Source organism: Streptomyces sp. Y309, assembly GCF_056712025.1.
The window spans coordinates 7621273-7851958 of record NZ_CM160048.1; the positions used below are offsets into that span (position 1 = coordinate 7621273).

The following is a 230686-nucleotide window of genomic DNA, read 5'->3' on the forward strand; positions in this document are numbered from 1 at the left end:
GTCTTCGCGGGGAACACACCGGCTCTGCGGCTGTACGAGTCGCTGGGCTATGAGGCGAGTACGTACTACTTGTACAAGCAGTTGCTGTAGTTACGTGTACTTACGTGTATTGCCTGTACTTACGCGTATTGCGTGTCCTTACGCGCGCAAGCAGTTGCTCCGGCCCGCGCCGCCGTCGGCCTCAGCCCGCGAGGGCGCGGTCGGCGATCTCCTCGACGCGCTCGCGCAGGCCGTCCTGGGTCTTGCCGCCGTCGAGGCGCTCCCCGTCGACGACGTACGTGGGTGTCCCGGTGACCCCGATCGCCTTGCCCTCGGCCTGGTCGGCGTCGACGATCAGGATGTGCCGGCCGTCCACCAGGGCGGTGTCGAACTCCTCGGCGTCCAGGCCGAGTTCGCCCGCCACCTCGACCAGGAAGGGTTCGCCCTTACGGTCCAGCTCCTCGACCCGGCCCAGGATCGCCTCGACGTACTCCCAGCCCTTGCCCTGCACGAGGGCCTCCTCCGCGGCCTGCGCGGCGGCGAAGGAGTGCTTGTGCTTCTCGAGGGGGAAGTGGCGAAGGCGCAGCTCGGCCCGGTCGCCGTAGCGGGCGCGCAGGGCGCGCACGTCGTCCAGGGCGGTGCGGCAGTCCGGGCACTGCAGTTCGCACCAGACGTCGATGACGAGGGGGACGGCGGGGCCCGCGGGGGAGGAGTCGCTCATGCGCACAGTCTCCCAGCCGCCGGACGCGGACCCCAACCGGGACCGGCGGCGCACGCTGGCCGGGACCTGCGGCGCACCCCGGCCTGGATCGGCGGCGCACCCCCAGCCGGGGTCGGTGGCGCGGCCGACCGGCACCTGGGGAGGAGCCGTGACCCGGATATCTCCCTGATGTGTTCTACGGCCGTGGCTTCTGGGACCCCACCCGGTGCAGGATGGAAGGGACACATGCGACACCGCACCGCGCCCGCACGCCTGGAGGACCGGGATGATTGCCGAGACCATCTGCTCTGCCGTAGCCGCGGCCGGCCTTGGCATCGCGGCCGTGACGGCATATCGCAAGCGCTTCCTCGCCGCGGCGCGCCTCGCCGCGTATGCGCTGGTCCCCATAGGACTGGTCATGACGGGGGCGGTGGAGTGGGCCGCCGAGACGGCCTTCAGCCCGGTGGCCTGGGCGGGCTTCGGCGTGCTCGGCGCGGCCTGGCTGCTGTTCCTGGCGACCCGCGCGGTGGAGCGCCGCTCCGGCGGCACCCGCAAGGAGCGCCGCGCCGCGGCGAAGGCCGCCCAGCGTGACGCCGTCGCCCCCGCCGCGTCCGCCCCCTCCCTGGGCCCGGCCACGCGCCCCCAGGCCACCCCGGCCGCCAAGCAGAAGAAGGCCGCGCCGGCGGAGGACTTCAGCGACATCGAGGCCATCCTGAAGAAGCACGGCATCTGACGCCCGCGGGGCGTCGCCCCGGCGCTCCGGGGCACGTCGTCCCGCATTCCGAGATCACGTTCGAGCGTATCGGCGGACACCGTTCGCAGGTGCGCCGCGCGGGGCCCGCCAAGGTCACGGAATGCGGCGAACTCCCGCGCGGACCGTGCGTGTTGGTACGTGGGGGTCTCCGCCCTGCGTCATCATCACCGCGAGATGCTTGACACCACCCCACAGAGCGACCCCGCCCCGCCGGATGAGCGGGGCACCGCCGCCGCCGAGCGCGGAACCGCCGACGAACCGCGAGGCTGCCTCTTCGCGCTCTCGCAGCCACCGCTGATGATCTTTCTGGCGGTGATCGGCAGCCTGCTCCTCATGGCGTCGCTGCACGATCTGCTGCTGCTCTAGCCGTCGGCCGACCGCCGTTGCTCCCGTCGCCGCTCCCGTCGGCCGCCCCTGCTCCAGCCGCCGCTCCCGTGGGCGGAGACGACGCGCCAGTCGCTGCTCCCGTAGGCCGAGACGCAGCTCCAGTCGCCGCTCCCGTCGGCTAGACGACCTTCTGCCCCTCCAGGTCCTGTTCAAGGCCCGCGGCCTCCCTGCGACGGGCCCGGTAGGCGGCGACGTGCAGGCGGTTCCCGCAGGTGCGGCTGTCGCAGTAGCGGCGCGAGCGGTTGCGGGACAGGTCGATGAAGGCCCGCCGGCAGTCCGGCGCCTCGCACCGGCGCAGCCGCTCCTGCTCGCCCGCGACGACGAAGAAGGCGAGCGCCATCCCGCAGTCGGCCGCCAGATGGTCGGCGACGGAGGCGCCGGGTGCGAAGTAGTGCACGTGCCAGTCGTAGCCGTCGTGGTCGGTCAGCCGCGGAGTGGTGCCCGCCGCCGCGATCAGCTCGTTGATCAGGGCCGCCGCCACATGCGGCTCCTTGGCGGCGAAGACCTCGGCGAACCGGCCGCGGATGCGGAGCACGCCCGCCAGATCCCGCTCCGTGAGCACGCCGACGTCGCTGATCGCATGGCTCTCCACGAACTCGCTCAGAGCCGCCACGTCCGCGAGCCCTTCGACGTTGTCGCCGCTCTCTTCGTCCGGCGCGGAGTTCACCAGATCGACCACGGCTTCGAGCGCACACCGGGTGTCGTGGGTGATCAGCACGATTCGCTCCCTGGCCTGGGGGTCGGGCCGGCGCCCGCCCGATGCTGGCCGATGCTAGCGGCTCACGCCGCGCGCGCCACGGCGCCGGTGCCGCGGATTTCCGCGACACCGGCGCCGGTGCCTGCTGCCTGCCGTTGTGTCGTTGTGCGTCGGCGGCCTTCGGTGGCCGCCGACGTCCTGGTCGGTCCCTGTCGTCGCTCGTCGTGGGTGTGCCCGCGCCGTCTCCCCGAGTCGGACGGCGCCCCGCGGCTCCCGGACCGTGACCGGTCTAGCTTTCGGCCAAAATGTGCGACAGCTCCGTGTCGAGATCGAAGTGACGATGTTCGGTGCCGGGCGGCACGGCCGCGTCGGTACGCTTCAGAAACGATTCCAGGGCCCGCGCCGGGGCCTCGAGCAGAGCCTCACCCTCCGGGGAGCTCAGGGCGATGCAGACGACGCCCTGACCGTGGCTGCGGGACGGCCAGACGCGGACGTCGCCGGTGCCGGTGGGCCGGTGCAGACCCTCTGCGAGGAGGTCGCGGGCGAACACCCACTCGACGGTCTCCTCGGCTCCGGTGTGGAAGGTGGCGTGCACGGCATAGGGATCGGCCGTGTCATACCGCAGTCCTGCGGGTACAGGCAGTGAGGACTCGCTCGACACAACGAGGCGCAGGTGCAGCTCGCAGCTGACCGTGGTGTTCATAAGCGCCAGGGCCTTTCGCTCAGTGTGCGCTCGGGGATTCGCACGTCGGCGAAATCGACATGCCACCTACGGTGCCGTTGTAAACCCCTCTGGGAGTTTTGGGTGTCTTTAGGTGGCCCGTATGGCGGCTTGTCCGTTTCGTTCGTACGGCCATTCCGGTGACGGGTTTCCGTCCGGTAAGGTTTGGCTGCATGAATACGGGGAGTGACGAGTCGAAGATGGCCGCCGCCGTCGACGACGTGGCGGAGCAGGTCAAAGCCGAAAAGCCCTTCGGATCCCGGGCGCCGGAGTTCATCAAGGCCCGCCGGACGCTGCACCTGAGCTGGCAGGTCGGCGTGTTCATCGTGGGCCTGGCCGTGGTGATCGCGGGCATCATCATGCTGCCCCTGCCGGGACCGGGCTGGGTGGTGATCTTCGGCGGCATGGCGATCTGGGCGACGGAGTTCGTCTGGGCGCAGCTCGTGCTCCGCTGGACGAAGCGGAAGGTCACCGAGGCCGCGCAGCGTGCCCTCGACCCACGGGTGCGCCGCCGCAACATCATCCTCACGAGCATCGCCCTGGTGATCGTCGCGGCCCTCGGCGGGATCTATCTGTGGAAGTTCGGCATCCAGATGCCCTGGAAGATCAACGATCAGTGAGGCGGGCTCCGTCGGGGTGGTCGCCGCCCCGGTCGGGGTGGTCGGGGGCACCCTCTGACATGGGGTAATGTTCTCTGTGCGCCCGGGCGATTAGCTCAGTGGGAGAGCGCTTCGTTCACACCGAAGAGGTCACTGGTTCGAACCCAGTATCGCCCACCCGGGATTGTGGCCCGGAGGCTGGAAACAGCCTCCGGGCCACTGTCGTATCCGGAACCCGCGCGGCCGTGGCCGGCGTATGCGGCAGCTGTATGTGACGGTCTTTCATGGAAATTCGCCCCTGCGCGGGCCCTTCCGGAATAACTCGTTCCTATTTCCGCGAGTTGACGATCCGTCCGTTCTGCCGCGGTCGTTCTCTCGCGCGGATATCCGCGCGGCGGCAGACTGGGACCATGGACTGGTGCCATTACCGCTTCCGGAGCGTGTGGAATCTGCGCGCCGCCCCCGAGGCGGTGTACGCCGTCCTCGAGCAGGCCCAGGACTACCCGCGGTGGTGGCCCCAGGTGCGCGCCGTGACCCCCCTCGGCGAGCAGAGCGGCACCGCGCGGCTGCGGTCGCTGCTCCCGTACGACCTCTGGATCACGGCCGAGGAGATCCGTCACGACCCGGATCGCGGCATCCTGGAGATCGCCATGACCGGGGACCTCGAAGGCTGGGCGCGCTGGACCCTGACGGCCGCCGAGGGCGGCACCCTGGTGCGCTACGACCAGGAGGTTGACGTCCGCAAACCCCTGATGCGGCGCCTCGCGGTGCCCGGCCGGCCGCTGTTCCTCCTCAACCACGCCCTGATGATGCGGGCGGGGCGGCGGGGGTTGGTGTCCCACCTGATTGAAAGGGGCCGCGCGTAGCGCGTCGGTGAGGGGCGGTGGTCGGGTGACGGGTGGGCGGTTTGAACGAAGGGCGCCGCGACCTGTATTGTTCAGTGCGTTCCCGGGCGATTAGCTCAGTGGGAGAGCGCTTCGTTCACACCGAAGAGGTCACTGGTTCGAACCCAGTATCGCCCACCGGGAGAATGCCGGTCCGTCGTCGACGGACCGGTTTTTTCATGCCCGCCGCACCCGTGGCGTGCTGCCCGCCCCGGCGGGCCGCGCGGCAACGCTCAGGCGGCCGCGGGCAGTTCGGGACGCAGCGGCCAGGCCGGATCGACCGCCTCCGGCGCACCGCTCCGCGCGAACCACGCCTGGAGCCCGCGCGCCTGGGCCGCGTGCCACACCGCCTGCAACGTGTGCAGCTCGGCGGCGGACAGGCGCTCCAGGCGGGCGGAGAAGCGGCGCCCCACCGCGCGTACGACATCGAGCGCCGCCTGGGCGTCGGCCGCCGCGTCATGGGCGCCCGCCAGCTCCACGCCGTAGTGCTCGCACAGGTCGGACAGGGTGCGGCGGCCTTTGCGGTAGCGGTCGAACTGCCGGTCGAGGACGCGCGGGTCCAGGACGCACAGCGGATAGCTCTCCAGATAGCGCGCGAGCGACGAGGCTCGGTGCCTGCGCAACTCCCGGTCGAAGAGCGTCAGATCGAAGGGCGCGTTCATCACCACCAGGGGCCGCCCCGCGGCGCCCTGCTCCGCCAGCTCGCGCCCTATCTCCTCCATCACTGGAGCCGGCCAGCGGCCGTTGCGCTCCAGATGCTCCTGGGTGAGTCCGTGCACCGCGGTGGCGGCCGCGGGGACCGGAACGCCCGGATTCACCAGCCAGCGGGTGACGCGGGGCCGGGCCCCCGCGCCGTTCTGGACGACGACGGCGGCCGACACGATCCGGTCGGTCTCGACGTCGACACCCGTGGTCTCCGTGTCGAATGCTGCCAATGGCCCCTCGTACCAGCACGTCATCCTGACGCAACTCCTCGTTCAGCTCCGGCAGTTGACCTGCGTAACTGCCCACGCTGGTGATACCCGGGCCGTTTGCGCCGAACCCGGCACGGAGACAACACAGGTACGAGGCACGGACATCGACCGGCCCGAGCGGGGAAACCCCTGGTTCGGAAGGCTAGTTGGACATGGCGCTCGCGCGGCCCGAACAGGGTGGGCTGCTGCCCGAGCGGATCGCACCGCCGCGCGGCACACTCGCCACCACCGCCTGCATGGAGACCCTTCAGGTGGGCTATCTGCACGCCGTGGCCGCCGCGGCGGGGTGCTCGCTCTCGCAGCCCTTTCCGGACAACGGCATCGACTGGCACGTCAGCCACAGCGCCCCCGGGCACACGGTCGACGACGAAGTCACCATCAAGGTGCAGCTCAAGTGCACGTACCAGATCCCTCCCCGGCCGGCGGGGCCCGCCTTCTCCTTCACCCTGGACAACGCGCACCTGGAGAAGCTCGCCCGCACGCCGGTGTCGGTGCACAAGATCCTGGTGGTGATGATCGTGCCCCGCTCGCAGGACGACTGGCTGCGCGCCGGTCACGACCGGCTCGACCTGCGGCACTGCTGCTACTGGACCAACCTCGCCGGACACCCCGTGTCGGGCAGGCGAAGGACCACCGTCCGCGTACCGACCTCGCGGATCTTCGACGACCGGGCGCTCTGCGAGATCATGACGCGCGTCGGGACGGGAGGGAAACCGTGATGCACCGCCCGATCGGCGAACCCGTGCCACCACATGGCCCGCGCCCCCACCCCGTCGACGCCCCCGGCCTGTGGTCCGACCCGCCCGAGCCCGCCCAGGTCGACCCCGCCGTCCTCGGCGCCCTGCTCGACCGGCACGGCTGGCGGCGCCGCGGCGGCGCCGCGGGACGCTACTCCCGCTGGACCCCGCCGGGACCCGGCCACGCCGGGACCAGCCTGCTCGTGCCGGAGAGCCGCGCCTTCCCCGACTGGGAGGACCTCATCGGCGAGGCCCTGACCGCGCTGGCCCGCAGCTCCACGCCGTCCGCCCGCGAAGTGCTCGTCTCGCTGGCCGTACCCAGCGACGAGATCCGCTGGTGGCGCGACGTGCCGAGCGGCCCGGCCGGCGCCGCCGCCTGGACGGTCGAGGAGCAACTGCGCGCCGCCGCACGCCAGATGCTGCTCGCGGGCGCGCTCGCCGCCCGCGCACGGGCCGGGTACTACGGCGCGCGGCACCGCCGCCCGGCGGCCGCCTCGCTGGAGAGCATCCTGGTGGGGCCCGCCCCCGGCGGGCGGCGGCTGACCGCCTTCGTGCCCGTGCCGGCCGGGCGGCCGCTCGCCGTGCGGCTGCACCAGGCGCTGTACGCCGCCCGCGAGGCCGTCGACTACCAGCGGGCCACCGGCGGCATGGACGCCTTCGACGGCGCCGTCGGCGCGGGCGTCAGCCACGAGCTGATCGAGGCCGTCGTCGCCCTCGTCCGCGGCACCGAGGGCGCCCGTGTCGGCGTGCGGTGGTCGCCCGCCGACGGCGTGCCCGAGGGCTGCGCCGCGGCCGCGGAGCCCGTCGAGTTCTCGCCCGGCGACCTGCCCGTGCTGCGCGAGGCCAGCGCCCGCTATCTGCGCGAGGAGCCGTCGGTGCCGGTGCGGATCACCGGGACCGTGGTGCGCATGCGGCGCTCGGCGCCGCGCGGGGCGGGCACGGTGCGGGTGCGGGTGCTCGCGGGCGCGGAGATCCCGCACGTACGGATGTCCCTGGACGAGGAGGACTACCGCATCGCGGGGCACGCGCATCTGGTCGGCCTGCCGATCCGCGTGCACGGGCGGCTGGAGAGCCGGGGCGGCTTCCGCAGGCTCACCGAGGCGGCGAAGGTGGTGCCGGTGCAGGTCGACGACGCCGAGCGGGACCGCCTGATGAAGTCGCTCCACGAGAATCTGGACTTCTTCGAGGAGGCGTGCAGCGGGGACTGACGCCCGCGGGGGCGGCGGGGGTGAGGCCGCGGGATCGGGCGGCGGGGGGCCGCCCGGGCCCGGGGCCAGGGATAACCGTTTCGCTATGGGACCCCATGGCTCGGTACGATTCGTTGCGCGTGCAGGAGCAGATCTGCCGCAGCCCCCTCAGTCAGGGCGGCCCCCCTTCAGGCAGGAGAGACCGGTGTCAGACGTCCGTGTGATCATCCAACGCGATTCCGAGCGGGAAGAGCGCGTGGTGACCACGGGCACCACGGCCGCCGAACTGTTCGACGGCGAGCGCACCGTCGTCGCGGCCCGGGTGGGCGGCGAGCTGAAGGACCTGGCGTACGCGGTCGCCGACGGCGAGGTCGTCGAGCCCGTCGAGATCTCCTCCGAGGACGGCCTGAACATCCTGCGGCACTCCACCGCACACGTGATGGCGCAGGCCGTGCAGGAGCTGCACCCTGAGGCCAAGCTCGGTATCGGCCCGCCGGTCCGGGACGGGTTCTACTACGACTTCGACGTCGAGAAGCCGTTCACGCCCGAGGACCTCAAGGCCGTCGAGAAGAAGATGCAGGAGATCCAGAAGCGCGGACAGCGCTTCTCGCGCCGCGTCGTGACCGACGAGGCCGCCCGCGAAGAGCTGGCCGACGAGCCGTACAAGCTGGAGCTCATCGGGATCAAGGGTTCCGCGTCGAGCGACGACGGCGCCGACGTCGAGGTCGGCGCCGGCGAGCTGACCATCTACGACAACCTCGACGCCAAGACCGGTGAGCTGTGCTGGAAGGACCTCTGCCGGGGTCCGCACCTGCCCACCACCCGGAACATTCCGGCGTTCAAGCTGATGCGCACCGGCGGCGCGTACTGGCGCGGCAGCGAGAAGAACCCGATGCTCCAGCGGATCTACGGCACCGCGTGGCCGTCCAAGGCCGAGCTCAAGGAGCACCTGGAGTTCCTCGCCGAGGCCGAGAAGCGCGACCACCGCAAGCTCGGCAACGAGCTGGACCTCTTCTCCATCCCCGAGGAGATCGGCTCCGGCCTCGCGGTCTTCCACCCCAAGGGCGGCGTCGTCCGCCGGGTCATGGAGGACTACTCCCGCAAGCGGCACGAGGAAGAGGGCTACGAGTTCGTCTACTCGCCGCACGCCACCAAGGGCAAGCTCTTCGAGAAGTCGGGCCACCTGGACTGGTACGCCGACGGCATGTACCCGCCCATGCAGCTCGACGAGGGCGTGGACTACTACCTCAAGCCCATGAACTGCCCGATGCACAACCTGATCTTCGACGCGCGCGGGCGTTCGTACCGTGAACTGCCGCTGCGCCTCTTCGAGTTCGGGACCGTGTACCGGTACGAGAAGTCGGGTGTGGTGCACGGTCTGACCCGTGCCCGCGGATTCACCCAGGACGACGCGCACATCTACTGCACCAAGGAGCAGATGGCGGACGAGCTCGACAAGACGCTCACCTTCGTCCTGAACCTGCTGCGCGACTACGGCCTGACCGACTTCTACCTGGAGCTGTCCACCAAGGACCCGGAGAAGTTCGTCGGCTCGGACGAGATCTGGGAGGAGGCCACCGCGACGCTCCAGGAGGTGGCTGAGAAGCAGGGTCTCCCGCTCGTTCCGGACCCGGGCGGCGCTGCCTTCTACGGGCCGAAGATCTCCGTGCAGTGCAAGGACGCCATCGGCCGTACCTGGCAGATGTCGACCGTGCAGCTTGACTTCAACCTGCCGGAGCGCTTCGACCTGGAGTACACCGGCCCCGACGGCACCAAGCACCGCCCGGTCATGATCCACCGCGCGCTCTTCGGGTCGATCGAGCGCTTCTTCGCGGTGCTCCTGGAGCACTACGCAGGCGCCTTCCCGGCGTGGCTGGCGCCGGTGCAGGCGGTCGGCATCCCGATCGGCGACGCGCACGTCGAGTACCTCCAGGAGTTCGCTGCGAAGGCGAAGAAGCACGGGCTGCGGGTGGACGTCGACTCGTCCTCGGACCGGATGCAGAAGAAGATCCGCAATGCCCAGAAGCAGAAGGTGCCCTTCATGGTCATCGCGGGCGACGAGGACATGGAGCACGGCGCCGTGTCCTTCCGCTACCGCGACGGCTCGCAGGAGAACGGCATTCCGGTCGACGACGCCATCGCGAAGATCGTGAAGGTGGTCGAGGAGCGCGTCCAGGTCTGACGGACGCGTCCAGGTGCGGCGTACGCGTCGCAGATGCGGCGCACGCGTCCAGGTGTTGCGTACGCCGCCGTGACGCTTCAGCGCGGCCCCCGGGGTGAGAACCCCGGGGGCCGACGCATGCTGTCACCGCTGGTGACGGACGGCGAGTCCCAGCCGGGGCCCCGCCCCGGCGGCACGCTCCGAACGGGCGAAGTCATATGCTGCACAACATGACGATTGAGCCGGAGCAGCAGATCGGAGTGGGGACGCAGGACGCGTTCCAGCGCCTGTGGACGCCCCACCGGATGGCGTACATCCAGGGCGAGAACAAGCCCACCGGTCCGGGGGCGGACGACGGCTGCCCCTTCTGCACCATCCCGGCCAAATCCGACGAGGACGGGCTGGTCGTGGCGCGCGGCGAACAGGCCTACGTGGTGCTCAACCTCTACCCGTACAACGGCGGGCACCTCATGGTCGTGCCCTACCGTCACGTCGCCGACTACACACAGCTGACCGCGGCGGAGACCCTGGAGCTCGGCGAGCTGACCAAGCAGGCGATGACGGCGCTGCGCGCCGCGTCGGGAGCGCACGGCTTCAACATCGGCATGAACCAGGGCACCGTGGCCGGCGCGGGCATCGCCGCGCATCTGCACCAGCACATCGTGCCGCGATGGGGCGGCGACACGAACTTCATGCCGGTCGTCGGCCACACCAAGGTGCTGCCCCAACTGCTCGCCGACACCCGCAAGATGCTCGCGGAGGCCTGGCCGACGACGGCCTAGTCAGGCCCCCTGCTCTGCTCCCCTGAGCCAGGCCCCCTGCTCCCTGAGCCGAGCCCCCTTGCTCCCTGCCCACCGGGCCGCTACGTGTTGTAGCCGCTACGTGTTGTACACGTCCGCCTGGCGCGGCATCGGGTCCTGGATCGCGCCGCTGAGGAACCCGGCGCGGGCGCCGAAGCGGTCGGTGTTCACGCCGTTCTCCTCGAGGACCTTCAGGGCCGCCGAGTGCACGACCCGCAGCACCGGTGTGGCCGCGCGCAGCGCGTCGTCGGCCATGAAGCGGTGCCGCCACGGCTTGTCCGCCCAGGCATGCCGCAGACCGAAGGGCTCGGGCAGGACCAGCTTGCCGCCCAGGTAGTCCAGCATCGGCGGATACCAGGTGAAGGGGGCGCGGACCGCGAGGCGCACCACCTCCTGGGCGTCGACGAGCGGGAGCTGCTGCGTCTTGGTCTCCCAGAACTTGACGGTCTTGCTGACCGTCTTCGTCTTGGGCGAGGGCTTGCTGGTGAACAGCGAGTGCACCGGGCCGAGGGCGTGGCCGGTGACCTCGATGCGCAGCGTCTCGTGCAGCACCGTGACGGTGATCAGCATCGTGATCACCAACTGGCCGTCCCAGAGCGTGAACTGAACGCCCAGGTAGTGCCGGTCGCCGCTGCCGAACTGCTGCTCGTTGCAGATGCGCTGTATCTCGTGGCCCTTGATCTGGAAGGCGTCGACGTCCGTGCCGGACGGGCGGGACACCGACCCCGCGTTCTCACCGATGGGCGTGACGATCCAGTGCCTTATCGACGGCTTGGGGAAGCCGCCGGTGTGCAGCGGGCCGCGCTCCAGCATGCGGAGCTGGTCGTGCACCGCGCGCACGACGTCCCAGCTGCGGAACGGGTTGATCTCCTTGTCCTCGTCGCGGGGGACGAGCTCCTCGGCCAGCTGCCAGCTGCCCCAGCGGGTGCCCATGCCCAGTATCCCCTTGGGGCCCGCGTAGAAGACGCTGTTGGACTGCTGCTCCGCGGAGAGCCGCGCGAGGCCCTGGCGCAGCCGCTCCGCCGCCGTCTCGCCGGGGCTGCCGGGAACCGCCTCGGGGATCTTCGCGCCGACGCCGCCGCCGGCGAGCAGACCGCTCCAGCGCTCCCGCAGGTCCTTGGCGGTGCCTTCGGCTATGTGCTTGGCCCAGAACCAGCCGAGCACGGGCACGACGGGGCAGAGCCGCAGATACCAGGCCCAGAAGCCGCCGAAGGGCAGCTTGATCAACAGCACCACCACGACCACGCCGACGGCCACGAGGACCGCGGTGGCGACCGCCTGGGTGCGCTTGTCCCCCTGCTTGGAGATCCACTTGCGGGCCGTGAAGACCAGGAGCCAGGCCAGCAGGCCGGGCAGGAAGAGCAGCCCGCACAGGGCCGTCACCGCCGTGAGCCAGCTGTCGCGCTGCCTGCGGATGCGGTTGGCCGCGAGGCAGTGCTCGACGACCGCCTGTGGTTCCGTGCCGAAAGACTGGATGAGCGGCGAACGGGCGCCGCCGAGCATCCGCACCTGCACGGTCCGGGAGAAGGCCTCGCCCAGGCTGGGCTTGCACAGCGACCACAGGCCGGGCTTCACCACGGACTTGTGCCAGTCGCTGTTGGCCTTGAGGATGTCGTCGACCTCGCCGTCGCGATACGCCGCCGACGCCAGGGCATGCGTCGCCGCCGTCTGTCCCGCGGCGCCCGACAAGGGGACCTGCGCCCCGGGCCTGAAGTCGAATACGTCGTCCGCCACCTGCCGCCCCCCACGCCGCACCGCCCCTGGCGCCGCGGCTCTTTCCGACTGCGTTGTTCCCGAATGCCGACCGTGCTGTTTCCCGAAATTCCCGACCGCGTGGCCCGGCACACCTGGTGACCTGGCCGGTACGGCTGTTGATCAGGTCATCAGCGTATCGGTGCGCACTGACATCCGGCAGGGGGCGGCCGAATGCCGCCCGCACGAGCGGTTCCTGAGCGGGCGGCACCCGGCCGGACACGTCAACTAGGCGGTGTCCTGCGCCTGTTCGCGGATCTTCTGGGAGAGCTGCGCGGGCATGGGCTCGTGCCGGGCGTAGCTCCGGCTGAACCGCGCGGTGCCCTGCGACAGGGACCGCAGGTCCACCGCGTACCGGCCGATCTCGATCTCGGGCACCTCGGCCCGCACCAACGTGCGCCCGCCCGGGGCCTGTTCGGTGCCGACGACGCGGCCGCGCCGTCCGGACAGGTCGCTCATGACCGAGCCCACGTGCTCGTCGCCGACCAGGACCTGCACCTCGGCGACCGGTTCGAGCAGGTGGATGGTGGCAGCGGCCGACGCCTCGCGCAGCGCGAGCGCCCCGGCCGTCTGGAACGCGGCGTCGGAGGAGTCCACGGAGTGCGCCTTGCCGTCGAGCAGAGTGACGCGTACGTCGATGAGCGGGTAGCCGGCCGCGATGCCCTTGGCCGCCTGCGCGCGGATGCCCTTCTCGACGGACGGGATGAACTGCCGCGGCACCGCGCCGCCCACGACCTTGTCGACGAACTCGATGCCGCTGCCGCCCGGCAGCGGCTCCACCTCGATCTCGCAGATCGCGAACTGGCCGTGGCCGCCGGACTGCTTCACATGGCGGCCGCGCCCGGCCGACTTGTTCGCGAACGTCTCCCGTAGGGAGACCTTGTGCGGCACGAGGTCGACCTGCACGCCGTAGCGGTTGCGCAGTCGCTCCAGGGCGACGTCCGCGTGCGCCTCGCCCAGGCACCACAGGACCACCTGGTGGGTGTCCTGGTTCTGTTCGAGCCGCATCGTCGGGTCCTCGGCGACGAGCCGGGACAGGCCCTGCGAGAGCTTGTCCTCGTCCGCCTTGCTGTGCGCCTGGATGGCGAGCGGGAGCAGCGGGTCGGGCATGTCCCAGGGCTCCATCAGGAGCGGGTCGTCCTTGGCCGACAGGGTGTCGCCGGTCTCGGCGCGGCTGAGCTTGGCGACGCAGGCCAGGTCGCCCGCGATGGCCCGGGAGAGCGTGCGCTGCTGCTTGCCGAACGGCGAGGAGAGGGCGCCCACGCGCTCGTCGACGTCGTGGTCCTCGTGCCCGCGGTCGGCCAGGCCGTGCCCGGACACATGCACCGTCTCGTCGGGGCGCAGCGTGCCGGAGAAGACGCGGACCAGCGAGATCCGGCCGACGTACGGGTCCGACGCGGTCTTCACCACCTCGGCGGCGAGGGGGCCTTCGGGGTCGCAGGTCAGGGCGGGGCGGGGCTTGCCCGCCGGGGTGGTGACGGCCGGAGCGGGGTGCTCCAGCGGGGTCGGGAAGCCGCCCGTGATCAGCTCGAGGAGTTCCACGGTGCCGATGCCCTGGCGGGCGCCCTCAGCGGCGGGCGCGGCGGCGAGCACCGGGTGGAAGATGCCGCGCGCGACGGCCCGTTCCAGGTCCTCGACGAGTGTCTTGTAGTCGATGTCCTCGCCGCCGAGATAGCGGTCCATCAAGGACTCGTCCTCGCTCTCGGAGATGATCCCCTCGATCAGCTTGTTGCGCGCCTCCTGGATGACGGGCAGCTGGTCCTCGCCCGGTTCGGACTCCTTGCGTTCGCCCGACGCGTAGTCGAAAACCCGCTGGGAGAGCAGTCCGACCAGGCCGGTCACCGGCGCGTGCCCGTCGGGTCCCGGCTCGCCGTGCAGGGGCAGGTACAGCGGCAGTACGGCGTCGGGGTCGTCGGCACCGAAGGCCTCGGCGCAGCAGCGGGTCATCTCCGTGAAGTCGGCGCGCGCCGCCTCCAGGTGCGTGACCACGATCGCCCGCGGCATGCCGACCGCCGCGCACTCCTCCCACACCATGCGGGTCGCGCCCGTGATGCCCTCGGCGCCCTCGGCCGCCGAGACGACGAAAAGGGCCGCGTCCGCGGCGCGCAGACCGGCCCTCAGCTCCCCGACGAAGTCGGCGTATCCCGGGGTGTCCAGGATATTGATCTTGTATCCGCCCCATTCGACGGGAACCAGTGACAGTTGTACGGAACGTTGCTGACGGTGCTCGATGTCGTCGTAGTCCGACACCGAGGTGCCGTCCTCGACCCGGCCCGCCCGGTTCACCGCCCCCGCGGTCAGCGCGAGGGCCTCCACCAGAGTCGTCTTGCCCGATCCGCTGTGGCCGACCAGCACCACATTCCGTACGGACGCGGGATGGTCGGCCGTCGCTGCCCTGCCGGCGGCTCCGGGGTGTGCATTCGCCTTGTCGCCCATGCCTTGCCTCCCGGTTACGCGCATGGCTGAGGAGGCGCAGCCCCCTCAGGGATGCTGGCTGTGCGCGGACGCACGGGACCCGCGTGCGGGGGCGGCTCCGGCGACGCCCGCGGTGCTTCCGAGCTTTCCACTCGTGTCACGGTGCGTCCATACGTCGTACGCGATCGTGAGGGGGCGAGCCGGTGTGTCGCGGGCGTGACTACGATGGGCCAGCCGGTGGCCAACGGGGCCGCCATGCGCACCGACCCTCGGGAAGGCCATGCTGAACAAGTACGCGCGTGCATTCTTCACGCGTGTCCTCACACCGTTCGCCGCGTTTCTCATCCGCCGCGGGGTCAGCCCCGACACGGTCACGTTCATCGGCACGGCCGGTGTCGTCGCGGGAGCGCTGGTCTTCTACCCCCGCGGGGAGTTCTTCTGGGGCACGGTCGTCATCACGCTGTTCGTCTTCTCGGACCTGGTCGACGGCAACATGGCGCGCCAGCTCGGCCGCTCCAGCAGGTGGGGCGCGTTCCTCGACTCGACGCTCGACCGGGTCGCGGACGGCGCGATCTTCGGCGGCTTCGCCCTCTGGTACGCCGGTGCCGGCGACAACAACATCTTGTGCGCGGTGTCCATCTTCTGCCTGGCCAGCGGCCAGGTGGTGTCGTACACGAAGGCGCGCGGTGAGGCGATCGGCCTGCCCGTGGCCGTCAACGGCCTGGTGGAGCGGGCCGAGCGTCTGGTGATCTCGCTGGTCGCCGCGGGCTTCGCCGGGCTGCACAAGTTCGGTGTCCCCGGCATCGACGTGCTGCTGCCCGTCGCCCTGTGGATCGTCGCGGTCGGCAGCCTCGTCACGCTCGTGCAGCGCGTGGTGACCGTACGCCGCGAGTCCGAGGAAGCGGACCAGGAGGCCGCGCGGGAGGCACCCCAGGAGAGCGAGACGGCCTCATGAGCCCGGCCACGGAGAAGCTGACGGACGCGCTGTACGGCCTCGGCTGGAGCACGGTCAAGAAGCTTCCCGAGTCCACCGCCGCGAGCCTCGGCCGCACCATCGCCGACCTCGCGTGGAAGCGGCGCGGCAAGGGCGTGCTCCGCCTGGAGGCGAACTACGCGCGCGTGGTGCCCGACGCAAGCCCGGCACGCCTCGCCGAGCTGTCCAAGGCGGGCATGCGGTCGTACATGCGGTACTGGATGGAGTCCTTCCGGCTGCCGGCCTGGAGCAAGGACCGCATCCGCAACGGCTTCACCCCCCAGGACCTGCACCACCTGACCGAAGGCCTGGAGGCGGGCAAGGGCGTCATCCTCGCGCTGCCGCACCTCGGCAACTGGGACCTGGCGGGCGCGTGGGTGACCACGAAGCTCGACACGCCTTTCACGACCGTGCAGGAGCGGCAGAAGCCCGAGTCCCTGTACGACCGCTTCGTGGCCTACCGCAGCGGCCTCGGCATGGAGGTCCTGCCGCACACCGGCGGCTCCGCCTTCGGCACGCTGGCACGCCGGCTGCGCGCGGGCGGCCTCGTCTGCCTGGTCGCGGACCGGGACCTGTCGGCGTCCGGCGTCGAGGTCAAGTTCTTCGGCGAGACCGCGCGGATGCCCGCCGGGCCCGCCGCCCTCGCCCAGCAGACCGGCGCGCTGCTGCTCCCGGTGACGCTCTGGTACGACGACTCGCCCGTCATGCGGGGCCGGGTCCACCCGCCGGTCGACGTGCCCGAGACGGGGACGCGGACGGAGAAGACGGCCGCCATGACACAGGCCCTCGCAGACGCTTTCGCCACGGGGATCGCCGAGCATCCGCAGGACTGGCACATGCTGCAGCGGCTGTGGCTCGCGGACCTGGATCCGGCGAAGGCGCCGGGCGGCCGGGCCGATGAGGGGACACCGTGAAGGTAGGCATCGTCTGCCCCTACTCGTGGGACGTGCCGGGCGGCGTCCAGTTCCACATCCGCGATCTGGCGGAGCACCTCATCCGCCTGGGACACGAGGTCTCCGTCCTCGCCCCCGCGGACGACGAGACCCCGCTTCCGCCGTACGTGGTATCGGCGGGCCGGGCCGTTCCCGTCCCGTACAACGGCTCGGTGGCACGGCTCAACTTCGGCTTCCTGTCGGCCGCGCGGGTGCGGCGCTGGCTGCACGACGGCACGTTCGACGTGATCCACATCCACGAACCGACGTCGCCGTCGCTCGGCCTGCTCACGTGCTGGGCCGCGCAGGGGCCGATCGTCGCCACCTTCCACACCTCCAACCCGCGCTCGCGCGCCATGATCGCGGCGTATCCGATCCTGCAGCCCGCCCTGGAGAAGATCAGCGCGCGCATCGCGGTCAGCGAGTACGCGCGCCGCACGCTGGTGGAGCACCTCGGCGGCGACGCGGTCGTCATCCCGAACGGCGTCGACGTCGACTTCTTCGCCCGGGCCGAGCCCAAGCCGGAGTGGCAAGGGGAGACGATCGGCTTCATCGGGCGCATCGACGAGCCCCGCAAGGGCCTGCCGGTGCTGATGAAGGCGCTCCCGCAGATCTTCGAGGCACGGCCCGAGGCCCGCCTCCTCGTGGCCGGGCGCGGCGACGAGGAGGAGGCCGTCGCCTCCCTGCCCGCCGAACTGCGCTCCCGCGTGGAGTTCCTCGGTATGATCAGCGACGAGGACAAGGCGCGGCTGCTGCGCAGCGTCGACTTGTACGTCGCCCCGAACACCGGCGGCGAGAGCTTCGGGATCATCCTGGTCGAGGCGATGTCGGCCGGCGCCCCCGTCCTCGCCAGCGACCTCGACGCCTTCGCCCAGGTCCTCGACCAGGGCGCGGCGGGCGACCTGTTCGCCAACGAGGACGCGCACTCGCTGGCCGACGCGGCGATCCGGCTGCTGCGCGACCCCGTACGCCGCGAGGAACTGCGCGACCGGGGCAGCAAGCACGTACGCCGCTTCGACTGGTCGACGGTCGGCGCGGACATCCTGTCCGTGTACGAGACGGTCGCGGTGGGCGCGGCCGCAGTGGCAACGGACGAACGCACGGGCCTGCGAGCAAGATTCGGCCTGGCAAAGGACAAGCTGTAACCGCAAGCGGCGGCCTGCCCGGGGGCGCCGAAAGCCCGACGGGAGCATCAGACAGCCCGCCCGGCACCTGAGGACGAGCAGGTGGTAGCCCGTCCGGCGTTTGAGGACGAGGCCGAAGGCCGATCAACTGACGGCCGACGGGGGGATAACAGCCCGTCCGGCGCTTGAGGACGAGGCCGAAGGCCGATAAAACGGCCACCCCGGGGGGCGCAGCCCCGAGGCCAAGGGGCGGCCCCCGAACCACCCCCCGTTCAAGGAGCCCACTCCGGGTACCTTTGCGCGGGTGACCTCCACGTTGATCTGGATCGCCGTAGCCCTCCTCGCGATCGGCCTCTACCTGAGCTGGACCGCGGGACGCCTCGACCGGCTGCACGCGCGGATCGACGCGGCCCGTGCCGCGCTCGACGCGCAGCTGCTGCGCCGCGCGTCGGTCGCCCAGGAACTGGCCACCTCCGGAGTGCTCGACCCGGCGGCCTCCATCGTCCTGTACGAGGCGGCGCACGCGGCCCGGCAGGCGGAGGAGGAGCACCGCGAGGTCGCCGAGAGCGAGCTGAGCCAGGCGCTGCGCGCGGTCTTTGAAGAGACGGGACAGGTCGAGGCGGTCCGTGCGGCCCCCGGTGGCGAGGGCGCCGCGGACGAACTGGCCCAGGCGGTCCGCCGGGTCCCCATGGCCCGCCGCTTCCACAACGACGCCGTGCGCGCCGCTCGCGCCCTGCGCCGCCACCGCAAGGTCCGCTGGTTCCGGCTGGCCGGGCACGCACCGTTCCCCATGGCCTTCGAGATGGACGACGTGGCGCCGGCGGCGCTGGCGGACCGGCCGGGGACGTAGGCTCCCTCAGCGCCCCGCAGGGGCCGTCACCGCCCCCCTCGTGGCACCCTCATCGCGGCGAAAACGATCCACAGCCTCACCATTGGCCCTTGCTGTGGACTGGTCCCAGGACGTTTCCTCGGTACCAGCGGAGACGCGACGGAAGCCGGGCGGAAGCCGATTTCCGCCCGCCGTCCCCGCTCGGCGGCCCGCGCCCACGTGCCGTGCCCGCCGACCGCCACCGCCTTCGTACCGAGTGAGGTCACCCCGTGTCCAGCACGCTCTCCAGCAGCCCCCAGCCCGCCGACAGCACCGCGACCGGCACCGCCCGCGTGAAGCGCGGCATGGCCGAGCAGCTCAAGGGCGGCGTGATCATGGACGTCGTGACGCCGGAGCAGGCGAAGATCGCCGAGGACGCGGGCGCCGTCGCCGTCATGGCCCTGGAGCGCGTCCCCGCGGACATCCGCAAGGACGGCGGCGTGGCCCGGATGTCGGACCCGGACATGATCGAGGGCATCATCGAGGCGGTGTCCATCCCCGTGATGGCCAAGTCCCGCATCGGCCACTTCGTGGAGGCCCAGGTCCTCCAGTCGCTCGGCGTCGACTACATCGACGAGTCCGAGGTCCTCACCCCGGCCGACGAGGTCAACCACTCGGACAAGTTCGCCTTCACCACCCCCTTCGTCTGCGGCGCCACCAACCTCGGCGAGGCCCTGCGCCGCATCGCCGAGGGCGCGGCCATGATCCGCTCCAAGGGCGAGGCCGGCACCGGCAACGTCGTCGAGGCCGTCCGCCACCTGCGCCAGATCAAGAACGAGATCGCCAAGCTGCGCGGCTTCGACAACAACGAGCTGTACGCCGCGGCCAAGGAGCTGCGCGCCCCGTACGAGCTCGTCAAGGAGGTCTCCGAGCTCGGCAAGCTGCCGGTGGTGCTCTTCTCCGCCGGTGGCGTCGCCACCCCCGCCGACGCCGCCCTGATGCGTCAGCTCGGCGCCGAGGGCGTCTTCGTCGGCTCCGGCATCTTCAAGTCCGGCGACCCGGCCAAGCGCGCCGCCGCCATCGTGAAGGCCACCACCTTCTTCGACGACCCCAAGATCATCGCGGACGCGTCCCGCAACCTCGGCGAGGCCATGGTCGGCATCAACTGCGACACCCTGCCCGAGGCCGAGCGCTACGCGAACCGTGGCTGGTAACCCATGAACGACACCCCCGTAGTCGGCGTCCTGGCTCTCCAGGGCGACGTGCGGGAGCACCTCATCGCCCTGGCCGCGGCCGACGCCGTGGCCAGGCCGGTGCGGCGCCCCGAAGAGCTCGCCGAGGTCGACGGCCTGGTCATCCCCGGCGGCGAATCGACCACCATCTCCAAGCTGGCAGCGCTGTTCGGCCTGTTGGAGCCGCTACGCGCGCGCGTGCGCGAAGGCATGCCGGTCTACGGCACCTGCGCGGGCATGATCATGCTCGCCGACAAGATCCTCGACCCGCGCTCGGGGCAGGAGACGGTCGGCGGCATCGACATGATCGTGCGCCGCAACGCCTTCGGGCGGCAGAACGAGTCCTTCGAAGCGGCAGTGGACGTCAAAGGCGTCGAGGGCGACCCTGTAGAGGGCGTCTTCATCCGCGCCCCCTGGGTGGAGTCGGTCGGTGCCGAGGTCGACGTGCTCGCCGAGCACGAGGGACACATCGTCGCCGTACGCCAGGGCGACGCGCTCGCCACGTCCTTCCACCCCGAGCTGACGGGCGACCACAGGATGCACGCCCTCTTCGTGGAGATGGTGCGGGCGAAGCAGGCGCCGAGGTCCTTGTAGGATCTCTGGCGTTCGTACTGAGGTTGGTTACGCGAAGGAGACAGGCAGATGTCCGGCCACTCTAAATGGGCTACGACGAAGCACAAGAAGGCCGTGATCGATGCCAAGCGCGGCAAGCTCTTCGCGAAGCTGATCAAGAACATCGAGGTCGCGGCGCGTACGGGCGGCGCCGACGTGGACGGCAACCCGACGCTCTTCGACGCCATTCAGAAGGCGAAGAAGAGCTCGGTACCGAACAAGAACATCGACTCCGCGGTCAAGCGCGGCGCCGGTCTCGAAGCCGGTGGCGCCGACTACGAGACGATCATGTACGAAGGTTACGGCCCGAACGGCGTCGCGGTGCTCATCGAGTGCCTCACCGACAACCGCAACCGCGCCGCCTCCGACGTGCGCGTCGCGATGACCCGCAACGGCGGCTCCATGGCCGACCCGGGCTCGGTGTCGTACCTCTTCAACCGCAAGGGCGTCGTGATCGTCCCCAAGGGCGAGCTGACCGAGGACGACGTGCTCGGCGCGGTGCTGGACGCCGGTGCGGAGGAAGTCAACGACCTCGGTGAGAACTTCGAGGTCATCAGCGAAGCCACCGACCTGGTCGCGGTGCGCACCGCGCTCCAGGAGGCCGGCATCGACTACGACTCGGCCGAGGCCAACTTCGTCCCGACCATGCAGGTCGAGCTGGACGAGGACGCCGCGCGCAAGATCTTCAAGCTCATCGACGCCCTCGAGGACAGCGACGACGTGCAGAACGTCTTCGCCAACTTCGACGTGTCGGACGACGTCATGGCGAAGGTCGACGCGTAAGCGCTCCGCTGGGTTTCCGCGATCCGGCGGCTGTCGGCCGTCCGTGGTTGCTCGCGCGCCGCGGCGCAGCCGCAACTCGATGCAGACCCGCGCCCCTTTGGGGCGCGAACGGGCCGACGGGACACACCCTCGTCGGCCCGTCGCGTTGTCAGAGGGACCCGATAGCCTGCACAGACAGGCGATTGGAGGGGCCAGGTGCGCGTGATGGGGGTCGATCCGGGGCTTACCCGGTGCGGTGTCGGGGTCGTTGAAGGCGTTGCCGGACGACCGCTCACCATGCGTGGCGTCGGTGTCGTACGCACGCCCGCGGACGTGGAGTTGGGCCACCGCCTAGTGGCCATCGAGCAGGGCATCGAGCGCTGGCTGGACGACCACCGCCCCGAATTCGTCGCCGTGGAGCGGGTGTTCAGCCAGCACAATGTCCGCACGGTCATGGGCACCGCCCAGGCCAGCGCCGTCGCCATGCTGTGCGCGTCGCGCCGCGGCATCCCCGTCGCCCTGCACACCCCCAGCGAGGTCAAGGCCGCCGTCACCGGCAGCGGCCGCGCGGACAAGGCCCAGGTCGGCGCGATGGTGACCCGACTGCTCCGGCTGGACGCGCCGCCCAAGCCCGCCGACGCCGCCGACGCCCTGGCCCTCGCCATCTGCCACATCTGGCGCGCCCCCGCGCAGAACCGCCTCCAGCAGGCCGTGGCCCAGAACCGCCTCCAGCAGGCGGCGGCCCAGCACGCACAGCACGCACAACAGGCCCAGCAGACGCAGCACATCCGGAAAGTCCGGCAAGCCCAGCAAGCCCAGCAAGCCCAGCAAGCCCAGCAAGCATCGAAAGGCCGACCCGCATGATCGCCTTCGTCAGCGGCCCGGTCGCCGCCCTCGCCCCGGACACCGCCGTGGTCGAGGTGGGCGGCATCGGCATGGCCGTCCACTGCACGCCGAACACACTCTCCGGACTCCGCATCGGTCACCAGACCAAGCTCGCCACGTCCCTGGTCGTCCGCGAGGACTCCCTCACCCTTTACGGCTTCGCGGACGACGACGAGCGGCAGACCTTCGAGCTGCTCCAGACCGCGAGCGGCGTCGGCCCGCGCCTCGCCCAGGCGATGCTCGCCGTGCACAGCCCGGACGCGCTGCGCCGCGCGGTCGCCACGGCCGATGAGAAGGCCCTCACCGCCGTGCCCGGCATCGGCAAGAAGGGCGCCCAGAAGCTGCTCCTGGAGCTGAAGGACCGCCTCGGCGAACCGCTCGGCACCGGCGGCCCCGCCATCGGCACGGCCGTCACGTCCGGCTGGCGCGACCAGCTGCACGCCGCACTGATCGGCCTGGGGTACGCGACGCGCGAGGCGGACGAGGCCGTCACCGCTGTCACCCCGCAGGCCGAGGCCGTCGAGGGCACCCCCCAGGTGGGACAGCTCCTCAAGGCCGCGCTCCAGACCCTGAACCGCACCCGCTAGCCGCAGCCCGTACACCGCAGCCCGTACACCGAGCCCGGCAACGGGCAGACCACCGCGAGGCACACCGCATGAACTGGGACGACACGACCGACGAGACCACGGCCGCAGCCGGTGCGGCCGAGCGCCTCGTCGGAGCGTCCGCCGACGGCGAGGACCAGGCGGTCGAGGCCGCCCTGCGCCCCAAGGACCTGGGCGAGTTCATCGGCCAGGAGAAGGTCAGGGAGCAGCTCGACCTCGTCCTGCGCGCCGCCCGCGCGCGCGGCGCCACCGCCGACCACGTGCTGCTCTCCGGCGCCCCCGGCCTCGGCAAGACCACCCTCTCGATGATCATCGCCGCCGAGATGGGCGCCCCGATCCGCATCACCAGCGGCCCGGCCATCCAGCACGCCGGCGACCTCGCCGCGATCCTGTCCTCCCTCCAGGAGGGCGAGGTCCTCTTCCTCGACGAGATCCACCGCATGTCACGGCCCGCCGAGGAAATGCTGTACATGGCCATGGAGGACTTCCGCGTCGACGTGATCGTCGGCAAGGGCCCCGGGGCCACCGCCATCCCGCTGGAGCTGCCGCCCTTCACGCTCGTCGGCGCCACCACGCGCGCGGGCCTGCTGCCGCCGCCGCTGCGCGACCGCTTCGGCTTCACCGCGCACATGGAGTTCTACGAGCCCGCCGAACTGGAACGGGTGATCCACCGCTCCGCGCACCTGCTCGACGTAGAAATCGACACCGACGGCGCCGCCGAGATCGCAGGACGATCCCGCGGCACCCCCCGCATCGCCAACCGTCTGCTCCGCCGCGTACGCGACTATGCGCAGGTCAAGGCCGACGGCGTGATCAACCGCGAGATCGCGGGCGCGGCCCTGAGTGTCTACGAAGTCGATGCCCGCGGCCTCGACCGCCTGGACCGCGCCGTCCTCGAAGCCCTCCTGAAGCTCTTCGGCGGCGGCCCCGTCGGCCTGTCCACCCTCGCCGTCGCGGTGGGGGAGGAGCGTGAGACGGTGGAAGAGGTGGCCGAGCCCTTCCTCGTCCGGGAGGGGCTGCTCGCCCGCACGCCCCGCGGCCGCGTCGGGACGCCCGCCGCATGGGCCCATCTGGGTCTCGTCCCGCCCCGGCAGGGAGCGGGAACTGGACAACAGGACTTGTTCGGGTCGTGACGCGGCGCGCACCGGCGCGGAGAGTCGCACCGTCAGGAACTGCGGTGCCATGCTGAGCGTTGTTCCTTAGGTGCGGACTCGCTTAGACTCCGCCGATGCCGCCCTTGTGGGCGGCGCCGCCCACCCCCATCCATCAGGCCGCACACGTACGCGGTCGTGCGAAGGAAACTCCGTCCCGTGAATATCGTGACCCTCCTCCCCTTCATCGTGCTCATCGGGGCCATGTTCCTGATGACCCGGTCCGCCAAGAAGAAGCAGCAGGCGGCGGCGCAGATGCGCAGCGACATGACGCCTGGCACCGGCATCCGCACGATCGGAGGCATGTACGCCACCGTCAAGGAGGTCCACGACGACGCGGTCCTCCTCGAGGTGGCCCCCGGCGTCCACGCGGTGTACGCGAAGAACTCCATCGGCGCCGTCCTCGACGACGACGAGTACAACCGCATCGTGCACGGCACCACCGAGGACGACGACCTGAAGTCCGACGACACCCCGGTGGTGCCCGACGACGCCTCCTCCCTCACCGGAACCGGCGAGCCCGCCGACGCCGCCGCGGACGCTTCGGACGACGCGCGCATCGACCTCGGCAAGAAGGACACGGCCGACGAGGCCCCCGAGGCAGCCGACGCAGAGCCGAAGAAGACCGACGGCGAGTCCGGCGCGAAGTAGTCACGGACGGGGGTCCTTGCGCCCGCTCGCGCAGCGCGGCCCCCGCCGCAGGTGATTTCGCGCCACGTCTCGACACAACTTCATGGCCGCCCGCCCGGGTCTCCTCCACCGCAGGCCTCCGCTCAGCGCAGGTGACGGCGAGGCACCCCGCAGGCCGGACGGTTGGACAGGGAGAACGAGAAGGTGGCAGCACCCACGAAGGGCCGCAGGCAGGCCGCCCAGGGGAAACCGGGCCGCACCCTGGTCCTGATCATGATCGCCCTGGTGGCGCTCACCGGAGGGATGTTCCTCTCCGGTCACACCACGCCGCGCCTCGGCATCGACCTCGCCGGCGGTACGAGCATCACGCTCGAGGCGAAGAACGAGCCGGGCCAGAAGAACGCGATCAACCAGACCAACCTGAACACGGCTGTTGACATCATCAACAACCGTGTCAACGGCCTGGGCGTCTCCGAAGCCGAGGTGCAGACCCAGGGGAACAAGAACATCATCGTCAACATCCCCAAGGGCACCAACGCCAAGCAGGCGCGGGAGCAGGTCGGCACGACCGCTCAGCTCTACTTCCGGCCCGTCCTCGCCCAGCAGCCCAGCACGGGTGCGGGGGAGAAGCCGAAGCCGACGCCCAAGCCGTCGGACTCCGGCAAGGGCGGTGACAAGGGCGACCAGGGTGACAAGCCCAAGGAGAGCGACAAGCCCACGGACGGGGCGACCTCGCCGAGCGCGACGCCGACCACCCAGGGCCGCTCCGTCACCGACGGCCTGAAGGCCGACGCCACCCCGCCCGCGACGCCCACCGGCGACGCCAAGGACGACCCGGCCAAGGACGGCAAGAAGGACGACGGCAAGAAGGACCCGTCGCCCACGCCGCCCGGCGGCGATGCCACCGCCAAGCTCCAGGAGCAGTTCACCAAGCTCGACTGCACCAACGAGAAGGCCCGCCTGAAGGTCAAGGAAGGCGTCAAGCCGTCCGACCCGGTCGTGGCCTGCGGCAAGAACGAGAACGGCTGGGACAAGTTCATCCTCGGACCCTCCGAAGTCAACGGCAAGGAGGTCGATGACGCGAAGGCCGTCTACGACACCCAGGGTGCCGCCGGCTGGAAGGTCACGATGAGCTTCTCCGGCAAGGGGACGAAGCAGTTCGCGGACATCACCGGCAAGCTCGCCAGCCAGCAGCCGCCGCAGAACGAGTTCGGCATCGTCATGGACGGCGAGGTCGTCTCCGCGCCGTACGTCCGGCAGGCGCTGACCACCGGCGAGGCCGAGATCTCCGGCAGCTTCACCCAGGACGAGGCCAAGGACCTGGCCAACATCCTGTCGTACGGCGCGCTCCCACTGACCTTCAAGGAGCAGAGCGTCACGACGGTCAGCGCGGCCCTGGGCGGCGAGCAGCTGCGCGCCGGTCTCATCGCCGGCGCCATCGGCCTCGCGCTGGTCATCATCTACCTGGTGGCGTACTACCGCGGCCTGGCGCTCATCGCCATCGCGTCCCTCGGCGTCTCCGCGGCGCTGACGTACACGATCATGACGCTGCTCGGCCCGACGATTAAGTTCGCCCTGAACCTGCCGGCGGTCTGTGGTGCCATCGTCGCCATCGGTATCACCGCCGACTCGTTCATCGTCTACTTCGAACGCATAAGGGACGAGGTCCGCGAGGGCCGTACGCTGCGGCCCGCCGTCGAGCGCGCCTGGCCGCGGGCCCGGCGCACCATCCTGGTGTCCGACTTCGTGTCGTTCCTCGCCGCCGCGGTGCTCTTCATCGTCACCGTCGGCAAGGTCCAGGGCTTCGCGTTCACGCTGGGCCTGACGACGCTCCTCGACGTCGTGGTGGTGTTCTTCTTCACCAAGCCGCTGATGACGATCATGGCCCGCAAGAAGTTCTTCGCGAGCGGCGGCAAGTGGTCCGGTCTCGACCCGAAGCGGCTCGGCGCCAAACCGCCGCTGCGCCGCTCGCGCCGCCCCGGCGCGACCGCCCCCGTCGACTCGACCCCGAAGGAGGCGTGAGATGTCGAAGCTCGGCAATCTCGGCGCCAGGCTCTACCGCGGCGAGGTCGGCTACGACTTCGTCGGCAAGCGCAAGATCTGGTACGGCATCTCGATCCTGATCACCATCACGGCCATCGTCGGCCTGGCGGTGCGCGGCCTGAACATGGGCATCGAGTTCGAGGGCGGCGCCGTCTTCAACACGCCGAAGACCAGCGTGTCGGTCGCCAAGGCGGAAGAGGTCGCGGAAAAGGCCTCCGGCCACGACGCGCTCGTACAGAAGCTCGGCAACGACACCCTGCGCATCCAGATCGCCGGCGTGGACACCGGTAAGTCCGACCAGATCAAGGCCGAGCTCGCCGACGAGTTCGACATGAAGGCGGACGACATCAACGCGGACCTGGTGGGTCCGAGCTGGGGTGAGCAGATCGCCAACAAGGCCTGGCAGGGCCTGGCGATCTTCATGGTCCTGGTCGTGATCTATCTGGCGATCGCCTTCGAGTGGCGGATGGCGCTGGCCGCGCTCGTCGCGCTCATCCACGACATCACGATCACCGTGGGTGTGTACGCCCTCGTCGGCTTCGAGGTCACACCGGGCACGGTGATCGGTCTGCTGACCATCCTCGGTTATTCGCTGTACGACACCGTGGTGGTCTTCGACAGCCTCAAGGAACAGTCGAAGGACCTCGTCAAGCAGACCCGCTTCACGTACAGCGAGGTCGCCAACCGCTCCATCAACAGCACCCTGGTGCGGTCGATCAACACCACGGTCGTGGCGCTCCTGCCGGTCGCCGGTCTGCTGTTCATCGGCGGCGGCTTCCTCGGCGCGGGCATGCTGAACGACATCTCGCTGTCGCTGTTCGTCGGCCTCGCCGCGGGCGCGTACTCCTCGATCTTCATCGCGACCCCGCTGGTCGCCGATCTCAAGGAGACCGAGCCGAAGATGAAGGCGCTCAAGAAGCGGGTGCTCGCCAAGCGCAGGGCGGCCGCCGCCAAGGGCGAGTCCGCCGAGACCCCGGAGCCGCAGGGCGACGGCGACGATTCGCAGGACGGCGCCGAGCAGGACGCGGCCCCGGCCGTGGTCGGCCCGCGCTCGGGACCGCGGTCCCAGCCCGCCCGCAACCGCGGCCGCGGCCGTCCGTCGGGGAAGCGCCGATGACCGACACCGCCGAGATCAACGCGCTGCTGCTCAGCCGCATCCGCGATGTGCCGGACTATCCCGAGCCGGGCGTGCTGTTCAAGGACATCACGCCGTTGCTCGCGGACCCGGCGGCGTTCGCGGCCCTGACCGGCGCGCTCGCCGACATGAGCGTGCGCTGCGGGGCCACCAAGGTGGTCGGCCTGGAGGCGCGCGGCTTCATCCTGGGCGCCCCGGTGGCGCTGCGCGCCGGGCTCGGCTTCATTCCCGTACGCAAGGCGGGCAAGCTCCCCGGAGCGACCCTCAGCCAGCGTTACGACCTGGAGTACGGCAGCGCCGAGATCGAGGTGCACGCCGAGGACCTGGCCGCGGGCGACCGCGTCATGGTCATCGACGACGTCCTCGCCACCGGCGGCACCGCCGAGGCCTCGCTCCGGCTCGTCCGCCGGGCCGGGGCCGAGGTGGCCGGCGTCGCGGTGCTGATGGAGCTCGGCTTCCTGGGCGGCCGCGAGCGGCTGGTTCCCGCCCTGGACGGCGCTCCCCTGGAGGCGCTGCTCAAGGTCTGAGCACCTTCTGGAGCCGGTGCGGCGGTGGGACGGCCGCGGCAGACGGTTCTGGACACCCCGGCAGGACAAGGAGGCGGGCCCGGCGGAATCCGGCGCCCGCCTCTGGTGTTTCTCCAGTACAGAGCCGTCTCACCGGCCGAGGACGAGCCGTCGGCCCAGGATCGATACCATGGGCACTTCGGGACCTGACCGGGGGACCCGATCGCGCACAGGGAGCGCTCTTGCCAGACGAGTCCCAGCCACTTGCCGCCGCCAAGTCCGCCCAGCAGGCAGAGCGGGCCGCGGCGCCCGCCGTCGCGCCCGTGAAGCCCGGGGATTCCGGGACGAGTGCGCCCGGTGGCACGGACGCGCAGCGCGCGCCCGGTGGCGACACCGCGCGTGACGGCAAGCCGGCCGAGCAGCCCCGCCCCAAGCCGCCGCCGGAGTCCCGCCCCACCCCGCAGGAGCGCCCCGCGGCGGCCACCCACGCCGCCCCACCGGTCCGCCCCGCCCCCGTGAAGGCCCCCGCCCCGGTCAAGCCCCCTGCCCCGGTCAAGCCTCCCGCCCCGGTGAAGCCCCCGGTCACCGGCAAGACGGAGCGCTCCGGCTCCTCCAACCGCGTGCGCGCCCGCCTCGCCCGTCTCGGCGTCCAGCGCTCGAATCCGTACAACCCGGTCCTGGAGCCGCTGCTGCGGATAGTGCGCAGCAACGACCCGAAGATCGAGACCGCGACGCTGCGCCAGATCGAGCGCGCCTACCAGGTCGCCGAGCGCTGGCACCGCGGCCAGAAGCGCAAGAGCGGCGATCCGTACATCACCCACCCGCTCGCCGTCACCACGATCCTCGCCGAGCTCGGCATGGACCCGGCGACGCTGATGGCGGGCCTCCTGCACGACACCGTCGAGGACACCGAGTACGGCCTCGACACCCTGCGCCGCGACTTCGGCGACCAGGTCGCCCTGCTCGTCGACGGCGTCACCAAGCTGGACAAGGTCAAGTTCGGCGAGGCCGCCCAGGCCGAGACCGTGCGCAAGATGGTCGTCGCCATGGCCAAGGACCCGCGCGTCCTGGTCATCAAGCTCGCCGACCGCCTGCACAACATGCGCACGATGCGCTATCTCAAGCGGGAGAAGCAGGAGAAGAAGGCCCGCGAGACCCTGGAGATCTACGCTCCGCTGGCGCACCGCCTGGGCATGAACACCATCAAGTGGGAGCTGGAGGACCTCGCCTTCGCGATCCTCTACCCCAAGATGTACGACGAGATCGTGCGTCTGGTGGCCGAGCGCGCCCCCAAGCGCGACGAGTATCTGGCCATAGTGACCGACGAGGTCCAGGCCGACCTGCGCGCCGCCCGCATCAAGGCCACCGTCACCGGCCGGCCGAAGCACTACTACAGCGTCTACCAGAAAATGATCGTCCGCGGCCGTGACTTCGCGGAGATCTACGACCTGGTGGGCATCCGCGTCCTCGTGGACACCGTCCGCGACTGCTACGCGGCACTCGGCACCGTGCACGCGCGCTGGAACCCGGTCCCCGGCCGGTTCAAGGACTACATCGCGATGCCGAAGTTCAACATGTACCAGTCGCTGCACACGACGGTCATCGGCCCCAACGGCAAGCCCGTCGAGCTGCAGATCCGCACGTTCGACATGCACCGCCGCGCCGAGTACGGCATCGCCGCGCACTGGAAGTACAAGCAGGAAGCCGTCGCCGGCGCCTCGAAGGTGCGCACGGACGTGCCGAAGAAGTCCGGCAAGGACGACCACCTCAACGACATGGCGTGGCTGCGCCAGCTGCTCGACTGGCAGAAGGAGACGGAGGACCCCAGCGAGTTCCTGGAGTCCCTGCGCTTCGACCTGTCGCGCAACGAGGTCTTCGTGTTCACGCCGAAGGGCGACGTCATCGCCCTCCCGGCGGGCGCGACCCCGGTCGACTTCTCGTACGCGGTGCACACCGAAGTCGGCCACCGCACCATAGGCGCCCGGGTCAACGGACGGCTCGTGCCGCTCGAATCGACCCTGGACAACGGCGACTTGGTGGAGGTCTTCACCTCCAAGGCCGCGGGCGCGGGCCCGTCCCGCGACTGGCTCGGCTTCGTCAAGTCGCCGCGCGCCCGGAACAAGATCCGCGCCTGGTTCTCCAAGGAGCGCCGCGAGGAGGCCATCGAGCAGGGCAAGGACGCCATCGCGCGCGCCATGCGCAAGCAGAACCTGCCGATCCAGCGCATCCTCACCGGCGACTCGCTGGTCACCCTCGCGCACGAGATGCGCTACCCCGACATCTCGTCGCTGTACGCGGCGATCGGCGAGGGCCACGTCACCGCGCAGAGCGTCGTGCAGAAGCTCGTCCAGGCGCTCGGCGGCGAGGAGGCCGCCAACGAGGACATCGCCGAGAGCGCGCCGCCCTCGCGCGGCCGCTCCAAGCGCCGCTCCAGCGCCGACCCGGGCGTGGTCGTCAAGGGCGTCGAGGACGTGTGGGTCAAGCTCGCGCGCTGCTGTACGCCGGTGCCGGGGGACCCCATCATCGGTTTCGTCACGCGCGGCAGCGGCGTATCGGTTCACCGCAGCGACTGCGTGAACGTGGAGTCGCTGTCCCGTGAGCCCGAGCGCATCCTCGAGGTCGAGTGGGCGCCCACGCAGTCGTCGGTCTTCCTGGTCGCCATCCAGGTGGAGGCCCTCGACCGCTCGCGGCTGCTCTCGGACGTCACCCGCATCCTCTCGGACCAGCACGTGAACATCCTGTCCGCGGCCGTCCAGACCTCCCGCGACCGCGTCGCCACCTCCCGCTTCACCTTCGAGATGGGCGACCCCAAGCACCTGGGCCATGTGCTCAAGGCGGTCAGGGGAGTCGAGGGTGTGTACGACGTGTATCGGGTGACGTCGGCGCGGCGGCCTTAAGCGGCCCGCAGAGCCCAGGTCGGGGTGGCCCGCACATGCTGAGGGGCTTGCGTACGCACCGTACGCAAGCCCCTCAGCACGTGAACCTGGCTAACCGCCGAACTCCTGCAGGCCCTTCAGCGCCTGGTCAAGGAGCGCCTGGCGGCCGTCGAGCTCCTTCTGGAGCTTGTCCGCCTTGGCGTTGTTGCCCGCCGCGCGCGCCGTCTGGATCTGGCCCTGGAGCTTGTCGACGGCGGCCTGGAGCTGGCCGGTGAGGCCCTCGGCCCGGGCCCGTGCCTCCGGGTTCGTCCGGCGCCACTCGGCCTCCTCGGACTCCTGCAGCGCCCGCTCCACCGCGTGCATCCGGCCCTCGACCTTCGGGCGGGCGTCGCGCGGGACGTGGCCGATGGCCTCCCAGCGCTCGTTGATGGATCTGAAGGCGGCGCGGGCCGTCTTCAGATCCGTCACCGGGACGAGCTTCTCGGCCTCCTCGGCCAGCTCCTCCTTGAGCTTCAGGTTCTCCGCCTGCTCCGCGTCGCGCTCCGCGAACACCGAGCTGCGGGCGGCGAAGAAGACGTCCTGGGCGCCGCGGAAGCGGTTCCACAGGTCGTCCTCGTGCTCACGCTGTGCGCGGCCCGCCGCCTTCCAGTCGGCCATCAGCTCGCGGTAGCGCGCGGCCGTCGGGCCCCAGTCCGTCGAGCCGGACAGCGACTCGGCCTCCGCGACCAGTTTCTCCTTGGCCTTGCGGGCCTCCTCGCGCTGCGCGTCGAGCGACGCGAAGTGGGCCTTGCGGCGCTTGGAGAACGCCGAGCGGGCGTGCGAGAAGCGGTGCCACAGCTCGTCGTCGGACTTGCGGTCGAGGCGGGGCAGCCCCTTCCACGTGTCCACCAGGGCCCGCAGGCGCTCGCCGGCCGCGCGCCACTGCTCGCTCTGCGCCAGCTCCTCGGCCTCCGCGACCAGCGCCTCCTTGGCGTGGCGTGCCTCGTCCGACTGCTTGGCCTTCTGGGCCTTGCGCTCCTCACGCCGCGCCTCGACGGTCTCGACCAATTTGTCGAGCCGCTTGCTCAGCGCGTCCAGGTCGCCGACGGCATGCGCCTCGTCGACCTGCTGGCGCAGGTGGTCGATGGCGGTCGTCGCGTCCTTGGCCGACAGATCGGTCGTCTTCACCCGGCGCTCGAGAAGTCCGATCTCGACGACCAGACCGTCGTACTTGCGCTCGAAATAGGCCAGGGCCTCCTCGGGAGAACCTGCCTGCCACGATCCGACCACTCGCTCGCCGCCGTCGGCCGTACGCACGTACACGGTCCCCGTCTCGTCGACGCGGCCCCACGGGTCGCTGCTCACAGCGCCTCCTCCACATGATGCCTGCGCAGGGCCACAGGCCCCCGGCATCGTCCACAGTTTCGTCACCGCCAACATAGGCGACCGGCGGGGCGGCTGTCCGCATCCAGCACGAGCGAAATTCGCCTGCCGGAGGTCAGGATTTACGGACGGTGGCCTTGTCGATGACCACCGTCGCGTGGGGCGCCCCGTCGCCCTGGCCGCTGCTTTCACCGGCCGCGGCGATCTTCTTCAGGACCGTCATCCCTGTGGCCGAGATGGTGCCGAACGGTGTGTAGTCGAGCGGCAACTGGGAGTCCTGGTACACGAGGAAGAACTGGCTGCCGCCGGTGTCGCGGCCCTTCTTCTTCTGCGGGTCGTACCGGTTCGCCATGGCGACCGTGCCCGCCGGATACACATTGCCCCGCAGCCGCTCGTCCTTCAGGTTCTCGTCCGGAAGGGAGTACCCGGGATCGCCCTCGCCGGTGCCCTTCGGGTCGCCGCACTGCAGGACGTTGACTTTGCCCGCGGTGAGCCGGTGGCACTTGGTGTGGTCCAAGTACCCCTTGTTCACCAGGAAATTGAACGAGTTGACGGTGTGCGGGGCCTTCGCCGCGTCCAGGTCGATGTCGATGTCGCCGCACGTGGTGGCCAGCTTCATCGCGTACGAAGCCGACTTGTCGATCGTGAGCGCCGGCTCCTTCTTGAAGCTGAGCGGCTTGATCTTGCCGGGCGCGGGCTTCCGGCAGGGATCCTCGGGCTTGCTGGGAGTCGGCTCCGGGGCCGCGTCGTCCTTCGTCGAGCCACCGTCGTCGAAGGCGCCCGCCGCGTACGACACCGCTCCGCCGGCCACGACCACGGCGAGCGCGCCCGCGATCACCGCGTTGCGCATCCGACGCCGGCGCCGCGCGGCCTCCCGCCGCTGCTGCTGCCGCAAGAACTTCTCCCGCGCGAGCTGCTTGCGCCGCTGTTCCTGGCTGACCACCGGGTGCACTCCTTGTACGTCTTCGGCGGTACGGGCCGCGCGAGGGCCTCGTACGTCGCCTGGGTCGTCGTCGCGCGGCGTGACCGGCCGCGTGTGCCCCGTACCGTATATGGGTTGGCTGTGGAATCGGCAGCGCCGGTAGGCTCTGATCTGCCGCAATCTCCGCTGCCACCGCCACTGCCGGTTCCGGCCGGTTCCGCCGCACACCGGCCGGACTCCGCCGGACGACGAAACGAAGGACGATCGTGCTCATTGCCGGGTTTCCCGCCGGGGCCTGGGGCACCAACTGCTACCTGGTCGCCCCCGCCGCGGGCGAGGAGTGCGTGATCATCGACCCGGGGCATCAGGCCACCGCGGGAGTCGAGGAAGCGCTCAGGAAGCATCGGCTCAAGCCCGTCGCCGTCGTCCTCACGCACGGCCACATCGACCACGTCGCCTCAGTCGTCCCGGTCTGCGGAGCGCATGACGTGCCCGCGTGGATCCACCCCGAGGACCGGTACATGATGAGCGACCCGGAGAAGGCCATCGGGCGCGCCTTCGGCGCCCAGCTCATGGGCGAGCTCACGGTGGGTGAGCCGGACGACCTGAAGGAACTCAGCGACGGCGCGAAGCTGGAGCTGGCCGGTCTGGAGCTGACCGTGGCGCACGCGCCCGGGCATACCAAGGGGTCGGTGACGTTCGGACTGCCCGAGGCGGAGGACATCCCTCCGATCCTCTTCTCGGGCGACCTGCTCTTCGCCGGCTCCATCGGACGCACCGACTTCCCCGGTGGCTCCATGGACGACATGCGCGATTCGCTGGCCCGCGTGGTCCTGCCTCTCGACGACTCGACCGTGGTGCTGCCCGGGCACAACCAGCAGACGACCATCGGCCAGGAGCGCGCCACCAACCCGTATCTGCGGGAGGTGGCCGCCGGCCTGGGAGCGGACGGCGCGTTCGCCCCTCGACGAGGAATGTGACGAGAGAACCCCCAGTGAGCACCTTCAAGGCCCCCAAGGGCACCTACGACCTGCTTCCGCCGGACTCCGCGACCTACCTCGCGGTGCGCGAGGCCATCGCGGCACCGCTGCGCAACTCCGGGTACGGATACGTCGAGACGCCCGGCTTCGAGAACGTCGAGCTGTTCTCGCGCGGCGTGGGCGAGTCCACGGACATCGTCACCAAGGAGATGTACGCCTTCACCACGCGCGGCGGCGACCGGCTCGCGCTGCGCCCCGAAGGCACCGCCTCCGTGCTGCGCGCTGCCCTGGAGGCGAACCTGCACAAGGCCGGCAACCTCCCGGTCAAGCTCTGGTACTCGGGCTCGTACTACCGCTACGAGCGCCCGCAGAAGGGCCGCTACCGCCACTTCTCGCAGGTCGGCGCCGAGGCGATCGGCGCCGAGGACCCGGCCCTCGACGCCGAGCTGATCATCCTGGCCGACCAGGCGTACCGCTCGCTCGGCCTGCGCGAGTTCCGGATCCTCCTCAACTCGCTCGGCGACAAGGAGTGCCGTCCCGTCTACCGCGCCGCCCTCCAGGACTTCCTGCGCGGGCTCGACCTGGACGAGGAGACACGTCGACGTATCGACATCAACCCGCTCCGCGTCCTGGACGACAAGCGCGACGACGTGCAGAAGCAGCTGGTGGGCGCACCCATGCTGCGCGACTACCTGTGCGACGCCTGCAAGGCGTACCACGAGCAGGTCCGCGAGCTGCTCACGGCCGAGGGCGTCGGCTACGAAGACGACCCGAAGCTGGTCCGCGGCCTCGACTACTACACCCGCACCACCTTCGAGTTCGTCCACGACGGCCTCGGCTCGCAGTCCGCGGTCGGCGGCGGCGGGCGCTACGACGGCCTCTCCGAGATGATCGGCGGCCCCGCGCTGCCGTCCGTCGGCTGGGCCCTTGGCGTGGACCGCACGGTGCTCGCCCTGGAGGCGGAGGGCGTCACCCTGGACCTCCCCCCGGCGACCAGCGTGTTCGCGGTGCCCCTCGGCGAGGAGGCACGGCGGGTCCTCTTCACCAAGGTCACCGAGCTGCGCAAGGCCGGCATCGCGGCCGACTTCTCGTACGGCGGGAAGGGCCTCAAGGGCGCGATGAAGAACGCCAACCGCAGCGGCGCCCGCTTCACCGTCGTCGCCGGCGAACGCGACCTCGCCGAGGGCGTCGTCCAGCTCAAGGACATGGAGTCCGGGGAGCAGGAGGCGGTTGCGGTGGCGGCGGTCGTGGACGTGCTGAAGAGCAAGCTGGCCTGACGCGGTCGAGTGTCCCGCGGGAACCGAACGCCCCGTGACTCGCGTACGTACCTGCTTATGTCCACCGAACGGTGGACACACAGTCACGTACGGCACAATGACCCTGCCCCAGGCCACCTCGAGCGACGGAACGGCGTGATGAGCAAAACGATGTCAGTGAAGGACGGCGCCGCGGCCGGCGAGGGTCGTGAGGACGCGCCGGGGGCGGCCGGCGGCAGCCGGGGGCTCGCGCTGCTCCTGGTGATCACCGGCGCGGCCGGACTGCTCGCCTCCTGGATCATCACGCTCGACAAGTTCGAGCTCCTGAAGGACCCGGACTTCCAGCCGGGCTGCAGCATCAACCCGGTCGTGGCCTGCGGCAGCATCATGAAGAGCGAGCAGGCGGAGGCGTTCGGGTTCCCGAACCCGATGCTGGGCCTCGCCACGTACGCCGTCGTGATCGGTGTGGGGATGAGCCTGCTGGGGCGGGCGCGGTTCCCGCGCTGGTACTGGCTGACGTTCAACGCGGGCACGCTCTTCGGGGTCGGGTTCTGTACCTGGCTGATGTTCCAGTCGCTGTACCGCATCAACGCGCTGTGCCTGTGGTGCTGCCTGGCGTGGGCGGCCACCATCCTCATGTTCTGGTACGTCACGTCCTTCAATGTCCGCAACGGCTTCCTGCCCGCGCCGCGCTGGGTGAAGACGTTCTTCGAGGACTTCACGTGGGCGCTGCCCGTCATGCACCTCGGGGTCGTCGCCGTGCTGATCCTCACGCGCTGGGGCGCCGACCTCTGGGCCTGACCGCCCCCTCCGGCCGCCCCGGCCGGATTGTCAGTGGGGTGACATAGGGTTTTCGGCGTGGAGCCCGACCTGTTCACCGCCGCAGCAGAAGACCGCCAGGAGAAGGACCCGTCCGCGAGTCCGCTGGCGGTCCGGATGCGCCCGCGCACGCTCGAAGAAGTCGTCGGCCAGCAGCATCTGCTGCGGCCGGGATCGCCGCTGCGCCGCCTCGTCGAGGGCGGTGGCGGCCCTGCCGGGCCGTCGTCGGTGTTCCTGTGGGGCCCGCCCGGCATCGGCAAGACGACCCTCGCGTACGTCGTCTCCAAGGCGACCAACAAGCGCTTCGTGGAGCTCTCCGCAATCACCGCGGGCGTCAAGGAGGTCCGCGCGGTCATCGACGGCGCCCGCCGCGCGATGGGCGGCCACGGCAAGGAGACCGTCCTCTTCCTCGACGAGATCCACCGCTTCAGCAAGGCCCAGCAGGACTCCCTGCTGCCCGCCGTCGAGAACCGCTGGGTGACGCTGATCGCGGCCACCACCGAGAACCCGTACTTCTCGGTGATCTCCCCGCTCCTGTCCCGCTCCCTGCTGCTCACCCTCGAACCGCTCACGGACGACGACCTGCGCGGCCTGCTCAAGCGCGCCCTCACCGAGGAGCGCGGCCTCGGCGGCGCCGTCACCCTGTCCGAAGAGGCCGAGGACCACCTCCTGCGCATCGCGGGCGGCGACGCCCGCCGCGCGCTCACCGCGCTGGAAGCGGGCGCGGGCTCGGCCCTCGCAAAGGGCGAGAAGGAGATCACGCTCCAGACCCTGGAGGAGTCGGTCGACCGCGCGGCGGTGAAGTACGACCGCGCGGGCGACCAGCACTACGACGTCGCGAGCGCCCTGATCAAGTCCATCCGCGGCTCGGACGTGGACGCGGCCCTGCACTATCTGGCCCGCATGATCGAGGCGGGCGAGGACCCCCGGTTCATCGCCCGCCGCCTGATGATCTCCGCCAGCGAGGACATCGGCCTCGCCGACCCGACGGCCCTGCCCACCGCGGTCGCCGCCGCCCAGGCCGTCGCCATGATCGGCTTCCCGGAGGCGGCCCTGACCCTCAGCCACGCCACGATCGCCCTCGCCCTGGCCCCCAAGTCGAACGCCGCGACGACCGCCATAGGCGCCGCCCTCGAAGACGTCCGCAAGGGCCACGCGGGCCCAGTCCCGCCCCACCTGCGCGACGGTCACTACAAGGGCGCGGCCAAGCTGGGGCACGCCCAGGGCTATGTGTATCCGCACGACCTGCCCGAGGGCATCGCCCCCCAGCAGTACGCCCCGGACGCCCTGCGGGACCGCGAGTACTACACCCCCACCCGGCACGGCGCCGAGGCCCGGTACGCCGACGCCGTCGAGTGGACCAGGAAACACCTCGGTCGCAAGCGGTCCTGAGCGCCCTGTAGAATCCCTCGGAGTGCTGCGTCCCGTGTCCGGTCTCGTACCGGCACCACCAGAACGGGACATCCAGCCGGAGCCCCCGCCCCCGGGCGGGGAGTTCCAGGAGCGTCGCGCACCGTCGAAGGTGTCGCGGGCAGCCCACCACCCTCCCGGATCCCGGGAAACGGTCGGTGGGCCACTCGCGTGCTGCACATAGTGCCCAGACCAGGGAGCGGCTGCCAGGTGAGTCCGACCGACCGGACCCACCCGGTTTCCCAGGCTGCGGATGTGACCTCCCCTAACCCTGGTGAAGCCGAATCCGTACAGAAAACAGAGGTGTTTGGTTCATGCCGAACCAGTCCCGCCCCAAGGTCAAGAAGTCGCGTGCTCTTGGCATCGCGCTGACCCCGAAGGCCGTCAAGTACTTCGAGGCCCGCCCCTACCCGCCGGGCGAGCACGGCCGTGGCCGCAAGCAGAACTCGGACTACAAGGTCCGTCTGCTCGAGAAGCAGCGGCTGCGCGCGCAGTACGACGTGTCCGAGCGTCAGCTCGTCCGCGCCTACGAGCGTGCCTCCAAGATCCAGGGCAAGACCGGTGAGGCCCTGATCATCGAGCTGGAGCGTCGTCTCGACGCCCTGGTGCTGCGTTCGGGCATCGCCCGCACCATCTACCAGGCCCGCCAGATGGTCGTGCACGGCCACATCGAGGTCAACGGCCACAAGGTCGACAAGCCGTCGTTCCGCGTCAAGCCGGACGACGTCGTCATGGTCCGCGAGCGCAGCCGCCAGAAGCCGCTGTTCGAGGTCGCGCGCGAGGGTGGCTTCGCCGCCGACGGCGAGACCCCGCGCTACCTCCAGGTGAACCTGAAGGCCCTGGCCTTCCGCCTGGACCGCGAGCCGAACCGCAAGGAGATCCCCGTGATCTGCGACGAGCAGCTCGTCGTCGAGTACTACGCCCGCTGACCCGGACGTAAATCCTCGCCTGCGGCGCAGGTATCGCAGGAATTTCCTGCTCAGCCCGCCGTCTCCCCGCCCCGCGTGGTGGGGGAGACGGCGGGTTCGCGCGTTTCCGGGTCCTCCGGCGGGGCTGTCACCTCGCCACGGCCCGCGTGGCGGCCCGCCGCGGCTGCCGTCACGCGCTGCCGGCGCAGCGCCCGCGACACCGCCACGTCGGGGGCGAGCTCGGCACCGGCCCGTACGTACGCCTCGTACCGCTCGTCGCCGAGCCGCCCGCGCGCCCGCGCCTCGCACAGCGCGTGCGGGCCGCCGAAGTGCTCCGAGCCGAACAGCGGCAGCCCCACCGACGGCCAGATCCGCGCCGCCACCCCCTGCAGCACCGCCGCCTCCGCCGCGTCCCCCTCCGCCACCGTGAACAGCGCGAGCAGCTCGACCGCGAGCGCCGTGCCGAGCAGGTCGTGGAAGGCATGGTCCAGGTCCAGGCACCGGGTGACCAGATCCCGCGCGCGGTCGTGCTCGCCGCGCGTCCAGGCCGCGTAGCCGAGGACGTAGAGCGCGTACGCCAGTGCCCAGCGCTCGCCGTGGTCCTCGCAGACCTGGCGGGCGTCCTCGCACAGCTCCACCGCGTCCCCGAGCGCGCCCTGGAAGGCCAGCGCCATCGCCAGCTCGACCTGGCCCATCAGGACATTGCTGTTCAGCTCGCCGACCTGGCGGTACTGCTCCAGGGCCGTGCGCAGCAGCCGCTCCGCGCGCGGCATGTCGTCCGTGACCAGCGCGAGACAGCCCAGCCGGTGCACCGCGTACGCCGTGGCGACGGCGCTGCCCGTGCGCTCCGCCGTGTCCTGGCACTCCTGGAGCGCGCACAGCGCGGGCACCGTGTCGCCCTGCAGGATCGCCACATAGCCGAGCACCCACAGTGCCTTGAGCCGCGAGTCCTCGTGCGTGCCGTCCAGCTCCACGGCCCGGTCCAGCCAGTGCCTGCCCTCCGCGAGCCGCCCGCAGCCGACCCAGCAGAACCACAGCGTGCCCGCCAGGTACTGACCCAGGTGCGTCTCTTCGGGATCGGTCAGACAGAACTCCAGCGCCGCCCGCAGATTGGGCAGCTCGCACTCGACGAGGGTCGCGACCTCCGTCTGCCGGGGCGAGAACCAGTCCAGCTCGCACCAGGTGGCGAGCCCCATGTACCAGTCGCGGTGGCGGCGCCGCATCCGCTCCGCGTCGCCGGCCGCCTCCAGCCACTCCGAGCCGTATGCCCTGACGGTGTCCAGCATGCGGTAGCGCACGCCCGTCGGGCTCTCCTCGCGGGAGACCACGGACTGCGTGAGCAGCTCGTCGAGCACGTCCAGGACGTCGTCGGCGTGCAGGCCGTCGCCGCTGCACACGTACTCGACCGCCTCCAGGTCGAACGGCCCGGAGAAGACGGAGAGCCGCGCCCACAGCAGCCGCTCCCGCGCCGTGCACAGCTCATGGCTCCAGCCGATCGCCGTACGCAGCGTCTGGTGCCGCGGCAGCACGTCGCGCCGCGCACCGGCGAGCAGCCGGAAACGGTCGTCCAGGCGGGCCAGGAGCTGTCCGGGGGACAGCGCCCGCAGCCGTCCCGCCGCCAGTTCCAGGGCGAGCGGGATGCCGTCGAGCCGGCGGCACAGCTCGAGGACGTCGGCGCGGTCGCGGCCGGCCGGGGCGAAGCCGGGCAGGCACGCCGCGACCCGGTCGGTGAACAGCTCCGCGGCGTCCGGCTCCGGCATCGGCGCGAGCGGCAGGACGCGCTCCCCGGCCGTGCCCAGCGGCCTGCGCCCCGCGGCGAGCACGCGCAGCCCCGGGCAGCGCAGCAGCAGGTCCCGCACCAGCGAGGCCGTCGCGTCCACCAGGTGCTCGAACCCGTCGACGATCAACAGCAGTTCACGCCCGGCCAGCCGGTCGAGGAGCACCTGCCGGGGCGAACGGCGGGTGTGGTCCGTGAGGTCGAGGGCGCTGGCCACGGCATGCTCGACCAGCTCGGGATCGCGCACCGGCGCCAGCTCCACCAGCCAGGCACCGTCGCGCGGGCCGATCTCGGCGGCCGCCCGCGCGGCGAGGCGCGACTTGCCCACCCCACCGACGCCCGTCACGGTGACCAGGCGCGCGGACGCCAACGCCGAGCGCAGCGCCGCCAGTTCGGTGGCGCGCCCGACGAAGGCGGTGAGCTCGGCCGGGAGGTTCCCCGGCGCGGGCGGACAGCCGCGGGGGCGGGCGGAGGAATCGTTCCGACGGTCGTCGGGGCGCTGAGAGCGTCGCATGAAGTACGGAGCGTACTCAGGCGTACGCATTCCGTACAATCACTTCGATCCGGCTCGCGCGTACTGCCACGGCCAAGTGCCGGGTGCGGTAATGCGGGTCGTAATGCGGTACGGAGCCGGGGCCCCGGCGCGATAGGGTCGGAGCACGACTTTTCGACGTTCGACGACCCTGGATTCCAGGGCGATGTCTCAGGGAGCGGTGCGCAGTGTCCGGTGGAGAGGTGGCCGGGATCCTGGTGGCCGTCTTCTGGGCGATTCTGGTCTCCTTCCTGGCCGTGGCGCTGGCGAGGCTGGCGCAGACGCTCAGGGCGACCACCAAGCTCGTCGCGGACGTGACCGAACAGGCCGTCCCGCTGCTCGCCGACGCCTCGACGGCGGTGCGCTCCGCGCAGACCCAGATCGACCGCGTCGACGCCATCGCGAGCGACGTCCAGGAAGTCACGTCGAACGCGTCGGCGCTGTCCACCACCGTGGCCTCCACCTTCGGCGGCCCGCTGGTCAAGGTGGCGGCGTTCGGCTATGGAGTGCGCCGGGCGATCGGTCGTAAGGAAGTGCCCGCCAAACCGTCACGTCGTACGGTGATCGTGGGCCGCACCCTCCCCTCCGCACGGCGGGGCAAGCGGAAGAAGGACTGACGCAGCGATGTTCCGACGTACGTTCTGGTTCACCGCGGGCGCGGCCGCCGGTGTATGGGCCACCACGAAGGTCAACCGCAAGCTGAAGCAGCTCACCCCGGAGAGCCTCGCGGCGCGCGCCGCCGACAAGGCGCTCGAGGCCGGGCACCGGCTCAAGGACTTCGCGCTCGACGTCCGCGACGGCATGGCCGAACGCGAGGCCGAGCTGGACGACGCCCTCGGTCTGAACGCCCCGACCGGGCCCGAGCTGCCGGCCCAGCGCCGCTTCACGGTGATCGAGAACCACCGCACGAAGAGCGCCAAGTCCCCCGAGATCACCACAAACACGACGAGCACCACGAACTCGTACAACCGGAATGAGGACCACTGATGGAGTCGGCTGAAATCCGTCGCCGCTGGCTGCGCTTCTTCGAGGAGCGTGGGCACAAGGTCGTGCCGTCGGCGTCGCTGATCGCAGACGACCCGACGCTGCTCCTCGTCCCCGCGGGCATGGTCCCGTTCAAGCCCTACTTCCTCGGCGAGGCCAAGCCGCCCGCCCCCCGTGTCACCAGCGTGCAGAAGTGCGTGCGCACGCCGGACATCGAAGAGGTCGGCAAGACCACCCGGCACGGCACGTTCTTCCAGATGTGCGGCAACTTCTCCTTCGGGGACTACTTCAAGGAAGGCGCCATCAAGCTCGCCTGGGAGCTGCTCACCAGCTCCGTGGCGGACGGCGGCTACGCCCTCGACCCCGAGCGCCTGTGGATCACCGTCTACAAGGAGGACGAGGAGGCCGAGCGCATCTGGCGCGACGTGATCGGCGTCCCCGCCGAGCGCATCCAGCGCCTGGGCATGGGCCCGAACTTCTGGTCCATGGGCGTGCCGGGACCCTGCGGCCCGTGCTCGGAGATCAACTACGACCGCGGTCCCGAGTTCGGCGAGGAGGGCGGCCCGGCCGTCAACGACGAGCGCTACGTGGAGATCTGGAACCTGGTCTTCATGCAGTACGAGCGCGGCGCGGGCACCGGCAAGGAGGACTTCCCGATCCTCGGCGACCTGCCGTCGAAGAACATCGACACGGGCCTCGGCCTGGAGCGCCTGGCCATGATCCTGCAGGGCGTACAGAACATGTACGAGACCGACACCCTGCGCGTCGTCATGGACAAGGCCACCGAGCTGACCGGCGTGCGCTACGGCGCCGAGCACGGCTCGGACGTCTCGCTGCGCGTGGTCGCCGACCACATGCGGACGTCGGTGATGCTCATCGGCGACGGCGTCACCCCCGGCAACGAGGGCCGCGGCTACGTCCTGCGCCGCATCATGCGCCGCGCCATCCGCAACATGCGCCTGCTCGGCGCCACCGGACCGGTCGTGGCCGAGCTGGTCGACGCGGTCATCAAGACCATGGGCGAGCAGTACCCGGAGCTGCTCACCGAGCGCAAGCGCATCGAGACGGTCGCCCTCGCCGAAGAGGCCGCCTTCCTGAAGGCCCTCAAGGGCGGCACCAACATCCTCGACACCGCCGTCACCGAGACCAAGGCCGCCGGCTCCACCGTGCTGCCCGGCGACAAGGCGTTCCTGCTCCACGACACCTGGGGCTTCCCGATCGATCTCACCCTGGAGATGGCCGCCGAGCAGGGCCTGACCGTGGACGAGGACGGCTTCCGGCGCCTGATGAAGGAGCAGCGGGAGCGCGCCAAGGCCGACGCCCAGGCCAAGAAGACCGGCCACGCCGACCTCGGCGCCTACCGCGAGATCGCCGACAGCTCCGGCGCCACCGACTTCACGGGCTACTCCCTCACCGAGAACGAGGCCGTGATCGTCGGCCTGCTCGTCGACGGCGTGTCCTCGCCCGCCGCCACCGAGGGCGACGAGGTCGAGATCGTCCTCGACCGCACCCCGTTCTACGCCGAGGGCGGCGGCCAGATCGGCGACACCGGCCGCATCCGCCTGGACAGCGGCGCCGTCGTCGAGATCCGCGACGTACAGAAGCCGGTGCCCGGCGTGCACGTCCACAAGGGCGTCGTGCAGGTCGGCGAGATCACCGTCGGCGCCCCGGTGTGGGCCTCGATCGACGCGCACCGCCGCCGCGCCATCGCCCGCGCCCACTCCGCCACGCACCTCACGCACCAGGCGCTGCGCGACGCGCTCGGCCCGACGGCCGCCCAGGCCGGTTCGGAGAACCAGCCCGGCCGCTTCCGCTTCGACTTCGGCTCGCCGTCCGCCGTGCCCACGACCGTGATGACGGACGTCGAGCAGCGGATCAACGACGTGCTCTCGCGGGAACTGGACGTCCAGGCCGAGGTCATGTCGATCGACGAGGCCAGGAAGCAGGGCGCCATCGCCGAGTTCGGCGAGAAGTACGGCGAGCGCGTGCGCGTCGTGACGATCGGCGACTTCTCCAAGGAGCTGTGCGGCGGCACGCACGTGCACAACACCGCCCAGCTCGGCCTGGTGAAGCTGCTCGGCGAGTCCTCCATCGGCTCCGGCGTGCGGCGCATCGAGGCCCTCGTCGGCGTCGACGCGTACAACTTCCTGGCCAAGGAGCACACGGTCGTCGCCCAGCTCCAGGAGCTGGTCAAGGGCCGTCCGGAGGAGCTGCCCGAGAAGGTCTCCGGCATGCTCGCCAAGCTCAAGGACGCCGAGAAGGAGATCGAGAAGTTCCGCGCGGAGAAGGTCCTGCAGGCCGCCGCCGGTCTCGCCCAGGGCGCCAAGGACGTACGTGGCGTCGCGCTCGTCACCGGCCAGGTCCCGGACGGCACCTCCGCCGACGACCTGCGCAAGCTCGTCCTCGACGTGCGCGGCCGCATCCAGGGCGACCGCCCGGCCGTGGTCGCCCTGTTCAGCACGGCGAACGGCCGCCCGCTGACGGTCATCGCCACCGACGAGGCCGCCCGCGAGCGTGGCCTCAAGGCCGGTGACCTGGTGCGCGCCGCCGCCAAGACCCTCGGCGGCGGTGGCGGCGGCAAGCCGGACGTCGCCCAGGGCGGCGGCCAGAACCCGGCCGCCATCGGCGACGCCATCGCCGCCGTCGAGCGCCTCGTCACCGAGACGGCCTGAGGCCCGCCCGATGGCCGAAGGCATCCGCCGCGGGCGCAGGCTCGCGATCGACGTCGGGGACGCCCGGATCGGGGTCGCCTCGTGCGACCCCGACGGGATCCTCGCCACACCGGTGGAGACCGTGCCGGGACGCGACGTCCCGGCCGCCCAGCGGCGCTTGCGGCAACTCGTCGAGGAGTACGAGCCGATCGAGGTCGTCGTCGGGCTCCCGCGCTCCCTCAAGGGGGGCGAGGGCCCGGCCGCCGTCAAGGTCCGCGGCTTCGCCCAGGAGCTCGCCGCCGGGATTGCGCCCGTTCCGGTGAGACTCGTGGACGAGAGGATGACCACAGTGACGGCCAGTCAGAGCCTGCGCGCCTCCGGCGTGAAGTCCAAAAAGGGCAGGTCTGTCATCGATCAGGCGGCGGCCGTGATCATTCTTCAGCAGGCGCTGGAGTCCGAACGGGCGTCAGGCAAAGCCCCGGGCGAGGGCGTCGAAGTGGTCATCTGATCGCGATACGGTAACGTTCCGCGCGATGCGGCGGCGTTCGAACAGCCGCCGCACGGCATCAAGAGGCGGAACGGTTGCCCTGATATCCAGTCGGCGGCCCCCGCCTCGCGGCTCGTAGGGGATCGATGACTGAGTATGGCCGGGGCCCAGGCTCCGAACCGTGGCATCCGGAGGACCCGTTGTACGGGGACGGCGGATGGGGAGGACAGCAGGCCGACGGCCCGTCCCCCTACGGCGGCCAGGGGCAGTACCACCCTCAGCAGCCGCATCCTCAGCAGCAGCACCAGCCGAATCCCCAGCAGGCGCACTACCAGCAGCAGTCCCACCCCCAGCAGCACCCTCAGCAGCCACACCCTCAGCACGCACAGCACCCGCACCAGCACCAGCAGCAGGCTCCGTACGGCGACTGGAACACGGGCCGCCAGCAGGCCTACGACCAGCAGGGCCATGCGGCCGCGCAGGCGCAGTACGGCGGGGGCGGCCAGCCGCACGACGGCGGCTGGGACACCGGTCAGCACGGCCACGTCCCGTACGGCGGTGACCCGGCCGACCCCTACGGCGGGCAGCCCGCGGGCTACGCCGAGGAGGGCCCCGACTACTACGGCACGCCGGACGCCTACCCGCCGCCCGAGCCTCCGGGCCGGCGGCGCCCCACGCCCGAAGCGGAGCCGGAGACCGACTGGGACCCGGGCCCCGACCAGGGGGAGCACGCCTTCTTCGCGGGCGGGGGCGATGACGAGGACGACGACTACGACGAATCGGGGCGCGGCGGCGGCCGCGGTGAGCGGCGCGGACGCGGCGGCAAGAAACCGAAGAAGCGCCGCAGCGGCTGTGCCTGCCTGGTCGTGACGCTGGTCTTCGCGGGCGGGCTCGGCGGCGTCGGTTACTTCGGCTACCAGTTCTACCAGGATCGTTTCGGCACGGCGCCGGACTATTCGGGCGACGGCATCGAGTCGACGGCCACCGTCACCATCGACAAGGGCGCCGGCGGCTACGACATCGGCAACAAACTCAAGGAAGCCGGCGTCGTCAAGAGCGTCGACGCCTTTGTCTCCGCGCAGGGCAAGAACCCGGACGGCCAGAAAATCCAGGCGGGCGTCTACACCCTGAAGAAGCAGATGTCCGCGGCCTCCGCCGTCGAATTGATGCTCAGCCCGAAGAGCCGCAACAACCTCATCATTCCGGAAGGCAAGCGGAATGTGTGGGTGTACAACCAGATCGACGAGCGGCTCAAGCTCAAAAAGGGCACCACGAAGGACATCGCCCACCGCGAGTGGAAGAAGCTCGGCCTGCCCAAGTGGGCCGTGGCCAATATGTCCGGCGAGGTCAAGGACCCGCTGGAAGGCTTCCTCTACCCCTCCAGCTATCCGGTCGCCAAGGGCCAGAAGCCCGAAGACGTCCTGCGCAAGATGGTGGCCGAGGCGTCCGCCAAGTACGACTCCATGGGCGTCGAGGCACAGGCCGAGCAGCTCGACCTGGACAACCCGCTCCAGGTCGTCACGGTCGCGAGCCTTGTCCAGGCCGAAGGCAAGTACAAGCACGACTTCGAGAAGGTCGCGACGGTCGTCTACAACCGCCTGAAGCCCGACAACACCGAGACGTACGGCCTGCTCGACTTCGACTCGACGGTCAACTACCTGAAGGGCCAGTCCAAGCTCGCCATCGGTTCCGTCGACGAACTGCGCAATCTCAAGGACCCGTACAACACGTACAAGATCAAGGGTTTGCCGCCCGGACCGATCGGCAACCCGGGCGAAGTCGCGATCAAGTCCGCGCTGAATCCGGCGAAGGGCAACTGGTACTACTTCGTCTCCGTCAACGAGGACGAGACGCTCTTCGCGGAAACGAATGAAGAGCAGAACCGGAACCGCAAGAAGTACGAGAAGTACCTCGACGAACAGAACGGTCAATGAGCGCACACGTGCGCCGAGCTGCAGTGCTCGGCTCTCCCATCGCCCATTCGCTCTCGCCGGTGCTGCACCGCGCCGCATATCGGGAACTGGGCCTGGACGGCTGGTCGTACGACCGCTTCGAGATCGATGAAGCGGGGCTGCCCGAATTCATCGGGCGGCTCGGCCCCGAATGGGCGGGGCTCTCGCTGACCATGCCGCTGAAGCGGGCGGTGATTCCGCTGCTCGACGGAATCAGCGACACCGCCGCGTCGGTCGAGGCCGTCAACACCGTGGTGTGCACGGACGACGGCCGGCGCCTCGGCGACAACACCGACATCCCCGGCATGGTCGCGGCGCTGCGCGAGCGCGGCATCGAACAGGTCGAGAGCGCCGCGATCCTCGGCGCCGGCGCCACGGCGTCCTCCGCCCTCGCCGCGCTCGCCCGCGTCTGCACCGGCGAGGTCGTCGCGTACGTACGCAGCGAGGCCCGGGCCGCCGAGATGCGGCAGTGGGGCGAACGGCTCGGCGTCGAGGTGCGCACCGCCGACTGGGCGGACGCCGAGCGGGCCCTGCACGCCCCGCTGGTCATCGCCACGACCCCGGCCGGCACCACCGACGAGCTGTCCCGCGTGGTGCCGGAACGGCCCGCCACGCTCTTCGACGTCCTGTACGACCCGTGGCCCACCGCGCTCGCCGCGCGCTGGTCGGCGTACGGCGGCGCCGTCGTCAGCGGGCTCGACCTGCTCGTGCACCAGGCGGTGCTCCAGGTCGAGCAGATGACGGGACGCTCGCCCGCGCCACTGGATGTCATGCGGAAGGCGGGGGAGCGGGCGCTGGCGGAGCGCTGAGTCCGTCAGGTGGACCGGGCGCCGGGCCTCTCCGCCGGACATGGGAGGATCGGGGGTGGCGGGCCAGGGCCGCGCACCCGGTCGCGCCGCAAGCAGTTCCGGGCGCGAGCATCGAGGAGCACCGTTGAGCAGGTTGCGTTGGCTGACCGCGGGGGAGTCCCACGGACCCGCACTGGTGGCGACGCTGGAGGGCCTTCCGGCAGGCGTCCCGATCACCACGGACATGGTGGCGGACCACCTCGCCCGTCGGCGCCTCGGCTATGGGCGCGGCGCTCGCATGAAGTTCGAACGCGACGAGGTCACCTTCATCGGCGGCGTGCGGCACGGCCTGACCATGGGCTCGCCCGTCGCGGTCATGGTCGGCAACACCGAGTGGCCCAAGTGGGAGCAGGTCATGTCGGCCGACCCGGTCGACCCCGACGTGCTCGCCGAACTGGCCCGCAACGCCCCGCTGACCCGGCCCCGGCCCGGCCACGCCGACCTCGCGGGCATGCAGAAGTACGGCTTCGACGAGGCCCGGCCGATCCTGGAGCGTGCCTCCGCGCGGGAGACCGCGGCCCGGGTGGCGCTCGGCGCCGTGGCCCGGTCGTACCTGAAGGAGACGGCCGGGATCGAGATCGTCTCGCACGTGGTGGAGCTGGCCGCGGCCAAGGCTCCGTACGGCGTGTACCCGACGCCCGCCGACGTCGAGAAGCTGGACGCCGACCCCGTGCGCTGCCTGGACGCCGACGCGTCGAAGGCGATGGTCGCGGAGATCGACCAGGCCCACAAGGACGGCGACACCCTGGGCGGTGTGGTCGAGGTGCTCGCGTACGGCGTCCCGGTCGGGCTCGGCTCGCACGTGCACTGGGACCGGCGCCTCGACGCCCGGCTCGCCGCCGCGCTCATGGGCATCCAGGCCATCAAGGGCGTCGAGCTCGGCGACGGCTTCGACCTGGCGCGCGTGCCCGGCTCCCAGGCACACGACGAGATCATCTCCACGGACGACGGCGTGAAGCGCGCGACCGGCCGCTCCGGCGGCACCGAGGGCGGCCTGACGACGGGCGAGCTGCTGCGCGTGCGCGCCGCGATGAAGCCCATCGCGACCGTCCCGCGCGCCCTCGCCACCATCGACGTGACCACCGGCGAGGCCGCCAAGGCGCACCACCAGCGCTCCGACGTGTGCGCCGTCCCGGCGGCCGGGATCGTGGCCGAGGCCATGGTGGCGCTGGTGCTCGCGGACGCCGTCGCGGAGAAGTTCGGCGGCGACAGCGTGACGGAGACGCGCCGCAACGTGCGGTCGTACCTCGACAACCTCCAGATCCGGTGAGCGGCCCGGAGATCGTTCTCGTCGGGCCCATGGGGGTCGGCAAGTCCACGGTGGGCGCGCTCCTCGCCGAGCTGCTCGGCACCACGTACCGCGACACCGACGCCGACATCGTGGCCGCCCAGGGCCGCGAGATCTCCGACATCTTCGTCGAGGACGGCGAGCCGTACTTCCGTGAGCTGGAGCGGCAGGCCGTGCGCGCCGCGCTCGCCGAGCACGAGGGCGTCCTCGCGCTCGGCGGCGGCGCGATCCTCGACGAGGGCACCCGCGAGCTGCTCGCCGCCCACCCGGTCGTCTATCTCTCGATGGACGTCGAGGAGGCGGTCAAGCGGACCGGCCTGAACGCGGCGCGCCCGCTGCTCGCCGTCAACCCGCGCAAGCAGTGGCGCGAGCTGATGGACGCGCGCCGCCACCTGTACGAAGAAGTCGCCCGCGCCGTCGTCGCCACGGACGACCGCACCCCCGAAGAGGTCGCGCAAGCGGTCCTCGACGCACTGGAGTTGACCGCAGTTCCCGGGGGACAACCCCCGGACCCCCGGCCGGAGGACGCGATGGCGAGCCAGGTAACAAGGATCCACGTCGGCGGCACCGCGGGCACCGAGCCCTACGAGGTGCTCGTCGGGCGGCAACTGCTCGGTGAGCTCGGCGCTCTGATCGGCGACGCCGCCAAGCGGGTCGCCGTCGTCCACCCCGAGGCGCTCGCCGAGACCGGCGACGCGCTGCGCCAGGACCTGGCCGACCAGGGGTACGAGGCCGTGGCCGTGCAGGTGCCCAACGCGGAGGAGGCCAAGACCGCCGAGGTCGCCGCGTACTGCTGGAAGGCGCTCGGGCAGTCCGGGTTCACGCGCACCGACGTGATCGTGGGCGTCGGCGGCGGCGCCACCACCGACCTGGCCGGATTCGTGGCGGCGACCTGGCTGCGCGGGGTGCGGTGGATCGCCGTGCCGACGACCGTGCTCGGCATGGTGGACGCCGCGGTCGGCGGCAAGACCGGCATCAACACCGCCGAGGGCAAGAACCTGGTGGGCTCCTTCCATCCGCCCGCGGGCGTGCTGTGCGACCTGGCGGCGCTGGACTCGCTGCCGGTGCACGACTACGTCTCCGGGCTCGCGGAGATCATCAAGGCGGGCTTCATCGCGGATCCGGCCATCCTCGACCTGATCGAGGCCGACCCGGAGGCCGCCCGCACGCCCAAGGGGCCGCACACGGCGGAGCTCATCGAACGCTCCATCAAGGTCAAGGCGGAGGTCGTCTCCGGTGACCTGAAGGAGTCGGGCCTGCGCGAGATCCTCAACTACGGCCACACACTCGCGCACGCCATCGAGAAGAACGAGCGCTACAAGTGGCGGCACGGTGCGGCCGTCGCCGTCGGCATGCACTTCGCGGCCGAACTCGGGCGCCTGGCGGGGCGGTTGGACGACGCGACGGCCGACCGGCACCGCACGGTCCTCGAATCGGTCGGGCTGCCGCTGACCTACCGCTACGACCAGTGGCCCAAGCTTCTGGAGACCATGAAGGTCGACAAGAAGTCCCGCGGTGACCTGCTGCGCTTCATCGTCCTCGACGGCCTCGCCAAGCCGACCGTCCTGGAGGGACCGGACCCGGCGGTTCTGCTCGCCGCGTACGGCGAAGTCGCCGACTGACCGCCCGGTCCGCCCCGTTACGGGGCGGACCGAACAAGCCACGGGCACTCCGTGACCGCCCCGGCCGTTCACACAACATCGGCCGGGGACGGTACCGTTCGGTAGGGGTGGCCCCGGCCGCCGCCCGCACCAGCAGTCGTACGAGACGGAGTGGCACCGGATGCAGCACGCAGTGGGGTCGCCGCTGCCGCCGCCCCCTCAGCCGGGGCACGGACCGGCCACCGGCTGGTCCTCGGCCGCACACCAGCCGGGCGTTCCGCCGTCGGGCGCCGCACCGAGCTCCCCACCCCTGGGCCCCGCCCCGTCCGCCCGCCCCCCGGCCGCCTCGCATCCGGGCTTCGCGGGCGCGCCGTCCGAACCGGCGCCGACGCTCACGCTGACCGGCGCCGCGGCACAGCACGCCGCGGCGCATCAGCCGGGCCCCGCGCCGGTGCCACAGGCGCCGGGAGCGGCTCCGCACGCGCCGGGAGCAGCCCACGGCCCCGCGGCCCCCCACGCCCCTTCCGCGCCACACGCCCCGCACAGCCCCGCGGTGGCGCACGCCCAGACCGGCCCCGGCACCGCCACGCACGCCTCGGCCGCCGCCCCGCCGGCCCGTGACACCACCGGGCACATCCAGCTCCCGCCCGGCGGCCCCGTCGCGATGCCGAGCCCGCCGCCCGGCACCGCCCGGGCCGACACGGGCTCCACCACGCTGGCCGTGTTGCTCATCGGCCCCGCGGGCGCGGGCAAGACGAGCGTCGCGAAGTTCTGGGCCGAGCACCGGCGGGTGCCGACGGCGCACATCAGCCTCGACGACGTACGCGAATGGGTGCGCTCGGGCTTCGCCGACCCCCAGTCGGGCTGGAACGACAACTCCGAGGCGCAGTACCGCCTGGCCCGCCGCACCTGCGGCTTCGCCGCGCGGAACTTCCTCGCCAACGGCATCTCCTGCATCCTGGACGACGCCGTGTTCCCCGATCGGCCGGTCGTCGGCCTGGGCGGCTGGAAGCGGCACGTGGGGCCGGGGCTGCTGCCCGTCGTCCTGCTCCCCGGCCTGGAGATCGTCCTGGAGCGCAACGCCCAGCGCAGCGGGAACCGGCGCCTCACCGACGAGGAGGTCGCCCGCATCCACGGCCGCATGGCCGGCTGGTACGGCTCGGGCCTGCCCATCATCGACAACTCCCACCTCGACGTTCCCGCCACGGCCGCCCTCCTGGACGACGTCCTGGCCCGCGCGATCGCGAGCCCGCCGAAGTGGTGAATCCCCAACCCCGCCCCTTCCCGTAACTGGGGGCTCCGCCCCCCCAGACCCCCGTATCGGCCTGAACGACCTCGTCCTCAATCGCCGGACGGGCTTCTTCCCACCCGCCCGCCCTTTTTGCCCTTCGGGCGGAGTGGGGTGGGTGGGAGGGGCATCGCCCTTCGGGCGGAGTGGGGGCGGGCGGGGCTTCGCCCTTCGGGCGTGATGGGGTGGGTGGGCGGGGAAATATAGCCCCTCCGGCGTTTGAGGAGCGGGGTCTGGGGCCGGAGCCCCAGGAAGGGGGGGCGGGTGGGGGAAAGAGCCCGTCCGGCGTTTGAGGACGAGCGCGCAGCGCGATCGGCGGGAGTCGGCCTGGGGCACCCTTACTGTCACCGCCCGGCGCGCAGCCGCCCGTCCGGACGCGCTGAACCGGCCGGGCCGCCGGGCCCCTCATAGGCTCGCCCCATGTCAGAGGTGTACGCCGCGCGCAGAGAGCGGCTCAGGGAGCGCTGTGCGGGCGGCGGCAGCGCGGCCGCGCTCGTGTCGCGGCCCGCCAATGTGCGCTATCTCGCGGGCGCGGCGCCCAGCGATGCCGTACTCCTGCTGGGCGGGACCGAGGACGTACTGGTGTGCGCGCGACCGCCGGGGGAGGAACCCGGTGCGGAGCGGCCCGACGGAGCGCTGCGGACGCACGTCCTGGAGACGCCGGGCGGTGACCCGGCCGTCGCGGGGGCGGGGCGGGCGGCGGCGCAGGGGGCCGAGACGCTGGCCGTCGAGGAACACCATCTGACCGTCGCCCGGCATCGCGCACTGGCCTCGGTCGCGCCCACGCTGCGCCTGACCGACCTGGCGCGGGGCGTGGAGCAGCTGCGGCTCGTCAAGGACGAGGAGGAGATCTCCTGCCTGCGGATCGCCGCCGAGATCGCCGACCAGGCCCTGGGGGAGCTGCTCGAGTCGATCCTGGTCGGGCGCACCGAGCGGCACCTCGCGCTGGAGCTGGAGCGCCGCTTGGTCGACCACGGCGCCGACGGGCCCGCCTTCGCCACATCCGTCGCGACCGGGCCCAACTCGGGGCGCGGCGGGCACCGCCCCACCGACCGGCGGGTCGAGGAGGGCGACTTCCTCTCCGTGTGCCTGGGCGCCTGCTACCGCGGCTACCGCAGCGAGATCGGCCGCACCTTCGTCATCGGCACCTCGCCCGCGGACTGGCAGATCGAGCTGTACGACCTCGTCTTCGCCGCTCAGCGGGCCGGCCGCGAGGCCCTCGCACCGGGCGCCGCCTACCGTGACGTGGACCGCGCGGCACGCCACGTACTCGACGCCGCGGGCTACGCGGACGGCCTCGCTCCGCTCACCGGACACGGTGTCGGGCTCGAAATCGACGAGGACCCGCAGTTGGCGCCCGCGGCCATGGGTAAACTGGACGCTTGCGTGCCGGTCACCGTCGAACCGGGGGTCCACCTCCCGGGCCGGGGCGGGGTCCGGATCGATGACACGCTCGTCGTCCGCTGCGAAGCGGACGGCGGACCCGAGCTACTCACCATTACGACCAAGGAGCTGCTCGCGCTCTAGCGCGTGCACGTGCCCCGGGGTCGTCCACGTCAGTCCAGGAGATTCCGCAACCGTGGCTTCCACGAACGACCTCAAGAACGGCATGGTGCTCAAGCTCGAAGGCGGCCAGCTCTGGTCCGTCGTCGAGTTCCAGCACGTCAAGCCCGGCAAGGGCCCGGCCTTCGTGCGCACCAAGCTCAAGAACGTGCTCTCCGGCAAGGTCGTCGACAAGACCTTCAACGCCGGCGTCAAGGTCGACACGGCCACCGTCGACAAGCGCGACATGCAGTTCTCCTACATGGACGGCGACTACTTCGTCTTCATGGACATGGAGACCTACGACCAGCTCCACATCGACCGCAAGGCCGTCGGCGACGCCGCGAACTTCCTGGTCGAGGGCTTCACCGCCACCGTCGCGCAGCACGAGGGCGAGGTCCTCTTCGTCGAGCTGCCCGCCGCCGTCGAGCTGACCATCCAGGAGACCGAGCCGGGCGTCCAGGGCGACCGCTCCACGGGCGGCACCAAGCCCGCCATCCTGGAGACCGGCCACCAGATCAACGTGCCGCTCTTCATCACCACCGGCGAGAAGATCAAGGTCGACACCCGCACCAGCGACTACCTCGGCCGGGTGAACAGCTAACCGTGGCCGCCCGTAATACGGCCCGCAAGCGCGCCTTTCAGATCCTCTTCGAGGCCGACCAGCGTGGTGTCGACGTCCTGACCGTCCTGGCGGACTGGGTACGCCACTCGCGGACCGACACCCGGCAGCCGCCGGTGAGCGAGTACACGATGGAGCTCGTCGAGGGGTACGAGAAGCACGCTTCCCGCATCGACGAGCTGATCTCGCAGTACGCCGTCGGATGGACGCTCGACCGGATGCCCGTCGTCGACCGGAACATCCTGCGGCTCGGCGCGTACGAACTCGTCTGGGTCGACGGGACGCCCGACGCGGTGGTTCTGGACGAGGCCGTCCAGCTCGCCAAGGAATTCTCCACGGACGAGTCGCCGGCCTTCGTCAATGGCCTGCTCGGCCGGTTCAAGGACCTGAAGCCGAGTCTTCGCCGAGGAGAGTAGGCTCCCGCCGGACTTTTCCGTTCCTGGAGGGCCCACAGCCGTTTGGCTGTGGGCCCTCCAGGTTTTTCCGGAGCGCAGGAACCCTCCAGGGGTAACCCTCCAGGGGTTTTCCGGAGTGCACGCACAAAGCCGCCGGGGTGGCCGGAACACTATGGGTTCCGGCCACCCCGGCGGCACGTTTCTGCTCAAGTCTCCCTTGGGGGGATTCAGACCTCTTCGTGGGCCACCGCGCGGCGCGCGTCCGCGTCAAGGACGCCCCAGCTGATGAGCTGCTCGGTGAGCACCGAGGGCGACTGGTCGTAGATGACGGCGAGGGTGCGCAGGTCGTCCTGGCGGATGGAGAGCACCTTGCCGTTGTAGTCGCCGCGCTGCGACTGGATCGTCGCCGCATAGCGCTGCAAGGGGCCCGCCTTCTCGGCCGGGACGTGGGCAAGCCGCTCCAGGTCGAGGACCAGCTTGGGCGGGGGCTCGGCGGCACCACCGGGCGGCGTGCCCGGAAGGAGTTCCTGCACCGGAACGCCGTAGAAATCCGCCAGCTCGGCGAGGCGCTGCACGGTCACGGCACGGTCGCCGCGCTCGTACGACCCCACCACGACCGCCTTCCAGCGACCCTGGGACTTCTCCTCGACGCCGTGGAGGGAAAGGCCCTGCTGGGTGCGGATGGCGCGGAGCTTGGCCCCGAGCTGTTTGGCGTATTCGCTGGACATATAGCTCCCCGGACGCTGTGACAACGTGCGGCTCCGCCGCGCGGCTGGTGACTCACTGTGAGGTTACGCAGCGTTACTTGGCCGCGTCAAGCCGAATGAGTCCGAGGGCCTCTTCCGTGGGGGTGGTGACGGCGCGCGTTGCCGTTGCTGGTACCGTGAATGACGCTGCTGACGCAGTTGGCGCAATTTAGACGTCCTTTAAAGTCCGTCCCGTGAGGCGGAGAAGGAGGTCCGTTTTTCATGGACTCGCAAGACTCCGGTGTCGCCCGGCCCGTTCTCGAAGGCCCGGACATCGCACGGGTGCTGACCCGTATCGCTCACGAAATCGTCGAGCGCGCCAAGGGCGCGGAGGACGTGGTCCTGCTCGGCATTCCCACTCGTGGTGTCTTCCTCGGCCAGCGGCTCGCCGCGAAGCTCGAAGAGATCACCGGCCGCAAGATCCCGGTCGGCTCCCTCGACATCACGATGTACCGCGACGACCTGCGCATGCACCCCCCGCGCGCGCTCGCCCGCACCGATATCCCCGGTGACGGCATCGACGGCCGTCTGGTCGTCCTGGTCGACGACGTGCTCTTCTCCGGCCGCACGATTCGCGCCGCCCTCGACGCCCTGAACGACATCGGCCGCCCGCGCGCGGTGCAGCTTGCCGTCCTCGTCGACCGCGGCCACCGAGAACTGCCCATCCGCGCCGACTACGTCGGCAAGAACCTCCCGACGTCGCTGCGGGAGACGGTCAAGGTCCAGCTCGCCGAGGAGGACGGCCGCGACGCCGTGCTGCTCGGTGCCAAGCCGACCGCTCCGGCCGGCGAGCGCTAGCTCCTTCCCGTACGGCCGGCCCTTCGGGGCCCGTTGCCCGTGCGCGAGCTGACGCGCGCCCGCATGCCCGCCGTGCCCCCGGGGACACCTCCGCCCGGGCACCCGCACACCTGAATTCCCTTACGGAGCCCACCAGATGATGCGACACCTCATCTCGGCCGCCGACCTCACCCGCGACGACGCCGTTCTCATCCTCGACACCGCGGAGGAGATGGCCCGCGTCGCCGACCGGCCGATCAAGAAGCTGCCCGCGCTGCGCGGCCGCACCGTGGTCAACCTCTTCTTCGAGGACTCGACCCGGACCCGGATCTCCTTCGAGGCCGCCGAGAAGCGCCTCTCCGCCGACGTCATCAACTTCGCCGCCAAGGGATCGTCCGTCTCCAAGGGCGAGTCCCTGAAGGACACCGCCCAGACCCTGGAGGCCATGGGCGTCGACGCCGTCGTCATCCGCCACGGGGCCTCCGGCGCGCCCTACCGCCTGGCGACCTCCGGCTGGATCGACGCCACCGTCATCAACGCCGGTGACGGCACCCACCAGCACCCCACCCAGGCTCTGCTCGACGCCTTCACCATGCGCCGCCGCCTGGTCGGCCGGGACGCCGGGCTCGGCCAGGACCTGGCCGGCAAGAGCATCACCGTTGTCGGCGACATCCTGCACAGCCGCGTCGCCCGCTCCAACGTGGACCTGCTGCACACGCTCGGCGCCGAGGTCACCCTCGTCGCGCCGCCCACCCTGGTGCCGGTGGGCGTCGAGCACTGGCCGTGCGAGGTGTCGTACGACCTCGACCGCGTGCTGCCCAAGTCCGACGCCGTGATGATGTTGCGGGTGCAGCGCGAGCGCATGAACGCCGCGTTCTTCCCCACCGAGCGCGAGTACTCGCGCCGCTACGGCCTCGACGGCGACCGCATGGCGAAGATGCCCGAGCACGCCATCGTGATGCACCCCGGCCCGATGGTCCGCGGCATGGAGATCACCGCCGAGGTCGCCGACTCCGACCGCTGCACGGTCGTCGAACAGGTCGCCAACGGCGTCTCGATCCGCATGGCCGTCCTGTACCTGCTGCTGGGCGGCAACGAGCCCGCCGTCACCCACACCCGTACCGAGGAGAAGTGAAGACCATGAGCAAGATCCTTATCCGTGGGGCGCGGGTGCTGGGCGGCGAGACGCAGGACGTACTCGTCGACGGTGAGGTCGTCGAGGCGGTCGGCGCCGGGCTGAGCGACGAGGGCGCCCAGGTGATCGAGGCCGACGGCAAGATTCTGCTGCCGGGCCTGGTCGACCTGCACACCCACCTCCGCGAGCCCGGCCGCGAGGACTCCGAGACCGTCCTCACCGGCACCCGGGCCGCCGCGAGCGGCGGCTTCACCTCCGTGTTCGCGATGGCCAACACCTTCCCCGTCGCCGACACCGCGGGCGTCGTCGAGCAGGTCTGGCGGCTCGGCAAGGAGTCCGGCTACTGCGACGTGCAGCCCATCGGCGCCGTCACCGTCGGCCTCGAGGGCAAGAAGCTCGCCGAGCTGGGCGCCATGCACGAGTCGGCGGCCGGCGTCACGGTCTTCTCCGACGACGGCAAGTGCGTCGACGACGCCGTGATCATGCGGCGCGCCCTGGAGTACGTGAAGGCCTTCGGCGGTGTCGTCGCGCAGCACGCGCAGGAGCCGCGGCTCACCGAGGGCGCCCAGATGAACGAGGGCGTCGTCTCGGCGGAGCTCGGGCTGGGCGGCTGGCCGGCGGTCGCCGAGGAGTCGATCATCGCCAGGGACGTCCTGCTCGCCGAGCACGTGGGTTCGCGGGTGCACATCTGCCACCTGTCGACCGCGGGCTCCGTGGAGATCGTGCGCTGGGCCAAGTCGCGCGGCATCGACGTGACCGCGGAGGTCACGCCGCACCACCTGCTCCTCACCGACGAGCTCGTACGGACGTACAACCCCGTCTACAAGGTCAACCCGCCGCTGCGCACGGAGCGCGACGTCATGGCGCTGCGTGAGGCCCTGGCCGACGGAACCATCGACATCGTCGCCACCGACCACGCCCCGCACCCGCACGAGGACAAGGACTGCGAGTGGGGTGCGGCCGCCATGGGCATGGTCGGCCTGGAGACCGCCCTGTCCGTCGTGCAGCACACGATGGTCGAGACGGGCCTGCTCACCTGGGCGGGCGTCGCCGAGCGCATGTCGCACACGCCCGCGCGGATCGGCCGGGCCGCGGGCCACGGCCGCCCCGTCTCGGCAGGCGAGCCGGCGAACCTCACCCTCGTCGATCCGGCATACCGTGGCTCCGTGGACCCCGCGGGATTCGCCTCCCGCAGCCGTAACACCCCCTACGAGGGCCGTGAGCTGCCGGGACGCGTCACGCACACGTGGCTGCGGGGCCGGGCCACGCTCGTCGACGGGAAGCTCCAGTGACTGCAACGCACCTTCTTGCCAGCCCCCACCTGACCCACCTGGCCGCCGAGGAGAAGTCGGCCGAGGTCACCGACTGGGCCGCCCGGATCGGCTGGGTCGTCGGCCTGCTGCTCTTCATCACGCTCGTCTACTGGCTGATGCGGCAGGGCTGGAAGTGGCGCGGCACCCTCCAGGGCGACCTGCCCGAGCTCCCCGGCGCGCCGTCCGACCCCGGCCCGGCGAAACTTGAGATGACCGGCCGCTACCACGGCTCGACCACCGCCGGGCAGTGGCTCGACCGGATCGTGGCGCACGGCCTGGGCACCCGCAGCCGCGTGGAGCTGAGCCTCACCGACGCGGGCCTGGACGTCGTACGCCCCGGGGCGCGGGACTTCTTCATCCCGAAGGAGGCGCTGCGCGAGGCCCGCCTGGACAAGGGCATCGCGGGCAAGGTCCTCGCCGAGGGCGGTCTGCTGATCGTCACCTGGGCGCACGGCGACAAGCTGCTGGACTCCGGCTTCCGCTCGGACCACGCCGCCGAGCAGGCGGAGTGGGTCGAGACCCTGAACCACATGATCAACAATGCCCGGTCCGACAGCGAGACCGGCAGCACGACGGAAACGGAAGGCGCACGATGACGACCTCCACAAGGGGAGCCAGCAAGACCCCTGCCGTACTCGTCCTGGAGGACGGCCGCATCTTCCGCGGGCGTGCCTATGGGGCCGTGGGGGAGACCTTCGGAGAGGCGGTGTTCTCCACTGGCATGACCGGCTACCAGGAGACCCTCACCGACCCGTCGTACCACCGCCAGGTCGTCGTGATGACCGCCCCGCACGTCGGCAACACCGGCGTCAACGACGAGGACCCCGAGTCGCAGCGGATCTGGGTCTCCGGCTACGTGGTGCGCGACCCCGCGCGCGTGCCCTCCAACTGGCGCGCCAAGCGCTCCCTGGACGAGGAGCTGGAGCGGCAGGGCGTCGTCGGCATCAGCGGCATCGACACCCGCGCCCTCACCCGCCATCTGCGCGAGCGCGGCGCCATGCGCGTCGGCATCTTCTCCGGCAACGCGCTGCCCGACGAGGGCACGATGCTCACTGAGGTCCGCCAGGCCGCCGAGATGAAGGGCGCGAACCTCTCCGCGGAGGTCGCCACCAAGGAGACGTACGTCGTCCCCGCGATCGGCACCAAGAAGTTCACGGTCGCCGCCGTCGACCTCGGCATCAAGGGCATGACCCCGCAGCGGATGGCCGAGCGCGGCATCGAGGTGCACGTGCTGCCCGCCACCGCGACCGCCGAGGACGTGTACGCCGTGAACCCCGACGGCGTGTTCTTCTCCAACGGCCCCGGCGACCCCGCCACCGCCGACGGCCCCGTGGCCGTCATGCAGGAGGTCCTGGAGCGCGGGACGCCGCTGTTCGGCATCTGCTTCGGCAACCAGATCCTCGGCCGCGCCCTCGGCTTCGGCACGTACAAGCTGAAGTACGGGCATCGCGGCATCAACCAGCCCGTGCAGGACCGCACCACGGGCAAGGTCGAGGTCACCGCGCACAACCACGGCTTCGCCGTCGACGCGCCGCTCGACCGGGTCTCCGACACCCCCTACGGCCGCGCCGAGGTCTCCCACGTGTGCCTCAACGACCAGGTCGTCGAGGGCCTCCAGCTCCTCGACCGGCCCGCGTTCAGCGTCCAGTACCACCCCGAGGCGGCCGCGGGCCCGCACGACGCCGCGTACCTCTTCGACCGCTTCGTACAGCTCATGGCAGAACAAGGAGCCCAGCGTGCCTAAGCGCACCGATATCCAGTCCGTCCTGGTCATCGGCTCCGGCCCGATCGTCATCGGCCAGGCCGCGGAGTTCGACTACTCCGGGACCCAGGCATGCCGCGTCCTCAAGGCCGAGGGCCTGCGCGTCATCCTCGTCAACTCGAACCCGGCGACGATCATGACCGACCCGGAGATCGCCGACGCCACGTACGTCGAGCCGATCACCCCGGAGTTCGTCGAGAAGATCATCGCCAAGGAGCGCCCCGACGCGCTCCTGCCCACCCTCGGCGGCCAGACGGCCCTCAACACGGCCATCTCCATGCACGAGCAGGGTGTTCTGGAGAAGTACGGCGTCGAGCTGATCGGCGCGAACGTCGAAGCCATCAACAAGGGCGAGGACCGCGACCTCTTCAAGGAGGTCGTCGAGGCCGTCCGCGCCAAGACCGGCCACGGCGAGTCCGCACGCTCCGTGATCTGCCACTCCATGGACGACGTCATCAAGGGCGTCGACGAGCTCGGCGGCTACCCGGTCGTCGTACGGCCCTCCTTCACCATGGGCGGCGCCGGCTCCGGCTTCGCGCACAACGAGGACGAGCTGCGCCGCATCGCCGGCCAGGGCCTCACGCTGTCGCCGACCACCGAGGTGCTCCTGGAGGAGTCCATCCTCGGCTGGAAGGAGTACGAGCTGGAGCTGATGCGCGACAAGCACGACAACGTCGTGGTCGTCTGCTCCATCGAGAACTTCGACCCGATGGGTGTGCACACCGGCGACTCCATCACCGTCGCGCCCGCGATGACGCTCACCGACCGTGAGTACCAGGTCCTGCGGGACGTCGGCATCGCGATCATCCGTGAGGTCGGCGTCGACACCGGCGGCTGCAACATCCAGTTCGCCGTCAACCCCGAAGACGGCCGGGTCATCGTCATCGAGATGAACCCGCGCGTCTCGCGCTCCTCGGCGCTCGCTTCGAAGGCCACCGGCTTCCCCATCGCGAAGATCGCCGCGAAGCTGGCCGTCGGCTACACGCTCGACGAGATCCCCAACGACATCACCGAGAAGACCCCGGCCTCCTTCGAGCCGACCCTCGACTATGTCGTCGTCAAGGCCCCCCGCTTCGCCTTCGAGAAGTTCCCGCAGGCCGACTCCACGCTGACCACGACCATGAAGTCGGTCGGCGAGGCCATGGCCATCGGCCGCAACTTCACCGAGGCCCTGCAGAAGGCACTGCGCTCCCTGGAGAAGAAGGGCAGCCAGTTCTCCTTCACCGGCAAGCCCGGCGACAAGTACACGCTGCTCCGCGCGGCCGTGCGGCCCACCGACGGGCGTATCAACACCGTCATGCAGGCCATCCGCGCGGGCGCCACACCGCAGGAGGTCTTCGACGCCACGAAGATCGACCCCTGGTTCGTCGACCAGCTCTTCCTCATCAAGGAGATCGCCGACGAGCTGACGGCCGCCGAGAAGCTGGGGCCGGAGCTGCTCGCCGAGGCCAAGCGGCACGGCTTCTCCGACGCCCAGATCGCCGAGATCCGCGGCCTGCGCGAGGACGTCGTCCGCGAGGTGCGGCACGCCCTGGGCGTCCGTCCTGTCTACAAGACGGTCGACACCTGCGCCGCCGAATTCGCCGCCAAGACGCCGTACTTCTACTCCTCCTACGACGAGGAGACCGAGGTCGCCCGGCGCGAGAAGCCCGCCGTGATCATCCTGGGCTCCGGCCCGAACCGCATCGGCCAGGGCATCGAGTTCGACTACTCCTGCGTGCACGCCTCGTTCGCGCTGAGCGACGCGGGCTACGAGACCGTCATGGTCAACTGCAACCCGGAGACCGTCTCCACGGACTACGACACCTCCGACCGGCTCTACTTCGAGCCGCTCACCCTGGAGGACGTCCTGGAGATCGTGCACGCGGAAGCGCAGGCGGGCCCGGTCGCGGGCGTCATCGTCCAGCTCGGCGGCCAGACCCCGCTCGGCCTCTCCCAGGCACTGAAGGACAACGGCGTCCCGGTCGTGGGCACCTCGCCCGAGGCCATCCACGCCGCCGAGGACCGCGGCGCCTTCGGCCGCGTGCTCGCCGAGGCGGGCCTGCCCGCGCCCAAGCACGGCACCGCGACGACCTTCGCCGAGGCCAAGGCCATCGCCGACGAGATCGGCTACCCCGTCCTCGTACGCCCCTCCTACGTCCTCGGCGGGCGCGGCATGGAGATCGTGTACGACGAGACCCGTCTTTCGGCGTACATCCAGGAGTCGACCGAGATCAGCCCGTCCCGGCCGGTCCTCGTCGACCGCTTCCTGGACGACGCGATCGAGATCGACGTGGACGCGCTGTACGACGGCCACGAGCTGTACCTCGGCGGCGTCATGGAGCACATCGAGGAGGCCGGCATCCACTCCGGCGACTCGGCGTGCGCACTGCCCCCGATCACCCTCGGCGGCCACGACATCAAGCGCCTTCGTGCCTCTACGGAGGGCATCGCCAAGGGTGTCGGCGTCCGCGGCCTGATCAACATCCAGTTCGCGATGGCCGGGGACATCCTGTACGTCCTGGAGGCCAACCCGCGCGCCTCGCGCACCGTCCCCTTCACCTCGAAGGCGACCGCGGTGCCGCTCGCGAAGGCCGCCGCCCGCATCTCGCTGGGCGCGACCATCGCCGAACTGCGCGCGGAGGGCCTGTTTCCGGCCGTCGGCGACGGCGGCGAGCTGCCGCTGGACGCGCCGATCTCCGTCAAGGAGGCCGTCATGCCCTGGTCGCGCTTCCGCGACATCCAGGGCCGCGGCGTCGACACCGTGCTCGGCCCGGAGATGCGCTCCACCGGTGAAGTCATGGGCATCGACTCGGTGTTCGGCACGGCGTACGCCAAGTCGCAGGCGGGCGCGTACGGTCCGCTGCCGACCAAGGGCCGCGCCTTCATCTCGGTGGCCAACCGCGACAAGCGCTCGATGATCTTCCCGGCGCGCGAACTGGTCGCCCACGGCTTCGAGTTGCTCGCCACCTCCGGTACCGCCGAGGTGCTCAAGCGCAACGGCATCAACGCCACGGTCGTGCGCAAGCAGTCCGAGGGCGAGGGCCCGAACGGCGAGAAGACCATCGTCCAGCTCATCCACGACGGCCAGGTCGACCTCATCGTCAACACCCCGTACGGCACCGGCGGCCGCCTCGACGGCTACGACATCCGCACGGCCGCCGTGGCGCGCTCCGTGCCGTGCCTGACGACCGTGCAGGGCCTCGCCGCCGCCGTCCAGGGCATCGACGCGCTCAACCACGGAGACGTGGGCGTGCGCTCGCTCCAGGAACACGCACAGCACCTGACCGCGGCCCGCGACTAGCAGCCCACGAGGGGGACACCGGAAGCGGTGTCCCCCTCCTCATGCCTCATGAGGACACCGAGGACACCACCCATGTACAAACTCTTCTTCCGCCTGGTCTTCAAGCGGATGGACCCCGAGCGGGCCCACCACCTGGCGTTCCGCTGGATCCGCCTCGCGGCCCGCGTCCCGGTGCTGCGCACGTTCGCCGCCGCCGCCCTCGCCCCGCGCTTCAAGGAGCTGCGCACCGAGGCCTTCGGCCTGCGCATGCACGGCCCCTTCGGGCTCGCCGCCGGGTTCGACAAGAACGCCGTCGCGATCGACGGCATGGCCATGCTCGGCTTCGACCACATCGAGATCGGCACGGTCACCGGCGAGCCGCAGCCCGGCAACCCCAAGAAGCGCCTCTTCCGCCTCGTGCCGGACCGCGCGCTGATCAACCGCATGGGCTTCAACAACGAGGGCTCCGCGGCCGTGGCGGCCCGCCTGGCGGCCCGCACGCCCGTCTTCAGGGCCGTCGTCGGCGTCAACATCGGCAAGACGAAGGTCGTGCCGGAGACCGAGGCCGCCGCGGACTACGTGAAGTCCACCGAGCGCCTGGCCCGGCACGCCGACTACCTGGTCGTCAATGTCTCCTCGCCGAACACGCCGGGCCTGCGCAACCTCCAGGCCACGGAGTCGCTGCGCCCGCTGCTCAGCGCCGTGCGCGAGGCCGCGCACCGCAGCGTCGAGGGCCGCCGCGTCCCGCTGCTCGTGAAGATCGCGCCCGACCTGGCCGACGAGGACGTCGACGCCGTCGCCGACCTCGCGGTCGAGCTCGGCCTGGACGGCATCATCGCCACGAACACCACCATCGCGCGCGAGGGCCTCGGCCTCGTCTCCGACCCGGCGCTCGTCGCGGAGACCGGCGGCCTGTCCGGCGCGCCCCTGAAGGAGCGCTCCCTGGAGGTCCTGCGCCGCCTCTACGCGCGCGTGGGCGACCGGATCACCCTGGTGGGCGTCGGCGGCATCGAGAACGCCGAGGACGCCTGGCAGCGCATCCTCGCGGGCGCGACGCTCGTGCAGGGCTACAGCGCGTTCATCTACGAAGGCCCCTTCTGGGCTCGCGCCGTCCACAAGGGCCTCGCCGCCCGCCTCGCCGCGTCGCCGTACGCCACGCTCGCCGAAGCGGTCGGCGCCGACACCCGAAAGGCCTCCGCAGCATGAGCAGCACGAGCCCCCTGGAACCCTTCGGCGCCCGGCTGCGCCACGCCATGGACACCCGCGGCCCGCTGTGCGTCGGCATCGACCCGCACGCCTCCCTGCTCGCCGCCTGGGGCCTGAACGACGACATCCAGGGCCTGGAGACCTTCACCCGCACCGTCGTCGACGCCCTGGCCGGCCAGGTGGCCGTCTTCAAGCCGCAGTCGGCGTTCTTCGAGCGCTTCGGCTCGCGGGGCATCGCGGTCCTGGAGCGGGCGGTCGCGGACCTGCGCGCGGCGGGCGGCCTGGTCGTCATGGACGCCAAGCGCGGCGACATCGGCTCCACCATGGCCGCGTACGCGGAGACCTTCCTGCGCAAGGACGCGCCGCTGTTCTCGGACGCGCTGACCGTCTCGCCCTACCTCGGGTACGGGTCCCTGCAGCCCGCCGTAGACCTGGCCAGGGAGAACGGCGCGGGCCTCTTCGTGCTCGCCCTCACCTCCAACCCGGAGGGCGCCGAGGTGCAGCGCGCGGTGCGCGAGGACGGCCGGAGCATCGGGGCCACCATGCTGGGGCACCTCGCGGCCGAGAACGCCGGAGCGGCGCCCATGGGGTCGTACGGGGCGGTCGTCGGGGCCACGCTCGGGGATCTGTCGACGTTCGACCTCGACATCAACGGGCCGCTGCTCGCGCCGGGCATCGGGGCGCAGGGCGCGACGCCGGCCGACCTGCCGCGGGTCTTCGGCGCTGCCGTGCGCAACGTCGTGCCGAACGTCAGCCGGGGCGTCCTGAAGGCGGGGCCCGACGCGGGCGCGCTGCGGGACGCGGCGACGCGGTTCGCGGACGAGGTGCGGGCCGCGGTGGACGCCGCGTAGGTCCGCGCGGATCTGTCTCGTCTCCGCCTCGTCGTGAGCGCACGCCGCGATCACGACGGGGTGCACGTCGGGGAGGGGAAGACGCGGTTCCGGAGGATTTCCGGGTGCGGATTCGCGTTTCCGGAGGACGCGGACGACGGCGTACACCCGCCGAACTGACGCGTTGCTTACGCGACACCCGGCCAAATCCGGGGAGAAATGCCCGATATGCCAGGCTCGGTCGAGGCTGACCAGGACTTTTCGTCTGTTCTCGCTGACTCCAGCGGCCATGGCCGCTAGTCTCCGACGAGAGCTAACGGGCAAGCGCGTTGCACGTTGCTCCCCTGGTGTGGGGCGACTAGGTTCCTCACCGGTCCGTATCCGACAGTTCGACATCCGAGGTGACGTAGGCGTGGCTCTTCCGCCCCTTACCCCTGAACAGCGCGCAGCCGCGCTCGAAAAGGCCGCCGCGGCTCGCCGGGAGCGGGCCGAGGTCAAGAATCGACTCAAGCACTCCGGCGCCTCCCTTCACGAGGTCATCAAGCAGGGCCAGGAGAACGACGTCATCGGCAAGATGAAGGTCTCCGCCCTCCTGGAGTCCCTGCCGGGCGTGGGCAAGGTCCGCGCCAAGCAGATCATGGAGCGCCTCGGTATTTCCGAGAGCCGCCGCGTGCGCGGGCTCGGCTCCAACCAGATCGCGTCGCTCGAGCGCGAGTTCGGCGGCAGCGGGGCCTGACGTCTCAGGCTTCCTGGGGGCACCTGGTCCCAGGCAGTCCCGAGAGGCTGGATAATCGCTGCATGGCTGCTTCACCCCGGGGGACGTCCCCCGTACCCCCGGACGTACGTCCGCGGCTGACCGTGCTCTCCGGCCCCTCCGGGGTCGGCAAGAGCACGGTCGTCGCTCATATGCGCAAGGAACACCCCGAGGTCTGGCTCTCGGTCTCGGCGACGACCCGCAAGCCGCGCCCCGGCGAGCGCCACGGTGTCCACTACTTCTTCGTCACCGACGACGAGATGGACAAGCTGATCGCCAATGGCGAGCTCCTGGAGTGGGCGGAATTCGCGGGCAACCGCTACGGCACACCGCGCGGCGCGGTCCTGGAGCACCTGGAGTCGGGTGTCCCCGTCCTGCTGGAGATCGACCTGCAGGGTGCCCGCCTGGTGCGCGAGTCCATGCCCGAGGCGCAGCTCGTCTTCCTGGCCCCGCCGAGCTGGGAGGAGCTGGTGCGCCGGCTCACCGGCCGGGGCACGGAACCGCCCGAGGTGATCGAGCGCAGGCTCGAGGCCGCACGCGTCGAACTGGCCGCGGAGGCCGAGTTCGACACCACCCTGGTCAACACCTCGGTCGAGGACGTGGCTCGCGAGCTGCTAGCCTTGATGAAAGTTGTTTGATCTCCATCCCCTTCGGAAGGCAGAGAGTGTCCTCTTCCATCACCGCGCCCGAGGGCATCATCAACCCGCCGATTGATGAGCTGCTCGAGGCAACCGACTCGAAGTACAGCCTTGTGATCTACGCCGCCAAGCGCGCCCGTCAGATCAACGCGTACTACTCGCAGCTCGGCGAGGGCCTCCTGGAGTACGTCGGCCCGCTGGTCGACACCCACGTCCACGAGAAGCCGCTGTCGATCGCGCTCCGCGAGATCAACGCGGGCCTGCTGACGTCCGAGGCCGTCGAGGCCCCCGCGCAGTAAGCACGCAGTCCTTCACCACGGGCCCGGCAGAGCACCTGCCGGGCCCGTGGTGTGTCATGGAGTCGTACGTTTACGAGTGCGGGGAGGCACGGTGCACAAGCCGAAGGTCGTTCTGGGGGTCAGCGGCGGGATCGCCGCCTACAAGGCGTGCGAGCTGCTGCGCAGGCTCACCGAGTCCGGCCACGACGTGCGCGTCGTGCCCACCGAGTCCGCGCTGCACTTCGTCGGCGCCGCGACCTGGTCGGCGCTGTCCGGCCACCCGGTCTCCACGGAGGTCTGGTCGGACGTCCACGAAGTGCCGCACGTACGCATCGGACAGGGCGCCGACCTCGTGATCGTCGCGCCCGCCACGGCCGACATCCTCGCCAAGGCCGCCCACGGCCTGGCCGACGACCTCCTCACGAACACGCTCCTCACCGCCCGCTGTCCGGTCGTCTTCGCCCCGGCCATGCACACGGAGATGTGGGAGCACCCGGCCACCCAGGAGAACGTGGCCACGCTGCGCCGCCGCGGCGCCCTCGTCGTCGACCCCGCCGTCGGCCGCCTCACCGGCGTCGACACCGGCAAGGGCCGCTTCCCGGAGCCCGCCGAGCTCTTCGACGTCGTACGCCGCGTCCTCGCCCGGGGCGGCGACGCTGTCGACGCCGTCCAGGACCTCGCCGGACGTCACGTCGTGGTCAGCGCCGGCGGCACCCGCGAGCCCCTGGACCCGGTGCGCTTCCTCGGCAACCGCTCCTCCGGCAAGCAGGGCTACGCGCTCGCCCGCAGCGCGGCGGCCCGCGGCGCCCGCGTCACCCTCCTCGCGGCCAACACCACGCTGCCGGACCCGGCGGGCGTCGACATCGTGCGCGTCGGCACCGCCGTACAGCTCCGCGAGGCCGTCCTGAAGGCCGCGGCGGACGCCGACGCCGTGGTGATGGCCGCCGCCGTGGCCGACTTCCGCCCGGAGACGTACGCCACCGGAAAGATCAAGAAGAAGGACGGCGAGAACCCGGCCCCGATCGCCCTCGTCCGCAACCCGGACATCCTGGCCGAGATCGCGGGCGACCGCCCCCGCGCGGACCAGATCGTCGTCGGCTTCGCCGCCGAGACGGACGACGTGCTGGCCAACGGCCGCGCCAAGCTCGCCCGCAAGGGCTGCGACCTGCTCGTGGTGAACGAAGTCGGTGAACGCAAGACATTCGGCTCTGAGCAGAATGAGGCGATCGTGCTCGGCGCGGACGGTAGCGAGACGCCGGTGCCGTACGGGCCCAAGGAGGATCTGGCGGACACGATCTGGGACCTGGTGGTTCAGCGCCTGGTGTGACTCCCGGGGTCTCCATGGCGTCCGTCCGGAGAGTGGGCGGACGCCGTCCGAAAAGTGGGGCGAACGTCACTTCCGCCTCGATCGGAGGGCTCAAACCCTGTGAATTCGGGCGGCAGGCCCTCTGGTGCAGACCGAACGTCGTATCGCACAATGCAGTGCCGCAGGTCACAGGGCTCATGTGGCGAGACAAGTGACCACGCGGTGGAGCGTGACCGATAAACTGGTCCAGGACGACGCCGAGCGCAGCTCTCGGCCCGTCCGCCAATGATCAGCCAGCAGCCGCTGCAACCACAGGGAGCGATGTGTCCCGCCGTCTCTTCACCTCGGAGTCCGTGACCGAGGGTCACCCCGACAAGATCGCCGACCAGATCAGCGACACCATCCTCGACGCGCTTCTGCGCGAGGACCCGACCTCACGTGTCGCCGTCGAAACGCTCATCACCACCGGCCTCGTGCACGTCGCCGGTGAGGTCACGACCAAGGCGTACGCGCCGATCGCGCAGCTGGTGCGCGAGAAGATCCTCGAGATCGGCTACGACTCGTCGAAGAAGGGCTTCGACGGTGCCTCCTGTGGCGTGTCGGTGTCCATCGGCGCCCAGTCCCCGGACATCGCGCAGGGCGTCGACACCGCGTACGAGAAGCGGGTCGAGGGCGACGAGGACGAGCTCGACAAGCAGGGCGCGGGCGACCAGGGCCTGATGTTCGGCTACGCCTGCGACGAGACCCCGGAGCTCATGCCGCTCCCGATCCACCTCGCGCACCGCCTCTCGCGCCGCCTGTCCGAGGTCCGCAAGAACGGGACCATCCCCTACCTGCGCCCCGACGGCAAGACCCAGGTCACCATCGAGTACGACGGCGACAAGGCCGTCCGCCTCGACACGGTCGTCGTCTCCTCGCAGCACGCGTCGGACATCGACCTGGACTCGCTCCTGGCCCCCGACATCCGCGAGTTCGTCGTCGAGCCGGAGCTCAAGGCGCTCCTGGACGACGGCATCAAGCTGGACACCGAGGGCTACCGCCTGCTGGTCAACCCCACCGGCCGCTTCGAGATCGGCGGCCCGATGGGCGACGCCGGCCTGACCGGCCGCAAGATCATCATCGACACGTACGGCGGCATGGCCCGCCACGGCGGCGGCGCCTTCTCCGGCAAGGACCCGTCCAAGGTCGACCGCTCGGCCGCCTACGCCATGCGCTGGGTCGCCAAGAACGTCGTCGCGGCCGGCCTCGCGGCCCGCTGCGAGGTCCAGGTCGCCTACGCGATCGGCAAGGCCGAGCCGGTGGGCCTGTTCGTCGAGACCTTCGGCACGGCCAAGGTCGACACGGACCGGATCGAGACCGCCATCGCCGAGGTCTTCGACCTCCGCCCGGCCGCGATCATCCGCGACCTGGACCTCCTCCGCCCCATCTACGCCCAGACCGCCGCGTACGGCCACTTCGGCCGGGCCGTCCCCGACTTCACCTGGGAGCGGACGGACCGGGTGGAGGCGCTGCGGAAGGCTGTGGGGCTGTAGGTCCCGCGGCACCTCGTGCATCGGGCGAGGCCCGGCGCTCCCTGCGGGGAGGGCCGGGCCTCGTTCCATGTCCGGTCGGCAGGACCGGCGGGCCGGCGATCGTCCCTGCTCAGGTCGGCGCTGTCAGTCGCGTCTGGTAGGAATTTGGCTGTGAGCAGCGAGAACGGTCAGTCGGGTGGTGCGGAGGGCGCCGTGCCCGAGCAGCTTGCGCTCATTCGGGAGAGTGTGCGGAAGGCCAAGGCGCCCAAGGCGAAGCCGCGTACGTGGCGGGGGGCCGCGCTGGCCAAGGAGTTGCCGGTGGCGCGGGTCGTCGTCGACAAGGGCGTGCTGCATCTCGACCGGTATTTCGACTATGCCGTGCCGGAGGAGCTGGACGAGGCCGCGCAGCCGGGGGTGCGGGTGCGGGTGCGGTTCGGGGCCGGGTCGCGGAATGTGCGGGGCGGGCGGCGCGAGGGCGGCGGGCTCATCGACGGGTTCGTCGTCGAGCGGTGCGCCGAGTCGGACTACGGCGGGCCGCTGGCAGCCCTCGCCCAGGTCGTCTCGCCGGAACCGGTCCTGGACGAAGAGCTGTTGGGGCTCGCCCGCGCCGTCGCCGACCGGTACGCGGGCAGTCTCGCCGACGTGCTGCAGCTGGCGGTGCCGCCGCGGCACGCCCGCGCCGAGTCCCGCCCCTCGCCTCCCGCGGGCCCGCCGCCCCCGGCCCCCGAGCCCGGATCGTGGCGGCGGTACGCGCGCGGCGCGGAGTTCGTGGCGGCGCTCGCCTCGGGCGGTGCGCCGCGGGCCGTGTGGACGGCGCTGCCGGGGCCGCAGTGGGCCGACGAGATCGCCCTGGCCGTGCAGGCCACGCTCGCCTCGGGGCGCGGCGCCCTCGTCGTCGTGCCGGCGGGGCGGCCCGCCGCGCGCGTCGACGCGGCCCTGCGGGAGCGCCTTGGCGAGGGGCAGCACGCCCTCCTGACCGCCGACGCGGGGCAGGAGCGGCGGTATCGGGAGTGGCTGGCCGTGCGGCGCGGTGCCGTGCGGGCCGTCGTCGGGACGCGCGCGGCCATGTTCGCCCCGGTGCGCGACCTCGGGCTCGTCGTGGTGTGGGACGACGGCGACGCGAGCCATGCGGATGAGAACGCTCCGTTTCCGCATGTGCGCGAAGTGCTCGAGTTGCGTGCCTCACGTGACAAGTGCGGCTTCCTGCTGGGCAGTTGGGGCTGCACGGTCGAGGCCGCGCAGCTCGTGGAGAGCGGCTGGGCGGCGCCGATGGTCGCCGGCCGCGATCAGGTGCGGGCCGCCGCCCCGCTCGTACGGACCGTGGGGGACGGGGACCTCGCGCGCGACGAGGCGGCGCGGGCCGCCCGGCTGCCCACCCTGGCGTGGCAGGCCGCCCGCGAGGGGTTGAAGCACGGGCCCGTCCTGGTGCAGGTGCCCCGGCGTGGGTATGTGCCGCGGCTCGCGTGCGAGCGGTGCCGGGAGCCCGCGCGGTGCCGGCAGTGCGCGGGGCCGCTGGAGGCCCGGGACGACGGCACGCTGCGCTGTGCGTGGTGCGGGCGTGGCGAGGGGGCCTGGCACTGCCCCGAGTGCGGCGGTTTCCGGCTGCGGGCGCAGGTCGTGGGGGCGCGCCGGACCGCGGAGGAGCTGGGGCGGGCGTTTCCCGCGGTGCCGGTGCGGACGTCCGGGCGCGAGCAGGTCCTTGACACGGTGGGCGGCGCGCCCGCGCTCGTGGTGAGCACGCCGGGCGCGGAGCCGGTCGCCGAGGGTGGTTACGCGGCCGCGCTGCTGCTCGACGGCTGGGCGATGCTCGGCCGACCCGATCTGCGGGCGGGTGAGGACGCGCTGCGGCGCTGGATCGGCGCCGCTGCGCTGGTACGCGACCAGGGCGCGGGCGGCACGGTGGTGATCGTCGCTGAGCCCACGCTGCGGCCGGTGCAGGCGCTGGTGCGGTGGGATCCGGTGGGGCACGCGGTGCGGGAGCTGGCCGAGCGGGCGGAGCTGGGGTTTCCGCCGGTGTCGCGGATGGCGTCGGTGACGGGGCCACCGGACGCGCTGTCGGAGTTCCTGGGCGCCGCCGAACTGCCGCCGGACGCCGAGGTGTTGGGTCCGGTGCCGGTCGCCACCGCCGAGACCGGCCGGCCCCGGCGGGCCGGGGACGCACCGCCCGGCGAGCACTGGTCGCGAGCCTTGGTGCGGGTCCCGCCCGGCAGCGGCGCGGCCCTGGCCCACGCCCTGAAGACGGCGCAGGCCGCGCGGATGGCACGGGGATTGGGGCAGCAGGCGGCGGTGCGGGTGCGGATTGATCCCCTGGACATCGGGTGAGCGGGCTTGCCGGAGGGGCGGGGGGACTTCGGGCCTGACCACTCTCAGGTCCTGAGGTACGAGCGCCCCGAAGGGGCGCGGGGAACTGCGCGACCAGCCCCCACCGGCCCGCAGATTTCGCATCGCACATCCACCGAAGCGCATAAGCGGCCTCCGTGGGCCTCCGTGCCCGGCCCGCGGGCACAGCACGCTCACATAGGCGCCCCGCCAGAAAACGCGGCTGCCCCCGCCCGTTGCGGGCAAGGGGCAGGTGGCAGCCGCCGGGGGTCAGCCGTTGCGCGGGCCGGGGAAGGCGCCGGGCCGCATGTCGTCGCGGAGGCCGGTGCTGCCCGCTGTCGGCTGGGTCGGCATGGCGCGGGCCGCGGGGACGGACGGCATGGGGGCGCCCACGGGGACCGTGCGGGTGGCGGTGGGGGTCGGCTCGGCCGCGCGCTCGGGTTCGGCGGCGGTCTGGGCCGTGGTGGCGCGGCGGGCGCCGTAGCGGCGGTGCACGGCCTGCTTGGTGACGCCGAGCGCGGAGCCCACCGCGTCCCACGAGAAGCCGAGTGAGCGGTCGAAGTCGACTGCCGCGGTCACCAGCGTCTCGACGCTGTCCCGCAGTTCCTGGGCCAGGCGGACGGTCGGAGCGGGCGCGCGTCCGTACACGACGAAGCCCGCGGAGGGGCTGGAGCGGCGCGGGCGGTAGACGTTGCCGAGCTGGGCGGTGAGGGTGCGCAGTGCGTCCACCTGCCGGCGGACCCGCTCGATGTCCCGCACCAGCAGGTGCAGGCTGGCCCGTGCCTGGGCGTCGTGGGTTGCGTGGTCGGCCATGAACAAGCCTCTCGAACCGGCGTTGAGGGATCGGGGGTTGAGGGATCGGGTTGGATGAGTGAACGGGGGGAACGGGGGACGGGGACCGGGAAGAAACGGGGAGCGGGGGTCGGCGGTCCTGTGCAATGAGGAGCGGGCCGCGTGTGCGGCCCGTTGTGGTCAACTTTTTCTTGACCAACGCGCTACGTCGTGAGGGGTCACGGTCCAGGGGCGTATGCGCATATGCACAGGGCGCACACCCATGCGTACGCCCCCGGGAAACCTCTGGGCAGGGCCCATAGACTGGTGCGTCGCCGCCCACGGACCCCCAGAGAACCGGAGTACCCCACCAGTGAAGCTGGTCTTCGCAGGCACCCCCGAGGTCGCCGTCCCCGCCCTGGACGCCCTGATCGCCTCCGGCAGGCACGAGGTGGCCGCCGTCGTGACCCGCCCCGACGCCCCCGCGGGCCGTGGCCGCAGGCTGGTCGCGAGCCCGGTGGCCGAGCGCGCGGAGGAGGCCGGGATCGAGGTCCTGAAGCCCGCGAAGCCGCGCGACGAGGCGTTCCAGGCGAGGCTGCGGGAGATCGCGCCGGACTGCTGCCCGGTGGTGGCCTACGGCGCGCTGCTGCCGAAGTCCGCGTTGGAGATCCCGGCCCACGGCTGGGTGAATCTGCACTTCTCGCTGCTGCCCGCCTGGCGCGGTGCCGCACCCGTGCAGCACGCGATCATGGCCGGGGACGAGATCACCGGTGCCTCCACCTTCCTGATCGAGGAGGGCCTGGACTCCGGCCCGGTGTACGGCACGGTCACCGAGGAGATCCGGGCCACCGACACCAGCGGTGACCTGCTGACGCGGCTCGCGTTCGCGGGGGCCGGACTGCTCGCCGCGACCATGGACGGCATCGAGGACGGCTCGCTGACCGCCGTGCCGCAGCCCGCCGACGGCGTCAGCATCGCGCCGAAGATCACCGTCGAGGACGCGCACATCGACTGGTCGGCGCCCGCGCTGCGGGTGGACCGCGTGGTCCGCGGCTGCACGCCCGCGCCGGGCGCGTGGACCGTCTTCCGCGGCGAGCGCCTCAAGCTGATCCAGGCCACCCCCGTGCCCGACCGCACCGACCTCGCGCCCGGCGAGATCGCCGCCGGCAAGAAGAACCTGTACGTGGGCACGGGTTCGTACGCCGTGGAACTGCTGTGGGTCCAGGCGCAGGGCAAGAAGCCGATGGCCGCCGCCGACTGGGCGCGCGGGGCGCGGATCACCTCCGGGGAGCGGCTCGGGGCGTAGCGCGTGCCACCGCGCGGGCGACGTACGCTGGCATGGTTCGCCCCATCACCAGCAGCGGAGCACCTTTGAACGACCAGCCGAGCCGGCGTCCCCGTACCCAGGGCAAGTCCGGAGGCCAGGGCAGGCCCGGATCCCAAGGCGGCCCCGGGAAGTCCGGCAAGCCTCACAAGCCGTACCGCCGCCCGCAGAAGGACCCCGTCCGCATCCTCGCCTTCGAGGCGCTGCGGGCCGTCGACGAGCGCGACGCGTACGCGAACCTCGTGCTGCCACCCCTGCTGCGCAAGGCGCGCGAGAAGGAGGGTCCGGAGAAGTTCGACGCGCGGGACGCGGCCCTCGCCACGGAGCTCGTGTACGGGACGCTGCGCCGGCAGGGGACGTACGACGCGATCGTCGCCGCCTGCATCGACCGGCCGCTGCGCGAGGTCGACCCGCCCGTCCTCGACGTACTGAACCTGGGCGTCCACCAGCTCCTCGGCACCCGCATCCCCTCGCACGCCGCCGTGTCCGCGTCCGTGGAGCTGGCGCGGGTCGTGCTCGGCGACGGGCGGGCCAAGTTCGTGAACGCGGTGCTGCGGAAGGTGGCGCAGGACGACCTCGACGGCTGGCTGGAGAAGGTCGCGCCGCCCTACGACGAGGACCCCGAGGACCATCTCGCGATCGTGCACTCCCATCCGCGCTGGGTCGTCTCCGCGCTGTGGGACTCGCTCGGCGGCGGACGCGCCGGGATCGAGGACCTGCTCGACGCCGACAACGAGCGTCCCGAGGTCACGCTGGTGGCGCGGCCGGGGCGGTCCACCGCCGACGAGCTGCTCGGCTCGCTGGACGCGGACTCGGCGCTTCCGGGCCGCTGGTCGCCGTACGCCGTACGGCTCAGCGAGGGCGGCGAACCGGGATCCCTGGACCTGGTCCGCGAGGGTCGGGCCGGGGTCCAGGACGAGGGAAGCCAGTTGGTGGCGGTCGCACTCGCGAACGCTCCGCTCGAAGGACGCGACGAGAAGTGGCTCGACGGGTGCGCCGGGCCCGGCGGCAAGGCCGCCATGCTCGCCGGGCTCGCGGCCGAGCGCGGGGCCGTGCTGCTCGCCGCCGAGAAGCAGCCGCACCGGGCCCGCCTCGTGGGCCAGGCCCTGGCCGGAAACCCCGGCCCCTACCAGGTCGTCGCCGCCGACGGGACCCGGCCGCCGTGGCAGCCGGGGACCTTTGACCGGGTGCTGATGGACGTGCCGTGCACGGGACTTGGGGCGTTGCGGCGGCGGCCGGAGGCGCGGTGGCGGCGACGGCCGGAGGACCTGGAAGGGTTCGCGCCTTTGCAACGTGCGCTGTTGCGGACGGCGTTGGAGTCCGTGCGGGTCGGGGGCGTCGTCGGGTACGCCACGTGTTCGCCGCATCTCGCCGAGACGCGGGCCGTCGTCGACGACGTGCTCAAGCAGTGGGGGGCCGCCGTGGAGCTGGTGGACGCGCGGGAGTTGATGCCCGGGGTGCCGGCGCTCGGGGACGGGCCCGATGTGCAGTTGTGGCCGCATGTGCATGGTACGGATGCGATGTATCTGGCGGTCATTCGGCGTACGGGGTGAGCCATCGGCCTGAACGGCCTCGTCCTCAATCGCCGGACGGGCTTGAAATACCGGCGTCGGTCTTGCGTGCCAGCTTGTTCGGCCACCACACCTTCGGGCCCACGTCCAGGAACAGGGACGTGACCAGGATCGAGCGGACGATGAAGGTGTCCAGGAGGACGCCGAGTGCGACCGCGAAGCCGATCTCTACGAATGCCACCATCGGGATCGTGCCGAGGACGGCGAAGGTGCCCGCGAGGACCAGGCCCGCCGAGGTGATGACCGAGCCGGTCGCGGCCAGGCCGGTCAGCACGCCGCGGTGGGTGCCCTGGTGGGCCGCCTCCTCGCGGATACGGGTCGACAGGAAGATGTTGTAGTCGATGCCGAGCGCCACGAGGAAGACGAAGACGAACAGCGGGAAGTCCGTGGACTCGCCGGGGAAGTCGAAGATGTGGCGGAACACGAGCGCGCTGATGCCGAGGGCCGCCGAGAACGACACGATGACCGTCCCGATCAGCAGCAGCGGAGCCACCACGGCGCGCAGCAGTACGCCGAGGATGAGCAGCACGACCAGCAGGACCAGCGGAATGACCAGCTTGTCGTCGTGGATGGTCGCCTTGTCCATGTCGAGCAGCGTCGCCGTGCCGCCGCCCACCCGCGCGTCCGCGCCCGGCACGGCGTGCACGGCGTCACGCACCCGCTCCACCGTGTCCTTGGCGTCCTGGCCGTCCGAGGGATCGGTGAGGGTCGCCTCGAACAGCACCTGACCGTCGTGTTCGGCCTTCGTCCCCGGCGGTACGCCGACGGTGCCCCGCTGCACGCCCCGGGTGTCCGCCACGGCGCGGCGGACGTCGGCCGCCTGCGCCTTGTCCGCGACGACGACCAGCGGATCGCCGGTGCCCGCCGGGAAGTAGTCGGCCTTCACCTCCTGACCGGTGACCGAGTCCGGCTTGTCGATGAAGGCGTCCTCGTTGCTGACCCCGGCCGCGCGCAACTGGATCAGGCCGAGGGCGAGGACCGCGAGCGCCAGGGAGGTGGCGACCCAGGTCAGCCGGGGGCGGACGGCGATCCGGCGGCCCATGCGCGCCCACATGCCCCGCTCGGCCGGGTCGGACGAGCCGACGTGCGGGATCATCGGCCAGAACAGCCAGCGGCCGCAGATCACCAACAGGGCGGGGAACAGCGACAGCATGGCGAGCAGCCCCACCCCGACGCCGATCGCCGCGACGGGACCGAGCCCGCGCGTGGAGTTCATCTCGGCGGTGAGCAGCACCAGCATGCTCAGTACGACGGTCGCGCCCGACGCGAGCACGGCGGGCCCCGCGCGGTGCAGCGCCAGGGCCATCGCCTCGTGCCGGTCCTCGTGCCGGCGCAGCTCCTCCCGGTACCGGGCGACGAGGAGCAGCGCGTAGTCCGTGCCCGCGCCGAAGACAAGGACGGTGAGGATGCCCGCGCTCTGGCCGTTGACGGTGAGGCCCGCGTGCTCGGCGAGCAGATAGATCAGCGCCTGCGCGCCGTACAGCGACACGAACACCGAGATCAGCGGGACGAACAGCAGGATCGGGCTGCGGTAGGTGATCAGCAGGGCCACCACCACGACCGTGCCCGCGGCGAGCAGCAGCGTCGAGTCGATGTCGGCGAAGGCCTCGGCGAGGTCGGCCGAGACGCCGGCGGGCCCGGTGACGTACACGTCCAGGCCGTCCTTGTCGCCGCCCACCTCGTCCTTGACGTCGTCGACGGCGTCCGGCAGGTCGTTCCAGGTGTCGTTGTTCATGGTGAGCGGCACGTACACCTGCGCCGCCTGCGCCCGGTCGGCCGCGTCGCCCGTCTTGTCGAAGGCCGGGCCGCGGGTCTCGTCGCCGCGGATCCAGTGCGAGCGCAGCTGCTTGATCCCGCTCACGCCGTCCGCGATCCGCTCCCGGTCGGCGCCGGTCAGCGGGCCGTCCTCGCGGGCGTACAGGACGACCATGGGCATGGTCTCGGGCCTGAACCCCTCGGAGGCGTCCAGGACTTGGGTCGACTCGGCGGACCGCGGCACCCAGGACGAGGTGGTGTTGTCCTGGGTGTCGGTGAGTTTCTGGGCCAGCGGGGCGGCCACGACCAGGGCCACCAGCCAGAACACGAGCACCAGCCACTTGGTGCGCCGCCCGCAGACCAGCCAGGCCACTCCCTGGCGTGCCTGCCGCTTCTCGTCCGATCGAGTACCAGACCGAGTCCTGGGCATGGCTGTCCCCCTGCCGCCCTACGCGCTGCCGGTGGACGGCCAGCATGGCACGGGGTGCGCGGGCCGGGGAGGTCGCTTTCACACCCCGAGTGCGCCCCCACGTGACCTTGGCGGGACCGCAGGGGGCAACCACCGCGGGGCATGGCAGGCTTGGGGCATGGCCGTGCAGATCAACCCCAGCATCCTCTCCGCCGACTTCGCCCGCCTCGCCGAGGAGGCGCGGGCCGTTCAGGGCGCGGATTGGCTTCATGTCGACGTCATGGACAACCACTTCGTACCGAACCTCACCCTGGGGGTGCCGGTCGTAGAGTCCCTGGCACGGGCGACGGACACGCCCCTGGACTGCCATCTGATGATTGAGGACGCAGATCGCTGGGCGCCGCAGTACGTCGAAGCGGGCGCCGGATCGGTCACCTTCCACGTGGAGGCGGCCGCGGCGCCCGTGCGGCTGGCGCGCGAGATCCGGGCGAAGGGCGCCCGCGCCTCCATGGCACTGAAGCCGGCGACGCCCATCGAGCCGTACGAGGACCTGCTGCCCGAGCTCGACATGCTCCTGATCATGACCGTCGAGCCCGGCTTCGGCGGCCAGTCCTTCCTCGACATCATGCTCCCCAAGATCCGCCGCACCCGTGAGCTCATCAGCAAGCACGGGCTTGAGCTGTGGCTCCAGGTCGACGGCGGGGTCTCGGCCGCCACCATCGAGCGCTGCGCCGAGGCGGGCGCCGACGTCTTCGTCGCCGGATCGGCGGTGTACGGGGCGAACGACCCGGCAGAGGCGGTACGTGCACTGCGCACCCAGGCCGAGTCGGCCACGGCGTCCGCCGGGTGGGCGTGCGGCCACTGAGCCGTACGGCGGGCACGACGGGGCCGCCGCGCGGCCGACGGCTTGGCCACGGGAACGTGAACGCGGCCCATCAGGGCTGATCAAGTACGCCGGATCTGCAAGGATGAACAGCGAATCCAGGTGTACGTATGTTGTGAACAGCAGTGAGGAGAGCGCCGTGTCGGCCATGTCGGCGGGTCGGTCAGCCATGCGGATGGGACCCGCGGAGCTGGTGCAGGCGGCGGCCATGGCCCGCCGCTTCTATCTCGAGGGCAAATCCAAGATCCAGATCGCCGAGGAGTTCGGCGTCAGCCGCTTCAAGGTGGCGCGGGTCCTGGAGACCGCTCTCGAACGTGACCTTGTACGGATCGAGATCCGCGTCCCCGCGGAGCTGGACGCCGAGCGCTCCGACGCGCTCCGCGCCCGCTACGGCCTGCGGCACGCCGTCGTCGTCGAGTCCCCGGCCGCCACGGAGGACATCGAGGATTCGCCCGACCCGGAGAACCTCGGCGAGGTCGCGGCCGGCCTCCTCGGCGAGCTGGTCAACGAGGGCGACGTGCTCGGCCTCGCCTGGGGGCGCTCGACCATCCACATGGCGGCCGCGCTCGATGTGCTGCCGCCGTGCACGGTCGTGCAGCTCACGGGGGTGTACGACGCCGGGACCGCGGAGCGCGGCTCGGTGGAGGCGGTCCGGCGGGCCGCGCAGGTCTCCGGCGGCGACGCCCACCCGATCTACGCGCCGATGCTCCTCCCGGACGCGGCCACGGCCACCGCGCTGCGCCACCAGACGGGGATCGCGCGGGCCTTCGAGTACTTCGACAAGGTCACCGTCGCCGCCGTGTCCATCGGCTCCTGGGAGCCGGGCATCTCCACGGTCCACGACATGCTCACCGACGAGGAGCGCGCGCACTACGCCTCGCTCGGCGTCGCCGCGGAGATGTCGGCGCACCTCTTCGACGCGGAGGGGCGCCGGGTCGGGCGCGACCTGGGAGAGCGGTGCATCACCGTCGAGGCGGACCGGCTCCGCCGCATCCCAGAGGTCGTCGCGATCGCCGGGGGCCAGCGCAAGGCCGCCGCGATCGACGCGGTGCTGCGGTCCGGTCTGGTCACCAGCCTGGTCACGGACACGGCCGCGGCGGACCAGCTCCTGGTCGCGGGGTCGGCGCCGCGGCCCGCGCTGGACCGGGCGGATCCGGACGACTAGTTCGCTGGTCCGTGGCTGGTCCGCTGGTCCGCGGCGGGGGTACGAGGCACGGGGTGCGGGCGGGCGGTGGGGTGCGGACGGTGTGGGTGCGGACGGTGAGGGTGGTGACCGGCGCGTGGCCGTCGGCGCGCGCCGGTGCGCGGAAGCTGTGACAGCATCGGGCGCATGATCTTCCGGTCCCTGGGCCGTCCGCTGGGCGCACTTCTGATCTGCCTCGCCGTCCTGGTGACGGGGTGCGGCACGGAAGAGCGGAGCGCCACGGGCGACGCGGCGTCGACGCCCGCGTGGGCGCGCGGCATGGAGACCGTCGAGGCCCGTCGGCTGCCCGCCGAGGCACGGCGGACGCTGCGCCTCATCGACGAGGGCGGGCCCTTCCCGTACCGGAAGGACGGCAGCGTCTTCGGCAACTTCGAGGGCGAGCTGCCGCGCAAGGCGCGCGGCTACTACCGCGAGTACACCGTCCGCACACCGGGAGAGCGCGACCGCGGGGCCCGGCGCATCGTGACCGGCCGCGAGGGCGAGACGTACTACACGGACGATCATTACGCGTCGTTCAGAGCGGTGCTGAGATGAGCGGTACCGAGCAGTACTGAGACGACGGTGCTGAGATGAGCGGTGCTGAGACGAGGGAGGCGACGCCGTGACGACGGCTGACAGTGCGGATCAGGTACCCGAGGGCGGGGCGCTCGCGCCCGTCCTCGACGCCGTGCGAGGCACCGGCTGGTCCACGCTCGCGCTCGACCTGACCGGCGTGCGCGACAAGGCGGCCTTCATGGACCGGTGCGCCACGGCGCTGACGCTGCCCGACTGGTTCGGGCGCAACTGGGACGCGCTCGCCGACTGCCTCGCCGACCTGTCCTGGGCGCCCGGCGAGCGGGGGCGGCTGCTCGTCGTCTCCGGTTGGCGGGAGTACGCGGACCAGGCCCCCGGCGAGTGGGCCGTCGCGCAGGAGGTGTTCGCCGACGCGGTCGCGTACTGGCGGGAGCAGGCGCAAGGGAAGCAGCGGCAGGGGCCGGAGGCGGGCCTGGAGGTCGTGCTCGTGGTGGGGCCGTCGGCCGGCTGAGGCACTCGCTGTGCGTGCTTGGAGGATCCGACCAGCGCCTTCGCGGGTCGTCTGGGGGATCGTCCCAGGCGGTGCAATCCCCGCGGCATGGGACAATGAAGTACGTGCTTTTCCCCCGGCTGTCCTGTTCGGGGGCCACCTCTGATCGACTGGGATGAGCAGCACGTGCGTTTCCTCAATGACATCCAGCCCGCGTACGACCTGACGTACGACGACGTCTTCATGGTGCCGAGGCGTTCCGCCGTGGGCTCGCGCCAGGGCGTCGACCTCGCGTCGCCGGACGGCACGGGCACGACGATCCCGCTGGTCGTCGCCAACATGACCGCGATCGCGGGCCGCCGCATGGCCGAGACCGTCGCCCGCCGCGGCGGCCTCGTCGTCATTCCGCAGGACATCCCGATCGAGGTGGTCACGGACGTCATCACCTGGGTGAAGACGCGCCACCACGTGCTCGACACCCCGATCGTCCTCGACCCCACGCAGACCGTCGCGGACGCCCTCGCGCTGCTGCCCAAGCGCGCCCACAACGCGGGCGTCGTCGTGGACGGCGACCGCAGGCCGGTCGGCGTCGTCACGGACGCCGACCTGACCGGCGTCGACCGCTTCACGCAGCTCTCCGAGGTCATGTCCAAGGACCTGCTGCTCCTCGACGCGGACATCGACCCGCGCGACGCCTTCAACAAGCTGGACGGCGCCAACCGCCGCTACGCCCCCGCGGTGGACAAGGACGGCCGCCTCGCCGGCATCCTCACCCGCACCGGCGCCCTGCGCGCGACCCTCTACACCCCGGCCGTGGACGCCCAGGGCAAGCTCCGCATCGCGGCCGCCGTCGGCATCAACGGCGACGTGGCGGGCAAGGCCAAGCAGCTCCTCGACGCGGGCGTCGACACGCTCGTCGTGGACACCGCGCACGGCCACCAGGAGTCGATGATCACCGCGGTCAAGGCCGTACGCGCGCTCGACCCGCAGGTGCCGATCGTCGCGGGCAACATCGTCGCCGCCGAGGGCGTGCGCGACCTGATCGAGGCCGGCGCCGACATCATCAAGGTGGGCGTCGGGCCCGGCGCCATGTGCACCACGCGCATGATGACCGGCGTGGGCCGCCCGCAGTTCTCCGCGGTCCTCGAATGCGCCGCCGAGGCCAAGAAGTTCGGCAAGCACGTGTGGGCCGACGGCGGAGTCCGGCACCCGCGCGACGTCGCCATGGCGCTGGCCGCCGGCGCGTCGAACGTCATGATCGGCTCCTGGTTCGCGGGGACGTACGAGTCCCCGGGCGACCTCCAGCAGGACGCCGACGGCCGCCTGTACAAGGAGTCGTTCGGCATGGCGTCGGCCCGCGCCGTGCGCAACCGCACCAGCGAGGAGTCGGCCTACGACCGCGCCCGCAAGGCGGTGTTCGAGGAGGGCATCTCGCACTCCCGGATGTTCCTGGACCCGGCCCGGCCCGGCGTCGAGGACCTGATCGACTCGATCATCGCGGGCGTCCGCTCCTCCTGCACCTACGCGGGCGCCGCCTCCCTGGCGGAGTTCGCCGAGAAGGCGACCGTCGGCATTCAGAGTGCCGCCGGTTACGCCGAGGGTAAGCCGTTGCACGCCAGCTGGAGCTAGGCGCTGCGCTGTGCGGGGCCGTTATTTGGCTGCGGGTTGTGGGGGCTGGTCGCGCCCACGCGGCGGAGCCGCATATGAACACAGCCCCGCGCCCCTTAAGCGAAGCGGCGGGCCGCGCCCCTTTTGGGGCGCGGCCCGCCGCTTCGTCTTTTCCCTCTGGAACGCAACGGACTAAACGGACGGCGCAACGAACACGCGCTCAGTCGCGTCGTACGCAACGATCTTGTGTGGATGCGCAACGTTGCTGCATTACGGGCGGGAACCGCACCTCATAGAGTCAGGCGCTGTACGTGGCGTGGCGGGGACTGCCTGCTCGGTGGTTCCCGTTTTCTGTGTGGACCGCCGCGGCTCCCTGCCACCTCGACCGGCAGCAATGAAGGAGCCAGCGCGTGCTCGATCAGGGCGCACCCCCGCAGACCCGCCCCAGCCCTCCGGGCACGGTGGGCCTCGGCACTCGACTGATGCGGCGCAAGCCGGTGGAAAGCCTGGTCGCCGAGGGCGGCCAGGGCGAGGGCGGCTCGCTGCGGCGGACCCTCGGCATGTGGCAGCTGACCATGATCAGCATCGGTGCGACGCTCGGCACCGGCATTTTCGTGGTGCTCGGCGAGAGCGTCCCCAAGGCCGGCCCCGCCGTGACGGTGTCGTTCGTCATCGCCGGCCTCACCGCGCTCTTCTCCGCCCTCTCGTACGCGGAGCTGGCCGGCTCCATACCGGTCGCCGGATCCTCGTACTCGTACGCATACGCAACCATGGGCGAACTCGTCGCCTGGGTCTGCGGCTGGTGCCTGGTGCTCGAGTACGGCGTGTCGGTCGCGGCCGTCGCCGTCGGCTGGGGCGAGTACCTGAACGAGCTGCTCGACGGCACCATCGGTGTCACCATCCCGGACGCTCTCTCCGCGGCGCCCGGCGAGGTCGACGGCGCGATCATCAATCTGCCCGGCCTGATCGTGGTGCTGCTCGCCATGGTCTTCCTGCTCGGCGGCGCCAAGGAGTCCGCCCGCGCCAACACGATCATGGTCATCGTGAAGATCGTGGCCCTAGTGCTGTTCTGCGCCGTCGGCTTCACCGGCTTCAAGTCCGGCAACTACGCCGACTTCATGCCGCTGGGCGTGGCCGGCGTCAGCGCCGCCGGAGCGAGCCTGTTCTTCTCGTACATCGGCTTCGACGCCGCCTCCACCGCCGGTGAGGAGGCCAAGAACCCGCAGCGCGACCTGCCCCGCGCGATCATGCTCTCGCTGATCATCGTCACCGCGCTGTACGTCCTGGTCGCCGCCGTCGCCGTCGGCGCCTGGAACTGGAAGGACTTCGAGGGCTCCGAGGCCTCGCTGACCGCGATCATGAACGACGTCAGCGGCCAGACCTTCTGGGGCACCCTGCTCGCGGCCGGCGCGGTCATCTCCATCGCCAGCGTCGTCCTGACCGTCCTCTACGGCCAGACCCGCGTGCTGTTCGCGATGTCCCGCGACGGTCTCGTCCCCAAGCAGTTCGCCAAGGTCAGCGGCAAGACCGGCACGCCCCGCGTGAACACCGTCATCGTGTCGCTGTTCTGCGGCGCGCTGGCCTCCGTCATCCCGCTCGGCAAGCTCGTCGACGCCACCAGCATCGGTACGCTCTTCGCCTTCGGCCTGGTCAACATCGCCGTGATCGTGCTGCGCCGGACCCGGCCGGACATGCCGCGCACCTTCCGGGTGCCGCTCGGCTGGCTCTTCCCGGTCCTCGGCTTCGGCTTCTGCGCGTACAACATGTTCAACCTCGACTCCGTCACCTGGGTGGTCTTCGGTGTCTGGATGGCCGTCGGCCTCGTGTTCTACTTCCTGTACGGGATGCGCCGCTCCCGTCTGGAGACTGCCGGGACCACTGAGACCGCAGAGGTTCCCGCGGTGAAGTGACACGCAGAGAAGTGAACGACCCCCTGTGCGACTGAACGATCTCGACGAACGCATCGTGCACGCCCTCGCCGAGGACGCCCGCCGCTCCTACGCCGACATCGGCCAGCTCGTCGGCCTGTCCGCGCCCGCCGTGAAACGGCGCGTGGACCGGCTGCGGGCCACCGGAGCGATCACCGGCTTCACGGTCCGCGTCGATCCGGCCGCGCTCGGCTGGGAGACCGAGGGGTTCATCGAGATCTACTGTCGCCGGAATACCTCGCCGGAGGCGATTCAGCGGGGTCTGGAGCGTTACCCGGAGATCGCGTCCGCCTCCACCGTTACCGGTGAGGCGGACGCGATCGTTCAGGTCTTCGCCTCGGACATGCGGCACTTCGAGCGGGTGCTTGAGCGGATTGCTGGGGAGCCGTTTGTTGAGCGCACCAAGTCTGTGCTGGTTCTCTCGCCGCTTATGCGGAGGTTTTCTTCGGGGTCGCCCGCCTAGCGGGGTGCGTGGTTCGGTTGCCTCGCGGCTGCGGGTGCGTGGGGGCTGGTCGCGCCCACGCGGCGGAGCCGCATATCGACACAGCCCCGCGCCCCTTTGGCGCCAGCCTGGCCCCGGCCGGCAGGTTCGGCTAGTTCGTCGGGTATACCGGGTGCCACGGCAGCACCTTGAAGTCGCCCGTGCCCTTCTTGACCTTTTCGAACGGGGCCGCGCTGTTGCACTTCGTCAGTTTCTTGTCGCCGGTGGGGGCGCCCGTCGCCGCCCAGCTGTAGCCGACGCGGTCGTGCTTGCCCTGGTCGTGGACGCTGAAGCCGACGCGGCCGCCCTTGATCTCCTTCAGGTTGGTCTCGGTGATGACGCCGGTCGTCGTGGCCACCTTGCCGCCGGTCACCAGGCAGTCGATGCGGCCCTTGGCCCAGCCGCCCTTGCCGCCCGGCTTGTCCAGGTGCACGAACTTGAAGGTGCCGGTCGCCTTGTCCGGACGCTTCACGTCCTTCTTGGCCAGATGCGCGTCGAACGTGAACGTCACGTCCTCCGTCGTCTTGCGGAACAGCTTGGCCTTGCCGGTCAGCGCGGCCGCCTCGCGGGGTTCGGCCTTGTCTGAGGCGTGCCTGCCCACCTTCTTGCCGGGGTGCGTGACGTCCTCGCCGGACGCCACGGCCATTCCGGCCGCGCCGGCGGTGATCAGAAGCGCGGCGCCCACGGCCAGGGCACGGTTGCGGGTGAAGGTGATGCGGCTCACGGGAAGCCCTCCGTCTTTCGTTCGGGCTGTTCACCCGGCGTTTCCGGGTGAGATCACCATCCCGTGGCAGGGGGCCTTCGGGCGTCCGGCCCAGGGCTGCTCTGTGCTTCCGCCGCGCGGGGGAGGAGCCGCCGCCGGGCATGCCCCCGGGGACTGAGCCACCCCGCACCACCAGGGCCGTGGACGGCACGCAATGAATCGCCGCCGCCACCGCCCCACGCGCAACAGATCGCCCGGAGCGGCGCAACGGTCGCGCCTTGCCGGGTCACGGCCGCGGAACGTACCGTCTTTGCGAACCCCTGACGCCTTTTGTCGCCCCTCCCTGCCCCTCCGCACACGCCCTGAGGTCAGCCATGCCGCCGCTGCGCACAGCCCTGCTCCAGAGCTCGGGGCGTCCCGGCTCCGTCGCCGCCAACCTCAAGGTTCTGGAGGAAGCGGCGGAGCGTGCCGCCTCGGCGGGCGCCCGGCTGCTCGTGACGCCCGAGATGTTCCTGACGGGCTACGCGATCGGCGACGACGTGCCCCGCTTGGCCGAGCCCGCCGACGGCGAGGCCGCGGACGCGATCGCCGACATCGCCGTACGCCACGGGCTCGCCGTCGCGTACGGCTACCCGGAGCGGGCGGGCGAGCAGGTCTTCAACTCCGTCCAGCTCATCGGCGGGGACGGCGCACGCCTTGCCAACTACCGCAAGACCCACCTCTTCGGCTGCTTCGAGCGCGACCACTTCACGCCCGGCGAACAGGCCGTCGTCCAGGCCGAGTTGGAGGGTCTGCGGATCGGCCTGATGATCTGCTACGACGTGGAGTTCCCGGAGAACGTCCGCGCGCACGCCCTCGCGGGCACCGACCTGCTGCTCGTCCCGACGGCGCAGATGCACCCCTTCCAGTTCGTCGCCGAGTCCGTCGTGCCGGTGCGCGCCTTCGAGAACCAGCTGTACGTGGCGTACGTCAACCGCGTCGGCCCCGAGGGCGAGTTCGAGTTCGTCGGCCTGTCCGCGCTCGCCGGGCCCGACGGGGTCGCCCGCGCGCGTGCCGGGCGTGGCGAGGAGCTGGTGTTCGCCGACGCGGACCCGGCCTTCCTGGCCGCCTCGCGCGCGGCCAACCCCTATCTGAGCGACCGCCGCCCCGGCTTGTACGGGTCCCTGACCTGAGGGTGGCCCGAGCGGCCCCTCTTCTTCTGCTTCCCCTGATCTGCCGTTCCCGCAAGGAGTCCGTACCCCATGACGTCCACGGTGCCCAACGCCGTCCAGCACACCGACGCGCAGCCGCCGATCACCATGTTCGGGCCGGACTTCCCCTACGCGTACGACGATTTCCTCGCGCACCCCGCGGGCCTCGGCCAGATACCCGCGACCGAGCACGGCACCGAAGTCGCCGTCATCGGCGGCGGCCTGTCCGGCATCGTGGCCGCGTACGAACTCATGAAGATGGGCCTCAAGCCCGTCGTGTACGAGGCCGACCAGATCGGCGGCCGGCTGCGCACCGTCGGCTTCGAGGGCTGCGACCCGTCGCTGACCGCCGAGATGGGCGCGATGCGGTTCCCGCCGTCCTCGACGGCGCTGCAGCACTACATCGACCTGGTGGGCCTCGAGACCCGGCCCTTCCCCAACCCGCTCGCGGAGTCGACCCCTTCGACGGTCGTCGACCTCAAGGGCGAGTCCCACTACGCGACGTCCGTCGACGACCTTCCGCAGGTCTACCGCGACGTGATGAACGCCTGGAACGCCTGTCTGGAGGAGGGCGCCGACTTCTCCGACATGAACCGCGCCCTGCGCGAGCGCGACGTCCCGAAGATCCGCGAGATCTGGTCGCAGCTCGTCGAGAAGCTCGACAACCAGACCTTCTACGGCTTCCTCTGCGAGTCCGAGGCGTTCAAGTCCTTCCGGCACCGCGAGATCTTCGGCCAGGTCGGCTTCGGCACCGGTGGCTGGGACACCGACTTCCCGAACTCCATCCTGGAGATCCTGCGCGTCGTCTACACCGAGGCCGACGACCACCACCGCGGCATCGTCGGCGGCAGCCAGCAGCTCCCGCTGCGCCTGTGGGACCGCGAGCCGCAGAAGATCGTGCACTGGCCGCTCGGTACGTCGCTGAAGTCCCTGCACGAGGGCGGCGAGCCGAAGCCCGCCGTGACGCGCCTGGACCGCACCGCGGGGAACCGCGTCACCATCACCGACGCGTCGGGCGACATCCGCACCTACCAGGCGGCGATCTTCACCGCCCAGTCCTGGATGCTGCTCTCCAAGATCGAGTGCGACGACTCGCTCTTCCCCATCGACCACTGGACGGCGATGGAGCGGACCCACTACATGGAGTCCTCCAAGCTCTTCGTGCCCGTGGACCGGCCGTTCTGGCTGGACAAGGACGAGGAGACGGGCCGTGACGTGATGTCGATGACGCTCACCGACCGGATGACGCGCGGCACCTACCTGCTCGACGACGGGCCGGACAAGCCCGCCGTCATCTGCCTCTCCTACACCTGGTGCGACGACAGCCTCAAGTGGCTGCCGCTGTCGGCGAACGAGCGCATGGAAGTCATGCTCAAGTCGCTCGGCGAGATCTATCCGAACGTCGACATCCGCAAGCACATCATCGGCAACCCGGTGACGGTGTCCTGGGAGAACGAGCCCTACTTCATGGGCGCCTTCAAGGCGAACCTGCCGGGCCACTACCGCTACCAGCGGCGCCTGTTCACCCACTTCATGCAGGACCGCCTCCCCGAGGACAAGCGCGGCATCTTCCTCGCGGGCGACGACATCTCCTGGACGGCCGGCTGGGCCGAGGGCGCCGTGACGACCGCGCTGAACGCCGTGTGGGGCGTCATGCATCACCTCGGCGGCGGGACGGACGCGACGAACCCCGGGCCCGGCGACCTGTACGACGAGATCGCGCCGGTGGAGCTGCCGGAGGACTGAGCGGACTCCGGGGCCCCGCCGCGGGGCCCCGGGCCCTCAGATCCCGGCCGCTCGCGCCGCCGCGTGCACCTCGGCGGCCACGTCGCTCAGCTCCCGCGCGTCGCGCACGCTCGCCTGGAGGTCGACAAGGATCTCCTCCGCTCCGGCCTCGGCATGCGCCACCAGGTCGTCGACGATCTGCTCGACGTTTCCCTGGAAGGGGGAGCGGTCGGGGCCGTCGTACGCCTTCGGCGTGTACCGCGTGTTGGCGCGCAGGACGTTGCTGATCGGGGACGTACGGCCGCGCTCGGCGGCCAGGTCCTCGAGCTGCCGCGACTGCTCGGCCAGGCGCGCGGCGCCGGACGCGACGGGCATCCAGCCGTCGGCGTGGTCCACAAGCCTGCGTGCGGCACGCGGGCTGCTCGCGGGCAGCAGCACGGGGATGGGCCGGGCCGGCTTCGGCCCGACCTCGGACGGGGTGATAGTCGTCCATGTCCCTTCGTACGCGACCGGGTCCGGACCCCACACCGCCCGGCACACGTCGAGCACCTCGTCGAGGAACCTGCCGCGTTCCTCGTACGGCGCCACCGACGCCGCCGCGTACTCGTCCAGAGACCAGCCCGTGCCGAGGCCCGCGACCACGCGCCCGCCGCTCGCCGCGTCCAACGAGGCCAGGGAGCGGGCGAGTTGGAAGGGTACGTGCAGCGGCGCCACCAGGACGCTGGTGCCGAGGCGCACGCGCTCGGTGACCGCGGCGGCGAGTGTGAGTGCGACCAGGGGATCGGCGACCGAGCGGTAGTTCTCGGGCCAGGGCCTGCCGGGGATGCCGTACAAGCCCTGGGCCGGGGCGTCGGGGAACAGGACGCGTTCGAAGACCCAGAGACTGTCGAATCCGGTCTCCTCGGCACAGCGCGCCACCAGCGGGACGTCGCGGCCGAGGTCGAAGTGCTTCATCTGCGGCAGGCTCAGGCCGAGTCGGGTCGCCATCGCGGGGCTCCTTCGCGTACGGGGTCTTGATCGGCAACGTGCCACACGGGCACCGGAGTTCCCGCGGTCAGTCCGGCAGCGGCGTGAGCAGCATCCGCCCCACGAGTCCCACCGCGTCGTCCAGGCGCCCCCGCAACTCCTCCGCCACACCCGGGAAGTCCCGCACCGTCCACAGCACGCGGGCCGCCGACCACGCCCCGTCGCGGGCGCGGTCCAGGCTCCAGGAGCCGAGCAGGTGGGTGAGGGGGTCGGCGACCTGGAAGAGGTCGGGGCCCGGCATCAGGTCCTCGCGGATGCGTTCCTCCAGGGAGACCAGGATGTCGCCGACCCGGTCGAACTCGTCCTCCAGATCCGCCGGTTCGCAGCCGAGGGCGTGGCAGGTGTCGACGACGGCGAGTGCCAGGTCGTGGCCGATGTGCGCGTTGATGCCCGCGAGCGCGAACTGCAGGGCCCGTACGCCGGGGTGGCGGCGGAGCTGGAACAGCGGGCGCCAGCACGCGGGCGGGAGCCGGTCGGCCGTGGCCGCGTCCACGGCCGCCAAGTAGCGCTCGGCGAAGCGGACGTCGAGGGTGACGGCGGCCCTGGCGTCCGGGAACCGGCCGACGGCGATGCTCCGGCCGACCTCGCGCGTGACCGCCAGATACACGCGGTTGAAGACGGCGACGCCGTCGTCGCGCGGCCACGAGGCGTCTAAGGCACGCATGCGTGCCGCTACCGCTTCCACTCCCCGCCCCGCGTCGGGTTTCCGCACCGCGTGCGCGTACTCGGCCAACCCCTCGGTCTGCGCCATGGGGGCAGGGTCCCAGCCGCGGGGCGACGTGTGGGGGTGGCTGGCTGGCGCTTCCCCGGAACGGGGGATGGCGGCGGGCCGCCTTCCTTATGGGGCTTCGCCCCTCTCCCCCTTTTCGGCCCTCCGGGCCTCGTCCTCAAACTCCCCCAAGCTCTTAAGGAGCAGGGAGGGACCCCCTCGACGGGCTGTCCGCCTCCTCGTCGTCGTACTTGGACGTGCCCTCGTCCAGGAGTGGCTCCTGGGTCCTGAGGTGGGCGGGGGCGAACGCGCCCAGGACGTGGTAGCCGGTGATGACGACGATCGTGCCGAGAGCGATGCCGCTGAGGGAGAAGTTGTCGGTGAACTTCAGCGAGACGTTGCCGACGCCGATGATGATGCCCGCGGCGGCCGGGACCAGATTCAGCGGATTGCGCAGGTCCACCTTGGCGTTGATCCAGATCTGCGCGCCGAGCAGACCGATCATGCCGTACAGGATGACCGTGATGCCGCCGAGGACACCGCCGGGGATCGCGGCGACGACCGCGCCGAACTTGGGGCACAGCCCGAAGAGGAGGGCGAAGGCGGCCGCCGCCCAGTAGGCGGCGGTGGAGTAGACGCGGGTCGCGGCCATCACGCCGATGTTCTCCGAGTACGTCGTGTTGGGCGGGCCGCCGACCGCCGTGGAGAGCATCGACGCGGCGCCGTCCGCGGAGATCGCGGTGCCGAGCTTGTCGTCGAGCGGGTCGCCGGTCATCTCGCCGACGGCCTTGACGTGGCCCGCGTTCTCCGCGACCAGCGCGATCACGACGGGCAGCGCGACGAGGATCGCCGACCACTCGAAGCTCGGCGCGTGGAAGGACGGCAGGCCGATCCAGTCCGCGTGGCCGACGGCCGACAGGTCGAGCCGCCAGTGGTCGGTCAGCTTGCCGGAGCCGTCCACCGAGTGGATCTTGCCGAAGACGGCATCCAGGAGCCAGGACAGCGCGTACCCGAAGATCAGACCCAGGAAGATCGCGACGCGCGACCAGAAACCGCGCAGGCACACCACGGCCAAACCGGTGAACAGCATCACGAGCAGCGCCGTCCACTGGTCCTGCGGCCAGTACGTCGCGGCCGTCACCGGCGCCAGGTTGAAGCCGATCAGCATCACGACCGCGCCCGTCACGATCGGCGGCATCGCGACGTGAATGATCCGCGCCCCGAACTTCCGCACCGCGAGCCCCACCAGGAACAGCGCCGCGCCGACCACGAACACGGCGCCCGTCACCGTCGCGCTGGAGCCGCCCTGCGCCCGGATCACCGCCGCCACGCCCACGAAGGACAGCGAACAGCCGAGGTAGCTGGGCACCCGGCCGCGCGTCGCGAGCAGGAAGATGACGGTCGCGACACCCGACATCATGATCGCGAGGTTCGGGTCCAGGCCCATCAGGACCGGGGCGACGAACGACGCCCCGAACATCGCCACCACGTGCTGGGCGCCGAGGCCGAAGGTGCGGGGCCAGGAGAGCCGTTCATCGGGGCGGACGACGGCTCCGGGCGCGGGGGTGCGCCCGTCCCCGTGCAGTCTCCAGCGCACGCCGAGGTCCATGGTGAGTTCGCTTTCTGTGCGCGGGTGACGAGCTGTGTCGTCGCAGGGACGAGCCAGGTCGTCGAGGGGGCGGGCCGTGTCGTCATGTCGACGATCAGCGTCGACATGTTAATGCGACGTCAGGGTGGGTTCTTTCCGGCGCTCTTGCGGTACGTTGACATGGCCATATCACTGAACGGAGTTCATGTATCTGATTGGAGCGTGATGAGTGCCCGCACCCGCATCGGCGCCCTGCTCACCGCCGCGGCCGCCGTCGCCGCCGTCCTGGTGACGGCCGTCCCGGCGGCTCCCGCCCCGGCGCCCCCGGCCGCCGCGAAGCCCATGGTCCCCGACACCGCCGTCCTCGACGGCAGGCGCCTGGCCGACGCCAAACGGCGGCTCGACCGGGGCGACCCCCAACTCCGCCGGACCCTGGGGGACTTGACGGCCCGCGCGGACAGATGGCTCGACAAGGGCCCGTGGACGGTCGTCGACAAGCCGAAGCCCGCGCCGAGCGGCGACCCCCACGACTACCTGAGCCAGGCCCCCTACTGGTGGCCGACCCAGCCCAAGACCCCCGACAACCCCTGGGGCTGTCCGTACGAGCAGCGCGACGGCGAGCGCAACCCCGAGGTCGACACCGGCACCGACCGCCGCGACGTGGAGAACGTCTTCGACTCGACGTACGAGCTGTCCCTCGCCTGGTACTACACGGGCGACAAGAAGTACGCCGAGCACGCCGCGAAGATCCTGCGCACCTGGTTCCTGGACCCGGCGACCCGGATGAACCCGCACCTGAACCACGGGCAGTTCATCCCCTGCAAGTACGACGGGCGGGCCATCGGCATCATCGACTTCTCGCAGTCCTACACGTCGGTGGTCGACGCCGTCGCGATCCTCGGCACCGGCGCGCCCGGCTGGACGAAGGCCGACCGCGCGACGATGTCGGCCTGGACCAAGAGCTTCCAGAAGTGGCTGGTGAACAGCGAGTTCGGCAAGCAGGAGGCCGCCGCGAAGAACAATCACGGCACCTTCTACGACATGCAGCTCGCCGCCCTCGCGTACGCCAACGGCGACAAGCGGCTCGCGCGCAGGACCGTCCTGAACGCGCGCGCCCAGCGCATCGACCCGCAGATCGCCGCCGACGGCAGCCAGCCGCAGGAGCTGACCCGCACCCGCAGCTGGCACTACTCGACGTTCGACCTGGTCGCGTACGCGCGCCTCGCCGACATCGGCAGGCGGGTCGGCGTGAACCTGTGGGCGTACGAAGGTCCTGACGGGCAGAGCCTGTTCAAGGCCGTCGACTATCTGCTGCCCGCCGCGACGGGCGCCGCGAAGTGGCCGCACCCCGAGCTGGAGTTCCGGCGGTACGCGGCGAGCGACATCGTGCACGCCGCCGCCGACGCCGGTTCCGCCGCGGCCAGGGCGGCGGTGCCGAAGCTGGAGACACCGCCGGGCGGCGACCTGTGGGCGCTGCGTCCGGCGGCCGAGCAGTTGGACTCGATCACGGGCTGAGGCCGCCTCAGCCCTTCCGGTCGACCGTCGTCGCCTGAGGGGCGGGCGCCTGTGCGGACGCCCGCCCTTCCGTGCGCAGCACCCCGGCGAACGCCATGAGCCCGCACGCGAGCACGGTGACCAGACCGAAGGAGGCCACCAGGCTCGTCGCGTCGGCGAGCGCGCCGATCGCCGACGGCGCGATCAGGCTCGACGTGTACGTGATGGTGGCCACGCCCGCGATGGCCTGGCTGGGGTTGGGGCCGCTGCGCCCGGCCGCCGCGAAGGCCAGCGGCACGACGACGGCGATGCCGAGGCCCATCAGCGCGAAGCCGGTCATGGCGAGGGCCGCGTGCGGCGCCGTCACCACGAGGAGGCCGCCGAGCGCGGCGAACGCCCCGCCCACGCGCACCGTGCGTACCGCGCCGAACCGGTCCACCACCTTGTCGCCGACGAGGCGGGCGATGGCCATCGTCAGCGTGAAGCCCGTGGTGCACGCGGCGGCCAGGCCCGCCGAGGAGTCGAGCACGTCCTTCAGATAGACCGCGGACCAGTCCAGGCTCGCCCCTTCCGCGAACACGGCGCAGAAGCCGACCGTGCCGATGAGCAGCGCCGACTTCGGCGGCAGCGTGAAGCGCGGCGGCGGCTCCTCCTCCGGCGCGCTGCGCAGGTCGAGCACGCCCTGGCAGGCGATGAGACCGGCCACGGTGAGCACCGCGGCGGCCAGCGCGTGGTGCACGCGCGCGTCCGTGCCCAGGTGCGCCGCGACCGTGCCGCCCGCCGAGCCGAGCAGGGCGCCCACGCTCCACATGCCGTGCAGGCCGGACATGATGGACTTGTCCATGCGGGTCTCGATCTCGACGCCGAGCGCGTTCATCGCCACATCCGCCATGCCGGACGTGGCGCCGTACACGAACAGCGCCGCGCAGAGCGTGACCAGGTTCGGCGCGAGCGAGGGAAGCGTGAGCGCCAGGGTCCACAGCACCAGCAGCCCGCGCAGTGCGGCGCGGGCGCCGAAGTGGTGGCTCACCCAGCCTGCGAGCGGCATCGCCACCGAGGCGCCGATCGCCGGGAACGCGAGCGCGAGACCGAGCATGCCGGCGCTCAGGTCAGCGTGGTCCTGGACCCATGGCACCCGGGTCGCGAACGATCCGGCGACCGAGCCGTGCACGCAGAAGATGACCGCGACCGCGAGCCGCGCCCGGCTCAACTGCGGCTTGCCGTAAACCACTTGGCCCTGCCCCTCACTCATCCGCTCCGCCCCTTCACAGTCCCCTCCGGGACCGCCGCAGTAAACTATCAGGAACCCTGCCTGATAGAAGAGGATCAGGGAACCGAATAGCGCGCGCTTCGCCGACGCCGCCCCGACGGACCGGCGCGAGCGCTGTGGAAGGATCCCGCCATGCCCGCATCACCGAGCACCGCTCGGGCCATCAACGACCGGCTCGCGCTGCGTCTGCTGCAGCGCGAAGGGCCCCTGACGGCGGGGCAGTTGAAGGAGCTCACCGGGCTGTCCCGGCCCTCCGTCGCCGACCTCGTCGAGCGCCTGCAGGGCTCCGGTCTGATCGCGGTGGTGGGCGAGACGGGGGAGCGGCGCCGGGGCCCGAACGCCCGGGTGTACGGCATCGTCGCCGACCGGGCCCACCTGGCCGCGCTCGACGTGCGCACCGAGAGCGTGTCGGTGGTCGTCGCCAATCTGCTCGGCGAGCCGCTCGCGGAGGCGTCCGTGCCGATCGGCGGCGGCACCGGGACTGGACCGGCCGTGGAGCGGGCCGTGGCCCTGGTCGAGCGCACGGCCCGCGCGGGCGGGGCCGACCGGCTGCACACGGTGGGCGTCGGCGCCCCCGGCCTCATCGACCCGGCGACCGGCGACCTGCGCGACTCGGCGGGCCTGCCCGCCTGGCACCGCCGCCTGGTCGCGGCCCTCACCGACCGGCTGCCCGCGCGCGTCCTGGTGGAGAACGAGACCAACCTGGCCGCGCGCGCCGAGCAGCGCGACGGCGCCGCGCACGACCGCGACACCTTCGTGCTGCTGTGGCTCGGCGCGGGCACCGGCGCGGCCGTCGTCCTCGACGGCACCCTGCGCCGCGGTGCCTCCGGCGGCACCGGCGAGATCGGTTTCCTGCCCGTGCCCGGCACGGGCGGGCTGCCCTCGGCGACCGCCTGCGACGGTGGCTTCCACTCGCTCGCCGGTTCGGCGGCCGTGGAGGACCTCGCCGCGGAGCACGGCCTGAAGGAGTCGCCGGAACCGCACGAACTGCCCGCCGCCGCACTGGTCCGCCACGCCGTCGAGGAGGGCCACGCCGTGTTCCTCGACACCCTCGCCGACCGCGTGGCCATCGGCGCGGCGTCCGTGGCGGCCGTCCTCGACCCCGGGTGCGTGGTGCTCGGCGGCGAGCTCGGGCGGGCCGGTGGCGAGGTGCTCGCGGGGCGGGTGGGGGAGCGGGTGGCCGCGATGTCCCCGCTGCGGACGGAGGTGCGCGCCAGTGCGTTGGGCGGCGCGGCGGTTTTGCGGGGGGCGTTGCTCACTGCCCGGGACGCGGCGCAGGAGGAGCTTTTCAGTACGTGAGCGCCGTTGGGGGCGGGCTGGAATGGCGTCTGCGGCTGCGTTCTGGCTGAGCGCGCCCGCGCGGCGGAGCCGCATGTCGACAGGGCCCCGCGCCCCTGCGGGGCGCTCCCGTACCGCCTGTTTCGACGGCGACCCGAGCCCCGGTGGCGGCAGAGCGTGTGGAAAGCCCGGCGGCGGGGCAAGGGCACTTCTTCCCGCCGCCGGGCGTCTGGGGGGGGCGCCTGCTCAGGGGGTCAGCAGGTGCCCAGGTCCTGCCACACTCCCCAGTCTCCGGTGGTGCCGGGCTCCTCGCCCTTCGTCCACCACTTGGACTTCCAGTGGTGCGACTTGTGGGACACGGTCGTGCCGGAGCCGTACTCGGACGTCGCGTTCCACGCCGCCGCGGTGCACTCGCCGGGCGGGTCGGTCGGGTCCGGCGGGTCGGTGGGCCCGGGGCCCGTGCCGGGCTCGACCACGGTCGTGCCGCGCGCCAGATCACCGGCCAGCGCGTACGTCGTACCGGCGATGTTCACCGTCCAGTTCGACGGCGTCGACACCGGCAGGTAGTAGTTGAACGACAGGTCGACGGACGCGCCGGGAGCCAGCGTCTGCCAGGCGGGCAGCTTCAGCGAGACCCGGTGGAAGTCGCCCTTCAGGCCGCCGACGTTGCTGCCGTTGTGGCCGCTGCTGATCACCTTCGTGCCGTAGCCGGACTGGTCGGAGGCGTTGGCGGGCGCCGACGTCCCGTAGTCGAACTGGAACTCCGTGCCGCCCGGCAGCGTCGTCCTCGTCTTGTTGGTGATCTTCAGCCTGGGCGTGATCGGGTAGTTGGAGTCGCCGAGCTTGAACTCCCCGAACTCCACGCCGATGTCCACGGCCTTGGCGGGCAGTTCCTTGCCCGCGACCTTCGCGCCATACGGGGACGCGGACTTGAACTTGTCGTACATCGCCGTCGTCAGCGTGTCGCCGATCTCGTACTGGCCCTTCGCGGCGTTGTACGTGTAGTCACCGGCGAGCTCCCACACCATCGTGCCGCCGATGCCCTTGTCGACCACGTAGTCGGCCTTGGCCTTCACCGACTGCTCGTCCTCGGTGGACAGGAAGACCTTCTTCTCGGCGTTCCACAGCCAGGGCGCGACGAGCGTCGAGTCGTACTTGCGCGCGTAGATGCCGGTGAGCTTGGTGTCGGCGGCGAAGCCGTACTTCGTCACGTAGTCCCCGACGACGCCCTTCTCCAGGTTCTTCGCGTGCCACATCGGGTTCGAACCGGCCGGGGATTCCTTGCCGTTGTCGTCCTTGTCGTGCCACAGGTTGTCGATGCCGACGGCGCCGTCACCGCATTTGGTGAGCCCGGAGCCGGCCGGACAGTTCGTCGAGGCCGCCTTGCCCCACAGCCCGTCCGTGCCGCCCTGCACATTCTTGAAGCCGCGGGTGTAATACGGCAGGCCGATGTTGATGCGGCCCGCGGGCATCGAACCGCGGAAGTAGTGATAGGCCCAGTCGGTGTTGAGATAGCCGACCCCGCCGTACTGCTGGCTGCCGTACACGCCCGCCGCCGCGAGTTCCGCGTCCTTTCCGTCGTCGTACAGCGAGGCGTTCGGGCCGACGTATTCGTTCCAGGCGCCATGGAGGTCGTACGACATGATGTTGACGTAGTCCAGGTACTTCTGGACCTGGAACGTCTCCATGCCGCGCAGCAGATATCCGGACGAGGGCGCGGCGACCGTGAGCAGGTAGTGCCTGCCGTCGGCGTCGCCCGCCCGGTCCAGCTTCTCGCGCAGCGTCTTCATCAGCACCGCATAGCCCTTGACCAGGCCCGCGCGGCGGCCGTTGGCGAGCTGCCAGTCCAGCGGGTTGCCCGCGTCCTTCATCGTCGTCGGGTATTCGTAGTCGATGTCGACGCCGTTGAAGCCGTACTTCTTGATGAACGCGACGGTGGAGTCCGCGAAGGTCTCGATGCCCGCCTGGTTCACCGAGCCGTCCGCGTTGGTGGCCATCGAATAGAAGCCGCCCGAGTCCACCCGCTTGCCGTCGTCGCCGAAGTATCCGCCGGTCTCGGCCCAACCGCCCACGGAGACAAGGGTTTTGACGTTCGGGTGCTTCTTCTTGAATTTATTCAGCAGATTGAAATGACCCTTGTAGGAGTACGCGGGGTCCATTTCCGCGCCCGCGACGCCCGGCCAGGTCATTCCGGTGGCGGCGTTCTTCTCGCCGTCACCGCCCACGGAGATCTTGTTGTCGCTCCCGATGTGTGCGAAGGCGTAGTTGAGGTGCGTGACCTTGTCCCAGGGGATGTCGGACGCGAGGTAGGCGGGCTCGCCGTTCTTGCCGGTGCGCCAGCCGGTGAAATAGCCGATGACGCGGCGCTGGTGGTCGGCGCCCATCTTTTCGCGGCCGTCGGCGTCGTAGACGGAGCAGTAGGGGACGTCGACGCCGGGGGTCCTGTAGAGGCCGTCGGGCCGGCAGGACTCGTTGTCGGCGGCGTGCGAGGTCGTCGCGGAGAGGGTGCTCATCAGCAGTCCGGCGACCGCGGCGCCTACTGCCAGGAGCGTGGATCTCGCTCGGGTGGGGGTGGGCACGTCGGTTCCTCCTGGGGAGGCTCGGTGTCGCACAGCGAACGGGGACGGCGGCCCACGGCGTGCGCACGCCGGGCGGGCCTCTCCTCGGAGTGACGCAGACGTTAAAAGGACTAGACCAGTGCGTCAATAGGTATGGACCAAACCTGTTGCGGGTCGTTGAAGGCCGTGCGGGCCGGAGGGGCCGAGGGGGCCGGGGAGGTGCCTGTGAGCCAGCCCACAGGACCTCGCCCGCACGGCCGTGACCAGGCGTGGCACACTGGCCTGGTACCAGAAGCAGCGCACTCCGGGGTCGGTGTAATTCCGAACCGGCGGTTACAGTCCGCGACCCGGCCGCCTCCAGCGGCCGGTTGACCAGGTGAAACTCCTGGACCGACGGTGAAAGTCCGGATGGGAGGCAGTGCGCGGCGAGCGGACACATGTGTCATGTGTGGCGCCTCGTCGTAGTGGCTCGGTTCCGCAGGGGACCGGTCTCTTTCGGCGTCGGCGGTCCCGGCGATGAGCGATGCCGGTGTCCCTGCTCGTGAATTTCTGTCGTCATCGACAGGCCCCGGAGTCCGTGCCCGAAGAGGCAGGAGGACCCGGTGGCCACCGCAGCCGAAGCAGCCGCCATGCGACGCGCCCTCGCGCTCGCCGCGCGCGGACTCGGCTTCACCAGCCCCAATCCGGTCGTCGGCTGCGTCATCCTCGACGCCACCGGCGAGACCGTGGGCGAGGGTTACCACCAGCGCGCGGGCGGACCGCACGCCGAGGTGCACGCGCTGCGCGCGGCCGGCGACAAGGCCCGCGGCGGCACCGCCGTCGTCACCCTCGAACCCTGCAACCACACCGGCCGCACCGGCCCCTGCGCCCAGGCCCTCCTCGACGCCGGCGTCGCCCGCGTCGTGTACGCCGTCGCCGACCCCACCCCCGACGCCACCGGCGGCGCGGCCACCCTCCGCGCGGCCGGCGTCGACGTCGAGCCCGGCCTGCTCGCCGACGAGGCCGAGACGGTCAACGCCGCCTGGCTGACCTCGGTCCGCACCGGCCGCCCGCACGTCACCTGGAAGTACGCGGCCACCCTCGACGGCCGCGTCGCCGCCGCCGACGGCAGCAGCCGCTGGATCACCTCCGCCGCGTCCCGCGCCGACGTGCACCGGCTGCGCGCCGAGTGCGACGCCGTCGTCGTCGGCTCCGGCACCCAGCGCGCCGACGACCCGCACCTGGCCGTGCGCGGCATCGACGGCGCCGTCCAGCCGCTGCGGGTCGTCGTCGACACCCACGGCACCGCCGTGCGGCCGGGCGCCCGCGTCCTGGACGACGCGGCGCCCACGCTGGTGGCGGTCGCGGAGGGCGTGGAGCCGCTGCCCGGCGTGGAGACGGTGCACCTTCCGTACGCGGACGGGCACACGGACGCGGAACACCTGCCGTACGTGGCACGCGCCCCGCGCCCGCTCCGCGCGGGCGAGAACGGCGGCGGCGCGCCGGTACCGGCCGGGCGGCCGGGCGCCGCGGACGCCGAGGACCGGCTGGAACACCGCTTCACCGCCAGCGGCGGCGCCTACCGCGCGCAGCGCCCGGCCGCCCGCGCCGACAGCCGTCCGGCGCGGCCCGCGACCGCCGCGCGCGGCCTCGACATCGACGCGCTGCTCGCCGAACTGCACGCCCGTGGCGTGCGGTCCGTGCTGCTCGAAGGCGGTCCGACGCTGGCCGGCGCCTTCGTGGCCGCCGGCGCCGTCGACCGCGTCATCGGCTACCTCGCACCCGCGCTGCTGGGCGCGGGACCCGCCGCCCTCAGCGGCGGCGGAATCACGACCATCACCGAGGCGTTCCGCCTCGACGTGCGCGAATGCGTCGCGCTCGGACCCGATCTGCGTATCACCGCGGCCGTCGCGGCCCCCGGAACGAAGGAGCACTGAGTGTTCACCGGAATCGTCGAAGAGCTGGGCGAAGTCACCGCCGTCGAGAACCTGGACGACGCGTCCCGCTTCCGCCTGCGCGGCCCCGTCGTCACCGAGGGCGCCAAGCACGGCGACTCCATCGCCGTCAACGGCGTGTGTCTGACGGTCGTGGAGCACGACGGCGACGAGTTCACCGCCGACGTCATGGCCGAGACGCTCGACCGGTCCGGCCTCGGCGCCCTCGTGCCCGGCTCGAAGGTCAACCTGGAGCGCCCGACGGCCGTCGGCGCGCGCCTCGGCGGACACATCGTGCAGGGCCACGTCGACGGCACCGGCACCATCGTCGACCGCAAGCCCTCCGAGAACTGGGAGATCGTCAAGGTCTCGCTGCCCGACGAACTCGCCCGCTACGTCGTCGAGAAGGGCTCCATCACCGTCGACGGCGTGAGCCTGACCGTCGTCGACGCCGGGCCCGACTACTTCACCATCAGCCTGATCCCCACGACGCTCGCCCTGACCACGCTCGGCATCAAGCAGCCCGGCGACCCGGTCAACCTGGAGGTCGACGTCATCGCCAAGTACGTCGAGCGGCTGCTCGGCGCCCGGGCGGTCGCTTCCGCCGAGGCCACGCCGGTCGCTTCCGCCGAGGCCACGCCGACCGCTCCCGCCGAGGCCGCGGCGGTCGCCGAGGAGGCCGGGCGGTGAGCACCTTCGACTGGCTGAACTCCGAGGCCTTCACGGCCTTCGGCCAGCACATCCTGTGGTCCGACATGGTCGGCAACAGCATCGGCCTGATCGCCCTCGCGCTCGGCTGGCGGCGCTCCATATGGACCTGGCCCGCCCAGTTCCTGTCCGGCCTCGTCCTCGTCGCGGCGTACGCCTCCGCGCAGTTGTCCGGCGGCGTCGGCAAGCAGCTCCTCGTCATCGGCGTCGCCGTGTGGGGCTGGCGGCAGTGGAGCCGGGGCGGCCGGCGCGCGCAGGACGGCAGCATCGCCGTGCGCTTCGCCACCTGGAAGGAGCGCGGTGTCCTGCTCGCGGGCACCGCCGTCGGCACCCTCGCGGTCGGGGCGCTGTTCACCGCCCGGCCCGAGCTGTCCTGGAACCCCTGGCCGGACGCCTACATCTTCGTCGGCACGCTCGCCGCGATGGTCGCCCAGGCCCGCGGCCTCGTCGAGTTCTGGTTCGCCTGGCTGCTCGTCGACATCGTCGGCGTCCCCCTCGCGTTCTCCAGCGGCCTCGCCTTCTCCGGTCTTGTGTACGTCGTCTATCTCGCCCTCGTCCTGTGGGGCCTGCGCGACTGGTGGCTGCGTTCGCGGCAGCCCGTCGGCCGGCCGCAGCCCGCTCTGGAAGGAGCCCCGGCATGACAGCCCACCCCACTCCCGCCCCCGTGGACGAGGAGCCCAACCCCGCGCGTGCGGACCTCCGTACGGCCGACCCCACCGAGGACCTGCGCCTCGACCCGGTGGAGATGGCCATCCGCGACATCGCCGCAGGACGGCCCGTCGTGGTCGTCGACGACGAGGACCGCGAGAACGAGGGCGACCTCGTCATCGCCGCCGAGAAGGCCACCCCCGAGATCGTCGCCTTCATGATGAGCGAGTGCCGCGGCCTGATCTGCGCACCCATGGAGGGCGACGAACTGGAGCGCCTCCATCTGCCGCAGATGGTCGAGAACAACACCGAGTCGATGAGCACGGCGTTCACCGTCTCCGTCGACGCGAGCGGCGCCCACGGCGTCACCACCGGCATCTCCGCCGCCGACCGCGCCACCACCCTCCAGCTCCTCGCGAGCGGCAAGGCCGACGCGGGCGACTTCGTGCGCCCGGGGCACATCTTCCCGCTGCGCGCCAAGGCGGGCGGCGTCCTCGTGCGCGACGGCCACACCGAGGCCGCCGTCGACCTCGCCCGGCTCGCGGGGCTGCGTCCCGCCGGGGCCATCGTCGAGATCGCGGGCGAGGACGGCCGGATGCTGCGGCTGCCCGAGCTGGTCCCGTTCGCCCGCAGGCACGGCCTGACGATCATCTCCATCGAGGACCTGATCGCCTACCGCCGCACCGCTGAGCCCACCGTGCGCCGCGAGGCCGAGGTCCGCCTGCCCACCACCTACGGCGAGTTCACCGCGTACGGCTACCGCTCCACCGTCGACGGCGTCGAGCACGTCGCCCTCGTCCACGGCGACATCGGCACCGGCGAGGACGTCCTCGTCCGCATCCACTCCGAGTGCCTGACCGGCGACGTCTTCCACTCGCTGCGCTGCGACTGCGGGCCGCAGCTCGAGGAGTCCATGCGGCGCGTCACCGACGCCGGGCGCGGTGTCGTGGTCTACCTGCGCGGCCACGAGGGGCGCGGCATCGGCCTGCTGTCCAAGCTGCGCGCCTACGAACTCCAGGAGCGCGGCAGCGACACCCTGGACGCCAACCTCGAACTGGGCCTGCCCGCCGACGCCCGCGACTACGGCGCGGGCGCGCAGATCCTGGAGGACCTCGGCGTACGCAGCCTGCGGCTGCTCACCAACAACCCCGACAAGACCGACGCGCTCGCCCGGCACGGCCTGAAGGTCACCGCGCGGGAGCCCATGCCGGTCACCGTCGGCGAGCACAATCTGCGCTATCTGCGCACCAAGCGGGACCGCATGGGTCACGACCTGCCCTGGCTGGACACCCCGGACATGTCGGCCTGCGGCAACCAGTAGACGTACGACTCACCAGACAGACGCCCGAAGCAAACCCCCAAGGAGAAGCGCGTGAGCGGCAAGGGTGCCCCCGAACTGAGCGTGAAGAACTGTGGCGACCTGCGCGTCGCCGTCGTCGCCGCCCTGTGGCACGAGCAGGTGATGGACGGCCTCGTCGACGGCGCGCTGCGCGCCCTGCACGAGCTCGGCATCGACGAGCCCACGCTTCTTCGCGTGCCCGGCAGCTTCGAGCTGCCGGTCGTCGCCAAGGTCCTCGCGGGCCGCGGCTACGACGCGATCGTCGCGCTCGGCGTGGTCATCCGCGGGGGCACCCCGCACTTCGAGTACGTGTGCCAGGGCGTCGCCCAGGGGCTCACCCAGGTGTCCGTCGACACCGGTGTGCCCATCGGCTTCGGCGTCCTGACCTGCGACACCGAGGAGCAGGCCCTGGACCGCGCGGGCATCGAGGGCTCCACCGAGGACAAGGGCCACGAGGCGGTCACGGCCGCCGTGGCCACCGCGGCCACGCTGCGCACGGTCTCGGAGCCCTGGCGCCAGGGCTCCCGCGCGGGCGCGTAGAGTACGCAACATCATGTCCAAGAAGACTTTCGAGGAGCTCTTCACCGAGCTCCAACACAAGGCCGCCAACGGCGACCCCGCCACCTCCCGCACCGCGGAACTGGTGGACAAGGGCGTCCACGCCATCGGCAAGAAGGTCGTCGAGGAGGCCGCCGAGGTGTGGATGGCCGCCGAGTACGAGGGCAAGGAAGCCGCCGCCGAGGAGATCTCCCAGCTCCTGTACCACGTGCAGGTGATGATGGTCGCCCGTGGCATCTCCCTCAACGACGTGTACGCCCACCTCTAGAGCGAACGTTCTCCTCGCTCCCGTCACTCTTCACGCAAAGGAATCCGACCTCATGCTGCGCATCGCCGTCCCCAACAAGGGTTCACTGTCCGGACCTGCGTCGGCGATGCTGCATGAGGCCGGATACCAGCAGCGCAAGGAGTCCAAGGAGCTCGTCCTCGTCGACCCCGAGAACGAGGTCGAGTTCTTCTACCTGCGCCCGCGCGACATCGCCATCTACGTCTCCTCCGGCAAGCTCGACATCGGCATCACCGGACGCGATCTGCTGATCGACTCCGGCGCCAACGCCGAGGAGATCCTGCCGCTCGGCTTCGCCCGGTCCACCTTCCGCTTCGCCGCGAAGCCCGGCACCGCGCTCGGCATCGACGACCTGGCAGGGCGCACCGTCGCCACCTCCTACGAGGGCATCGTCGCCAAGCACCTCGCCGACAGCGGCATCGACGCCTCCGTCATCCACCTCGACGGCGCCGTCGAGACCGCCATCGAGCTGGGCGTCGCCCAGGTGATCGCGGACGTCGTCGAGACCGGCACCAGCCTGCGCAACGCCGGCCTGGAGGTCTTCGGCGATCCGATCATGAAGTCCGAGGCCGTCGTCATCCGGCGCACCGGAGCCGACGCCGACGACCCCAAGGTGCAGCAGTTCCTGCGCCGCCTCCAGGGCGTCCTGGTCGCCCGGACGTACGTGATGATGGACTACGACTGCCGCGCCGAGCACCTCGAACAGGCCGTGGCGCTCACCCCGGGCCTGGAGTCGCCGACCATCTCGCCGCTGCACAACGAAGGCTGGGTCGCCGTGCGTTCCATGGTCCCCACCAAGGACGCCCAGCGGGTCATGGACGACCTGTACGCCATCGGGGCGCGGGCCATCCTGACCACGGCCATCCACGCCTGCCGCCTGTGACCGCGCCGGAGGCCGCCGCCATGTCCGACCTGCCCGGGCAGCCCGCACCGGGGGCCACGCCCGCCCTGCCCGTCACCTTCCGGCCCGCCCGCACCCGGGCGGTCCTGCTCACCGCCGGGGTCGCGGTCTTCGTGGCCCTCGCGGTGATCTCCGTGCTGCTCCCGAACCTCAGCCCGGGGGAGCGGACCAGCTTCGTCTTCACCGGCGCGCTGCTGCTCGGCGTGCTCGTCCTGCTGAGCAGGCCCAAGGTGGTCGCCGACGACAGCGGCGTGACCGTCGTCAACATCGCCACGAGCCGCCGCCTGGAGTGGGCCGAGATCGTGCGGGTCAACCTGCGCCCGGGCGACCCCTGGGTGTTCCTCGACCTCACCGACGGCACCAGCCTCGCCGCCCTCGGCATCCAGCCCGGCATCGCCAAGCAGCGCGCCATCAGCGACGCCCGCGCGCTGCGCGCCCTGGTCGAGGCGCACTCGGGCAGCGAGACCGCCGACTAGGGGTTCATCCCGGGCCGGAATCCGGGAGGACTCGGGGATCCCGAACAGACGCACCGGCGTCCGTCTTGATTAATCTGGTGGCGGGGCAGGCAGCATGAGCCGGCCCCGCCCCGGAAGGCCGGCGCGGCCCGCACGGGGCTTCTGACTACCCGAGGAGTGACACCCCCCGGCGATGGACGGATCGTCCTGTAGTACCTGCGCCGCCCCCTCCCGACATCCGGTCACCGCACCGGTCGAGGCGGCGGCATCATGACCATCCCCCTGCTGCTCCTCGGAGCGGCTTTCCTGCTGATCCTCGCCAACGGCTTCTTCGTGGCCGCCGAGTTCGGCCTCGTCACCGTCGAGCGGCCCGACGCCGAGAAGGCCGCCGCCGACGGCGACCGCCGGGCGCGCACGGTCGTCGGCGCCCTCAAGGAGCTCTCCTTCCAGCTGTCGGGCACCCAGCTCGGCATCACCCTCACCTCGCTCGTCATCGGCATGCTCGCCGAGCCGGCCCTCGCGCACCTCCTCGCGGGCCCGCTCACCTCAACGGGCATCCCGGAAGGCGCAGTTCCAGGGGTGTCGGTGGCCGTCGGCATGCTGCTCGCGTCCGCCGTGCAGATGGTGATCGGCGAGCTGGTGCCCAAGAACTGGGCGGTCTCGCGGCCGCTGCAGGTCGCGCGGTTCGTCGCGGGCCCGCAGCACGCGTTCTCGCGCCTCTTCCGGCCGGTGATCGCCGCCCTGAACGCCGTCGCGAACCGACTCGTGCGGGCGTTCGGTGTCGAGCCCGCCGAGGAGCTCGCCTCCGCCCGCACCCCCGGTGAACTCGTCTCCCTCGCCCGGCACTCGGCCCGGGCGGGCGCCCTGGAGCAGGACACCGCCGACCTGTTCGTGCGCACGCTCTCGCTCGGCGAGCTCACCGCGCAGCACGTGATGACGCCTCGCGTGAAGGTCAGCGCCCTGCAGTCGTCCGCGACCGCCGAGGACGTGGTCAACCTGACCCGCGCCACCGGCCTGTCCCGCTTCCCGGTCTACCGGGACCGGATCGACGAGGTCGTCGGCATGGTCCACCTCAAGGACGCCCTCGCGGTCCCCGCCCACGAGCGGCTGCGCGCCCCCGTGGGCCGCATCGCCAAGTCCCCCGTGCTCGTCCCGGAAACGCTGCCCGTGCAGCCCCTCCTGGAGCGGCTGCGCAACGAGCAGCCGATCGCCGTCGTCGTCGACGAGTACGGCGGCACGGCCGGAGTGGTCACCCTGGAGGACATCGTCGAGGAACTCGTCGGCGAGGTCCGCGACGAGCACGACCACCCCGGGGGACCGCCCGAGCTCGCCGCCGCGCCGCCCGAGGACGGCCGGCCCGCGTGGGACGCCGACGGCGGCTGCCGCGTCGACACGCTCCAGCGCATAGGACTCGACGTGCCGGAGGGTCCGTACGAGACCGTGGCGGGCCTGGTCGCCGACCTGCTCGGCCGCATCCCGGCCCCCGGCGACCGCGCCGAACTCCCGGGCTGGCGGCTCTCGGTGCGCCAGGTCGGGCACTACCGGGCGGAACGGGTGCGGTTGGTGCGTACCGGCACCGGCACCGGAGTCGGTGCGGGTGCGGGTGCCGGAGTCGGTGGCCGGGCCAAGTCCGGTGAGCGTGCCGGGGCCGGTGCGGCCGGTGCGGCCGGGCGGCGGGTCGGCGCCAGGGCCGGTGCCAAGGCCGAGGCCGGGGACCGGGCCGGTACCGGTGCTGAGGCCGACGCCGGGGACCGGGCCGGTGCGGGTGTCGCGGAGGCCGTGCGATGAGCGCGCTGCAACTCCTCTTCGCCCTCCTGCTCGTGCTCGCCAACGGCTTCTTCGTGGGGGCCGAGTTCGCGCTCGTGTCCGTGCGGCGCAGCCAGATCGAGCCGCTGACCGCCAAGCGGGCGCGCCAGGTCCTCTACGGCCTGGAGCACCTTCCGCAGATGATGGCCGCCGCCCAGTTCGGCATCACCATCTGCTCGCTGACGCTCGGCGCCGTGGCGGAGCCGACCGTGGCGCATCTCCTCGAACCGCTCTTCCACGCGGCGCACCTGCCCGAGAGCGTGATCCACCCCCTCGGGTACGTGATCGCGCTGGCCGCCGTCGTCTTCCTCCACCTCGTCATCGGCGAGATGGTCCCGAAGAACCTCGCGATGGCGGCGCCCGAGCGGACCGCGCTGTGGCTCAGCCCGGGCCTCGTCGCGTTCGCCCGCCTGTGCCGCCCGGTCACGGTGGCCCTCGGCGCCTGTGCCCGGCTGATCCTGCGGCTCTTCAAGGTCGATCCCAAGGACGAGGTGGAGGCGGTCTTCACCAGCGTCCAGCTCGGCCGGCTCGTGGAGGACGCGGGCCAGGCGGGCCTCATCGACCCGCGGGCGCAGGAGCGCCTGGAGGACGCCCTGGAGCTGGGCTCGCGCCCGGTGACGGACGTCCTGCTCGACCGCGCGTCCCTGGTCACCGTCGGCCCGTCGGTCACCCCGGCCCAGGTCGTCGAACTGACCGGCCGCACGGGCTACTCCCGCTTCCCGGTCCGTGCGGAGAACGGCGCCTTCATGGGCTACCTGCACGTGAAGGACGTACTGGACCTGGAGGACACCGACCGCGCGGTGCCGCAGCACGTCTGGCACCAGATGACGACGCTGCGCGCCGAACTCCCCCTGGACGACGCCCTGACGGTGATGCGCCACGCCGCGACGCACCTGGCGCAGGTCGCCGACGCGTCCGGCAAGGTGCTCGGCCTGGTCGCCCTGGAGGACGTGCTCGAACTCCTCGTCGGCGAGGTGCGGGACCCGGCGCACCGGGTGGCCGTGCCACGGTCGGCGCGCGCCGCGGGGAGCGGGAGCCAGGGCGGCGAGAGCGCGGAGGACCTGCGGGGGAAGGAGCTCGTGGGCTGAGGCGAGGCGTCCAGGGCGTGTCCGATGGGTCGCCGCGACGCCGCGCCGACCCATCGGACACGCCCTAGGGATGGCGGCCGAGCCCCGCGTCCCGCGCCCGGACGATCGCTGTCGCGCGGTCGGCCACTCGCAGCTTCATGAAGATGGCCGAGACGTGGTTGCTGATCGTCTTGGGCGCGAGCCGGAGCCTGCGGGCGATGGCCGGGTTGGCCATGCCCGCCGCGATCAGGTCCAGGACCTCCAGCTCACGGGCCGTCAGCTCCGGGAACGGCGAGGGCGCCGCCGCGTCCGCCGGGCGTGCCATCCACTCGGCCACCCGGCGGGCGATCCGCGGCCCGAAGATGGCCTCGCCGGCGGCGACGCACCGTACCGCCCGGACGATCTCGTCCTGTCCCGCGCCCTTCAGGATGTAGCCGCGCGCGCCCGCCCGCATCGCCGCGAACACCGACTCGTCGTCCTCGAACATCGTCAGGACCAGGACGGCCGTCTCCGGCGCCGCGGCCACCACCTCGCGGGTCGCCGACACCCCGTCCAGGTCGGGCATTTCCAGGTCGACGACGAGCACCCGCGGCCGGTGCAGCAGCGTCTCGCGCACCCCCTCCCGGCCGCCCGAGGCCTCGCCGACCACCGTGATGCCCGCGATGGAGCCGAGCAGGGCCCGCAGCCCGCCGCGCACCACGGGATGGTCGTCGGCGATGACCACGGTGAGCTCGGCGGGCTCCGGGGACTCGGCGGGCGTCGTCAAGGCGCGGCTCCCCACAGCAGGTCGGCACGAAGGTCACACGAGGACAGCAGGTGGGCACGGAGGCCATGGGCGGTGCCCGCCCGTCCGTATCTACCCATCGTCACGGGAGCGGACCCCCCTGTCCCGGGTGCCTGCACCCCCTCCGGGCGGGAGTTCTTCCCGCCCGGACGAGGGCCGCGCGCCCTGACCGGCGGGGGTGCGCGAGCGACACCCTGTGGTCACGGCGAAGCAGCGGGGCTCTCCCCTCGCTGAGACCCAGCGGGGCTCCCCTCCTCGGGGCGCCCCCCCCGGCCGGGCCCGAACTCTCCCGGGCCCGGCCGGTGCTCCAGCCGTGTGCCGGACCCCCGGCGGTGGCCGGCCCCCCGCTCACCGCCGGGGTGGATGTCCCGAGGAAGGCCGACTCCCCATGAAGCACCTCAAGCACCAGCCCCCGTACACCGTCGCCCACCGGGACCCGTACGCCGTCCACCACGCCGTGCACGCCGTCGCCGCTCCCGTCGCCGGTTCGCCGTCGGCGGCGCCCACCGCCGCGGCAGACCGGGCCCGTTCCGGCCCGGGTCCTCCTCCATTGATGCCGCGCCGCGCCTGCCCGCTTCTCGGGGGAGGCGGCAACGGACGGCTGCGCCAGGGCTGTTGGCTCGGCCGCCCGCGCGGCGACGGGCCCCCGCGCCGGTGTCGTCACCAGCACCGGCGCCGGGGTTGAAGGGCGCTGCCGGTCAAGGGGGCCGCACGGGGGTGTCCTCCCGCGGGCCCGGTCTCAGGGGGAGGACGGCGCTGACCACGCCGCCCTCCGGACCGGGCCCGGACCGGCAGCGTCCGGCCAGTTCGGCGGCCCGCTCCGCCATCGTGGAAAGCCCCACACCGGGCTGCCACGGCAGGGCGGACGGGCCGCCGTTGTCGCTGACGTCGACGCGCAGCGCGTGGTCGATGCGCAGCCGCACCAGGGCGTGGTCGGCCCGCGAGTGCCGGGCGGCGTTCGTCAGCGCCTCCGTCGCGATGCGGTACGCCGCCACCTCGACCGCGGCCGGCAGCGGGGGGAGCCTGCCGGGCGCGTCGATGGTGATGGCCAGCGGCGCCCCGCCGACGCGGTGGCTCAGGCGCTCCGCCTGCCGGGTGAGCGCGGCGACGAGGCCCAACTCGTCGAGGGCGGGCGGCCGCAGGCCCTCGACGAGCCGCCGGATCTCGTCGAGGGCCCCCGTCGCGTGCCCGCGCAGCTGGTCCAGGAGCTGTTCGGCGGTGTCCGGGTCGGAGCGGACCAGGTTGCGGGCGGCGTCGGTGGTGAAGGCGAGGCCGGTGAGGGTGGGGCCGAGCCCGTCGTGCAGATCGCGGCGCAGCCGTCGGCGTTCCTCCTCGCGGGCGGACACAAGGCGTTCCCGCGAGGACTGCAGCTCGGCCGAGAGCACGGTCGCCCGCACGGCGACGCCGAGCGGCACCACCAGGGCCTTCAGGGTCCGCAGGTCCTCCGCGTCGAGGCGGGCCTGCCCGCGGCGGGTGCCCACGACCAGTTCCGCTTCCTTGGTGCCGGGGGTGGGCAGCGCGATCACCAGGCCGCCGGGCCGCTCGGTGCCGGACGCCGCCACCGGACGCCCCTCCAGGCGGAACGCGGCGTACGGCAGCCGCAGCGCGTCCCGGACCGCGAGCAGCAGCCCGTCCAGGCCGGACTCGGCGGACAGCCGCGCCCCCAGCCGGTCGAGCGCCCGCACCGGGTCGCCGCGGTCGCCGTACAGCAACCGGTCGATGAGCCGCTGGAGCCGGGTCCGCACCGGATGGAAGGCGATCGCGACGCCCACCGCGACCAGCGCGGCACCGCCCAGGTGGAAGGTGTCCCGCAGCACCTGGTCGAGGCAGAGCACCACGCCCGCGTAGACGCCGAGGACCGACAGCGAAAGCGCCAGATAGAGCAGGGCACGGGAGACCACCCACTGGATGTCGAGCAGTTGGGGGCGCAGGATCGCCACGGCCATCGCCACCGGCTGGGCGATGATGAGCACCTGCAGCGCCTCCGCCCGCATGCCCAGCGGCCACCAGGGCACGGCGCACAGGCCGGCGAGCATCAGCCACAGCAACTGCCGGCGCAGCAGGTCGTCGCCCCACCGGTAGCGGACGAGCAGCGCGGTGAGGTCGACGAGCATCGGTACGAAGATGCCCGCGAGGACGATCTGGGTGCGGTGCGGCTCGAGCGCTGGCACCGACAGGACGTGCAGGTGTCCGACGGGACCGCCCACCGCGTACGGAAGGGGCGTGGTCGCGCACCACAGCCAGAACAGCACGCCGATCGCGCCGGTGGCCCAGGCGACGGGGCGCCACCCGGGACCCGGCAGTCGGCCGGTCGGGAAGAGGAGCAGCGCGAGCGGCACGAACAGGCGCAGGCCCAGGGGCCAGGCGGACAGCGCCACGGTAACCACGGCGCGCAGCGTCGGCTCGCTCCAGCCGTCCCGCAGGCCCAGCGCGAGCAGGCCGACCGTCATGACGGTGACGGCGTGCGCCGCGCCGCCGCACAGCAGCAGCCAGCCCACCGGATTGCGCGGCCTGCGCCAGGCGACGGGGAGGCCGCAGGCGGCGAAGACGGCGGCCAGCACGAGATCCGTCACCAGAAAGCTGTCGACCGCGAGCCGGAAGGTGAGGCCGCACTCCATCCACAGCCCCACGCCGGTGCCCACCGCGCCCGCCACGGCGGCGAAGAATCCCCATGCCAGCCAGGTGGTCACCGTCGCGCACCCCCACCGCGTCCGCCCTCACGGCAAGATTCCCGGACCCGGCTCCCGGTCCGAACGCGGTGGCGCCCAAACGCCTCGAAGGGATGACAAAGCGGCTCGGCGGCGCACGCTGTGGGTTCGCTTCCGGGGTCACGCCCCCGGGCGCACCCCGGGCCACGCCCGGGCGGTGCGGCTCAGATCCCGGAAGGGTCGGTCGGTCCTCTCCCCGAGAGGACCTCGCCGTAGGCCTGCATGAGGTCGGGCAGCCGCAGCGTCGACAGGTCGGACCGGGTCGGCGCCCCGGGGTATCCGGAGAGCCGCAGGTCCCGGTAGGCGCAGCTCTTCTCGTACAGCGTCCGAAGGAACCTTCCGTTGCCCAGTTCGTCGATCCACGCCTGGTCGACGACGTGTCCGCTGATGGAGCGCAGCTCGTCCAGCGCCTCCTCGTCCCACGCGTCGCCGTTCTCGGCGGCGAGGACCTCCCCGATGGCGGTGAGTTCGAGGGGGCGGTACGAGGGGAAGTCGACCCGGGTCGTGAAGCGGGAGGAGAGGCCGGGGTTGGCGGCGAGCAGCCGGTCCATGCCCTCGGGGTAGCCCGCGAGGATCACCACGAGGTGGTCGCGGTTGTCCTCGGCCCGCTTGAGGAGCACCTGGAGGGCCTCGTCGCCGTACGCGTCGCCCTTGCCGTAGCCGGAGTTGGACAGGGAGTACGCCTCGTCGACGAAGAGGACGCCACCGATCGCCGAGTCGATGAGCTCGTTGGCCTTCACGGCGGTCTGGCCCAGGTACTCGCCGACCAGATCGGCCCGCTGGGCCTCCACGAGGTGGTCGCCGCCGAGCAGCCCGAGGGCGTAGAAGACCCGCCCGAGGATCCGGGCCACGGTGGTCTTGCCGGTTCCGGAGGGGCCGGAGAAGACGAAGTGTCGTTTCGGCGGCTGTACCGGAAGCCCCTGCGCGGCGCGCAGGCGCGCCATGTTGAGCTACGCGGACAACGCCTTGACCTGGCGTTTGACGGGTTCGAGGCCGACCATGCGCTCCAGTTCGGCGAGCGCCTGCTCCAGCAGGGCCGGGTCCGTGGGACCGGGCGGGAGCTGCGGTGGAGCGGGCTTGATCGGGATGACGGCCTTCTCGCGCACCGTGTCGGCGTCGGACGGGACGCCGCCGGGCGGCAGTTCGGGGTCGGTGACCTTCAGGTCGCGGCCCTCGGCGCCGAACAGGGCGTCCACGCCGTCGGGTCCGTCGAGCGCGTCCTGACCCATGCCGGTGAGGGCGATCGCGGCCAGGTCGGTGCCGTCGTCGTACCCGTCGCCCTCGGCGATCGCGGCGAGCCGCGCGGAGGTGTCCATGAAGGCGGGGTCGACCCGGTGCACCGCGCGGTACAGCGGCAGGGCGGCGGCGGAGCGGCCGGTGCCCTCGTGCGCGCGGGCCAGCCAGTAGCGCAGCTCCTTGCGTTGGGGCTGTTCGCTGCGGCAGCGCATCAGCGCGGCGGAGAGCAGCGGTTCGGCCTGTCCGTACATCTCCAGGCGGACCCGCGCCATGCCGCCGAAGAGGCCCGCCTCGATGCCGAGCATCGCGTCGTCGATCAGCGGGTCGGTGTGCCGCACCAACTGCTCCCAGTCCTTGACCAGATAGGCGCGGCAGGCGTGCAGGAAGCGCACCTGCACGTCGGCGTCGACGGGCGGCAGTCCGGCGAGCGCCCGGTCCAGCTCCGGCACATGGCGGCCGTCCAGCCAGTGCGAGGCGTGCGCGAGCAGCAGGTCGCGGGTGGACTCAAGGACGGGCTGCACCCACCAGCCCAGCCAGTACCAGGAGTTGAGGGTGCGCACATGGCGGGCGCGCTGTTCGCCGAAGCGGTCGCGGTGCTGGAACATCCGGAGCAGCGCCGTCGTCGTGTCGATGCGCAGCGCGTGCAGCCCGAGCCAGCCGTCGGCCATGCCCGGGTCCATGCGCACCGCGGCCCGGAACTCCTCCTCGGCCTGCGGATAGGCGCCCATCGTGTAGGCGTCGACCCCCCGCAGCCAGGCGAGGTCGGCCGGGGCGGTGGCGCCCTGGGTGCCGAAGTCCATCACGTCCCCCACAAACCGTGCCCCCGCTGGTACCACCGGGCCGGTGCCCGCCGGCAACTGAGCTGAACCGCCGTGCTGCGGACGGGAGTTGCCCCGGTGCGCGGAGCAGCCGTCCGAATGCGCACCGAGATGCATCGTACCTGCGTGGGAGCGTCCGGCCGTAGGGTGCCGCAGCGTGGGATCGCTGCTGGGGGCTTGCGCGGGCCCCGGCCGGGACCAGGGCAGGAAGGGCCCCGATGGTGACCCAGGGTGAGCGACCGGCGGCTCGTGGCGCCCGGCGTGGAGGGGGGAAGGACAGAACGAAGCCCCCGATCACGGGGGAACAACCGGGGGCTTCGCGTGTGTGGGCGACCCGAAAGGCCGCACATTGAGAACGTAAGTCCTGTAAGGCCCCTGGGTCAAGCCGAGTTGAGGCACTCGCGAAAACTGGCCACGCGGCCCGGAAGCGGGTTTCCGCGGGTTCAGCGCACTGCCGACGGGTCTTCACCCTGAGTGATGATTTGGGTCAGCGCTGCCGTCCCGTCGGGCCCCGGCAGCACCTCGTATCCCTCCCGCAACTCGCGTACGAGCAGCTGGGCGAAGGGGCGGGACGGGTCTTCGGCGAAATGACGCCGCTCGGCGGCCTCCCAGGTGTCCCAGAAGCCACTCAGCTCCGGTCCGTCGCGCCGCCGCCCGCGGGCCCAGGACGCTTCGCGGGGCAGGTCCATCCACAGCAGCCCCGCGAGGAACGGCCGTAGCATCCGGCGGCCCGCGCCGACACCCTCCAACAGGACCACGGGTTCGGGCGGCAGGGGGCGATCGGCAGGACCGAAGCGGCGCGCGTGCCAGTCGTACGCCGCGTAGTGCGCCGTTTCACCGCGGGTCAGCGGCTCGACGACCTGCCGCCGCAGCCGGTCCGTCCAGTCGAACGGTTCGGCGTGGCTCGCGATGTCGTCGAGCCGCAGCACCGGGGCGCCGCCGAGCGCCTCGGCGAGCCGCGCGGCGAAGGTCGACTTGCCGGAGCCCGCGTGCCCGTCGACGGCGATCAGCCGGACGGGTCCGCAGGACGGCGGCAGGCGGCGCAGGGTGCGGGCGAGGCGGGGGAGAGCCGTGGGGCGTGGGAGGGGCGCGGGGCGGTGCGTATCGGTCATCGCCGGTCAGCCTACGGGCCCGGGGCGCGCGCGGTGGCGTTCGCGCCCCGTGTGTGCGGTTCAGCGCGCCGTCCCAGGTCATACCAGTGGTAGAGGCCAATATTGGTGGGCGTCGGCAGGGTCGGATCGCTGGCAGAACCCGTCGGCGACCGGCCATAGTTGGCGCACTGTCGTGCACCTGACCATCACCGTCCGGCTGCGGCCGGAAACCATCGACCGGGGGTTCCCGTCCATGGACCGAGCTGAAGACATGTCCCGCAGAAGACTCCTCGCCACGGCGGCGGGCGCGGCGGCGGTGGCCGCCGTCGCGGCCACACCGGCCACATCCGCCGCGGCAGCCACATCGGCCACCACTTCCCCCGCGGGGGCGGCCCCCGCGGCCACCACTTCCTCCGCGGCCCGCCGCCGTCCGCCCCGCGCCGACCGCCCGGTGGACAACCGCTTCTGGACCTCCGCCACGGACTGGAGCTCCGGAACGGCGAGCGGCACCCGCCCCGTCCCCAAGGGCCGCCCCGGCGTCGAGATCGCCACCCCCGCCGGCACGTCCGACTACACCGACCCGCACACCGGCAAGGCCGCCACCTGGGAGTACGCCCGGTGGACCGGCCCCGCGCACCGCCCGGCCGTGCCCGCCACGGAGGTCATCGCCTCCTGGAACGCCCGCACCCCCACCGGGACCTGGATCCAGGTCGAGCTGGAGGCCACGTACTCCGACGGCGCCACCTCCCCCTGGTACGTCCTCGGCCGCTGGAACTCGGGCGACGACCGGCAGCAGGCCGCGGCCGCCGTCATAAGGCGCACGTCGGTCGACGACCAGTCCGACGGAAAGACGACCGTCTGGACGGACACCCTGTCCGTCGACGACACCGCGAGCGGCCTGCGCGTGGTCTCGTACCGGCTGCGGCTGACGCTGTACCGCAAGCCGGGCACCGCGCTCACGCCCACGGTGTGGCGGCTCGGCGCGATGGCCTCCGCCGTTCCCGACCGCTTCACGGTGCCCGCCTCCGAGCCGGGGCTCGCCAAGGAGCTGACGGTGCCGCGCTATTCGCAGGAGATCCACAAGGGGCAGTACCCGGAGTACGACAACGGCGGCGAGGCCTGGTGCAGCCCCACGTCGTCGCAGATGATCCTGGAGTACTGGGGCCGCAAGCCGACGGCGAACGAGCTGGCCTGGGTCGACCCCGACTTCGCCGACCCGCAGGTGTGCCACGCGGCCCGCTTCACCTACGACTACCAGTACGGCGGCTGCGGCAACTGGCCGTTCAACGCGGCCTACGCGGCGACGTACAAGGACATGCAGGCCGTCGTCACCCGGCTCGGCTCGCTCACCGACCTGGAGACGCTGATCCGGGCGGGCATCCCGGCCATCACCTCGCAGTCCTTCCTCAAGGAGGAGCTGACCGGCGCCGGTTACGGCACCGCGGGCCATCTGATGACCGTCATCGGCTTCACCCAGAGCGGCGACGTGATCGCCAACGACCCGGCCTCGCCGAACAATCCGGCGGTGCGCCGCGTCTACAAGCGGCGCGAGTGGGAGAACATCTGGCTGCGCACCAAGCGCAGGAACGCCCAGGGCACGGTGGTGTCAGGGACCGGCGGGGTCTGTTACCTGTACTTCCCCGTGAACCCCACGAAGGAGCAGGTGCGCGCGCTGCTGGCCGTCGGCGTGCGCTGAGGGGAGGGCCCCGTCCAGGCGAGACGGGACGGGGCCCCTTGCACAGGAACCCAACGGGCCCCTCGCTCAGGAATCCGGGGGGCAGGATCCCGCTCAGGTCGCCGGATCCACCACCCAGTCCGGGTGTCCCGGCATCGGCGGTGTCTTCGGGCCGTACAGCCACGGCTTGAGGAAGCCCTCCAGGTCCTCGCCCGCGACCTTCGACGCCAGGTCGATGTAGTCCTGGGTGCTCGCGGTCTTCCCGCGGTACTCGCTGACCCAGGCCCGCTCGATCTTCTGGAAGGTGGCGTCGCCGACCTTCTCGCGCAGCGCGTAGAGCACGAGCGCCGAGCCGTCGTAGCGCATGCGCTTGAAGAGGTTCGGCTCGGTGGGCTCCGCGGGCGCGCCGAAGTCGCGGCGCCACTGGTCGTGCGCCTTGTACGCGGCCTTCATGGCGGCCTCGAAGCTGTCGCCGCCGTGCTCCTCGGAGTACATGCGCTCGTAGAAGCGGGCGTGGCCCTCGCTGACCCACAGGTCGGACCAGCTCTTCAGGGCGACGCTGTCGCCGAACCACTGGTGGGTCAGCTCGTGCACCAGGTTCCGCTCGGCGTCGACCTGCGTGCCGAGCAGGTCGGCCTTGGGGACGAGGGAGAGGGTCTGGGTCTCCAGGGCGACGGCCAGGTCGGTGTCGCCGACGAGGATGCCGTAGCGGTTGAAGGGGTACTTGCCGAGCTTCCGCTCCAGCCAGGTCAGGTGGTCCGGGGTGAGCTTGCGGTACTTCGCGGTCGGCTCGACCAGCGCGTCCGGGACGATGTCGCGCAGCGGCAGGCCACCCGGGCCGGTGCTGTCGACCATCGTGAACTTCCCGACGGCGAGCTGCACGAGCTGGGTGGACAGCGGCTGTTCGGAGTCGTACGTCCAGCGCACCCGGTCGCCGGACACCTTGGCCTTGCCGGTCAGCCTGCCGTTGGCAACGGCCGTCAGGTCCTTCGGTGTGGTGATCCGGAAGGTGATCGGCGCGCGCTGGCTCGGGTGGTCGTTGGCGGGGAAGATCAGGCGGGCGCCGTTGGGCTGCGGGTAGACGACCGTGCCGTCGGGCGTGGGGATCCAGCCGTAGTCCTCGATGGCGTCGTCGCGGTGCCGGGTCTGCGTGGGGTCGGCGGTGTACGTGACCTTGACCGTGAAGGAACGGCCCTTGGCGATCGGGGACTTGGGCGTGATCGTCAGCTCGTCGCCCTCGCGCGAGGTGCCGGCCGCCTTGCCGTCCACGGTGACCGCGTGCAGCGTGTTGCCGCCGAAGTCGAGGTTGAAGCGGGACAGGGACTGGGTGGCCGTGGCCTTGATGGTGGCCGACGCGCCGAACGGGGTCTTCGGGGCCTGCCAGTCGAAGTCCAGGTAGTAGCGGTCGACGGTGTATCCGCCGTTGCCGTCGAGGGGGAACATCGGGTCGCCGAGCCCGGGAGCCCCGGGTGCCGGCTTCTCCGCTGCCGCGGGAGTGGCGTACGAGACCGGTCCGGTGAGGGCGGCCGCCGCCGTCACGGCCGCCGCGAGGGCGAGCCGCGCGTTGCGGTTTCTGCGGCGGGGCGTCCTGATCGTGCTCATCGGAAACCTTTCGGTCGGATGCTGCGCGGACGTACGCCGACTTAGACGCACGGCGATCCGCCGCAGTTGTGGTGACGGGTGACCAACGTCTCGCTCACGATTCCGGGCACGGCTGGCATGGTGGTAGGAGCCAGTGGGGGGAATGTCCACTGCCGGCGCGGCCGGGCGAGGCCCTGCGCCGCCGACGAACGTCAGCGAGAAGCCATATGACCGCGACCTCTGCCACCGCTGTCCGCCCCAAGGCCCGCACCGGCGGCCCCAAGGACGGCCCGAACGTCCTGGAGCACCTCGCAGGATGGACCCTCGTCGTCGTGCTCGCGATGCTCGTCAGCCAGACCGGTCTTCTGTGACCTGAGTCTCACTGCCAGGTCCGGCCGCGCCGGGTCCGGAGGAACCGGGTCCGGACGCCGACGGGCCGGGCCCGCCCGCGAGGTCGAGATCCGCCCGCCAGTGCCGGTGCGGCACACCCACCAGGCCGTACAGCCGCCGCACCGGCGACCGCCCCGGCAGCAGCACCACCCCGGCGAGCACCGCGAACAGCGGCAGCCCCAGCCAGCCGCCAAGGAGTCGCACCAGCACGCTCGCGGTGACCGCGCCGAGGAACGGCAGGCCGTAGACCCCGGCGGCCGCGATGGCGATCGCGAGCACGCGGTGGACCTTGCGGTCTTCGTCCGCGCCGGGCAGGGACCAGCCCTCGAGGAGCCAGCCGATCTCCGTCATCAGCATGGTCCCGATGACGGCCGCGCCGAACACGAGCAGCGCGAGGAACGTGCCGGACGTCAGGAAGTCCAGGGTGTTGTTGACGACGCTGTCGTGCGGCCAGTCCGCCCAGTCGCGCGCGCCGGGGGACAGGAACCGCTCGTAGCCGCTGCCGTCCCACCCGTGCACGAGCGTGCCGAACAGCAGGAAGTAACCGCCCACGCAGTTCAGGTACGCCCAGTAGCCCGCGCCCACGAGCACGAGGACCTGCGCCGCGAGGAACCCGAGGATCGCGGCGACGGGGATGCCGCCCGCGTAGAACAGGACGAAGCCCGCCCACACGTCGTCGTGGCCGTGGGCCACGTGCATGGTCGCCCACGACGGGTTCTGCCAGAACAGGAAAAGTCCGGTCGGCACCATCAGGACGGCCGCGAACAGGACCGTCAGCGCCAGATAGGGGTTGGCGGCGCGGCTGCGGGTGCGCGGGCCCTCGCCCGCGTTGATCCGCTCCCACACCTGGAGCTGGCGGCCCGCGGCGAGCGCGAACGTCGCGCCCGCCGCGTACGCCCAGAACAGCGCGGCCTGGATCTGGATCACGCCCGCGCCTCCAGCCTCAGCCCGCCCGCGACGATCGTGTCGGAAGTGACGAGCGCCTGCTCGGCGCTCACCTCCGTCATGAAGACGAACGGCGGGACGAGCGGCGGCACCGGCAGCCGGTCCGGCGTGAAGGTCAGACAGAGGATGCCCTCGATGCAGCCCTTGAACTTGGTCAGATAGAGCGTGACCGATCCGCTCAGGTCCAACGTGTCAGCCCCCAGGGCGAGTTCACGGCTGCCGTCGCGGGTCGTCAGCCGGTAGTCGGTGAGCGAGGCCGCCTTCATGCGCAGCACCATCACCTTCAACGGGCCGTCGGCGGTGGGTACGTCGCGTACTCCCGCGACGATGAAGCCCTGCGGGGCGAACAGCGTCGTGGTGACCGTCGGCGGCGTACGCGGCGCGACGATCTCCCGGTCGCCGGGCGCGGCCTTCGCGGCCTTCGCCGGGGCGGCGCCCCACAGCACCGCCCCGGCGAGCACCACCGGCAGCAGTACCGCCAGTGTCCGAGTGCCCTGTCCGTCGCGCACCCTCGGCCGTCCGGCCGCCTCCTGGTCGTCGTCGGGGACGGGGGTCCAGCCGAAGCCCATCGCGCTGCCCACGATGCCGAGCAGCATGCCGATCAGGAACCCGCCGAGATTCGTCGCCGCGAACGAGAGCACCGACAGGATCAGGGCGTTGACGGACACGTAGTGGTGCGCGTGCGGCAGCAGCCACAGGAACAACCCGGCGACCATCAGTGCGATCCCGATGCCGATCGCGGCGATCCCGCCGAGCCCCAGACTCACCAGCACCGTCAGCGGCGACAGCGGCACGAGCAGCAGCTCGGCCCCGCCCAGGATCAGCAGCAGACCACCCCAGAAGGGCCGGGTGCGCCGCCACTTGCGCAGGACGCGCCGGAGGTCCCGCAGCGGCAGTCGTTCGTCGAGCCAGCCCCCGGCGCGCGGGGCGCCCGGTCCGCTCAGAAGCACTTCTTGCCGCCGAGGCTGACGTCCAGCTTCATGCCCTTGAGGCGGAAGTTCCCGCCGGTGGCCGACCAGGCGTGGGAGCGGACCTTGGACACCTCGATGTCACCGGCCTGCAGGCCGAACTTGCCCCGCTCGCCCTTGACCCCCGGCACCTCGTCGAGCGTCGAGGCGTCCCGGCCGATCTGCGCGGTGCCGAAGCGGGCGTCGCCCACCAGGTCCTCGCTGTCGATCACCAGGTTGCTCGCGGTGACGTTGCCCGCGTCGCCGCCGGCCGTCAGCTTGAACACCACCGTGCCGACCGGCGTCTTGACCTCGGCCGCCTGGCAGATGTCGGACAGCGTCGCGTCGCCGATGCCGAGCAGCGACACGGGGTGGCCCTTGCCGTCGACGGCCCGGTCGACCTGCACATAGCTCGCCAGGCCCTCGCTGGTCAGCTTGCCCGAGGTGACCTGGAAACTGGTGCCGGAGACCGCGAAGGACGCGGCCAGCGCGCCCTCGGCCATCACGGACGCCATCGCGCCGACCGCGAGGACCGCGGGCAGCGCGACGACAGCCGTCTTCTTCCAGTTGGTTCTGCCTTCGCGTAAGGCTCGTTTCGCCGTGCTCACTGTCTTCCTCCCGTACGTCGTTCCGGTGCGTAAGGGGAGTGCGTGACGACGCGCCTTCGGGTCTCGCGCCGGTCCGGGCAGGCGACGTGGGTCTGCCATACTGCGGCTGATTCCGAGGCAGTTGGAGACTAGGGCCGAAATTGAATAATAGTCAACAGCGCGGTACCGATCGTTCCCACGGTGCGGAACGCCCGCAGGCACGCGGCACCGACCGCTCAGTGGCGCGCCGCGCCGAACTCATCGTCATCGGCCGGAAGTTGTTCGCCGACACGTCCTACGACGCGTTGTCGATGGACGACATCGCACGCCAGGCGCGCGTCGCCAAGGGGCTGATCTACTACTACTTCAAGTCCAAACGCGGCTACTACCTCGCGATCATCGAGGACTCCGTCGCCGACCTGGTCGAACGCGCGGGCAGCGACACCGAACTCCCGCCCGCGGAGCGGGTGCAGCGCACCATCGACGGCTATCTGCGCTACGCCGAGCACCACCAGGCGGCCTACCGCACCATCATCAGCGGCGGCGTCGGCTTCGACGCCGAGGTGCACGCCATACGCGACGGCGTGCGCGAGGCGATGATCGGCACCATCGCCGACGGGGCCTACGGCCGCCGTGACGTGCCGCCCCTGGTGCGGATGGCGCTGCTCGGCTGGCTGTGCAGCGTCGAGGGCGTCACGCTCGACTGGATCGGCGCCGCCGAGGCCCTGGCGCGCGACACCGTGCGCGACTTCCTGGTGCGCACGCTGCGCGAGACGCTGACCGTCATCGAGGAGTTCGAGCCGGAGTTCCCCGCTCCGCCGCGTACTTGACCGGCCGCGCGCACGACGAAGGGGCGGGAGCCCGCCGGCTCCCGCCCCCACGACTGCCTTACGGTGACCGCTAGTTGATGGCCTTGATCAGCTCACCGTTGCCGGTGTCACCGCTGAGCTCCCAGAAGAACGTGCCTCCCAGGCCCTGCTGGTTCTTGTAGTTCATCTTCCCGGCGATGGTGGCCGGGGTGTCGTAGCTCCACCAGTTGTTGCCGCAGTGGGCGTACGCGGTCCCGCCGACGGTGCCGTTGGCCGGGCACTTGGTCTTGAGGATCTTGTAGTCGTCGATGCCCGCCTCGTACGTGCCCTGCGCGGGGCCGGTCGCGGTGCCGCCCGGCTCCTTCTGCGTGACGCCGGTCCAGCCGCGGCCGTAGAAGCCGATGCCGAGCAGGAGCTTGTCGGAGGGGATGCCGAGGCCCTTGAGCTTGGCGATCGTCGCCTGCGAGTGCCAGTCCGCCTTCGGGATGCCCGAGTAGGAGCTCAGCGGCGAGTGCGGCGCCGTCGGCCCCTTGGCGTCCCAGGCGCCGAAGAAGTCGTACGTCATCGGATTGTACCAGTTGACGTACTGGGCGGCGCCCGCGTAGTCGGCGGCGTCGATCTTGCCGCCGGACGAGGCGTCGGCCGGGATGGCCGCCGTCACCAGGTTGGTGGAGCCGAACTTCGCCCGCACCGCGGACATCAGGTTCTTGTACGCCGCCCGGCCGCTGGTGTCACAGGTCAGGCCGCAGGCGTTGGGGTACTCCCAGTCGATGTCGATGCCGTCGAAGACGTCGGCCCACTTGGAGTTCTCGACCAGGTCGTAGCAGGACTGGGCGAACGCCGCCGGGTTCTGCGCGGCCTGCGTGAAGCCGCCCGACCAGGTCCAGCCGCCGAAGGACCACAGGACCTTCAGGTTGGGGTGCTTCTTCTTCAGCTTGCGCAGCTGGTTGAAGTTGCCGCGCAGGGGCTGGTCCCAGGTGTCCGCGACGCCGTCGACGCTCTGGTCGGCGGTGTACGACTTCTCGGTCGCGGCGAAGTTGTCGCCCATCGTGCACTTGCCGCCCTGGACGTTGCCGAAGGCGTAGTTGATGTGCGTGAGCTTGCTGCCCGAGCCGGACGTCTCGATGTTCTTGACGTGGTAATTCCGGTCGTAGACGCCCCATTCGGTGAAGTAGCCGACCACACGGGAGCCGGCCTTCGCGTCGGCGTCGGAGGCGGCCGCCCGGGGGGCGCCGGAGTTCGGGTCGGCCGTGGCGGTGCCCGCGCCGGCGAGCAGACCGGCGCCGAGTACGGCACAACAGGCGGTGGCCAGGAGCGCCCTGAGACGGGCGCGGGGACGGATCGGTCTTGGCATCGCTGTCTCCTCGTGGGGGAGGGGAGCATGTGGGGGTGGTGCGTAGTCGCGCGTTGAATTGGCATGAACGCGAAGACGTCTTGTGCCGCTGGACTCTAGGAGGACTAGACCATTGCGTCAATGGTTCGGACCAATTCCCGCGCGGTCCGGTGCCCGTACCACCCGACCGGACACGGCCGATGAAGCCCGGCCGGACACGGCCGATGAAGCCCGGCCGGACACGGCCGATGAAGCCCGGCCGGACACGGGCCGATGAAGATCGGCCGATGGGCCCGGTGAAGCCGTGACGGCGTGCCGCCGATCGGGCATACTCAACGCGCCACAGTCGCTGGTCAGCCGCCTCCGCGATCCGGAGGGGCAGCATCGGCTTGGCAGTGTCCCCGGCGGCGGTGCCACACCCCGTGCGCGCGCCCGCCGAAGCGCCCTACAGGGAGAGGAGAGCGCCATGTCCGAGGGAGCCGTACAGCCGGTCGAGCGTCAGCTGCCCACCGAAGAGGCCCGGGATCTGTTCGCGCTCGTGCGGGAACTGATCCAGCGCGAGATCGCGCCGCACGCGGCCGCGGAGGAGGAAGCCGGCCACTTCCCGCGCGAACTCTTCACGCTGCTCTCCGCATCGGGCCTCCTCGGCCTCCCCTACGACTCCGAGTTCGGCGGCGGCGATCAGCCGTACGAGGTGTATCTCCAGGTCCTCGAAGAACTCGCCGCCGCGCGCCTGACGGTCGGCCTCGGCGTCAGCGTGCACTCGCTCGCCTGTCACGGCCTGGCCGGCTACGGCACCAAGGAGCAGCAGGCCGAGCACCTGCCGGACATGCTCGGCGGCGGACTGCTCGGCGCCTACTGCCTGTCGGAGCCCTCCTCCGGTTCCGACGCCGCCTCGCTGCGCACCAAGGCCGTGCGCGAAGGCGACGACTGGGTCATCACGGGTACGAAGGCGTGGATCACGCACGGCGGCATCGCCGACTTCTACACCGTCCTGGCCCGCACCGGCGGCGAGGGCGCGCGCGGTGTCACGGCCTTCCTGGTGCCGGGCGACGCCGAGGGGCTGCAGGCCGCGGCGCCGGAGAAGAAGATGGGTATGAAGGGCTCGCCGACGGCGCAGCTCCACTTCGACGGCGTGCGGGTGCCGGACGCGCGGCGCATCGGGGACGAGGGGCAGGGCTTCGCGATCGCGCTCTCGGCGCTGGACTCGGGGCGGCTCGGCATCGCGGCGTGCGCGATCGGCGTGGCCCAGGCGGCGCTGGCCGAGTCGTTGCGGTACGCCACCGAGCGGCGGCAGTTCGGGCGCCCGATCGCGGACTTCCAGGGGCTTCGCTTCATGCTCGCGGACATGGCGACGCAGATCGAGGCGGGCCGGGCGCTGTATCTGGCGGCGGCCCGGCTGCGGGACGCGGGCAGGCCGTTCTCCAAGGAGGCGGCGATGGCCAAGTTGCTGTGCACGGACACCGCGATGAAGGTCACCACGGACGCCGTGCAGGTGCTCGGCGGTTACGGCTACACCGCCGACTTCCCGGTCGAGCGCTATATGCGCGAGGCCAAGGTGCTGCAGATCGTCGAGGGCACGAATCAGATCCAGCGCATGGTCATCGCCCGCCATCTCGCGGGACCCGACACACGCTGAGCCGCGGGTCGGGGGGCGCGCCGGGGACCGTGCGGAACTGGTGGTCCTGTTCCGCACCGAACCGGCGGTCCTGATCGGTGCCGAACCGGCGGTCCCGGTCCGTGCCGAACGAGCACTCCCGGTCCGCGCCGAACCGGGAGTCCCTGCCGAACCGGTCGTCCCCGCCGGAGCCGAAGGCCCCGTCCGGGCGCGCGCCGAAGGCCCCCTCCGCACTCGCGCCGAACGCCCCCTCCCCGCCCGCCCCGTAATGCCCGCCGAACTGCCCGCTGCGCACCGTCGGCGCCGCGAGCCTGACCCACTCCGGGTCGTGGCGTCCCGGCAGGGTCCTGCCGCGCTCGGCCCAGTGGCGCAGCAGGGCGCGGTAGATGGGCGGGTCCTGCTGCGGGACCGGCTGCGGCGGGGGCGGGACCGACTGTGTCTGCTGCGGGTACGAGGGCTGTTGTGAGTACTGCGGCGGCTGTGTGTAGTGGTTGTACTGCGGCCGGTGAGGAACCGATTCTGCTGCGGCAGGAGCGGTGTTGAGGGGGCGCCTGCGGTGGCCGGCCGGAGCGTGTGTGGGGGTGGTCATGCCGGGCCAACGCGCGGCGCGAGGGCCAGGTCACCATCGGGTCGAATCGTGCGTGCGTTCATGCCCCGTCCGGCCGCGGCGCACACGGCGCACGGCACCAGCGCCACCGGTGGCACCCGGCCCGACGCGTGTTGCCGCACGCGCCCTGCCGCGCATATGGCCCCCGCACGGCATCTGACGTACCGTCATCTCCGCGCCGGGACCCCGCCGCACACCGGGCGGCGCCGGCTTCCCCTGCGCCCAGGGAGGTGTGCCGTGCTTCAGGACCGTCCCGTACCGCTCGACGAGTACCCCGTCCACCAGGTGCCGCTGTCGATGAAGCACGTCGCGACCGGCGACCGCAACGCCTACGACCGCTGCATCTTCCACCTCCTCGACCACCAAGGCCACACCCTGCTCATCGTCGGGCTCGGCGTCTACCCGAACACCGGGGTCATCGACGCCTACGCCACCCTGCGCACCGGCGACACGCTGCACGCCGTACGCGCCTCCGACGCCCTGGGCGAGGACCGGATGAACCTGTCCGTGGGCCCGCTGCGCGTCCTCGTGGAGGAGCCGCTGCGCAGGCTGCGCCTGACCTGCGCGGCCGATCCGGACGACGCCGACTCGCTCGCGTACGACATCGAGTGGAACGCCTCCTTCCCCGCCCTGTGGGAGCCGCACCACATCCAGCGCCGCGGCGGCCGCCTCACCCTCGAAGGCCGCCGCTTCGTGCAGGCGGGCGGCTGTGCCGGGGTGATCCGCGCGGGCGGTGCGGAGATCGCGGTGACGGCGGGGGAGTGGACGGCGACCCGCGACCGGAGCTGGGGCGTGCGGCCCATCCCTGGCGAGGAGGGGGGCCGGCTCGGCGAGGAGTTCCCGACCGAGGGCTTCCACTGGATCTGGTGCCCGGTGCGGTTCGACGACCGCTTCCTCATGGTCATCGCCCAGGAGGACGCGGACGGCTACCGCACCCTGAACGACGCGACGCTCGTCCGCCCCGGCCACCCCGACCGCCAACTCGGCTGGCCCCAGGCCGACATCACCTACCGCTCCGGCACCCGGCACCCCGAGCGCGCCGTCGTCCACCTCACCGAGCCCGGCACGCGTAAGCCCCTGGAGCTCGGCGTCGAGCCGCTCACCTCGTTGCCGCTCGCCGTCGGCGCCGGCTATCCGCCCGCCGACGACTGGCAGCACGGCACCTGGCGCGGCCGCGACTGGGTCGACCGGTGCACCTACGACCTCTCCGACCCGGCCGCCCACCCCCGCGCGGCGTACGGCGTCATCGACCACGCGGCCCGCTTCACCCTGGACGGCCGCGTCGGCCACGGGATCTTCGAGCACGGCACCTTCGGCCGCCACGACCCGAGCGGCTTCACCGGATTCGGTTCCGTGGCGCCCTGACCCGCCGCGCGCCCCGAGGGAGGAGTACGCACATGGCAACGGCACCCCGGCAGCCCCGGCTTCGGACCACGACCCGCGAACCGGAGGAGCTGGCCCGCCGCCTCACGGCCTGGCTCGGTGGACACCTGCCCGGCGCGCGGGCCGTCGACGTGTCCGTGCCGGAGTCCAACGGCATGTCCAGCGAGACGCTCCTCTTCGACATCGAGCACCCCGAACCACCCTTGCGCGCCTGCGCGTTGCGGCTTGCGGCGGACCCGGCCGCGTACACGGTCTTCCCCGTGTACGACATGGCGCGCCAGCACCGCACCCTGCGCCTGGTCGCCGAGCACAGCGACGTGCCGGTGCCGCGCGTGCTGTGGCTGGAGGAGGATCCGGGGCCGCTCGGCGCGCCGTTCTTCGTCATGGAGCGGGTCGCGGGGCGGGTCCCGCCGGACGTCATGCCTTACACGTACGAGGGAAACTGGCTGCACGCGGCGAGCGACGCGGAGCGCGCGCACCTGGAGGACGCGACGGTCCGGGTCCTCGCGCGGCTGCACGACCAAGTCCCGGCCGCCGAGGCCGGGTTCCTCGCGCTGCCGGGCGAGGGCAGCGCGCTGCGCCGGCATGTCGCGTCCCAACGCGCCTACTACGCCTGGGTGGTCGACGGCCTGCCGCGGTCCCCGCTCGTCGAAAGCGCTTTCGCGAAACTGGAGGATCTGTGGCCGCGCGACGAGGGCGCGCCGGTCCTCAATTGGGGTGACGCGCGCATCGGCAACGTCATCTACGACGGCTTCGAACCCGCCGCCGTGCTCGACTGGGAGATGGCCTGCCTGGCCCCGTGCGAGGTCGACATCGGCTGGACCGTGTACCTGCACCGGTTCTTCCAGGACCTCACCGTGAGCTTCGGGCAGAGCGGGCTGCCCGGCTTCCTGCGCCGCGAGCGGGTCGAGGAGCGCTACGCCGAACTCACCGGGCACCGGCCGCGCGACATGGACTTCTACACGCTGTACGCCGCGCTGCGGCACGCCGTCGTCATGCTGCGGGTCGCCTACCGGCAGGTGCACTTCGGGGAGGCGACGGTGCCGGAGGATCCGGACACGCTGATCCTGCACCACGCCAGCCTCGCGGCGATGGTGCAGGGCAGCTACTGGTGACGGGTGCCGGTCGTCGGCGCCTGGTCAGGCGGCCGCGCGGTGGGACTGCCGGGGCACCCGGATCGGCCGGGATCCCGGACCGCCGACGTGCGAGAACGGCTGCGTGCGCCAGTCGAGCTCCTGAGGGAGCGTCAGCAGCAGTGCGGTGTCCTGCTCCTGGGCCTCCAGGGACTCGTCCGCGGCACGCGCCTCGGACGCGGCGCGGCCGGTGCCGGCGCAGACCGTGAGCCCGAACGGGTTCCACGGGGTGGGGCAGAGCGCGTGCTCGGGCAGGACGTCCTCGTCCGCCAGGAGCGCGATGGGCTGCCCGCAGTCCGGGCAGAGCACGCGGTACATCTCGAAGGTGTCGTACGCGTCGGGCTCGTCGTCGGCGGTGTCGGTCTGTTCGACGCCCTCCGGTGCGGGCTCGAGCTCGACGGACTGCTGCTTGCGGCGCGCGGAACGACCGGGGCGCTTCAGGTTCTGCATGGGAATCTCCCCCTCGGGTGGGCCGACAAGGCACTGCGGCCTCGACCACAGCAAGCACTTCCCGTCCGGTCCTGGGGGTAATCGCTCCTGCCCCGCAGACACTGTTATAGGTCTGTGGCGTTCGTCACATGCCGGATGAAGGTGCCACTCCGCTCCGGACTCCGAAGACACCGCTTTTGCCTCATCCCGTGCGCCGCTCAGGTATCGATGAGGATCAAGGGACCTGTAGGTTCGGCGCATGGAGGAGCTGGATCGTCAGATCGTGGAGCTGCTCGTCAAGGACGGGCGGATGAGCTACACCGACCTGGGCAAGGCCACGGGCCTGTCCACGTCGGCGGTGCACCAGCGGGTGCGCAGGCTGGAGCAGCGAGGAGTGATCCGGGGGTACGCCGCGGTCGTCGACCCCGAGGCGGTCGGCCTGCCGCTCACGGCCTTCATCGCGGTGAAGCCGTTCGACCCCAGCGCCCCCGACGACATCGCCGAGCGGCTCGCCCCCGTGCCCGAGATCGAGGCCTGCCACAGCGTCGCCGGCGCGGAGAACTACCTGCTCAAGGTGCGCGTCGCGACCCCGCACGAACTGGAGAACCTGCTGGCCCGGCTGCGCACGCTCGCCGGTGTCTCGACGCATACGACGGTGGTCCTCTCGACGCCGTACGAGGCACGGCCGCCGCACATCTGACACGGCGCGGCCACCCGCATCCGGCACGGCGGGCGACACCGCCCGGCGGGGGCGGGGTGTGCCCGGGAGACCCCGCGGGCGGCCGTCCCCCGGGCGGGCGCGAGACTGTTCCCCATGAGTGAGCGCATCACCCCCGAAAGCGGACACCGCACCGTCCTGCTGCGCGGCGGAGAAGTCCACAGCCCCGCCGACCCCTTCGCGACCGCGATGGTCGTCGAGCGCGGGCATGTCGCCTGGGTCGGGTCCGAGGGCGCCGCCGACGCCTTCGCCGACGGTGTCGACGAGGTCGTCGACCTCGAAGGGGCCCTGGTCACCCCGGCGTTCACCGACGCCCATGTGCACACGACCGCCACCGGACTCGCGCTCACCGGGCTTGATCTGTCCGGGGCCCGGAGCCTCGACGAAGCGCTCGTTCTCGTACGCGAACACGTCATCGCGCGCCCCGGTGACCGCGTGCTGCTCGGCCACGGCTGGGACGCCGCCCGCTGGCCCGGCGGCCGTCCGCCCACGCGCGCGGAGCTCGACGAGGCCGCCGGCGGCCGCCCGCTCTACCTGTCGCGCATCGACGTGCACTCGGCCGTCGTCACCACCGCGCTCCTCGACCTCGTCCCCGGGGTCGCCGACGCGGCCGGATTCCGGGCCGACGCGCCCCTGACCGCCGACGCCCACCACGCCGTGCGCGCCGCCGCGCACGCGGCGGTCACGCCCCGGCAGCGGGCCGACGCCCAGCGCGCGGCACTCCGGCACGCCGCGTCGCTCGGCATCGGCTCGGTCCACGAGTGCGCGGGCCCCACCATCTCCGGAGAGGACGACTTCACAGCGCTGCTCCGCCTCGCCGAGGAGGAGGCCGGGCCGCGTGTCGTCGGCTACTGGGCCGAGCAGGGCGCCGAAGGAGTCGCCCGCGCGCGGGAGTTGGGCGCGGCGGGCGCGGCCGGTGACCTGTTCGTGGACGGCGCGCTCGGCTCGCACACGGCGTGGCTGAGCGAGCGCTACGTAGACGCAGGTGCCGAGGGTGCCGGCGGTACTGAGGGCGCCGGCGGCATCGGGGGCGGGCCGTGCGGCAACTCCTACCTGACCGCCGCCGACGTCGCCGCGCACGTCGCGGCCTGCACGGACGCGGGCCTCCAGGCCGGCTTCCACGCCATCGGCGACGCAGCTGTCACGGCCGTCGTGGACGGCGTGCGCGCCGCCGCCGAGAAGGTCGGCCTCGCCCGGGTGCGCGCCGCCCGGCACCGCGTCGAGCACGCCGAGATGCTCACCCCCGAGACGATCGCCGCGTTCGCCGAGCTCGGCCTCACCGCGTCCGTGCAGCCCGCCTTCGACGCGCTGTGGGGCGGCGAGGACGGCATGTACGCCCAACGCCTCGGCACCGAACGGGCCCGCGCCCTCAACCCGTACGCATCCCTGCTCCGCGCCGGCGTGCCGCTGGCCTTCGGCTCCGACAGCCCGGTGACGCCCCTCGACCCCTGGGGCACCGTCCGCGCCGCCGCCTTCCACCGCACGCCCGAGCACCGGGTGTCCGTGCGCGCCGCGTTCACCGCCCACACGCGCGGCGGCTGGCGGGCCGTCGGGCGCGACGACGCGGGCGTCCTGGTGCCCGGCGCACCGGCCGACTACGCCGTGTGGCGCACCGGCGAACTCCTCGTCCAGGCCCCCGACGACCGGGTCGCCCGCTGGTCCACCGACCCGCGCTCCGGCACCCCCGGCCTGCCCGACCTCGGCCCCGGCGCGGACCTGCCCGTCTGCCTGCGGACCGTGGTCGGCGGCCAGCCGGTATTCGTACGGCCCAACGAGTGATGTACCGGGGCGGCGCGGCTCCGAACGGGGCCACACGGCGCGTCGCGCGACCTGCGGGTCCTCGCCACTGACCTGCTGATCTGCGCAAAGATCGCAGGTCAAACGGCTATTGACAGACGGCCTCCGTCGGCGGGTAGTTTCGGCCGCGTCCACCACAGGACGTCCGACCGGCGAACCCGCACGCAGTCGTCGACCGCCGCTGGATCACGGGCGGTGCGCCATCCCGGCACACCGCCACTGGGAGCCAGGTCCAGCGCCCACGACGCATCGACGCGGGAACGTATCCGCCGGAAGGGGGTCGTCCCTCCTGCTCCCCGGAGCGCGGGGGAGGTGCGACCCGGGTGGGGCCCGGACGCTCAGTAGACAACGGCTCTCGGTCGATCCGCAGCCAGCGGGTCCCAGGCCGGCCCGAAGGGCGCCGGGCCCGATCCGCAGTATCGCTCCTGCCGACGTCCGTGGCGTCGCAACACCCCAGGCCCGGCCCACTATGGTGGTCCCCTGCGTACGAACGAAGGGGCAGTAGTGAGCAACGGCGGCGGGATCAGCGAAGCAGCGGACTCGGAGCGGCAGTTCGGCCCGCTCGGCCAGGCCTTGGTGATCATCCCGACCTACAACGAGGCGGAGAACATCCAGGCGATCGTCGGCCGGGTGCGTACCGCCGTGCCGGAGGCGCACGTCCTCGTCGCCGACGACAACAGCCCCGACGGCACCGGAAAGATCGCCGACGAGCTCGCGGGCGAGGACGAGCAGGTCCACGTGCTGCACCGCAAGGGCAAGGAAGGCCTCGGCGCCGCCTATATCGCGGGCTTCACCTGGGGCCTCGAGCACGGCTACGGAGTTCTCGTAGAGATGGACGCCGACGGCTCCCACCAGCCCGAGGAACTGCCGCGCCTGCTCACCGCCCTCAAGGGGGCCGACCTCGTGCTCGGCTCGCGCTGGGTGCCGGGCGGCCGCGTCGTCAACTGGCCCAAGTCCCGCGAGTTCCTCTCCCGCGGCGGCAGCACCTACTCGCGGCTGCTGCTCGACGTGCCGGTCCGCGACGTCACCGGCGGCTACCGCGCCTTCCGCCGCGAGACGCTCGAAGGCCTCGGCCTCGGCGACGTGGCCTCCCAGGGCTACTGCTTCCAGGTCGACCTGGCGCGCCGCGCCATCAAGGCGGGCTACCACGTCGTGGAGGTGCCCATCACCTTCGTCGAGCGGGAGCTGGGCGACAGCAAGATGAGCCGGGACATCGTCGCGGAGGCGCTGTGGCGGGTCACGGCGTGGGGTGTGGGGGAGCGGGTCGGCAGGGTCCTGGGCCGCAGGCCGTCGTCCTGACGTTCCGGCCGGGCGCGTGCCGTCCTGACGTTCCGGCCGCGCGCGTGCCGTCCTTGCTGTTCCGGCCTGGCGCCTGACGTCCTGACCTCCGGCTTTGATCACCCGCTTATGCCGGTCTGAGGCGGGCCCAGGCACACTGGGAGCATGACGACTGGCACACCGCCTCCCACCCAGCCCGCCCGCCCCCGGCGCTCGCGCGTCCTCAGGTTCCTGCCGCTCGGTATCGCCGCGTGGCTGGTCCTGGAGATCTGGCTGCTGATCGTCGTGGCGGGGGCCAGCAGCGGCCTGGTGGTCTTCCTGCTGCTCGTGGGCGGCCTTGTGCTCGGCTCCGTGGTCATCAAGCGGGCCGGGCGCCGCGCCTTCAAGAACCTGAGCGAGGCGCTGCAACAGCAGCAGAGCGGGATCGCGCCCGCCCCGGAGTCCGGTGGCGGCAGCGCCCTGACGATGCTCGGTGGCCTGCTCCTGATCCTGCCCGGTCTGGTCTCGGACGTGCTCGGACTGCTTCTGCTGGTGCCGCCGCTGCAGAAGGCTCTGAGCCGCACCGCCGAGCGTGCCTTCGAGCGCAAGGTCCGCGAGGCCGCGGCGGCCTCGCCCGGCGGCTTCGGTGACGCCTTCCAGCAGTCCCGGATCCACCGTCCTGACGGCAAGGTGGTCCAGGGCGAGGTGATCCGTGACGACCAGCCCCCGACGCCGCCGGGGCCGGGCCGGGGGCCGGACGATCCTCAGCTTCCGCGCTGAGGGGGTGCCCTACCGGGGGCTCCGCCCCCGGACCCCCGCTGTCGCCGCTCCGCGGCTCGTCCTCAAGCGCCGGACGGGCTATTTCCCACCCGCCCACCCTCACTACCTGCCGGAACAGCCGGGCCGGCGGAGATTCAGCCCGTCCGGCGCTTGAGGACGAGCGCGTAAGCGCGACGAAAGGGCGGGTGGGTGGGGGATATAGCCCCTCCGGCGTTTGAGGAGCGGGGGTTCCGGGGGCGGAGCCCCCGCGTCGTCCACCCCCGGGCACACGACGAGGGCGGGCCCACTGCCGAAGCAGTGGGCCCGCCCTCGTCGTGTCTCCGCTCCGCGGTCCAGCGCGCTTACGCGGACTTGCGGCTGTCGCGCGGATGCACCGCAATATTCATCGCACCGGACCTGAGAACCGCGAGGCGCTCCTCAAGGACCTCCTCGAGCTCTTCTCGAGTGCGGCGCTCCATGAGCATGTCCCAGTGCGTACGCGCAGGCTTCCCCTTCTTTTCCTCAGGTCCATCGCCGTCCACGAGAAGTGCCTGGGCCCCGCAGACCTTGCACTCCCACTCCGGCGGGATCTCCGCCTCCACCGAGAACGGCATCTCGAAACGATGTCCGTTCTGGCATGCGTACTCCACGGCCTGGCGCGGAGCCAGGTCGATGCCGCGGTCGGTCTCGTAGCTGGTCACCACGAGGCGCGTGCCGCGAAGAGCTCGCTCACTCATGAATCGTGCCTCCCGGGCTTGTCGCCCACAGGACAGGTGTCGCTGTCGTCGTCATCCGGTCAACGTCCGGTCGGCGGTAAAGATTCCCGTTCAGGGTCATGCGTCGCCGTCGTATGCCGCCCCTTGTTGTACCCACCAGCGCCCGGTTTGTCACATCTGGCAGCAGATGTCACCCAGCGTTTCTGAATCCTCAGCGCGCAGTAACGGTCCGCCTGGCAGGCCAAACGCGTACACTACCGGCCTTCGCCGTCAGTTGCTAAATCCGGCGGGGTACGGGATTGCCCGCGTCGCGTCCCGCACGCCGTACGGGAACGCGTGCGAGCAGCGCGTCAGACCCAGGTCCCCCGGTCCTTGAGCACGTCGCGCAGCGTCTCGATGTGGTCCGTCATGATGCCGTCGACGCCCAGGTCGAGCAGGGCGTGCATGCGCTCGGCGTCGTTGATCGTCCACACGTGGACCTGCAGCCCGCGCGCGTGGGCCGTGCGTACGAAGCGGTGGTCGACCACCCGGACCCCCGACTGGGCCTCCGGTACCTGGGCACACACCGCGGACACGCGCGGGGTTGCGGGCACGCCCAGGGACCGCAGTCGCAGCCCCAGCACGCCGCGCGTGCCGAACGACGTGGCGAGGCGCGGTCCCGCGAGGCGCTGGGCGCGCGACACGCGGGCCTCCGAGAACGAGCCGACGCACACGCGGCCCCAGGAGCGGGTGCGCTCGATGAGGTCCAGGAGCGGCAGCAGGGCGGGCTCGGCCTTGACGTCCACGTTCCAGCGGACGTCGGGGAACGCCTCCAGCATCTCTTCGAAGAGGGGCACCGGTTCGCTGCCCGCCACGCGTGCCCGGCGCACCTCGCTCCACGGCAGGTCCGCGATCTTCCCGGTGGCGTCCGTGACGCGGTCGAGAGTGGCGTCGTGGAAGGCCGCCAGCTTGCCGTCCGAGGTGGCGTGCGCATCCGTCTCGATGTAGCGGTAGCCCGCCTCCACGGCGCGGCGGAAGGCCGTCGCGGTGTTCTCCAGACCGTCGGCCGCCCCGCCGCGGTGGGCGAAGGCGAGGGGGCCGGGGTGGTCGAGGTAGGGATGGCGTACGCGCGAGGTCACTCTCGCAGTATCGCCTGTTCCGAGGGCTCGCCGGAGGCCACGACGCGGCCCGCGGATGGAGCGGGCATGGCGAAGAAGCGCAGGAAGAACTGGGCGAGCGGCCCGATGGCCAGCGCGTACACGACCGTCCCCACGCCCAGCGTGCCGCCGAGAGCGAAGCCGGTGACGACGACCGCCACCTCCACCAGCGTCCGCATCAGCCGGATGGAGCGGCCCGTGCGCTCGTGCAGGCCCGTCATCAGGCCGTCGCGCGGGCCCGGCCCGAACCTGGCCGCTATGTAGAGGCCTGTCGCCACCCCGTTGAGCACGATGCCCGCCACCATGAGCGGAACGCGGATGCCGAGACCGTGCGCGTCCGGTACGAGGGCGAGCGTGCCGTCCATCGCCAGGCCGACGACGAAGACGTTCGAGACCGTGCCGAGCCCCGGGCGCTGCCGCAGCGGGATCCACAGGAGCAGCACCGCGGCGCCCACGAAGATCGACACGACGCCGATCGACATCCCGGTGCGCTCGGCCAGTCCCTGATGCAGCACGTTCCACGGCTCCAGGCCGAGGCCCGAGCGCACCAGCAGCGCGGAGCTCGCGCCGTACAGGGCGAGGCCTACGTAGAGCTGGATCAGCCGACGTGTGAGGTGCCGGTCGCTGCCTGACTCCGTGGCTTGTGGCCGGTCCGCGGACGGGTCCGTGGTGCGCCGCTCCGTGTGCGGTTCTGTGGCGGGCCGACCTGATTTCGCCCTGGACAAGAGAAGCCCCCCGTGGTGGTAGTGGCCTGACACATGACACTCTGTGGCTTGGTGTAAGACGCCAACCATGGCCAATTCGATGAAGGTGGACTGGGATCATGGCTCAGTGGACATCAGCGGTGGGCTCGGCCCAGCTCGCCCGGCTGCTCACCTCCCAGCAGGCGCGACCCGCCGGCGCGGGCACTCGCCGCCCGCCCGCCTACCGCGCCCTCGCCGACGGCATCCGGCTGCTCGTCCTGGAGGGCCGCGTTCCCGTGGCCGCCCGTCTGCCCGCCGAGCGCGAGCTGGCCGTGGCGCTCGCCGTGAGCCGCACGACCGTCGCCGCCGCCTACGAAGCGCTGCGCAGTGAGGGGTTCCTGGAGTCCCGCAGGGGAGCGGGCAGTTGGACCGCCGTGCCGGCCGGGAACCCGCTGCCCGCGCGCGGCCTCGAACCGCTGCCCCCCGAAGCGCTCGGCTCCATGATCGACCTCGGCTGTGCGGCCCTGCCCGCGCCCGAGCCCTGGCTCACCCGCTCCGTGCAGGGCGCCCTCGAAGAACTCCCGCCCTACGCCCACACGCACGGCGACTACCCCGCCGGACTGCCCGCCCTGCGCGCCATGCTCGCCGAGCGCTACACCGCGCGCGGGATACCGACCATGCCGGAACAGATCATGGTCACCACCGGCGCGATGGGCGCCATCGACGCCATCTGCCACCTCTTCGCGGGCCGCGGCGAACGCATCGCGGTGGAGTCGCCGAGCTACGCCAACATCCTCCAGCTCATGCGCGAGGCGGGCGCACGCCTGGTCCCCGTGGCGATGGCCGAGGGCCTCGGCGGCTGGGACATGGACCGCTGGCGCCAGGTCCTGCGCGACGCCGCACCCCGCCTCGCGTACGTCGTCGCCGACTTCCACAACCCGACCGGCGCGCTCGCCGACGAGGACCAGCGTCGCCGCCTCGTCGACGCGGCCCGGCACGCGGGCACCGTCCTCGTCGTCGACGAGACCATGAGCGAGCTGCGCCTCGACGAAGACCTCGACATGCCGCGCCCCGTCTGCGGTTTCGACCCCGCGGGCGCCACCGTCATCACCGTCGGCTCGGCGAGCAAGGCCTTCTGGGCGGGCATGCGCATCGGCTGGGTGCGGGCCGCGCCCGACGTGATCCGCAGCCTGGTCGCCGCGCGCGCGTACGCCGACCTCGGCACCCCCGTCCTGGAGCAGCTGGCCCTCAACTGGCTGCTCAGCACCGGCGGTTGGCAGCAGGCCGTGGACGTACGCAGGCAGCAGGCGCGCGACAACCGTGACGCCCTGGTCACCGCCGTGCGCCGCGAGCTGCCCGACTGGGAGTTCGAAGTGCCGCGCGGCGGGCTGACGTTGTGGGTCCGCACCGGCGGCCTGTCCGGCTCCCGCATCGCCGAGGTCGGCGAACGCGTGGGCGTCCGGGTGCCGTCGGGCCCCCGCTTCGGTGTCGACGGCGCCTTCGAGGGGTACGTACGGCTGCCGTTCACCGTCGGCGGGCCGCTGGCGGAAGAGGCGGCGGTCCGGCTCGCGGCGGCGGCCCGGCTCGTTCAGGCGGGGACGGGCGCGGGGTCGGGGGCGGAGGGGCCGCACACGTTCGTGGCGTGAGGTGTGGCGTACGTGCCCCACGTGCCGTACGCGACGGGTGTGACGGGCACGCCGTACGCGACGGGCTCAGCCCTCGGCGACCGCCGCCGGGGCCAGCGTCGCGTCCGCCGGTGTCGTGCGGTCCGGGAGCAGGTCGAGCACGGCCTGCCGGTGCGTGTCGCTCGTGGCGTCGTCGTACGGGTCGGGGGTCGCCGGGACCTGGAGACGCAGGACCGGGCCCGTGCCCAGGCGGGCGTAGCCGCGGCCCGGGGGCATGTCCGCCGTGGGGGTCGTCTGCGGCGCCACGCCCAGGACCTCCTCGACCTGGTCGGCGGTCGCCGGGCCGAGCAGCACGCGCGCGCGGGTGTGCTGACGCACGGTGTCGGTGAGCCCATCCATGCCGTCGAGCTGGTCGGCGACGACGACGGTGACGCCCGCCGCACGCCCGTGCCGCAGCGGCACCTGGAGCAGTGACTGCGGATCCCGGTGGCCGTCGGCCGCGGCCAGGTGACCGAGGACGCTGGGGCGGTCGAGGAGGATCCACAGCGGCCGCTTGGTGTCGTCGGGCGGCGGGTGGCCCGCCTGCCGGGCCCGGTTCGCCGCGATGAGCCGCCGCTCCGTCTCGTGCGCCGCCCACTCCAGGCTCCCCAGCGCCCCGGCGAGCCCGCATTCGACGGCGAGGACCCCGGTGCGCCCGGCCAGGCAGGCGTAGTCGCCGCTGCCGCTGCCCTCGACGATGACGACGTCGCCATGCTGGAGCGCCTGCAGGGCGACGGAGCGCAGCAGGGTCGTGGCGCCGCTGCCGGGCCGGCCGAGGACCAGCAGGTGCGGCTCGGTGGAGCGGACGCCGGTGCGCCACACGACGGGCGGCACGTCGCGCTGCTCGTCGCCATCGGCCACGGGCAGGGTGCGCTGCACGGCCGTCGGGTCGGTGAAGCCGAGCACGGTCTCGCCGGGCGCGGTGACGAAGCGCTGGGCCGCGATGTCGGTGGGCAGCGCCGGCAGCACGGTCACGGTGAGCGTGGTGCCCTCCTCGTCCCACGCGAAGTGATATTCGCGGCCGCGCCCCGACTTGGCGTGCAGCACCTGCTCGATCCGCGCGCGGGAGGCCGCCTCGCCGTCGGTGAAGTACGCGGGATAGCGCACCACCAGGTGGGCGATCCGGCCGTCGTCGTCGAACGCGTACGCGGTGAAGGCCTTGTCCCACTCGCCCCCGTGGGCGAACAGCGGGCTCGGGTCCTCGGGCACGGAGAAGTACGGCACGAGCGCTTCGTAGAGCGACTGCAGCCGCTGGACCTGCGCGTCGTCCGGGCCGGAGGGGGCCGGCGCGGTGCGCTCACGCCCGGTCCAGGCGGCGGCCGCCATCAGGCAGATGGCGGCGAGCAGCGGACCGTAGGGGATGAGCGCCACGACGAGGACCACGGAGGCGACCAGGAACAGCAGCGAACCGCGCCGCTCCTTGGGGGTCGCCGACCACTTGCGCCGCCCGGCTCCGGCGAGTCGGCGCAGCCCGCGCGTGATGGTGATCAGCGGGTGGAGGACGTCGGTGGCGCCGTCGGCGGCCGACCGGGCCAGCTCCCGGCTCCGGGCGAGCGGGGCGGTGCCGGTGCTCAGGATGCGGGGGAGGGGGCGCCGGGCCACGTCGGTCTCCTGGAAGTGGTGTGGTGCGGGGAACCGTCGGTCGTGAGAGGAACCGTCAAGGGGTGGTGGGGGGAACCGTCAGAACTTGATCCCGCCGAGCAGGCTCGCGAGGCTCGCGCTCCCCGCCTTGATGCTCGGAGCGATGGCCGTGCCCGCGAGGAAGAAGCCGAACAGCGCGCAGACCACCGCGTGCGAGGCCTTGAGCCCGTCCTTGCGGAAGAACAGGAAGGCGATGATGCCCAGCAGCACGACGCCCGAGATGGACAGGACCATGGGAGTTCTCCTGAGTGAGGGGACAGTCACCATCAGTACTTCCAGGCTCACAGCATGTATCCATGCGATAAAAGCTGCAAATGGGGGACATTTTCGTTATTTCGCCCAGATGGGGGGCGGGTCGTTGTGCGCGTACGGGCGGGTCCGGGCCGTGTCGTCCGGCCGCGCTGATCTTTGCCTCAGATGCGGTCGGTCATGTGCCGTGACGGGCAGTACCCTGTCGATTCACTCGTACGGCCGCGCTCGGCGGCGGTGCGGGTGCGCTCACGCCACTCCCCTAGCGCGAAAGGCGGTCACACCATGACGGACGCCCCCGACCCCGAGGTCGTGGAACTGGCGGGCAAGATCTTCGATCTGGCCCGGGCGGGCGACGCCGACGCGCTCGCCTCGTACGTCGACGCGGGCGTGCCCGCGAACCTCACGAACGACAGCGGTGACTCGCTTGTCATGCTCGCCGCCTATCACGGTCACGCGGCCGCCGTGCGCGCCCTGATCGAGCGCGGCGCGGACGCCAACCGCATCAACGACAAGGGGCAGACGCCGCTCGCCGGTGCCGTCTTCAAGGGCTCCGACGACGTGGTGCGGGCGCTGCTCGACGGCGGCGCCGATCCGGCCGCGGGCACACCGTCGGCGATCGACACCGCCCGCATGTTCGGGAAGGCCGACCTGCTCGCGCTGTTCGGGGCCGCCTGAGCGGGGTACGCGACCTGGCACGACGGGGGCGCCGGAAATGTGGTCGCGGCGGGCAGAACCGCTGGGTCATCATGACGACGTGATTCACGGACGCGACGTCGGGGCAAGTGTTGCCGCAGCGCGCGGACCGTGAGCGGCCCGACCCCGGACTTGGCGTCCGGGAACCTCCGGGTCACCGACGAGAGGCAGAGGAAGATGGTCTTCAGCAAGCAAGAGACGGCGGGCGGCCCGACGTGTTGGCGCACGGCCAGGTAGTGCGGATTCCCGGTTGCGTCGACGCTTGATATGAGGCTGTTTCCCATGTTCGAACCGGTCATAGCGCCCAGCGGTACGCTGCTCGGCCTGCTGCAGCGGGGCCGCGGCGACGGCACGCTGCACGCCCTCACCGCGCCACGGTCCGAGGCGCTCTCCGCCCTCGACCACTGTGTGCTGCACGATCCGCGGCACGACTGGCAGGTGGAGAACCGCTCCCTGTACTACGCCCGGCTGTACCTCGATCTGAACGGCGGGCTCGGCGCCATCGAGCGCCACCTCTTCGACCCCGAGGACACGCTCGACCCGGACGACTCACGCACCGGGCTCGCGCTGTCCGTGCTCGGGCACCTCGCCTCGTACGACAGGCTGGACGCGCTGCGGCTGCTGCGCGGGTACGCCGAGCACGGCGCGAACTGGGCCTGGGCCCTGGACGAGCTGGCCCTGCGCGACGACGACGCGGGGCTGCGCGCCCTCGCCGGACCCGTGCTCGCCAGATTCCCCGCCGACGCCGAGGGCGAGGCCGCCCTGACCGTCGCCGTGCGCGACGCCTTCGAGCCGCGGCCCTGGCGGCTGTGGGCCGACGATCCGCGCCCCGAGATCGGCGCCCGCGTGCGCGCCGCAGCCGAACGGGGCTCCTTCGACCGCTGGCAGCGCCAGATGGAGCCGGCCGGGCCGCGCCCCGGCTGGAGCGTCCAGGCCGTGTTCGACTGGGCCCAGGAGGGGCTGGACCGAGGGGCCGCGCTGCACGTGCCGGCCGCCCGCTGTCTGACCGCCGTCGCCGGGCCAGAGGACCGCGCCGAGATCGTGCGCGCGGCCCGGCACGGCACGGACGGCGCACGCGGCACCGCCTTGCGGTACTTGGCCGACACCCACGATCCCGACGCGCTCGACCTCCTGGAAGAAGCGGCGCAGAGCCCGTCGCGCGTCGTCGTCGACATCGCGGCCGAGACATTCGAGCGGATGCGCTCCGTCGCCGCCGTCGAGCGGGCCCGGCAGTGGGCCGGACGCCCCGACGCGCTCGGCGCGGCCGCCGGACGCGTGCTCGCCTGCCGCGGCGGCGCCCAGGACAGCCAGCTCGTGCTCACCGCGCTGCGCGAGGCGGTGCGCGGCGAAGGCCCGGACGCGCCGACCCTGTGGCCGCTCGTCGACGGCGCGGGACGCCTCGGCATCGGCTGCGCGGCGCCCGTCCTTCGCCATGTCTACCGCGAGACCGCCTCCTCCCACCTCAGAGGCCGCGCCGCCCGCGCGCTGGCCGCCACCGACCCCTCCTTCGCCGCCGGCTTCGCCGTCGAGTGCCTGTGGGACTGCGAGGAGTCCACCCGCGAAGTCGCCGCCCGGCACGCCGAGACCGGCGACGCCCGCGTCGTCAACCGCCTCCGGAGACTGGCGGCCGACCCCGCCGAGGAGGACGACGTGCAGTCGGCGGTACGCAGCCGTATCGGGCCGGACGCGCCCGCCGTGTGAACGACGCGCACGGCGGGGAGGCGGGCGCTTGAGCCTTGCCTCGGCTTGCCTGGCGGGCGCTTGCGGGCGGACCGAATGCCTGGGTGGGCTGGTTGCTCGGGCGGACCGTATGCCCGGGTGGGCCGGTTGTCCGGGCGGACCGAATGCCCGGGTGGGCCGGTTGTCCGGGCGGACCGAATGCCCGGGTGGGCCGGCGGCCCGAAGCGCGCCTGCCGCCCCCGCCCGCCGCGCGGTGCGGAACGCCGGGGGCCGACGGGCCCGCAGCGGTGTGGCACGCCCCTTCTCGCTGCACCCCGGTACGGGTCTCGCTGCACCCCGGCACGGGCGACGTCCCGCACGCGGCGCCGACTCGGCGGGGGCGGAACACACACCGCTACGGCGCACACGGCCACGGTGCCGACGACCGCGTACGCCCCACCGGCACGGTGCCAGAGGCCCCCACACCGCCCCGCCCATTGCGGAACGCCCCTGCGTGCGCCGAAATGGCCGGATCCCGTGGTGCGCAACGCTCATGGGACGTTCCACGTCAGGAAAGATCCACGTTGACGTGGGCACGCCCCGTCTGACGACAACACGGGTATGCGTGTCGTCATCGTCACCGAATCCTTTCCCCCCGACATCAACGGCGTGTCGCACTGCGCCCTGCAGACCGCGCGGCAGCTCGTCGCGCGCGGTCACGATCCGCTCGTCGTCGCCCCGGCCACCACGGCCGGCGCCGCCGACGACACCACCGACAGCCTCTCCCCGTGCCCCGTCGTCCGCGTGCCGTCCCTGCCTCTCCCCGGATACCCGCAGGTCAGGGTCGCGCTGCCGAGCCGACGGCTGGCGGCGGCGCTGACCGCGCACCAGGCCGACCTCGTCCACCTGGCGAGCCCCTTCGTCCTCGGCGCGCGCGGCATGGCCGCCGCGGCGCGCAAGCACCTGCCCACCGTCGCCGTCTACCAGACCGACCTCGGCGGCTACGCGCGTACGTACATGGGGATGGGCGAGGCCACCGCGTGGCGCCGCATCCGCGCCGTGCACGCCGCCGCCGACCGCACCCTCGCGCCCTCCACCGCGGCCCTCACCGACCTGGTGTCGCACGGCGTACCCCGGGTGCGGCTGTGGCCGCGCGGCGTGGACACCGACCGGTTCCGGCCCTCGCGCAGGGACGCGGCGCTGCGCCGCGAACTCGCCCCGGACGGCGAACTCATCGTCGGCTACGTAGGACGGCTCGCCCCCGAGAAGCACGTCGAACTCCTGGCGGAGGTGTGCGGTCTCGACGGTGTCCGCGTCATCGTCGTGGGCGACGGGCCGAGCGCGGGCACGCTGGGCGCGGCGCTCCCGGGGGCCACGCTGCTCGGGCGCCGCACCGGCGACGAACTCGCCCGGATCTTCGCCTCGCTGGACGTCTTCGTGCACACCGGGCCCCTGGAGACCTTCTGCCAGACCGTGCAGGAGGCCATGGCCAGCGGAGTGCCCGTGGTCGCGCCCGCCGTGGGCGGACCGCTCGACCTGGTGGTCCCCGGGCGCACCGGCAGCCTCGTCCGGCCCGGTGACGCCGGCGCCGTGCGGGACGCCGTGTGGGCGATGGCCGCCGACCCCGGCCTGCGTGCCGCCTACGGAGAGGCCGGGCGCGCCGCCGTCCAGGGGCGCACCTGGGACGCCGTCGGGGACCAACTCATCGAGCACTACGAAGAAGTGCTCTCCGAACGCACGGCGGTGGCGGCATGACCGCGGCCCTGGGCATGAGCCCGCTGGGCGCGGCGCGGGCCGCGCGGACCACGGGACCGCTGCGGATCGTACGCCTCGCCAACTTCGTAACGCCCTCTTCGGGCGGACTGCGCACCGCGCTGCGGGAGCTGGGGCGCGGGTATCTGGCCGCCGGCCACGAGCCCGTGCTCGTCGTCCCCGGCGAGCGGGCCGGGGCCGCCGAGACCGAGCAGGGGCTCGTCATCACCCTGCCCGGGCGCGTGCTGCCCGGCACCGGCGGCTACCGCGTCCTGGCCGACCGGCGGCGCGTGACCCGTCTCCTGGAACGCCTCGCCCCCGACCGCCTCGAAGTGTCCGACCGCACCACACTCCGGTGGACCGGCGAGTGGGCCCGGCGCGCCCGGGTCCCGGCCGTGATGGTCTCCCACGAGGCGGCGGACGCGGTCATGCGCACGTGGGGGCTGCCGCCCGGCCTGGCTCGCCGCGCCGCCGACGCGCTCAACTCCCGGACCGCGCACGCCTACGCGCGCGTGGTGTGCACCACGGCATGGGCGGAGCGTGAGTTCGTACGCATCGGCGCGGGCAATGTCGTACGCGCCCCGCTGGGCGTCGACCTGACGGACCGCCACCCGGGGCTGCGGGACCGGCGGATACGTGACCGCTACGCGCGCGAGGGCGACGTTTTCCTGTTGCTGTGCTCCCGGCTGTCCGTGGAGAAGCGGCCCGGTACGGCGCTCGACACGCTGGAGACGCTTCGGGGGCGCGGTGTACCGGCCGTCCTCGTCGTCGCGGGCGACGGGCCGCTGCGCGCGCGGCTCGAACAACGGGCACGGGAGCGGCGCCTTCCGGTGACGTTCCTCGGCCATGTCGCCGACCGCGCCGCGCTCGGGGCCCTCCAGGCCACGGCCGACGTGTGCCTGGCGCCGGGCCCCTGCGAGACCTTCGGCCTCGCCGCCCTCGAAGCCCTCGCCTGCGGCACCCCGGTGGTGGCCAGCGCGTCGTCCGCCCTCCCGGAGATCGTGGGCGGCGCGGGCGCGGCGGCGGCCGACACCCCGCGCACCTTCGCCCACGCGGTCCGCGCGGTCCTCGAACGCCCGGAGCCCACGAGGCGCGCGACGGCACGCGCGCGTGCGGAGCGCTTTGGGTGGGACGTGGCTGTGGGGGCGTTCTTGGCCGCGCATCAGGTCGCTCCGGCGGCAGCGGCTGAGCACCGCGCCACGGCTCCAGCAGCAGGGGCCAGTGTGGTTCCAGCAGTAGGGCGGGACCGTGCGCTGCCGCTTGCGGCGGGGACCGGCGGGGTGCCGGACGGGAGCGGTGGCGGATGAAGCCGGTGACGTACGTCGCGCTCGGGGACTCCCTCACGCAAGGCGTGGGGGACCCCGTGGACGGCGCGTGGCGGGGCTGGGCGGCGCTGCTCGCCGCGGGGCTCGGCACGCCCCAACAGCCCGTGGAATTCCACAACCTGGCGGCCGGCGGGGCGCAGACGTGCGACGTGCACGGACACCAGACGCCGCGTGCGCTGGCTCTGCGGCCCGACATCGTGTCCGTCGTCGTCGGCGTCAACGACACCTTGCGCTGCACCTTCGACATCCATGCCGTCGCCGCGCGCCTCGACGAGGTCTACGGCGCCGTCACGGCGGACGGCGCGGTGCTGCTCACCGCCTGCCTGCCCGATCCCGGGGCGATGCTGGGGCTGCCCGGCGCGCTCGGGCGCCCGCTGGCGCGGCGGCAGCGAGCGGTCAACGCCGTCGTCCACGCGCTGTCGGAGCGGTACGGCGCGGTCCATCTGCACGCCGCGGACGAGGAGTGGGTCGCGGACCGCACGCTGTGGAGCGCCGACCGGCTGCACCCGGGCGAGCGCGGCCACCGCGTGCTCGCCGCCCGCTTCCACGCCCTGCTCGCCGCCGAGGGCCTTGCACCCGGCGCCGCACCCGGCCTCGCCCCCGAACTGCCGCCGCCCACCCGCTCGGCGAGCCTGCTCTGGCTGGCCACGGCAGGCACCGGCTGGCTCGCCCGGCGCTGCACCGACCTGCTGCCACAGTTGCTCAGCCTCGCCGCGGAGGAAGCACGCCACCGGGTACGCGGCACGAGCGGCGGCCTGGACGTACGGTCCGCCCACGCCGCGACGGCCGCGCTCGCCGGGCTCGGGGCGCGAGAACGGCAGGTGGAGGCGGCGTGAGGGGCGGCTTGCGCCGGGCTGCCGCCGAGCGAAGGCTGCGGCGGGGCAGCCCGACACCGCGGCTCTCGCGTGCCCGCCTTCGGTGGCGGGGCCGCTCGGAGTCTCGCGGTCTCACCTCCGTGGTGCCAGGGCCCGGCAGGCCGACGCCCGCGTGCCCGCCTCCGGCGAGGATGCTTGAAGTGTCGCCGCCTCACCCCCGTGGGGCCAGCGCCCGGCAGCCGACACCACGGCCCCCGCGTGCCCGCCTCCGGTGGTGGGACCGCCCGGAGTCTCGCGGTCTCACCTGCGTAGGGCCCCCGTTCCCGGGAGGCTGACGCCACGGCCCTCGTGCCCGCCTCCGGCGAGGACGCTCGAAGCCTCGCCGCCTCACCCCCGTGGGCCCAGCGCCCGGCAGGCCGACACCACGGCCTCCACGTGCCCGCCCTCCGGCGGCGGCCCGCCCACACGCCCGTTGCCTCACCCTCGCGGACCCGGCCAACCCCCCGCCCCCACGAACCGCACCACCGTCCCCGGCACCGCCTGGGCCGCCGCCGCGAGGTCGCGTTCCCTGACGACGCCCACCACGGGATAGCCGCCGGTCGTCGGGTGGTCGGCGAGGAACACCACGGGGCTGCCGTCGGGCGGCACCTGGACCGCGCCGAGGACCATCCCCTCGCTGGGCAGTTCACCGCGTACCGCTCGCTCCAGAGGAGGCCCTTCGGTGCGCAGACCGATGCGGTTGCTCGCGGACGACACGCGGTACGCGCGCGTGGTGAGCGTGCGCAGAGCCGTGGCCGTGAACCAGTCCGCGCGGGGCCCGGGCGTCACCCGGAGGATCAGCTCGCGCGGCGGGCCCGGCTGCGGAACGGTGTCCACGCGCGCGTGCACGTCGGGTACGACACCGAGGGGCAGGACCGCGCCGTCCGTGAGCGGAGGCGGGCCAAGCCCGGACAGCAGGTCGGTGGAGCGGCTGCCGAGCACCGGTTCGACGGCGATCCCACCGCCGAGGGCGACGTACCCACGTACTCCGGAGACAGCGGGACCCACATCGAGGAGCGCGCCTGCCGGCACCCGGACCGGCGCACCCCAGGCCGCCGCGCGCCCGTCCACCGTCACCCGGCAGGGCGCGCCGCCCACGGCCACGGTGACCGCGCAACGGGGCCGCAGCGCACAGCCGTTGAGGGTGGTCTCCAGGACGGCCGCGTCGGGCGGGTTGCCGACGAGACGGTTCACCAGGGCCGCGGCGGGCCGGTCGAGGGCCCCGGAGCGGGGCACCCCGAGGTGGGCGTGTCCGGACCGACCCTCGTCCTGCACGGTGGTGAGCGCCCCGGCCCTGACGACCGCGAAGGCCCGGTCGGTCATGCGGCCTCCGGCACGAAGCGGACCCGCGCACCCGGCGTCAGGAGCGCGGCCGGCACGCGCGCGTGGTCCCACAGCACGGCGTCCGTGGAGCCGATGAGCTGCCAGCCCCCGGGCGAGGGCCGCGGATACACGCCCGTGTACGGCCCGGCGAGGGCGACGGAGCCGGCGGGCACCGTCGTGCGCGGAGTCGCGCGGCGCGGCACCTCGGGCAGGCCGCCGGAGCCGGTCAGATAGCCGAAGCCCGGCGCGAACCCGCAGAAGGCGACGCGGAATTCGGCCGCCGAGTGGATCCGCGCCACATCCCGCACCGGCACGTCCCACAGCGCCGCGACGTCGGCCAGGTCCGGGCCGTCGTACCGCACCGGGATCTCCAGGACGTCCTCCGCGCGCGCGGGCAACGGCGGGATCTCCCAGGAGGGCAGCCGCGCGGCGAGCCGGAGCGGGTCGTCGAGGCCGTCGAGAAGCACCGTGCGGGCGGCGGGCACGATCTCGCGCACCGTGAGGTCCCCCTCCGCGCGGCGGCGCAGCAGCTCGGCGTGCAGGGCCGCGGCCGCGCTGCCGTCGGCCAGCTCGACGAGCAGCGCCCGCTCGCCCATGGGAAGGACCTTCATGGACGGATCGGCCGTGGACGCGGAGGCCGTGGACGGGGCGGGCGTGGACAGGGTGGCCGTGGACAGGGTGGTCATGGACGGATCGGCCGTGGACGGGGCAGGCGTGGACAGGGAGGCCGTGGACGGGGCCGCCGCGGGCAGGGCGGTCCTGGGCGGGGCCGTCACGGGCGGGACCCGGGCGGGCGGGATCCTCGGCGGCGAGACGCTCATGCGAACGCCTCCACCCGCACGCCCGCCGCCTCCAGGCGCGCCCGCACCAGCCGCGCGAGCCCCACCGCCCCGGGAGTGTCGCCGTGCAGGCACAGCGAGCGCGCCCGGACCGCGATCCGCCGCCCGGCGTGCGAGGTGACGGCGCCGAACCGGGCGAGCCCGATGGACCGTTCGACGACGGCGTCCGCCTCCGTGATGACGGCCCCATCGGTGCCGCGCGGCACCAGCGTGCCCTCATCGGTGTACGCCCGGTCCGCGAACGCCTCCGTCACCACCGGCAGTCCGGCCTTCTCAGCCGCCTCCAGGAGACGCGATCCGGGCAGCCCGAGCACGGGCAGCCGGTCGTCGGCGAGCAGCACGCCCTCGACGACGGCGCCCGCCTGCTCCATGTCGTGGACCACGCGGTTGTACAGCGCCCCGTGCGGCTTCACGTACGCCACGCGCGTGCCCGCCGCCCGCGCGAACACCTCCAGGGCGCCGATCTGGTATGCCACTTCGGCCGCGAGCTCCGCGGGCGGCACGTCCATCGCGCGCCGCCCGAAGCCCGCCAGGTCGCGGTACGACACCTGGGCGCCGACGCGCACCCCGCGCTCGGCCGCGCGCTCGCACACGCGCCGCATGGTGGCCGCGTCGCCCGCGTGGAAGCCGCAGGCCACATTGGCGCTGGTGACGACGGAGAGCAGCTCCTCGTCGTCGGTGAGCCGCCAGCGTCCGAAGCCCTCGCCGAGGTCGGCGTTGAGATCGATCGAGGCCCAGGTCATGTACGTGTCGCTCCCGTGTCTCTCGCGTGCCCTCAAGCGACGCGGTACTGCTCGTCGCGGGCGTCGGTGATGAACATCTGACCCGGCGCGTGCGTGATCGCGAACGGCGGCCGCGAGGCCGTCACGGCCGCCTGCGGGGTCACGCCGCAGGCCCAGAACACCGGGATGTCGTCGGGCTCGGCGGCCACCGCGTCGCCGAAGTCGGGCCTGTCGAGGTCGGCGATGCCGAGGCCGGCCGGGTCGCCGCAGTGCACCGGCGCGCCGTGCACCGCGGGCAGCAGGGCGGTCTCCCGGATGGCCGCGGCCAGGCCGCCAGGCGGCACCGGGCGCATGGAGACCACCATGGGCCCGCGCAGCCGTCCCGCCTCGCGGCACTGGCGGTCGGTGACGTACATGGCGACGTTGCGGCCCTGCTCGACATGGCGCAGTGGCACGCCCGCCGCCGCGAGCGCCCACTCGAAGGTGAAGCTGCAGCCGATGAGGAACGACACCAGGTCGTCGCGCCAGTGCGCGAGCACGTCGGTGGGCTCCTCGACCGGCTCGCCGTCGTGCCACACGCGATAGCGCGGCAGGTCCGTGCGCAGGTCCGCGTCCGGGGCGAGCGGCGTGGACCAGGAGCCCGCGTCGGTGACGTCGAGGACCGGGCAGGGCTTGGGGTTGCGCTGGCAGAACAGGAGCATGTCGTACGCCCAGTCGGCGGGCACGGACACGAGGTTCGCCTGGGTGTGCCCGGGCGCCCAGCCGGCCGTGGTGCCGCTGAGGCCCGAGCGAAACGCCGCGCGGGCCTCCTGGGGGCTCAGGGCGGCTCCGTGGCTTCCCGCGACCTCCAGGGTCCCGGCGGCTCCACTGCTCTCAACGGCCCGGGGGCGCACAGAAGTTCCCTCCCGAGTTCCTTCCTGCATGTGGCTCACAGAAGTTCCCTCCCGCGCGTCTCGGGCAGTCCGAACAGGGCGATCACGGCGAGCGCGTAGCCGAACGCCCCGAAGATCAGCGCACCGCCCACGCCCCAGCTGTCGGCGAGGAAGCCGACGGTCGTGGGGAACACGGCGCCCACCGCGCGACCGGTGTTGTACGTGAAGCCCTGTCCCGTGCCGCGCACGGCCGCCGGATACAGCTCGCTCAGGAAGGAGCCGAAGCCGCTGAAGATCGCCGACATGCAGAAGCCGAGCGGGAAACCGAGCACCAGGAGAACGCCGTTGGCGCCGTCCGGGATGTTCGTGTACGCGGCGATGCTGGCCGCGGACAGGAACGCGAAGAGCGTGATGTTGCGCTTGCGGCCCAGCTTGTCGGTGAGATAACCACCGGTCAGATAGCCGATGAAGGCCCCGGAGATGAGGAACGTGAGATAGCCGCCGGTGCCGACGACGGTCAGCCCGCGGTCTTCCTTGAGGTACGTCGGCACCCAGGTGGCGAGCGTGTAGTAGCCGCCCTGGACACCCGTGGACAGCAGCACCGCGAAGCACGTCGTGCGCAGCAGGCCCGGCTTGAAGATGGCCGTGAACGAGCCCTTCTCCGTGCTCCGTTCGCGCTCGGCGGCCGCCTCGGGGGCGTCGTGCACATTGCGGCGTACGTAGATCACGAGCAGCGCGGGCAGCGCCCCGGTGAAGAACATCACGCGCCAGGCGACGTCGTCGTCCATGAACTGGAAGACCAGCGTGTAGACGATCGCGGCGAGCCCCCACCCCACGGCCCAGGAGCTCTGGATCGCGCCGAGCGTACGGCCGCGGTTCTTGGCGGTCGCGTACTCGGCGACCAGGATCGCGCCGACCGCCCACTCGCCGCCGAAACCGAGGCCCTGGAGGGCGCGGAAGACCAGCAGGGTCTCGTAGTTGGGCGCGAAGCCGCAGGCGACGGTGAACACCGCGTACGTGATCACGGTGATCATCAGGGCCTTGACCCGGCCGATGCGGTCCGCCACGACGCCCGCGACGGCGCCGCCCACCGCGGAGACGACGAGCGTGACGGTCGTGAACAGCCCCGTCTGGCCGCTGTTCAGGCCGAAGTAGGCCGACAGCGCGACCATGCTCAGGGGCAGCGTGAAGTAGTCGTAGGAGTCCAGCGCGTACCCGCCGAAGGCGCCGGCGAACGCGCGGCGGCCGCGCGGGCCGAGCGCGCGCAGCCAGCCGAACGCGCCGTCGTCGTCGGGGTGTTGGTCCGCGCGCGGCTGGTCGTCCAGCTCTATGGCGGAGGGCGGTGGAGTCGTACTCATGGGCACCTCGCAGAGGAGTCGGCGGTGCTGGAGGGTGCTTCTGAGGAGCGGGGGTGGTGCGGGAGCGGTGCGCGGTAGTGCGGGAGCGGTGCGCGGTGGTGCGGGGGTGGAGCGGGGAGAGCGCTTGTCGGGCAACGGGGACGTCGCTTGCCGGACAACGTAGAGGATCGTTCAACGATCCCTCAATACCCATGTTGTCTCGTTCTTGTATCTGCGATTGAATCCGGGCATGGCTGAGGGGATGGCTGATCATGGTTGAACTGACCGGTCTCGCCGACGACCGCGCGCTGCTGGGCCGTACGAGCACCGCGGAGCGCGTCGCGGACATTCTCCGGAGCCGCATCGCGGAGGGATACTTCCCGCCCGGCACCCGCCTCTCGGAGGACAGCATCGGCGGCGCGCTCGGCGTCTCCCGCAACACCCTGCGCGAGGCCTTCCGGCTGCTCACGCACGAGCGGCTGCTCGTCCACGAGCTCAATCGCGGCGTCTTCGTGCGCGTCCTGACCGTCGACGACGTCGAGGACATCTACCGCACCCGGCGCCTGGTCGAGTGCGCCGTCGTGCACGGCCTCGGGCGCCCGCCGTACGTCGTGGACGCGCTCGCCGGCGCCGTCGCCGAGGGCAGGGCGGCCGCCGGACGGCGGGACTGGAAGGGCGTCTCCACGGCCAATATCCACTTCCACCGGGAGCTCGTCGCGCTCGCCGGGAGCGCCCGCACCGACGAGCTGATGCGCAGCGTCTTCGCCGAACTGCGGCTCGCCTTCCACGTGGTGGACGACCCGCGCCGCCTCCACGAGCCCTACCTGGTGCGCAATCAGGAAATTCTGGACGCCCTGCAGGCGGGTCTCGGCCCGAAGGCCGAGCGGCTCCTCGCGGTCTACCTGGACGACTCGCTCCAGGGCCTGGTCGACACGTACGCGCGGCGGGTGGCGGCAGGCGGGTCCGGGGCGGGCTGAGCCCGGGGCATCTGCGCCGTTTCGACCGTTGTCAGACCGAGGACCTAGTCTGTGCACCGTGACTTCGCCTGCCGTACCGGACTTCGTTCCGCCCCAGCTCAGCGCGGGGCCGCGGCCCGCTCCGGGCCCGGCCGCCGACGAGGGTCTGGCGCGGCGCCTGCGCGCGCTCGCGTGCACGGCGCCGCTGCACGACCTGGACACCCGCAAGGCGAACCTCGCGGGGGAGTATTCGGTGTACGCGATGGCGGAGGTGGCCCTCTCCGCCATCGACCTCGTCACGCTGAACATGGACTTCGACACGGGCGCCGACCACGAGCAGATCGTGGCCCGGCTGCTGCCGCGTGTCGCCGCCCAGGCCCCGCGCCGCCCGGCCGCCGAGCACGAGCGCGTCGCCCGCTGGGTCCTGGAGAACCTGATCAACGTGGGCAGCGTGGACCGCGGCTTCCGCGCGGTGTACGGCACCTTCGGTCCGGACGGGACATATGCCCGGCGTGATTACGACTTCAAGCTCATCGAAGAGGTGCCCGGGTACGGCGGCGGTGTCTATCTGCGCACCACCGACGAGGCCGTGAACGTCCTCGTGGGCGCCCTCGACACGGACGTCACCAGCGCCCAGATCGCCGCCGAGGTGAAGCTGGAGGTCCTGATCAGCCGCGGCCGGCTCGCCGACGCCCAGCTCGCGGCCGAGCAGGCGCGGTATCGCACCGTGCAGTATTCGGAGACCCTCCGCAAGGCCCTGGACGCGACCCGGCGCAACGTCCGCGCGGTGGACTGGCTCCAGACCGTGCCGGACATGATCGCCGAGGCCCTGGACCACGTGGCCGACCGGTATCGCCACGAGAACGCCATCCTGACGAACATCCGCAAGGTACGCGACGAGTCCGAGGCGGTCTCCCATTCGAAGGCGGGCGAGCACAAGCGCCGCGCCGCCGAGCTCGTGGACATCGTCAAGGACTGCATCCGCCGCCACACCCAGCTCCAGTCCCGGCTCCTCGAAGCGGGCCCCCTGTTCCGCGCCGAGCAGGACCGGCAGGCCTTCGCGACGCCCACCGCCCGCGCGGGACTGGATCTGTACGGCCAGTTGGTCGCCCCGATCCTGCCGCTCCCCGCCGAACAGGCAACGCGCGTGACGGACGCCTTCTTCGCGCGCGGGACGGGCCTGCGTACCCCCGTCTCGGTGCGGGTCGGCGACCTCGTGGACATACTGCTCACGCCGCCGCAGGAGCGCGAGCACCTGGGCGCGGAGATGCCCGAGCCCGACCTCATCGCCACCCCCGACGACAGCCGCTTCAGCGAGGATCAGCTCGCGAGCGCGATGGAGCTGCTCGCGCTGCCGTCCGACGCGCCGCGCAGGCTCTCCGGGCTGCTCGCCGACGCCCGCCGCCGCGACCCCGAACTGCCGTATCTGGTGGCCCTGCTGGCCGTCCACGCCGCGAGCCCGCCGGTCGGCACGGCCTACCGCCAGGGCGAACAGCAGCTCCTGTTCGCCGTGGACGACGGCACGGAACTGGACGACCCGGAGTTCGGCGGCGCCGACCTCATCGTCGGCACGGCCCTGCTGGATGCGGCGGGGATGGCGGCCGACCGGACGGAGGCCGCGTGATGGCCACCCGGACAGAGGCCGCCCTGATGGCCCCGCCTCCGCGCACCCGCGCCGCCGCCCTGGCCTCCGCCGCCCCCGGGGACGTACGCACCGTCCAGTCCCTCGGAGGCGTCCGCACCGTCCACCCCCTCGGAGGCGTACGCACCGTCCAGGACGACGCCCGCCCCGCCCCTGCACCCGTACGACCGACTGACCGCACCAAGGAGCCCCAGCCGTGACCGATCACCCCGCAGAGCACGCCGCGTGGGGCGAGCCGGACGCCGCCGCGGCCCCGGCGGCAGCCGCCGTGGGGGCCGCCGTCACGCCGGCCGACGCCGCCGACGCGGCGCGGCTCGTCGCGTTCGGGCTCCAGCCCAAACTCCAGCCCGCCCGCGACCAGGAGTACGGCGAACTGCTCCGCCGGTATCGAGAGGACCCGCCGTTCGCCCGGCTCGCCGACGCAGTGGCGGCCGGGCTCGGCCTCGTCGTCCTGGAGGTGTCCCCGCGCGCGGGGATGGCGGTGACCGCCGCCGAGGACTCCGTGTTCGCCGTCCGCATGGGCGACTACGCACGCCGCGCCGCCGCCGACTCCACCGACCGCTTCCTGCACGGCTTCGCCCATCTCGCCGTCGCCGCCATGGCCTTCCCACGCCCCGAGGACCTCGCCGACGACGGGTACATCGGGCGCGTCACCGTCAACGGCGTCGACGCGTTCGTGCGGCAGGCCTGCCGTCGCCTGGAGGAGCGCGCCGCGGAGCAGGGCGAGAACACCGACCCGGCGACGGACGCGCCCGGCCTGGAGTCCGCCTGGCGGATCTGGGCGCGCCGCAGCTCCACCGGCGCCACCAAGGACGCGCGCAGGCTCGCCGGTTCGACCACCGGCATCGTCGGCAAGGCCGTCGCGTTCCTGACCGACTCCGGCTTCCTCCAGCGCACGGGCGACGACTCCGGAGGGACGTATCGCACGACCGCGCGCTATCAGCTCCAGGTCCGCGACATGGCAGGCACCGCCGCCATGGCCGAGCTCCTGGAGCTCGGCGTCGTGCCCGTCACCGACGGCTCCGCGACGCTGCTGCCTCCCGACGACACCGACGACCTGGAGCTGGCGGCCGACGCGGGCCTGCCGTTCCACTCCTGACCCGCCTGCCGGTGGTCACCGACCGCCGCCCCGAACTACCCCACATTCCGCACGACTTAACGTTCCGCACGACTTACGCCTCACGTTCCGCACGAATTACGACGAGAGTCCGCCGCCATGTACGAGCTGTCCCGGGTCCGCCTCTACTCCATCGGCCCTGCCGGTGCGCGCTACGCCGACACCGTGCTGGACCTGCGCGGCGTCGGCGACGTGGTGCCCGACCCCGCGCCCGCGCAGGCGGAGTTCTTCGAGGAGGAGCCCGTCGGCCCGCCGCGCCGCCCGGCGCCCGCCGGCGTGCTCTTCCTGGAGAACGGCGGCGGCAAGTCCGTCCTCCTCAAGCTGATCTTCTCCGTGATGCTGCCGGGCCACCGGAACACGCTGGGCGGCGCCAGCTCCGGCGTGCTGCGCAAGTTCCTCCTGGCCGACGACTGCGGACACGTCGCCCTGGAGTGGCAGCACACGCTGACCGGTGAGTGCGTCGTCGTCGGCAAGGTGAGCGAGTGGCGCGGGCGGCAGGTCTCCAACGACCCGCGGAAGTTCGCCGAGGCCTGGTACTCCTTCCGGCCCGGGCCCGGCCTGAGCCTGGACTCGCTGCCGGTCGCCGAGTCCACCGCCGTGCGGCCGCCCGTCGAGGGCGTGTCCGGCGCGCAGGGGCGGCGGCGCACCATGAAGGGCTTCCGGGACGCCCTCATGGAGGCCACGAAGGCGTATCCGCACCTCGAAGTGCACTGGGAAGAGATCCACGACCGCTGGAACGAACACCTCGGGGACCTCGGTCTCGACCCCGAACTGTTCCGCTACCAGCGCGAGATGAACGCCGACGAGGGCGAGGCCGCCGGCCTGTTCGCCGTCAAGAAGGACTCCGACTTCACCGACCTGCTGCTGCGCGCCGTCACCGACACCCGCGACACGGACGGCCTGGCCGACCTCGTGCACGGCTTCGGCAACAAGCTGGGCCGTCGCGCCGAGCTGATCGCCGAGCGGGACTTCACCGCCGGCTCCGTCGACCTGCTCGGCCGCATCGTCGACGCCGCCGAGACGCGGGCACGCGCGCGTGACGTGCACGCGGGTGCCGAGCGGCGCACCCGCACGCTCGCCCGCCGCCTGTCCGCCCGCGCCGTCGAGGAGCGCGGCCGCGCCGCCGAACTCGCCGAGCAGGTCACCTCCGCGGCCCACACCGTCACGGCCGCCGAGCAGGCCCGCGGCCGCTCCGCGCTGATCGCCGCCGAACTCGCCTATCGGCACGCCTCGCTGGCCCTCACCGTCGCCGAGAAGGCCGCCGCCGCGCAGCGCCGCGAGCTCGCCGACGCGCGCACCCTGCACTCGGCCTGGCAGGCCGCCGAGGCCGTCCTGCGCCACCGCGCCGCCGCCGACCGCTCCGCGCGCGTGGCCGCGGCGATCCGCGAGGCCGAGCGCGACGCCGCGCCCGCGCTCGCCGCCCGCGCGAAGGCCGCCGCCGATCTCGTCCGGGCCCTGCACACCGCAGCCGAAGGCGCCGAGTCCCAGGCCAACGAGGAGGAGGAGCGCTCCGCGGCCCTCCAGGAGACCGGCGAGGCCGCGCACCGCGACGCCACCTCCGCCGCGACCGAGGCGCAGCGCGCCCGCAGCGAGGCCGGTCACCTGCGCCAGCGCCTCACCGAGGTCGAGCAGGAGACCGCCGAGGCGGTCCGTGCGGGCTGGCTCGACGACAGCGCTCCCGACGCCGACCCGGCCCGCGCCGCGCTCGCCGCGAGCGACGCCGAGAAGACGGCGGTCGCCGCCTGGGACGAGGCACGGGAGGCCGCGCGCCGGTCCGCCGACCAGGCCAAGGAGGCCGCCGCTGCCGAAGCCCGCGCCGAGCTGACGGCGGCCCGCGCGGCGGACGCGGCGACGGCCGCGGAGCAGGCGTACGACGCCGAGCGGCGCACGGCGGACTCCCTCGCGCAGGACGACCGTCTTGTTGAACTCCTGGGCCTGCCGGGCGTATCCGGTGGGAGCCTCAGCCCGAGCGGGGGTTTCCGGGGCGGGGTGCCGCAGCCCCGGCACGCGGCGGCCGATTCAGGGGACGCCGGCGGCGGTTCCCCGGCGGATGTCCAGAGTGAAGGAACAGGAACGGCCGGTTCCGGTGCGGCGGGTGCGCCGGCGGCGGACGGCGGTCGGGGACCACGCGCCCATGGAAGCGTCGAAGGCGACGACCCGGCCGCTGAGGGGGCGCCCCGCGAGGACGCGCACGCGGACACCGGCACGTCGCCCGGCACCGCCGTGGCCCCGGCCGAGACCCGGCGAGCCCCCGGCTCCCCGCTTTCCCCGGACGAGCTCGACCGCAGCACCGACGACCTGAAGACCCTGCTCGACGACGGAGTGGCTGCCGCCGAACGGCAGTTGTTCGAACTGCGCACCGCCGCCGCGGACGATTCCCGGATCCTCGGCGCGCTCGGCGACGGCGGTCTGCTGCCGCCCGGCCCCGACGTCCTCGCCACCGTCGAGTTCCTCGGCGAGCACGGCATCCCGGCCCTTCCGGGGTGGCGCTATCTGGCACAGGCCGTCGATCCCGCGGACCACGCGCGCGTGCTCGCCGCCCGCCCCGAACTGGTCGACGGCGTCGTCATCACCGACCCGCACACGCACGCCCGCGCGCGCGAAGCGCTCGCCGGCGCCGCGCTGCTGCCGCGCTCCACAGTCGCCGTCGGCACCGCCGCCGCCCTCCTCGCCCCGGTGCCGGACGGCGCCACAGGACCGGCCGACGACGTCTTCCTCGTACCGCCGAACCCGGCCATGCACGACGAGCACGCCGCCGACGAGGAGCGCCAGGCCCTGCGCGCCCGCGCCACCCGGCGCGACGACGAGATCCGCGCGCTGGCCCAGCGCCTCGCCAAGGACCGGGAGCTGGCCGCGCGGCTCGCCTCCTGGCGGTCCGGCTGCCCTGCCGGGCGTCTCGCCGAGCTCGCCACCGCCGCCAGGGACGCGCGCGCCTTCGCCGAGGAGGCCGAGGCCGAGCTGGCCGAGGCCCGCACCGCACGCGCGGAGGCCGACGAGGCCGCCGCCGACGCCGCCCGCGTGCGCGACGAGCGGCAGGAGGCCGCCCAGCGGGCCCGGCGCGCCGCCGACGCGCTCGCCGGACTCGCCTTCCGCCTGCGCGAGCGCGCCGGCTGGCAGACGAAACTGCGGGAACTGGCCGACGACGCCGTGGAGTCGGAGGCCCGCGCCCAGTCCTGCCTGGACCGCGCCCGCGCCGCCGACGAGGACCGCCGCGCCGCCCAGCGCGCCGCCGACGACGCCCGTCGCACCGCGCGTGCCCTGCGCGCGGAGCGCGCCGAGATCGCGGGCGCCCCCGAAGACGTCCCCCTGGACCAGGACGCCCCGAAGACCTCGCTGCCCGCCCTCCGTGAGGCCTACCGCGCCGCGTCGCAGCTCTACGAGAAGGTCGGCGTCGGCGCCGACCTGCGCGCCGAGCAGGCCCGCGCCGAGAGCGACGAGAGTGCCGCCCTCGCCGAGCTCGACCGGCTCAGCAACAAGGTGCGCACGCGCGCCGCCCAGCTCCTCGAAGGCACCGACGGCGCCGACGGGCCCTCCCGGCAGGCCGCCGCCGCCCGCGCGGAGGCCCAGGTCCAGCTCATCGAGTCCCGCGCCTCCACCGCCAGCGAACAGCTCGGAAGGCTGCGCGGCGAGGCGGAACGGCACGCCCCCGAAGACGGCGACGCGCACACCGAGCTCCCCGAAGACCTCGTCCCCGCCGACGCCGAGCAGGCCCAGACCCTCCTGCGCACCGCCACGGGCGAACTGGCCGCCCACACGGAGGCGTTGAGCCAGGCCAAGGAGGCCCACGCGGCGCTCCTGCACAGTCACCGCGCCACGGAGGAGGCGGCCGGCGGCTTCGACGAGACGGCGGCCCTCCTGCGCGACCTGCTGCGCGAGCACCACGACACCGAAGACGACGAGCAGCCCGAGCCCTACCCCGGCACCCTGGAAGAGGCCCGCCAGGCCGCCGCCGAGGCCCGCCGCTCCCTGCGCGGCTGCGCCGCCGACCTCTCCGCCGCCGAGTCGGCCGTCCGCGAGGCCAGCGACATCCTGGTCCGGCACGCCAACTCCACCCGGTACGAACAGGTCCGCACCCCCGCCCGCCAGCAGATCCGCGAACTGCCCGCCTCCGCCCTGCCCGAGCACGCCAAAAAGTGGGCCGACGCCTTCGCGCCCCGCCTGCGCGTGCTCACCGACGAGCTGGAGCAGTTGGAGCGCAACCGCGACAGCATCGTCGACCGGCTGCGCGGCCTGGTCGAGTCGGCACTCGCCACGCTCCGCTCCGCCCAGCGGCTCTCCCGGCTGCCCGAAGGCCTGGGGGAGTGGTCCGGCCAGGAGTTCCTGCGCGTCCGCTTCGAAGAGCCCGACCAGGCGACGCTCACCGAACGCCTCGGCGAGGTCATCGACGAGGCCACCCGCGCGGCCGTGAAGAAGAACTCCGACCTGCGAAGGGACGGAATGTCCCTGCTCCTCAGGGGAGTTCAGGCCGCCCTGGAGCCGCGCGGCGTCGCCGTGGAGATCCTCAAGCCGGACGCCGTGCTGCGCGCCGAGCGCGTGCCCGTCGGGCAGATGGGAGACGTGTTCTCCGGAGGCCAGCTGCTCACCGCCGCCATCGCCCTGTACTGCACGATGGCAGCCTTGCGCTCCAACGACCGCGGCCGTGACAAGCACCGGCACGCGGGCACGCTGTTCCTCGACAACCCCATCGGCCGCGCCAACGCGACGTACCTCCTGGAACTCCAGCGCGCCGTGTCGGACGCGCTCGGCGTCCAGCTCCTGTACACCACCGGCCTGTTCGACACCACCGCCCTCGCGGAGTTCCCGCTGGTGATCCGGCTGCGCAACGACGCGGACCTGCGCGCGGGCCTGAAGTACATCAGCGTCGAGGAGCACCTGCGGCCGGGCCTGCCGCAGGAGCAGCAGGCCCCGGCGGGGGAGACGGTGCACGGCGAGATCACCGCGACCAGGATGTTCAAGAAGCCGGTCGCCGGGTGAGCCGTGCAGGCGGGCGGTCGCCGGGTGGGGCGCTCACGGTGTCAGGTGCCGGGTGAGCCACTCGTGGAAGATCCCGATGTGGTGCTCGGTCGGCACCAGTACGCCGCCGCCCCGGTAGGCGCGTGAGCCCATCGCGGGCTGCGTGCGCTCACAGGCCGCGAAGTCCTGTTCGTTGACCCGGTGGAACAGCTCGACCGACTTCGACAGATCGACTCCGGAGGCGACGACGTCGGGTGCGTACAGCCAGTCGCACTCGACGACCGTGCGGTCCACGGCCAGCGGGAACATGCGGTGCAGGATCACGTGGTCGGGCACCAGATTGACGAAGACGGTCGGCTTCACGGTGATCGCGTAGTAGCGGCGGTCCTGGTCGTCGGCCACCTCCGGCAGCCGCCCGAAGCCCACGCTGCCGTCGACCGTGAAGCCGTGCACGTCCTCCCCGAAGGCGGCACCGTGCCCTACGTAGTACTGCGCCGCGAAGCCGTCGGCGAACTCCGGCAGGACATCGGTCAGCTCGGGGTGGATCGTCGCACAGTGGTAGCACTCCATGAAGTTCTCGACGATCAGCTTCCAGTTGGCGCGCACCTCGTAGCGGACGCGGTGGCCGAGCGCCAGGTCCTGCGTGCGGTAGCGCTCGATGGACGCGGGATCGCCGAGGCGCTCCACGGCCTCGCCGATCACGGTGTCCTCGAAGGACGGTGGCTGCTCGGCCAGGCACACCCAGGCATAGCCGAGCCACTCCCGCAGCGCGACCTCGACCAGGCCGTACGCGGCGCGGTCGACGTCCGGCATGCTCGTCAGGTTGGGGGCCGCGACGAGGCGGCCGTCCAGGCCGTACGTCCAGGCGTGGTACGGACACTGGAGGCTGCGGCGCACCTCGCCCGCCTCGTCGGTGCACAGGCGCGCGCCCCGGTGCCGGCAGACGTTGAGGAAGGCGCGCAGGCCGCCGTCGCGGGCACGGGTGATCAGGACGCTCTCGCGGCCGATCTGGACGGTGCGGTACGCGCCGGGCTTGGCGAGGTCGGCGGCGCGCACGGCACAGCACCACAGGGACTCGAAGAGGCGCTCCTGCTCCTGCCGGAAGACGTCGGGATCGGTGTAGTAGTGGCCGGGCAGCGTCGCGATGAGGCTCGCGGAGACCTCTGTCGTCACGTCCGTACTCCTCAGACGGGCGCCGCGGTGGGCGCGGGGGCGCCGCGGTGGGCGGGGGATCGATCAGACGGGAGCCGCAGTCGGCGCGGGATCGAGCGGGCCGGTGATCCGGCGCGGGTCGAACAGGCCGATGGGATGCCCGGTGGTGCCGTCCAGCGCCAGGTCGGCGAGGATCTCGCCCACCACCGGCACGAACTTGAACCCGTGCCCGGAGAAGCCACAGGCCACCGTCACCGACTCCGGGTGCTCCGGATGGCGCGTGATGACGAAGTGCTCGTCGGGCGTCGTCGTGTACATGCAGGTCGAGGCCTTCAGCAGGCGCCCGGGCAGCAGCGGGATGTGCCGCGTCATGTGCGCGGCCATCGCCGCGACCTCGTGCGGATGGACCGTGCGGTCGATGGTCTCCGGAGTGCACACGTTGCCGTTGCGGAAGAAGGCGACCTTCACGCCGAGGTCAGGACCGTCGATCGAGGGGAAGCCGTACACCTGGACGCCCGCCGCGTCCTCCCAGACGTAGATCGGATGGTGCTCCGGCAGGAACGGGCCGACGCCGCCCGTCGGCTGGAACCAGTACATGATCTGTCGCTCGATGGTGAACGGAACCCCGAGGTCCGCGAGCAGCCGCGGCGCCCAGGCACCGGGACAGATCACCAACTGCCCCGCGGTGTAGGTGTCGTCGGCCGTGTGCACCCGCACCCCGCCCCCGTACCGCTCCCAGCGCGTCACCGGCTCCTCGAAGTGCAGGTCGGCGCCCTGGCGGGTGGCGAGCTGCAGATGCGCGGCAACCGTGTTCTCCGGCCGTACGAGGCCTGCGCGCTCCTCATACAGGGCCACCTCGTCGTCGCGCGGCGTGAGCGTCGGGAAGCGGCGGCGGATCTCCCGCGCGTCGAGCATCTCGTGCGGCAGACCCCAGGTCTCGGCGGAGAGCCGCGCTCCCGAGACCACCCGCCCGTCCGGCCTGCCGACCATCACGCCGCCGCACAGGGTGGCGATCTCGCGTCCGGTGTCCTGTTCGAGCTTTTCGTAGAGCTCGTACGCGCGCAGCAGCAGGGGTACGTACGCGGGGTCCTCGAAGTACGACTGTCGCGTGACGCGGGAGCCGCCGTGGCTGGAGCCGCGCTGATGCACCGGGCCGAACTTCTCCAGGCCGAGGACACGGGCCCCGCGCGCGGACAGGTGATGGGCGGCGGCGCTGCCCATGCCGCCCAGGCCGATCACGATCACGTCGTAGCTGGGGGTGGTGGGGGACATGGGGTCACCTCCGGATTCGGGCCATCTCGGGGTCGAAGAGCGGCTCGTCGGCGACGGTCGCGGCGACCTTCTCGCCGAAGTACTCGATGTGCACGCCGGTGCCCGTGGTGAGCGGCGGCAGCCAGGCGTAGGCGACGCAGCGGCCCAGCGTGTAGCCGTACGCGGCGCTGGTGACGTATCCGGCGGGTGCGCCGCCGACGGCGGTGTCCGCGCCCGGCGCGTGCACGGGTTCGTCGCCGGAGCGCGCGGCTCCCCCGCTGAGGCGAACGGTTTCTCCATCGACGTACACGGGTTCCTTGCCGAGGACGACGGCGGCCGGGTCGTCGAGGAGCAGCGCGGTGAGCTTGCGCGTGAGCGGGCCGCGCCGTGCGAGCGCCTCGCGCCCCACGAAGTCGTCCTTGTCCATGCGGACGGCGAAGCCGACACCCGCTTCGTACGGGTCGTGCTCGGCGGTCATGTCCTGGCCCCAGGCGCGATAACCCTTCTCCAGGCGCAGGCTGTTGAAGGCGCTGCGCCCGGCGGCGACCACGCCCAGCTCCCGGCCCGCCTCCCACAGCGTGTCCCACAGCCGGAGCCCCAGGTCGGCGCTGGTGTACAACTCCCAGCCCAGCTCGCCGACATAGCTCAGCCGCAGCGCCGTCACCGGCACATGACCGAGGTAGGTCTCGCGGGCCTTGAAGTACCCGAAGGCCTCGTGCGAGAAGTCGTCGCGGGTCAGCGGCTGAACGAGCGCGCGGGCCAGCGGCCCCCACACGCCGACGCAGCACGTCCCTTGGGTGATCTCCCTGATGTGCACGTCGTCGGGAGCGTGCGACTGTAGCCAGGAGAGATCGGCGGGGGAGTTTGCGCCGACCTGGAAGCGGGCGGGGGCGAGCCGTGCCACGGTCAGGTCGGAGCGGATGCCGCCCGCCTCGTCGAGAAGGAGGGTGTAGGTGACCGAACCAGGCTTCTTGCGAAGGTTGTTGGTGGTCATGCGCTGAAGGAAGCCGAGGGCTCCGGGGCCGGTGACCTCCAGGCGGCGCAAGGGCGTCATGTCGTACAGCGCGACCCGCTCGCGGGTGGCCCGCGCCTCCGCGGCGGCGATGGGCGACCAGTACCGACCCGACCAGGCGTCCCGCGCGGGCACGTGCAGGTCGGCGGCGAGCGCGGCGTTGGCCTCGTACCAGTGGGGCCGCTCCCATCCACCGCCCTCCAGGAAGACCGCGCCCAGCTCCTGCTGGCGAGGGTGGAAGGGGCTGACACGCAGGGGACGTGGCTCGTCCATGGGCTGGTGCGGGTGGATGACGTCGTACACCTCGACGAACTGCCGCGCGCCGCGGTCGGTGATGTACGCGGGGGAGCGCTGGGCCTCCTCGAAGCGGGTGAGGTCGCAGTCGTGGACGTCGATGGCGGGCCGGCCGTCGACCATCCACTCGGCGACGGCCTTCGCCACGCCCGCGGAGTGCGTGACCCACACGGCCTCGGCGAGCCAGAAGCCGCGCAGCGCGGGGGATTCTCCGAGCAGCGGCATGCCGTCCGGCGTGAACGAGAACACGCCGTTGAAGCCCTCTTCGACGGCCGACTCCTTGAGCGCGGGCAGCAGTCCGCAGCAGTCCTGCCAGCTCGGCGCGAAGTCCTCCTCGGTGAACGGGTACGACGACGGCATGGCCAGACCGCCGGCGGTCGCCTCGTCGTACGCGGGCACGGCGAACGGGTCGACGGGCAGCGGCCGGTGGGCGTACGACCCGATGCCGATGCGGTCGGTGTGCTCGCGGAAGTACAGGTCCCGGTCCTGGAAGCGGAGGATGGGCCGGGAGGCCTCGGTGCGCGGGTCGTTCACGCCGGCGAGCTCGGGCAGCGGGAGCGTGCGCGCGTACTGGTGGGCGAGCGGCTGCAGGGGTACGTCGACGCCTGCCATCCGCCCGATCACCGGGCCCCAGAAGCCCGCCGCGGACACGACGTGGTCGGCGGGGAAGGTGCCGCGGTCGGTGACGACGCCGGTGACGCGGCCTTCCGCGCGTTCGATGCCGGTGACGGTGTGCCGGTCCAGGAAGCGGGCGCCGCGGCCGGTGGCGCGTGCGATCTGCGCGCGGCAGGCGAGGACGGCGCGGGCGAGGCCGTCGTCGGGTGTGTACAGGCCGCCGAGCACCTGGCCGGTGTCGAGCAGCGGCCACAGCTCCTTGCAGTGCGCGGCGTCCACCAGTTCGGCGCGGATGCCCCAGGACGCGGCGAGGCCCGCCTTGCGGTGCAGGTCGGCCCAGCGCTCCTGCGTGGTGGCCAGCTCCAGGCCGCCCACCGGGTTGAAGCAGGAGAGCCCGTCCACGGTGAGCTCGCCGAACTTCCGCACGGTGTACGCGGCGAACTCGCTCAGCGTCTTGGACGGGCTGGTCTGGAAGACGAGCCCGGGCGCGTGCGAGGTGGAGCCGCCCGGGGCGGGCAGCGGGCCCTGTTCGAGGACGGTGACGTCGGTCCAGCCGCGGGCGGTCAGCTCGTCGGCGAGGGAGCAGCCGACGATTCCGGCACCGATGACGACGACGCTGGGTGGGGGTGTGGGGGCGGGTGTGGGTGCGCGTGCTGGCACGGTGGCCGGTGCTGGTGCGTGGGTCGTGGTGTCGCGCACGCTGGGGGAGTGCGGTTCGTGTCGTACGCCGGTCACAGGACCACCACCGATCGCAGCACCTCACCGCGCTGCATCCTGGCGAACGCCTCCTCGACCTCGTCGAGGGCGATCTTCTCCGTCACGAAGGCGCCGAGGTCGAGCCTGCGGCTGAGGTACTGGTCGACGAGCAGGGGGAAGTCGCGCGTGGGCAGGCAGTCGCCGTACCACGAGGACTTGAGCGCGCCGCCGCGCGAGAACAGGTCGATCAGCGGCAGCTCGACGGCCATCGCCGGATCGGGCACGCCGACCTGGACGAGCACGCCCGCGTGGTCGCGCATGTAGAAGGCTTGTTTGTACGTCTCCGGGACGCCGACCGCGTCGATGGCGACGTCGACGCCGAAGCCGCCGGTGAGCCCGCGCACCGCCTCGACGGGGTCGGTGCCCCGGGAGTTGACGGTGTGGGTGGCCCCGAAGCGGGTGGCGCCGTCGAGCTTCGCGTCGTCGATGTCGACGGCGATCACGCGCCGCGCCCCGGCGAGCGAGGCACCGGCGATCGCGGCGCAGCCGACGCCGCCGCAGCCGATGACGGCGACGGTGTCGCCGCGGCCCACGTTCCCGGTGTTCACCGCCGCCCCGTACCCGGCCATCACTCCGCAGCCGATCAGGCCGGCCGCCTCCGGCCGGGCCGCCGGGTCGACCTTCACGGCCTGGCCCGCGGCGACGAGCGTCTTCTCGGCGAAGGCGCCGATGCCGAGCGCGGCGCTGAGCGGGGTGCCGTCGAGGAGCGTCATGGGCTGTGCCGCGTTGCGCGAGTCGAAGCAGTACCAGGGGCGGCCGCGCAGACAGGAGCGGCACGTTCCGCAGGGGGCGCGCCAGGCGATGACCACGTAGTCGCCGGGCATCAGGCCGCCCACGTCGGTGCCGACCGCCTCGACGGTGCCGGCGGCCTCGTGCCCGAGCAGGAACGGGAAGTCGTCGGAGACCGCGCCCTCCCGGTAGTGCAGATCGGTGTGGCAGACCCCGCAGGCCTGCACGGAGACAAGTACCTCTCCCGGTCCGGGATCCGGCACGACGATCGTCTGCACCTCGACGGGTGCGCCCTTCTTCGCGGCGACGACGCCACGGACCTCGTGTGGCACGGCCAGGCTCCTCGACTGTGAGTCGTTGTTGCGTACTCCACGATCGGTTGCGCTATGAGAGACATCGTGGGATCGGCATCAAGGGGCCGTCAAGGGGCAGGAGTGAACGCTTGGCAAAACGCTGCGGCGCCGTGAAACGGGCCCGGAACACGACGGAGCGCGGAGCCGGGAAGGTCCGGCTCCGCGCTCTCGGGCGTCTCGTGGTCTCGGGGGCGGGTTCTCCGGGGTCGCGCTGACTCCGGGCGTCCGACGAGGGCCTTCGGGTGTCCTCGGGTGTCCTCGGCGGTCCCCGGGGGATCTTGGGTGTCTTCGAGGGATCTTGGGGCGCGGTGGGGCCGCGGCTCCGTGGGTGTCAGAAGCCGTAGCCCATCCGGCGTGACAGCTCCATCGCCGCCGCGACCGTGCGCTTGGCCAGCTCGGTGAGCCGGTCCTCGGTCAGCCGGTACACCGGCCCGGAGGCGCTGAGTGCGCCGATGACCTTGCCGTCGTGCGCGCGCACCGGTGCCGCCACGGCGGCGAGGCCGACTTCCAGCTCCTCCACGGCGATGGCGAAGCCCTGCTGGACGACGGTCTCCAGGTCACGGCGCAGCGCCACCGTGCCGGTCACCGTGTGCTCGGTGATGCGCGGCAGCGTGCGGGCGATCAGGCCCTCGCGCAGGGTCGTCGGCAGGTGGGCGAGGAGCACCTTTCCGCTGGAGGTGGCGTGCAGCGGGGTGCGCCGGCCGAGCCAGTTCTGCGCGGTCACGGAGGCCGGGCCGCGGGCCTGCATGATGTTGACCGCGGCGTCGTCGTCGAGGACCGCGATATTGACCGTCTCGCCCAGCTCGTCCGCGAGCTCGCGGCAGACCGGGCCGCCCTCCTGGGAGACGTCCATCCGCACGGCCGCGGCCCCGGCGAGCCGCAGCACGCCCGCGCCGAGGAAGTACTTGCCGCGGTCCTTCGCCTGCCCGACGAGCCCGCGGTTCTCGAGCACGCCGAGCAGCCGGAACGCCGTCGACTTGTGCACCCCCAGCTCGTCGGCGATCTCGGTGACCCCGGCCTCGCCGTGCCGGGCGAGGATCTCGAGGACGCTCACCGCGCGGTCCACGGACTGGACGGAACCGGGGGGCGCCTTGGCCTGCGGCTCGCGCGGCTTCGCGGGCTGCTGCGGGTGCGTTTCATCGTGCTGCCCACGGGGCGTTCCCTGGTGCGGCTCCTCGTTCTGGCCAGGCTCTTTCCGCGTGCGGGTCATATCTCAACTCTCACCACTCGGCGGCCGCTTCAAGCCGCGTCCCAGGGAGCCCCTTGACGCGATGGGCTTCCCACCGGATTCTGTTGCGCATAGCGCTCTCTGGTGCGCCATATGAAACTCCACGTTACCGAAGAGTCCCTGGCCGAAACGGCCCTTTCCGGGCCGGCACATCCAGAGGAGGGTCCGTGATTCCCGTCTGCCGCCTTGAAGACCTCCCTGTGGGCGAGTCCGTCCGTCTCGACACCACGCCGCCCGTCGCGGTGTTCAACGCCGATGGCGCGCTGTACGCCGTCGACGACACCTGCAGCCACCAGGACGCCTCCCTCTCCGAGGGCTGGCTCGAAGGCTGCCTGATCGAATGCCCGCTGCACGCCGCGTCGTTCGACCTGCGCACGGGACAGCCGACCTGCCTGCCCGCCCGTCGTCCGGTGCGCACCCATCGCGTGAGCGTGGTCGACGGAACCATCCATGTCCACCTGACCGACCCGGCGGCCGTCCCCGTGCCGGTGCCCGCCGCGGCTTCCGCCGCCGTCTCAGCGGGCGCGTGCGCCTCGGTCCCGGCGGTGGTCTCCGTCTCCGGCTCCGGGCGGAGCCTGCTGACCGGTGAGGGCTCCGCCGCATGAATACCGTCACCGTGGTGGGCGCCTCCCTCGCCGGGCTGTACGCGGCGCGCGAGCTGCGCGCCCAGGGCTTCGACGGACGTCTGGTGATCGTCGGCGCCGAGTCCCACCTGCCGTACGACCGCCCTCCTCTCTCCAAAAACTTCCTCACCTCCATCGACCCTCTCACCGGCGCCCTCACACAAGACACGCTCGCCCTCACCGACTCCGAGGAGATCGGCGAACTGGCCGCCGAATGGCTGCTCGGCGTCCGTGCGACCGGCCTCGACCAGCACGGCCGTGCCGTCCTCCTCGACGACGGCCGGACCGTCGTCACCGACGGCGTGGTCGTCGCGACCGGCGCGTCGGCCCGCTGCCTGCCGGGCCCGCGCCCCGCGGGCGTCCATACCCTGCGCACGCTCGACGACGCCCGCGCCCTGCGTGCCGACCTGGCCCACGGCCCACGGCGGGTCGTGGTCATCGGTGGCGGCTTCATCGGCGCGGAGACGGCGTCGTCGTGCGTCGCCCTCGGCCACGACGTGACCGTCGTCGAGGCCGCCTCCCTGCCTCTGCTGCCCCAACTCGGCCCGGACATGGCCGCCTTCTGCGCCGACCTGCACCGGCAGGGCGGCGCCCGGCTGCTGACCGGGACGGGTGTGGCGAGCATGCACCACATGGCCTCCGCCGACACGGCACCGCTCGTCGGCGCGGCCACCGCCGCCGGTCCGGACACCCCGGGCCTGCGCGGACGCCCAGACGGCGCCGGACGTGTCACCGCCGTCGAACTGTCCGACGGCCGCCTCCTGCCCGCCGACGTGGTCGTCGTCGGCATCGGCGCCGCCCCCAACACCGCCTGGCTCACGGGCACATCGCTCGCCGTACGCGACGGTGTCCTCTGCGACGACGGCTGCGTCACCACCCTTCCGCACGTGGTCGCCGTCGGTGACGTCGCCCGCGTCGGCGGCGTCCGCGCCGAACACTGGACGAGCGCGACGGAGCAACCGCGCGTCGCCGTACGCAATTTGCTCGCCGCCGACACCGTGGAGACCGTCTCCGCGCTGCCGTACTTCTGGTCCGACCAGTACGGCTGCCGCATCCAGTTCGCCGGACACCGGCCCGCCGACGCCGTCGTACGCATCGCGGAAGGCAGTCCGGACGACGGCAGCTTCCTGGCCGTGTACGAACAGGCGGGCCGCGTCACCGCTGCCCTGGCTGTCAACTGCCCGCGCCCCTTCATGAAGGTGCGACGCGAACTGCGGGCGCGACAGGTAGCCGCCGCCGTCTGAGGAAAACAGTGGCCGTATGCAAGCGGCCGTGGTCCAGACATGAAAGCGGCCACGGTCCCGACGCCGTCGGACCAGGGCCCAGGCAGGGCACGCAGGACGCGCCGCCGAACTCGGGCCCCCGGGCGGGACCGGAAGTCAGGAGTGCGACAACTGCCCTGCCCCGCCCGGGCTCCGTATGCCCTCCTTCGTGCGGGCGGCCGCCCGCGCCTCGCGGCGGGCCTTGCGCCGCTCGCGCCGCAGCCGGCGCGCCGTGCTGCTGGGCACCGACACCACGCCGTTGCGCTGGTTCCAGACCTGGCGGGTCACCCAGACGTCGCACACGGCCCAGGTGGCGACGACCGTGCTGGCCACACTGCTCAGCACCATGGGGAAGGCCAGCCAGGACTCGGCCATCGCGCAGAAGAATGCCGTCATCGCCTGGATGAGCGTCAACGACACTATGAGCACCGCGCGGACGGCCGCCGTGCGCACGGGGTCCGGCAGCCGCCGCCGGGTGGCGGGCTCCTCCACCCACAAGGGCCGCCGCTCCGTATCATCGCCGTCGTCCAGCGCCTCGGCGTACTCGCGCCGCTCCGGCGCCCTGGAGTGCTCCCGGCCGTCCGGCGCCGTGGTGCCCGCACGCCTCGAACTCTTCGCGAGCCGCGTGTTCTTCGCGAGCCGCGAGTCCTCCCTCTTCGCGAGCCGCGCGTCCGCCGCGTCCTCTGCGTCCTCCGCGAGCCGCGCCCCCTCCTGCAGGGCCATGCCCCTCCTCGGCTCCGCGGTCCGCCGTTCCATCCGCTTCTCGCCCAACTCCTTTTCCATGCGCGCCACATCTTCCGTGCGCGCCACACCGGCGCTCGCGAGCTTCCCGCTCTTGGACTTTCCGCTCCCGGGCGCCCCCTGCCCGGACGCCACGTCCCGGGAAGCCCGGTGGCGCTCTGTCGTGCCCATCAACTCGTCACTCCCCCCGCTGCCTTGCCTGTGCCGCTGTTCTGCCCCTGTGTCGCGGCCGGCCCGTCGAGAGCTCTCATGTCCGACTCTCCACTTGCTGCCCGTTTTACGCTGCTTTAGGCCGCGCCGCCAGGGCCTCCGCCGCTTGTACCGCTCTACCGCCGACTCTCGTGCCGTCCGGCCCCCGTGCCGCTCCGTCCCCGCGCGCACCACCCTCGTACTGATCGACGAATGGGCGCCGCGGAAGATTCCCGTCCCGGGACGAGAGATCCCCTTTCGGCCCGAACGGTTCCATCTGACGAACACTTCAGGCCAACTGGGCCCGGTGGCACGGGTGATGGAGCCGTCCGGCATGTGCCGCATGCGGGAGACAATCTCCCCCAATGGGCGGACAACTGGGGACGCCCCTTTCGCGTCACGGCCGAAAAGCGTCCGGACGTGCCTTCGAGTTGCCCGTGTGTCAGTAGTAGGCTCGCGCCGTTTATTGACGCACATGTGTGCCCCAGGCCATTGCGCGGCTGTCAGGGGACCGATCTGGGGGAGGCCATGCGCTTTCGCGGGAAGTCCATCCGCCGGAAGATCGTGGCATTGCTGCTCGTGCCGCTCGTGTCCCTCACGGCGATCTGGGGCTTTGCCACCTTCCTCACCGGGCGCGAGGCGAACAAGCTCATCGACACCGCCTACATCATCGACGACCTGGCCAGACCCGTTCAGGACACCGCCCAGGTGGTCCAGGAAGAACGCCGCCAGACCCTCGTCTACCTGGCGGACCCCCGCGCCTCGGACGCCCTCGCCGCACTGCGCCGCAGCCGCGAGGCCACCGACAAACACGTGGCCGTAGTCGAGTCCAAGGCCAAGAGCTCCGACTCCCGTGATGCCCTCGACGGCCGGTCCGAGGAGCGCCTGACCGTCGCCCTCGATGCCTTCAAGGGGCTCGACGCGCTGCGCCGCACGGTCGAGGAAGGCACGATCAGCCGCGACAAGGCGCTGAAGATGTACACGCGCCTGACCGACCCCTGCTTCGGCTTCCTGATGACGCTCAACGCCCTCGACGACGTGGGCGTCACCGCAGAGGGCCGCGCGCTCGTCGGTATCGGCCAGGCCCGCGAACTGCTGTCCCGCGAGGACGCGTTGATCGGTTCCGCCCTGGTCGCGGGCACCGTCACCAAGGGGGAGATCCGCCAGGTCTCCGACCTCGTGGCGCAGCGCACCATGCTCCTCGACAACAGCCTCGCGCAGCTCCCCGACGACGAGCGCGCCCGCTACGAGCGCTTCTGGAACGGCGCCGAGACGAGCCGGCTGCGGGACGCGGAGAAGACCCTGATGGAGTCCGGCGCGGGCACCCCCCGCGCGGTCACCTCCAGTGACTGGAACCGTGAGGCGGACAAGGTCCTCACGAGCCTCTCCGACCGCAACGAGGACGCCGTCGAGCGCCTGCGCGACCGGGCCCGCCCGGAGGCCGTAGGCGTCATCGTGCAACTCGCCGTGGCCGGTGTGCTCGGTCTGATCGCCGTACTCGTCTCCGTCTTCCTTTCCGTACGCGTCGGACGCAGCCTCATCCGCGACCTGCGCCGCCTGCGCCTGGAGGCCCACGAGGCGTCCGGCGTGCGGCTGCCCGGCCTGCTGCGCCGCCTCGCGTCCGGCGAGCAGGTCGACGTGGAGACCGAGGCCCCCCGCCTGACCTACGACAAGGACGAGATCGGGCAGGTCGGCCAGGCCCTCAACACCCTGCAGCGCGCTGCCGTCGAGGCCACCGTCAAACAGGCCGACCTGCGCCGCGGCGTCTCCGAAGTGTTCGTCAACCTCGCCCGCCGCAGCCAGGTCCTGCTGCACAAGCAGCTCACGCTCCTCGACTCCATGGAGCGCAGGACCGAGGACACCGACGAACTCGCCGACCTCTTCCGCCTGGACCACCTCACCACCCGCATGCGGCGGCACGCCGAAGGCCTCGTGATCCTCTCCGGTGCCGCCCCCTCGCGGCAGTGGCGCAAGCCCGTCCAGCTCATGGACGTCGTCCGCGCGGCCGTCGCCGAGGTGGAGGACTACGAACGCATCGAGGTGCGCCGCCTGCCCCGCATCGCCGTCACAGGCCCCGCGGTCGCCGACCTCACGCACCTGCTGGCCGAACTCCTGGAGAACGCCACGGTGTTCTCGCCGCCGCACACCGCGGTGCAGGTCCTCGGGGAGCACGTCGCCAACGGCTTCACCCTGGAGATCCACGACCGCGGTCTCGGCATGGCCTCCGAAGCCCTCCTCGACGCCAACCTCCGCCTCGCCGAGACCCCCGAGTTCGAGCTGTCCGACACCGATCGCCTCGGCCTCTTCGTAGTCAGTCGGCTGGCCCAGCGCCAGCGCGTGCGGGTGTCACTCCAGCCCTCCCCGTACGGCGGCACCACCGCCGTCGTGTTCATACCGGAGTCGCTGCTCACCGACGACGTACCCGACACCGGAGGCGTCGGATTCCGTCTGGACCGGCCGCAGCCGCAGAAGTCGGTGGGCGGCGCCGCCGACAAGGACCGCGCTGCGGCGCTCGCGCAGGTGCCCGTCGAACTGCCCGGACTGCCCGCGTCCCTCCTGGACGGGCCGGTCGAGCTCGAGGCGCCGGTCGGCATGGCCGGGCTCGACGGCTTCCCGGGCGCCCTGGAGGACGAGGACAGTGAGCGCGGCGGACTGTTCCGCCCGCGCCGCCGCGTCGCGGAGACCGCGGGCGAGCAGCACCAGCAGGCCCGCGACGCGCACGAGTCCGACCTCGACGAACCGGCCCGCGCAACCGACTCCGCCGGCCATGACGCCCTGCACTCCGAAGAGCCCGTGGACGACGAGCTCGCCCCCGACGGCACCACGCCCCTGGCTCGCCGCCGCGCGCCGAAGCTGGTCTCCTCGCACGGTCGCCGCGTGGGCCCCACGCGCACCCGCGACACCGAAGCCGCCGACCCGGAGGGCGACGACGCCCGCGCGCGCCGCGGCGACAACGGTGCCGGACGGCCCGGCCGCGGCCTCGCGCGCGGGGCCGATGTCCGAGGCGGGGGTGACGGTTTCGGGCCCTCCGCGCGGGATACCGTCGACTCCTCCGGAGACGCCGATCTCGGTCTGCCGATCCGCCGCCGTTCGGACGCGGGCTGGCCCGATCTGACCCCGCCGCGTCCGCTGGGCACGGACGCCACGGCCGGAGCGCAGCCTCGCCTGCCCCGGCGCCGCCCTATGTCGGACGCACCGCGGACCACCACCCGTACGGAGCCGGCGCCGCGTACCCGTACGGAGACAGCGCCCGGTGCGGACCGGGCGGCAAGGACGGACAGAGGACCCATGGACCGGGCCGCAGGCAGCACGGAGACGCCGCCCCGCACGGCAGCCCAGGAACCGGCCGCACCCGCCGCGGGCGGCCTGCCCCGCCGGGTCCGGCAGGCGAGTCTCGCCCCGCAGTTGAAGGACAGCCCGGACCGCCGCACGGAGCTCGACGCGGCCCCCGCCGAGGGGGCCGGAGCGGAGGAGCGCGACGCCGACGAGGTACGCAGCCGGATGGCTTCGCTCCAGCGTGGCTGGCAGCGCGGCCGCGAAGAGAACGCCTCGGGCGACGACGTCCCGGACGGCGCAGCACCAGGAACGACATCTGAGGGGGACGGTCGATGACCGCACCGAAGGCCGACGCACGCACCACCGCGACCGGGGGATCGGGAGAGCTGAACTGGCTCCTCGACGACTTGGTGGAGCGCGTCGCCAGCATCCGCAAAGCGCTCGTGCTCTCCGGAGACGGCCTGCCCACGGGCGTGTCGAAGAATCTGACGCGCGAGGACAGCGAGCACCTCGCCGCCGTCGCGTCCGGATTCCACAGCCTCGCCAAGGGCGTCGGGCGCCACTTCGACGCGGGCAAGGTCCGGCAGACGGTCGTCGAGCTGGACGACGCCTTCCTCTTCGTCACGGCCGCGGGCGACGGGAGCTGCCTCGCCGTCCTCTCGGACGCGGACTCCGACGTCGGTCTGGTCGCGTACGAGATGACGCTGCTGGTCAAGAGGGTGGGTGTGCATCTGGGTTCGGCGCCACGCACCGACCTGCCCACGGGAGGGTAGTGGGAGGGCATGAGCGACGACGACGGTCAGGCCGAACTGCGCCACTGGTTCGACGACGACGCCGGTCCGGTGGTGCGCCCGTACGCCATGACGCGCGGGCGCACCACCAGCGCGGCCCAGCACCGCCTCGACCTCATCGCGGTGGTGATCGCGGAGTCGCGTGCCGAGGAGACGGAGGCCGACCAGACGCTGTCCCCGGAGCACGTGGACATCGTCGGCCTCTGTCGCGACACTCCGCAGTCCGTCGCGGAACTCGCGGCGGAACTGGACCTTCCGATCGGCGTGGTCCGCGTCCTGATCGGTGATCTGGTCGACGACCGACTGGTGCACGTGACCCGCCCCGTACCGCCCGCCGAGCTGCCGGACGAGAGTATTCTGCGCGACGTGATCAATGGCCTCCGGGCGCTCTGAACAGCGCGAAAGCGGGGATTGAGACGTGACAGGCTGGCAGTTCTGGGTCGACAGGGGCGGCACGTTCACGGATGTCGTCGCACGCCGCCCGGACGGCGGCCTGCTCACGCACAAGCTCCTGTCGGACAACCCCGCGCGCTATGCCGACGCGGCCGTCGCGGGCATCCGGGAACTACTCGTCCGGGCGGGCGCGCTGGACGCGGGGGCCGCGCGCGGCGCGGGTGACGTACCAATCGACGCGGTGCGCATGGGCACCACCGTCGCCACCAACGCCCTCCTGGAGCGCAAGGGCGAGCCGACCGCCCTGGTCATCACGCGTGGCTTCCGCGACGCGCTGCGCATCGCCTATCAGAACCGGCCGCGGATCTTCGCCCGTGACATCGTCCTCCCCGAAGAGCTCTACGAGCGTGTCATCGAGTTCGACGAGCGCGTCGGCGCCGACGGCGAGATCCTGCGGACGCCCGACCTCGACGCGCTCGCCGGAGCCCTTCAACAGGCCTACGACGACGGGATCCGTGCCGTCGCCGTCGTCTGCATGCACAGCCATCTGTATCCCGCCCACGAGCAGGCGGCCGGTGACCTCGCACGCCGGACCGGCTTCCCGCAGGTCTCGCTCTCCAGCGAGGCCAGCCCGCTGATGAAGCTCGTCCCGCGCGGCGACACCGCCGTCGTCGACGCCTATCTGTCGCCTGTCCTGCGGCGCTACGTAGAGCACGTCGCCGATGAACTCCAGGGCGTGCGGCTGATGTTCATGCAGTCCAACGGCGGACTCGCCGAGGCCGGCCAGTTCCGTGGCAAGGACGCCATCCTGTCCGGGCCCGCAGGCGGCATCGTGGGGATGGCCCGCATGTCGAGGCTCGCCGGGTTCGACCGGGTCATCGGTTTCGACATGGGCGGTACGTCCACGGACGTGTCGCACTACGCAGGGGCGTACGAACGGGTCTTCACGACCCAGATCGCGGGCGTACGCCTGCGTGCCCCCATGCTCGACATCCACACCGTCGCCGCGGGCGGCGGCTCCGTCCTGCACTTCGACGGCACCCGCTACCGCGTGGGACCCGACTCGGCGGGCGCGGACCCCGGCCCCGCGAGCTACCGCGGCGGCGGCCCGCTGACGGTCACCGACGCCAACGTGGCCCTCGGCCGCATCCAAGCCGCCCACTTCCCCCGGGTGTTCGGCCCGGACGGCGACCAGCCACTCGACGACGCGCTCGTCCGCGACCGCTTCGCCGACCTCGCCCGGGAGATCACCGAGCAGACCGGCGACGACCGCACCCCGGAGCAGGTCGCCGAGGGCTACCTCCAGATCGCGGTCGCCAACATCGCCGCCGCCGTGAAGCGCATCTCGGTCCAGAAGGGCCACGACGTCACGCGCTACGCTCTGACGACGTTCGGCGGCGCGGGCGGCCAGCACGCGTGCATGGTGGCCGACTCGCTCGGCATCCGCACCGTCCTCGTACCGCCCATGGCGGGCGTCCTGTCCGCGCTCGGCATCGGCCTCGCCGACACGACGGCGATGCGCGAGCAGTCCGTGGAGGCGCCCCTGGAGGCCTCCTCGATGCCGCGCGTGCACAAGACGGCCGACGACCTGGAGGCCGCGGCCCGCGACCAGCTCGCCGCGGAGGACGTGCCGGCCGACCGCGTGCGCGTCACGCGCCGCGCCCACCTGCGCTACGACGGCACCGACACCACGCTCACCGTCGAGCTCACCGAGCCGGACGCCATGACCCGCGCCTTCGAGGAAAGCCACCGCGCCACCTACTCCTTCACCCTGGACCGGCCCGTCGTCGTCGAAGCGCTCTCCGTGGAGGCCACCGGACTCACCGAGCCCCCGGACCTCTCGGTGCTCGGCGGCGCCGCCCGGCACGGCACCGCGCGGACCGTGCGCCTGCACACGGGCGGCTCCTGGCGCGAAGTGCCGCTGCACCGGCGTGAGGAACTGCCGCCCGGCGAGCGGGTCACCGGGCCCGCGATCATCACGGAGGCCAGTGCCACGACCGTCGTGGACGACGGCTGGCGGGCGGCCATGACCGACGACGGGCACCTGGTCATGGAACGGGTGGCGGCGCCCGCGGGTTCCGACGCCAAGACGGAGGCCGACCCGGTCCTCCTCGAGGTCTTCAACAACCTCTTCATGTCGATCGCCGAACAGATGGGCGCCCGCCTGGAGTCCACCGCCCAGTCGGTCAACATCAAGGAGAGGCTCGATTTCTCCTGCGCCCTGTTCGACCCGGACGGCAACCTCGTCGCCAACGCTCCCCACATCCCCGTCCACCTGGGCTCCATGGGCACCAGCGTCAAGGAGGTCATCCGCCGCCGCGGCACCACCATGCGGCCGGGCGACGCCTACGCGGTCAACGACCCGTACCACGGCGGCACGCACCTCCCCGACGTCACCGTCATCACGCCCGTCTTCGACACCTCCGGAGAGCGGATCCTCTTCTACGTGGCCTCGCGCGGCCACCACGCGGAGATCGGCGGCATCGCGCCCGGCTCCATGCCGGCGCACAGCCGCACCATCGACGAAGAGGGCATCCTCTTCGACAACTGGCTGCTCGTCGAAGCCGGCCGCCTCCGCGAGGCCGAGACCCAGCGCCTGCTCACCGAGACCCGCTACCCCTCGCGCAACCCCGCCACCAACCTCGCCGACCTGCGCGCCCAGATCGCCGCCAACCAGAAGGGCGTCGACGAAGTGGGCCGCATGATCGACAACTTCGGGCTCGACGTCGTACAGGCCTACATGCGGCACGTCCAGGACAACGCCGAGGACTCCGTACGCCGCGTCATCGACGCCCTGGAAGAGGGCGAGTTCACCTACGAGACCGACTCGGGGGCCATCATCCAGGTACGTGTCTCCGTAGACCGCGAACAACGCACGGCCACTGTGGACTTCACCGGGACGTCGCCCCAGCTGGACACCAACTTCAACGCGCCCTTCGCCGTGGTCAACGCCGCGGTCCTGTACGTCTTCCGCACGCTGGTCGACGACGACATCCCCCTCAACGACGGCTGTCTGCGACCGCTGGACATCATCGTGCCGACCGGCACCTTCCTGTCGCCGGAGCCGCCGGCGGCCGTCGTCGCGGGCAACGTGGAGACCTCACAGGCGATCACCGGCGCCCTCTACGGAGCGCTCGGTGTACAGGCCGAGGGCTCCGGCACCATGAACAACGTCACCTTCGGAAACGACCGGTACCAGTACTACGAGACGGTGGCCTCCGGTTCCGGCGCGGGCGACGGCTTTGACGGCGCCTCCGTCGTGCAGACCCACATGACCAACTCGCGGCTCACCGACCCCGAAGTCCTGGAGTGGCGGCTGCCGGTCGTCCTCGAGGAGTTCGCCGTACGTCACGGCAGCGGCGGCAAGGGCCGTTGGCGGGGCGGGGACGGCGCCGTACGGCGCGTCCGCTTCCGTGAGCCCATGACGGTCTCCACGCTGTCCCAGCACCGCGTGGTGCCGCCCTACGGCATGGCGGGCGGCGAGCCGGGGGCGCTCGGCTCGGGCCGCGTGGAGCGCGCCGACGGAGGCGTCGTGCTGCTCGACGGCAGCGACTCGGCCGACGCGGGACCCGGCGACGTACTCGTGATCGAAACACCGGGCGGCGGCGGATACGGACCACCGCCCCCTGCACCCACCGGCGCACACGCGGCACCGACGCACCACGCCCCGACCGACGTACGCGACACCACTGATGACTGATGCAGGAGAAGAGAGCAATGATCTTCAAGCGTTCTGAGCGCGGTACGGCCCCCGTCGAGCCGGTCACGCTGAAGATCCTGGTGGCGGGCGGCTTCGGCGTGGGCAAGACGACCCTCGTCGGCGCGGTCAGCGAGATCAAGCCACTGCGCACGGAGGAGAACCTCAGCGAGGCCGGGCGGCCCGTCGACGACACCAACGGCGTCCCGGGGAAACACACCACCACCGTGGCCATGGACTTCGGCCGGATCACACTGCGCGAAGACCTGGTCCTGTACCTCTTCGGCACCCCCGGACAGGACCGCTTCTGGTTCCTCTGGGACGAGCTGGCCACCGGGGCGCTCGGGGCCGTGGTGCTCGCCGACACCCGCCGCCTGGAGGACTGCTTCGCCGCCGTCGACTACTTCGAACGCCGCTCCATACCGTTCGTCGTCGGCGTCAACTGCTTCGAAGGAGCGACGCGTTACCCCTCCGACGCGGTACGCCACGCCCTGGATCTCGACGAGAAGACCCCCGTGGTGCTGTGCGACGCGCGCGAGAAGGAGTCCGTCAAGGAGGTCCTGATCGACGTCGTGGAGCACGCGATGGCCATCGGGGCGGCGGCCAGGGAACCGGTCGCCACCTGACGCCGGCGGTCACGGCCCGTACCCTCGCCGACCGGGGTACGGGCCGCGTATCGGCCACGCGCGCGTGCGACCGGGCGACCGTCCACGCGCGCGTGCCTGCCCCGCGGGCCTCGGGCGGGGCGAGGGCCGGGGCCGCGCGGCAAGCGCCTCAGCTTCCGCCGTCGCCTTCCCCGGCGGCGCCGTCAGCGCCGTCAGTGCCGTCTTCGTGCCACCCGAAGCTGCGCTCCACCGCCTTGCGCCAGTTGCGGTACTCGCGCTCGCGCTCGCCCTCCGCCATCTGCGGCGTCCACTCGGCGTCGCGCTGCCAGTGGGCCTTCAGCTCGTCCAGGTCGTTCCACACGCCCGTCGCGAGCCCCGCGGCGTACGCGGCGCCCAGGCACGTCGTCTCGGACACCCGCGGCCGGATCACGGGCACGCCGAGCACGTCGGCCTGGTGCTGCATCAGCAGGTTGTTCTTGGTCATGCCGCCGTCCACCTTCAGGGTGGTGATGCGCACCCCGGAGTCCTGGTACATCGCGTCGACGACCTCACGGGTCTGCCAGCTCGTCGCCTCCAGGACCGCGCGGGCGAGGTGCGCCTTGGTGACGTACCGCGTGAGGCCGGTGACGACACCGCGCGCGTCGGAGCGCCAGTACGGCGCGAACAGGCCGGAGAACGCGGGCACGATGTAGGCGCCGCCGTTGTCGTCCACGCTCGCCGCGAGCGTCTCGATCTCGTCCGCGGTGCGGATGATGCCGAGCTGGTCGCGGAACCACTGCACGAGCGCCCCGGTGATCGCGATGGAGCCCTCCAGGCAGTACACCGGAGCCTCGGAGCCGATCTTGTAGCCCATGGTCGTGAGCAGGCCGCTCTTCGAGACCACGGGCCGGTTGCCGGTGTTGAGCAGCAGGAAGCTGCCCGTGCCATAGGTGTTCTTGGCCGTCCCCGTGTCGTAGCAGGCCTGTCCGAAGACCGCCGCCTGCTGGTCGCCGAGCGCGGAGGCGACGGGGACGCCCGAGAGCTGCCCGACGGCCGTCCCGTACACCTCGGCCGACGACTTGATCTCCGGGAGGACCGCCTCCGGGACACGCATCGCCGACAGGATCGAGGAGTCCCACTGGAGGGTCTCCAGGTTCATCAGCATCGTGCGCCCGGCGTTGGTGACGTCGGTGACGTGCACGCCGCCGTCCGTGCCGCCGGTGAGGTTCCAGATGAGCCAGGAGTCGATGGTCCCGAAGGCGATGTCGCCGCGCTCGGCGCGCGCCCGCAGGCCGGGGACGTTGTCGAGCAGCCAGGCCGCCTTGGGCCCGGAGAAGTAGCTCGCCAGCGGCAGTCCGGTCTGCTCGCGGAAGCGGTCCTGGCCGTCCGAGCCGCCCAGTTCGTTGCAGAGCGCCGATGTCCGGGTGTCCTGCCAGACGATCGCGTTGTGCACCGGCTTGCCGGTGGAGCGGTCCCACAGGACCGTCGTCTCCCGCTGGTTGGTGATGCCGAGCGCGCTGAGCTGGTCCGCGCGCAGGCCCGCCTTGGCGAGCGCGCCCGCCACGACCGCCTGCACCTTCGACCAGATCTCGGTGGCGTCGTGCTCCACCCAGCCGGGCTTGGGAAAGATCTGCCGGTGCTCGCGCTGGTCCACGGCGACGATCGCGCCGTCCTGGTCGAAGACGATGCAGCGGCTCGAGGTGGTGCCCTGGTCGATTGCGGCGACGTACTTCACGGAGCTGTCCGTCATGGCTACCCCTTGGAGGAAGGCTGCTCAGAAGGCTGCGTTGTAGAGGAGACCCGCGAGGAGTCCGCCGATCAGCGGCCCGGCGACCGGAACCCAGGCATAACTCCAGTCCGACGTCCCCTTGTTCGGGATCGGCAGGAACTGGTGCACGATGCGCGGGCCGAGGTCACGCGCGGGGTTGATGGCGTAGCCGGTGGGCCCGCCGAGCGAGAGGCCGATGCCGACGACGAGGAAGGCGACGATCAGGATCTGGGTGCCGGACTCGCCGAGCCCCTTGGTGAGGCCGAAGGCGAGGATGGGCAGCACCAGGGCGGCGGTCCCGATGATCTCCGTCAGCAGGTTGGCGACCGGGTTCCTGATCTCCGGGATGGTGGAGAAGATGCCGAGCGTCGGCGTGGGGTTGTCCGTGCCGGGCCCGCCCTTGGCGCCACGTGTTGCGTTGGCGTTGAACTGCGCGAGATACACCAGGTACGCGAGGACGGCCCCCAGCATGGCGCCGATCATCTGCCCCGCCAGATAGATCCAGACCTTGTCCCATTTCTCGGTGTCGACGGCGATGCCGAGCGTGACGGCCGGGTTGAGATGGCCACCGGACAGCGGCGCGGCGGTGTAGGCACCCGCCATCACACCGAAGCCCCAGCCGAACGCGATGACGACCCACCCGGAGGCCTTGGCCTTCGAGTGGTTCAGGGTGACGGCGGCGCACACGCCGGCGCCGAGGAGAATCAGGATCGCGGTGCCGATGATCTCACCGACGAAGATGTCCCCATTCGAGTACATGGCGGCTCCTAGGCCTTCGCCCGGGGTGGTGGGCCCCGGTACTCCGTGCAGGGTGCGTTCCCATGACTACTGCCCGGCCACTGCCCGCCGCGATGGCCGAGGGCAGGGGATCCCGCGCCCCGCCCGGCCTCGGTGACGAGCGTGCCGTCGCAGTCGAATCGCCCATGGGGGATGACCCGTTGAACTGGCTCTTTGCGCGGAGCCTTGGAGCGCACGGGCCCTGAGCGGCGAGGTGCCGAAGAGCGGCGATGCCGACTGACAACGGGAAGTGTTCACCGGTGGTGATGGAGCGTCAAGGTCGCGGACGCCACCGGTTAACCGGTGCGACGCCTTCCGTCACGGATCTCCAGGGGACGATGTCAGCGCACCGTGACCACCGACGAGCCGTGCCCGAACAGCCCCTGGTTCGCGGTGATCCCCACCCGCGCCCCCTCGACCTGCCGCGCCCCCGCCGTGCCTCTCAACTGCCAGGTCAGTTCACACACTTGGGCGATGGCCTGGGCCGGAACGGCCTCTCCGAAGGAGGCGAGTCCACCACTGGTGTTCACGGGTATGCGCCCGCCGGGCGCGGTCGTGCCCTCCCGCAGAAGCTTGGCCCCCTCGCCCGCACCGCACAGGCCCAGGTCCTCGTACCACTGGAGCTCCAGGGCCGTCGACAGGTCGTAGACCTCGGCCACGGAGAGGTCCTCGGGGCCGATGCCCGCCTCTTCGTACGCCGCGTGTGCGACGGACTCCCGGAAGGTGCGCTCCGCGGGTGGCACGGCCGCTGCCGAGTCGGTGGCGATGTCCGGCAGGTCCAGGACCGTGTTCGGATATGTGGGCGTGACGGTGGACACCGCGCGGATGCGCACCGGCGCTGCCGCGCCGTGCCGGCGGGCGAACTCCAGGGTGGACAGCACGAGCGCCGCCGCCCCGTCCGACGTGGCGCAGATGTCGAGCAACCGCAGCGGATCGGCGACGACTGCGGAGGCGGCGACTTCGTCGGCAGTGACGGACTTGCGGTAGCGCGCGTGCGGGTTGAGCGCCCCCAGGGCCGCGTTCTTCACCTTGACGTGGGCGAAGTCCTCCAGGGTGTCGCCGTGCACCGCCATGCGGCGGCGGGCGTACAGCGCGAAATACGCGGGGTTCGTGGCGCCGAGGACGCGGAAGCGCAGCCAGTCCGGGTCGTCCGGCCGGTCGCCTCCAGCGGGCCGGAAGAAGCCCTTCGGGGCGGCGTCGGCGCCGACCACGAGGACCACGTCGGTGAGGCCGGCGAGCAGCTGGGCGCGCGCCGTGGCGATCGCCTGGGCCCCGGACGCACACGCCGCGTACACGCTCGCCACGCGCGCGCCCTGCCAGCCGAGCGCCTTCGCGAACGTCGCCCCCGCCACGTACCCGGGATAGCCGCCCCGCACGGTGTCCGCGCCGACGACGGACGTGACGTCCCGCCAGTCGACCCCCGCGTCCGCCAGGGCCGCTCGCGCCGCCACCGTCCCGTACTCGACGAAGCCGCGTCCCCACTTGCCCCAGGGGTGCATGCCCGCGCCGAGCACCGCCACGTCGCCGGTCATGCCCTCACCCCCACCGGCCGCCAGTGCCACGTCGTCCACGTCTCCCCGGGGACCTCATTGAGCACCCCGGGGACGACCTCCACCTCCATGCCGACCTCCAGGTCGGCGACGGTCACACCCGGAGCCGCCTGACCGAGCACCACCATGCGCTCCGCCGGCAGCTCCACAGCGATCAACGTGTAGGGCTCCCAGGGAAGTTCCGGGTCCGAGACGTACGGAGCGGGCGGACGGTAGCGGCCGTCGGTGTACGACCACACGCGCCCGCGCCGCGACAGCGCGACCTCGACCAGCTCACCCCCGGCGCACCCGGGATTCCGGCAGAAGCCGTCCTCGCGCGGGAAGAAGACCGCGGCGCACGCCGCACACCGCGTGCCGAGCAGCCGGAAGCCGTCCCCCCCTCCGTCGAACCACCGCGCCACCACGGGCGTACGCACTCGCGACAAGGCCCCTCCCGGACACTGGATCTGACGGAACGTCAGAAGTGTGCCACGGGCAGTGCCCGGCGCGACACCGGGAAGTCGAAGTAGGTGTCGGGGAAGGGCTCGGGCTTGTACGTGAAGTGCCACCACTCCTCGGGAAGGTTGACGAAGCCGGACTTCGCGAGCGTGTTCCGCAGCAGGTCCCGGTGTGCGCGCTGCTTCCCGGTGACGCGGGGGTCGTCGGTGTGGGACAGCGTGTCGAAGCAGTCGAACCCGGTGCCCATGTCCACGGAGTTGTCGGGGAAACGCTCACTCCGGGGCGCGTAACAGGGCTTCAGCGGCTCTCCAGGGATGTACGGCCGGGTCGGCTTCGCCGGGAGCCGCACGATCGTCAGATCGACCGTGGAGCCCCTGCTGTGCCCCGACTTCTTGGCGATGTAGCCGTCTTCGAAGAGGCGCGTCTTGTCCACCCGGGGATAGAACTCACCCTTCATGCGCTCGTCCCGCAGATCCTCGGCCCACCGCACGAAGTGGTCCACGGCCCGCTGCGGCCGGTAGCAGTCGTACACCTTCAGGGAGTAGCCCTTGCGCAGCAGGCTCCGCTGCGCCTTGTGCAGTGCCTTGGCGGCGGGTTCGGTGAGGATGCACATCGGCTTCCGGTAGCCGTCGATGGGCTCACCCACGAAGTTGTGCGGCGTGTAGTAGCGCATCTCCTGGATGATCGTCGGGTCCACGTCCCTCAGTGCCACGAAGCCCTTCGGGGCTTGGGGTTCGGTGTGGGCCTGGGCGGGAGCGGGCGCCATGGCCGCGGCGAGCAGGGCGGCGGCGGTGACCGCGAGTCTCCGCAGAGCGGGGGCGAATGCTGTCATGTACCCGCGTCTATCAGGAGGTTGGCCCTCCGTGGAAGACCGGCGCTCGGAGATCGGATACAGTCCGCCGCGTGTCCCCATCCCTGCACCCCACCAACCCTGCACCGGATTCCCACTGCTCAAGCTGTGGCGCGCTCTATGGAGACCACGTCACAGGCTGGCCCCGCACCTGCCCGGACTGCGAAACCGTGGCCTACCGGAATCCGCTTCCCGTCGCCATAGCCCTTCAGCCGACGTACGACACGAAGGGCACCGGCCTTGTCGTCGTGACCCGGTCCATCGCCCCCGCGCGCGGGGGCACCGCCTTGCCCGGCGGCTACGTGGACGACCGCGAGGACTGGCGGCACGCCGTCGTCCGGGAGCTCAAGGAAGAAACCGGTATCAGCGCGGCGAGCCACGACGTACGGATCGTCGAGGTGCTCAGCTCGCCCGACGGACATGTGCTGCTGTTCGGCCTGCTGCCCGAACGGTCCGCTGCCGACCTGCCGCAGTCCGCGCCGACCGACGAGACCGAGGGCTGGGAGCTCCTTCACCGGCCCGCCGAACTCGCCTTCCCTCTGCACACGTCGGTGGTGCGGGCATGGTTCGAAGGGCGTTACATCTGATGCGGAGAGTGCCGCATGTGAGGTGAGGGCCGCGCGGGCCGAGGAAGGCCCGACGGCGCACCTGAGGTGAGGGCCGCGCGAGCCGAGGAAGGCCCGACGGCGCACCGGCCGACGCGTGTTCCGCGGGCCGCCAAGGCCCGCTGCCCGGCCCGGTCGCCTCACAGGCCGCGTATCCGCACCGCGTACTCCAGGGCGCGCTCCGGCTCGTCGCCCTCCTTCTCGACCAGGAGTTCGTCCCCGCTCCAGCGCACGCCGAAGCGCTGGAGCTCCGGCTCCTCCCACCCGTCACCGGCGTCCGCGATCACCAGACCGCTGCCGGTACGCCCCTTCGCGGGCGCCCACACCTCCAGGGCGAGCCGCCCGTCCTCGCCCCGGACGGGCAGCACCGCGCCCGCCCGCGCGAGCACCGGTATGCGGGACAGGGGAGCGTCCAGGAGGACCCGACGGGGCCCTTCGTACGCCTTCCCGGTCGCGGTGTCGTACCACCGGCCGGGCGGCAGCCGCACAGCCCTCTCGACGACCCCCTCCCACAGGACGGGCGCGACCAACAGACTGTCCCCGAGCAGGAACGCGTCCTCGCAGTCCCGCAGAGCTCTGTCCTCCGGAGACCCCCACCACAGGGGACGCGCATACGGCGCACCAGTGCGCCGTGCCAGGTGCGCGAGCGTCACGAAATACGGCAGCAGCCGACCGCGCTCGGCGAGCGCCACGCGCGCGTGCTCCAGCACATCGGGCCCGAACTCCCAGGGCTCCCTGCGACCGGCGTGCAGCGCCGCATGCGTACGGAACAGCGGGAGGAACGCGCCGAGTTGGAACCAGCGCAGATACAGTTCCGGCGACGGACTGCCGTCGAAGCCCCCGATGTCCGGTCCGGAGTACGGCACCCCGCACAGACCGAGCCCGAGCACCAGGGCGAGCGAGGCACGCAGCCCCGGCCAGTCGCTGGCCACGTCGCCCGACCATGTCCCTCCGTAGCGCTGCATTCCCGCCCAGCCGGAGCGCGAGAAGAGGAACGGCCGCTCCGTGGGCCGCAGTTCACGCACCCCCTCATAGCCCGCGCGGGCCATCCCCAGGGCATAGACGTTGTGCGCCTCGCGATGATCGCCGCCTCGGCCCTCCAGGGCGTGCCGGGCGGAACGGGGAAGGGTCGTCTCACCGAAGGCCGCGAACGACACCGGCTCGTTCATGTCGTGCCAGAAGCCCGCGAAACCCTGCGCGAACCGCTCGTCGTAGAGCCCGCCCCACCACTTGCGCACCCGCCCGGCCGTGAAGTCCGGATACACCGACTCACCGGGCCACACCAGGCCCCGCACGGCCCGCCCCGCCGCGTCCCGCACGAACGCGTCCGCTGCCGCCCCGCTGTCGTACACGGCGTTCCCCGGCTCGGCCTTCACCGCCGGATCCACGATCGACACCAGCCGGATGCCCGCCCCGCGCAGCTCGGCGGCCAGCTTCGGCAGGGAAGGGAAGCGCTCCTTGTCCACCGTGAACACCTGGTGTCTGTCGAAGTGGTCGATGTCCAAGTGCAGGGCGTCCAGGGGCAGGTCGCGCTCCTGGTAGCCCGCGACGATCCTCCGCACCTCCTGCTCGCTGCCGAAGCCCCACCGCGCGTGGTGGTGGCCCAGCGCCCACGTCGGCGGCACCGCGGGCGCACCGGTGAGCGTCGCCCAGGAGTGCAGCACGCGCGCGGGGGTGCCCATCATGACCCAGCACCGCAGCGGCCCTCCGTCCATGCGGACCTCGCACGACCCGGCCCTGTCGTGGCCGGAACCGGCGCCCTCCCGGCCCTCGCGCACGGTCACCGTGCCGTCCCAGGAGTTGTCATGGAAGACCAGATGGGTCCCGACATCGGCGACCACCCACTGGACCGGCATCGTGATGTACAGCGGATCGTCCCCGGGCCCGAAGGAGCCACCGGGATCCGTGTTCCACAAGCGGTACGTCCCGTTCCGCAGCCGCGGCCCCGAGGCCCGCCCACCGAGACCGAAGAATCGCGCGTCCGGCGCCACCTCCGACCGCTGCACCCAGCGGGCCGTGCCGCCCGCGACCGGCTCCCACCAGCGCGGCGGCAGGTCGCGCCGCAGCATCACCCCGCCGGGCGTGCGCAGCTCCACCGCCCCGTGCCGCGAGACGACGACGGTCGCCCGCTCCGACACCACCCGCCAGCCGCCCTCCTTGTCGGGCTCGAGCACGGCCCGCGGATCCGCCTCGGGACTGCCACCCGCCAGCGCGTACGACGGATCGGGCTCGGCCCCGTCCCAGCCCCAGAACACCGCCCCGCCCGACGTGACCCGCACCCGCAGCTCGGACCGCGCGAACCGCACCACTCCACCGCCCAGCCCGGGCTCCACCAGGGTGACGGGACCGGGCGTCCGGGCCCGCTCGGCACCCCTCGCCGGCAGACCCGCCGCGTCGGTACGCCGCCGGCGCCACGCCGAGCGCACCATGCGCAACCTATGGGCCGTGTCGGACAGGCCGACCGCCTTCACCGAACGCACCAGGTCACGACCGTTCATGCAGCTCACCCTGCCACCGAAGGCGCAGCAGGTGTACCTCGTTCAACTGCCGTTCATCCCGAGCGCCGACTTGTGTCACCAACTCTCTCCGGAGCCACCCCACACTGCCTCCCGGCAGGACACCCTGGTGCGGAAGTCGATCACATGGCATCGTCCGTGTCAGCCGTGTCACGCGCACACCACGCCCGTGCCCGCGACAGCCGCCCACAATGCGCACAGCCCAGGAGCAGACCCATGTCCTCAGCGAATCCCTCACCGCTCTGGCAGCCGGACCAGCAGCGGATCGCAGGCGCACAGGTCACGCGTTTCCAGGCCTGGGCCGCCGAGCACCACGGAGCGCCCGCCACGGGCGGCTACGAGGCCCTGCACCGCTGGTCCGTCGACGAGCTCGACACCTTCTGGAAGGCCGTCACCGAATGGTTCGACGTGCGCTTCTCGACGCCCTACGCGCGCGTGCTCGGCGACCGCTCCATGCCCGGCGCCGAGTGGTTCCCCGGCGCCACCCTCAACTATGCCGAGCACGCCCTGCGCGCCGGCGAGGACCCCGCGCGCGCGGACACCCCGGCCATCCTCCACGTGGACGAGACACAGGACCCGACCCCGCTCACCTGGGCCGAGCTGCGCCGCCAAGTGGGCTCCCTGGCCGCGGAACTCCGTGGCCTCGGCGTGCGCCCCGGAGACCGCGTCAGCGGCTACCTGCCGAACATCCCCGAGGCCGTCGTCGCCCTTCTCGCGACCGCCGCCGTCGGCGCCGTCTGGACGTCCTGCGCGCCCGACTTCGGCGCCCGCAGCGTCCTCGACCGCTTCCAGCAGGTCGAACCGGTCGTTCTCTTCACGGTCGACGGCTACCGCTACGGCGGCAAAAAACACGACCGCCGCGACACCGTCGCCGAACTGCGCCGCGAACTGCCCACCCTGCGTGCGGTCGTCCACATCCCGCTGCTCGGCACCCCGGCCCCCGAAGGCGCCCTGGAATGGTCCGCGCTCACGGCGGCGGACACGGCCCCCGTCTTCGAAGCCGTCCCCTTCGACCACCCCCTGTGGGTGCTCTACTCCTCCGGCACGACGGGACTCCCCAAGGCGATCGTCCAGTCCCAGGGCGGCATCCTCGTCGAGCACCTGAAGCAGGTGGGCCTGCACTGCGACCTCGGCCCCGACGACCGGTTCTTCTGGTACACGTCCACCGGCTGGATGATGTGGAACTTCCTCGTCTCCGGCCTGCTCACGGGCACGACGATCGTCCTCTACGACGGCAGCCCCGGCTACCCCGACACCGCCGCCCAGTGGCGCGTCGCCGAGCGCACCGGAGCGACCCTCTTCGGGACGTCCGCCGCGTACGTCATGGCCTGCCGCAAGGCGGACGTGCACCCCGCGCGTGACTTCGACCTCTCGCGCGTGCAGTGCGTGGCCACCACCGGATCGCCGCTGCCGCCGGACGGATTCCGCTGGCTGCACGACGAGTTCGCCGACGCCTCCGGAGAGGTGTGGATCGCCTCCGTCAGCGGCGGCACCGATGTCTGCTCCTGCTTCGCGGGCGCCGTACCGACGCTGCCCGTCCACATCGGCGAACTCCAGGCCCCTTGCCTCGGCACCGACCTGCAGGCGTGGGACGCCCAGGGCAAGCCGCTCATCGACGACGTCGGGGAACTCGTCGTCACCAACCCCATGCCGTCCATGCCGATCCGCTTCTGGAACGACCCCGACGGCAGCCGCTACCACGACAGCTACTTCGACACCTATCCCGGCGTCTGGCGGCACGGCGACTGGATCACCCTCACCTCGCGCGGCTCCGTCGTCATCCACGGCCGCTCCGACTCGACGCTCAACCGCCAGGGCGTACGCATGGGTTCGGCCGACATCTACGAAGCAGTGGAACGCCTCCCGGAGATCCGCGAGTCCCTGGTCATCGGCGTCGAGCAGCCCGACGGCGGCTACTGGATGCCGCTGTTCATCCACCTCGCACCCGGCGCCGCGCTGGACGACGACCTGCGCGCCCGCATCAAGGGGACCATCCGCGAGCAGCTCTCACCCCGCCACGTCCCGGACGAGGTCATCGAGGTGCCCGGCATTCCGCACACCCTCACGGGCAAGCGCATCGAGGTCCCGGTCAAGCGCCTCCTCCAGGGCACCCCGCTGGAGAAGGCGGTCAACGCGGGCTCGGTCGACAACATCGGACTGCTCCGCTTCTACGAGCGGCTGGCCCGCGAACGCGCCTGAACCCCGCACGCCCAGCGGTCATTGTCAGTGCCTCCCGTTACGGTGAGTGAGCATTGATCGACTGACCGCAGGGGGGAATCATGGGGCACATCCAGCACGACACGATGCGACGCGTCCTGCGCCGCGAGGTCGCCGGCACCATCGGCCTGCTGGCCGACGCCGAGGACTTCGCGGCGATGCGCCGCTATCGCACCTTCACCTTCGACGACCACGTGACGTATCTGCAGCAGGTGGAGGCGCTGCTCAAATCGCTCGCCGCCCAGGGCAGGCTGACCAGCGTCGCCCTCTTCGACCCGGAGGAGTACGCGGAGTTCTGCACGGAGAACGACCTCGACCCGGACGCCTCCGCGAGCCGCACACGCTTCACCGCCGAACTGGCGACAACGGGCCCGACCATGCCGTACGACGGCCAGGCCCTGGCCGACATGGTCCCCGAACTGGTCGACGAGACCGTCCGGCAGAGCACATGGGAGTACGCGACCATGCTCCTGGCCCGCATCGGCGCCTGCGCGGACTGCGGTGTCGACATCGGACGCGCGGCCTTCGCCCGGGCCTCCGACCTGCTCATGCGCGCGATCGGCACCAGCGGCCCCGGCGCCCGCCACCTCGTGTGCAGCGTCCCGTGCGACGGCCAGACCCTCCTCGCCGCACTGCACGTCACGTGCGCCGCCGACGGAAATCCCCAACTGGACGAGACGGAAGCCCTGGAGTTCACGACGGTCCTGGCGGTGGGCATTGCCATCCGGAGCTCCGGAGGCCTCGTCATGCGCACCAGCGACGGCACCCGAGACCGTGTCCACGGCTGGCGCCTGGAAGGCGAGCGACTGCACCCCCTCTCGGCCGCGGAAGTCTTCGACGCCTACTGCACCGACGCCCTCTCCGGCGACCTCATCGCCCCCGAATCCGGCGTCGACTACTGCGCGGCACCCGACCTGGGGGAGGACGAGCCGCAAGAAGGGGGACACCGCCACTGACGCGGAAGGGCGCTCCACCCACGCGGGTGGAGCGCCCCTCTGAACAGCGTCTGACAGCCGTCACTGATCGTCGAACGGCAGGACCAGGACGGACCGAGCCCGACTATTCGCCGGACAGCACCGCCTGCGCCGCCTTGCGCGCCTCTTCGGCACTGTCGGCAGCGCGCGCCGCGGCCGCGGCACGCTCGCACTGGGCCAGCGTGTACTTGCCCAGCGTCGCCCGGACGTAAGGAATCGACGCGGCACCCATCGACAGGGAGGTGACACCCAGACCGGTCAGCACGCACGCCAGCAGCGGGTCGGACGCGGCCTCACCGCACACGCCACAGCTCTTGCCCTCGGCCTTCGCCGACTCCGCGGACAGCGCGACCAGGTCGAGCAGCGCGGGCTGCCACGGGTCCTGCAGCCGGGACACCGCACCGACCTGCCGGTCGGCGGCGAAGGTGTACTGCGCGAGGTCGTTGGTGCCGAGCGAAAGGAACTCGACTTCCTGCAGGATCGAGCGCGCCCGCAGCGCGGCGGACGGAATCTCCACCATGGCGCCGAACTTGGCCTGCAGCCCCGCCTCACGGCACGCGTCGGCGAACGCCTTGGCGTCCGTACGGTCAGCGACCATCGGAGCCATGACCTCGAGGTAGACGGGAAGCCCCTCCGCGGCCTTGGCCAGCGCGGTCAACTGGGTCCGCAGCACCTCCGGGTGATCGAGGAGCGACCGCAGACCGCGCACACCGAGGGCCGGGTTCGGCTCGTCGGCCGGTGTCAGGAAGTCGAGCGGCTTGTCCGCGCCGGCGTCGAGGACACGCACGACGACACGGCCCTCGGGGAAGGCTTCGAGGACCTGACGGTAGGCCTCGACCTGCTTCTCCTCGGTCGGCGCCTTGGTGCTGTCGTCGAGGAAGAGGAACTCCGTACGGAACAGACCGACGCCCTCGGCACCCGCCTCGACCGCGGCGGGCACGTCGGCGGGGCCGCCGACGTTCGCGAGCAGCGGCACCTTGTGGCCGTCGGAGGTGGCGCCGGGCCCGGTCGACGCGGCGAGGGCGGCCTTGCGCTCGGCTGCGGCGGCGGCCATCGCGGCGCGCTTCTCCTTGCTGGGGTCGACGAAGATCTCACCGGTGCTGCCGTCCACGGCCACGACCGTGCCCTCGGCGAGCTCACCGGCACCGGGCAGCGCGACGACGGCAGGCACACCGAGCGCCCGGGCCAGGATCGCGCTGTGGCTGGTCGGCCCGCCCTCTTCGGTGACGAAGCCGAGCACGAGCGCCGGGTCGAGGAGCGCGGTGTCCGCGGGCGCAAGGTCACGCGCGATGAGGACGTACGGCTCGTCGCTGTCCGGCACACCCGGCATCGGAACGCCAAGGAGTCGCGCGACGATACGGTTCCGCACGTCGTCGAGGTCCGCGACGCGACCGGCCATGTACTCACCCGCGCCCGCGAGGAGCTCGCGGTAGTGCGAGAACGCGTCATAGATACCGCGCTCTGCCGTGCTGCCGACGGCGATGCGCCGGTCCACGTCGGCGATCAGCTCCGGGTCCTGAGCGATCATCGCCTGGGCTTCGAGCACGGCCTGGGCCTCGCCTCCGGCCAGATTGCCGCGCGCCATCAGGTCGGCGGCCACAGCCTCGACGGCCTTGCGGGCGCGCCCCTGTTCGCGCTCCGCGTCCTCCGCCGGAATCTGCTTGGCCGGCGGCTCGAGGACCGCCGTCCCCATGTGCCGAACCTCGCCGATCGCCACACCGTGGCTCACGCCGACGCCTCGCAGCGTTGTCTCCATTTCACCCGTCTCCGATAGTGCGACGGGCCCAGCCGCCGCGGTGGATGTCCTACCTGCCGTCGACCAGCGACGGCGCTGCCGTCACTTCCAGGCGAAGAGAGCGTCGCCAGCCTTCACATCGCCGTCCTCGACGAGGTCGGACAGGGACTCGGCCGTCGCCTCGAGCGCCACGACGGGGCACACCGGCGACTTGCCGGCGGCCTCGACGGCGGCCGGGTCCCAGCGCACCACGGACTGACCGCGCTGTACGGTGTCCCCCTTGTTGACCAGGAGCTCGAAGCCCTCGCCATTGAGCTGGACGGTGTCGATGCCCAGGTGCGTCAGAACCCCGTGACCCTCGGAGTCCACCACGACGAAGGCGTGCGGGTGAAGAGAGACGATGATGCCGTCGACGGGGGCAACCGCCTCGGAGGGCTCGCGAACAGGGTCGATGGCCGTGCCGGGGCCGACCATCGCACCCGAGAACACGGGATCGGGCACCGCAGCGAGTCCGATGGCGCGTCCAGCAAGCGGGGACGTAACGCTGGTCATGGCAAGCCTCCCAGGGGGTGGAGATTCGATACCGCCGTCACTACCTGTCCTGGACGACGCACTGTTCAGAAGCGTAAGTCATAAGAAGTCCCGGTTCCGCATGAGAGGTCCCGGTTGGCAGACGTAGAAGCACTGCACAAACGATTTGCGCCGACCCGGACACCGTTGTAGAGTCGGACTCCTGCCCGGGGCCAGACGACGCACACAGCGTCGAGGCCAGGCAGCAACTATCGAGTCGGATCCTATCGCGGGGTCTGGTTCCTCATGTCCACAGATCATCGTGGTCAGAGAGCCGAAAATGACCTGATAGAGTTTGGAAACACCGAAGGGAAGCCCGGAGGAAAGCCCGCGAGGGTGAGTACAAAGGAAGCGTCCGTTCCTTGAGAACTCAACAGCGTGCCAAAAGTCAACGCCAGATATGTTGATACCCCGACTCGCCTTCGGCGAGTTGAGGTTCCTTTGAAAAGTCCTGTACGGGATGACCGTGCAGGCAGCACAGCGAGGACGCTGTGAACAGCCGGGCTTATTCCGCCCGGTCTGTTCCGCTCTCGTGGTGTCGGACCCGATTACGGGTACACATTCACGGAGAGTTTGATCCTGGCTCAGGACGAACGCTGGCGGCGTGCTTAACACATGCAAGTCGAACGATGAAGCCCTTCGGGGTGGATTAGTGGCGAACGGGTGAGTAACACGTGGGCAATCTGCCCTGCACTCTGGGACAAGCCCTGGAAACGGGGTCTAATACCGGATACAACCACCGGCCGCATGGTCTGGTGGTGGAAAGCTCCGGCGGTGCAGGATGAGCCCGCGGCCTATCAGCTAGTTGGTGAGGTAGAAGCTCACCAAGGCGACGACGGGTAGCCGGCCTGAGAGGGCGACCGGCCACACTGGGACTGAGACACGGCCCAGACTCCTACGGGAGGCAGCAGTGGGGAATATTGCACAATGGGCGAAAGCCTGATGCAGCGACGCCGCGTGAGGGATGACGGCCTTCGGGTTGTAAACCTCTTTCAGCAGGGAAGAAGCGCAAGTGACGGTACCTGCAGAAGAAGCGCCGGCTAACTACGTGCCAGCAGCCGCGGTAATACGTAGGGCGCAAGCGTTGTCCGGAATTATTGGGCGTAAAGAGCTCGTAGGCGGCTTGTCGCGTCGGTTGTGAAAGCCCGGGGCTTAACCCCGGGTCTGCAGTCGATACGGGCAGGCTAGAGTTCGGTAGGGGAGATCGGAATTCCTGGTGTAGCGGTGAAATGCGCAGATATCAGGAGGAACACCGGTGGCGAAGGCGGATCTCTGGGCCGATACTGACGCTGAGGAGCGAAAGCGTGGGGAGCGAACAGGATTAGATACCCTGGTAGTCCACGCCGTAAACGGTGGGCACTAGGTATGGGCAACATTCCACGTTGTCCGTGCCGCAGCTAACGCATTAAGTGCCCCGCCTGGGGAGTACGGCCGCAAGGCTAAAACTCAAAGGAATTGACGGGGGCCCGCACAAGCGGCGGAGCATGTGGCTTAATTCGACGCAACGCGAAGAACCTTACCAAGGCTTGACATACACCGGAAAGCATCAGAGATGGTGCCCCCCCTTGTGGTCGGTGTACAGGTGGTGCATGGCTGTCGTCAGCTCGTGTCGTGAGATGTTGGGTTAAGTCCCGCAACGAGCGCAACCCTTGTCCCGTGTTGCCAGCAACTCTTCGGAGGTTGGGGACTCACGGGAGACCGCCGGGGTCAACTCGGAGGAAGGTGGGGACGACGTCAAGTCATCATGCCCCTTATGTCTTGGGCTGCACACGTGCTACAATGGCCGGTACAATGAGCTGCGATACCGCGAGGTGGAGCGAATCTCAAAAAGCCGGTCTCAGTTCGGATTGGGGTCTGCAACTCGACCCCATGAAGTCGGAGTCGCTAGTAATCGCAGATCAGCATTGCTGCGGTGAATACGTTCCCGGGCCTTGTACACACCGCCCGTCACGTCACGAAAGTCGGTAACACCCGAAGCCGGTGGCCCAACCCCCTCGTGGGGAGGGAGCTGTCGAAGGTGGGACTGGCGATTGGGACGAAGTCGTAACAAGGTAGCCGTACCGGAAGGTGCGGCTGGATCACCTCCTTTCTAAGGAGCACTTCTCACCAGCCTCTGGCTGGTCAGAGGCCAGTACATCAGCGAATGTCTGATGCTGGTTGCTCATGGGTGGAACGTTGACTACTCGGCACGGTCGCTTTGATGGATCACTAGTACTGCCTTCGGGCGTGGAACGTGGTGCCGGAGAGGAGAACGTGTCGGGCACGCTGTTGGGTGTCTGAGGGTGCGAGCGCTGCTCGTCCTTCAAATGCCGGCCCCAGTGCACTCGAACCGGATGGTTCGGGGTGATGGGTGGTTGGTCGTTGTTTGAGAACTGCACAGTGGACGCGAGCATCTGTGGCCAAGTTTTTAAGGGCGCACGGTGGATGCCTTGGCACCAGGAACCGATGAAGGACGTGGGAGGCCACGATAGTCCCCGGGGAGTCGTCAACCAGGCTTTGATCCGGGGGTTTCCGAATGGGGAAACCCGGCAGTCGTCATGGGCTGTCACCCGCTGCTGAACACATAGGCAGTGTGGAGGGAACGCGGGGAAGTGAAACATCTCAGTACCCGCAGGAAGAGAAAACAACCGTGATTCCGGGAGTAGTGGCGAGCGAAACCGGATGAGGCCAAACCGTATGCGTGTGAGACCCGGCAGGGGTTGCGTATACGGGGTTGTGGGATCTCACTTGACCGGTCTGCCGGCCGGTCGGCGAGTCAGAAACCGTTGATGTAGGCGAAGGACATGCGAAAGGTCCGGCGTAGAGGGTAAGACCCCCGTAGCTGAAACGTCAGCGGCTTGCTTGTGAGACACCCAAGTAGCACGGGGCCCGAGAAATCCCGTGTGAATCTGGCGGGACCACCCGTTAAGCCTAAATATTCCCTGGTGACCGATAGCGGATAGTACCGTGAGGGAATGGTGAAAAGTACCGCGGGAGCGGAGTGAAATAGTACCTGAAACCGTGTGCCTACAAGCCGTGGGAGCGTCGCTATGCAAGTTTACTTGCATAGTCGTGACTGCGTGCCTTTTGAAGAATGAGCCTGCGAGTTTGCGGTGTGTTGCGAGGTTAACCCGTGTGGGGAAGCCGTAGCGAAAGCGAGTCCGAATAGGGCGGTATAGTAGCGCGCTCAAGACCCGAAGCGGAGTGATCTAGCCATGGGCAGGCTGAAGCGCGGGTAAGACCGTGTGGAGGGCCGAACCCACCAGGGTTGAAAACCTGGGGGATGACCTGTGGTTAGGGGTGAAAGGCCAATCAAACTCCGTGATAGCTGGTTCTCCCCGAAATGCATTTAGGTGCAGCGTCGTGTGTTTCTTGCCGGAGGTAGAGCACTGGATAGGCGATGGGCCCTACCGGGTTACTGACCTTAGCCAAACTCCGAATGCCGGTAAGTGAGAGCGCGGCAGTGAGACTGTGGGGGATAAGCTCCATGGTCGAGAGGGAAACAGCCCAGAGCATCGACTAAGGCCCCTAAGCGTACGCTAAGTGGGAAAGGATGTGGAGTCGCAGAGACAACCAGGAGGTTGGCTTAGAAGCAGCCACCCTTGAAAGAGTGCGTAATAGCTCACTGGTCTAGTGATTCCGCGCCGACAATGTAGCGGGGCTCAAGCGTACCGCCGAAGTCGTGTCATTGCGATATGTACCCCCAACGGGGATCGTGATGGGTAGGGGAGCGTCGTGTGCCGGGTGAAGCTGCCGCGTAAGCGAGTGGTGGACGGTTCACGAGTGAGAATGCAGGCATGAGTAGCGATACATACGTGAGAAACGTGTGCGCCGATTGACTAAGGGTTCCTGGGTCAAGCTGATCTGCCCAGGGTAAGTCGGGACCTAAGGCGAGGCCGACAGGCGTAGTCGATGGATAACCGGTTGATATTCCGGTACCCGCTGTGAAGCGTCAAACATCGAATCCAGTGATGCTAAGGCCGTGAAGCCGTTCCGGACCCTTCGGGGAAAGGAAAGTGGTGGAGCCGCCGGCCCGATCTGGTAGTAGGTGAGTGATGGGGTGACGCAGGAAGGTAGTCCAGCCCGGGCGGTGGTTGTCCCGGGGTAAGGGTGTAGCCCGTCATCCAGGTAAATCCGGATGGCATGTGGGTGAGACCTGATGCCGAGCCGATTGTGGTGAAGTGGATGATCCTATGCTGTCGAGAAAAGCCTCTAGCGAGTTTCATGGCGGCCCGTACCCTAAACCGACTCAGGTGGTCAGGTAGAGAATACCGAGGCGTTCGGGTGAACTATGGTTAAGGAACTCGGCAAAATGCCCCCGTAACTTCGGGAGAAGGGGGGCCACACCCGGTGATGATCTTTACGGTCTGAGCTGGGGGTGGCCGCAGAGACCAGCGAGAAGCGACTGTTTACTAAAAACACAGGTCCGTGCGAAGCCGTAAGGCGATGTATACGGACTGACGCCTGCCCGGTGCTGGAACGTTAAGGGGACCGGTTAGTCACTCTTCGGGGTGGCGAAGCTGAGAACTTAAGCGCCAGTAAACGGCGGTGGTAACTATAACCATCCTAAGGTAGCGAAATTCCTTGTCGGGTAAGTTCCGACCTGCACGAATGGCGTAACGACTTCTCGACTGTCTCAACCATAGGCCCGGTGAAATTGCACTACGAGTAAAGATGCTCGTTTCGCGCAGCAGGACGGAAAGACCCCGGGACCTTTACTACAGTTTGATATTGGTGTTCGGTTCGGCTTGTGTAGGATAGCTGGGAGACTGTGAAGCATGCACGCCAGTGTGTGTGGAGTCGTCGTTGAAATACCAGTCTGGTCGTGCTGGATGTCTAACCTGGGTCCGTGATCCGGATCAGGGACAGTGTCTGATGGGTAGTTTAACTGGGGCGGTTGCCTCCCAAAGGGTAACGGAGGCGCCCAAAGGTTCCCTCAGCCTGGTTGGTAATCAGGTGTTGAGTGTAAGTGCACAAGGGAGCTTGACTGTGAGACTGACGGGTCGAGCAGGGACGAAAGTCGGGACTAGTGATCCGGCGGTGGCTTGTGGAAGCGCCGTCGCTCAACGGATAAAAGGTACCCCGGGGATAACAGGCTGATCTTCCCCAAGAGTCCATATCGACGGGATGGTTTGGCACCTCGATGTCGGCTCGTCGCATCCTGGGGCTGGAGTCGGTCCCAAGGGTTGGGCTGTTCGCCCATTAAAGCGGTACGCGAGCTGGGTTTAGAACGTCGTGAGACAGTTCGGTCCCTATCCGCTGTGCGCGTAGGAGTCTTGAGAAGGGCTGTCCCTAGTACGAGAGGACCGGGACGGACGAACCTCTGGTGTGCCAGTTGTCCTGCCAAGGGCATGGCTGGTTGGCTACGTTCGGAAAGGATAACCGCTGAAAGCATCTAAGCGGGAAGCCTGCTTCGAGATGAGGACTCCCACCCCCTTTGAGGGGTTAAGGCTCCCAGTAGACGACTGGGTTGATAGGCCAGATATGGAAGCCCGGTAACGGGTGGAGTTGACTGGTACTAATAGGCCGAGGGCTTGTCCTCAGTTGCTCGCGTCCACTGTGTTGGTTCTGAAACCACGAACAACCGTCGTAGCCCTGTGCCACGGCTCCGGTTGAGAGTTTCATAGTGTTTCGGTGGTCATAGCGTGAGGGAAACGCCCGGTTACATTCCGAACCCGGAAGCTAAGCCTTACAGCGCCGATGGTACTGCAGGGGGGACCCTGTGGGAGAGTAGGACGCCGCCGAACTAAATTTGATAGCCGTGGTCCCCGGACAGAAGTCCGGGGACCACGGCTTTTTTGTTTTGTGGTGCCATACCACCCCTCCGCACAGCAGTGTGAGAACTGACGGTAAGGTCAGGGGGCATCATTGGCTCGTTCCACACAGGAGGCCCCCGGGTGGAGGTCCAGGAGACCCGCGTCCAGACGGACCGGGTCCTCACCATCCCGAACATCCTCAGCATGGCGCGCCTCGTCGGTGTGCCCCTCTTCCTGTGGCTCATCCTCAGGCCGGAGTTCGGCGGGCCGAAGAGCGACGGCTGGGCGCTGCTCGTGCTCGCGCTGAGCGGGGTCAGCGACTACCTCGACGGCAAGCTCGCCCGGCGGTGGAACCAGATCAGCAGCCTCGGCCGGATCCTCGACCCGGCGGCCGACCGGCTCTATATCCTCTCGACGCTCGTCGGCCTCACCTGGCGGGAGATTCTTCCGCTGTGGCTGACCGGGGTCCTGCTGCTGCGCGAGCTGGTTCTGCTGGTGATGGTCTGGATCCTCCGGCGCCACGGCTATCCGCCGCCGCAGGTGAACTTCCTCGGCAAGGCCGCCACCTTCAACCTGATGTATGCATTTCCACTGCTTCTGCTCAGTGACGGAAGTGGCTGGATCCATACACTCGCTGCTATTTTCGGATGGGCGTTCGCCGGATGGGGTACAACGCTGTACTGGTGGGCAGGGATCCTCTATGTGGTTCAGGTCCGCCGACTTGTCAAGGCGGATGCCAAGGCCGATTGAGCCTGCCGATATGGCGGCTGTAGAGGCTCGAAGGCCCGTAACCGACTGAACGGGCCAATCCCGGCAGAGCTGAGTCGGCTAGATCGTCGTCTATCAAGGAGGACGTTTCCGACATGAAGGCCGTCGTGATGGCCGGGGGCGAAGGCACACGCCTGCGCCCCATGACCTCCAGCATGCCCAAGCCGCTCCTGCCGGTGGCCAATCGGCCGATCATGGAGCATGTGCTGCGCCTGCTGAAGAGGCATGGGCTCACCGAGACCGTAGTGACAGTCCAGTTCCTGGCGTCACTCGTCAAGAACTATTTCGGCGACGGTGAAGAGCTCGGCATGGAGCTCACCTATGCCAATGAGGAGAAGCCACTCGGCACCGCCGGCAGCGTGAAGAACGCTGAAGAGGCTCTGAAGGACGATGCCTTTCTCGTCATCTCCGGTGACGCTCTGACCGACTTCGACCTCACCGACCTGATCCGCTTTCACAAGGAGAAGGGTGCGCTTGTCACCGTCTGTCTGACACGCGTTCCCAACCCGTTGGAATTCGGCATCACCATCGTCGACGAAGAAGGCAAGGTCGAGCGCTTCCTGGAGAAGCCGACCTGGGGACAGGTCTTCTCCGACACGGTGAACACCGGCATCTACGTCATGGAGCCCGAAGTCTTCGACTATGTCGAAGCCGATGTGCCCGTCGACTGGTCGGGCGACGTCTTCCCGCAGCTCATGAAGGAAGGCAAGCCCGTCTACGGGTACGTCGCCGAGGGCTACTGGGAGGACGTCGGCACCCACGAGAGCTACGTGAAGGCCCAGGCAGACGTGCTGGAGGGCAAGGTCGACGTCGAACTCGACGGCTTTGAGATCTCCCCCGGAGTGTGGGTCGCCGAAGGCGCCGAAGTGCATCCGGACGCCGTGCTCCGCGGGCCCCTGTTCGTCGGTGACTACGCCAAGATCGAAGCGGATGTCGAGATCCGTGAGCACACCGTCGTGGGCTCGAACGTGGTCGTGAAGAGCGGGGCCTTCCTGCACAAGGCGGTGGTTCACGACAACGTCTACATCGGGCAGCACAGCAATCTTCGGGGCTGCGTCGTCGGAAAGAACACCGACATCATGCGGGCCGCCCGGATCGAGGACGGTGCCGTCATCGGCGACGAGTGCCTCGTCGGCGAAGAATCGATCGTCCAGGGCAATGTACGGGTCTATCCGTTCAAGACCATCGAGGCCGGCGCGTTCGTCAACACCTCGGTCATCTGGGAGTCGCGCGGGCAGGCACACCTCTTCGGAGCGCGCGGAGTGTCCGGCATTCTGAATGTGGAGATCACGCCGGAACTCGCCGTACGTCTCGCAGGGGCGTACGCCACGACGCTCAAGAAGGGCTCCACCGTCACCACGGCGCGAGACCACTCCCGTGGCGCCCGGGCACTGAAGCGGGCGGTGATCTCCGCCCTCCAGGCCAGCGCCATCGACGTACGCGACCTGGAGAACGTGCCACTGCCCGTCGCACGGCAGCAGACGGCGCGCGGCAGCGCCGGCGGCATCATGATCCGTACGACGACGGGGGTGCCGGACTCCGTCGACATCATGTTCTTCGACGGGCGCGGGGCGGACCTCTCGCAGGCGAGCCAGCGCAAGCTCGACCGGGTGTACGCGCGCCAGGAATACCGGCGTGCCTTCCCCGGAGAGATCGGGGACCTGCACTTCCCCTCCAGTGTCTTCGACTCCTACACCGGGTCGCTGCTGCGGAATGTCGACACGACGGGGATCGCCGAGTCGGAGCTCAAGGTCGTCGTCGACGCGTCCAACGGCAGCGCCGGTCTCGTACTGCCCAGTCTCCTGGGGAAGCTCGGGGTCGACGCGCTGACGATCAACCCCGGTCTCGACGAGTCGCGGCCCACCGAGTCGGCCGACGCGCGCCGTTCCGGGCTGATGCGGCTCGGGGAGATCGTGGCGTCGGCGCGGGCCGCCTTCGGGGTGCGCTTCGACCCCGTGGGTGAGCGTCTGTCGCTCGTCGACGAGAAGGGGCGGATCGTCGAGGACGACCGGGCCCTGCTGGTCATGCTGGACCTGGTGGCCGCGGAGCGGCGCAGTGGGCGGGTCGCGCTGCCGGTGACGACGACGCGGATCGCCGAGCAGGTCGCCGCGTATCACGGCACTCAGGTGGACTGGACGACCACGTCGCCGGACGATCTGACCCGGGTGGGGCGCGGCGATTCGACGATCTTCGGCGGGGACGGGCGCGGCGGGTTCATCGTGCCGGAGTTCAGCAGCGTGTTCGACGGTACGGCGGCGTTCGTACGGCTCATCGGGCTGGTGGCGCGTACGCAGCTCACGCTGAGCCAGATCGATGCCCGGATCCCGCGTGCGCACGTCCAGCGGCGTGACCTCGCCACGCCGTGGGCCGTCAAGGGTCTTGTGATGCGGCGTGTCGTGGAGGCCGCGGGCGACCGGTCCGTGGACACGACCGACGGCGTGCGGGTCGTGGAGGCCGACGGGCGGTGGGTGCTCGTGCTGCCCGACCCGGCTGAGGCCGTGACACACCTGTGGGCGGAAGGGCCCGACGACGCGTCGGCCCAGGCGCTGCTCGACGAGTGGGCGGCCGTGGTGGACAGCGCCGGGCACTGATGGCGCACATGTGCCGGACAGCACCCGTAAGTGGCGCTGTCCGGCACGTCGGTGGGGCCATTCGGAGGTAGCGCCCGCGACGTGCGACGATGTGCGGCATGCCGCAGCAGCCCCCCGTTCGGAGCACCGTCACGCGCCCCCGGCGCCCGGACGCCTCCATGTCGCTGCTCACCACCGTCATGGACCACAGTCTCGACGAGGGGTACGCGGAAGCCGCCGCCCGCAAGAGGGAAACCGGCACAGGTGGAGTCCCGAAGACGCTGCGGGCCAAGCTGGGGCTCGCCGCCGGTCTGGTGCTCGCCGCGCTCGTGGTGACCGTGGGTGCGGCGCAGGCGCGGATAGCGGCTCCGGTGCTCGCCAAGGAGCGCTCCGAGCTGATCGACCGGGTCGAGTCGGCGACGGCGGACGCGGACAAGCTCGAGGACGAGGTCGACGACCTGCGTGGCGACGTGAGCGCGCGGCAGCGGGCGGCGCTGAAGAAACACGGCGGCAGTAAGGCCGAGTTGGTGTCGCTGCTGTCCGGTGCCACGGAGGTGCACGGGCCGGGCGTGAAACTCGTGGTCAACGATAAGAAGGAAGCCGACCAGGGCGGTGGCGGTCCCCGGGAGACCTCGGGGTTCTCCGACACCGGCCGGGTGCGCGACCGCGACATGCAGCGGGTCGTGAACGGCCTGTGGGAGTCGGGCGCCGAAGCAGTCGCGATCAACGACCAGCGGCTCACCTCGCTGTCGGCGATCAGGGCGGCCGGCGACGCGATACTGGTCGACAACAAGCCGCTGGTGCCGCCGTATACGGTGCTCGCGGTGGGTGACGGTCAGAAGTTGAGCACGAGGTTCCAGAACAGCCGCGACGGTCAGTATCTGCATGCCCTGCACGAGAACTTCGGCATCCGGGCCAGCATTTCGCCGGTGGACGACGTCCGGCTGCCGGCCGCGCCCAGTGTGACCGTACGTACAGCAGAGCCGAAGGCAGGAAAGGGCACAACGTGATCGCCGTACTGGGCCTCGTCGTGGGAGTCGTGGCCGGATTGCTGGTTCGGCCCGAGGTTCCCGCGGTGGTCGAGCCGTATCTTCCGATCGCCGTGGTGGCCGCGCTCGACGCGGTGTTCGGTGGTCTGCGCGCGATGCTCGACGGCATCTTCGACGACAAGGTCTTCGTGGTGTCGTTCCTGTCGAACGTGGTCGTGGCCGCGCTGATCGTCTTCCTCGGCGACAAGCTGGGCGTGGGCGCGCAGCTCTCCACGGGCGTCGTCGTGGTCCTCGGGATCCGGATCTTCTCCAACGCCGCGGCGATCCGCCGCCACGTCTTCCGGGCGTGACGGCGATGAGTCCCATGGAACCCACGAACCCCACGGACCCCAAAAACGGGGACGACACGCCCGAGGACCGCCGGCGCAGGGAACTGCCCGCCGAGGTCCCTGTGACGCCCCGGGCGCCCGACGACGGGGCGCAGCCGGAGCAGAGCGGGGCGGAGGCCGGGCCGGGCAAGCCGGGCAAGGACCCGTCCCTGACCGGTCGTCAGCGGCTGGTGCAGGGTCTGTGGCCGCCGCGACTGACCCGCGCCCAACTCATCGTCGCCCTGCTGCTGTTCGTTCTCGGCCTCGGACTCGCCATTCAGGTGCGGTCCACCAACGACAGCAGCGCGCTGCGTGGCGCACGGCAAGAAGATCTCGTACGCATCCTCGATGAACTGGATGACCGTACTCAGCGTCTGGAAGATGAGAAGAGGCGTCTGGAGGAGCAGCGCACCGGTCTCGAGAGCAGCTCGGACCAGGCCGAGGAGGCCCGCAGGCAGACGGTCGAGAGGGAACGGCAACTCGGCATTCTCGCGGGCACCGTGGCCGCGCAAGGTCCCGGCATCACGCTGACGATCGACGACAAGAAGGGGAAGGTGGAGGCTGACATGCTGCTCGACGCCATCCAGGAGCTGCGCGCCGCCGGCGCGGAGGCCATCCAGGTCGATGACGTCAGGGTGGTGGCCAGTACCCATCTGTCGGACGCGACGGGCGGTGGTGTGCGCGTGGACGGCCGGAAGGTCGCGGCGCCCTACCGCTTCAAGGTCATCGGCAAGCCGCAGGACCTGGAACCGGCGCTGAACATCCCCGGCGGAGTGGTGCAGACTCTGGAGAAGGAGCAGGCCACGGTCACCGTCGCACGTACGGAGAAGATCGTCGTGGATGCCTTGCGACCGGCGAAGCGGCCTGACTACGCTCGGTCGTCCTCCCAGTGAGGCGGGGGCGCATGGGGGTTGCCGGTCCAGGGCATGAGGTTGCGGGGGGTCGGCGCACCGGATTCGGGGTGCGTGGTGGAAACTGTTTGGCGGCCGCGGACGTTGTGAGGATGTCCGTGGTGCCGCTGTACGACGGTGTGTGCAATCAGGGTTCGTCCTGCCCCACGGGCGGGTCTGTTTCGGTCAAGGGGAATCGCCCGTGAAGTTGTTTGCGAAGTTGTTCGGCAAGAGTGCACGTGAGGACGCCCGTCATCGCGCGCCGCGTGCTGGAGACGTGCCGGAGACACAGGTGGGCGAGCGCCCGCTGTTCCGGGACCAGGTCGGTGGAGACATTTCGGGCGGACAGGGCGCGTCGTCTGTTGACCCTGCTACTTCCGGACGCATAGGTTTCGGGGAACCGTCAACCTCAAGTACGGGTGGAGGGTTTACGCCCGATCCGTACGCGTCCCATGCCCCAGCGGGGCAGCCGCGGCAGGAGGATCCGTCCATGTCGGCCCTGGTGTGTACGAGGTGCGGGAACCGCAACGCGCAGGCGAGCCGGTTCTGTTCCAACTGCGGTGCGCCGCTGCGGGCCGGAGCGGTCGCCGAGCGTCCCTCCGAAACCACTTCGACGATCTCCATCTCCGGTCTTGAGGCCTACGACGCCGAGGTCACGGGGCAGACGCCGTCTCCGGCGCTCTCGCCCGAGGCCCAGGCGGCCGTCGACGCGCTGCCGCTCGGCTCGGCGCTGCTCGTGGTGCGGCGCGGTCCGAACTCGGGCAGCCGCTTCCTCCTGGACGGCGACCTGACGACGGCGGGGCGCCACCCGCAGAGCGACATCTTCCTGGACGACGTGACGGTGTCGCGCCGCCATGTGGAGTTCCGTCGCCTCCAGGACGGTTCCTTCACCGTCGCCGATGTGGGCAGCCTCAACGGCACGTATGTGAACCGGGAGCGGATCGACTCGACCGCGCTGTCGAACGGTGACGAGGTGCAGATCGGGAAGTACCGGCTGGTCTTCTACGCGAGCCAGCGGGGCGTCGGCATCTGATCCGTCAGGAAGGTCCATGCTGCACACACAGAGGGGCGGTGCCGGAAGCGGCACCGCCGCCACGGACCATCGGCTGATGAGCATCGGCACCGTGCTGAATGTGCTGCGTGACGAATTTCCCGAGGTCACGATCTCCAAGATCAGGTTCCTGGAGTCCGAGGGGCTCATCGAGCCGCAGCGCACGCCGTCCGGCTATCGCAAGTTCAGCCCGGAGGACGTCGAGCGGCTCGCCCAGGTCCTGCGGATGCAGCGCGACCAGTATCTGCCGCTCAAGGTGATCCGCGAGCAGCTCGACGCCTCAGCAGGCGGGCAGGGCCCTGCCCTGCCCCTGCCCGGGCAGCAGACCGAGTCCGCGGGCGACGGTGAGCTCGTCGAGGCCGACGAGGAGCGCACGGCGGCGCGGCTGGGGCGGGACGCCCTGCTGGCCGCTGCCGAGGCCGATGAGCGCCAGCTCGCCGAGTGGGAGACATACGGCCTGGTCACACCTCTGGCGGACGGCAGCTATGACGCGGACGCGGTGACGGTCGCCGCGCTGGTGGTGGAACTCGGTCGATTCGGCATCGAACCCCGCCATCTGCGGGCCATGAAGGCGGCGGCGGACCGGGAGGCGGGGCTCGTCGACCAGGTGGTCGCACCGCTGCGCAGGCACCGCAATCCGCAGACCAGGACCCATGCGGAGGCCCGTACGCGGGAGCTTGCCGGGCTCACCGGCAGGCTGCACGCGGCGCTCGTGCACAGTGCGCTGGGTGTCCGGGCGCGCTGACTCGACGGGTGCCCGACTACCCAAACCTGCCGGGCACGTCCTAGGGTTGCTGTGTGAACGAGCTCGACGTCGTAGGTGTCCGGGTCGAAATGCCCTCCAACCAGCCGATCGTGCTCCTGCGTGAAGTGGGAGGCGACCGGTACCTCCCCATCTGGATCGGACCAGGGGAGGCGACCGCCATCGCCTTCGCACAGCAGGGCATGGCGCCCGCACGGCCGCTGACGCACGACCTGTTCAAGGACGTGCTGGAGGCCGTGGGCCAGGAGCTCACCGAAGTACGCATCACCGACCTGCGGGAAGGCGTGTTCTACGCCGAGCTGGTCTTTGCCAGCGGGGTCGAGGTGAGCGCGCGTCCCTCCGACGCCATAGCGCTGGCGCTGCGCACCGGAACGCCGATCTTCGGCAGCGACGGGGTGCTCGACGACGCCGGGATCGCCATTCCGGACGAGCAGGAGGACGAGGTGGAGAAGTTCCGCGAGTTCCTCGACCAGATCTCGCCCGAGGACTTCGGCACCAACAGTCAGTGAGGCGGCCAGTGAGTCGCGCTCAGTGGCAGAAGCCAGCAGTAGCGAGTGAGCCGCCGTCGGCCGTCAGCCGGCAGCCAGTGGTCGCCGTCGTTCAGCCGGTGAGCCCCTTCCGGGAGGCCGTCCCCGGATCATTCGGCTAGCCTTTCCCCGCAGCGTGGGACGGGAAACCACTCGCAGGGTGATTATCACTCGGCGTGCCGAGTGTGGCGTTCGTTGACGAGCCCCTGGTGACTGCCTACCGTCGAGGAGGCAGGTCAAGGACGGAGGTCGGCGTGAGAAGCAGCGGCGACGGCACAGCGGTGGGCGGTCCGTACCCGCTTCACAGCAGCTCGGCCGATCACTCTCCGAAGCGCCCGGTGGCAGTGCCCGGCGGCACCTCCGGACCGGAAGGTCAGGCGGAGGGCCCCGAGCAGGACCGGGTCGGTTATCGGGGGCCCACGGCGTGCGCCGCCGCGGGCATTACGTACCGCCAATTGGACTACTGGGCGCGGACCGGGCTCGTCGAGCCGAGTGTGCGCGCGGCCGGGGGTTCCGGGACCCAGCGGCTCTACAGTTTCCGTGACGTGGTCGTTCTGAAGATCGTGAAGCGCTTCCTCGACACCGGGGTCTCGCTGCAGAACATCCGCACCACGGTCCAGCACCTGCGGGACAGCGGTTTCCGGGATCTCGAGCGCACGACGCTGATGAGCGACGGAGCGACGGTCTACGAATGCACCTCGCCCAACGAGGTGCACGATCTGCTCCAGGGCGGGCAGGGCGTCTTCGGGATCGCCGTGGGCGTCGTCTGGCGCGACGTGGAGGCCGCTCTGTCGCAGCTCCACGGGGAGCGTGTCGACACGGGGGAGACGCTGGTGGGCAACCATCCTGGGGACGAGCTCGCGAGGCGGCGCAATCGGGCTGTCTGAGCCTGCGCGGCAACCGGGCTGTCTGAGCCTGCGCGCCGTCAGTCGGACGGCCGCGCGCGGCGCCAGTCAGCCGGACGGCCGCGCGGCGGCCGCGGTGACTGGCGTTGTGGTGGCTGTGGTGGCTGTTGTGCGCCCGGCTTCCGCGGGGGCGGGGCGGCCTGGGGGCTTGTGGCCGGTGGGATGGTCTGTGACGGCAGGGGATTGTCAGTGGCGTAGGGCAGCATCGGAGATGTGAGAACCGCGCCGACGATTCTGCATCTCGACATGGATGCCTTCTACGCGTCCGCCGAGCAGGCCGCGAAGCCGAGCCTGCGCGGAAAGGCCGTGATCGTCGGTGGCCTGGGGCCTCGTGGGGTGGTGGCCACCGCCTCCTACGAGGCGCGTCGGTTCGGGGTCCATTCGGCGATGCCCATGGGGCAGGCGCGGCGGCTGGCGCCGAACGCCGCGTATCTCGTGCCGCGGTTCTCGTTCTACCGGGAGATCAGCGAGCAGGTGATGCGGCTGTTGCGGGAGCTCTCGCCGCTGGTTGAGCCGCTGAGCCTGGACGAGGCCTTCGTGGACCTGGAGGCGGGCGGCGTCGCGTCGGACGAGGCGTCGGCGCGGGCCGTGGGGGAGCGGTTGCGGGCGGACATCCTGCGGGTCACGGGGCTGAGCGGGTCGGTGGGGCTCGCCGCGTCCAAGATGCTGGCGAAGATCGCCTCCGAGCAGGCCAAACCGGACGGCCTGGTGCTCATAAGACCCGGCACGGAGCGGGAACTGCTCGGGCCCATGTCCGTGCGGACGCTGCCCGGAGTGGGGCCGGCGACAGGCGACCACCTGCGGCGGGCCGGGATCACCACCATCGAGGAGATCGCCGAGGCGGGCGAGGACGAGCTGGTCCGTCTGCTCGGCAAGGCCCACGGCGGGGCGCTGTACGCGATGGCGCTGGCGCGCGACGAGCGGCCGGTGGTGGCCGAGCGGGACACCAAGTCGGTGAGCGTCGAGGACACGTACGACGTGGACATCCACGACCGGGTACGGGTCCGGATGGAGGTGGCGCGGCTGGCCGACCGGTGCGTGCAGCGGCTACGGGACGCGGGGCACTCCGGGCGGACGATCGTGCTGAAGGTGCGGCGGTTCGACTTCTCCACGCTGACGCGGTCCGAGACGCTGCGGGGGCCCACGGACGACCCAGGTGTCGTACGGGAGGCGGCGGCCCGGCTGCTCGAATCCGTGGACACGACGGGTGGGGTGCGGCTGCTGGGCGTGGGGGTCAGCGGGCTTGCGGACTACACGCAGGAGGATTTGTTCGCGCAGGCGCAGGCGCAGGCGCAGGCGCAGGCGCAGGCGCAGGCGCAGGCCGACGCGGACGCGGACGCGGAGGCGGAGGCGGAAGCCCAGGAGGCGGTGGCGCCTGGAGTCGCGGGGGACGGTGATGAGGCGGTGCCCGAGGGGGGCGGGGACGAGGGTGCGGGTGTGGGCGAGACCGGGGGTGGGGAGCCCGTTTCGACGGCCGAGCGCCGGTGGCATGCGGGGCACGACGTGCGGCACGCGGTGTTCGGGGCGGGGTGGGTGCAGGGGAGTGGCCTGGGGCGGGTGACCGTGCGGTTCGAGACGCCTGGGTCGGCGCCGGGGCGGGTGCGGACGTTCCGGACGGACGATCCGGAGCTGGAGCCGTCGGAGCCGGTGCCGTTGGTGCCCGCCGTGGCGGCGGCGGAGGAGGTTGCGGATCCCCTCCCACCTGGGGATGCAGATCCCCTCTCACCTGGGGTGGAGCGTGGCGTGACCGGTGCGGGGGTGGGCGTCGTCGCCGGAGAGGAGCCCGGCGTGCCCTGAGGGGCACCGTCCGGAGGGGAACGGGGGGGCGAGCACGGCTGAGAGGTGCGTCGGGTGGCGCCCAGTGGTCCCAGGGGGCTCTGGCGCCCTTTGGGGCCTTTGGTCCCAGTGCCTGGACGTCCCAGGGGAGCTCTGGCGCCCTTCAGGCCCCCTTCAGGCCCTGGCCCCAGTGCCCCATGCCTCAAGGCGAAGGCGGGAGCCAAAGGCAGGCGTGGGCTCGGCGCGAGCGGGGCTAGGGGCAGGCAGCCGTGGGTGGGCACGGCAGGGCGGCGCCGGCAGCCGTGGGTGGGCACGGCAGGGCGGCGCACCCGGCAAGGCCCAGCCACATACCCCACCCAGGCATGAAAGTCGCGCCTCAGTAGAGGACGCCCAGAGAACGCCCCGGCAGAGGACGCCTCCCCCCCCACTCACGCATCAGAAGAATTGGCCGAATGCCCGAAGTCCACATCCGGAGGCGGCGGCGGTGGGGCCAGGTCCAGGCCGTAGTGGCGGTACAGCTGGAGCTCCTGCTCCGGGGACAGATGGCGGCCGACGCCGAAGTCGGGGGCGTCCTTGATCAAGGCCCGCTCGAACGGAACCCGCAGGGTGCCGTCCTTGACCAGCTCGCTGGGCTCCAGGGGCACGAAGGCATCCCTGCTGAACAGGCCCGTACGTATAGCGGCCCACTCCGGGGCGCCGGTGGCGTCGTCGAGATAGACCTCGTCGATCGTGCCGATCTTGGCTCCGTTGCGGTCGAACGCCTTGCGGCCGATCAGGTTGCGCGGATCGATATCGGTCTGCACGGGCCCTCCAACTGGTCGCAAGCCGTCTCGTACTCATCCAGCTCATCCAGATTTCGCTCGTAATCACTACGAAAGAGCACATCGGGGCGGGCGGCCACTCGAGGGATGGCGCGCGGTCCTCGCTGGTAGGCTGGCAAGCGGCTGTTGACCCCGTGCGGGAGAGCTCTTCGGTGGAAACGCCGGAGGCGCCGAAGGAGCAACTCCTCCCCGGAATCTCTCAGGCCCCTGTACCGCACGGACGAGGTCACTCTGGAAAGTAGGGCGGGCGTCGGGCGGGCACGTTCGGAACCCTTCCTCACCGACGGTGAAAGCAGTGCCGCCAGTGGCGGGACTGTGAAGCTCTCAGGTTGAGATGACAGAGGGGGAGGCCGTCCGGGTACCCGCGCCGTGGTGCCCCTCGCAGGTCGCGTCAGACCAGGAGGCCTCCGCAATGACCGCCACCCCTCGTACGCCGCTCTCACAGCTCGAGCAGGGAATCCCCTTCGAGCAGCGGCACATCGGACCCGATGCCGAAGCCCGCGCCAAGATGCTCGCCCAGGTCGGCTACGGCTCGCTCGACGAGCTCACGGCCGCCGCGGTGCCGGATGTGATCAAGAACGCCGAGGCCCTCGAGCTGCCCGGCGCCCGTACGGAGGCCGAGGTGCTCGCCGAGCTGCGCACCCTCGCCGACCGCAACCAGGTGCTCGACTCGATGATCGGACTCGGCTACTACGGGACGTTCACGCCGCCGGTGATCCTGCGGAACGTGATGGAGAACCCGGCGTGGTACACGGCGTACACGCCCTACCAGCCGGAGATCTCGCAGGGCCGCCTCGAGGCCCTGCTGAACTTCCAGACCGTCGTCGCCGACCTCACCGGACTGCCCACCTCCGGCGCCTCGCTGCTCGACGAGGGCACCGCCGCCGCCGAGGCCATGGCGCTCTCCCGGCGCATGGGCAAGGTCAAGGACGGCGTCTACCTGGTCGACGCCGACGTACTGCCGCAGACCATCGCCGTGATCCGGACCCGCGCCGAGCCGACCGGCGTCGAGGTTGTCGTCGCGGACCTGACCGACGGCATCCCGGCCGACATCGCCGAGCGCGGTGTGGTGGGCGTGCTGCTGCAGTACCCGGGCGCCTCCGGGGCCGTACGGGACATCAAGCCGCTCATCGACCGGGCGCACGAGCTCGGAGCAATCGTTTCTGTCGCCGCGGACCTGCTGGCGCTCACGCTGCTCACCTCGCCCGGCGAGCTCGGCGCGGACATCGCCGTCGGCACCACGCAGCGCTTCGGCGTGCCGATGGGCTTCGGCGGCCCGCACGCCGGCTACATGGCGGTGCGCGAGAAGTTCGCCCGCAGCCTGCCCGGCCGGCTCGTGGGTGTGTCCGTCGACGCCGACGGCAACAAGGCCTACCGGCTCGCGCTGCAGACCCGTGAGCAGCACATCCGGCGCGAGAAGGCGACCAGCAACATCTGTACCGCTCAGGTGCTGCTCGCCGTCATGGCCGGGATGTACGCCGTCTACCACGGGCCCGAGGGGCTCAAGGCGATCGCCCGGCGCACCCACCGGTACGCGACGATCCTCGCCGAGGGCCTCAAGGCCGGAGGCGTCGAGGTCGTGCACGAGGCGTACTTCGACACGCTGACCGTCCGCGTGCCGGGCAAGGCCGCCGACGTCGTCACCGCGGCCCGCGAGGGCGGCGTCAACATCCACCTCGTCGACGCCGACCAGGTGTCGTTCGCCTGCGACGAGACCACGACGCGGGCGCAACTGGCCGCACTGTGGACGGCGTTCGGGGTCGAGGCCGACGTCGCGTCGCTCGACGCGTCCGTCGCGGACACCCTGCCCGCCGGTCTCCTGCGCTCCGACGAGTTCCTGGCGCACCCCGTCTTCCACCAGTACCGCTCCGAGACCGCGATGCTGCGCTACCTGCGCCGCCTCGCCGACCGCGACTACGCGCTGGACCGCGGCATGATCCCGCTGGGTTCCTGCACCATGAAGCTCAACGCCACCACGGAGATGGAGCCGGTCACCTGGCCGGAGTTCGGCCAGCTGCACCCCTTCGCGCCCGCCCAGCAGGCGCAGGGCTATCTGACGCTGATCCGTGAGCTGGAGGAGCGGCTCGCCGAGGTCACCGGGTACGACAAGGTGTCGCTGCAGCCCAACGCCGGTTCGCAGGGCGAGCTGGCCGGGCTGCTCGCGGTGCGCGGCTACCACCGTGCCAACGGCGACGAGCAGCGCACCGTCTGCCTGATCCCGTCCTCCGCGCACGGCACCAACGCCGCCAGCGCCGTGATGGCCGGGATGAAGGTCGTCGTCGTGAAGACCGCGGACGACGGCGAGATCGACGTCGAGGACCTGCGGGCCAAGATCGAGCAGTACCGCGAGCAGCTCGCCGTCCTGATGATCACGTACCCGTCCACGCACGGCGTCTTCGAGGAGCACGTCGCCGACATCTGCGCGCAGGTGCACGACGCGGGCGGCCAGGTGTACGTCGACGGCGCCAACCTCAACGCCCTGGTGGGGCTCGCCAAGCCCGGCCGCTTCGGCGGCGACGTCTCGCACCTGAACCTGCACAAGACGTTCTGCATCCCGCACGGCGGCGGTGGCCCCGGCGTCGGCCCGGTGGGTGTGCGCGGGCACCTCGCGCCGTACCTGCCCAACCACCCGCTGCAGCCCGCGGCCGGCCCCGAGACGGGCGTCGGCCCCATCTCCGCCGCCCCGTGGGGCTCGGCCGGAATCCTGCCGATCTCCTGGGCGTACGTCCGCCTCATGGGCGGCGAGGGGCTCAAGCGGGCCACGCAGGTCGCCGTGCTCTCGGCGAACTACATCGCCAAGCGCCTGGAGCCGCACTACCCCGTGCTCTACACCGGCCCCGGCGGTCTTGTCGCGCACGAGTGCATCATCGATCTGCGTCCGCTGAGCAAGGCCACGGGCGTCAGCGTCGACGACATCGCCAAGCGGCTCATCGACTACGGCTTCCACGCGCCGACCATGTCCTTCCCGGTCGCCGGCACGCTGATGATCGAGCCCACGGAGAGCGAGGACCTGGACGAGCTGGACCGTTTCTGCGAGGCGATGATCGCCATCCGCGGCGAGATCGAGAAGGTCGCGAGCGGCGCCTGGTCCGCCGACGACAACCCGCTGGGCAACGCCCCGCACACCGCCGCCGCGCTCGGCGGCGACTGGGAGCACGGCTACACCCGCGAGGAGGCGGTGTTCCCGGCCGGTGTGGTGGCCGCCGACAAGTACTGGCCGCCGGTGCGCCGCATCGACCAGGCGTACGGCGACCGGAACCTGGTCTGCTCCTGCCCGCCGCTGGATGCGTACGAGGACTGATACCGCGCAGCATGCGTGACGCCGGCACCGGTCGTGCGGTGCCGGCGGACATGAGTCAGGGCCGGTTCGGACAGTTCGTCCGGGCCGGCCCTTGGATTCGTGGTGGACGGCTCAGGCGGCCGTCATCACCTGGTTGGTGCCCAGCGGTCGGTGCGGGGCGATGATCTCCCCGTTCGGCAGCAGCTCACCGGTGTCCTCGAAGAGCAGGACGCCGTTGCACAGCAGGCTCCAGCCCTGTTCCGGGTGGTGCGCCACGAGGAACGCGGCTTCCCGGTCGGCGGATTCGGCTGTCGGGCACGGTGGCTGGTGCTGGCACATGGAAGGGTTCTTTCGCTGCGTGGTGATGGTTGAGACGTCAGTCCTGCGGCTCGATGCGGTCATCGCCGCCCCCCGTTGTGTTCGTCGGTCAGCTCCAGTGTTGCCCCACGGACGTCATTCCGCAGGGATTTTGCGGCAGCGCTTCCTACTGCTTAATGACGTATCACCCGCCCGGACGGTTCAGCCCAACTTCCCTGTCTCTTCGGGTGGTTCGCGGTAGCCGAAGTGGACTAGTCCGGATGGGCAAGGCCGTGCCCCGCGGCCCGGGCGGGCGGCGGGGCACGGCAGGGCCGAGCGCGGCGGGTCAGGCGGGCGAGCCCAGGAGCGGCGCCGGGCTCAGGCGGTGGGTGAGCACCGGCAGCAGGTCGGCGGCGCGGTGCGGGCGGTGGGCCGCGATGCCGGGGGGTGCCGGGGCGAGTGGCACCAGGAGGTCGCTGGGGGCGAGCGCGCCGCTCGCGCCGTCGGCGGTGCAGTCGGCGTGCAGCCACAGCGTGAGCATGTAGAGCTCGGGCACGGAGAGCAGCCGGGGCTGGTAGGCCTGGGGCATGGCCTCGGCGTGACGCAGGGCCAGCTCGGCGGAGGTGATGTACGGGCCTTCGGAGAAGTGCGAGAAGGCCCAGCCGTCCGGGGTGAGCATCGTGTCCGCGGCGGCCACCGCGCGCTCCCCGCAGCGGATCAGGAAGCGCCAGCCGGTGAGCTTGGTCGGGGACGTGCCCGCGGCCGTGACATGATCCAACTCGTGGACAGGCAGCGGAAGATCCGGGCTCGTGGGGCCCTGGGCGGCTCGCAGGGACGGGGTGCGGGCCTCACGGACGGCGGTCGGGGAACCGAGGGCCGCGAGGACGCTGCGCAGGGCGGGCGCTGGAGCCGGGGGGACATGCAGGGGCATGGTGGGTCGCCTCTCTCATTCGACAGGCACAGTGGAGCGGGGGCAGGTGCGGACGGCGCTGTCAGCTCTGGGCCAGAGGGGCGGGGGCAGGGGGACCGCGAGCGCCAACTCTCTGCCTCAACCGCGGAGTTTATACGACGTGTGTTCACGGGGTGTTTCAGCTAGCCGCTCCGAATATGTCGGGCAAGTCGATATCCGGTCGCACTCCCGAGGGGTTTATCCCGATTCCGGATCGCGCCCTGAGCGGTGACCTCGGCATTCCCCGCGACCGCGGTCGGCCGATTCTCGTCGGTTTTTTTCACCACAACCGGAGCATCGGAAACCGCGCTCTTCGTCATGCCCGGCGAATGTGCCGCGCGGCAACTCCGTCAAGGGTACTGGTCCATGGTCCCGCACGGGGCGTTATGGATCACATCGGCTGGGCATCATCCCCCGTACACAGCGGCCGGGGCGCCGGCGGCCCATCCGAGGAGGGACGCTTCGATGGGGGAGAAGGTCGCGGCAGGAACGTTCGACCTGTCCGATCGCCACCAGTACCGGATCAAGCTCCGGCAGTGCCTCGAAGGGCTCGGCCGGCTCCTTGAGGAGCAGCGGTTCGACCGGCCCAAGAATCTGATGGGACTAGAGATAGAGTTGAATCTGGCGGGACCTGACGGCATGCCGCGCATGATGAATGCAGAAGTTCTCAAGCGCATCGCGAGTCGTGATTTCCAGACTGAGCTAGGAATGTTCAATCTGGAAGTGAACATTGCCCCGCACCGTTTGGGCGGACGCGTTCTCGACCGGCTGGCCGAAGAGCTGCGCACGGGTCTCGCCTATGCCCACCGGAAAGCGAACGAGGTGGATGCGGGCATCGTGATGATCGGCATTCTGCCGACGCTCTCGCCCCACGACCTGGTCTCCGCGAACCTCTCCGACGTCGACCGCTACGCGCTGCTCAACGACCAGATCGTGGCCGCGCGCGGCGAGAGCTTCGCGCTCGACATCGAGGGGGTGGAGCGCCTGACGTGCACGTCAGGCTCGATAGCGCCCGAGGCGGCGTGCACGTCCGTGCAGCTGCACCTGCAGGTCACGCCGGGGAAGTTCGCCGACGTGTGGAACGCGGCGCAGGCCGTCGCCGCCGCGCAGGTCGCCGTGGGCGCCAACGCGCCGTTCCTGTTCGGCCGCGAGCTGTGGCGCGAGTCCCGGCCGCCGCTGTTCCTGCAGTCCACGGACACCCGGCCGCCCGAGCTCCAGGCACAGGGGGTGCGGCCGCGCACCTGGTTCGGGGAGCGGTGGATCTCCAGCGCGTACGAGCTCTTCGAGGAGAATCTGCGCTACTTCCCGGCCCTGATTCCGCTGCGCGAGGACGAGGACCCGCTGCGCGTGCTCGACGCCGGCGGTGTGCCGCAGCTCGCCGAACTCGCCCTGCACAACGGCACGGTGTACCGCTGGAACCGTCCGGTGTACGGCATCGCCAACGGCGTACCGCATCTGCGGGTGGAGAACCGGGTGCTGCCCGCGGGGCCCACGGTGACGGACGTGATCGCCAACGCCGCCTTCTACTACGGCGTGGTGCGCGCGCTGGCCGAGGAGGCGCGGCCGGTGTGGTCGCGGCTGCCGTTCGACGCGGCCGCCCGGAACTTCGACACCGCCTGCCGGTACGGCATCGAGGCGCGCCTGGAGTGGCCGCGGCGCGGGCGGTACGGCGGCACGACGAAGGTGGCTGCCGTCGATCTCGTACGCGACGAACTGCTGCCGCTGGCCGCGGCCGGGCTCGACGCGTGGGGCGTGGAGCCGGCCGACCGGGACCTGTATCTCGGCGTGATCGAGGAGCGGTGCCGCAGACGGGTCAACGGGGCCTCGTGGCAGGCGGCCACCTACCACCGTGCCCTCGAGCGGGGTCTGGAGCGCGAGGCCGCGCTCGCGGCGACCACGCGGCGCTACTGCGAGCTGATGCACGCGGGAGAGCCGGTGCACATGTGGCCGGTGGGGCTGCCGGAACCGGCACTGCCGCTGGGGTAGGCGATGCGCCAGGCCCGTCCCCGATGTACCGCGCCCGCCCTCGGTGACCTGCCCGGACGGCGGCTCTACTGCTGCGTGCCCGCCTGCATGATCGCCTTGAGGATCACCGAGTGGATCTGGGCCGGGTCGTCGACCTCGTGTCCGGAGCCGCCGGTCGCGCGGGCGATCTGGTCGACCTCCCGCTCGTCGGCGTCCGGGCCGACCGCGATCGCGATGACGGGCACCGGCTTCTGGGGGTCGGCGAGGGTGCGGAGGCGGGAGACCAGTTCGGTGCGCGTGATGCTGCCCGGGTCCTGGTTGACGCCGTCGGTGAGCAGGACGAGGGTGTTGAACCTGCCCTTCGCGTAGCCCTTGCGCGCCTTCTCGTACGCGGCGAGCGTCGTGTCGTACAGACCCGTGGCCCCGCCCGGCACGGGCTGGAGCGCGCCGAAGGCCTTGGTGAGCCGGTCGCGCTGGGTGCCGTCGCCCCTGCGGTCGCCGAGGCGGCCGGTGGGCACCAGCTCGCGGTAGTCGCGCGCGCCGTCCAGGCGGGTGGCGAACTCCCACAGGCCGATCTCGTCCTCGTCCGTGAAGCCCGAGAGCGCCTGCAGGAGGGCGGCCTTCGTGACGTCCATGCGGGACTCGCCGCGCCCCGGCACGAGTTGCCGCATGGAGTCCGACGCGTCGACGACCGTGATGAACCGCGCGCTCTGCACCGTGATGGTCCACATGCCGAGGGTCTCCTGCACCTCCTTGTCGGAGGGCGCGTCGCCCGGTTCCTGTGCGTACGGCTGCGGCGTGCGGCCGCCCGCTGCCGCGACGAGCGCGGCCGACGCCTTCGACCCGTCCGTGCGGAAGCCGTGCTCCCGCAGGATGCGCCGCCCCGTGTCGTCGCTGAACAGCGTCATGAACCGCAGCGCGGCCCGGCTCTCGTCGGTGGAGAGGTCGTTCTCGCGGATCAGGGTGTACGGATAGTCGAGGACCGGTGAGCCGTCCTCGGGGTAGAAGAGGTCCAGCGCGTGCTTCTCGTCCTCCGCCGCGTTGTGCGCGAACGACGCCTGCTCGGAGAGGATCAGGGCCTGGTTGCGGCGCGGGTTGCCGCTCTCGGTGCCGGAGGCGTCGCGGGCCAGGGTGTCCAGGAGCCGGCTGTCGCTCTCGGACGTGCGGGACGCCAGCGCCTTGGCCGTCGCGGCGGCCCGGGTTTCGGCGTCCTTGGAGCCGGACGCGCGCGCCGACGAGCCGAGTTTGGTCAGGGCGAGCAGGCCGCTCGCGCTGCGCGCCGGGTCGGCCGCGCCGAGGCGCAGCTTGTCGCCGCCGGTCGCCGCGCCCGCCAACTCGGTCCAGGTGTACGTCTTCCGGGGCCAGTCCAGGGACTCGGCGGCGGACTTCACCATGCCCACGCCGATCGGCGAGGAAGCGATGTTGCCCGCGGGCGACACCTGGGTCCGGCCGCCGCCGATCCCGGCGCGCTGCACCCACAGGCCCGAGTCGGGTACCCACACGTCGTACGCGGGTTTCCTGCCGTCCTCGCGGAGCTCGTCGGCGACTTTGTACGGCTCCCGCGCGGCGACGCGGATGTCCATGCAGTGGCCGTCCGAGGTGACGTCCTTCTTACGTACGTGGTCGGCGGCGGCACGCAGGGCGGGGGCCACGGAGGGTGCGGCGACGACGTTCAGGCGCACCGCGTCGTCGCGGCAGTCGTCACCGAAGGGCAGGAATCCGGCGCGGGCCGCGACCGCCGTGCCTGCCGCGACACTCAGGACGAGCGCCGTGGCGAGGGCGACGGTGCGCCCGCGCCCGCGTGGTCGCGGGTCGGCTGCTCCCGTCCGGTGCCCATCAGGCAAGCTGTGACGTCCCATGGCGGTGCTGCCCTCCCCGTGTGATCAAGCAACGAACAAGGATGAACACGGACAAGGGGGACGGCACGCCACGGTCGGCGTCCGTCCCCCTCGGCCTGTCGCGCGCGTGGTTCGTAAGTTCTTTCGAGACCCTAGCGGCACGGGGACGGGGATGAGGCGGGATTACTCAACTGGAGGCAGGAGTGCAAGCGGAGCCGGGGCCAATGGCCGGTTCTTTTCCCGAGGCGGGGCTCTCGCGACGGTTCTTGCGGCAGGAGACGCTGCTCGTCCTGGCGCTCTCACTGGGCGCGAGCGGTGTGTCCGCGCTGATCAGCTTCATCGGCTCGGTCACCAGGCCGGGCGGTCTGAAGGATCAGGCGGCGACCCTCAACTCGTCGGCCGCGCCGGGGCGTCCGTGGCTCGATCTCGCGTGGCAGCTCTTCGGCATCGCGACTGCCCTGGTGCCGGTGGCGCTGGTCGCGCACTTCCTGCTGCGCGAGGGTTCGGGGCTGCGGGCCATCGGCTTCGACCGGAGCCGCCCGTGGCCGGACCTCGGCCGGGGGACGGCGGTGGCCGCGGTCATCGGCTCCACCGGCATCGCCTTCTATCTGGCCGCGCGCGGGCTCGGCTTCAACCTCACGGTGGTGCCGGAGGACCTGCCCGACGTGTGGTGGAAGTACCCGGTCCTGGTGCTCTCCGCGCTGCAGAACTCCGTGCTGGAGGAGGTGATCGTCGTCGGCTATCTGCTGCGCAGGCTGGACCAGTTGGGGTGGACGCCGATGGCGGCGCTGGTCGGGAGTTCGGTGCTGCGCGGCTCGTACCACCTGTACCAGGGCGTCGGCGGATTCGTCGGGAACATGGCGATGGGGGTGGTGTTCGTGCTCCTGTACCGGCGGTGGGGGCGGGTCGGGCCGCTCGTGGTCGCCCATTCCCTGCTGGACATCGGGGCGTTCGTGGGCTACGCGCTGCTCGCGGGCAAGGTGGGGTGGCTGCCGACGGCGTGACGCCCGGACCGGCGGGCGGCACGCCGTAAGGGGTGTGCGGCCGTCGTCACGCCAGCAGGTCGCCCTCGATGACGGTGACGGCGCGTCCGGTCAGGAGGGTGCGGTCGCCGCGGAGGTCGGTGCGGACGCGGCCGGAGCGGGGTGAGGCCTGCAGGCCGGTCAGGTCGGTGCGGCCGAGACGCTCGGTCCAGAACGGGGCGAGCGCGGTGTGCGCGCTGCCGGTCACCGGGTCCTCGTCGATGCCGACGCCCGGGAAGAAGCCGCGCGAGACGAAGTCGTAGCCCCGGCTGGGATCTTCGGCGAGCGCGGTCGCGATGACGCCGCGCTCGGAGTGCTGGGCGAGCGCCCGGTGGTCCGGCGTGAGCGCGCGCACCGTCTTCTCGTCGGGCAGCTCGACCAGCAGGTCGCCCAGGTGCGGGCCGGTGTCGTGGGCGGAGAGCGGCTGGGCGCCGAGGGCCTCGACCGCGCCCGGCGGGAGCTCGGCCGGGGTGAGCGGGGCGGTCGGGAAGTCGAGGGTCAGCTCGCCGTTGCCGTGGGCCGTGGCGACGAGGACGCCGGCGCGGGTGGCGAAGCGCACGGGGCCGGTGGCGATGCCGGTCGTGTGCAGGACGTGCGCGAGGGCCAGTGTGGCGTGGCCGCACAGGGAGACCTCGGTGGCGGGCGTGAACCAGCGCAGCGCCCAGTCCGCGTCGCCGCCTTCGGGCAGCGGGTGGGCGAAGGCGGTCTCGGCGTGGTTGACCTCCGTGGCCACGTGCTGGAGCCAGGTGTCGTCCGGGAAGGCCTCGAGGAGCACGACACCGGCCGGGTTGCCGGTGAAGGGGCGCTCGGCGAAGGCGTCGACGATACGGAGTCGCGTGCGTGGGTGTGTGGTCATGGGGCGACGTTAGGGAGCCACTGGCCCAGATCGCCAATGCCAATTCGGCCTGACTGGACTTTATTGGGGAGTGGGGGGCTGGATGTGGCCATGAGGGTGGCGCGGGTCTGCCGCGCGGGGCGGCGCCTCTCACCTCGCGGGTTGTCAGCCGAACTGTTCCGATATATCGTTGAAGCATCGCGACTGATCAACGATGTCGTGAAAGATTCTCGACGGAACGACGAAAGGGATGATCGACATGCGTTCCCACGGTTTTGAACACGAGCACAGGCACGGTCATGGACGCGGACGCGGCCCGTACGGGCCCGGTCGCGAGGAGCGGGGCGGATTCGAGGGGCGGCGCGCCGCGTTCGGACCCTTCGGGCCCGGCTTCGGTGGCGGCGGCCCTTGGGGCGGCGGACGCGGTGGCCGGGGCGGACCCAGGGGCAGGGCGCGGCGCGGTGACGTACGCGCATCGATCCTGGCCCTCCTGAAGGACCGGCCGATGCACGGCTACGAGATGATCCAGGAGATCGCCGAGCGCAGCGGCGGGGCGTGGAAGCCCAGCCCCGGCTCGGTCTACCCGACCCTCCAGCTCCTGGAGGACGAGGGTCTGATCACCAGCGAGAGCGAGGGCGGCAAGAAGCTCTTCTCGCTCACCGAGTCCGGCCGCGAAGCGGCGGACGAGGGCCCGGACGCGCCCTGGGAAGAGGCCGGGCGCGGGGTCGACTGGGAGGCGCTGACCGAGATCCGGCAGGCCGGTTTCGGCCTGATGGAGGCGTTCGGCCAGGTCTGGAAGACCGGCTCCAAGGAGCAGCGCGAGAAGGCGCTCACGGTCATCAACGACGCCCGCAAGAAGCTGTACCTGATCCTTGCCGATGAGGACTGAGGCGGTGCGGGCCCACCGCCCGCACCACTGGTGAGGCGCCTCGCGCGACATGCGCGGGGCGCCTCGCTGCTGTCGTACGCGTACGCGGCTCCTGTCGGCGCGTACGGGGCCTGCGGGGTCGCTCCGCCCCGTACGAAACTCAGGTCACCTGGGCTCCCGGCTCAGGTCACCAGCGTCCCCAGCTTGCGGAGCGACTCCTTCATGGCTGCCGTCGCCGAGTCCTTGAGCTTGCTCGCCATGAGGGACACCGCGGCGCCGGTGAACTCGCCGTCCGTGCGGATGGTCGTCGCCTCGCCGTCGGGTTCGAGCGTGTAGCGGGTGCCGACGTCGACGCCCATCGGGCCCTTGCCCTTGATCGCGAAGGTGCGGGCGGTCTCCAGCTCCACGATCGTCCAGACGACCTCGGCCGGGAAGCCCATGAGCTTCATGTTCTCCGTGAAGGTGCCGCCCACTTCGAGCGAGGCGGGGCCGCCCTTGGGGAAGCTGGTGTGCGTGGTGTTCCACTCCGCGTACGAGGAGAAGTCGGTGAGCTGCGCCCAGACCTTCTCCGCCGGTGCCTCGATGCGCGCCTCCGCGCTGACTTCGGCCAATGCGACCACCCCTTCTCGTCGGGTGCTGCGGCGGGCGCAGCCACGGTGTCGCGGAACGTATCCCTGAGCCCCGGAACATTCAATACTGATGAACCGTCAGTTCTGGGCGGCCGGGTAGGGTTGGCTTCTTTGCCGCAAGCGTAGGAAGGCCCTCGATGCCCCTGTCGGTGTCAGTCCACTCCGCCGTCGTGGAACGGCTGCGCGCGGCGGGCTGCGTGTTCGCCGAGGACGAGGCGGACCTGCTGCTGGCCGCGGCGGCGGGCCCGGACGAGCTGGACGCCATGGTGGCGCGGCGCGCGAGCGGGCTGCCGCTGGAACACGTCGTCGGATGGGCGGAGTTCGGGGGGCTGCGGATCGCCGTGGACCCGGGAGTGTTCGTGCCGCGCCGCCGCACCGAGTTCCTGGTCCGCGAGGCCGCCTCGCTCGCCGGACCCGGCGCCGTGGTCGTCGACCTGTGCTGCGGGTCGGGCGCGCTGGGCGCCGCCCTCGCCGCCTCGCTCGGCCGGGCCGAGCTGCACGCGGCCGACATTGACCCGGCCGCGGTGGCCTGCGCGCACCGCAACGTCAGGGCCGCCGGAGGCCGTGTCCACGAGGGCGACTTGTACGAAGCGTTGCCCGACACGCTCCTGGGCCGCGTCGACGTGCTCCTCGCGAACGTCCCGTACGTTCCCTCGGACGAGGTCGCCCTGCTGCCCGCCGAGGCCCGCGAGCACGAGGCGCGGGTGGCGCTCGACGGGGGCTTCGACGGACTCGACGTGCTGCGGCGGGTGACCGCGGACGCGCCGCGGTGGCTGGTGCCGGGCGGACGGCTGCTGTTCGAGACGAGCGAGCGCCAGGTGCCGTCGGCGGTCGCGGCGGTGACGGCCGCGGGGCTCGTGCCCCGGGTCGTGACGGACGAGGAGCTGTACGCGACCGTGGTGGTGGGGGCGTTGCCGGGGGCGTCCGGGGCGTAGGCGGCGTACGCGGGGGTGCCCGGGACGTAGGCGGCGTGGGCGGGGGCGCCCGGAACGTGGGCGGGGCGCGGCCGCTGTCCCGTCTGGGCGGGGCGCGGCCGCTGTCCCGTCTGGGCGGGGCGCGGTCGCTGTCCTGTCTCGGCTCAGCCCACGCGTCGTATCACCGCCGCGTCGAAGAGGTCCAGGGCGCGCGGGAACGGGCCCTCGTCATGGCAGTGCCAGGCTTCCCAGAACAGGTCGGCGGGCAGTGCGTCCGCGGGGGCGTACACGCGGTACACGTACTGTCTGCCGTCGATGGCCGGCAGGGCGACCATCCAGAACCTGCCCTCCATGCCAGGGCAGACGAGCGCCGGAGCGGAGTGGTTGCGCACCCGGCGCGAAGCAAGGCGGCGCGCGCCCCACCTGCGAGAACGGCCGGATGTCATCCGTAAGGAGGACAACCCACCCGCGCATGCCCAACCTGTGTCGGACGCGGAAATGCTTCCCGCCGCCGATGCCGATGTCCCCAGAGGTTGATGGGGTGGGAGATGTGCAAAGCCGTACCCCCCAGGGCGCCGAACCCGGCCCGACCCGCCCCGACATCGAATCCAGCCTGAGCGCAGAGCTGGCCTCGGTGATGTCCGGTGCGCGCCGACGGGCCGTGCGCGACGGGGACCGGCAGGTCGACACGGCGCATCTGTTGCACTCGCTGCTCGAGTACGAGCCGCAGGTGCGGGCGGTCTTCGACGGCGGGCCGCAGGTCGCCCGGCTGCTCGGCTATCTCGTCCAGCGCAGCATCGGGTACGGACTGCAGTGGCAGGGCACGGTCGAGGACTCCGGAGCCGTACCGCTCGTGGCTTCGGCCAAAGAAACGGTTCTCTCGCCCGCGGCCGCCGGTGCCATGGAGGCCGCGCTCGACCGCGCCGCGCTGCGGGGCGAGCCGCAGGCTGGCGGCGTCGACCTGCTCGCCGCGCTGGCCGCCGACGCGGAGTGCCGGGCCGTCGAGGTGCTGCGCAGGGCGGGCGTCGACGTGGCGGAACTGCTGCGGCGGATCGAGGGCGGGCGCGAGACGGGGTGCGAGTCCGGGTGGACGTCGGCGCGTTGACGATGTCTGCCGTTTGGCGACGTCTGCCCGCTCAGTGCGTTCACCCGGTGACGACGTCGGCCCGCTGACTGTTCTCCCGTTGGTTGCCTCCGTCCGCTGAGGACCTCTCAGGCGTCCGCCCGCTGAGACAGTGGTCATCAAGGGTGACGGTCATGACTTCGGCTGTCATCATGTGCCGGTGCTTGGGTCTCAGGAGACGTCACAGGGGCAGCCGCAGGCGAACGCGGCGGGGCGCGCGGAGCGCGGCCGCGGGTTCGGCCTGGGGCTCGCGCTCGCTTCGGCGTTCGCCTTCGGCGGCTCGGGCGTCGCGGCCAAGCCGCTGATCGAGGCGGGCCTCGACCCGCTGCACGTGGTGTGGCTGCGGGTGGCGGGCGCCGCCCTGGTGATGCTCCCGGTCGCCTGGCGCCACCGTGCGCTGGTGCGGCGCAGGCCCGCGCTGCTCGCGGGCTTCGGCCTCCTCGCCGTCGCCGGTGTACAGGCCTGCTACTTCGCCTCGATCTCCCGCATCCCCGTCGGCGTCGCCCTGCTCATCGAATACCTCGCGCCGGCGCTGGTCCTCGGCTGGGTGCGGTTCGTGCAGCGCAGGCCCGTCACCAGGGCCGCCGCGTTCGGGGTGGTCCTCGCCGTGGGCGGGCTCGCCTGCGTCGTCGAGGTGTGGTCCGGGCTGAGCTTCGACGCCGTCGGCCTGCTCCTCGCGCTCGGCGCCGCCTGCTGCCAGGTCGGCTACTTCGTCCTGTCCGACCAGGGCACAGGCGCGGGCGAGGAGGCGCCGGACCCGCTCGGCGTGATCGCTTACGGGCTGCTCGTCGGCACGGTCGTGCTCACCGTGATCGCGCGCCCCTGGGGCATGGACTGGCAGGTGCTCGCCGGCACAGCCGACATGGACGGCTCGGCGGTGCCCGCGTGGGCGCTGATCGGCTGGATCGTGCTGGTCGCGACCGTCGTCGCGTACGTCACCGGCGTGGTGTCCGTACGACGGCTCTCGCCGCCGGTGGCGGGCGTCGTGGCCTGCCTGGAGGCGGTCATAGCGACCGTGCTGGCCTGGGTCATGCTCGGTGAGCGTCTTTCGGCGCCGCAGCTCGCCGGGGGCGCGATCGTGCTAGTGGGAGCGTTCATCGCCCAGTCGGCGACGCCGGCGAAGCCGGACTCCGTGGTGGCGCGCGTCTCAGACTCCGGAGAGGAGTTGTCGCCCAGCGGCAGCGCCGCCTAGGGTGTCGATCATGCACGCACGAGCACTCGTTCTTCCGCCTCCCGCCGCCTAGCGCGGGCCTCTCACGGATCATGTCCGGCCATCGGCCGGGCGGAACGGTGCTGCCCGCAGACGCCAGTCCAGGACCGGCGTCACCGGCCTTCCGTCGGTGCGTGTCCGCACACTCGTGAACTCGTGACACTCATGAACTCGTGGCACTTGTGAATCCGTCCGTGTGTGCCCGCACGCCCGCTCGCCCGTGACGCGGTCTTCTTCCTGACCTTCTGCGGAGATTTCCACGTGTCCAGCGTGTCAAGCATGTCGAGCGAGGCCGTCGCGCCCGCCGAGTCAACTGCCGTGTCCGGGCTGCCCGTCGGGCGCGGCCTGGTGTATCTGGGTATCGCCGGTGCCGCCTGGGGCACTGCCGGCGCCGCCGCGTCGCTGGTCTTCTCGGACAGCGACATGGGTCCCGTCGCCCTCTCCTTCTGGCGCTGCGCCGGAGGGTTCCTGCTGCTGCTCGCCGCACGGCTGCTGCGGCCGAACCGTGCCGTACGGCTGCTGCGGCGGAACCATGCTGCACAGCCGCTGCGGCCGAACCGTGCCGCGCGCGTGGCGGTGAGCGTGCCGCGTCGCAGCCGGGTGCTGCGGATCACCGTCACCGGTGTGGCCCTCGCCGTCTTCCAGACCGCCTACTTCGCCGCCGTCGAGGCCACCGGGCTCGCCGTCGGCACCGTCGTCACGCTCGGCGCGGGGCCCGTCCTCATCGCGCTCGGCGCCCGCCTCGCCCTGGGGGAGCGGCTCGGGCTCGGCGGGATCTGCGCGGTGGGCGGCGCGCTGGCCGGCCTCGGTGTGCTGTTCGCGGGCGGCGGGGACGCGGCCGTCCGCCCGTGGGGCGTCGCGTTCGCGCTGCTCTCGGCCGCCGGGTACGCCCTCATGACGCTGCTGACGCGGTGGTGGGGGCGCGACGGCGGGTCGGACTCCTCCGACACGACGGTGTGGGCCTTCGCGGTCGTGTCGCTGTGCCTGCTGCCGCTCGCGGCCGCCGAAGGGCTCGTGCCGCACACCGCCGAACCCGCCCGTGTCCTGGGCTGCTTGCTCTACATCGCCGCCGTGCCGACGGCTCTCGCGTACGCGCTGTACTTCGCCGGAGCCGCCGCCGTCCGGTCCGCGACCGTGTCCGTGATCATGCTTCTGGAGCCGGTGAGCGCGGCCGTCATCGCCGTCACCCTGCTCGGCGAGGAGCTCAACGCGGCGACCGTCGCGGGCACACTCCTGATGCTCGCGTCGGTCACGGGACTCGCGGTGGCGGAGGCCCGCGGGGCCGCGAGGACGCGGCGGGGAGGAGTGGACGGCTGAGGGGTGCGGGGCGGGCCGGCTTGCATCCGGCCCGCCCCGTGCTGGGGCACGCCTGCGTCCCCGTTACCCCCGCACGCGCCCGCGCAGCTGGTGCTCCAGTGCCGCCTCGTCGCGTGGGCCGCCGCGTTCCTTCAGGTTCGTGGCGATGCGGTCCTGCACCTCCAGTGGCTTGTGGTGGGCGTACTTGAACTTTGCCTGTACGTCGACGACTTCGAGGGAAATGCCGCGGATGCCGGACAGCAGCCTGCCGAACGGCGCCTCTCCCGGGGCGGTCGTCGCCGAGCCGCCGTCCGGCTGGAAGTGGCCGACCTGGCGGTTCAGGAGGGCGGCCTTCTCGGCGGGGTCGTCCACGACGCGGGCGGCGCAGCGGAGCTGGACGGCGGCGTAGAAGCTGGTCGGCACGCCGTGCTCGGGTGGAGCGTCCGGGGCGGCGGCCCACGGTCCCGGCACGAAGACGTAGTCGTCGACGACGCTCAGGACGACGTCCGGGTCCGCCTCGAGGGCGGCCCACAGCGGGTTGGGGCGCGCCAGGTGGAGCAGGACGCGGCCGCGCGGGCCGGTGTCGGCGTCGTACACGAAATGTGTCGGCTGTATGTGGGGCGGCTCGCCGGGCAGGCCGTTCACGGCGAGCTGCCCGAAGTCGTGGTCGGCGAGCCAGCCTTGCCACTCGGCATCGGAAGCCGGTGCGTCCCAGGGGTGGACGAGCATCACCGCGTCACACCTCGATCAGGTAGTCGGGGACCTCGATGCCCGGGGCCAGGTCCTCCGACGGGACGACGGGGTCGTAGCCCTTGCGGAGCGGGACGACACCGGACCAATAGGGGAGGTCCATGTCCTCCGGCTCGTCGTTCGGGGCGCCCGTGCGCATCTTCGCCGACACCTCGGCAAGGTCCAGGTAGAGCACGGCGGTCGCGGCGAGCTCCTTGGCGTTGGCGGGGCGTGAGTCGGTGGAGCGGCCCGGCACGACGTGGTCGACGAGCGCGTCGAGCGCGGTGCGCTTCTCCTCGGGGTCCGTGACCTGGCGCGCGATGCCGTGCACCACCACCGAGCGGTAGTTGATGGAGTGGTGGAAGGCCGAGCGGGCCAGCACGAGACCGTCGACATGCGTGACCGTCAGGCACACCGGAAGGCCCGGGTCCGCCTCGTCGGCCGGCGCCGCGCCCGCCATCCGCAGCGGCCGCGAACCCGTCGAGCCGTGCACGTACAGCCGCTCGCCGACCCTGCCGTACAGCGTGGGCAGCACTATGGGGGCGCCGTCGCGCACGAAGCCGAGGTGGCAGACGTACGACTCGTCGAGGATCGCGTGCACCAGCGCGCGGTCGTACGCGGAGCGCTCGCGGGCCCGGGTGGGGACGGTGCGGTCGGTCGGTTCGTAAGAGGCGCTGTCCGGCGTGGCCGCCGGCTGCGTCGTCGTCTCCATGGCCTTCTCCCTCTCCCTCACCGCACGAGGTCACCGTGGACCGCACAGGGGCGTACGTCTCCGTGGACCGCACATGGTCCTGCGGTGTCCTCGACTGCGGCTTGCGTCAATTTTGTACTAGTGCATAATGTTCTTTGTGCTAGAAGAGTATCCGATCGAAGGGCGGCGCGCAGCCGAGATCGCGACGAGCGTCGAGCGCGCGGTGGGCCGCGGCACCCTGGAGCCGGGGCAACCCCTGCCCCCCATGCGGGAGTTGGCGATCCACCTGGGCGTCAATCCCAATACGGTCGCGGCCGCGTATCGCACCCTGCGCGAGCGCGGTGTCATCGAGACGGCAGGGCGGCGCGGCAGCCGGGTGCGCAGCAAACCGGCCACCACGGCCCGTGAGTACAGCCGCCTCGACGTGCCGCCCGGCGTGCGGGACGTGGCGAGCGGCAATCCGGACACGGCCCTGCTGCCGCCGCTCACCGAGGCCTTCACGGCGGCCGCGGAGCAGGCGGACAAGACGCCCGCGCTGTACGGGGAGGCCTCAGTGGTGCCGGAGCTCGACCGCGCCGCGCGCGCCGCGCTGGACGCGGACGGGGTGCCGGACGGCCCCGTGGCCGTCACCTCCGGGGCGCTCGACGCCATCGAGCGGGTGCTCGCCGTGCGCCTCAAGGTCGGTGACGCGGTGGCCGTCGAGGACCCGGGCTGGGGCAGCCTGCTCGACCTCGTGTCCGGGCTCGGGCTGCGGCCGGTCCCGGTCCGCGTGGACGACGACGGGCCGCTGCCGGAAGACGTGGAGGGGGCGCTCCGGTCCGGCGCGCGCGCCCTCGTCGTCACCAGCCGCGCCCAGAACCCGACCGGCGCCGCCGTCGGCGCCGCACGCGCGCGTGCCGTGCGGAAGGTCCTGGCCGCGCACAAGGAGACGCTGGTCGTCGAGGACGACCACGGCCACGGCATCGTCGACCTGCCGCTGCACACCCTCTCGGGAGTCACGCACACCTGGGCCTTCGTCCGCTCCACCGCCAAGGCGTACGGCCCGGACCTGCGGCTCGCCGTGCTCACCGGGGACGCGGAGACCGTCGACCGCGTGCAGGGCCGGATCAGGTTCGGGCCGGGCTGGGTCAGCAAGGTGCTGCAGCGGGCCGTCCTGGCCCTGTGGGAGAGCGGCGCCGTGGACGCGCGCGAGGTGGCGGCGGCCTACGGACGCAGACGCGACGCGCTGATCGCGGCCCTCGCCGAGCGGGGCGTCACCGCCCGCGGTCGCAGCGGCATGAACGTGTGGGTGCCGGTGCCGGACGAGACCGGCGCCGTCGCGCGGCTGCTGCACGCGGGCTGGGCGGTCTCTCCGGGGGCGCGGTATCGGCTGAGCACGCCTCCGGGGGTGCGGATCACCGTCTCCACGCTGTCCGGCGACGACATCGAGGCGGTGGCGGACGCGGTCGCGGCGGCCGTGGGACCGGTGCCCGCGCGGCGCTACGGCTGACGGCGGGCGGCCCGCGGTCTGGACTGGGTGAGCGCGGCCCCCGCGAGGATGATCACGGCGCCCACCGGAGTCGTCCAGGTCAGCGACTCCCCGAGCACGGCGACACCGGCCGCGGTCGCGATGACCGGCGTGAAGTACGTGACCATCTGCGCCGTCGTCGGGCCGACCTCGGAGACGATGTCGTACTGCACGAGGAAGGCGAGGCCGGTGCCGAGCGCGCCGAGGGCGACGACGGCCAGCAGCGGCACGACCGGGAAGTGGCTGGGCATCGAGGTGAACAGCGGGGTCACCACGGCCAGTTCGAGGGTGGCGACGAAGAGCTGGGCGCCCGTAAGGGCGAGGTTGGAGTGGCCGGAGCCCGCCAGCGTGCGGCGTACGTAGATCCAGCCGATGGGGTAGCACAGCGAGGCGAGCAGGGCCATCGCCGTGCCCCGGGCATCCACGCCGCTGAAGCCGTGCCAGGCGCCGAGGACCGTGAGGACGCCCAGGAAGCCGAGGCCGAGGCCGGCGACCCGGCGTCGCGTCGGCCGGTCCTCGGACAGGGCCACGAGCGACAGGGCCATGCCCCACAGCGGCGACGTCGCGTTGCAGATCCCGGCGAGCGTCGAGGGGATCGTCAGCTCCGAATACGCGAAGAGCGAGAACGGGGCCGCGTTGAGCAGCAGGGCCGCCACCGACAGATGCGCCCAGGTACGCGGCGAGCGCGGCAGCCGCTCGCGCTTGACGACGAGCACGGCCGCGACCACCGCCGTGCCGAACAACAGGCGCCCCAGGGTGACCTGGAAGGGCGCGTACCCCTCCGTGCCGACCTTGATGAACAGGAAGCTGAAGCCCCAGACCAGGGACAGGAAGGCGAAGCGAAGGCGCCAGTCCACCGTGCGGCGCGCGCCACCAGGGCTCTCCTGACGTGCTGCGGAAGCGGCGGCGGCCCGCTCCTGTGATGTGGCGGAGGCTGTTGCTTCGGCGAGTGCCTCTGAGGGGGCGGAGGTGGTCATGGGGCCCACCTTGGATCAGCCAATGTCTTAGCACAAGCGAGTTTCTGTGCCCTGTAGCGCGTAGCATTGCTTACATGTTGAACTTGGAGCGCCTGCGGACCCTCGACGCCCTCGCCCGGCACGGATCGGTGAGCGGCGCCGCGGCGGGGCTGCACGTGACCACGTCCGCCGTCTCCCAGCAGATGACCAAGCTGGAGCGGGAGGTCGGCCAGCAGCTGCTCGCGAAGAACGGCCGGGGCGTGCGCCTCACCGACGCCGGGCGGCTGCTCGCCGACCACGCCGCGCGTATCCTCTCCCAGGTAGAGCTCGCCCAGTCGGACCTGGAGCAGCAGCGCGGCAAGGCGGTCGGCGAGCTGCGGATCTCCGCGTTCCCGACGGCGATGCGCGGCCTGCTGCCCGCCGCGCTCTCGTCCCTGCGCGTGCGCCACCCGGGGCTGTCCGTGCGCGCCCAGGAGCTGGAGCCGCAGCAGGCCGTCAACGGCATCGTGCGCGGCGACCTGGACCTCGCGGTCGTCCTCGACTGGTACAACAAGCCGCTGCCCGTGCCCGACGGGCTCATGAAGGCACCGCTCCTCGACGACCCCGCGGATGTCGCGATGCCGGCCGCCCACCCGATGGCCGACCGCGCGGAGGTGGACCTGGAGGACTTCGCGGAGGACGAGTGGATCACCTGGGCGGAGGGCGAGTTCTGCCACGAGTGGCTCATGTTCACGCTGCGTGCCAAGGGCTTCGAGCCGCGCATCGCCCACCGCGCGGAGGAGCACCACACCCAGCTCGCGCTGGTCGCGGCCGGGCTCGGCGTCTGCGTGGCGCCGCGCCTCGGTCGCGACCCGATGCCGACGGGCGTGCGGACGGTGCCGGTGCGGCACCGGGTGCGGCGGCATGTGTACGTGCTGTGGCGGGCGGACGCCGACCGCCGCCCGTCGATCAGGGCGGCGGTGGAGGCGCTGCGGGTGGCCGGGGCGGGGCTGGGGTGATCCCGGGGCCCGGCGTGACCCCGGGGCCGGGCGGGGCTTCCCAGGGAGCGGCCGCCCCGCAGGCCGTGACAGGCTACGGCCGCGCCAG

At 71.5% G+C, this 230686-nt stretch carries 192 protein-coding genes, 2 tRNA genes, 3 rRNA genes, 3 pseudogenes and 2 riboswitches (2 of these 202 running past the window's edge); of the genes and pseudogenes, 136 read left to right on the forward strand and 64 right to left on the reverse strand.

Annotated elements, in window-relative coordinates; genetic code table 11:
• A protein-coding gene (locus AC0KTA_RS31725) for a GNAT family N-acetyltransferase (protein WP_481051633.1) crosses the window boundary here: on the forward strand, positions 1–90 show its end. 735 nt of this gene lie to the left of the window's left edge; the window shows 90 of its 825 coding nt (coding positions 736–825); its start codon lies beyond the left edge, outside the window; its stop codon occupies positions 88–90.
• Between the two features lie 91 nt (positions 91–181).
• Here AC0KTA_RS31725 and AC0KTA_RS31730 read toward each other — a convergent pair whose 3' ends face one another.
• Complete coding sequence (locus AC0KTA_RS31730; RefSeq protein ID WP_481051634.1) at positions 182–700, reverse strand: DsbA family protein; 519 nt, start codon at positions 698–700, stop codon at positions 182–184.
• Here AC0KTA_RS31730 and AC0KTA_RS31735 point away from each other — a divergent pair.
• From AC0KTA_RS31735 to AC0KTA_RS31745, 3 genes are all read left to right on the forward strand, one after another.
• Positions 699–869, forward strand: coding sequence for a hypothetical protein (locus tag AC0KTA_RS31735; protein WP_481051635.1), 171 nt, complete (start codon positions 699–701; stop codon positions 867–869). The genes AC0KTA_RS31730 and AC0KTA_RS31735 overlap by 2 nt on opposite strands.
• A 96-nt stretch (positions 870–965) precedes the next feature.
• Positions 966–1412: a hypothetical protein gene (locus tag AC0KTA_RS31740; protein ID WP_481051636.1), complete on the forward strand. Its 447-nt coding sequence runs from the start codon at positions 966–968 to the stop codon at positions 1410–1412.
• A gap of 195 nt (positions 1413–1607) precedes the next feature.
• Positions 1608–1799 (forward strand): hypothetical protein, encoded by a 192-nt coding sequence (locus AC0KTA_RS31745; RefSeq protein ID WP_481051637.1) that lies wholly within the window; start codon positions 1608–1610, stop codon positions 1797–1799.
• Between the two features lie 139 nt (positions 1800–1938).
• Here AC0KTA_RS31745 and AC0KTA_RS31750 read toward each other — a convergent pair whose 3' ends face one another.
• On the reverse strand, positions 1939–2538 hold the full coding sequence (locus tag AC0KTA_RS31750) for a CGNR zinc finger domain-containing protein (protein ID WP_481051638.1): 600 nt from the start codon (positions 2536–2538) through the stop codon (positions 1939–1941).
• A gap of 268 nt (positions 2539–2806) precedes the next feature.
• Positions 2807–3220 carry an SsgA family sporulation/cell division regulator gene (locus AC0KTA_RS31755; RefSeq protein WP_003959770.1) on the reverse strand — a complete coding sequence of 138 codons (414 nt, stop codon included), beginning with the start codon at positions 3218–3220 and terminating at the stop codon, positions 2807–2809.
• A 191-nt stretch (positions 3221–3411) separates the two neighbouring features.
• On the opposite strand from AC0KTA_RS31755, the gene AC0KTA_RS31760 reads away from it, so the two are divergent.
• The 4 genes from AC0KTA_RS31760 (at position 3412) to AC0KTA_RS31775 (ending at position 4859) form a co-directional block, all read left to right on the forward strand.
• Complete coding sequence (locus AC0KTA_RS31760; protein ID WP_481051639.1) at positions 3412–3858, forward strand: TIGR02611 family protein; 447 nt, start codon at positions 3412–3414, stop codon at positions 3856–3858.
• An 84-nt stretch (positions 3859–3942) separates the two neighbouring features.
• Positions 3943–4014 (forward strand) — tRNA-Val (locus tag AC0KTA_RS31765).
• Positions 4015–4247: 233 nt separating this feature from the next.
• Complete coding sequence (locus tag AC0KTA_RS31770) at positions 4248–4703, forward strand: SRPBCC family protein (RefSeq protein ID WP_481051640.1); 456 nt, start codon at positions 4248–4250, stop codon at positions 4701–4703.
• 84 nt (positions 4704–4787) lie between these two features.
• Positions 4788–4859, forward strand: a tRNA-Val gene (locus AC0KTA_RS31775).
• 95 nt (positions 4860–4954) lie between these two features.
• Here AC0KTA_RS31775 and AC0KTA_RS31780 read toward each other — a convergent pair.
• The gene (locus tag AC0KTA_RS31780) at positions 4955–5680 is read right to left on the reverse strand and encodes an exonuclease domain-containing protein (RefSeq protein ID WP_481051641.1); all 726 of its coding nucleotides are present in this window, start codon (positions 5678–5680) and stop codon (positions 4955–4957) included.
• Between the two features lie 167 nt (positions 5681–5847).
• Between AC0KTA_RS31780 and AC0KTA_RS31785 the strand changes: the two genes are divergently transcribed.
• The 4 genes from AC0KTA_RS31785 (at position 5848) to AC0KTA_RS31800 (ending at position 10562) form a co-directional block, all read left to right on the forward strand.
• On the forward strand, positions 5848–6414 hold the full coding sequence (locus AC0KTA_RS31785) for a DUF4365 domain-containing protein (protein WP_481051642.1): 567 nt from the start codon (positions 5848–5850) through the stop codon (positions 6412–6414).
• Positions 6411–7640: a hypothetical protein gene (locus tag AC0KTA_RS31790; RefSeq protein ID WP_481051643.1), complete on the forward strand. Its 1230-nt coding sequence runs from the start codon at positions 6411–6413 to the stop codon at positions 7638–7640. Before AC0KTA_RS31785 ends, AC0KTA_RS31790 begins: the two co-directional genes overlap by 4 nt.
• 184 nt (positions 7641–7824) lie before the next feature.
• Positions 7825–9801: a threonine--tRNA ligase gene (gene thrS / locus AC0KTA_RS31795; protein ID WP_481051644.1), complete on the forward strand. Its 1977-nt coding sequence runs from the start codon at positions 7825–7827 to the stop codon at positions 9799–9801.
• 197 nt (positions 9802–9998) lie between these two features.
• Positions 9999–10562 carry an HIT family protein gene (locus AC0KTA_RS31800; protein WP_481051645.1) on the forward strand — a complete coding sequence of 188 codons (564 nt, stop codon included), beginning with the start codon at positions 9999–10001 and terminating at the stop codon, positions 10560–10562.
• 96 nt (positions 10563–10658) lie between these two features.
• Here AC0KTA_RS31800 and AC0KTA_RS31805 read toward each other — a convergent pair whose 3' ends face one another.
• Together AC0KTA_RS31805 and AC0KTA_RS31810 are read right to left on the reverse strand one after the other, a co-directional pair.
• Positions 10659–12314, reverse strand: coding sequence for a hypothetical protein (locus AC0KTA_RS31805; RefSeq protein WP_481051646.1), 1656 nt, complete (start codon positions 12312–12314; stop codon positions 10659–10661).
• 246 nt (positions 12315–12560) lie between these two features.
• On the reverse strand, positions 12561–14768 hold the full coding sequence (locus AC0KTA_RS31810) for an elongation factor G-like protein EF-G2 (protein WP_481051647.1): 2208 nt from the start codon (positions 14766–14768) through the stop codon (positions 12561–12563).
• Positions 14769–14972: 204 nt separating this feature from the next.
• Here AC0KTA_RS31810 and pgsA point away from each other — a divergent pair.
• The 15 genes and pseudogenes from pgsA to AC0KTA_RS31885 all read left to right on the forward strand — a co-directional run bounded on the left by pgsA (position 14973) and on the right by AC0KTA_RS31885 (position 31042).
• Positions 14973–15702: pseudogene (gene pgsA / locus AC0KTA_RS31815) on the forward strand (phosphatidylinositol phosphate synthase).
• Positions 15699–16634 carry a phosphatidylinositol mannoside acyltransferase gene (locus AC0KTA_RS31820; RefSeq protein ID WP_481051648.1) on the forward strand — a complete coding sequence of 312 codons (936 nt, stop codon included), beginning with the start codon at positions 15699–15701 and terminating at the stop codon, positions 16632–16634. The pseudogene pgsA and the gene AC0KTA_RS31820 overlap by 4 nt, the downstream one beginning before the upstream one ends.
• On the forward strand, positions 16631–17797 hold the full coding sequence (locus AC0KTA_RS31825) for a glycosyltransferase family 4 protein (protein ID WP_481051649.1): 1167 nt from the start codon (positions 16631–16633) through the stop codon (positions 17795–17797). The genes AC0KTA_RS31820 and AC0KTA_RS31825 overlap by 4 nt, the downstream gene beginning before the upstream one ends.
• 283 nt (positions 17798–18080) lie before the next feature.
• Positions 18081–18626: a LemA family protein gene (locus tag AC0KTA_RS31830; RefSeq protein WP_481051650.1), complete on the forward strand. Its 546-nt coding sequence runs from the start codon at positions 18081–18083 to the stop codon at positions 18624–18626.
• Between the two features lie 248 nt (positions 18627–18874).
• Positions 18875–19798 carry a pyridoxal 5'-phosphate synthase lyase subunit PdxS gene (pdxS, locus tag AC0KTA_RS31835; RefSeq protein ID WP_481051651.1) on the forward strand — a complete coding sequence of 308 codons (924 nt, stop codon included), beginning with the start codon at positions 18875–18877 and terminating at the stop codon, positions 19796–19798.
• Positions 19799–19801: 3 nt separating this feature from the next.
• The gene (pdxT, locus tag AC0KTA_RS31840) at positions 19802–20410 is read left to right on the forward strand and encodes a pyridoxal 5'-phosphate synthase glutaminase subunit PdxT (RefSeq protein WP_481051652.1); all 609 of its coding nucleotides are present in this window, start codon (positions 19802–19804) and stop codon (positions 20408–20410) included.
• A 48-nt stretch (positions 20411–20458) separates the two neighbouring features.
• The gene (locus tag AC0KTA_RS31845) at positions 20459–21211 is read left to right on the forward strand and encodes a YebC/PmpR family DNA-binding transcriptional regulator (RefSeq protein WP_481051653.1); all 753 of its coding nucleotides are present in this window, start codon (positions 20459–20461) and stop codon (positions 21209–21211) included.
• A gap of 195 nt (positions 21212–21406) precedes the next feature.
• Entirely contained in the window at positions 21407–22054 is a 648-nt protein-coding gene (ruvC, locus tag AC0KTA_RS31850; protein ID WP_481051654.1) for a crossover junction endodeoxyribonuclease RuvC, read from the forward strand.
• Entirely contained in the window at positions 22051–22662 is a 612-nt protein-coding gene (ruvA, locus tag AC0KTA_RS31855; protein ID WP_481051655.1) for a Holliday junction branch migration protein RuvA, read from the forward strand. Before ruvC ends, ruvA begins: the two co-directional genes overlap by 4 nt.
• Positions 22663–22730: 68 nt before the next feature.
• Positions 22731–23813, forward strand: a complete 1083-nt coding sequence (gene ruvB / locus AC0KTA_RS31860; RefSeq protein WP_481051656.1) for a Holliday junction branch migration DNA helicase RuvB — start codon at positions 22731–22733, stop codon at positions 23811–23813.
• A gap of 177 nt (positions 23814–23990) precedes the next feature.
• A complete protein-coding gene (gene yajC / locus AC0KTA_RS31865; protein ID WP_481051657.1) occupies positions 23991–24482 on the forward strand; it encodes a preprotein translocase subunit YajC in 492 nt (163 codons plus the stop codon).
• Between the two features lie 183 nt (positions 24483–24665).
• Positions 24666–26483: a protein translocase subunit SecD gene (secD, locus tag AC0KTA_RS31870; protein ID WP_481051658.1), complete on the forward strand. Its 1818-nt coding sequence runs from the start codon at positions 24666–24668 to the stop codon at positions 26481–26483.
• A gap of 1 nt (position 26484) precedes the next feature.
• A complete protein-coding gene (gene secF / locus AC0KTA_RS31875) occupies positions 26485–27621 on the forward strand; it encodes a protein translocase subunit SecF (protein WP_481051659.1) in 1137 nt (378 codons plus the stop codon).
• On the forward strand, positions 27618–28166 hold the full coding sequence (locus AC0KTA_RS31880; RefSeq protein WP_481051660.1) for an adenine phosphoribosyltransferase: 549 nt from the start codon (positions 27618–27620) through the stop codon (positions 28164–28166). The genes secF and AC0KTA_RS31880 overlap by 4 nt, the downstream gene beginning before the upstream one ends.
• A 221-nt stretch (positions 28167–28387) precedes the next feature.
• The gene (locus AC0KTA_RS31885; RefSeq protein ID WP_481051661.1) at positions 28388–31042 is read left to right on the forward strand and encodes a RelA/SpoT family protein; all 2655 of its coding nucleotides are present in this window, start codon (positions 28388–28390) and stop codon (positions 31040–31042) included.
• A gap of 90 nt (positions 31043–31132) precedes the next feature.
• On the opposite strand, the gene AC0KTA_RS31890 is transcribed toward AC0KTA_RS31885, so the two are convergent.
• Together AC0KTA_RS31890 and AC0KTA_RS31895 are read right to left on the reverse strand one after the other, a co-directional pair.
• Positions 31133–32365 (reverse strand): DUF349 domain-containing protein, encoded by a 1233-nt coding sequence (locus AC0KTA_RS31890; protein ID WP_481051662.1) that lies wholly within the window; start codon positions 32363–32365, stop codon positions 31133–31135.
• A 133-nt stretch (positions 32366–32498) separates the two neighbouring features.
• Positions 32499–33326, reverse strand: coding sequence for a peptidylprolyl isomerase (locus tag AC0KTA_RS31895; RefSeq protein ID WP_481051663.1), 828 nt, complete (start codon positions 33324–33326; stop codon positions 32499–32501).
• A 245-nt stretch (positions 33327–33571) separates the two neighbouring features.
• Between AC0KTA_RS31895 and AC0KTA_RS31900 the strand changes: the two genes are divergently transcribed.
• The 5 genes from AC0KTA_RS31900 to rpsD all read left to right on the forward strand — a co-directional run bounded on the left by AC0KTA_RS31900 (position 33572) and on the right by rpsD (position 38699).
• Positions 33572–34285, forward strand: coding sequence for an MBL fold metallo-hydrolase (locus tag AC0KTA_RS31900; protein WP_481051664.1), 714 nt, complete (start codon positions 33572–33574; stop codon positions 34283–34285).
• Positions 34286–34299: 14 nt separating this feature from the next.
• On the forward strand, positions 34300–35562 hold the full coding sequence (hisS, locus tag AC0KTA_RS31905; protein ID WP_481051665.1) for a histidine--tRNA ligase: 1263 nt from the start codon (positions 34300–34302) through the stop codon (positions 35560–35562).
• Between the two features lie 150 nt (positions 35563–35712).
• Positions 35713–36342, forward strand: a complete 630-nt coding sequence (locus AC0KTA_RS31910; protein WP_481051666.1) for a vitamin K epoxide reductase family protein — start codon at positions 35713–35715, stop codon at positions 36340–36342.
• Positions 36343–36399: 57 nt separating this feature from the next.
• Positions 36400–37752, forward strand: coding sequence for a replication-associated recombination protein A (locus AC0KTA_RS31915; RefSeq protein ID WP_481051667.1), 1353 nt, complete (start codon positions 36400–36402; stop codon positions 37750–37752).
• A gap of 332 nt (positions 37753–38084) precedes the next feature.
• A complete protein-coding gene (gene rpsD / locus AC0KTA_RS31920) occupies positions 38085–38699 on the forward strand; it encodes a 30S ribosomal protein S4 (RefSeq protein ID WP_189734907.1) in 615 nt (204 codons plus the stop codon).
• 50 nt (positions 38700–38749) lie between these two features.
• Here rpsD and AC0KTA_RS31925 read toward each other — a convergent pair whose 3' ends face one another.
• A complete protein-coding gene (locus AC0KTA_RS31925; RefSeq protein WP_481051668.1) occupies positions 38750–40969 on the reverse strand; it encodes an ATP-binding protein in 2220 nt (739 codons plus the stop codon).
• 206 nt (positions 40970–41175) lie between these two features.
• On the opposite strand from AC0KTA_RS31925, the gene AC0KTA_RS31930 reads away from it, so the two are divergent.
• From AC0KTA_RS31930 to nusB, 12 genes are all read left to right on the forward strand, one after another.
• On the forward strand, positions 41176–41604 hold the full coding sequence (locus tag AC0KTA_RS31930) for a DUF948 domain-containing protein (RefSeq protein ID WP_481051669.1): 429 nt from the start codon (positions 41176–41178) through the stop codon (positions 41602–41604).
• A gap of 7 nt (positions 41605–41611) precedes the next feature.
• Positions 41612–41974, forward strand: a complete 363-nt coding sequence (locus AC0KTA_RS31935) for a DUF6167 family protein (protein ID WP_481051670.1) — start codon at positions 41612–41614, stop codon at positions 41972–41974.
• Positions 41974–44643: an alanine--tRNA ligase gene (gene alaS, locus AC0KTA_RS31940; protein ID WP_481051671.1), complete on the forward strand. Its 2670-nt coding sequence runs from the start codon at positions 41974–41976 to the stop codon at positions 44641–44643. The genes AC0KTA_RS31935 and alaS overlap by 1 nt, the downstream gene beginning before the upstream one ends.
• A gap of 22 nt (positions 44644–44665) precedes the next feature.
• Positions 44666–45130, forward strand: a complete 465-nt coding sequence (ruvX, locus tag AC0KTA_RS31945; protein ID WP_481056636.1) for a Holliday junction resolvase RuvX — start codon at positions 44666–44668, stop codon at positions 45128–45130.
• 125 nt (positions 45131–45255) lie between these two features.
• Positions 45256–47043, forward strand: a complete 1788-nt coding sequence (mltG, locus tag AC0KTA_RS31950; RefSeq protein ID WP_481051672.1) for an endolytic transglycosylase MltG — start codon at positions 45256–45258, stop codon at positions 47041–47043.
• Positions 47040–47870, forward strand: coding sequence for a shikimate dehydrogenase (locus AC0KTA_RS31955; RefSeq protein ID WP_481051673.1), 831 nt, complete (start codon positions 47040–47042; stop codon positions 47868–47870). Before mltG ends, AC0KTA_RS31955 begins: the two co-directional genes overlap by 4 nt.
• A gap of 124 nt (positions 47871–47994) precedes the next feature.
• A complete protein-coding gene (aroC, locus tag AC0KTA_RS31960; RefSeq protein WP_481051674.1) occupies positions 47995–49179 on the forward strand; it encodes a chorismate synthase in 1185 nt (394 codons plus the stop codon).
• On the forward strand, positions 49176–50819 hold the full coding sequence (gene aroB, locus AC0KTA_RS31965; RefSeq protein WP_481051675.1) for a 3-dehydroquinate synthase: 1644 nt from the start codon (positions 49176–49178) through the stop codon (positions 50817–50819). The genes aroC and aroB overlap by 4 nt, the downstream gene beginning before the upstream one ends.
• Before the next feature lie 160 nt (positions 50820–50979).
• Positions 50980–52062: a Pro-rich N-terminal domain-containing protein gene (locus AC0KTA_RS31970; protein WP_481051676.1), complete on the forward strand. Its 1083-nt coding sequence runs from the start codon at positions 50980–50982 to the stop codon at positions 52060–52062.
• Between the two features lie 444 nt (positions 52063–52506).
• Entirely contained in the window at positions 52507–53613 is a 1107-nt protein-coding gene (locus AC0KTA_RS31975; protein ID WP_481051677.1) for a M24 family metallopeptidase, read from the forward strand.
• Positions 53614–53665: 52 nt separating this feature from the next.
• Entirely contained in the window at positions 53666–54232 is a 567-nt protein-coding gene (gene efp / locus AC0KTA_RS31980) for an elongation factor P (RefSeq protein WP_481051678.1), read from the forward strand.
• Positions 54233–54234: 2 nt separating this feature from the next.
• On the forward strand, positions 54235–54666 hold the full coding sequence (gene nusB, locus AC0KTA_RS31985) for a transcription antitermination factor NusB (RefSeq protein ID WP_384890852.1): 432 nt from the start codon (positions 54235–54237) through the stop codon (positions 54664–54666).
• 206 nt (positions 54667–54872) lie between these two features.
• Here nusB and bldD read toward each other — a convergent pair whose 3' ends face one another.
• Positions 54873–55373, reverse strand: a complete 501-nt coding sequence (gene bldD / locus AC0KTA_RS31990; RefSeq protein ID WP_016638847.1) for a transcriptional regulator BldD — start codon at positions 55371–55373, stop codon at positions 54873–54875.
• Positions 55374–55613: 240 nt separating this feature from the next.
• Between bldD and pyrR the strand changes: the two genes are divergently transcribed.
• The 14 genes from pyrR (at position 55614) to AC0KTA_RS32060 (ending at position 72485) form a co-directional block, all read left to right on the forward strand.
• Positions 55614–56189, forward strand: coding sequence for a bifunctional pyr operon transcriptional regulator/uracil phosphoribosyltransferase PyrR (gene pyrR, locus AC0KTA_RS31995; RefSeq protein ID WP_016638846.1), 576 nt, complete (start codon positions 55614–55616; stop codon positions 56187–56189).
• A 136-nt stretch (positions 56190–56325) separates the two neighbouring features.
• Positions 56326–57303: an aspartate carbamoyltransferase catalytic subunit gene (locus AC0KTA_RS32000; protein ID WP_481051679.1), complete on the forward strand. Its 978-nt coding sequence runs from the start codon at positions 56326–56328 to the stop codon at positions 57301–57303.
• 5 nt (positions 57304–57308) lie between these two features.
• A complete protein-coding gene (locus AC0KTA_RS32005; protein ID WP_481051680.1) occupies positions 57309–58595 on the forward strand; it encodes a dihydroorotase in 1287 nt (428 codons plus the stop codon).
• Positions 58592–59212 (forward strand): PH-like domain-containing protein, encoded by a 621-nt coding sequence (locus AC0KTA_RS32010; protein ID WP_481051681.1) that lies wholly within the window; start codon positions 58592–58594, stop codon positions 59210–59212. The genes AC0KTA_RS32005 and AC0KTA_RS32010 overlap by 4 nt, the downstream gene beginning before the upstream one ends.
• Positions 59209–60360: a glutamine-hydrolyzing carbamoyl-phosphate synthase small subunit gene (gene carA / locus AC0KTA_RS32015; protein ID WP_481051682.1), complete on the forward strand. Its 1152-nt coding sequence runs from the start codon at positions 59209–59211 to the stop codon at positions 60358–60360. Before AC0KTA_RS32010 ends, carA begins: the two co-directional genes overlap by 4 nt.
• Entirely contained in the window at positions 60353–63661 is a 3309-nt protein-coding gene (gene carB / locus AC0KTA_RS32020) for a carbamoyl-phosphate synthase large subunit (protein ID WP_481051683.1), read from the forward strand. The genes carA and carB overlap by 8 nt, the downstream gene beginning before the upstream one ends.
• Before the next feature lie 72 nt (positions 63662–63733).
• Complete coding sequence (locus AC0KTA_RS32025) at positions 63734–64846, forward strand: quinone-dependent dihydroorotate dehydrogenase (protein ID WP_481051684.1); 1113 nt, start codon at positions 63734–63736, stop codon at positions 64844–64846.
• On the forward strand, positions 64843–65697 hold the full coding sequence (gene pyrF / locus AC0KTA_RS32030) for an orotidine-5'-phosphate decarboxylase (RefSeq protein WP_481051685.1): 855 nt from the start codon (positions 64843–64845) through the stop codon (positions 65695–65697). The genes AC0KTA_RS32025 and pyrF overlap by 4 nt, the downstream gene beginning before the upstream one ends.
• 391 nt (positions 65698–66088) lie before the next feature.
• Positions 66089–66412: an integration host factor gene (locus AC0KTA_RS32035; protein ID WP_016638838.1), complete on the forward strand. Its 324-nt coding sequence runs from the start codon at positions 66089–66091 to the stop codon at positions 66410–66412.
• Between the two features lie 62 nt (positions 66413–66474).
• The gene (gene gmk / locus AC0KTA_RS32040) at positions 66475–67068 is read left to right on the forward strand and encodes a guanylate kinase (protein ID WP_481051686.1); all 594 of its coding nucleotides are present in this window, start codon (positions 66475–66477) and stop codon (positions 67066–67068) included.
• 26 nt (positions 67069–67094) lie between these two features.
• Positions 67095–67367, forward strand: a complete 273-nt coding sequence (rpoZ, locus tag AC0KTA_RS32045) for a DNA-directed RNA polymerase subunit omega (protein ID WP_030360466.1) — start codon at positions 67095–67097, stop codon at positions 67365–67367.
• Between the two features lie 91 nt (positions 67368–67458).
• The gene (gene coaBC, locus AC0KTA_RS32050) at positions 67459–68673 is read left to right on the forward strand and encodes a bifunctional phosphopantothenoylcysteine decarboxylase/phosphopantothenate--cysteine ligase CoaBC (protein WP_481051687.1); all 1215 of its coding nucleotides are present in this window, start codon (positions 67459–67461) and stop codon (positions 68671–68673) included.
• 302 nt (positions 68674–68975) lie between these two features.
• Positions 68976–70184, forward strand: a complete 1209-nt coding sequence (gene metK / locus AC0KTA_RS32055) for a methionine adenosyltransferase (protein ID WP_481051688.1) — start codon at positions 68976–68978, stop codon at positions 70182–70184.
• Between the two features lie 150 nt (positions 70185–70334).
• Positions 70335–72485, forward strand: a complete 2151-nt coding sequence (locus AC0KTA_RS32060) for a primosomal protein N' (RefSeq protein ID WP_481051689.1) — start codon at positions 70335–70337, stop codon at positions 72483–72485.
• Positions 72486–72752: 267 nt separating this feature from the next.
• On the opposite strand, the gene AC0KTA_RS32065 is transcribed toward AC0KTA_RS32060, so the two are convergent.
• Positions 72753–73295 carry a hypothetical protein gene (locus tag AC0KTA_RS32065; RefSeq protein ID WP_481051690.1) on the reverse strand — a complete coding sequence of 181 codons (543 nt, stop codon included), beginning with the start codon at positions 73293–73295 and terminating at the stop codon, positions 72753–72755.
• A 331-nt stretch (positions 73296–73626) separates the two neighbouring features.
• On the opposite strand from AC0KTA_RS32065, the gene fmt reads away from it, so the two are divergent.
• Positions 73627–74559: a methionyl-tRNA formyltransferase gene (gene fmt / locus AC0KTA_RS32070; protein WP_481051691.1), complete on the forward strand. Its 933-nt coding sequence runs from the start codon at positions 73627–73629 to the stop codon at positions 74557–74559.
• A 65-nt stretch (positions 74560–74624) separates the two neighbouring features.
• The gene (locus AC0KTA_RS32075; RefSeq protein ID WP_481051692.1) at positions 74625–76130 is read left to right on the forward strand and encodes an RsmB/NOP family class I SAM-dependent RNA methyltransferase; all 1506 of its coding nucleotides are present in this window, start codon (positions 74625–74627) and stop codon (positions 76128–76130) included.
• Positions 76131–76155: 25 nt separating this feature from the next.
• Here AC0KTA_RS32075 and AC0KTA_RS32080 read toward each other — a convergent pair whose 3' ends face one another.
• Entirely contained in the window at positions 76156–78333 is a 2178-nt protein-coding gene (locus AC0KTA_RS32080; RefSeq protein WP_481051693.1) for an MMPL family transporter, read from the reverse strand.
• 157 nt (positions 78334–78490) lie between these two features.
• Here AC0KTA_RS32080 and rpe point away from each other — a divergent pair, with 157 nt between their 5' ends.
• From rpe to AC0KTA_RS32115, 7 genes are all read left to right on the forward strand, one after another.
• On the forward strand, positions 78491–79177 hold the full coding sequence (gene rpe / locus AC0KTA_RS32085) for a ribulose-phosphate 3-epimerase (protein ID WP_481051694.1): 687 nt from the start codon (positions 78491–78493) through the stop codon (positions 79175–79177).
• A 133-nt stretch (positions 79178–79310) separates the two neighbouring features.
• Positions 79311–80360 (forward strand): sugar-binding transcriptional regulator, encoded by a 1050-nt coding sequence (locus AC0KTA_RS32090; protein ID WP_481051695.1) that lies wholly within the window; start codon positions 79311–79313, stop codon positions 80358–80360.
• 165 nt (positions 80361–80525) lie between these two features.
• On the forward strand, positions 80526–80933 hold the full coding sequence (locus AC0KTA_RS32095) for a guanyl-specific ribonuclease (RefSeq protein ID WP_481051696.1): 408 nt from the start codon (positions 80526–80528) through the stop codon (positions 80931–80933).
• A 67-nt stretch (positions 80934–81000) separates the two neighbouring features.
• Positions 81001–81423, forward strand: a complete 423-nt coding sequence (locus AC0KTA_RS32100; protein ID WP_481051697.1) for a barstar family protein — start codon at positions 81001–81003, stop codon at positions 81421–81423.
• A gap of 165 nt (positions 81424–81588) precedes the next feature.
• On the forward strand, positions 81589–83031 hold the full coding sequence (locus AC0KTA_RS32105) for a GuaB1 family IMP dehydrogenase-related protein (RefSeq protein WP_481051698.1): 1443 nt from the start codon (positions 81589–81591) through the stop codon (positions 83029–83031).
• Positions 83032–83420: 389 nt separating this feature from the next.
• Complete coding sequence (locus AC0KTA_RS32110; protein ID WP_481051699.1) at positions 83421–84920, forward strand: amino acid permease; 1500 nt, start codon at positions 83421–83423, stop codon at positions 84918–84920.
• A gap of 25 nt (positions 84921–84945) precedes the next feature.
• The gene (locus tag AC0KTA_RS32115) at positions 84946–85401 is read left to right on the forward strand and encodes an Lrp/AsnC family transcriptional regulator (RefSeq protein ID WP_481051700.1); all 456 of its coding nucleotides are present in this window, start codon (positions 84946–84948) and stop codon (positions 85399–85401) included.
• A gap of 130 nt (positions 85402–85531) precedes the next feature.
• Here AC0KTA_RS32115 and AC0KTA_RS32120 read toward each other — a convergent pair whose 3' ends face one another.
• Positions 85532–86143: a Repetin gene (locus AC0KTA_RS32120; RefSeq protein ID WP_481051701.1), complete on the reverse strand. Its 612-nt coding sequence runs from the start codon at positions 86141–86143 to the stop codon at positions 85532–85534.
• A gap of 353 nt (positions 86144–86496) precedes the next feature.
• On the opposite strand from AC0KTA_RS32120, the gene AC0KTA_RS32125 reads away from it, so the two are divergent.
• Positions 86497–87294, forward strand: a complete 798-nt coding sequence (locus AC0KTA_RS32125; RefSeq protein WP_481051702.1) for a carbon-nitrogen hydrolase family protein — start codon at positions 86497–86499, stop codon at positions 87292–87294.
• A 69-nt stretch (positions 87295–87363) separates the two neighbouring features.
• A complete protein-coding gene (locus AC0KTA_RS32130; RefSeq protein ID WP_481051703.1) occupies positions 87364–89058 on the forward strand; it encodes a flavin monoamine oxidase family protein in 1695 nt (564 codons plus the stop codon).
• A 36-nt stretch (positions 89059–89094) separates the two neighbouring features.
• On the opposite strand, the gene AC0KTA_RS32135 is transcribed toward AC0KTA_RS32130, so the two are convergent.
• From AC0KTA_RS32135 to AC0KTA_RS32145, 3 genes are all read right to left on the reverse strand, one after another.
• Positions 89095–90024: an LLM class F420-dependent oxidoreductase gene (locus AC0KTA_RS32135; protein ID WP_481051704.1), complete on the reverse strand. Its 930-nt coding sequence runs from the start codon at positions 90022–90024 to the stop codon at positions 89095–89097.
• Between the two features lie 67 nt (positions 90025–90091).
• Entirely contained in the window at positions 90092–90814 is a 723-nt protein-coding gene (locus tag AC0KTA_RS32140; RefSeq protein ID WP_481051705.1) for a DUF5995 family protein, read from the reverse strand.
• Between the two features lie 154 nt (positions 90815–90968).
• Positions 90969–92381 (reverse strand): uracil-xanthine permease family protein, encoded by a 1413-nt coding sequence (locus tag AC0KTA_RS32145; protein WP_481051706.1) that lies wholly within the window; start codon positions 92379–92381, stop codon positions 90969–90971.
• Between the two features lie 204 nt (positions 92382–92585).
• Between AC0KTA_RS32145 and AC0KTA_RS32150 the strand changes: the two genes are divergently transcribed.
• The gene (locus AC0KTA_RS32150) at positions 92586–93875 is read left to right on the forward strand and encodes an alginate lyase family protein (RefSeq protein WP_481051707.1); all 1290 of its coding nucleotides are present in this window, start codon (positions 92586–92588) and stop codon (positions 93873–93875) included.
• A 7-nt stretch (positions 93876–93882) separates the two neighbouring features.
• Here the strand turns inward: AC0KTA_RS32150 and AC0KTA_RS32155 are convergent, their stop codons facing one another.
• On the reverse strand, positions 93883–95106 hold the full coding sequence (locus tag AC0KTA_RS32155; protein ID WP_481051708.1) for an MFS transporter: 1224 nt from the start codon (positions 95104–95106) through the stop codon (positions 93883–93885).
• A 150-nt stretch (positions 95107–95256) separates the two neighbouring features.
• On the opposite strand from AC0KTA_RS32155, the gene AC0KTA_RS32160 reads away from it, so the two are divergent.
• Positions 95257–96423 (forward strand): ROK family transcriptional regulator, encoded by a 1167-nt coding sequence (locus AC0KTA_RS32160; RefSeq protein WP_481051709.1) that lies wholly within the window; start codon positions 95257–95259, stop codon positions 96421–96423.
• Positions 96424–96656: 233 nt separating this feature from the next.
• On the opposite strand, the gene AC0KTA_RS32165 is transcribed toward AC0KTA_RS32160, so the two are convergent.
• Positions 96657–98981, reverse strand: a complete 2325-nt coding sequence (locus tag AC0KTA_RS32165) for a chitinase C-terminal domain-containing protein (RefSeq protein WP_481051710.1) — start codon at positions 98979–98981, stop codon at positions 96657–96659.
• A gap of 274 nt (positions 98982–99255) precedes the next feature.
• A riboswitch (FMN riboswitch) is annotated at positions 99256–99386 on the forward strand.
• 203 nt (positions 99387–99589) lie between these two features.
• On the opposite strand from AC0KTA_RS32165, the gene ribD reads away from it, so the two are divergent.
• The 10 genes from ribD (at position 99590) to AC0KTA_RS32215 (ending at position 108662) form a co-directional block, all read left to right on the forward strand.
• Positions 99590–100876 (forward strand): bifunctional diaminohydroxyphosphoribosylaminopyrimidine deaminase/5-amino-6-(5-phosphoribosylamino)uracil reductase RibD, encoded by a 1287-nt coding sequence (gene ribD, locus AC0KTA_RS32170; RefSeq protein WP_481056637.1) that lies wholly within the window; start codon positions 99590–99592, stop codon positions 100874–100876.
• Positions 100877–101563 carry a riboflavin synthase gene (locus tag AC0KTA_RS32175; RefSeq protein ID WP_481051711.1) on the forward strand — a complete coding sequence of 229 codons (687 nt, stop codon included), beginning with the start codon at positions 100877–100879 and terminating at the stop codon, positions 101561–101563. It abuts the gene before it with no gap.
• Positions 101560–102222, forward strand: coding sequence for a nicotinamide mononucleotide transporter family protein (locus tag AC0KTA_RS32180; RefSeq protein ID WP_481051712.1), 663 nt, complete (start codon positions 101560–101562; stop codon positions 102220–102222). The genes AC0KTA_RS32175 and AC0KTA_RS32180 overlap by 4 nt, the downstream gene beginning before the upstream one ends.
• Entirely contained in the window at positions 102219–103550 is a 1332-nt protein-coding gene (locus AC0KTA_RS32185; protein ID WP_481051713.1) for a bifunctional 3,4-dihydroxy-2-butanone-4-phosphate synthase/GTP cyclohydrolase II, read from the forward strand. The genes AC0KTA_RS32180 and AC0KTA_RS32185 overlap by 4 nt, the downstream gene beginning before the upstream one ends.
• Before the next feature lie 51 nt (positions 103551–103601).
• Complete coding sequence (gene ribH / locus AC0KTA_RS32190; protein WP_481051714.1) at positions 103602–104108, forward strand: 6,7-dimethyl-8-ribityllumazine synthase; 507 nt, start codon at positions 103602–103604, stop codon at positions 104106–104108.
• A 13-nt stretch (positions 104109–104121) separates the two neighbouring features.
• On the forward strand, positions 104122–104394 hold the full coding sequence (locus tag AC0KTA_RS32195; RefSeq protein WP_030560521.1) for a phosphoribosyl-ATP diphosphatase: 273 nt from the start codon (positions 104122–104124) through the stop codon (positions 104392–104394).
• Positions 104395–104446: 52 nt separating this feature from the next.
• Complete coding sequence (gene hisG / locus AC0KTA_RS32200; protein ID WP_481051715.1) at positions 104447–105295, forward strand: ATP phosphoribosyltransferase; 849 nt, start codon at positions 104447–104449, stop codon at positions 105293–105295.
• A gap of 20 nt (positions 105296–105315) precedes the next feature.
• Positions 105316–105789: a PH domain-containing protein gene (locus tag AC0KTA_RS32205; protein ID WP_481051716.1), complete on the forward strand. Its 474-nt coding sequence runs from the start codon at positions 105316–105318 to the stop codon at positions 105787–105789.
• Between the two features lie 249 nt (positions 105790–106038).
• Positions 106039–107556, forward strand: coding sequence for a hemolysin family protein (locus AC0KTA_RS32210; RefSeq protein ID WP_481051717.1), 1518 nt, complete (start codon positions 106039–106041; stop codon positions 107554–107556).
• Positions 107553–108662 (forward strand): hemolysin family protein, encoded by a 1110-nt coding sequence (locus AC0KTA_RS32215; protein WP_481051718.1) that lies wholly within the window; start codon positions 107553–107555, stop codon positions 108660–108662. Before AC0KTA_RS32210 ends, AC0KTA_RS32215 begins: the two co-directional genes overlap by 4 nt.
• A gap of 64 nt (positions 108663–108726) precedes the next feature.
• On the opposite strand, the gene AC0KTA_RS32220 is transcribed toward AC0KTA_RS32215, so the two are convergent.
• Positions 108727–109407, reverse strand: coding sequence for a response regulator (locus AC0KTA_RS32220; RefSeq protein WP_481051719.1), 681 nt, complete (start codon positions 109405–109407; stop codon positions 108727–108729).
• A 406-nt stretch (positions 109408–109813) separates the two neighbouring features.
• Here AC0KTA_RS32220 and AC0KTA_RS32225 point away from each other — a divergent pair, with 406 nt between their 5' ends.
• Positions 109814–110110, forward strand: coding sequence for a hypothetical protein (locus AC0KTA_RS32225; protein ID WP_481051720.1), 297 nt, complete (start codon positions 109814–109816; stop codon positions 110108–110110).
• A 13-nt stretch (positions 110111–110123) separates the two neighbouring features.
• Here the strand turns inward: AC0KTA_RS32225 and AC0KTA_RS32230 are convergent, their stop codons facing one another.
• The 3 genes and pseudogenes from AC0KTA_RS32230 to AC0KTA_RS32240 form a co-directional block, all read right to left on the reverse strand.
• A complete protein-coding gene (locus AC0KTA_RS32230) occupies positions 110124–112115 on the reverse strand; it encodes a sensor histidine kinase (RefSeq protein WP_481051721.1) in 1992 nt (663 codons plus the stop codon).
• Positions 112116–112297: 182 nt separating this feature from the next.
• Positions 112298–114169: pseudogene (locus AC0KTA_RS32235) on the reverse strand (AAA family ATPase).
• Positions 114170–114630: 461 nt separating this feature from the next.
• Positions 114631–115299 (reverse strand): uridine kinase family protein, encoded by a 669-nt coding sequence (locus AC0KTA_RS32240; protein WP_481051722.1) that lies wholly within the window; start codon positions 115297–115299, stop codon positions 114631–114633.
• Positions 115300–115531: 232 nt separating this feature from the next.
• On the opposite strand from AC0KTA_RS32240, the gene AC0KTA_RS32245 reads away from it, so the two are divergent.
• Positions 115532–116974, forward strand: a complete 1443-nt coding sequence (locus AC0KTA_RS32245) for a peptidase C39 family protein (protein ID WP_481051723.1) — start codon at positions 115532–115534, stop codon at positions 116972–116974.
• A gap of 93 nt (positions 116975–117067) precedes the next feature.
• Here AC0KTA_RS32245 and AC0KTA_RS32250 read toward each other — a convergent pair whose 3' ends face one another.
• Positions 117068–118555, reverse strand: coding sequence for a M1 family metallopeptidase (locus tag AC0KTA_RS32250; RefSeq protein WP_481051724.1), 1488 nt, complete (start codon positions 118553–118555; stop codon positions 117068–117070).
• A gap of 206 nt (positions 118556–118761) precedes the next feature.
• Here AC0KTA_RS32250 and AC0KTA_RS32255 point away from each other — a divergent pair, with 206 nt between their 5' ends.
• Positions 118762–118905 carry an SCO1431 family membrane protein gene (locus tag AC0KTA_RS32255; RefSeq protein WP_481051725.1) on the forward strand — a complete coding sequence of 48 codons (144 nt, stop codon included), beginning with the start codon at positions 118762–118764 and terminating at the stop codon, positions 118903–118905.
• Here the strand turns inward: AC0KTA_RS32255 and AC0KTA_RS32260 are convergent.
• From AC0KTA_RS32260 to AC0KTA_RS32270, 3 genes are read right to left on the reverse strand one after another with little or no spacing between them, the layout of a single operon-like run.
• Positions 118883–119851, reverse strand: a complete 969-nt coding sequence (locus tag AC0KTA_RS32260) for a hypothetical protein (RefSeq protein ID WP_481051726.1) — start codon at positions 119849–119851, stop codon at positions 118883–118885. The genes AC0KTA_RS32255 and AC0KTA_RS32260 overlap by 23 nt on opposite strands.
• The gene (locus tag AC0KTA_RS32265) at positions 119848–120819 is read right to left on the reverse strand and encodes a DUF6114 domain-containing protein (protein WP_481051727.1); all 972 of its coding nucleotides are present in this window, start codon (positions 120817–120819) and stop codon (positions 119848–119850) included. Before AC0KTA_RS32265 ends, AC0KTA_RS32260 begins: the two co-directional genes overlap by 4 nt.
• On the reverse strand, positions 120810–121424 hold the full coding sequence (locus tag AC0KTA_RS32270; protein WP_481051728.1) for a DUF6230 family protein: 615 nt from the start codon (positions 121422–121424) through the stop codon (positions 120810–120812). Before AC0KTA_RS32270 ends, AC0KTA_RS32265 begins: the two co-directional genes overlap by 10 nt.
• A 140-nt stretch (positions 121425–121564) precedes the next feature.
• Here AC0KTA_RS32270 and AC0KTA_RS32275 point away from each other — a divergent pair, with 140 nt between their 5' ends.
• A complete protein-coding gene (locus AC0KTA_RS32275; RefSeq protein ID WP_481051729.1) occupies positions 121565–122233 on the forward strand; it encodes a TetR/AcrR family transcriptional regulator in 669 nt (222 codons plus the stop codon).
• A gap of 70 nt (positions 122234–122303) precedes the next feature.
• Here AC0KTA_RS32275 and AC0KTA_RS32280 read toward each other — a convergent pair whose 3' ends face one another.
• On the reverse strand, positions 122304–123566 hold the full coding sequence (locus AC0KTA_RS32280) for a glycoside hydrolase family 18 protein (RefSeq protein WP_481051730.1): 1263 nt from the start codon (positions 123564–123566) through the stop codon (positions 122304–122306).
• Between the two features lie 445 nt (positions 123567–124011).
• On the opposite strand from AC0KTA_RS32280, the gene AC0KTA_RS32285 reads away from it, so the two are divergent.
• A complete protein-coding gene (locus AC0KTA_RS32285; RefSeq protein ID WP_481051731.1) occupies positions 124012–125184 on the forward strand; it encodes an acyl-CoA dehydrogenase family protein in 1173 nt (390 codons plus the stop codon).
• On the opposite strand, the gene AC0KTA_RS32290 is transcribed toward AC0KTA_RS32285, so the two are convergent.
• A complete protein-coding gene (locus tag AC0KTA_RS32290) occupies positions 125147–125752 on the reverse strand; it encodes a hypothetical protein (protein ID WP_481051732.1) in 606 nt (201 codons plus the stop codon). The two genes, AC0KTA_RS32285 and AC0KTA_RS32290, sit on opposite strands and share 38 nt — an antisense overlap.
• Before the next feature lie 255 nt (positions 125753–126007).
• Here AC0KTA_RS32290 and AC0KTA_RS32295 point away from each other — a divergent pair, with 255 nt between their 5' ends.
• Both AC0KTA_RS32295 and AC0KTA_RS32300 read left to right on the forward strand, forming a co-directional pair.
• A complete protein-coding gene (locus AC0KTA_RS32295; protein ID WP_481051733.1) occupies positions 126008–127135 on the forward strand; it encodes an Rv3169 family protein in 1128 nt (375 codons plus the stop codon).
• A gap of 32 nt (positions 127136–127167) precedes the next feature.
• Positions 127168–128268 carry a phosphotransferase family protein gene (locus AC0KTA_RS32300; protein ID WP_481051734.1) on the forward strand — a complete coding sequence of 367 codons (1101 nt, stop codon included), beginning with the start codon at positions 127168–127170 and terminating at the stop codon, positions 128266–128268.
• A gap of 24 nt (positions 128269–128292) precedes the next feature.
• On the opposite strand, the gene AC0KTA_RS32305 is transcribed toward AC0KTA_RS32300, so the two are convergent.
• A complete protein-coding gene (locus tag AC0KTA_RS32305) occupies positions 128293–128736 on the reverse strand; it encodes a hypothetical protein (RefSeq protein WP_481051735.1) in 444 nt (147 codons plus the stop codon).
• Between the two features lie 238 nt (positions 128737–128974).
• Here AC0KTA_RS32305 and AC0KTA_RS32310 point away from each other — a divergent pair, with 238 nt between their 5' ends.
• The 4 genes from AC0KTA_RS32310 (at position 128975) to fxsA (ending at position 133267) form a co-directional block, all read left to right on the forward strand.
• Positions 128975–129415, forward strand: coding sequence for an Lrp/AsnC family transcriptional regulator (locus AC0KTA_RS32310; RefSeq protein ID WP_016642637.1), 441 nt, complete (start codon positions 128975–128977; stop codon positions 129413–129415).
• Between the two features lie 114 nt (positions 129416–129529).
• On the forward strand, positions 129530–131212 hold the full coding sequence (locus tag AC0KTA_RS32315) for an amidohydrolase (protein ID WP_481051736.1): 1683 nt from the start codon (positions 129530–129532) through the stop codon (positions 131210–131212).
• Between the two features lie 522 nt (positions 131213–131734).
• The gene (locus tag AC0KTA_RS32320) at positions 131735–132529 is read left to right on the forward strand and encodes a polyprenol monophosphomannose synthase (protein WP_481051737.1); all 795 of its coding nucleotides are present in this window, start codon (positions 131735–131737) and stop codon (positions 132527–132529) included.
• A 144-nt stretch (positions 132530–132673) separates the two neighbouring features.
• Complete coding sequence (gene fxsA, locus AC0KTA_RS32325) at positions 132674–133267, forward strand: FxsA family membrane protein (RefSeq protein WP_481051738.1); 594 nt, start codon at positions 132674–132676, stop codon at positions 133265–133267.
• A 341-nt stretch (positions 133268–133608) separates the two neighbouring features.
• Here the strand turns inward: fxsA and AC0KTA_RS32330 are convergent, their stop codons facing one another.
• From AC0KTA_RS32330 to yczE, 3 genes are all read right to left on the reverse strand, one after another.
• Positions 133609–133983, reverse strand: a complete 375-nt coding sequence (locus tag AC0KTA_RS32330; RefSeq protein WP_030360404.1) for an RNA polymerase-binding protein RbpA — start codon at positions 133981–133983, stop codon at positions 133609–133611.
• Positions 133984–134312: 329 nt separating this feature from the next.
• A complete protein-coding gene (locus AC0KTA_RS32335) occupies positions 134313–135080 on the reverse strand; it encodes a glycerophosphodiester phosphodiesterase family protein (RefSeq protein WP_481051739.1) in 768 nt (255 codons plus the stop codon).
• Positions 135077–135700 carry a membrane protein YczE gene (gene yczE, locus AC0KTA_RS32340; protein WP_481056638.1) on the reverse strand — a complete coding sequence of 208 codons (624 nt, stop codon included), beginning with the start codon at positions 135698–135700 and terminating at the stop codon, positions 135077–135079. Before yczE ends, AC0KTA_RS32335 begins: the two co-directional genes overlap by 4 nt.
• A gap of 221 nt (positions 135701–135921) precedes the next feature.
• On the opposite strand from yczE, the gene AC0KTA_RS32345 reads away from it, so the two are divergent.
• Positions 135922–137427, forward strand: a complete 1506-nt coding sequence (locus tag AC0KTA_RS32345) for an SCO1417 family PLP biosynthesis transcription factor (protein ID WP_481051740.1) — start codon at positions 135922–135924, stop codon at positions 137425–137427.
• A gap of 66 nt (positions 137428–137493) precedes the next feature.
• Here the strand turns inward: AC0KTA_RS32345 and AC0KTA_RS32350 are convergent, their stop codons facing one another.
• Together AC0KTA_RS32350 and AC0KTA_RS32355 are read right to left on the reverse strand one after the other, a co-directional pair.
• On the reverse strand, positions 137494–139047 hold the full coding sequence (locus tag AC0KTA_RS32350) for a hypothetical protein (RefSeq protein ID WP_481051741.1): 1554 nt from the start codon (positions 139045–139047) through the stop codon (positions 137494–137496).
• Positions 139048–139125: 78 nt separating this feature from the next.
• Positions 139126–139320: a hypothetical protein gene (locus tag AC0KTA_RS32355; RefSeq protein WP_016642855.1), complete on the reverse strand. Its 195-nt coding sequence runs from the start codon at positions 139318–139320 to the stop codon at positions 139126–139128.
• A gap of 300 nt (positions 139321–139620) precedes the next feature.
• Here AC0KTA_RS32355 and AC0KTA_RS32360 point away from each other — a divergent pair, with 300 nt between their 5' ends.
• The 5 genes from AC0KTA_RS32360 to AC0KTA_RS32380 all read left to right on the forward strand — a co-directional run bounded on the left by AC0KTA_RS32360 (position 139621) and on the right by AC0KTA_RS32380 (position 145603).
• Positions 139621–140013, forward strand: a complete 393-nt coding sequence (locus AC0KTA_RS32360; RefSeq protein ID WP_481051742.1) for an ankyrin repeat domain-containing protein — start codon at positions 139621–139623, stop codon at positions 140011–140013.
• Positions 140014–140313: 300 nt separating this feature from the next.
• Positions 140314–141732, forward strand: coding sequence for a HEAT repeat domain-containing protein (locus tag AC0KTA_RS32365; protein WP_481051743.1), 1419 nt, complete (start codon positions 140314–140316; stop codon positions 141730–141732).
• Positions 141733–142311: 579 nt separating this feature from the next.
• Positions 142312–143445, forward strand: coding sequence for a glycosyltransferase family 4 protein (locus tag AC0KTA_RS32370; protein ID WP_481051744.1), 1134 nt, complete (start codon positions 142312–142314; stop codon positions 143443–143445).
• A 14-nt stretch (positions 143446–143459) separates the two neighbouring features.
• Positions 143460–144749 (forward strand): glycosyltransferase, encoded by a 1290-nt coding sequence (locus AC0KTA_RS32375; protein WP_481056639.1) that lies wholly within the window; start codon positions 143460–143462, stop codon positions 144747–144749.
• Positions 144746–145603 (forward strand): SGNH/GDSL hydrolase family protein, encoded by an 858-nt coding sequence (locus tag AC0KTA_RS32380; protein WP_481051745.1) that lies wholly within the window; start codon positions 144746–144748, stop codon positions 145601–145603. Before AC0KTA_RS32375 ends, AC0KTA_RS32380 begins: the two co-directional genes overlap by 4 nt.
• Positions 145604–146059: 456 nt before the next feature.
• On the opposite strand, the gene AC0KTA_RS32385 is transcribed toward AC0KTA_RS32380, so the two are convergent.
• The 5 genes from AC0KTA_RS32385 to AC0KTA_RS32405 form a co-directional block, all read right to left on the reverse strand.
• A complete protein-coding gene (locus tag AC0KTA_RS32385; protein WP_481051746.1) occupies positions 146060–146944 on the reverse strand; it encodes a 5-oxoprolinase subunit C family protein in 885 nt (294 codons plus the stop codon).
• A complete protein-coding gene (locus AC0KTA_RS32390) occupies positions 146941–147555 on the reverse strand; it encodes a 5-oxoprolinase subunit B family protein (protein ID WP_481056640.1) in 615 nt (204 codons plus the stop codon). The genes AC0KTA_RS32385 and AC0KTA_RS32390 overlap by 4 nt, the downstream gene beginning before the upstream one ends.
• Before the next feature lie 206 nt (positions 147556–147761).
• Positions 147762–148526 carry a LamB/YcsF family protein gene (locus AC0KTA_RS32395; RefSeq protein ID WP_481051747.1) on the reverse strand — a complete coding sequence of 255 codons (765 nt, stop codon included), beginning with the start codon at positions 148524–148526 and terminating at the stop codon, positions 147762–147764.
• Positions 148527–148558: 32 nt separating this feature from the next.
• On the reverse strand, positions 148559–149398 hold the full coding sequence (locus AC0KTA_RS32400) for a putative hydro-lyase (RefSeq protein ID WP_481051748.1): 840 nt from the start codon (positions 149396–149398) through the stop codon (positions 148559–148561).
• 35 nt (positions 149399–149433) lie between these two features.
• Positions 149434–150735, reverse strand: a complete 1302-nt coding sequence (locus AC0KTA_RS32405; protein WP_481051749.1) for an MFS transporter — start codon at positions 150733–150735, stop codon at positions 149434–149436.
• Between the two features lie 251 nt (positions 150736–150986).
• On the opposite strand from AC0KTA_RS32405, the gene AC0KTA_RS32410 reads away from it, so the two are divergent.
• The 5 genes from AC0KTA_RS32410 to AC0KTA_RS32430 all read left to right on the forward strand — a co-directional run bounded on the left by AC0KTA_RS32410 (position 150987) and on the right by AC0KTA_RS32430 (position 159403).
• Positions 150987–151691, forward strand: coding sequence for a GntR family transcriptional regulator (locus AC0KTA_RS32410; RefSeq protein ID WP_481051750.1), 705 nt, complete (start codon positions 150987–150989; stop codon positions 151689–151691).
• A 58-nt stretch (positions 151692–151749) separates the two neighbouring features.
• Positions 151750–153294, forward strand: a complete 1545-nt coding sequence (locus tag AC0KTA_RS32415) for a hypothetical protein (RefSeq protein WP_481051751.1) — start codon at positions 151750–151752, stop codon at positions 153292–153294.
• A complete protein-coding gene (locus tag AC0KTA_RS32420; protein ID WP_481051752.1) occupies positions 153294–153512 on the forward strand; it encodes a hypothetical protein in 219 nt (72 codons plus the stop codon). The genes AC0KTA_RS32415 and AC0KTA_RS32420 overlap by 1 nt, the downstream gene beginning before the upstream one ends.
• Positions 153509–154411, forward strand: coding sequence for a hypothetical protein (locus AC0KTA_RS32425; protein ID WP_481051753.1), 903 nt, complete (start codon positions 153509–153511; stop codon positions 154409–154411). The genes AC0KTA_RS32420 and AC0KTA_RS32425 overlap by 4 nt, the downstream gene beginning before the upstream one ends.
• Before the next feature lie 117 nt (positions 154412–154528).
• Positions 154529–159403 (forward strand): hypothetical protein, encoded by a 4875-nt coding sequence (locus tag AC0KTA_RS32430; RefSeq protein ID WP_481051754.1) that lies wholly within the window; start codon positions 154529–154531, stop codon positions 159401–159403.
• 33 nt (positions 159404–159436) lie between these two features.
• Here AC0KTA_RS32430 and AC0KTA_RS32435 read toward each other — a convergent pair whose 3' ends face one another.
• The 5 genes from AC0KTA_RS32435 to AC0KTA_RS32455 all read right to left on the reverse strand — a co-directional run bounded on the left by AC0KTA_RS32435 (position 159437) and on the right by AC0KTA_RS32455 (position 166754).
• Positions 159437–160555, reverse strand: coding sequence for an aromatic ring-hydroxylating oxygenase subunit alpha (locus AC0KTA_RS32435; protein WP_481051755.1), 1119 nt, complete (start codon positions 160553–160555; stop codon positions 159437–159439).
• Positions 160556–160618: 63 nt separating this feature from the next.
• Positions 160619–161806, reverse strand: coding sequence for an N-methyl-L-tryptophan oxidase (gene solA, locus AC0KTA_RS32440; protein ID WP_481051756.1), 1188 nt, complete (start codon positions 161804–161806; stop codon positions 160619–160621).
• Between the two features lie 4 nt (positions 161807–161810).
• Positions 161811–164366, reverse strand: coding sequence for a GcvT family protein (locus AC0KTA_RS32445; protein WP_481051757.1), 2556 nt, complete (start codon positions 164364–164366; stop codon positions 161811–161813).
• Positions 164367–164437: 71 nt separating this feature from the next.
• The gene (locus tag AC0KTA_RS32450) at positions 164438–165523 is read right to left on the reverse strand and encodes an S-(hydroxymethyl)mycothiol dehydrogenase (RefSeq protein ID WP_481051758.1); all 1086 of its coding nucleotides are present in this window, start codon (positions 165521–165523) and stop codon (positions 164438–164440) included.
• A gap of 352 nt (positions 165524–165875) precedes the next feature.
• Positions 165876–166754 carry an IclR family transcriptional regulator gene (locus AC0KTA_RS32455; RefSeq protein ID WP_481051759.1) on the reverse strand — a complete coding sequence of 293 codons (879 nt, stop codon included), beginning with the start codon at positions 166752–166754 and terminating at the stop codon, positions 165876–165878.
• A 185-nt stretch (positions 166755–166939) separates the two neighbouring features.
• Here AC0KTA_RS32455 and AC0KTA_RS32460 point away from each other — a divergent pair.
• Both AC0KTA_RS32460 and AC0KTA_RS32465 read left to right on the forward strand, forming a co-directional pair.
• A pseudogene (locus AC0KTA_RS32460) lies at positions 166940–167233 on the forward strand (bifunctional 3-phenylpropionate/cinnamic acid dioxygenase ferredoxin subunit); the annotation flags it as partial.
• Positions 167234–167373: 140 nt separating this feature from the next.
• Entirely contained in the window at positions 167374–168639 is a 1266-nt protein-coding gene (locus AC0KTA_RS32465) for an NAD(P)/FAD-dependent oxidoreductase (protein WP_481051760.1), read from the forward strand.
• Between the two features lie 135 nt (positions 168640–168774).
• On the opposite strand, the gene AC0KTA_RS32470 is transcribed toward AC0KTA_RS32465, so the two are convergent.
• Positions 168775–169380 carry a hypothetical protein gene (locus AC0KTA_RS32470; protein WP_481056641.1) on the reverse strand — a complete coding sequence of 202 codons (606 nt, stop codon included), beginning with the start codon at positions 169378–169380 and terminating at the stop codon, positions 168775–168777.
• Between the two features lie 735 nt (positions 169381–170115).
• On the opposite strand from AC0KTA_RS32470, the gene AC0KTA_RS32475 reads away from it, so the two are divergent.
• From AC0KTA_RS32475 to AC0KTA_RS32495, 5 genes are read left to right on the forward strand one after another with little or no spacing between them, the layout of a single operon-like run.
• A complete protein-coding gene (locus AC0KTA_RS32475; RefSeq protein WP_481051761.1) occupies positions 170116–173199 on the forward strand; it encodes a sensor histidine kinase in 3084 nt (1027 codons plus the stop codon).
• Positions 173196–173636, forward strand: a complete 441-nt coding sequence (locus AC0KTA_RS32480; RefSeq protein ID WP_478461361.1) for a roadblock/LC7 domain-containing protein — start codon at positions 173196–173198, stop codon at positions 173634–173636. Before AC0KTA_RS32475 ends, AC0KTA_RS32480 begins: the two co-directional genes overlap by 4 nt.
• 9 nt (positions 173637–173645) lie before the next feature.
• The gene (locus tag AC0KTA_RS32485) at positions 173646–174047 is read left to right on the forward strand and encodes a DUF742 domain-containing protein (protein ID WP_481051762.1); all 402 of its coding nucleotides are present in this window, start codon (positions 173646–173648) and stop codon (positions 174045–174047) included.
• 25 nt (positions 174048–174072) lie between these two features.
• The gene (locus AC0KTA_RS32490; RefSeq protein WP_481051763.1) at positions 174073–177747 is read left to right on the forward strand and encodes a hydantoinase B/oxoprolinase family protein; all 3675 of its coding nucleotides are present in this window, start codon (positions 174073–174075) and stop codon (positions 177745–177747) included.
• A gap of 17 nt (positions 177748–177764) precedes the next feature.
• The gene (locus tag AC0KTA_RS32495) at positions 177765–178370 is read left to right on the forward strand and encodes a GTP-binding protein (protein ID WP_016642952.1); all 606 of its coding nucleotides are present in this window, start codon (positions 177765–177767) and stop codon (positions 178368–178370) included.
• A 148-nt stretch (positions 178371–178518) separates the two neighbouring features.
• Here the strand turns inward: AC0KTA_RS32495 and glpK are convergent, their stop codons facing one another.
• The 5 genes from glpK to AC0KTA_RS32520 all read right to left on the reverse strand — a co-directional run bounded on the left by glpK (position 178519) and on the right by AC0KTA_RS32520 (position 183693).
• Positions 178519–180078, reverse strand: a complete 1560-nt coding sequence (gene glpK, locus AC0KTA_RS32500) for a glycerol kinase GlpK (RefSeq protein WP_481051764.1) — start codon at positions 180076–180078, stop codon at positions 178519–178521.
• Positions 180079–180102: 24 nt separating this feature from the next.
• Positions 180103–180855, reverse strand: a complete 753-nt coding sequence (locus tag AC0KTA_RS32505) for an MIP/aquaporin family protein (RefSeq protein ID WP_481051765.1) — start codon at positions 180853–180855, stop codon at positions 180103–180105.
• A gap of 359 nt (positions 180856–181214) precedes the next feature.
• Positions 181215–182405: a lipid-transfer protein gene (locus tag AC0KTA_RS32510; RefSeq protein WP_481056642.1), complete on the reverse strand. Its 1191-nt coding sequence runs from the start codon at positions 182403–182405 to the stop codon at positions 181215–181217.
• Positions 182402–182827, reverse strand: coding sequence for a Zn-ribbon domain-containing OB-fold protein (locus AC0KTA_RS32515; protein ID WP_481056643.1), 426 nt, complete (start codon positions 182825–182827; stop codon positions 182402–182404). Before AC0KTA_RS32515 ends, AC0KTA_RS32510 begins: the two co-directional genes overlap by 4 nt.
• A 53-nt stretch (positions 182828–182880) precedes the next feature.
• Positions 182881–183693, reverse strand: a complete 813-nt coding sequence (locus tag AC0KTA_RS32520) for a M15 family metallopeptidase (RefSeq protein ID WP_481051766.1) — start codon at positions 183691–183693, stop codon at positions 182881–182883.
• 71 nt (positions 183694–183764) lie between these two features.
• On the opposite strand from AC0KTA_RS32520, the gene AC0KTA_RS32525 reads away from it, so the two are divergent.
• On the forward strand, positions 183765–184298 hold the full coding sequence (locus tag AC0KTA_RS32525; RefSeq protein ID WP_481051767.1) for an NUDIX domain-containing protein: 534 nt from the start codon (positions 183765–183767) through the stop codon (positions 184296–184298).
• 158 nt (positions 184299–184456) lie between these two features.
• Here AC0KTA_RS32525 and AC0KTA_RS32530 read toward each other — a convergent pair whose 3' ends face one another.
• Entirely contained in the window at positions 184457–186814 is a 2358-nt protein-coding gene (locus tag AC0KTA_RS32530; RefSeq protein WP_481051768.1) for a glycoside hydrolase family 31 protein, read from the reverse strand.
• 234 nt (positions 186815–187048) lie between these two features.
• On the opposite strand from AC0KTA_RS32530, the gene AC0KTA_RS32535 reads away from it, so the two are divergent.
• Positions 187049–189031, forward strand: a complete 1983-nt coding sequence (locus AC0KTA_RS32535; RefSeq protein ID WP_481051769.1) for an acetoacetate--CoA ligase — start codon at positions 187049–187051, stop codon at positions 189029–189031.
• Between the two features lie 80 nt (positions 189032–189111).
• The gene (locus tag AC0KTA_RS32540) at positions 189112–190005 is read left to right on the forward strand and encodes a hypothetical protein (RefSeq protein ID WP_481051770.1); all 894 of its coding nucleotides are present in this window, start codon (positions 189112–189114) and stop codon (positions 190003–190005) included.
• A gap of 103 nt (positions 190006–190108) precedes the next feature.
• Here AC0KTA_RS32540 and ptsP read toward each other — a convergent pair whose 3' ends face one another.
• The gene (gene ptsP / locus AC0KTA_RS32545) at positions 190109–191779 is read right to left on the reverse strand and encodes a phosphoenolpyruvate--protein phosphotransferase (RefSeq protein WP_481051771.1); all 1671 of its coding nucleotides are present in this window, start codon (positions 191777–191779) and stop codon (positions 190109–190111) included.
• An 81-nt stretch (positions 191780–191860) separates the two neighbouring features.
• Entirely contained in the window at positions 191861–192310 is a 450-nt protein-coding gene (locus AC0KTA_RS32550) for a PTS sugar transporter subunit IIA (RefSeq protein ID WP_481051772.1), read from the reverse strand.
• 579 nt (positions 192311–192889) lie between these two features.
• Here AC0KTA_RS32550 and AC0KTA_RS32555 point away from each other — a divergent pair.
• From AC0KTA_RS32555 to AC0KTA_RS32615, 13 genes are all read left to right on the forward strand, one after another.
• A 16S ribosomal RNA gene (locus AC0KTA_RS32555) occupies positions 192890–194417 on the forward strand.
• Between the two features lie 308 nt (positions 194418–194725).
• Positions 194726–197849 (forward strand): 23S ribosomal RNA (locus tag AC0KTA_RS32560).
• Positions 197850–197937: 88 nt separating this feature from the next.
• Positions 197938–198054, forward strand: a 5S ribosomal RNA gene (gene rrf, locus AC0KTA_RS32565).
• Together the 16S, 23S and 5S rRNA genes form the textbook arrangement of a ribosomal RNA operon.
• A 150-nt stretch (positions 198055–198204) precedes the next feature.
• Complete coding sequence (clsA, locus tag AC0KTA_RS32570) at positions 198205–198813, forward strand: cardiolipin synthase ClsA (protein WP_481051773.1); 609 nt, start codon at positions 198205–198207, stop codon at positions 198811–198813.
• A gap of 113 nt (positions 198814–198926) precedes the next feature.
• Complete coding sequence (locus AC0KTA_RS32575; RefSeq protein ID WP_481051774.1) at positions 198927–201422, forward strand: sugar phosphate nucleotidyltransferase; 2496 nt, start codon at positions 198927–198929, stop codon at positions 201420–201422.
• Positions 201423–201511: 89 nt separating this feature from the next.
• On the forward strand, positions 201512–202411 hold the full coding sequence (locus AC0KTA_RS32580; RefSeq protein WP_481051775.1) for a DUF881 domain-containing protein: 900 nt from the start codon (positions 201512–201514) through the stop codon (positions 202409–202411).
• Positions 202408–202740, forward strand: coding sequence for a small basic family protein (locus tag AC0KTA_RS32585; protein ID WP_003988855.1), 333 nt, complete (start codon positions 202408–202410; stop codon positions 202738–202740). Before AC0KTA_RS32580 ends, AC0KTA_RS32585 begins: the two co-directional genes overlap by 4 nt.
• 14 nt (positions 202741–202754) lie before the next feature.
• Positions 202755–203651: a DUF881 domain-containing protein gene (locus AC0KTA_RS32590; RefSeq protein ID WP_481051776.1), complete on the forward strand. Its 897-nt coding sequence runs from the start codon at positions 202755–202757 to the stop codon at positions 203649–203651.
• Between the two features lie 61 nt (positions 203652–203712).
• Positions 203713–204681 carry an FHA domain-containing protein gene (locus tag AC0KTA_RS32595; protein WP_481056644.1) on the forward strand — a complete coding sequence of 323 codons (969 nt, stop codon included), beginning with the start codon at positions 203713–203715 and terminating at the stop codon, positions 204679–204681.
• 16 nt (positions 204682–204697) lie between these two features.
• Positions 204698–205444, forward strand: a complete 747-nt coding sequence (ftsR, locus tag AC0KTA_RS32600; protein ID WP_481051777.1) for a transcriptional regulator FtsR — start codon at positions 204698–204700, stop codon at positions 205442–205444.
• Positions 205445–205497: 53 nt separating this feature from the next.
• A complete protein-coding gene (locus AC0KTA_RS32605; RefSeq protein WP_005475662.1) occupies positions 205498–205971 on the forward strand; it encodes a bifunctional nuclease family protein in 474 nt (157 codons plus the stop codon).
• Positions 205972–206243: 272 nt separating this feature from the next.
• The gene (locus tag AC0KTA_RS32610) at positions 206244–206876 is read left to right on the forward strand and encodes a MerR family transcriptional regulator (protein WP_189737531.1); all 633 of its coding nucleotides are present in this window, start codon (positions 206244–206246) and stop codon (positions 206874–206876) included.
• A gap of 231 nt (positions 206877–207107) precedes the next feature.
• Entirely contained in the window at positions 207108–208691 is a 1584-nt protein-coding gene (locus AC0KTA_RS32615) for a DNA polymerase IV (protein ID WP_481051778.1), read from the forward strand.
• A 407-nt stretch (positions 208692–209098) separates the two neighbouring features.
• Here AC0KTA_RS32615 and AC0KTA_RS32620 read toward each other — a convergent pair whose 3' ends face one another.
• Entirely contained in the window at positions 209099–209473 is a 375-nt protein-coding gene (locus AC0KTA_RS32620; RefSeq protein WP_481051779.1) for a PRC-barrel domain-containing protein, read from the reverse strand.
• Positions 209474–209618: 145 nt separating this feature from the next.
• Positions 209619–209716, forward strand: a riboswitch (glycine riboswitch).
• A gap of 187 nt (positions 209717–209903) precedes the next feature.
• On the opposite strand from AC0KTA_RS32620, the gene gcvP reads away from it, so the two are divergent.
• Entirely contained in the window at positions 209904–212792 is a 2889-nt protein-coding gene (gcvP, locus tag AC0KTA_RS32625) for an aminomethyl-transferring glycine dehydrogenase (protein ID WP_481051780.1), read from the forward strand.
• Positions 212793–212903: 111 nt separating this feature from the next.
• On the opposite strand, the gene AC0KTA_RS32630 is transcribed toward gcvP, so the two are convergent.
• A complete protein-coding gene (locus AC0KTA_RS32630; protein ID WP_030358586.1) occupies positions 212904–213110 on the reverse strand; it encodes a DUF5999 family protein in 207 nt (68 codons plus the stop codon).
• Positions 213111–213414: 304 nt separating this feature from the next.
• Entirely contained in the window at positions 213415–213999 is a 585-nt protein-coding gene (locus AC0KTA_RS32635; protein ID WP_481051781.1) for a hypothetical protein, read from the reverse strand.
• A 483-nt stretch (positions 214000–214482) separates the two neighbouring features.
• Between AC0KTA_RS32635 and AC0KTA_RS32640 the strand changes: the two genes are divergently transcribed.
• Complete coding sequence (locus tag AC0KTA_RS32640; protein WP_481051782.1) at positions 214483–216003, forward strand: glutamate-cysteine ligase family protein; 1521 nt, start codon at positions 214483–214485, stop codon at positions 216001–216003.
• 65 nt (positions 216004–216068) lie between these two features.
• On the opposite strand, the gene AC0KTA_RS32645 is transcribed toward AC0KTA_RS32640, so the two are convergent.
• Positions 216069–217841, reverse strand: coding sequence for a substrate-binding and VWA domain-containing protein (locus AC0KTA_RS32645; protein WP_481051783.1), 1773 nt, complete (start codon positions 217839–217841; stop codon positions 216069–216071).
• A gap of 182 nt (positions 217842–218023) precedes the next feature.
• Here AC0KTA_RS32645 and AC0KTA_RS32650 point away from each other — a divergent pair, with 182 nt between their 5' ends.
• Entirely contained in the window at positions 218024–218824 is an 801-nt protein-coding gene (locus tag AC0KTA_RS32650; RefSeq protein ID WP_481051784.1) for a CPBP family intramembrane glutamic endopeptidase, read from the forward strand.
• A 46-nt stretch (positions 218825–218870) separates the two neighbouring features.
• On the opposite strand, the gene AC0KTA_RS32655 is transcribed toward AC0KTA_RS32650, so the two are convergent.
• Positions 218871–219698, reverse strand: a complete 828-nt coding sequence (locus tag AC0KTA_RS32655; protein WP_481051785.1) for a PhzF family phenazine biosynthesis protein — start codon at positions 219696–219698, stop codon at positions 218871–218873.
• Between the two features lie 238 nt (positions 219699–219936).
• On the opposite strand from AC0KTA_RS32655, the gene AC0KTA_RS32660 reads away from it, so the two are divergent.
• Positions 219937–220566 (forward strand): PadR family transcriptional regulator, encoded by a 630-nt coding sequence (locus tag AC0KTA_RS32660; RefSeq protein ID WP_481051786.1) that lies wholly within the window; start codon positions 219937–219939, stop codon positions 220564–220566.
• 161 nt (positions 220567–220727) lie between these two features.
• Here AC0KTA_RS32660 and AC0KTA_RS32665 read toward each other — a convergent pair whose 3' ends face one another.
• On the reverse strand, positions 220728–221156 hold the full coding sequence (locus tag AC0KTA_RS32665; RefSeq protein ID WP_481051787.1) for a type II toxin-antitoxin system Rv0910 family toxin: 429 nt from the start codon (positions 221154–221156) through the stop codon (positions 220728–220730).
• Between the two features lie 155 nt (positions 221157–221311).
• Here AC0KTA_RS32665 and AC0KTA_RS32670 point away from each other — a divergent pair, with 155 nt between their 5' ends.
• A complete protein-coding gene (locus AC0KTA_RS32670; RefSeq protein WP_481051788.1) occupies positions 221312–222109 on the forward strand; it encodes a putative protein N(5)-glutamine methyltransferase in 798 nt (265 codons plus the stop codon).
• 143 nt (positions 222110–222252) lie between these two features.
• Here the strand turns inward: AC0KTA_RS32670 and AC0KTA_RS32675 are convergent, their stop codons facing one another.
• Entirely contained in the window at positions 222253–222423 is a 171-nt protein-coding gene (locus AC0KTA_RS32675) for a hypothetical protein (RefSeq protein WP_481051789.1), read from the reverse strand.
• 215 nt (positions 222424–222638) lie between these two features.
• On the opposite strand from AC0KTA_RS32675, the gene AC0KTA_RS32680 reads away from it, so the two are divergent.
• The 3 genes from AC0KTA_RS32680 to AC0KTA_RS32690 all read left to right on the forward strand — a co-directional run bounded on the left by AC0KTA_RS32680 (position 222639) and on the right by AC0KTA_RS32690 (position 225738).
• Positions 222639–223193: a peptidase gene (locus AC0KTA_RS32680; protein ID WP_481051790.1), complete on the forward strand. Its 555-nt coding sequence runs from the start codon at positions 222639–222641 to the stop codon at positions 223191–223193.
• A 178-nt stretch (positions 223194–223371) separates the two neighbouring features.
• Positions 223372–224403 (forward strand): EamA family transporter, encoded by a 1032-nt coding sequence (locus AC0KTA_RS32685; RefSeq protein ID WP_481051791.1) that lies wholly within the window; start codon positions 223372–223374, stop codon positions 224401–224403.
• Positions 224404–224700: 297 nt separating this feature from the next.
• Positions 224701–225738, forward strand: a complete 1038-nt coding sequence (locus AC0KTA_RS32690; RefSeq protein WP_481051792.1) for a DMT family transporter — start codon at positions 224701–224703, stop codon at positions 225736–225738.
• A 63-nt stretch (positions 225739–225801) separates the two neighbouring features.
• On the opposite strand, the gene AC0KTA_RS32695 is transcribed toward AC0KTA_RS32690, so the two are convergent.
• Both AC0KTA_RS32695 and AC0KTA_RS32700 read right to left on the reverse strand, forming a co-directional pair.
• On the reverse strand, positions 225802–226446 hold the full coding sequence (locus AC0KTA_RS32695; RefSeq protein ID WP_481051793.1) for an FMN-binding negative transcriptional regulator: 645 nt from the start codon (positions 226444–226446) through the stop codon (positions 225802–225804).
• A 7-nt stretch (positions 226447–226453) separates the two neighbouring features.
• Positions 226454–227158 (reverse strand): pyridoxamine 5'-phosphate oxidase family protein, encoded by a 705-nt coding sequence (locus AC0KTA_RS32700; RefSeq protein ID WP_481051794.1) that lies wholly within the window; start codon positions 227156–227158, stop codon positions 226454–226456.
• Between the two features lie 136 nt (positions 227159–227294).
• Between AC0KTA_RS32700 and AC0KTA_RS32705 the strand changes: the two genes are divergently transcribed.
• Positions 227295–228626 (forward strand): aminotransferase class I/II-fold pyridoxal phosphate-dependent enzyme, encoded by a 1332-nt coding sequence (locus AC0KTA_RS32705; protein ID WP_481056645.1) that lies wholly within the window; start codon positions 227295–227297, stop codon positions 228624–228626.
• On the opposite strand, the gene AC0KTA_RS32710 is transcribed toward AC0KTA_RS32705, so the two are convergent.
• Positions 228617–229621, reverse strand: a complete 1005-nt coding sequence (locus AC0KTA_RS32710; protein WP_481051795.1) for a DMT family transporter — start codon at positions 229619–229621, stop codon at positions 228617–228619. The two genes, AC0KTA_RS32705 and AC0KTA_RS32710, sit on opposite strands and share 10 nt — an antisense overlap.
• A gap of 74 nt (positions 229622–229695) precedes the next feature.
• On the opposite strand from AC0KTA_RS32710, the gene AC0KTA_RS32715 reads away from it, so the two are divergent.
• The gene (locus tag AC0KTA_RS32715) at positions 229696–230598 is read left to right on the forward strand and encodes a LysR family transcriptional regulator (protein WP_481051796.1); all 903 of its coding nucleotides are present in this window, start codon (positions 229696–229698) and stop codon (positions 230596–230598) included.
• 73 nt (positions 230599–230671) lie between these two features.
• On the opposite strand, the gene AC0KTA_RS32720 is transcribed toward AC0KTA_RS32715, so the two are convergent.
• Positions 230672–230686: the final stretch of a pyridoxamine 5'-phosphate oxidase family protein gene (locus tag AC0KTA_RS32720; RefSeq protein ID WP_481051797.1), read on the reverse strand. 453 nt of this gene lie beyond the right edge of the window; only the last 15 of its 468 coding nucleotides appear in the window; its start codon lies beyond the right edge, outside the window; the stop codon is at positions 230672–230674.

Excerpts from the sequence above, each read along its gene's own strand:
- AC0KTA_RS31975 (WP_481051677.1), top strand. The coding sequence starts at position 52,507 with ATGTCAGAGGTGTACGCCGCGCGCAGAGAGCGGCTCAGGGAGCGCTGT.
- AC0KTA_RS31785 (WP_481051642.1), top strand. The coding sequence starts at position 5,848 with ATGGCGCTCGCGCGGCCCGAACAGGGTGGGCTGCTGCCCGAGCGGATC.
- AC0KTA_RS32420 (WP_481051752.1), top strand. The coding sequence starts at position 153,294 with ATGGCCACCCGGACAGAGGCCGCCCTGATGGCCCCGCCTCCGCGCACC.
- AC0KTA_RS32410 (WP_481051750.1), top strand. The coding sequence starts at position 150,987 with ATGGTTGAACTGACCGGTCTCGCCGACGACCGCGCGCTGCTGGGCCGT.
- AC0KTA_RS31925 (WP_481051668.1), bottom strand. The coding sequence starts at position 40,969 with ATGCGACGCTCTCAGCGCCCCGACGACCGTCGGAACGATTCCTCCGCC.
- AC0KTA_RS32025 (WP_481051684.1), top strand. The coding sequence starts at position 63,734 with ATGTACAAACTCTTCTTCCGCCTGGTCTTCAAGCGGATGGACCCCGAG.
- AC0KTA_RS31880 (WP_481051660.1), top strand. The coding sequence starts at position 27,618 with ATGACCGACACCGCCGAGATCAACGCGCTGCTGCTCAGCCGCATCCGC.
- AC0KTA_RS32370 (WP_481051744.1), top strand. The coding sequence starts at position 142,312 with ATGCGTGTCGTCATCGTCACCGAATCCTTTCCCCCCGACATCAACGGC.
- bldD (WP_016638847.1), bottom strand. The coding sequence starts at position 55,373 with ATGTCCAGCGAATACGCCAAACAGCTCGGGGCCAAGCTCCGCGCCATC.
- AC0KTA_RS32160 (WP_481051709.1), top strand. The coding sequence starts at position 95,257 with ATGCCCGCATCACCGAGCACCGCTCGGGCCATCAACGACCGGCTCGCG.
- ptsP (WP_481051771.1), bottom strand. The coding sequence starts at position 191,779 with ATGGAGACAACGCTGCGAGGCGTCGGCGTGAGCCACGGTGTGGCGATC.
- AC0KTA_RS32250 (WP_481051724.1), bottom strand. The coding sequence starts at position 118,555 with ATGAGCACGATCAGGACGCCCCGCCGCAGAAACCGCAACGCGCGGCTC.
- AC0KTA_RS32690 (WP_481051792.1), top strand. The coding sequence starts at position 224,701 with ATGTCGAGCGAGGCCGTCGCGCCCGCCGAGTCAACTGCCGTGTCCGGG.
- AC0KTA_RS32470 (WP_481056641.1), bottom strand. The coding sequence starts at position 169,380 with ATGGCCCTGCAGGAGGGGGCGCGGCTCGCGGAGGACGCAGAGGACGCG.
- AC0KTA_RS32240 (WP_481051722.1), bottom strand. The coding sequence starts at position 115,299 with ATGACCGATACGCACCGCCCCGCGCCCCTCCCACGCCCCACGGCTCTC.
- AC0KTA_RS31820 (WP_481051648.1), top strand. The coding sequence starts at position 15,699 with ATGAGCCCGGCCACGGAGAAGCTGACGGACGCGCTGTACGGCCTCGGC.
- AC0KTA_RS32540 (WP_481051770.1), top strand. The coding sequence starts at position 189,112 with ATGGGGCACATCCAGCACGACACGATGCGACGCGTCCTGCGCCGCGAG.
- AC0KTA_RS31770 (WP_481051640.1), top strand. The coding sequence starts at position 4,248 with ATGGACTGGTGCCATTACCGCTTCCGGAGCGTGTGGAATCTGCGCGCC.
- AC0KTA_RS31735 (WP_481051635.1), top strand. The coding sequence starts at position 699 with ATGCGCACAGTCTCCCAGCCGCCGGACGCGGACCCCAACCGGGACCGG.
- AC0KTA_RS32475 (WP_481051761.1), top strand. The coding sequence starts at position 170,116 with ATGCGCTTTCGCGGGAAGTCCATCCGCCGGAAGATCGTGGCATTGCTG.
- AC0KTA_RS32380 (WP_481051745.1), top strand. The coding sequence starts at position 144,746 with ATGAAGCCGGTGACGTACGTCGCGCTCGGGGACTCCCTCACGCAAGGC.
- AC0KTA_RS32215 (WP_481051718.1), top strand. The coding sequence starts at position 107,553 with ATGAGCGCGCTGCAACTCCTCTTCGCCCTCCTGCTCGTGCTCGCCAAC.
- ruvA (WP_481051655.1), top strand. The coding sequence starts at position 22,051 with ATGATCGCCTTCGTCAGCGGCCCGGTCGCCGCCCTCGCCCCGGACACC.
- AC0KTA_RS31780 (WP_481051641.1), bottom strand. The coding sequence starts at position 5,680 with ATGACGTGCTGGTACGAGGGGCCATTGGCAGCATTCGACACGGAGACC.
- AC0KTA_RS32520 (WP_481051766.1), bottom strand. The coding sequence starts at position 183,693 with ATGACAGCATTCGCCCCCGCTCTGCGGAGACTCGCGGTCACCGCCGCC.
- AC0KTA_RS32000 (WP_481051679.1), top strand. The coding sequence starts at position 56,326 with ATGATGCGACACCTCATCTCGGCCGCCGACCTCACCCGCGACGACGCC.
- AC0KTA_RS32255 (WP_481051725.1), top strand. The coding sequence starts at position 118,762 with ATGACCGCGACCTCTGCCACCGCTGTCCGCCCCAAGGCCCGCACCGGC.
- solA (WP_481051756.1), bottom strand. The coding sequence starts at position 161,806 with ATGTCCCCCACCACCCCCAGCTACGACGTGATCGTGATCGGCCTGGGC.
- AC0KTA_RS32670 (WP_481051788.1), top strand. The coding sequence starts at position 221,312 with ATGCCCCTGTCGGTGTCAGTCCACTCCGCCGTCGTGGAACGGCTGCGC.
- AC0KTA_RS32465 (WP_481051760.1), top strand. The coding sequence starts at position 167,374 with ATGAATACCGTCACCGTGGTGGGCGCCTCCCTCGCCGGGCTGTACGCG.
- AC0KTA_RS32590 (WP_481051776.1), top strand. The coding sequence starts at position 202,755 with ATGGAACCCACGAACCCCACGGACCCCAAAAACGGGGACGACACGCCC.
- AC0KTA_RS32580 (WP_481051775.1), top strand. The coding sequence starts at position 201,512 with ATGTGCGGCATGCCGCAGCAGCCCCCCGTTCGGAGCACCGTCACGCGC.
- AC0KTA_RS32710 (WP_481051795.1), bottom strand. The coding sequence starts at position 229,621 with ATGACCACCTCCGCCCCCTCAGAGGCACTCGCCGAAGCAACAGCCTCC.
- AC0KTA_RS32405 (WP_481051749.1), bottom strand. The coding sequence starts at position 150,735 with ATGAGTACGACTCCACCGCCCTCCGCCATAGAGCTGGACGACCAGCCG.
- secF (WP_481051659.1), top strand. The coding sequence starts at position 26,485 with ATGTCGAAGCTCGGCAATCTCGGCGCCAGGCTCTACCGCGGCGAGGTC.
- carA (WP_481051682.1), top strand. The coding sequence starts at position 59,209 with ATGACGACCTCCACAAGGGGAGCCAGCAAGACCCCTGCCGTACTCGTC.
- AC0KTA_RS31970 (WP_481051676.1), top strand. The coding sequence starts at position 50,980 with ATGCAGCACGCAGTGGGGTCGCCGCTGCCGCCGCCCCCTCAGCCGGGG.
- AC0KTA_RS32660 (WP_481051786.1), top strand. The coding sequence starts at position 219,937 with ATGCGTTCCCACGGTTTTGAACACGAGCACAGGCACGGTCATGGACGC.
- AC0KTA_RS31955 (WP_481051673.1), top strand. The coding sequence starts at position 47,040 with ATGAGCGCACACGTGCGCCGAGCTGCAGTGCTCGGCTCTCCCATCGCC.
- AC0KTA_RS32145 (WP_481051706.1), bottom strand. The coding sequence starts at position 92,381 with ATGGACCTCGGCGTGCGCTGGAGACTGCACGGGGACGGGCGCACCCCC.
- AC0KTA_RS32535 (WP_481051769.1), top strand. The coding sequence starts at position 187,049 with ATGTCCTCAGCGAATCCCTCACCGCTCTGGCAGCCGGACCAGCAGCGG.
- AC0KTA_RS32355 (WP_016642855.1), bottom strand. The coding sequence starts at position 139,320 with ATGGTCCTGTCCATCTCGGGCGTCGTGCTGCTGGGCATCATCGCCTTC.
- AC0KTA_RS32675 (WP_481051789.1), bottom strand. The coding sequence starts at position 222,423 with ATGGTCGCCCTGCCGGCCATCGACGGCAGACAGTACGTGTACCGCGTG.
- AC0KTA_RS32640 (WP_481051782.1), top strand. The coding sequence starts at position 214,483 with ATGGGGGAGAAGGTCGCGGCAGGAACGTTCGACCTGTCCGATCGCCAC.
- AC0KTA_RS32495 (WP_016642952.1), top strand. The coding sequence starts at position 177,765 with ATGATCTTCAAGCGTTCTGAGCGCGGTACGGCCCCCGTCGAGCCGGTC.
- AC0KTA_RS32365 (WP_481051743.1), top strand. The coding sequence starts at position 140,314 with ATGTTCGAACCGGTCATAGCGCCCAGCGGTACGCTGCTCGGCCTGCTG.
- AC0KTA_RS32505 (WP_481051765.1), bottom strand. The coding sequence starts at position 180,855 with ATGTACTCGAATGGGGACATCTTCGTCGGTGAGATCATCGGCACCGCG.
- hisG (WP_481051715.1), top strand. The coding sequence starts at position 104,447 with ATGCTGCGCATCGCCGTCCCCAACAAGGGTTCACTGTCCGGACCTGCG.
- AC0KTA_RS32195 (WP_030560521.1), top strand. The coding sequence starts at position 104,122 with ATGTCCAAGAAGACTTTCGAGGAGCTCTTCACCGAGCTCCAACACAAG.
- AC0KTA_RS32480 (WP_478461361.1), top strand. The coding sequence starts at position 173,196 with ATGACCGCACCGAAGGCCGACGCACGCACCACCGCGACCGGGGGATCG.
- ruvB (WP_481051656.1), top strand. The coding sequence starts at position 22,731 with ATGAACTGGGACGACACGACCGACGAGACCACGGCCGCAGCCGGTGCG.
- AC0KTA_RS32390 (WP_481056640.1), bottom strand. The coding sequence starts at position 147,555 with ATGAAGGTCCTTCCCATGGGCGAGCGGGCGCTGCTCGTCGAGCTGGCC.
- AC0KTA_RS32655 (WP_481051785.1), bottom strand. The coding sequence starts at position 219,698 with ATGACCACACACCCACGCACGCGACTCCGTATCGTCGACGCCTTCGCC.
- rpsD (WP_189734907.1), top strand. The coding sequence starts at position 38,085 with ATGCCGAACCAGTCCCGCCCCAAGGTCAAGAAGTCGCGTGCTCTTGGC.
- AC0KTA_RS31740 (WP_481051636.1), top strand. The coding sequence starts at position 966 with ATGATTGCCGAGACCATCTGCTCTGCCGTAGCCGCGGCCGGCCTTGGC.
- AC0KTA_RS32095 (WP_481051696.1), top strand. The coding sequence starts at position 80,526 with ATGATCTTCCGGTCCCTGGGCCGTCCGCTGGGCGCACTTCTGATCTGC.
- AC0KTA_RS32005 (WP_481051680.1), top strand. The coding sequence starts at position 57,309 with ATGAGCAAGATCCTTATCCGTGGGGCGCGGGTGCTGGGCGGCGAGACG.
- AC0KTA_RS32245 (WP_481051723.1), top strand. The coding sequence starts at position 115,532 with ATGGACCGAGCTGAAGACATGTCCCGCAGAAGACTCCTCGCCACGGCG.
- fxsA (WP_481051738.1), top strand. The coding sequence starts at position 132,674 with ATGACGACTGGCACACCGCCTCCCACCCAGCCCGCCCGCCCCCGGCGC.
- AC0KTA_RS32315 (WP_481051736.1), top strand. The coding sequence starts at position 129,530 with ATGAGTGAGCGCATCACCCCCGAAAGCGGACACCGCACCGTCCTGCTG.
- AC0KTA_RS32375 (WP_481056639.1), top strand. The coding sequence starts at position 143,460 with ATGAGCCCGCTGGGCGCGGCGCGGGCCGCGCGGACCACGGGACCGCTG.
- AC0KTA_RS32065 (WP_481051690.1), bottom strand. The coding sequence starts at position 73,295 with ATGGCCGACCACGCAACCCACGACGCCCAGGCACGGGCCAGCCTGCAC.
- AC0KTA_RS32485 (WP_481051762.1), top strand. The coding sequence starts at position 173,646 with ATGAGCGACGACGACGGTCAGGCCGAACTGCGCCACTGGTTCGACGAC.
- AC0KTA_RS32510 (WP_481056642.1), bottom strand. The coding sequence starts at position 182,405 with ATGACCGGCGACGTGGCGGTGCTCGGCGCGGGCATGCACCCCTGGGGC.
- AC0KTA_RS32125 (WP_481051702.1), top strand. The coding sequence starts at position 86,497 with ATGCCGCCGCTGCGCACAGCCCTGCTCCAGAGCTCGGGGCGTCCCGGC.
- AC0KTA_RS31800 (WP_481051645.1), top strand. The coding sequence starts at position 9,999 with ATGCTGCACAACATGACGATTGAGCCGGAGCAGCAGATCGGAGTGGGG.
- AC0KTA_RS32310 (WP_016642637.1), top strand. The coding sequence starts at position 128,975 with ATGGAGGAGCTGGATCGTCAGATCGTGGAGCTGCTCGTCAAGGACGGG.
- ribD (WP_481056637.1), top strand. The coding sequence starts at position 99,590 with ATGCGACGCGCCCTCGCGCTCGCCGCGCGCGGACTCGGCTTCACCAGC.
- alaS (WP_481051671.1), top strand. The coding sequence starts at position 41,974 with ATGGAGTCGGCTGAAATCCGTCGCCGCTGGCTGCGCTTCTTCGAGGAG.
- AC0KTA_RS32135 (WP_481051704.1), bottom strand. The coding sequence starts at position 90,024 with ATGGCGACCCGACTCGGCCTGAGCCTGCCGCAGATGAAGCACTTCGAC.
- AC0KTA_RS31760 (WP_481051639.1), top strand. The coding sequence starts at position 3,412 with ATGAATACGGGGAGTGACGAGTCGAAGATGGCCGCCGCCGTCGACGAC.
- pdxT (WP_481051652.1), top strand. The coding sequence starts at position 19,802 with ATGAACGACACCCCCGTAGTCGGCGTCCTGGCTCTCCAGGGCGACGTG.
- AC0KTA_RS32150 (WP_481051707.1), top strand. The coding sequence starts at position 92,586 with ATGAGTGCCCGCACCCGCATCGGCGCCCTGCTCACCGCCGCGGCCGCC.
- AC0KTA_RS32155 (WP_481051708.1), bottom strand. The coding sequence starts at position 95,106 with ATGAGTGAGGGGCAGGGCCAAGTGGTTTACGGCAAGCCGCAGTTGAGC.
- AC0KTA_RS32530 (WP_481051768.1), bottom strand. The coding sequence starts at position 186,814 with ATGAACGGTCGTGACCTGGTGCGTTCGGTGAAGGCGGTCGGCCTGTCC.
- AC0KTA_RS32140 (WP_481051705.1), bottom strand. The coding sequence starts at position 90,814 with ATGGCGCAGACCGAGGGGTTGGCCGAGTACGCGCACGCGGTGCGGAAA.
- rpe (WP_481051694.1), top strand. The coding sequence starts at position 78,491 with ATGGCCGTGCAGATCAACCCCAGCATCCTCTCCGCCGACTTCGCCCGC.
- AC0KTA_RS32575 (WP_481051774.1), top strand. The coding sequence starts at position 198,927 with ATGAAGGCCGTCGTGATGGCCGGGGGCGAAGGCACACGCCTGCGCCCC.
- AC0KTA_RS32080 (WP_481051693.1), bottom strand. The coding sequence starts at position 78,333 with ATGCCCAGGACTCGGTCTGGTACTCGATCGGACGAGAAGCGGCAGGCA.
- AC0KTA_RS32455 (WP_481051759.1), bottom strand. The coding sequence starts at position 166,754 with ATGACCCGCACGCGGAAAGAGCCTGGCCAGAACGAGGAGCCGCACCAG.
- AC0KTA_RS32345 (WP_481051740.1), top strand. The coding sequence starts at position 135,922 with ATGGCTCAGTGGACATCAGCGGTGGGCTCGGCCCAGCTCGCCCGGCTG.
- AC0KTA_RS32695 (WP_481051793.1), bottom strand. The coding sequence starts at position 226,446 with ATGCTCGTCCACCCCTGGGACGCACCGGCTTCCGATGCCGAGTGGCAA.
- AC0KTA_RS32395 (WP_481051747.1), bottom strand. The coding sequence starts at position 148,526 with ATGACCTGGGCCTCGATCGATCTCAACGCCGACCTCGGCGAGGGCTTC.
- AC0KTA_RS32205 (WP_481051716.1), top strand. The coding sequence starts at position 105,316 with ATGTCCGACCTGCCCGGGCAGCCCGCACCGGGGGCCACGCCCGCCCTG.
- AC0KTA_RS32185 (WP_481051713.1), top strand. The coding sequence starts at position 102,219 with ATGACAGCCCACCCCACTCCCGCCCCCGTGGACGAGGAGCCCAACCCC.
- gcvP (WP_481051780.1), top strand. The coding sequence starts at position 209,904 with ATGACCGCCACCCCTCGTACGCCGCTCTCACAGCTCGAGCAGGGAATC.
- AC0KTA_RS32130 (WP_481051703.1), top strand. The coding sequence starts at position 87,364 with ATGACGTCCACGGTGCCCAACGCCGTCCAGCACACCGACGCGCAGCCG.
- AC0KTA_RS32645 (WP_481051783.1), bottom strand. The coding sequence starts at position 217,841 with ATGGGACGTCACAGCTTGCCTGATGGGCACCGGACGGGAGCAGCCGAC.
- AC0KTA_RS32280 (WP_481051730.1), bottom strand. The coding sequence starts at position 123,566 with ATGCCAAGACCGATCCGTCCCCGCGCCCGTCTCAGGGCGCTCCTGGCC.
- glpK (WP_481051764.1), bottom strand. The coding sequence starts at position 180,078 with ATGACGGACAGCTCCGTGAAGTACGTCGCCGCAATCGACCAGGGCACC.
- AC0KTA_RS32385 (WP_481051746.1), bottom strand. The coding sequence starts at position 146,944 with ATGACCGACCGGGCCTTCGCGGTCGTCAGGGCCGGGGCGCTCACCACC.
- AC0KTA_RS32300 (WP_481051734.1), top strand. The coding sequence starts at position 127,168 with ATGGCAACGGCACCCCGGCAGCCCCGGCTTCGGACCACGACCCGCGAA.
- AC0KTA_RS31755 (WP_003959770.1), bottom strand. The coding sequence starts at position 3,220 with ATGAACACCACGGTCAGCTGCGAGCTGCACCTGCGCCTCGTTGTGTCG.
- AC0KTA_RS31730 (WP_481051634.1), bottom strand. The coding sequence starts at position 700 with ATGAGCGACTCCTCCCCCGCGGGCCCCGCCGTCCCCCTCGTCATCGAC.
- mltG (WP_481051672.1), top strand. The coding sequence starts at position 45,256 with ATGACTGAGTATGGCCGGGGCCCAGGCTCCGAACCGTGGCATCCGGAG.
- gmk (WP_481051686.1), top strand. The coding sequence starts at position 66,475 with ATGGCTGCTTCACCCCGGGGGACGTCCCCCGTACCCCCGGACGTACGT.
- AC0KTA_RS32225 (WP_481051720.1), top strand. The coding sequence starts at position 109,814 with ATGAAGCACCTCAAGCACCAGCCCCCGTACACCGTCGCCCACCGGGAC.
- AC0KTA_RS31910 (WP_481051666.1), top strand. The coding sequence starts at position 35,713 with ATGTCAGTGAAGGACGGCGCCGCGGCCGGCGAGGGTCGTGAGGACGCG.
- AC0KTA_RS32210 (WP_481051717.1), top strand. The coding sequence starts at position 106,039 with ATGACCATCCCCCTGCTGCTCCTCGGAGCGGCTTTCCTGCTGATCCTC.
- AC0KTA_RS31935 (WP_481051670.1), top strand. The coding sequence starts at position 41,612 with ATGTTCCGACGTACGTTCTGGTTCACCGCGGGCGCGGCCGCCGGTGTA.
- pyrF (WP_481051685.1), top strand. The coding sequence starts at position 64,843 with ATGAGCAGCACGAGCCCCCTGGAACCCTTCGGCGCCCGGCTGCGCCAC.
- AC0KTA_RS32550 (WP_481051772.1), bottom strand. The coding sequence starts at position 192,310 with ATGACCAGCGTTACGTCCCCGCTTGCTGGACGCGCCATCGGACTCGCT.
- AC0KTA_RS32635 (WP_481051781.1), bottom strand. The coding sequence starts at position 213,999 with ATGCCCCTGCATGTCCCCCCGGCTCCAGCGCCCGCCCTGCGCAGCGTC.
- ftsR (WP_481051777.1), top strand. The coding sequence starts at position 204,698 with ATGCTGCACACACAGAGGGGCGGTGCCGGAAGCGGCACCGCCGCCACG.
- AC0KTA_RS32630 (WP_030358586.1), bottom strand. The coding sequence starts at position 213,110 with ATGTGCCAGCACCAGCCACCGTGCCCGACAGCCGAATCCGCCGACCGG.
- AC0KTA_RS31745 (WP_481051637.1), top strand. The coding sequence starts at position 1,608 with ATGCTTGACACCACCCCACAGAGCGACCCCGCCCCGCCGGATGAGCGG.
- AC0KTA_RS32700 (WP_481051794.1), bottom strand. The coding sequence starts at position 227,158 with ATGGAGACGACGACGCAGCCGGCGGCCACGCCGGACAGCGCCTCTTAC.
- AC0KTA_RS32285 (WP_481051731.1), top strand. The coding sequence starts at position 124,012 with ATGTCCGAGGGAGCCGTACAGCCGGTCGAGCGTCAGCTGCCCACCGAA.
- AC0KTA_RS31810 (WP_481051647.1), bottom strand. The coding sequence starts at position 14,768 with ATGGGCGACAAGGCGAATGCACACCCCGGAGCCGCCGGCAGGGCAGCG.
- AC0KTA_RS32290 (WP_481051732.1), bottom strand. The coding sequence starts at position 125,752 with ATGACCACCCCCACACACGCTCCGGCCGGCCACCGCAGGCGCCCCCTC.
- pyrR (WP_016638846.1), top strand. The coding sequence starts at position 55,614 with ATGGACTCGCAAGACTCCGGTGTCGCCCGGCCCGTTCTCGAAGGCCCG.
- AC0KTA_RS31845 (WP_481051653.1), top strand. The coding sequence starts at position 20,459 with ATGTCCGGCCACTCTAAATGGGCTACGACGAAGCACAAGAAGGCCGTG.
- AC0KTA_RS32305 (WP_481051735.1), bottom strand. The coding sequence starts at position 128,736 with ATGCAGAACCTGAAGCGCCCCGGTCGTTCCGCGCGCCGCAAGCAGCAG.
- AC0KTA_RS32430 (WP_481051754.1), top strand. The coding sequence starts at position 154,529 with ATGTACGAGCTGTCCCGGGTCCGCCTCTACTCCATCGGCCCTGCCGGT.
- AC0KTA_RS32715 (WP_481051796.1), top strand. The coding sequence starts at position 229,696 with ATGTTGAACTTGGAGCGCCTGCGGACCCTCGACGCCCTCGCCCGGCAC.
- AC0KTA_RS32360 (WP_481051742.1), top strand. The coding sequence starts at position 139,621 with ATGACGGACGCCCCCGACCCCGAGGTCGTGGAACTGGCGGGCAAGATC.
- AC0KTA_RS32330 (WP_030360404.1), bottom strand. The coding sequence starts at position 133,983 with ATGAGTGAGCGAGCTCTTCGCGGCACGCGCCTCGTGGTGACCAGCTAC.